The following is a 230,686-nucleotide window of genomic DNA, read 5'->3' on the forward strand; positions in this document are numbered from 1 at the left end:
GCGTCCGCGCCGCCGGCGAGCAGGCCCTCGGCGTTCTGCTGGTAGCCGTCCCGCAGCACGTCGTACGCGATGTGGCCGAGCGACGGCAGCTTGGTGCCGGGGCCCACCGAGCCGAGGACCCAGCGCTGGCGGCCGTCCTTCGCTCCGAACTCGTCGGCGACCTCGCGGGCGATGCGGGCGCCCGCCTCGGACAGCTCGAAGATCCGGTCAGCGATCTCGTACTCGTTCGCTGCCGAGTGGTTCGCGCCGAAGGTGTTCGTCTCGACGCAGTCCACGCCGACGGCGAAGTACTCCTCGTGCACCGAGCGCACGATGTCGGGGCGCGTGAGGTTCAGGATCTCGTTGCAGCCTTCGAGGTTCTCGAAGTCCTCAAGCGTGGGGTCCTGTGCCTGGAGCATGGTGCCCATGGCACCGTCGGCCACCACGACTCGGGTGGCGAGCGCCTCACGGAGGGCTGCGGCTCGGTTCCGGCTGTCGGCGGAAGGGGTCGGCGACGAGGCCATGGATGTACTCCCTGGGATGCGACGGCTGTCGGCTTTGCGTCTTCGGCGGAAGGCGCACCTGGCCAGGGTAGCCGGGTGGCGTCCCGGGCCGTCACTCTGTCCCACGAATCGGACTGCATGCTGTTCAGGTGGTCGTCCGGGCTGTCGGAGTGCCGCAGAATTCCCTTGCGATCGAGCATGGGTCGGCATCGACCGATAGTGTTCAGCATTGTCGAACCGAGGTGGAGGAGTACGGCGCGATGGCCAAGAACATCCAGTCGCTGGAGCGGGCGGCCGCGATGCTGCGCCTGCTGGCGGGCGGCGAGCGGCGGCTGGGACTGTCGGACATCGCCTCCTCCCTGGGCCTGGCCAAGGGCACCGCGCACGGAATCCTCCGCACGCTCCAGCACGAGGGCTTCGTCGAGCAGGACGCGGCATCCGGCCGCTATCAGCTGGGGGCCGAGCTGCTGCGTCTGGGCAACAGCTATCTGGACGTCCACGAGCTGCGGGCACGAGCACTGGTCTGGACGGACGATCTGGCCCGTTCCAGCGGCGAGAGCACGCACCTGGGTGTCCTGCACCAGCAGGGCGTCCTGATCGTCCACCACGTCTTCCGGCCCGACGACAGCCGTCAGGTCCTGGAGGTCGGGGCCATGCAGCCGCTTCACTCCACGGCCCTGGGCAAGGTCCTGTCCGCCTACGACCCGGTGGCCCACACGGAGGCCCTGGAGGCCGAGCGGCAGTCCTTCACCCCCCACACCGTCACCGATCCGCAGGAGTTCGAGTCGATGCTCGAACTGGTCCGCGCGCGGGGCTGGGCGGCCGACGTGGAGGAGACCTGGGAGGGCGTGGCCGCGGTGGCCGCCCCGATCCACGACCGGCGCCGGATGCCGGTGGGAGCCGTGGCCGTGACCGGCGCGGTTGAGCGGGTGTGCGCGGACGGCGAGCTGCGGCCCGAGCTGGTGGCGGCGGTACGGGACTGCGCCCGCGCGGTCTCCCGGGATCTGGGCGCCAGGCGCTTCTGAGTTCCCTGCGGGATCATCGGTAACGATCGAGTCATAGGACACACACCCCTTGACGCCTCATTCACCTGGGAGAAACACTGCCGTTCATCGGTCGGCATTGTCGAACGCCTAACGGAAATACGCGTTAGGGTGTGACGGTGCCAAGGCCGCAACGCCCTCACCTGAGGGCGCGGACCACCGGAGGTACCCGGGGTTCGGCTTCCCTGGACGAAGGACAAAGGAGTCGCGGGTGTCCAGCTCCGACATCTTCATCGGCGAGACCATCGGTACCGCCGTACTCATCCTGCTCGGCGCCGGTGTCTGTGCCGCCGTCACGCTCAAGCACTCGAAGGCACAGAACGCCGGCTGGCTCGCCGTCACCTTCGGGTGGGGCTTCGCGGTGCTGACCGGCGCATATCTCGTCGGCGGAGTCTCCGGAGCGCACCTCAACCCGGCCGTCACCCTCGGTCTGGCGATCGAGGGCGGCACCAAGTGGAGCGACGTCCCGCTCTATCTCGTCTCGCAGCTGTTCGGCGCGATGATCGGCGCGGCGCTGTGCTGGGTGGCCTACTACGGACAGTTCCGGGCGCATCTCACCGATCCGGAGATCCTGAACGCCCATACGGGTGAGGAGGGCATGGTCGACAAGGCCGCAGCCCCCAAGGCCGGACCGGTTCTCGGCGTCTTCTCCACGGGTCCCGAGATCCGCAACGCCGTGCAGAACGTCGTCACCGAGATCATCGCGACGACCGTGCTGGTCCTGGCGATCCTCACCCAGGGCCTCAACGACAACGGCAACGGCCTCGGCACGCTCGGCGCGCTGATCACCGCGCTGGTGGTCGTCTCCATCGGTCTCTCGCTCGGCGGCCCGACGGGCTACGCAATCAACCCGGTTCGCGACCTCGGTCCGCGTATCGTGCACGCGCTGCTTCCGCTGCCGAACAAGGGCGGATCCGACTGGGGATACGCCTGGATCCCGGTCGTCGGACCGCTCGTCGGCGGCGCGATCGCGGGCGGGCTCTACAACCTCGCCTTCGCGTGAGCCACAGGGCCCAGAGCCGTCACCCCCAAGACCACACAGACTTCCGGGAGCACACCGTGACCGACGCACACACCACCGGCACCCACGGCACCGGGCCGTTCATCGCGGCCATCGACCAGGGCACCACCTCCAGCCGCTGCATCGTCTTCGACAAGGACGGCCGGATCGTCTCCGTCGACCAGAAGGAGCACGAGCAGATCTTCCCGAAGCCGGGCTGGGTCGAGCACGACGCGGCCGAGATCTGGGAGAACGTCCAGGAGGTCGTGGCGAGCGCGATCGTCAAGGCCGGCATCACCGCCGCCGACGTGAAGGCGATCGGCATCACCAACCAGCGCGAGACCACCCTGCTCTGGGACAAGAACACCGGTGAGCCCGTCCACAACGCCCTCGTCTGGCAGGACACCCGCACCGACGCGCTCTGCAAGGAGCTCGGCCGCAACGTGGGCCAGGACCGCTTCCGCCGCGAGACCGGCCTGCCGCTCGCCTCGTACTTCGCCGGCCCCAAGGTCCGCTGGCTGCTCGACAACGTCGAGGGGCTGCGCGAGCGCGCCGAGCGCGGCGACATCCTCTTCGGCACCATGGACTCCTGGGTCATCTGGAACCTGACCGGCGGCACCGACGGCGGCGTCCACGTCACCGACGTCACCAACGCCTCGCGCACGCTCCTGATGAACCTGCACACCATGACGTGGGACGACAAGATCCTCGCCTCCATGGACATCCCGGCTGCCCTGCTGCCCGAGATCCGGTCCTCGGCCGAGGTGTACGGGAAGGCCAAGGGCGGCGTGCTCGACGGCGTGCCGGTCGCCTCCGCACTCGGTGACCAGCAGGCCGCGCTGTTCGGCCAGACGTGTTTCGCCGAGGGCGAGGCCAAGTCGACGTACGGCACCGGCACGTTCATGCTGATGAACACCGGCGAGACGCCCGTCAACTCCTACAACGGGCTGCTGACCACGGTCGGCTACCAGATCGGCGAGCAGAAGCCGGTCTACGCCCTGGAGGGCTCGATCGCCGTCACCGGTTCGCTGGTGCAGTGGATGCGCGACCAGATGGGCCTGATCCAGTCCGCGGCCGAGATCGAGACGCTGGCCTCGTCGGTCGAGGACAACGGCGGCGCGTACTTCGTGCCGGCCTTCTCCGGACTGTTCGCCCCGTACTGGCGTCCCGACGCCCGCGGTGTCATCGCCGGGCTCACCCGCTACGTCACCAAGGCGCACATCGCCCGTGCCGTGCTGGAGGCCACCGCCTGGCAGACCCGCGAGATCAGCGACGCCATGACCAAGGACTCCGGCGTCGAGCTGACCGCGCTCAAGGTCGACGGCGGAATGACCTCCAACAACCTGCTGATGCAGACGCTCGCCGACTTCCTGGACGCCCCCGTGGTGCGCCCGATGGTCGCCGAGACCACCTGCCTCGGCGCCGCCTATGCCGCCGGCCTGGCCGTCGGCTTCTGGCCCGACACCGACGCGCTGCGCGCCAACTGGCGCCGGGCCGCCGAGTGGACCCCCCGCATGGACGCGGACACCCGCGACCGCGAGTACAAGAGCTGGCTCAAGGCCGTGGAACGGACCATGGGCTGGCTCGAAGACGAGGAGTAGACAACATGACCACCCTGCAGAGCGTCCCCGCCCTCGGGACGCATCCGGCCTCCGGCTCCCTTCCGAGCCGCGCCGAGACCCGGGAGCAGCTCTCCAAGGCGACGTACGACCTCCTGGTGATCGGCGGCGGCATTCTGGGCATCTCCACCGCCTGGCACGCCGCGCAGTCCGGGCTGCGGGTGGCCCTGGTGGACGCCGGCGACTTCGCCGGCGCCACCTCCTCCGCCTCCTCCAAGCTGCTCCACGGCGGTCTGCGCTATCTGCAGACCGGCGCGGTGAAGCTGGTCGCGGAGAACCACTTCGAGCGGCGCGCGGTGTCGCGTCAGGTGGCCCCTCACCTGGCCAATCCGCTCACCTTCTACCTGCCGGTCTACAAGGGCGGGCCGCACGGTGCGGCCAAGCTCGGCGCGGGCGTGTTCGCGTACTCGGCGCTGTCCGCCTTCGGCGACGGCGTCGGCCATGTGATCAGCCCGGCGAAGGCGCAGCGTGATGTGCCGGAGCTGCGTACGGACAATCTGAAGGCCGTCGCGGTCTACGGCGACGACCAGATGAACGACGCGCGGATGGCGCTGATGACGGTCCGCGCGGCCGTCGACGCGGGGGCGACCGTCCTCAACCACGCCGCGGTGACCGGGCTGCGGTTCACCAGGGGCCGGGTGACGGGCGCCGACCTCGAGGACCGTACGGACGGCACCGAGTTCGGCGTCACCGCGCGGCTGGTCCTGAACGCCACCGGTCCGTGGGTCGACCACCTGCGGAAGATGGAGGACCCGAACGCGGCGCCGTCGATACGTCTGTCCAAGGGCGCGCACCTGGTGCTCAAGCGCACCCGCCCCTGGAAGGCCGCGCTGGCCACGCCGATCGACAAGTACCGCATCACGTTCGCCCTGCCGTGGGAGGACATGCTGCTCCTTGGTACGACGGACGAGGAGTACGAGGGCGACCCGGCGGATGTCGCGGTGACCGAGCAGGACACCGCGCAGATCCTGGACGAGGCGGCGTTCTCGATCCGGGACCAGCAGTTGTCGCGGGATCTGATCACGTATTCCTTCGCGGGGCTGCGGGTGCTGCCGGGCGGGCCCGGTGACACCTCCAAGGCCAAGCGCGAGACGGTGGTGACCGAGGGCCGCGGCGGGATGCTCTCGGTCGCGGGCGGCAAGTGGACGACGTTCCGCCACATCGGCCGTACGGTGATGAACAAGCTGGCAGCGCTCCCCGGGCACCCGCTGGCCGAGGACATGGAGCCGATGGCCCGGCTGCCGAAGAAGCTGCCGCTGCCGGGGATCGCCAACCCGAACGCGGTCGCCCACCGCCTGCTGATCGACGGCGGCACGCCCGGTCCGCGGATGTCCGCCGACACGGCACGGCACCTGGCCACGCACTACGGTTCGCTGTCCTTCGACATCGCCCGGCTGGCCAACGAGAACCCGGCGCTCGCGGAGCGCATCCACCCGGACGCGCCGGAGATCTGGGCGCAGGTCGCCTACGCGCGCGACCACGAGTGGGCCCAGACCGCGGACGACGTGCTGCGGCGCCGGACGACGCTGACGATCCGGGGTCTGGCGACGGACGAGATCCGGGCCGGTGTCGAGTCGGTGCTGGGCGACCGGAAGAGCTGACACATGCGGACGGGGGCGGCGTCCGGGGGGACGCCGCCCCCGTCCGCATGTGCCGATTCACCCAGGGCCGTTCCGGACCCTGTCGCACGAAACCGGGCGTAACGGCGCGGCGTCGCGGTACAGGCGTTGCACAGGTCGGCCCGAAGGGCGCTCCGGCCGCCTCCGGGGACGCATAATGGTGCGATACATCGGATGTCTGGAGGTCGCCCATGGCTGTCACTGACGAGGCCATCGAGAAGATCAAGGGAATGATCGTCTCGGGTGCGCTACGGCCCGGCGATCGTCTCCCCAAGGAGAGCGAACTCGCCGCGGAGCTCGGTCTGTCCCGCAACTCGCTGCGGGAGGCGGTACGCGCGCTGTCGCTGATCCGCATTCTCGACGTGCGCCAGGGCGACGGCACGTATGTCACCAGTCTCGACCCCCAGCTGCTGCTGGAGGCGCTGAGCTTCGTCGTGGACTTCCACCGCGACGACACGGTGCTGGAGTTCCTGGCGGTCCGCCGGATCCTGGAGCCGGCCGCGACCGCGATGGCGGCGAGCAGAATCAGTGAGGAACAGCTGGACCTGCTGAGCGCCCAGCTGGACGCGCTGGGCGAGCGCCCCTCGGTCGAGGAGCTGGTGGCCTGCGATCTGGAGTTCCACCGCGGCATCGTGCAGTCGTCCGGCAACTCGGTGCTCTGCTCACTGCTCGACGGTCTTTCGGGTCCGACGACCCGGGCGCGGGTCTGGCGCGGGCTGACCCAGGAGGACGCGGTGAGCCGCACGCTCCACGAGCACCGGGCGATCGTCGCGGCGCTGCGGGACCGCGACGCGGAGGCCGCACGGGCCTGGGCGACGGTCCATGTGGCGAGCGTGGAGCAGTGGCTGCGGTCGACGCTCTAGCGTTCGGCAGCGGGCCGACCCGGGGCTCCGCCCCGGACCCCGCGCCTCAGACGCCGGCGGGGCTGAGGAGATCAGCCCCGCCGGCGTTCTCCGGACGTGTTCCGCTCAGTCCTGCTTCTCGCCGCTCGCGAAGCGGGAGATGACCAGGGCGACGATGATGATGGCGCCGTTGAGGAACTGGTTCCACAGCGCCGGGACGCCGCCGAGCGTCATCACGTTGACCACCAGCTGCAGTGTCAGTACGCCGGTCAGCGCACCGAACAGCGTGCCGCGTCCGCCCTTGAGGCTGATGCCGCCGATCACGGCCGCGGCGAACACCTGGAAGATCCAGCCGTTGCCCTGGGTCGCGGCGACCGCCCCGTAGTGGCCGGTGTAGAGGATGCCCGCGAACGCGGCGAGCAGACCGCCGATGGCGAGCACGATCCAGGTGACCCGGTCGACGCGGATGCCCGCGGCGCGTGCCGCTTCCGGGTTGCCGCCGATCGCGTACAGCGAGCGTCCGTGGCGCAGCCAGGCCAGGGCCGCCCCGCCGATCGCGAAGAGGACCAGGCAGATCCAGACCGCGGCCGGGGCACCGAACCACGAGGTCTTGCCGAGGTAGCGGAAGGACTCCGGGACGTCGGTGATGGACTTGCCCTCGGTGATGCCGATGTGGAGGCCGCGCAGCATCGTCAGCATGCCGAGCGTCGCGATGAAGCCGTTGACCCGGAGCTTCAGCATCAGGAAGCCGTTGATGCCGCCGATGACGAGCCCGACCAGCAGACAGAGCGGGATCGCCGACCAGCTGGGAAACAATCCGAGGCCGGCGAAACGGCCGCCCTCGGAGTCCAGCACCAGCCACATGGCGACGACGGGCGCGATGCCGATCGTCGACTCCAGCGAGAGGTCCATCCGGCCGCAGATGAGGATCAGCGCCTGGCCCAGGACCAGCAGGCTCAGCTCGGAGGACTGCTGGACGACGCTGATCAGGTTGTCGGAGGTGAGGAAGACCGGCGAGACGATGAAGCCGATCACCATCAGCACCAGGATCACCGGTACCAGGGAGAAGTCGCTCCACCGGATCAGCTTGAGCCGGCTCAGCGGGCCGTCCTCGCCCGCACCGCCCTTCAGCGCCCCGTTGATGTCCTCGGCCGTGGACGGCCGTATCGTGCCGGTCATTCCCTTTCCCCCACACCTTCCATGGCGGCGACGAGTTCCCCGTCGGACCACCCGCTTGCGAATGTTGCGACGACCCGCCCGTGGAACAGGGCGAGGACCCGGTCGCAGACCCGCAGATCGTCCAGTTCGTCCGAGACGACGACTGCGGCGTTGCCCTCGTCGGCGACCCGCCGGACGACTCCGAGCAGCGAGTCCTTGGACTTGATGTCCACGCCCGCGGTGGGCCGGACCGCCACCAGCACGCTGGGCTTGCGGGCCAGTGCTCGCGCGACCACCACCTTCTGCTGGTTGCCGCCGGAGAGACCGGAGACGGGCTGCTCGGGCCCCTGGGTCTTGATGTCCAGCGACTCGATCATGCCCTGGGCGAACTCCCGTGTACGGGAGGGCAGTACGGTCCCCCACGGGCCGAGCTGGTCGGTGACCGTGAGTGTGGCGTTCTCGGCGACGCTGCGCTCCAGGACGAGGCCCTGGTCGTGCCGGTCCTCGGGGATGTAGCCGATCCCGGCGGCCAGGGCGTGCGGCACACTGCCCGAGCGGACGGCTCGGCCGCGCACCCGGACCGTGCCGCCGCCCGCCTTGCGCATGCCCGCCAGGACCTCGCCCAGCGCGGTGTTGCCGCTGGCCGCGGAGCCGGCGAGCCCGAGCACCTCACCGGGGCGCACCTGGAGGTCCAGGGGTTCGAACCGGCCTTCCAGGGTGAGCCCCTCGGTACGCAGGACGGGCTCGGCCGACGCGTCGACGGGTGTGGCGGTGCCGGCCGCGTGCCAGGCGACCGCGCCGGCGGACTTCTCGCCGGTCATGGCCGCCACCAGTTCCGTCTTCGTGACGTCGGCGACGGGGGCCGTCAGCACGTGGCGGGCGTCGCGGTAGACGGTGACCGCCGTGCACAGCTCGTACACCTCCTGCAAGTGGTGGGAGATGAAGAGGAACGCCACTCCCTGGTCCTGCAGTTCCCGGAGCTTGTCGAAGAGCCGGCCGATGCCGCGGGCGTCGAGCTGTGCGGTCGGCTCGTCGAGGATGATCAGGCGTGCGCCGAAGGAAAGCGCCCGAGCGATCTCGACGAACTGCCGCTGTTCCACGGCAAGATCGCGTGCCCGTGTGTTCGGGTCGACCTGGACGCCGTAGTCGGCGAGGAGCTGTTCCGCTCGTCTGCGCAGCCGCCCCCAGCTGATCCAGCGGGCGTTGTCGTCGAACCGGTTGAGGAAGAGGTTCTCGGCGACGGTCAGATCGGGGACGACCATGGACTTCTGGTAGACGCAGGCGACCTTCGACTGCCAGGCCGTGGTGTCGCCGAAGGCGGGCGCGGGCTCCCCGCCGAAGGTGACCGTGCCCGCGTCCGCCTTGTGGAGTCCGGTCAGCACGCTGACCAACGTCGACTTGCCCGCGCCGTTGCGTCCGACGAGTGCGTGCGACTCGCCGGGCCGCACCGTGAGTTTCACCCCGTCGAGCGCCACGGTGGGCCCGAAGCGTTTGACGACGCCTTCCGCCTGTACGGCAGGTGGTGGTGCCTGGTCCATGGCTAGCTCTTCTTCTCCAGCTGGTTGGCCCACAGCTTCGGGTCGTCGACGTTGTCCTTCGTCACCAAGGGCGCCGGAAGCTGGTCCTCCAGGCCGTTCGGGATCTTGATGATGGTGGAGTCGTGGTCGGTCGGGCCCTCCTTGAAGGTCTTCCCGTCCAGAGCCGCCTTGGCGTAGTACAGCGCGTACTTCGCGTACAGGTCGGCGGGCTGGGAGATCGTGGCGTCGATCTTCCCGGCCTTGATGGCGTCGAACTCCTCCGGGATGCCGTCGTTGGAGATGATCGTGATGTGGCCCGGCGTCCCGGCCGGCTTCAGCAGCTTCTTCTGCTCCAGGAGCGCCAGGGTGGGCTGCAGGAAGACGCCGCCTGCCTGCATGTAGATGCCGTTGATGTCGGGGTGCGCGGCCAGGGTCGACTGGAGCTTCGCGGAGGCGACGTCGCCCTTCCAGTCGGTGGCCAGCTCGAACACCTTGATGCCCGGGAAGTCCTTGTCCATGCAGGCCTTGAAGGCCTCGGACCGGTCGCGGCCGTTGATCGAGGACAGGTCGCCCTGGAACTCGACGACCTTGCCCTTGCCCTTCAGCTGCTCACCGAGGTACTTGCAGGCGTTCGTCCCGTACGCCTTGTTGTCGGCCCGCACCACCATGTAGATGTCGCCCTTGTCGGGGCGGGTGTCGACGCTGATGACGGGGATCTTCTTCTCGTTCAGCGTGTTGAGCGACTCGGCTATCGCACCGGTGTCCTGCGGGGCCATCACCACGGCCTTGGCGCCCTGGTCGGCGAAGGTCTGGACGTTGGCCACCAGCTTGCCGATGTCGTTCTGCGAGTTGGTCAGCGGCAGTGCCTTGACCCCACCGTCCTTCACCCCCTTCTCGACGTAGTTCTGGTAGGAGTTCCAGAAGTCGCTGTCGCTGCGCGGCAGGTCGATGCCGACCTTCCCGCTGCCCTCGCCGCTGTCCGATGATTCGCGGTTGCAGCCCGCGAGGGCAGTGACGGCCAGCAGTACGGCGCAGGCCGCCGCACTCGTCGTACGCACTCTCATTGGTGTCCCGTTCCTTTGTGAAGTACCGGCTCGAAGGATCTGATGGCATTGCGGGGGTGCGTGGTGCAGGTGGTGCAGATGCTGTGAGATGTACGGTCCGGGCCGCCCGAGTCCGGACCGCACACCCCGCGGTCAGCTGTCGGCGGGCCGCAGGCGCAGGCCCTGCATTCCCCCGTCGACGGCCAGTGCCGTGCCCGTCACGGAGGCCGCGGCGGGGCTTGCGAGGTACAGGATCGCGGCGGCCACCTCGTCGGCGGAGACCAGCCGGCCCAGCGGCTGCCGGGCGTTGAGGGCCGCGCGCTCGGCGGCCGGGTCGTCGGCCTGGCCGAGCAGCCGGCCGATCCACGGGGTGTCCGCGGTGCCGGGGTTGACGCAGTTGACGCGGACGCCCTCGCGGACGTGGTCGGCGGCCATGGCGAGCGTCAGGGACAGCACGGCGCCCTTGCTGGCGCTGTACAGGGCGCGCTGGGGCAGCCCCGCGGTGGCGGCGATCGAGCAGGTCTGGGTGATCGACACGGCGCCGGGGCGCTCGGCCGCGGCCCTGCGCAGGTGCGGCAGCGCGTGCCGGGCGGTGCGGACCATGCCGAGGACGTTGATGTCCAGGACCCGGGTCCACTCGTCGTCGTCGTTGTCCTCGACGCTGCCGATGGAGCCGATGCCCGCGTTGGACACGAGCGTGTGCAGGGAGCCCAGTTCGGCGGCCGCACGGTCGACGGCCTCACGGACGGCGGCGTCGTCGGTGACGTCCGCCTTGACGGCGAGGGTCCCCTCGGGGGCGCCCGCGGTCTCCCGGTCGAGAACCGCGACGCGGGCCCCGCGCTCCAGCAGCATGGTCGCGACGGCGGCCCCGATGCCGGAGGCGCCGCCTGTCACCAGAGCGTTCATCCCCTCGAAGTCGCGTGTGCCGGTCATCGGCTGTCCTCCTCATCGGTGCGGCGGGCCTGCCATACGGGGCCCTCCGGATAGCGGTGTGCGGCGATCGACTCGGGGTGCATCCGGGCGGAGAAGCCCGGCGCCGCCGGGGCGGTGTAGCGCCCGGACTCGATCACGGTGGGATCGACGAAGTGTTCGTGGAGGTGGTCGACGTACTCGATCACCCGGTCCTCCCAGGTGCCGGAGACCGCCACGTAGTCGAACATCGACAGGTGCTGGACCAGCTCGCACAGTCCGACACCGCCCGCGTGCGGGCAGACGGGCACGCCGAACTTGGCGGCGAGCAGCAGGATCGCCAGGTTCTCGTTGACGCCGGCGACGCGTGCCGCGTCGATCTGGACGAAGTCGACGGCTCCGGCCTGGAGCAGCTGCTTGAACACGACCCGGTTGGCGACGTGTTCGCCGGTGGCGACCTTGACCGGCTGGCCGGCCCGCACGGCGGCGTGGCCGAGAATGTCGTCGGGGCTGGTCGGCTCCTCGATCCAGTGCGGGTCGTAGGGCGCGAGCGCGGTCATCCACTCCACGGCGTCGGCGACGTCCCAGCGCTGGTTGGCGTCGACGGCGATCCGTACGTCGGTGCCCACGGCCTCACGGGCGAGCGCGAGCCGGCGGACGTCGTCGGCGACGTCACCGCCGACCTTCAGCTTGATCTGGGTGAAGCCGTCGGCGACGGCCTCCTTCGCCAGTCTGACCAGCTTGTCGTCGGAGTAGCCGAGCCAGCCGGGCGAGGTGGTGTAGGCCGGGTATCCCTCGGCCCGCAGCCGCTCCGCGCGGTCGGCCCGGCCCGGTTCGGCGGCGCGCAGGATGGCGAGCGCCTCCTCGGGGGTGAGGGCGTCCGTGAGGTAGCGGAAGTCGACGAGGGAGACGAGTTCCTCGGGCGTCATCTCCGCCAGGAACTGCCAGACGGGTCTTCCCGCGTGTTTGGCCGCCAGGTCCCAGGCGGCGTTGACGACCGCGCCGGCCGCCATGTGCATCACGCCCTTCTCGGGGCCAAGCCAGCGCAGTTGCGAATCGTGGGTGAGCTCCCGGTACAGCTCACCGAGGTCGGCCGCGGTCCGGGGCACCGGACGCCCGATCAGGTAGGGCCTCAGTGCCTCGATGGCGGCCGCCATCACCTCGTTGCCGCGCCCGATGGTGAAACAGAAGCCATGTCCCTCGATGCCGTCACCGCCCGCGGCGTCGGTACGCAGTACGACATAGGCAGCCGAGTAGTCGGGATCGGGGTTCATGGCGTCCGAGCCGTCCAGTTGTTCCGAGGTCGGAAAACGGATGTCATGGACCTCGAAATCCGTGACGGTCTGACTCATGTGCGCCCCCAGGGGAAATAACATCGGACCTCTGCTCTGGTCATCCGATGTATAGCGCCCTGAAGGCCCCAACGTCCAGGGTTGGGCGGAAACTGACCCCGTACAGCTCGGATGTATTGCCCGACTGCTGTCCGGCGTCGGGCGGCGACGCATCCCGGCCGACCGGGTTCACCCCACCGTGCGCAAGGACTGCGGAGGCAGTGGCCGGAAGCCGTAAGGTTGTTCCGTACGCAAGGGAACTTCGGAAGGAGGCCTGGGTGATCGAGCTCGAGGGGGTTCCCGAGCTGATCGACCCGGTCATGGTGGCCGCGTTCGAGGGGTGGAACGACGCAGGTGACGCCGCTTCCACGGCGGTGGCGCACCTGGACCGGGAGTGGAAGGGCGAGGTGTTCGCGGCGCTGGACGCCGAGGACTACTACGACTTCCAGGTCAACCGCCCGACGGTCTGGCTGGACGGCGGGGTGCGCAAGATCACCTGGCCGACGACCCGGCTCTCCGTGGTCCGTATCGGCGGCGAGAAACCGCGCGATCTCGTCCTGGTCCGGGGCATCGAGCCGTCGATGCGCTGGCGCTCGTTCTGCAACGAGATCCTGGGCTTCGCCCATGAACTGGGCGTCGAGATGGTGGTGGTGCTCGGTGCGCTGCTCGGCGACACCCCGCACACCCGGCCGGTGCCGGTCAGCGGAGTCACGTCCGACCCGGATCTGGCACGGACCATGGACCTGGAGGAGACCAGGTACGAGGGGCCGACCGGCATCGTCGGCATCCTCCAGGAGGCGTGCACGCACGCGGGTGTGCCCGCGGTGAGCCTGTGGGCGGCGGTGCCGCACTATGTGTCGCAGCCGCCCAACCCGAAGGCCACCCTGGCGCTCCTGAACCGCCTGGAGGACCTCATCGGGCTGCGCATCCCGCTGGGTGAACTGCCCGAGGACGCACGCGCCTGGCAGCTCGGGGTCGACCAACTGGCCGCCGAGGACAGCGAAGTGGCCGAGTACGTGCAGACGCTGGAGGAGGCCCGGGACACCGCGGAGCTGCCCGAGGCGAGCGGTGAGGCCATCGCCCGGGAGTTCGAGCGCTATCTGCGGCGCCGGGATCCCGGCCCCGGCCAGTCGCCGGGCGGGCACGCGACGGACAGCGGTGAGGGCTCGTATCTGCGGGACCCGTCGAGCGGCCGGACCAGGCCGCCCAAGCCGCCCCGGCCGGAATCCACCGGCCCCGGGCCGTTGGGCGGGGCCGGCAGCGGTCCCGTGACCGGCTCCGGGGAGGGCGCCGGGCCGGCCGGCGGTACGGGGAGCAGCGACGCCTCGCCGGATTCGTCGGAGGATTCCCCGGACGACTCCTCGGAGGACTGATCCGGACAGCGTGGAGCCGGACGGGTGTGTACCCGCCCGGCTCCCCTGCATCGCTGCGGACATTCAGGAACAGACGAAGCGCGCCGCGCCCCAGTCCCCGTGGTCACCGGTCTTGGACCCGTTGGTGTCCGTGACCTTCAGACGCACGTGCCGCGCACCGTCGAGCGGCACATCGACCGGCACGGTCGCCGACGCCCCGGTCACCTTCGGCGAGGTCCACAGCACCTTGCCGTCCGCCTCGACGGAGAACGCCACTTCGCCGTAGCCGTTGATCTCGTCGTCGATCCCGGCGTCGGCGGTGAACTTCGAGCAGTGCCCGCCGAGATAGACCTCGATATCGGAGTCGGCGTGGGTGCCGATCCCCTTCTCGTACACCTTCCCCGCCAGGGTCAGCGGGTGTCCGTCGGCAGCGCCCGATTCGCCGTTGCTGCGGTCGCGCTCCGCCGGTCCGTACCCGTTGGACGAGGTCAGCCACTCCAGATCGCTCGCCCACGCCTCACCGGTGGGCGGCGCCGGCATCACGGCTGTGGCGAAGCGCTGGACGGCCGTGCGGGACTCGCCCGCCGACCGGTAGCGCGTGAGCGCGGTGATCCGGGCCTCCCCCGCCTTGGCGTCCTTCGCCGGGGTGACCTGCACCTCGACCCGTCGGGTGGTGCCCGCCGGGATCCGGTCCACTGCGGCGGCCGGAGTGGTCTGCCAGCCATCGGGAACGTCGAGCGAGACCACGGCGTCCGTCACATCGGCCTTGCCTGCGGTGACGTCGACGGCGACGGTGCCCGCGGCCCCGGCACCGATCTCCTGGCCCTGCGGCGCGGAGAGGGCAGCGGTCGCGGCGGCGTCACGACCGCCGACCGCGCTGGTGTTCTCCAGCTTCACGGAGAACTTCCTGCCCGTGGACAGCGGGGCGGTCTTGATCTTCACCACGCCGCCGCGGTCGTCGCGGTCGTACCACCAGCCCTGCTTCGCCGAGGCGTAGGCGGCAGCCGAGTCCAGCCGGGGCAGCTTGCCGGTGAGCTTCACGGCACTCGGCGCGGAGCCGGTGTGCACACTGAACTCGTACGGGCGGGTGCTCTGCTTCCCGGTGAACGCGCCCTTGCTCGCACCGATGTCGACGGTGACGTCGCCCGCGCCCCTGGCCGGTGCCCGGACGTCGGCCGTCTGGGTCGCGTACGCGCCGTCGCGGTGCTGCCGGGTCACGCCGTCGTCCTCGTACAGCGTGAACGAGGAATCGCCCTGCGGGTAGATGTCCCAGGCGAGCGGGGAGGTGGCGGTGCGGTCCTTGTACGAGCGGATGCCCGGCCACATCGGCACACTGGCACCGCCCTTGACGAAGAGCGGCAGGGTGTCGAGCGGGGCGCTGTAGTCGTCGAGCGTGACCGGTCCCTCGTACGTCCGCCCGCTCCAGTAGTCGGTCCAGGTGCCCTTCGGCAGGTAGATGCCGTCGCGCTCGGTGCTGTCCTGGTAGACGGGGGCGACGAGGAAGTCCTCACCGGACATGAACTCGTACTTGGCCGCGTCCGTCGCCGCCTTCGGGTCGTCCGGGTACTCCAGCACCAGCGGGCGGACCATGCCGACGCCGGACTTCGTCGCCTCGTGGGCGTAGGAGTACTGGTACGGCAGCAGCGACTCCTTCAGCTTGAGGTAGTCGCGGTTGATGGAGGTGTACGGCTCCCCGTACCGGAAGGGCTGCTTGTCGCTGGCCGCCCAGCCGTCCATCGTCATCGTGGTCCCGAGGAACATCTTCCACTGGAGGTCACGGGTGTACGTCTTGGCGCTCCCGCCGAAGATGCCGTCGACGTCACCCGTGGTGTAGGCGAGGCCGGACATCGTGGCGCCCGCGTAGGTCGGGATCTGCCAGCGGATGTAGTCCCAGGTGCCGTACTGGTCGCCGGACCACTGGACGCCGCAGCGCTGCGCCCCGGACCAGCTCTCGGGGGCGTAGGTGAAGCCGCGGGCGTCGCTGTTGTCCTCGATGCCCTTGTACGCGTCCTTACAGCCGTCCAGGGCGAACTTGTAGCCCTCGCCGATCCAGGCGACGTCGAGCTTGGCGACGCGCTGGCCGGCCTTGACCTGGTCGGCGATCTTCTCGATGCCGTCCTGGGTCCACAGGCCGAGCTGCATGTCGCGGTCCTGGAGACCCTTGGAGGTCTCGGCGAGGTCCTCGTAGCCGCAGCCGTAGCCGTCGTTGACGAGCATCCAGCCGTTCGGCATGTCGTTCTCGACGTAGCCGTCGGCGACCTTCAGCGAGTCCAGGGTGCGGCGCTCACCGCGGTTGGCGTTGTGCAGGTAGCAGTCGGCGTCACCGATCTCCATGCCGTACACCGGAGGCAGGAAGGGCTTGCCGGTGAGCTTCGTGTACTGGCCGATGACGTCCTTGGCGCTGTCGCCCGCGAAGTAGTAGGCGTCGAAGCGCTGTTCCTGCTCGGTGGTGGTCACCGGATCGGTGAAGGCGTAGGTGCCCGGCGCGAAGGTGTTGCGGAAGACGCCGTAGCCCGCCGACGAGAGGTAGAAGGGCACCGAGTTGGGGTGCCCGCCGTCGTCCCAGTTGTAGTCGACGCCGACCTCGACGGTCTTGTCCCGGTGCGAGGTGTTGCCGCGGCCGTTCTGCATGCCGGCGCCGTAGAACTGCTCGTCGGCGCCGCGGGCCAGGGTCTGGGTGGTCTTCTCGCCGTCCCAGCTCAGCCCCTTCGCCTCGGACCAGACCTGACTGCCGTCGGCCCGGTACAGAGCGAACCGCAGGGGCGACTTGTAGACACGCAGAGTGACGTTGCCCGTGGAGAGGTCGTAGCGGTCGCCGCGCTCCTTCCAGCGGGTGCGGGGCGGGGTGCCCTGCGGCAGGACGATGGCGTCGCGCGCAGGGTCCTCGAAGGTGCCGTCCGGAGCGAGTTCGATACGGAAGGTCTCCTCGGACACGAAGCTGACGCGGGCCTTCGCGGCCCCCGCGCTCAGCCGGTAGACGGGTCCGTCGGCGGTGAAGCCGGTGAGGTCGCCGACCGTCGTGCCGGCCGGTTCGGCCGCGTCGGCGGCCTGGGCGCTGCCCGGCCCCGAGAGCGCGGCGAGCAGTCCCAGGAGCGCTGCAACTACTGCCCCTCTGATGCGCGTTGATGATTGCATAGAGCGCTTTTAGCGCAGCATCGAGCATTTGACCATGGACAAAACGGAACCGGCTCCGAACTTCATCAAGAAGTTCGGAGCCGGTGAAGGGATGTAATCCTGCGGGCAGTTACAGCGCGACACCGAGCAGGGCGTCGACGGTGCGAGAGACGAGTCCCGGCGCTCCCTCGTCCGTCCCGCCCTCGGCGGTCTGCCGCTCGGCCCAGCGGTCCACGGCGGCCAGGGCCGCCGGGGCGTCCAGATCGTCGGCGAGGGCCTCCCGGACCTCCTCGACCAGCGCGTCGGCGGACAGCCCGTCGGGGCGCGAGACGGCGGCACGCCACCGCGCGAGCCGCTCCACCGCGTCGGCGAGCACCTGGTCGGTCCACTCCCAGTCGGAGCGGTAGTGGTGCGAGAGCAGGGCGAGGCGGATGGCCGCAGGGTCCACGCCGTCGCGGCGAAGCGCCGAGACGAAGACGAGGTTGCCCCTGGACTTGGACATCTTCTCGCCGTCCAGGGCGACCATGCCGGCGTGCACGTACGCCTGGGCGAACGGGTGCTCTCCGGTCAGCACCTGGGCGTGCGAGGCGCCCATCTCGTGGTGGGGGAAGGCGAGGTCGGAGCCGCCTCCCTGGACGTCGAAGCCCATGCCGAGGTGGTCCAGGGCGATGGCGACGCACTCGATGTGCCAGCCGGGCCGGCCCGCACCGAGCGAGGCCCCGTCCCAGCTCGGCTCGCCCTCGCGGGCCGCCATCCAGAGCATCGGGTCGAGCGGGTTCTTCTTGCCCGGGCGCTCGGGGTCGCCGCCGCGTTCGGCGGAGAGCAGGCGCATCGCCTCGGCGTCGAGGTTGGAGACCTGGCCGAAGTGCGGATCGGTGTCGACGGAGAAGTACACATCGCCGTTGAGGTCGTAGGCGGCGCCCGCGTCCCGGAGCCGTTCGACGAGCGGCACGATGCCGGGTATCGCCTCGACGGCTCCGATGTAGTGCTTCGGCGGAAGCATGCGCAGGGCAGTCATGTCCTCACGGAACAGGGCCGTCTCGCTCTCGGCGAGCTCGGTCCAGTCCTTGCCGTCGCGCACGGCCCGCTCCAGCAACGGGTCGTCCACGTCGGTCACGTTCTGGACATAGTGAACCTGCCGCTTGGTGTCGAGCCACACGCGCTGAACGAGGTCGAACGCGTTGTAAGTCGCCGCATGACCCATATGGGTCGCGTCGTACGGCGTGATGCCGCAGACATAGATGCGGGCGACGGGACCGGGGTCAAGGGTGATCCGTCCGCCGGTCGCGGTGTCGTGGATCCGAAGGTCGCGGCCCTTGCCAGGAAGGGCGGGGACCTCAGAAGCGGGCCAGGCATGCATGGCACGAGCGTAACCGGATGCAGCTTCCGGATACGAACCGGAGGGGGGAATCCTGTCCGAAGAGGCGCTCTTGCGCCCGGGCCCGGAAGATGCCTGCCCCGGTGGCTCCTGGGACCCCCGGGGGTCCCAGCGGCTTGCTCACACCGGCTCGGTCACACCGGCGGCCACGGGATGGCCGGCCACTCCCCGCTCGGCTCCCGGTGCAGCCCCGTGGACCGCAGACCCGCCACCCGGGCCCGCAGGGCCTCGATCTCGGCGGCGGTGATCAGTTCCCCCAGCCGGGTGAGCAGCGCGGCCCCCGGCTCCAGTTCCGCGGCCAGCCGGTCCAGCACCTCGACGGCCTCCGCCGGCAGCGGCTCGCCCGCCCAGCCCCACAGCAGCGTGCGCAGCTTGTCGTCCGCGTTGAAGGTCACACCGTGGTCGATGCCGTACAGCCGGCCGTCGGGTGCGGGCAGCAGATGGCCGCCCTTGCGGTCGCCGTTGTTGATCACTGCGTCGAGGACCGCGAGGCGGCGCAGCCGGGGATCGTCCGCGTGCACCAGCAGCGCCGTCCTCCCCTCCCCCACCTCGGCGAGGGCCACGGGCTTCCAGCCCTCGGCCGGCTCCTCGTCCTCGACGAGCGCGAGCAGCCCGGAGGCACCCTCGTCCTGCGGCGCCGCCTCGATCCAGAGCTGGCACATCCCCTGGCCGTACGGCCCGTCCCGCAGGACGGTGGGCGGCACCAGGCCCCACCCCGTCACCTCGGAGACCTCGTAGGCGGCCACCTCGCGCTGGGCGAGGGTGCCGTCGGGGAAGTCCCACAGGGGCTGCTCGCCGGCCACCGGCTTGTAGACGCAGTGCGCCTGCTCGCCCTCGTACGCGACCGAGCAGTAGAGCACCGCGTTGGAGGCCCCGCGGACCTGTCCGAGGACCGTGAGCTGCCCCTTGCCGAGCAGGGTGATCAGCCCGTCGTCGGTCAGGCCCCGCGGCGGTATCCGTTCTGGCGCGGGCATACGTGTCCTTCCGGATCGAGCGGCAGGCTGCACAGGGGGCACGGGGGGCGGCCTGCGTTCACGACGTCCAGGGCGCGTTTGGCGAAGGCCCTGGCCTGTGCGCCGCTGAGCCGGACCCGGAGCATCGGCGGGCCGTTCTCCTCGTCCTGGAGCAGCCGCTCCTCGGCCTCCGCGAGGTCCTCGACGGAGTCCGCGTCCAGTTCGACCAGGGCCTGCGCCTCGACGATCATGCGCTGTTCCTCGCCGTCCCAGGCCAGCGCCATGGTGCCGACCCGGAACTCCTCCTCGACGGGGACGTCGAGCGGAGCGGTGTCGGTGACGTCCATCGGGGCCACGGCCGGAACGGGTGAGTTCCCGCCGGTGCGCCGCACCACTTCGTCGAGCAGTTCGTCCACCCGCTCGGCGAGCGCGGCGACTTGGGTCTTCTCCAGGGCCACGCTGGTGACACGTCCGCCTGAGGATGCCTGCAGGAAGAACGTACGACGTCCAGGCAGCCCGACCGTACCGGCCACGAAACGGTCCGGGGGGTCGTAGAGGAACACCTGACGGGACACGTCCTGTCTCCCTTGAGATTGACGGCATATGAGGGTCGGCGGGGCCGGCCCGGGAGAGTCCCCCGGAAAGGCGCCTACGGCGCGTCCACCCTACTGTGCGAAGCGATCACGGCGCCCCAGCGCCGCCGCCGACCGCCGCGTCCCCTTCGCCGCCGGCCGCCGCAGCCCTCCCGGCGCTCGCGTCCGGCCCCGGTTCGCGGGGCGCCAGCGATGCCAGGTCGCCCGTGTCACCGAGCCGCAGCAGGAACGGGCGCAGCCTGGTGTAGCGGATCGCGGTGACGGAACACGGGTCGGCCTGTACGCGCTGGAAGAGGTCCAGATGCATGCCGAGGGCGTCGGCGACAAGGGACTTGATGACGTCCCCGTGGGAGCACATCAGGTAGACGGCGTTCTCGCCGTGCTCCGCCTCGATCCTCGCGTTCCAGTCCCGCACCGCGTCGACGGCGCGTGCCTGCATCGCCCGCATCGACTCGCCGCCGGGGAACGCCGCGGCGGACGGGTGCTGCTGCACGACCGTCATCAGCGGCTCGTCGGTGAGCTCCGCGAGCTTGCGTCCCGACCAGTCGCCGTAGTCGCACTCGCTGATCCGTTCCTCGGTGTGCAGCGCCAGCTCGGGCCGGACGTCGAGCAGCGGCGCGAGTGTCTCCCGGCAGCGTTGCAGCGGGCTGCTGACGGCGGCGACCAGGGGCAGGGCGGCCAGCCGTCCGGGGAGCGCGGCGGCCTGCTCGGTGCCGCGCTCGTCGAGCGCGACACCGGGGGTGCGGCCGGCGAGCACTCCGGCCGTGTTGGCGGTGGAGCGTCCGTGGCGTACGAGGATCAGGGTCGGCATAGCGGCCAGCGTAGGGCCTCTCGTTCGGATCAGGCTGGATCAGGGAGCGGGGTCCGGTGCCGTGCATCGCAAGGCGGAGGAGGGAGTCATGGCGGAGCCCTGGCGACCGACGACAACGCGGCGCGGTGCGGTGCCGGATCCCGCGAGCCCAGCATGATCCAAACGAGAGGCCCTGGGCCGACGCCCACGCAAAGGTGCGCCGGGGACCGGAGCAGGGAAGAATGCGCGCGTGATCGTGGACTGCGCCATTTACAAGGACGGACGCCGCACCGACGGCCCCGCCGACTTCTCCGACGCCCTCGACGAGGCGCGGGCCAGCGGCGACGCGTTCTTGTGGATCGGCCTGCACGAGCCCACGGAGAAGGAGTTCGACCTGGTCAGCAGCGAGTTCGGGCTGCACCCGCTGGCCGTGGAGGACGCGCTGGCCGCGCACCAGCGGCCGAAGCTGGAGGTGTACGACGACTCGCTGTTCGCGGTGATCAAACCCATCGTGTACGAGCACGAGAGCGACACGGTCAGCGCCGACGAACTGATGGTGTTCATAGGCGACTCGTTCGTGGTGACGGTACGGCACGGCGAGGGTGCGCCCCTGGCCGCGGTCCGCCGCCGGCTGGAGGCCGAGGCCGATGTGCTCAAACACGGTCCCACGGCGGTCCTGTACGCGATCAGCGACGCGATCGTGGACCACTACATCGATGTCGCGGGTGAGCTCCAGGTCGACCTGGAGGAGCTGGAGACGCAGGTCTTCGCCCCGAACGGAACGGGCGACTCCAAGAACACCGCGGCCCGCATCTACACCTTCAAGCGCCAGGTGCTGGAGTTCCGCCGGGCGACGGTCCCGCTGGCCGCGCCGATGGCCCGGCTGGCGAGCGCCGGGGTGCCGTTCGTCCACGAGCACTCGCAGCCGTTCTTCCGGGACGTCCAGGACCATCTGACGCGCGCCAACGAGCAGGTGGAGGGGCTGGACCGGCTGCTCTCCGACATCCTGTCCGCTCATCTCGCGCAGATGGGGGTGCGGCAGAACGACGACATGCGAAAGATCTCGGCCTGGGCGGCGATGGCCGCCGTGCCGACGATGGTCGCGGGGATCTACGGAATGAACTTCGAGCACATGCCGGAGCTGGGCTGGGTCTGGGCCTATCCGGCGGTCGTGCTGCTGATGGCGGGCGCCGTCGTCGGCCTGTACCGCCAGTTCAAACGCCGCGGCTGGCTCTGACGGATGCGTGCGGCGGGCCCGGGCGGCCGCACGGTGCCGGTACGGCCGGCCCCGCTCAGGCGAACTCGGGTGCCGGCACGGCGGGCCCGCCCAGCGCGTCGCGCCGCTCGGGAGGCGTCAGGCTGACCATGCGCCGCCAGCCGAACAGCCGCTCGTAGGCGTGGACGGCGTGGATCCCTGCCGCCAGCACCGCGGCCTTGGCCGGGGACCAGCCGAGGACGCGGCCCATGTGGTCCATCACGGCGAGGCTGACGTCGCGGTACACCCGGATCTCGGCGAGGGCGCACTCGCGCAGGATGTGCTGGATCGTCCGGCCGTGCCCGGCTGCCGCGAAACGCAGCAGCTCCTCGTGGCAGTACGCGAGGTGGTTGTCCTCGTCGCTCGAGATCATCCTGACCGCGCGGCCCAGGTCGGGGTGGTCGGCGAAGTACTTGCGCAGCAGCTGCATCTGCTCGGACGCACGCTGTTCGGTCACCCGGCTGTGGGCCAGGTACGTGATGATGTCGCGCTCGGTGAGCGGCTCCTCGCGCCCCAGCTGCTCATGGGCGAGCCCGATGCCGTGCTTCTCCAGCAGCATCGTGTAGTCGGTCTCGTGCGGGACCGGGACCGCCGTCAGACCGCGCTTCCTCAGCAGGGCGTTGAAGATCCGCCCGTGCTTGTCCTCGTCGGCACCGTGCCGGGCGATCTTCGGGGCCAGCCCGCGCTGGCTCGCGGGTACGAGGGCCGCGATGCGACCGTTCTCCCAGCCGCCCTGGGACTCCCCGCTGGCGGCGATGGAACAGAACAGCCGGAACGATTCGTCGTCGTCGAGAATCTCCTGGAACAGGTTCTTTGCCGAGAGCATCTCTGCCACCTCCGTGCCGGCGTCTGCCGAGCGACAGTCAAATGTGCCCGGCCCCGACGGGCAACAGGAGCGCCCCCTCACTGGGCCGAACGGGGTACCGCCCTCCCGGCGGCCCCACCCCGGAGAACCGTTTCCGCACAGGCCCCGTAACCCAACCGCCCACGCAGCGTTGTTCCCGGTGACGGCCGTGGCGGGGAGGCCCCCCGAGCCCCCACCACGGCCGTAGTGCTGCCCGGGGGCTGTCCCGTAGGACCCCGCGAGCCCGTCAGGGACGGCGGGACAGCCCTCAAGCGAGCCCGGACCGCTCCAGCGCGTCCGTGCCGGCCCGCAGCGCGGCGATCCGCTCGTCGAGCGTGAATCCCGCGGGTGCCAGGGTCAGGGTCGTGACGCCCGCGGCCGCGTACGCCTGCATCCGGTCGGCGATCCGCTCCACCGATCCCAGCAGCGTGGTCTGGTCGATCAGCTGGTGCGGTACGGCGGCGGCCGCACCGGCCTTGTCGCCCGACAGGTACTTCTCCTGGATCTCGGCGGCTTCCTTCTCGTACCCCATGCGCTGGGCGAGCTGGTTGTAGAAGTTCTGCTTGGGGCTGCCCATGCCCCCCACGTACAGCGCGGTGTACGGCCGGAACATGTCGGCGAGGCCCTTGATGTCGTCGCCCACGGCGAGCGGCAACGTCGGACAGACGTCGAAGCCGTCCATGGTCCTGCCGGCCTTCTCGCGCCCCGCCCGCAGGTACTTCATCGCGGTGTCCTCGAGATGGTCCGCGGACGGGAAGATCAGCAGGGCGCCGTCGGCGATCTCGCCGGTCTGCTCCAGGTTCTTCGGACCGATCGCGGCGATGTACAGCGGAATGTGCTCGCGCTGCGGGTGGACGGTCAGCTTGATCGGCTTGCCCGGACCACCGGGCAGCGGGAGCGTCCAGTGCTGCCCCTCGTACGAGAGCCGCTCCCGGGCCATCGCCTTGCGGACGATCTCGACGTACTCCCGGGTGCGGGCGAGCGGCTTGTCGAACTTGACGCCGTACCAGCCCTCGGAGACCTGCGGCCCGGACACCCCGAGGCCGAGGCGGAAACGGCCGCCGGACAGGGAGTCGAGGGTGGCCGCGGTCATCGCCGTCATGGCGGGCTGACGGGCCGGGATCTGCATGATCGCGGAGCCGACGTCGATGGACTCGGTCTGCGCGGCGACCCAGGACAGTACGGTCGGCGCGTCGGAGCCGTAGGCCTCGGCCGCCCAGCAGACGTCGTAGCCGAGCCGGTCGGCCTCCTGCGCGACGGCGAGGTTGTCGCCGTCCATTCCCGCACCCCAGTAACCGAGATTGATGCCGAGCCGCATAGCCGCTCCCCTTACTGATCAGTAACGTCCCTGTGCTCCGGACTCTAGCGCGCGGGAAGGCGATACGGCAGGGGCAACCCGCGCCCCGGTTGTCCACAGGCCTGCGACGCGTGGAGCTCTGGCCAGTAATCTCAGCGCCCATGGAGCAGAGGCATCTCGGCCGCACCGGCCTTCGAGTGTCCCGGATCGGGCTCGGCACCCTCACCTGGGGCCGGGACACCGACGAGCACGACGCTGCCGAGCAGCTGAAGGCCTTCTGGGAGGTGGGCGGCACCCTGGTCGACACGGCGGATGTGTACGGCGGCGGGGAGGCCGAGTACCTGCTCGGGCAGCTTGTCGGGAGCCTGGTGCCGCGGCGCGATCTGGTCATAGCGACCAAGGCCGGAAGCGTGGCGGATCCGTACCGCAGGTTCAACGGCTCGCGCGGACATCTGCTGGCCGCCCTGGACGCCTCGCTGGCACGTCTCGGCACGGACTACGTGGATCTGTGGCAGGTCCACGCCTTCGACCCCATGACCCCGCTGGACGAGACGCTCCAGGCACTGGACATCGCGGTCTCCAGCGGACGCGCCCGTTATGCGGGGGTGTCCAACTTCTGCGGCTGGCAGCTGGCGAAGGCCGCGACCTGGCAGCTCGCCTCGCCCGGGGTGCGGACCCGGCTGGCCAGTACGCAGATGGAGTACTCGCTGCTGCAGCGGGGCGTGGAACGCGAGGTCCTGCCTGCCGCGCTCGACCTCGGCGTGGGGCTGCTGCCGTCCTCGCCGCTGGGCCGTGGTGTGCTGACCGGGAAGTACCGCACGGGCACCCCGTCGGACTCGCGCGGCGCCTCCGAGCTGCTGGCCCCCTTCGTCGAGCCGTACCTCGACGACCCGGCGAGCCGCATCGTGCACGCCGTGGCGACTGCGGCCGACGGCCTGGCCACCACGGCGCTCCAGGTGGCGCTCGCCTGGGTACGGGACCGGCCGGGCGTGGTGGCCCCGATCATCGGCGCGCGCAACGCGCAGCAGCTCACGGAGGCATTGTCAGTGGAGGCGCTTAGTCTTCCTGACGAGATCTGCCAGGCGCTCGACGATGTGTCGGCGCCCGTGCACCGCTATCCCGACCAGGACTGGAGCACGCTGTGACTGCGCTTCCCCGGGGGGAATCCCCCGGCCCCTCGGCCACCGACGACGACAGCGTCGTCGCGGACGAGCCCGCCACCGCACCCGCACCCGCACCCGCCGAGGAGGCCGCTGCCGGGGCCGACGACCTGGCCGACGAAGGGGAGACGGCCGGGGGTCCCGAGGGGACGGACGGGTCCGCACCCTCGGAGGACACCGTCGCGGGCGCGGACGGGGCCCCCGAGGGCGCCGCCGGCGCTGCCGCGGCGCTCTCCGAGGCCGAGGCGGAGCTGGCCGCCCAGCGCGAGCTGCGGGAGCGGATCGAGAAGCGCAAGGCCGAGAAGGAGGGCCCCATCGCCGCCGGTGCGAAGCTGAGCGGCCCGGCGGCCGATCTGCTGGCGGCGGTACGGGCCGTGGAGAGCGGCGAGAAGCCCAGCACGGCGTTCTTCGACTCCCCCGCCCCTTCCCCCGCCCGCCGGAGCGCCCCCGCGCCGACGCCGGTGCGCGAGCGGGCCCCCGAGCCGGTCCACGCGCCCCAGGACGCGTCGCCGGAGGCCGTGGCCGCCGTGGCGGCCGTGCTGGCCGAGGGAGGCGCTCCGGAGGCACTGGCCACCCCGGCAGCCGGCACCCTGGGCGGGCAGGCCGGCGAGATCCTGCGCGCGGACCCGTGGCAGTTGCTGGCCCTGCCCGGAGTCGGCCCGGAACAGGCCGACGGCTTTGCCCGGGCGCTCCTCGGCGCCGGCTGCGGCCCCGATGACGAGCGGCGCACCGCCGCCCTCGTCGGCTGGCTGCTGGAGCGTGCCGCGTTGCAGGGCCACACCGCGCTGGACGCGGAGCAGGTGCGCGCCGCACTCACCGGGCGGGCGGTGGCCGACCCCGACGCGGCGGTGCAGCACGCCATCGCCGAGGGCGTCGTCCTGGTCTTCCAGGACGGCCCGGAGGGCGAGCAGACCGACGACAGCGGCGGGACCGAAGAAGACGCGGAGCCGGCGGCCGAGCAGGAGCCGGTCCAGGTGTTCCTCGGCCTCGACCGTTACGCGCTGGCGGAGGAGAGCCTCGCCGACGGACTCGCCCGGCTGGTCAACGCCTGCGAGAAGGACGCCGACTGGTCGGACGCCGCCGCGGCGGCCCCGTCCCCCTCGGCCGCCGAACTGATCCGCACCGCCGCGGCCCACGGCCTCGTCGCACACACGGGTGGCGAGGCGGCGAGGGCCGAACCCGCGGCGCTCATCGCCGCCGCCGGCGCTCTCGGCCTGCGGGCCCTCGGCGCCACGCACAGCGTGGACGGCAGGCAGCGGCTGGCCGGGGCGGTCGGCGACCCCTCGGCGGCCGTCACACTCGCCGGGCTCCTGTCCGGCGCGGAAGGCCCCGGCCGGGACGAGGAGGGGGCACTCGCCCTCGACCTGCTCGTCGTGTTGGACGCCCCTCAGCTGGACGTCGAGACCGGCGCCATGCTGGTGGAGTCCCTCGCCGACGGCACCCGGCTGGTGCTCAGCGGCGATCCGGGCGTGCTGGAATCGGCCGGTGCGGGGCGGGTGTTCGCCGATGTCCTGGCCGCCCGCGCCTGCCCCCGGATCGTCTCCCGCACCCCGGACCCCGGTCCGATCGGCGAGCTGGTCTCCGGCATCGGCATCGGGGAGCTGAACCAGGTGGAGGCACCGGGCAAGGAGGTCGTGATCGTCCCCGTGCGCGACGCGGGCGAGGCCGTGCACCGCACGGTGCAGCTGGTCGCCGATTCCGTGCCGCGTGCCATCGGGGTGCCGTCCTCGGACACCCAGGTCATCACCGTCGGCCACGGCGGCTCGGCCGGCACCCGGGCGTTGAACGAGGCGCTCAAGCAGCGGCTCAACCCGGGCCCCGGCCGCTTCGGCGGTTTCGATCCGGGGGACAGGGTGGCTCATGTCCCCGCGCCGGGCAGGACCGTGCCCGGTGTGGTCGTCTCCGCCGATGCCGAGGGACTGCACCTGGACTGTGCGGGGAGCCCCGTCGTCGTACCGCAGGAGCGGGTGGCCGCCTCCGTGCGGCACGCCTGGGCACTGAGCGCCCACCAGGCGGCGGGGATGCGGTGGCCCGCGGTCGTCGTCGTGCTGCCGGGTGACGCGGCTCAGGGGCTGAGCCGCCCCTGGGTCTACACCGCGTTCGGCCGGGGGGAACGGCATCTGTCCGTGGTGCACGGTGTCGACCAGGCCCTGCCCCGCGCCGTGGCCCAGTCCCCCGCCCAGGACCGCACCACCCGGCTGCGCACGCTGCTGGAGGCGTCCGGCGCCTGACGGCCCCTGCGGACCGGGCGGGCGCGTCGTGCGTCCGCCCGGCACTCTTCGGTACGGCTCCGTCAGGGGCAGGAGGGAGGGATCAGGTCCTGTCCCTCGTCAGACCGTCCAGTTCCTCGTCCAGATCGTCCTCGTCGAAGACCGCGCTGACGTCGAAGCGGCAGACCACCAGCTGCGGATCCGCGTCGTCGAACGGGGCGCCGAGCCACTCCCCCGGCTCCGGCAGCTCTTCCGCCGCCGCGACCCAGAGCGTGGAGTCGCCCTCCTCCAGGCCGAACTCCGTGTGCCGGGAGGCGATCTCGTCCGCCTCGTACTCCCCGAACAGCACCCCCAGCGCCGCATGGACGCTCCTGCCGACCACGGCGGCGCCCTCGCTGCCGCGGTCGTCCGGGTCCACGTCGGCGACGCGCTGCGCCTGCGCGAGCAGCCGCTGCGGCTCCACCACCGCGTAGTCACGGCGGATCAGCACGCTGAGCGCGTTCGGCTCCTCCGGGCCGCTGTACGGCGGCAGGGAGTCCTCCACCCCCGGAATCTCGAACGGGGTGACCTCGTCATGGCGGTCGTAGAGGAGTTCGTCGTAGACCTCGGCCGCAGCGGCCAGTGCGTTGAACGCGTCGTAGACAGCGGGGTCGTCGTCCCCGGACCGGCGTTCGACCGCCGCGAGGTGGTGGTCGATCGCGGCTTTGACCGCATCGGCGGCGGCGCGTACCTCGGCAGCGGTGGGCTGCGCAGCATCAGACATAGGGCAGACGCTATCCGTACACGGGCTCTGCCCGCACAATAGATGCGATGCCGGAATACGAATTTGTCGACGTGTACGTGCCGCGCGGGGTGTCCCGGAAGGAGACGGCCCGCCTGCTGACCGACCATGCCGAGTACGGGCACTGGGAGTTGGACCGACTGACGCTGCGCCTGGACGGCAGCCGCCGGGTGCGGCTGCGGCGGCGGATCATCCGCCAGCTGCGCGCCACCTGGTGAGACGGAACGGGCCCCGCTGCCGCGGGGCCCGTTCCCTTCACCGTGCTACCTGCTGCCGTCTGTCTCTAGGCGGCGGCCCTGCCGCGGCGGTACAGCACCGTGCCCGCGCCTGCGAGCAGCAGACCCGCGCTCGCCGGGATGAGCAGGTCGAGCCCGCCCCCTCCGGTGTGCGCGAGTTGCGGAGTGCTCGCCGGCAGGGTCTGCGGCTCGGGCGCGTTCGGGATGGTGCGCGGTCCGGGCACCGGCGGTGCCTCGTGGGTGACCGGGGTGATCGGAACGACCGGCGGCGCGCTGTCGTTCTCGCACGTGTTGCCGGTCACGGGGTTCAGCAGGCCACCGATGGTGACGCTGTTCCCGCAGGCGTTCACGGGGATGTCGATGGGCACCTGGATCTGGTTGCCCGAGAGCAGGCCGGGAGAGCCGTGTGCCGTCCCCTCTGCGGTTGCCCCGCCCCCGTTGCCGCTGCTGACCGCCCGGTGCTTCCCGGTGCCCGCCCGCACGCCCTGGCCGCGGCCGTCCGACGCCCGGCTGTCCGAGGCGTGGCGGCCCGGGGTCCCGGAGGCCGAGCCGTGACGGCCTGTGGCCGCCCGGTCCGAACCGTTCCCGCAGGCGCTGCCCGCCGCTGGGTTGAGCAGTCCCACGACGCTCACGGAGTTGCCGCAGACATTGACCGGTACCTCGACCGGGATCTGTACCGTATTCCCTGAAAGCACCCCCGGGGAATTCGATGCGCCGCCGGCCGCTCCCGCGTCGGCGTGCGCGTAACCACCACTGAGCGCGAGCACGCCGCCCGCAGCCGCCATGGTGATCAGGCCTTTACGCGTGACCTGTCGCATAGGTTGTTTCCTGCCTTCTACCTTCCGGAATACCCCCGGACTTGACCGTGCGGGGGCAAAGGACCCGACGGCCCCGGAGCACATGGCGTGCGCTCCGGGGCCGAGCGGGCTCAAACCCTTGCGGGTTGACGCACAACGTCAGTCGTTGACGCAGGCGGTGCCGAAGGCAGGGTTGAGCAGCCCGATCACGGAGACCGAGTCGCCACACACCTCCACCGGGACGTGCACGGGAACCTCGATGACGTTGCCCGAGAGCACGCCGGGGCTGCCGACAGCGGCACCCTGGGCGCCCGAGTCGGCGACGGCCATACCGGCACCCGCGAGCACCAGACCACCGGTGACAGCCGCAGCGGCGACGATCTTCTTGATCATTATTCCTCCTAGTTGGCAAATGCGGTCCCAGCCGCGGACCGCATCACCTGTAACGAGGAAGAAGTAATCGGGCTACGAGCGATCCATCCCTTTCACTCGTTCCGGTTAGGTACGTACACACTGGCGAATAGCGCGACAGGATCTCGGCTGTTCAGCTGTGGTCGATGAAACGGTCGAGTACCCGCGCTCCGAACTTCAGGCCCTCGACCGGTACGCGCTCGTCCACACCGTGGAACATGCCCGCGAAATCGAGCTCCGGCGGGAGCTTCAGCGGAGCGAATCCGAAGCAGCGGATGCCCAGATCGTCGAAGGACTTGGCGTCCGTACCACCGGAGAGCATGTACGGGACCGCCCGCGCGATGGGGTCCTCGGCCTTGAGCGCGACCTGCATCGCGTCCACGAGCGAGCCGTCGAAGTCGGTCTCCAGCGCCTTGTCGCCGTGCACGTCCTCGCGCTTGACGCGCGGGCCGAGGATCCGGTCGAGGTCGGCCAGGAACTCCTGCTCGTACCCCGGCAGGAAGCGGCCGTCGACATGAGCGGTCGCCTGCCCCGGGATCACGTTCACCTTGTAGCCGGCGCCGAGCATGGTGGGGGCCGCGGAGTTGCGCAGGGTCGCGCCGACCATCTTGGCGATGCCGCCCAGCTTGGCCAGCGTGGCGTCCATGTCCTCGGGATCGAGCGGGGTGCCGAGCGCGTCGGACAGCTCGTCCAGGAAGGAGCGCACGGTCTTGGTCACCCGGACCGGCCAGTTGTGCCGCCCCAGCCGCCCTACGGCCTCGCACAGCTCGGTGATCGCGTTGTCGTCATTGGTCATCGAACCGTGGCCGGCCGTGCCGTCCACGGTCAGCCGCATCCAGTGCATGCCCTTCTGCGCGGTCTCCACGAGGTAGAGCCGCAGGTTCTCGTTGACCGTGAAGGAGAAGCCGCCGACCTCCCCGATGGCCTCGGTGACGCCCTCGAACAGGTCGGGGTGCTTGTCGACGAGGTACCGGGCCCCGTACGTACCGCCCGCTTCCTCGTCCGCGAGGAAGGCGAGCACGATGTCGCGCGGGGGCTTGCGGCCGCTGCGCATCCGGTCGCGCACGACCGCCAGGGTCATCGCGTCCATGTCCTTCATGTCGACCGCGCCCCGGCCCCACACGCAGCCGTCCGCGATCTCCCCGGAGAAGGGGTGGTGCGTCCAGTCGTGGGCGTTGGCCGGGACGACGTCGGTGTGGCCGTGGATCAGCAGGGCCGGCTTGGACGGGTCCTCGCCCTCGATCCGCGCCACCGTGGAGGCGCGGCCCTTGTGGGACTCGAAGATCTGCGGCTCCAGCCCGACCTCCGCGAGCTTCTCCGCCACGTACTCGGCGGCCAGCCGCTCGCCCGGTCCCGAGTGATCCCCGTAGTTGCTGGTGTCGATCCGGATCAGGTCACGACAGAGGTCGACGACCTCGTTCTCGGCGCTCTCACCCGAGCCGGTCCTGGCCGCTTTGGTCTCACTCACGCTGGTTCCCTCCGCTGTCGCTGTGGTGCTCTCCCTCATCCTCCCGCGCCCGGCCCGCGTACCCAAGGCCACCCGCCCCTCGTCATCCGGCTGTCACACCGACCGGGGCGTGATCGAGCACCCCCCAATGTTTGCTATGGTTTTCCACGTCGGAACGGGCCGGGCCCGCGAGACAGACACCTAGTCCGGGTGGCGGAATGGCAGACGCGCTAGCTTGAGGTGCTAGTGCCCTTTATCGGGCGTGGGGGTTCAAGTCCCCCCTCGGACACAGAGCACGTGCCGATCAGGAGAGATCCTGGTCGGCACTTTGCGTTGTCGGGACTGCCACGGCCGGGGAAGGCCCTGCAGCCGCGGCTGAGGCAGCCGGCGCCCACCGCGCCGCTGCCGTTCTCATCGTGAGCGGTCACTGCGGAACCATCCGTGCCACCACCCTTGTTGAAACGGTTCATTCCTGGTTAACGTCACCCTCGGAAGGGTGTTTCCGAACGAGGAGAACCATGAGCCGCACCGACACCGACACGCTGCCCTGGTACGAGGATCCGAGCCCGGGTTCCGGTGGGCTCGCGCCGCGCTCCTGGTGCCCTACGTCCGATGCCTGGCGGATGCCCCTGAACGGTGAGTGGGCCTTCCGGCTCTCACCCGGGGCAGGCGTCGAGGACGAGTCGTTCGCCCGGCCGGGGTTCGACGCCTCGGCATGGGGGACGGTCGCGGTGCCCGGTCACTGGGTGCTCCAGGGCGCAGGCGGCGCTCCCGCGTACACGAACGTCGTCTACCCCTTCCCCGTCGATCCTCCGCGGGTGCCGTCCGAGAACCCGACCGGTGACCATCTGCGGGCGTTCACGCTGCCAGGGGACCGGCCGCGGGACGGCGAGTTCGTGCTCCGGTTCGAAGGCGTGGAGTCCTGTGCCCGGGTCTGGCTCAACGGGCAGGAGCTGGGCGACTTCAAGGGGTCCCGCCTGCCGCACGAGTTCGCCGTGGGCGATCTGCTGAGTCCCGGCGAGAACGTCCTCGCCGTACGGGTCCACGCCTGGTCGTCGGGGAGCTACCTGGAGGACCAGGACCAGTGGTGGCTGCCGGGCATCTTCCGTGAGGTCACCCTGCTGCACCGCCCGCAGGACGCCGCCCGGGACTTCTTCGTGCACGCGGGCTACGACCACCGGGAGGGCTCCGGGACGCTGCTCGTGGAGTGCGAGGGGGCCAGGGGCCGGGTCCTGGTGCCCGAGCTGGGAGTCGACATCGCCGCGGGCGAGTCCGTGACCCTGCCGGTCGAGCCGTGGACCGCCGAGACTCCCCGGCTGTACGACGCGGAGCTGGTCACGGCCGGCGAGCGGACTCCCCTGCGGATCGGCTTCCGCACGGTCGTGGTCGAGGACGGGGTCATCAAGGTCAACGGCAGGCGACTGCTGTTCCGCGGGGTGAACCGGCACGAGTTCCACCCCGAGACGGGCCGGGCCGTCGACGCGCAGACGATGCGGCGCGATCTGGTGCTGATGAAGCAGCACAACATCAACGCCGTGCGGACCAGCCACTATCCACCGCACCCCGCCTTCCTCGACCTGTGCGACGAGCTCGGGCTCTGGGTGATCGACGAGTGCGATCTGGAGACACATGGCTTTGTCGACCTGGAGTGGCGGGGCAACCCGGTCGACGACGAGCGGTGGACCCCCGCGCTGCTCGACCGGGCGGCCCGCATGGTCGAGCGCGACAAGAACCACGCCTCGGTGATCATCTGGTCACTGGGCAACGAGTGCGGTTCGGGCAGCGGCCTGACCGCGATGGCCGAATGGATCAGGGGGCGGGACCCGGAGCGGCTGCTGCACTACGAGGGCGACCTCTCCTGCAAGGACGTCGATCTGTACTCGCGGATGTATCCGACGCACGCCGAGGTCGAACTCATCGGCAAGCGTGCGGAGGAACCCTGGGGTGACGCGGAACTCGACGCCCGGCGGCGTGCGATGCCCTTCATCATGTGCGAGTACGGGCACGCCATGGGCAACGGGCCGGGCGGCCTGAGCGAGTACCAGCGGCTCTTCGAGCGGTACGAGCGCTGCCAGGGCGGCTTCGTCTGGGAGTGGATCGACCACGGCTTCGCCCATCCCGAGCACGGCTTCGCCTACGGCGGGGACTTCGGCGAGGAGCTGCACGACGGCAACTTCGTCTGCGACGGCCTCCTCTTCCCGGACCGCACACCGTCCCCCGGGCTCGTCGAGTACAAGAAGGTCATCGAACCCGTGCGGATCGGCCCGGGGCCGGCCCCCGGTTCGTTCTCGGTCACCAACGGCCACGACTTCGCCGGGCTGGGGCATCTGGAATTCCTCTGGTCGCACGAGGTGGACGGCACGGTCGTCGCCTCGGGCACCCTGGCGGTGCCGGAGCTCGCGCCCGGCGCGTCGGCGGAGGTGACACCCGGCGCCGCAGGTGACGGCCTGTGGACGGTACGGGCGGTACTCGCCGAGGACACCGCCTGGGGCGAGCGCGGGCACGTGGTGGCATGGGGCCAGGTGGAGACGGGTGCACCGGCCGCCCCGGCACCGGCGGCCGGTGCACGGCCGGTGCGGTCCGGTGGCGTGATCACCCTCGGGCCGGGCGTCTTCGACGCGGCGACCGGGGCTCCGGTGCGCATCGGGGGCGTTCCGGTGGAGGGGCTGCGGCTGGATGTGTGGCGGGCACCCACCGACAACGACAACGGGGCGGCCTGGCAGCCGGACGAGCGGTACGGGCTGCGCTGGCGGGAGCTGGGGCTGCACCGGATGCGGCACCGCGTCGACGCGGTCGAGGCGGACGAGGACGCGCTGACGGTACGGACCCGGGTGGCGCCGGCCGGCTGGGACCTGGGGCTGCGCACCACGTACCGGTGGACGGCCGCCGGGGACCGGCTCGGGCTGACGGTGTCCGTGGTGCCGGAAGGCGACTGGCGGGTGCCGCTGCCCCGGCTCGGCATCCGGTTCGGGCTGCCCGCGGCGTACGGCGGTGCGCGGTGGTTCGGCGGCGGGCCGGGCGAGGCGTACCCGGACACCCGGGCCGCCGCGATGCTCGGGCAGTGGCAGATGGAGGTGGACGCGCTCCAGACCCCGTACGTCAGGCCTCAGGAGAACGGGGCCCGGGTGGACGTCCGGTGGGTGGAGCTGACCGGCGCCGGCGGTACGGGGCTGCGGGCGGAGGGCGGCACACCGTTCTGGTTCACCGCGCGGCGCTGGACGAGCGAACAGCTGGACGCGGCGGAGCACGTGCCGGATCTGGTGGCCGGGGACCGCGTCTGGGTCAACCTGGACCACGCGGTGCAGGGCATCGGCTCGCAGTCCTGCGGACCGGGCGTACTGCCGGAGCACCGGCTCGACGCGGCGCCGGCGGAGTTCTCGTATCTGTTCTCGGCACTGGGCTGATCCCACGGATCCCATGCCCCGCCCCGCCCCGATCAGCGCGGGGCGGGGCGGGACGGGGACCTTGGCGGACGATCGGGGTGACCGGTACAGGGTGTCCGCCCCCCATGCGTTGAATCCTTTCATTCCCGAGGGGTTGCCCAGCGGCGTGGCGTCGGCGTTTTGCTGCGCACTCGTGGGCCCCCGTGGCTGTGGAAGGATGCCGGGCACCATGAGAACCAGCACCAAGGCGTCCGGTGGGCCCCGATGAGGGGCCGCGCGAAGCCTCCGCCGTCACCGTTGCCCCAGCGCGACGGGGTCGATCCGGTCCGGGTGCGGCTCCCGGAGGATCCGGACGGGCAGTGGCCGACGGTCCGTGATCACCTGCTGGCGCGGTTCGCCGGCGCGATCGGCGCGGAGCGGGTCGACGCCATGCTGGCAGGGGGCCGGTTCGTCTCCGTCCAGGGCACGGTGACGGGCCACGAGCCGTTCGCGGCGGGCCGGTACCTCTGGTTCCACCGGGACTTCGCACCGGAGGAGCGGGTGCCCTTCCCGGTCGGTGTGGTGTACCGGGACGAGCATCTGGTCATCGCGGACAAGCCGCACTTCCTGGCGACGACGCCGCGGGGCCGGCACATCACCGAGACCGCGGTGGCCCGGCTCCGCCGCGAACTGCGGCTGCCACTCCTTCAGCCCGCCCACCGGCTGGACCGGCTGACCGCGGGTCTCGTCCTCTTCGTCGTGCGGCCGGAGGAACGGGGCGCGTACCAGACGCTGTTCCGCGACCGCCTGGTCGCCAAGGAGTACGAGGCGGTGGCAGCGTACGAACCGCGGCTGCTTCTCCCGCGTACCGTGCGCAGCCGCATCGTGAAGGAGCGCGGGGTGATCGCCGCCCGCGAGGAGCCCGGCGAGCCGAACAGCGAGAGCCGGATCGAGCTGCTGGAGCACCGGGAAGGGCTCGGCCGCTACCGGCTGCGGCCCGCCACCGGGCGCACGCATCAGCTCCGGGTCCATATGAACAGCCTCGGTCTGCCGCTCGTTCACGACCCGGTCTATCCCGTGGTCGAGGCGGAGGGCGAACCCGACGACTTCGCGCACCCCCTTCAACTGCTGGCCAGGGTGCTGGAGTTCACCGACCCGGTCACGGGAGAGCCGCACCGCTTCGAGAGCGGGCTGCGGCTCTCCGCATGGCCGGAGGAATAGCCCCGGGCGTCAGTGGCCGCGGGCGATCCACTCGTCCAGGTGCGGGGCCTCCGCGCCGATGGTCGTGGAGTCGCCGTGTCCGGTGCGGACGGTCGTCGCCGGGTCCAGGGCGAGCAGCCGGTCCCGGATCGAGGCGACGATCGTCGGGAAGTGCGAGAACGACCGCCCGGTGGCGCCGGGACCGCCCTGGAAGAGCGTGTCGCCGGTGAAGACGGTGGTCAGCTCGGGGGCGTACAGGCAGACGGCGCCGGGGGCGTGCCCCGGGGTGTGCAGGACCTTGAGGGTCGTGCCGGCGACCCGCAGCTCCTGGCCGTCGGCCAGTTCGCCGTCCGGGGCCCGGTCCGGGTGGGTCTGCTCCCACAGCGGCAGGTCGTCGGGGTGGAGCAGGACCGGTGCGCCGGTGGCGTCGGCGAGCGCCGGGGCTGCGTCGATGTGGTCGTTGTGCGCGTGGGTGCAGATGATGGCGCGCAGCGTACGTCCGCCGAGGGCAGCCTGGATGGCGGCGGCGTCGTGGGCGGCGTCGATGACGACCGCCTCGGTGTCGTCGCCGACGATCCAGACGTTGTTGTCGACGTCCCACTCGCCGCCGTCGAGGGCGAAGGTGCCGGAGGTGACGAGGTGGTCGATGCGGGCGGTCATCAGAAGACCACCACCGAGCGCAGGACGTCGCCGTCGTGCATCCGGGCGAAGGCCTGCTCGATGTCGCCGAGGCCGATGGTCTCGGTGACGAACGCGCCGAGGTCGATCCGGCCCTGCTGGTGCAGGTCGATGAGCATCGGGAAGTCGCGCGAGGGCAGGCAGTCGCCGTACCAGGAGGACTTGAGCGAGCCGCCCCGGCCGAAGACGTCCAGGAGCGGGAGTTCGAGCTGCATCTCCGGCGTGGGGACGCCGACCAGGACGACGGTGCCCGCGAGGTCGCGGGCGTAGAAGGCCTGCTTGTACGTCTCCGGGCGGCCGACTGCCTCGATCACGACATCGGCACCGTTGCCGCCGGTGAGCGAGCGGATGGCCTCGACCGGGTCGCCGGTGCGGGAGTTGACGGTATGCGTGGCACCCATCTTCTTCGCCGTCTCCAGCTTGCGGTCGTCGATGTCCACGGCGATGATCTTCGCCGCTCCCGCCAGCCGTGCGCCCGCGATCGCCGCGTCTCCGACCCCGCCGCAGCCGATGACCGCGACCGAGTCGCCGCGGCCGACCTGGCCGGTGTTGATGGCGGCGCCGATGCCCGCCATCACGCCGCAGCCGAGGAGTCCGGCGACGGCCGGGGAGACCTCGGGGTCGACCTTGGTGCACTGGCCGGCGGCGACGAGGGTCTTCTCGGCGAAGGCGCCGATGCCGAGCGCCGGGGACAGCTCGGTGCCGTCCAGCAGGGTCATCTTCCGCTTGGCGTTGTGCGTGTCGAAGCAGTACCACGGGCGGCCGCGCAGACAGGCGCGGCACTGTCCGCACACGGCACGCCAGTTGAGGACCACGAAATCGCCCGGCTCGACGTCGGTGACTCCGTCGCCCACCGACTCCACGATGCCCGCGGCCTCGTGGCCGAGGAGGAAGGGGAACTCGTCGTTGATGCCGCCCTGCTTGTAGTGCAGGTCGGTGTGGCAGACGCCGCACGCCTGGATCTTCACCACGGCCTCACCGGGGCCGGGGTCCGGAATCACGATCGTCTCGACCCGTACCGGCTCGTTCTTTCCCGGTGCGATGACCCCTTGTACGTGCTGCGCCATTCCCGTGGTCTCCCTTTCCCGACTTCTCCTGAGATCGATTCCCGACTTTTCCTGAGATCGATCACGAACAACCGTACGCGGTGCGAGGGGGCCGCGGGAGCGCGCCGCGTGGGCAGCTCCCCGCCGCCCCGATCAGCTCGATCACCGCCGGGCCGGGGCCGGTCGTGTCGAGCGGCTGCGCCCCGTTCGTCCTCGACGTACTGGAGGGGCGGCATCGCCGCCGAGCGCGCGGTGGTCATCCTGGTGTCCGGTGCCGGCTCTGCACGGGCTCGCAGCAGGCCGGCCACCCGCTGTTGAGCGTCCTTGTCCTGCCGGTCCCTGACTCACCCGGCACCGATCACGGTCAAAGCGCCCTGGAGCATGACCGGCTGGATCAGGGCCGTTGGATTTCGGAGTCGTCAGCCCAGCCGCTCAGTGCCAGCTCGGCGACGTCCCGGACGCGCGGATCGGAATGGGCCGCGAACCGCTGGAGCCGAGCCCGCTCCTCGGTGTCGAGTCGGCCTTCGTGGTCCCAGGTGTCCACCTCTGCGTGCCACCCGATACCTCGCACCACCTCGCTCAGCACCTCCGGGTCCCGTTCCAGCTCTGCGTGAGCTCGGAGCAGGCCGGCCGCCCACTGTTGAGCCTCCTTGTCATGCAGGTCCCTGATCACGTCAACGCCGAAACCCCACAGGACTTCGGCTGTGAACTTCCGAAGACGAGGATCGGGTGCCGCCAGGGCAGCGGCGGTCTCGTCGCGGGAGAGCAGGTCCACTCGCCGTTCCAGTAGTTGCTTGACGAGGAACGGGCCCGAGTCGTCCGGGTCGGCGAATGCGAGGGCGCGGGCCGCGAGTTCGGCGAAGGGCGCCCGTATCCCGAAGGCCGGCTCCAGGATGCTGACAGCCGCTGTGTGCCAGGTCGAGACGGCGGACTGCCGGTCGCGCGCGCGGGCCAGGTCCAGTGCGGTCCGGCCGAGATCGTCCGTCAGACCATGCCTGACCGGGTGGCGAAGCAGCAGCTCCAGGGTGTCGCACGCGCCGGCGTCGGCCGCCAGCATCAGTGGCGTCAGCCCGCCTTGTGAGCGCCTGTCCGCATCCGCACCCCCGGCCAGGAGCAGCCGGGCTGTCTCGTAGGAGTCTGCGGCCACCGCCACTTCCAGCGCGGTGAAGCCGTCCGCGCCCGTACTGTTCACCGCCGCGCCGGCATTCAGCAGCGCCCGCACCGCCGCGGGGTCGTCGCCGCGTGCAGCTGCCGGCAGCTGCGCATCGAGTTCCTCCGACGGTTCTCGGCCCGGCCTTTGATGACCCATCCCTGCACCCCCTTGATCGCGCTCAATCCTCACACGCGGAACAGGCGGGCTCCAGGTACCGGGGCCGGGGCTGGGCGCTGCGGAGGGTCCCCGGCCGGTGCGGTGTGACCCTCGGGCCGCGTACGAGGGGCACACCGCGCGTCAGTCCCCGTACACCCGGCGGCCGCCCACGTACGTCGCCAGGACCCGCGTCTCAGCGATCTCCTCGGACGGTGCGGCGTAGGGGTCGCGGTCCAGTACCACCAGGTCGGCCAGGGCGCCGGCCCGGATGCTGCCCGTGTCGTCCAGGTGGTTCACGTACGCCGAACCCGCCGTGTACGCGGCCAGCGCCTCGGTCAGGGAGATGCGCTGCTCCGGGAAGAAGACCGGGCCGTCACCGCCGGGCACGACGCGGTTGACCGCGGTGTGGATGCCGTGCAGCGGGTCGGCGCTGCTGACCGGCCAGTCCGAGCCCGCGGCCACGGTGGCGCCGGAGCGCAGCAGGGCCGCGAACGGGTATTGGAGTGCGGCCCGTTCGCCGCCGAGGAAGGGGATGGTGAGCTCGTCCATCTGGGGTTCGTGGGCGGCCCAGAGCGGCTGGATGTTGGCGGTGGCGCCCAGCGCGCGGAAGCGGGGGATGTCGTCGGGGTGGACGATCTGGAGGTGGGCGAGGTGGGGACGGGTGTCGGTGAACCCGTTGGCGGTGCGGGCGGCCTCGACGGCGTCCAGCGCCTCACGCACCGCGCGGTCGCCCAGTGCGTGGAAGTGGGTCTGGAAGCCGAGGGCGTCCAGCTCCGTGACGTACCGGCGCAGTTCGACGGGGTCGACGAAACTGTTGCCGCTGTTGGCGGTGGCGCAGCCACAGGAGTCGAGGTACGGGGCGAGGAGGGCGGCGGTGCCGGTCTCGGCGACCCCGTCCTGCATGATCTTCACCGAACCGGCGCGGAAGTTACGGCCGGTCAGCGCCTCGCGCCTGGCGACGAGTCCGGGGATCTGCTCGGTGCCGTGTTCGCGGTCCCACCACAGTGCTCCGGTGACCCGGGCGGTCAGCGAGCCGTCACGGTCCGCCGCGAGGTAGGCGTCGGCCACGTCGTCCATCGAGCCGTAGGTGCCGACGATGGCGTCCTGCCAGGCGGTGATTCCGTACGCGTGGAGCAGGCGCTGGGCGCGGAGCAGGCCGGCGAGGCGGTCGGCTGCGGTGGAGCGCGGGGCGTGGCGGGCGACCAGGTCCATGGCGCCCTCCTGGAGGAGTCCGGTGGGCTCGCCCCGGTCGTCGCGCTCGATGCGGCCGTCGGCCGGGTCGGGGGTGTGTGCGGTGATCCCGGCGAGTGCGAGGGCGCGGCTGTTGACCCAGGCGCCGTGGTGGTCACGGTTGACCAGGCAGGCGGGGCGGTCCGGTACGGCGGTGTCGAGCTGCTGCCGGGTGGGGGCGCCGCCTTCGAAGGCGTCCATGGACCAGCCTCCGCCGGTGATCCACTCGCGTTCCGGGTTCGCGTCGGCGTAGGCCCGTACGGCGGCGATGGTGTCGGCGGCGTCCTTGATCTCCGTGAGGTTGCACTGGGCGAGTTCCTGCCCGGCCGACACCGGGTGGATGTGGGCGTCCTGGAAGCCGGGGAGCAGGAGGCGTCCGGCGAGATCGACCACCTCGGTGCGCGGGCCGATGAGTTCGCGTACCTCGTCATGGCCGACCGCGGTGATCCGGTCGCCGGTGACGGCGACGGTGGTGGCGCTGGTACGGGCGGCGTCCGTGGTGTGGACGGGACCGCCGGTGAACACGAGGTCGGCGGGGGTGTGGTGCATGAGCTGTTCCGTTTCGTTGCTTCGCAGGTTCGGGGCGTGCGGGTGAGGGGGTCAGGCGGGGTCCGGCACGGTCTCCCGGGCGGCCTCCGGGAGCGGGTCCTGGAACAGATCCGGGGCGACGGACCGGCCGGTGACGAAGTACGGGGACTTCCTGGCCCACTTGGCCCAGGCCGCCGCGACGGAGCCGGTCAACAGGATGGCGGCCGGGCAGAGAAGCATGAACCAGCCGTTGTCCGGGCTGACCTCGAAGTGGTCGGCCGAGGTGGCGAAGGTCCAGCAGAGGTAGCCGCCGAGCGCGAGCAGGACGAGGGCGCTGGTCACGGGAAGCACCACCGCCCGCACCGCCAGGGACCAGCTCTCCCGGAACGCCCCGCGGAAGCGCGACGCCGCGGCCAGCGCGGTGAGGGCGTAGTAGATCGAGACGACGACCCCGATCGCGTTCACGGACGCCAGGATCAGGTCTCCGACCTTCGGGATGACGAGGGAGAGCACGGCGATGGCTGCGGCGATGCAGCCGACCGCGACGGTACCCGCGGCGGGCGTTCCGTAGCGCGGGCTGACCTTGGTCCACAGGGGTCCGAGCGTGCGGTCGCGGCCCATGGCGAACATGCCTCGCACCGTCGGGATCACCCCGGACTGCAGGGACGCGACGGCGGACAGGGTGAGGGCGATCAAGGGGAGCGCGGCGAGCGGCTGGTCGGCCAGCCGGTCGCCGAAGTAGGTGAGCCCCTGGGCACCATGGGCGGTCAGCTCGTCGAGCGACAGGACACGCTGGAAGGCGAAGGAACCGAGCAGGAACAGGCCCAGCATCGTGAAGAGCGTGATGAGCCCGGCCTTGGACGCGTCCTGCGGGTCCCGGATCTCCTCAGTGACGCTGAAGGTGGACTCGAATCCCCAGAAGCAGAAGACGGAGAGCAGCAGCCCCTGGGCGAGCTGTTCGAAGGAGGGGATGGTGAACGGGTTGAGCCAGTCGAGGCTGAAGGGCTGTGAGCCGGCGAACAGGCCGTATCCGCAGAAGCCGAGCAGGACGGCGTACTCGAAGACCAGGAGGTACTTCTGGAACGTGGCGGCCGACCGGAGGCCGGTGACCGCGGTGAAGGTGACGGCGACCAGGACGACGATGCCGAGCGCGGTCGACTGCGCGGTGGAGTCCGGGTCGAGCCGGAGCCCGGCCAGCTCGCGCAGTCCGCTCTCGCCGGCGAGCTGGAGCAGGGCGGAGCCGGTGACGGTGGTGGTGTAGGCGAGGAACACGATCGTGGAGACGATACCGATCCAGCCGACGAGGAAGCCGAGCCAGGGGCTGAGCGAGCGGCCGACCCAGACGTAGCCGCTGCCCATGTTCGGCTCGACCCTGTTGAGCCGGGAATAGGCGCTCGCGATGCCCAGGATCGGCAGGAAGGCAAGCAGCATGATGATCGGGAGGTGCAGCCCGACGGCAGTGGCGGTGACGCCCAGCCCGATGCCGATGCTGGTGGTGGCCGCGGTCGACGAGGCCGCGATGGCGAACCCGTCGGCCACACCGAGGCTCTTGCGCAGGGGTGCCGCTGCTGTTCCGGGTGGCTTGTCACCGTAGGGGGTACGAGAGGACGTCACGGTCGCTCCTTCGCCGAGGGACGCTTTTCGGCCCTGCTGGCGGCATATCGAACTCCTCGGGGTTCCGCACGTCAACGCTGTTGTCATAAGGTCCGGGCATGAACGCGAGCGAGCGGGTGGTGCCGGAGGGAGCGCGGCGCCGCAGGCGTCCCACCAAGCAGGGCACCGTGCTGTCCGAGCAGCTGATCGTGGAGACGGCGCTGCGGCTGATCGGTGAGCACGGGGCTGCCGCACTCACCGTGCGCCGGCTCGGTGCGGCCCTGGGGTCCGATCCGAGCGCGCTCTACCGGTACTTCCGGGACACGGACGAGCTGTTGCTGGCGGTGGCCGACGAGTTGATCGGACGGACTCTGCGCACCTGGCGGCCGACGGGTGACTGGCGCGCGGATCTGCGGTCGTTGGGGCTGCGGATGCATGCGGACTATCTGACCCACCCGCAGGCCGCGCTGCTGACCTTCGCGCGGGTCACCGGCCGTACACACGAGATCCGGTCGGTGGAGGCGATCCTCGGGGTGCTGCGCGGGGCCGGGTTCCCGGACGGCGAGGCGGTGCGGATCTACCACGTCTTCGTCGATCAGACCCTGTCGTTCGCGGCGCTGGACGCGACGACGCTGGCGCTCCCGGAGCAGGCCAGGGAGCAGGAGGTGCAGGCCTGGCCGGAGATCTACGCCCGGCAGCCGGCGCACACGTATCCCCACATCGCGGCGACCGCGCCCGTACTGGTCGCGGAGATGAGCCGCAGCGGCTACCCGGCGGCGCTGGAGATGATGCTCGCCGCAGCGGCGGCCCGGCTCCAGCACGTGAACCCGGCGCCGCCTGCCGACGCCTGAGCGGGCCTGCTCAGGGCGCGAGGACGTCCAGTTCGTGCAGGGCACCCGTCGCGATCTCCTTCGTCAGCCGCTCCGCCTCCGCCGCGTCGCCCTCGCGGACCGCTTCGGCGAGCCGGACATGGAGGGTGACGGCCGCGGGGTCGGGGTCCTCGAACATCACCTGGTGGTGGGTGCGTCCCGCCAGGACCTCGGCGACCACGTCACCGAGGCGCGCGAACATCTCGTTGCCGGAGGCGTTGAGGACGATCCGGTGGAACGCGATGTCGTGTTCCAGGTACCCCTCCAGCTGCTGGCCGCGCGAGGTGGCGACCATGCCGAGGGCCCGTTCGGTGAGCTCGGCGCACTGCTCAGGGGTGGCGTTGCGAGCGGCGAGCGAGGCGGCGACGGGTTCGATCGCCGAGCGCAGGACCGTCAGCGAGCGGAGCTGTCGCGGGCGGTCGGCGCCGGCCAGCCGCCACCGGATGACCTGCGGATCGTAGACGTTCCACGCCTCGGCCGGCCGGACGGTCACGCCGACCCGGCGCCGGGACTCCACCAGGTGCATGGACTCCAGAACCCGGATCACCTCCCGCACGACCGTGCGGGATACGTCGAAGCGCTGGGCCAGCTCGTCCGTGCGCAGGACCTGGCCGGGCAGGTGCTCACCCGCGGCGATCTCCAGACCCAGGGTGTCCAGCACATGTGTATGCAGCCCCTGGCCCTGTGTGGTCATGGCCCAAGAGTACGGGGGCCTCTGCGGGCAGCTCCTCCGGCAACGAAAAGTACGACGTTTATGTCACAGCATCTTGAATAAGTCGTACGTATACGTTTCAGTAGCGCGACGGACCGATGTCGAGGAAGACATCGAAGAGGACAGCGAGGCACCGCAATGAGCACCCCCCACGTCGTCGTGGTGATGGGCGTCGCAGGAACCGGCAAGACCACGATCGGCCCCCTGCTCGCCACCGCACTGGGCGTTCCGTACGCCGAGGGCGACGACTTCCATCCCGCCGCGAACATCGCCAAGATGTCGGCCGGCACCCCGCTGGACGATGCGGACCGGTGGCCCTGGCTCGATGCGATCGGGCAGTGGGCACACGGCAGGGCGGGGCTCGGCGGCGTGGTCAGCAGCTCGGCGCTGAAGCGGGCCTACCGCGACCGGCTTCGCAGCGAGGCCCCCGGTGCCGTCTTCCTGCATCTGAGCGGCGACCGCTCGCTCATCGAGGAGCGGATGGCGGGCCGCAAGGGCCATTTCATGCCGACCGCGCTCCTCGACTCACAGTTCGCCACCCTCCAGCCCCTTGAGGACGACGAGGCCGGCGTCGCCGTGGATGTGTCCGGCAGCCCCGAGGAAATCACCCAGCGAGCCGTCGCCGCGTTGCGCCGGCTCGAAAACTAAGGATCATCACCGTGACCGGTCTCAGCGTCGAGATGCTGGCAGCGGACGCCGTCGAACCCATCACTTCGGCCGGCAACGCACAGTTGGGCATCGCCGTCCTGGCGGGCATCGCCGTCATCGTCCTGCTCATCACCAAGTTCAAGATGCACGCGTTCCTCGCGCTGACCATCGGCTCCCTGGCGCTCGGTTCGTTCGCCGGCGCGGCGCCGGCGAAGACGATAGCGAGCTTCACCGCGGGTCTCGGCTCGACCGTCGCGGGTGTCGGCGTCCTCATCGCGCTCGGCGCGATCCTGGGCAAGCTGCTCGCGGACTCCGGCGGCGCGGACCAGATCGTCGACACGATCCTCGCGAAGGCGAGCAGGCGGGCCATGCCGTGGGCGATGGTCCTCATCGCCTCGATCATCGGTCTGCCGCTGTTCTTCGAGGTCGGGATCGTGCTGATGATCCCGGTGGTGCTGCTCGTCGCCAAGCGCGGCAACTACTCCCTGATGCGGATCGGCATCCCTGCCCTGGCCGGCCTGTCCGTGATGCACGGGCTCATACCCCCGCACCCCGGCCCGCTCGTCGCGATCGACGCCCTCGGTGCCAACCTCGGTGTCACGCTGGCCCTCGGTGTACTGGTCGCGATCCCCACGGTGATCATCGCCGGTCCAGTCTTCTCCCGCTACGCCGCCCGCTGGGTCGACATCAAGGCCCCGGAGAAGATGATTCCGCAGCGCCCGTCCGAGGATCTGGACCGCCGGCCCAGCTTCGGCGCCACCCTGGCGACGATATTGCTGCCCGTCGTCCTGATGCTGGTCAAGGCGCTCGTCGACATCGTGGTGGACGACCCGGAACAGGGTCTCCAGCAGGTCACCGATGTCATCGGTTCGCCGCTGATCGCGCTGCTCACCGCGGTCATCGTGGGCATGTTCACGCTGGGCCGGGCGGCCGGATTCACCAAGGGCCGTCTCTCCTCCACCGTGGAGAAGTCCCTCGCCCCGATCGCCGGGGTGCTGCTCATCGTGGGCGCGGGCGGCGGCTTCAAGCAGACGCTGATCGACGCCGGCGTGGGTCAGATGATCCTGGAGTTCTCCGAGAACTGGTCGATCCCGGCGCTGCTGCTCGGCTGGCTGATCGCCGTGGGCATCAGGCTCGCGACCGGTTCGGCGACCGTGGCCACCATCTCGGCGGCCGGTCTGGTGGCCCCGCTGGCTGCCGACATGTCGACCTCGCACGCAGCTCTGCTGGTTCTCGCCGTCGGCGCGGGCTCGCTCTTCTTCAGCCATGTCAACGACGCGGGGTTCTGGCTGGTGAAGGAGTACTTCGGGATGGACGTCGGCCAGACGGTGAAGACCTGGTCGGTGATGGAGACCATCATCTCCGTGGTCTCGCTGGCCTTCATCCTGCTCCTGTCACTGGTCCTCTAGCCGCTCTCCCGGCTCCCGCCACAGCGGGTGCTCGCGACGGGCCCATCGGCGCTCGACCGACCCGGTGCGCATGCCACGGCGTGCCTCCGGGTCGGTGAGGGCCATCGCGATGTGACCGCCCAGCACGATGCCGATCGCGAGCGCCAGCCAGTCGTGGACGAACGTCGCACCGGTCCGCCACATCAGCGGGGCGAGACCGGTGAACCACATCAGCAGCCCGGTGCCCGCCATGACGAGCACCGCTCCCGCGATCCACGCCGCGTACAGCTTCTGTCCGGCGTTGAACTTCCCGGCCGGACGGGACTCCGGCCGGTGGTCACGGCGGCGCACCGCCCGCAGCCACTGCCGGTCGTGCGGTCCGAAGCGGTTGAGCCGCCTCAGATCGGCCCGCAGGGACCGCGCGGCCAGCCCCGCCAGCAGCGGTACGGGGATGAGCAGCCCGGACCACTCGTGCACCGTGACCACGAGCAGGCGGCGCCCGACGAGTTCGGCGAGCTGCGGGACGTACAGGCAGGCCGCCGTGGCCACGCAGGTGAGCATCAGCGCCGCCGTGGTGCGGTGCACCCACCGCACCGGCCGGCTGAACCGGCGGACCCGGCCGGGCGCCTCAGGTCGTGGGGGCATCGTCGCGGCCGTTGGACCGGCCGACCCAGGCGTCGACGTCATATCCGAGCTTCTCCCAGTAACCGGGGCGAACCGAGTCCGTGACGGTGATCCCGGAGAGCCATTTCGCCGACTTGTAGAAGTACATCGGGGCCACGTAGAGGCGGACCGGCCCGCCGTGGGAGTGGGACACCGGCCGGTCCTGCATCCGCAGCGCCACGAGCACATCGGCCCGGCGGGCCTGCGTGAGGGTGAGGCTCTCGCTGTAGGTGCCGTCGAAGCAGGTGAAGCGGACCGCCTTCGCCCCGGGCCTCACCCCCGCCGCGTCCAGCAGAGCGGAGAGCCGTACACCCTCGAAGGGGGTCTCGGGCACCCGCCAGCCCGTGACGCACTGGACGTCCCGCACCATCCGGGTCTGCTCCATCCCCTTCAGCGCGTCCAGGGTGTACGTGGCCGGGCGGTCGACCAGGCCGTCCACGGTCAGCCGGTAGTCGGCGGCGCTCCTGTGCGGTACGGACGTGGCGACGGAGTAGTACCGGAAGCCGCCGCCGTTGGGCAGCAGACCGGTCAGCCCGGTGGGGTCCTTGTCGGAGAGTGCGCCCAGGCCGGATTCGAGGGTCCGCTGCAGTACGGGGGCGGCGACGAGCCCGGCGGCGCCCAGGCCGAGCATCGTCAGGACCAGGCGGCGGCCGACGGGGGTGCCGGTGCCGTCCGGATCGGCGCCCTGGGCAGCCGTGTCCGGTTGCGCGCCGGAGGAGGAACTGTTCACCCTTCGATTCGAACACTCGGAACCACCCGGCGCCAGGGGCGGGGGCGGTATGTCACCGTCCCGTCAGATTCACCCCGCCAGCGGCGGGCAGCGGATGCCAGACTTGCCCCATGCCGAACCGTGAAGCGCTCAAGCCCTTCCTTCTCGCGTTCCCCGGCCCGCTGCGCGACCGGTTGGTCGCCGCGGTGCTCGACGGGCGGAAGGTGTCGACGACCGGACTGTTCGTGGAGTACCAGGTGGAGCAGGAGGAACCGCCGCCCGTGGGTGAGCGGTCCGCGCTGATCGACTCGGACGGGCAGGAGATCGCGGTCCTGGAGATCACGGAAGTGCGGATCCTGCGGCTCGGTGACGTCGATCTGCAGCATGTGCTCGACGAGGGCGAGGGCGACACCTCGGTGGCCGGGTGGCGGGAGGGCCACGAACGGTTCTGGCACAGCGCGGAGATGCGGGAGGCGCTCGGCGACCCGGAGTTCACGGTCGACGACGACACGCTGGTCGTCGCGGAACGGTTCCGGGTCGTCGAAATCGTCGAAGCGCCCTGACCGGCCGCGCCCTCAGAGCCCTCGGTCGTCGGCCTCCGCCCGGTCCGGGGCACGGACGAGCCCCAGCCGGCGCCTGACCGCGAGCAGGCGGGGATGGCGTTCGTGCATCTCGGCCGAGCGGCGGTCCAGCTCCTTGCCGAGGCGCTCCGTGCGCTTCTCGATGTCGAGCTCGTCCAGGATGCGGTCGACCTCGGCGAGCAGCGCCCCGTGCAACTGCCACTTCCTGGGGTGTTCCTGGACTGCCGCCAGCAGCATGTCCGCCACCCGGTCGCGGGTGGCGCGGCTGGTCGTCAGCGCTTCGGCCAGCCGGTCCTCGGCATCTTCGGCACTGGCGGCGACCGGAGTCGTGATCAGCAGCGAGAAGCTCTCGATGGCGCCCGCCATCTGCCCGAACAGTTCGGTGAGCCCGGGTGCCACGTCTGCGGGGAAGAGGGCTTCGTCGACGCGCTCCTTGGCCAGGTCGGTCAGCGTCCTGGCCAGCACCCGCAGGACCACCGCGCAGATCTCCAGCGTGTCCAGGCCGGTGCGCAGCACCACGCGGTAGAGCAGCCCCTGACGTACGCGCGGATTGAGCATGAGGCTCTCCTCCGCCTGCCGCAGCGAGGCGTCCACCGCCACGATGTCGTGGTCGACGCGGCGGGCCCGGTGCAGCCGTTCGGCCGCCTGCTCGACGGTGACGCGGCCACCCAGGTCGCCCCCCAGGTCGCGGAACAACTCCCCCATCTCGCGGGCCAGCCCGTCGATGGACGCACCCGCCGTCTGCACCCACACGGGCGGGGCGAACAGCAGGTTGAACAGCAGCCCCACGCCCGCGCCGATCAGCGTCTCGAAGACGCGTTCCCAGGCGGTGTCGGCGACCTGGGCGACGCCGAGCACCAGCATGGCGCTGATCGCCACCTCGGGGACGAACTCGTTCACCCGGACCAGCCGGCCGATGATCAGCGAGGTGAAGATCGTCAGCCCGAGGCTCCACCAGGACAGCCCCACCAGGGAACTGAACCCGCTGGCGATCAGCACCCCGACGATCACGGAGTTCACGCGCCGGATCCCCGTGGTGAGGGTGGCGTAGAGCGTGACCTGGACGACGAGCAACGCGGTGAGCGGGGCGGTCAGAGGCGCGGGCTGGGACAGCGTCGCCGTCGCCACGGCATAGGCGATCACCGCCGCTCCCGTGGAGCGCAGGGTCTGGGCCCCCACGGGTTCGGTGGTGCGCCGGACGAGTTTGATGACGGGCTCGGCTACTCCTGGCATCTCCTTCCCATGCCCGCATTCGGTACCCGTGCACGGTTCCCCGCCCCGAACCCCACCGGACGGACGCGCGGATGGAGGCGTGCTAGCCGACGGCCTGCGCCGCCGCCCGGCCCGCCGCCCGGCCGGAGAAGATGCAGCCGCCGAGGAAGGTGCCCTCCAGGGAGCGGTAGCCGTGCACCCCGCCGCCGCCGAACCCGGCTGCCTCACCGGCCGCGTACACCCCGGCCAGCGGGGTGCCCTCCGCGGTGAGGACCCGGGAGGACAGGTCCGTCTCCAGCCCGCCCAGCGACTTGCGGGTCAGGATGTTGAGCCGTACGGCGATCAGCGGCCCGGCCTTCGGGTCGAGGATGCGGTGCGGAGTGGCCGTACGGATGAGCTTGTCGCCGAGGTAGGTACGGGCGCCCCTGATCGCGGTGATCTGGAGGTCCTTGGTGAAGGGGTTGGCGATCTCCCGGTCGCGGGCGGTGATCTCGCGGCGCAGGTCGTCCTCGTCGATCAGTGATTCGCCGGTGAGGGCGTTCATTCCGCGGACCAGGGCACCGAGGTCCTTCTCGACGACGAAGTCCACGCCGTTGTCCATGAACGCCTTCACCGGCCCCGGCACGTCCGCGCGTGCCCGGCCGATCACGTCGCGGATGGACTTGCCGGTCAGATCGGGGTTCTGCTCGGAGCCGGAGAGCGCGAACTCCTTGCCGATGATCTTCTGGTCGAGGACGAACCAGGTGTAGTCGTGGCCGCTGCGCATGATGTGTTCGAGGGTGCCGAGTGTGTCGAAACCGGGGAAGAGCGGGACGGGCAGCCGCTTGCCGCGGGCGTCCAGCCAGAGCGAGGACGGGCCGGGCAGGATCCGGATGCCGTGCTTGGCCCAGATCGGCTTCCAGTTCTCGATGCCCTCGGTGTAGTGCCACATCCGGTCGCGGTTGATGTGGTGGGCGCCCGCCTCCTCGGTGATGCCGAGCATCAGCCCGTCGACGTGGGCGGGGACGCCGGAGAGCATCTTGGCGGGCGGGGTGCCGAGCCGCTCGGGCCACTGCTTGCGGACGAGGTCGTGGTTGCCGCCGATGCCGCCGGAGGTGACGATCACCGCCTGGGCCCTGAGCTCGAAGGTGCCGGCTGCCTCCCGGCTGCTCGCCGTGCCGCGGGCCGCGTCGCTGGGCGCCAGGATCTCGCCGCTCACGGTGTCGACGGCGCCCCCCGTACGGCCGAGGCCGGTGACGCGGTGGCGGAAGCGGAAGGTGACGAGCCCCTTGGCGACGCCCTCGCGCACCCGGCGCTCGAAGGGGGCGACGACGCCGGGGCCGGTGCCCCAGGTGATGTGGAAGCGGGGGACGGAGTTGCCGTGGCCGTTCGCGTCGTAGCCGCCGCGCTCGGCCCAGCCGACGACGGGGAAGAACCGCATGCCCTGCTGGTGCAGCCAGGAACGCTTCTCGCCGGCGGCGAAGTCGACGTACGCCTCGGCCCACTTCCGCGGCCAGTGGTCCTCCTTGCGGTCGAAGCCGGCCGTGCCGAGCCAGTCCTGGAGGGCCAGCTCATGGCTGTCCTTGATCCGCATCCGGCGCTGCTCGGGCGAGTCGACGAGGAAGAGGCCGCCGAAGGACCAGTGGGCCTGACCGCCGAGCGACTGCTCGGGTTCCTGGTCGAGGAGGATGACCGAACGGCCCGCGTCGACGAGTTCCGCAGCGGCGACCAGCCCCGCGAGTCCCGCCCCGATCACGATCACATCAGCGTCGTACGCCATGGGTTCCATCCTTGTCGGGGCGACCGGGCCGTTGGCCGGCGGAGTGACCGCAGGTCACCCGTGCGGACGCTCGCGAAGTTACTCGTGCGTCAGATCTTCGGCACCTGCCGCCCCGGCGTCAACCGCCCGGTCGGCCGCACTCCGGCCGCACCGGTGGTCCCCAGGCGCTATCGTCGAAACAAATCACCCTCTTCCGGCCTGACTTGGGGTGGAGAAGCGTGTCGGTGCTGGTCCTCGTGCTCGCCGTGAGCGCCGCCTGCTGTCTGGGTTTCGGCTTCGTGCTGCAACAGGCCGCCGCCAGCCACGCCCCGAGGAGCGACTATCTCTCCCCCCGGCTGCTGCTGGACCTGATGCGGGTGCGCAGCTGGCTGGCCGGCATCGGCCTGATGGTCTGCGGCATGGTGCTGGGTGCCCTGGCCCTGGGCAAGGGCGAGGTCTCCGTCGTCGAACCGCTCCTCGCCACCAATCTGCTCTTCGCGATGGCCCTGTCCCGTCACCGCACCGGTCAGCGGCTGGGCCGGCAGGGCTGGGCGGGGCTCTGGCTGCTGGCCGGCGGGGTCGCGGCGTTCCTGGTGGCGGGCGAGCCGAAGGGCGGACAGGCGGTGTCGAGTCCGCTGCGGCACTGGCTGGTGATCGGTGTGGTGGTGGGCCTGGCCCTGCTGCTGACGGCCTTCGCCAAGCGTTCCCGGTCGGGGGTGTCCCCCGCGCTTCTCGCGGTGGCGGCGGGACTGCTCTACGGACTCCAGGACGCCCTCACCCGCGTCAGCGGGCAGCGCTTCTCGGACGGGGGCTGGGCGGCGCTCGTCACCGGCTGGCAGCCGTACGCGGTGCTGGTGCTGGGGGTGACGGGGCTGATCCTCGTGCAGAGCGCGTTCGAGACCGGCCCGCTGCGGATGTCGCTGCCGGCGCTGACCGCGGCCCAGCCACTGGCCGGGATCGCCTGCGGGATCGGCTTCATGGGCGACCAGGTGCGCACCGACACGGCCGCGCTGGCCTGGCAGGCGGCCGGGCTCGCCGCGATCGTGATCGGAATCGTCCTGCTCGGACTGCATCCGGCGATGCCGGAGGGGCCGGTGGGCGGGCGCCGCCCGGAGCGTCTTCAGCCGCATTGAGGGAGGTCCCTCACCTGTGTGTCAGAGGCTGATGTTGGATGAGGGGCATGACACCTTCGGACGAGATCCTGGACATCGTCGACGAGCACGACGTCGTCGTGGGACAGGCCCCGCGCGGCGAGGCGACCGCGCAGGGCCTGCGTCACCGCTGCGTCTTCATCGAGGCCCGGGACGCCGACGGCAAGATCTTCGTGCACCGCAGGACCGCCACCAAGCTGGTCTTCCCCGCCCACTACGACATGTTCGTCGGCGGGGTCGTCGGCGCCGGTGAGTCCTACGACGATGCGGCACTGCGGGAGGCCGAGGAGGAGCTGGGCGTCACGGGCCTGCCCCGTCCCGAGCCGCTGTTCAAGTTCCTCTACGAGGGTGGCGGGCACACCTGGTGGTCGTACGTCTACCGGGTGCGGTGCGAGCTGCCGGTGAAGCCGCAGGTGGAGGAGGTCGCCTGGCACACTTTCCTCACGGATGAGGAGCTGGAGCAGCGGCTCGGCGACTGGCAGTGGGTGCCGGACGGCCTGGAGAGCCACCGGCGGCTTCAGGCGTTCCGGGAGTCTTCCTGAACCGGCCGAGGGATACACCCCAAAGTGGCAGATAAGGTCCGTACGTGAACGAATTTGTGCAGAGCCTGCGGCTGTGGTTCGCGCCGCAGCGGATCCGCGAAGAAGGCGACACCCCCGACTACCGCTTCTCGCTCGCCAACGAGCGGACCTTTCTCGCCTGGATCCGGACGGCTCTCGCACTGATCGGCGGCGGTTTCGCGGTCGACCAGTTCCTGCCCGAGCTGGCATGGGGCGTCCGCGCGGGCCTGGCGCTCGCACTGCTTGCGGCCGGTGTGCTGTGCGCGCTGCGGGCCGTCAACCACTGGGTGCGGTGCGAGCGGGCGATGCGGCGGGGCGAGGACCTGCCGGTCTCCCGGTTCCCGACGCTGCTGAGTCTCGCGGTCGCCGTCGTCGCCGTGGCGATGGTGGTGGTGGTCCTCTTCGGCTGGGAGGGCCGGTGAGCACCGGGGAGCGGGATCCCGGCCTGCAGCCGGAGCGGACCAGGCTGGCCTGGCGGCGCACCACGCTCTCCTGCACGGTGGTGGCACTGCTGGCGGGCAAACAGGCCCTGCACAGCGGGGCCACCCCGGCCGGGGTGGTCGCCCTGTCGTTGAGCGTGCTCGCCTGGCTGGGGTTTCTGCGGGTGGCGAACCGGCGGGTGCAGGGCATGGGGACCGCCCGCCCGCGGACGCTCGGGTCCCGGGAGGCCCTGACGGCTGCGGCGTGCACGGTCGCGCTGGCGGTGTTCGCCGCCGCCATGCTGTTCTGAGCCGGCGGTCAGTCCTCTTCCTCCCAGTCGACGGTGACGACGATCTTTCCGCGGGTGCGGCCCTCGGCGTTGAGCCGGTGGGCCTCGGCGGCCTCGGCCAGGGGGAAGACCCGGTCCACATGGACCGAGACGATGCCCCGCTCGGCCAGCTCCGCCAGATGGGCCAGGTCCTTGGCGTCGGGCCGGACGAAGGCGTACTTGCCGCCGTACGAGAACACCTCGTCGTCGACGATGGACGCGAGGCGGCCGTCCGGCGCGAGCGTCTCGGCGGACACGCGCAGGGCCTCACCGCCCACGGTGTCGAAGGCGGCGTCGATCCCGTCGGGAGCCAGCGCCCGCAGCCGGTCCGCGAGCGCGTCCCCGTACGCCACGGGTTCCGCGCCGAGCTGCCGCAGATGGTCGTGGTTGCGTTCGCTCGCGGTCCCGATGACCCGGCAGCCGGTGTGACGGGCGATCTGCACGGCGAACGAACCGACGCCTCCCGCCGCCGCGTGGACGAGGACGGTGTCCCCGTTACGGATCCGCAGCGTCCGGTGGAGTACCTGGTAGGCGGTGAGGCCGGCCAGGGGCAGCCCCGCGGCCTCCTCGAAGCTCAGGCTCAGCGGCTTGCGCGCCAGGGTGCGCACGGGTGCGGCCACGTACTCGGCGAAGGTGCCACGGCTGAGGAAGTCCTCCCGCACGTATCCGATGACCTCGTCGCCGACGGCGAACTCGTCGACGGCGATGCCCGGCTGGACGACGACCCCCGAGACGTCCCAGCCGGGGATCACCGGGAAGACCGTTTCCAGAACGGCGTCGAGGTGCCCCTCGCGGGCGACCCTGTCGACCGGATTGACCGCCGCGGCCCGTACCTTCACCAGGACGGTGTCGGGGCCGACCTTGGGGTCGGGGCGCTCCCCGTACTCGAGGACATCGGCCCCGCCGTACCTGCTGTAGCTGATCGCCTTCATGTAACGACCCTCGGGGCGGCCCGGGATGCCCGCAACTCAGGCGGGTGCGGGCCCCGCCGTCACCAGCGCGGGATCGCGGGTGTCGCCCATCCCGGCTCGGCCTTGCGCATCGCGGCGGCGTCGTCGCGCTCGCGCATCGTGCCGTCGTCGTCGAGCCAGCGGCGGTGCAGTACGGCCAGGCGTTCCCGGTCGAGTTCGACACCGAGGCCCGGGGCGTCGGAGACGGTGAGCCGTCCGTCCTCGAAGGCGTGCCGGGTGGTGATGACGTCCTCGGTCTGCCAGGGGTAGTGGCTGTCGCAGGCGTAGTCGAGGTTGGGGACGGTGGCCGCCACGTGCGTCATGGCGGCGAGACTGATCCCGAGGTGGGTGTTGGAGTGCATGGACAGTCCGACACCGAAGGTGCGGCAGATGCCGGCCAGTTCGCGGGTGCGGTGCAGCCCGCCCCAGTAGTGGTGGTCGGAGAGGACGACCTGGACGGCGTCCCGGGCAAAGGCCTCCGGGACCTCGGCGAGCGTGGTGACGCACATGTTCGTTGCCAGCGGTACGTCGGTGCCGGCGGCGACCGCGGCCATCAGCTCCGTGCCGCTCGCCGGGTCCTCCAGGTATTCGAGTACGCCCTTGAGCTGTTCGGCGACGTACAGCGAGGTCTCGACGGACCAGGCGCCGTTGGGGTCCAGGCGCAGCGGCTGTCCGGGAAACGCCTCGGCCAGGGCGCGGACCGCGGCGATCTCCTCGTCGGGCGGGAAGACACCGCCCTTCAGCTTGAAGGAGGAGAAGCCGTACTCACGGGCGAAGCGCCGGGCCTGGGCGACGACCCCGGCCGGGTCGACGGCCGCGCCCCAGTCGTCGCGTTCGCCGCCGTCCGGGTGCTCGGCCCAGCGGTAGAAGAGGTACGCGCTGTACTCGACGCTGTCGCGGACCTTGCCTCCGAGCAGCGCGTGCACGGGCAGGCCGCGGGACTTGCCCAGGGCGTCCAGGCAGGCGACCTCGAAGCCGGAGACCACCGAGAGCCGCAGCTTGTCCGCGGTCTGCACGCCGCGCAGACCGCCCGCGTCGACCCGCGCGTCGGCCGCGCGTGAATCTCCGCACACCTCGGCGGCGAGGGCGAAGAGGCCGTTCACATCGCTGACCGGGCGTCCGGCCAGGGCCATGGCGAGCGGCTCGGCCAGTTCGAGGTACTTGCCGTCGCCGTAGGTCTCCCCGATGCCGGTCACACCGCCGCGGGTGACAACCTCCACGATGAGCCGTGGGGTGTACGGCTGGTGGACGCCCTGGGTGTTGAGGAGCGGCGGATCGGCTACGAGGATCGGGGTCAGCCGTACTTCGTCGATCAATAGCGCAGTATCCATACGTGAACTCTATTCAGAGGTGCGACTGAACGCCAGAGTCCGGCCGCCCTTCGGACCGGATTCCGCACATCCGGTTCCGGAAGTTCACTGGACGACATACCGACTGGTCGGCATCATGAACACCGACTGATTTTCCACCCCGGAGGTGCGCACGATGAGCCCAGTCCACCCGCCAGGTCTCGACCTCGACCGCTTGCGCGGACATCTCGACCGGGAGCGGCCTGGTCTGGTGAACGGACCGCTCGACGCCCGGCTCATCGAGGGCGGCCGCTCGAACCTGACATACGTCGTCACGGACACGGGCGGCACCGGGCGCTGGGTCGTCCGCCGGCCGCCACTGGGCCATGTGCTGGCCACCGCGCACGACATGAAGCGCGAGCACCGGGTGATCAGCGGGCTGCACCCCACGGCCGTACCGGTCCCCGAACCGTTGCTGCTCTGCGAGGACGACTCGGTCATCGGATCGCCGTTCTACGTCATGGAGTACGTCGAGGGCACCCCGTACCGCACGGCGGAGCAGCTCGCCCCGCTGGGCCCCGAGCGCACCCGCAAGGCCGTGCTCGGCCTGGTCGACACCCTCGTGGAACTGCACGCCGTGGACCCGCAGGCCGTCGGCCTCGGCGACTTCGGGCGCCCCGAGGGCTTCCTCGACCGGCAGCTGCGCCGCTGGGGCAAGCAGCTGGACGCCTCCCGCAACCGCGAACTTCCCGGCATCGACGAGCTGCACGCGGCACTCGGCAGGCAGCTCCCCGACTCCCCCGCCCCGACCGTCATCCACGGCGACTACCGCCTGGACAACGTGCTGATCGGCGCGGACGACGAGATCAAGGCCGTCCTCGACTGGGAGATGTCGACGCTCGGCGACCCGCTCACCGACCTCGGCCTGCTGGTGATGTACAGCTCCGACCTGGGCCTGCCCGAGTCACCGGTCTCCACCACCAGCGGCGCGGCCGGTCACCCCTCCCCCGCCGAACTGATCGAGCGCTACGCGGCCCGCTCCGGCCGGGACACCTCCGGCATCTCCTGGTACACGGCGTTCGCCTGGTTCAAGCTCGCCGTGATCCTGGAGGGCATCCACTACCGCTACACCCTGGGCCAGACGGTCGGCGGCGGCTTCGACCGCATCGGCGACCTCGTCCCCGTCTTCATCGAGCACGGCCTCACCACCCTCCAGGAAGGCTGACCCACCCCATGGACTTCGCATTCGACGCCCGCACCGAAGAGCTGCGCGCCAAGCTGCTCACCTTCATGGACGAGCACGTCTACCCGGCCGAGAAGACCGCGGACGAGCAGCGGGAGCAGCTCGCGTCGCCGTGGGACACCCCGCAGGTCGTCGAGGACCTGAAGGCCGAGGCCCGCAGGCAGGGGCTGTGGAACCTCTTCCTGCCGGACGCCGAGTACGGCGCCGGGCTCACCAATCTCCAGTACGCCCCGCTGGCGGAGATCCTGGGCCGCTCCCCGCAGTTGGCGCCGACCGCGCTGAACTGCGCGGCACCGGACACCGGGAACATGGAGGTGCTGGCGCAGTTCGGCACCGAGGAGCAGAAGAAGCAGTGGCTGGAGCCGCTGCTGGCCGGGGAGATCCGGTCCGCGTTCGCGATGACGGAGCCGGAGGTCGCCTCGTCGGACGCGACCAACATCGAGACCCGCATCACCCGCGATGGCGAGGACTACGTCATCAACGGCCGCAAGTGGTACATCTCCGGGGCGATGAACCCGGACTGCGCGATCTTCATCGTGATGGGCAAGACCGACCCGGACGGCGAGGACATCCGCCGCCAGCAGTCACAGATCCTCGTCCCGCGCGACACCCCGGGCCTGACCGTGAAGCGCGCCATGAAGGTGTACGGCTACGAGGACCACTACCACGGCGGCCACGCCGAGGTCCTCTTCGACAACGTGCGGGTGCCCGCGGCCAACCTGGTCGGCGAGGAGGGCGGCGGTTTCGCCATCGCCCAGGCGCGGCTGGGTCCGGGCCGGATCCACCACTGCATGCGGCTGATCGGCATGGCCGAGCGCGCCATCGAGCTGATGTGCCGCCGCGCGGTGGCCCGGAACGCCTTCGGCAAGACGCTCGCCCAGCAGGGCGTGGTGCAGAACTGGATCGCGGACGCCCGCGTCACCGTGGAGCAGCTGCGCCTGCTGGTGCTGAAGACGGCCTGGCTGATGGACACCGTGGGCAACCGCGGTGCGCACACGGAGATCCAGTCCATCAAGATCGCCACCCCGCGGGCGGTCGTCTCCATCCTCGACCAGGCGGTGCAGCTGCACGGTGCGGGCGGCGTCAGCCAGGACTTCCCGCTGGCCGAACTGTGGGCGGCGGCGCGGACGCTGCGGCTGGCGGACGGCCCGGACGAGGTGCACCAGCGGTCGCTGGCCCGGCGTGAGATCAAGAAGTTCGTGTAGGGCTTCGGTCGGGCGGGCCCTGTCCCGGGCCCGCCCCGTGGAGCGAGCGCGGGCCCCGGTAGTGGACGGCGTCCCAGCCGAAGGCGCGTGCCGCCTCGGTGTTGCGCAGGCTGTCATCGATGAGGAGCACGTCGCCGGGCCGCGCGCCGAGCAGCTCCGTGACCGCGGCGAAGGCGGCCGCCTCGGGCTTGCGGTGGCCGATGCGGTGGCTGAACACCAGCCGGCCGAAGCCTTCGAACATCTCGGGATACAGCCGGGTCAGCACCTCCTCCTCCAGCGGCCCGTTGTTGGTGAACAGCACCGGTTGCGGCGTGCGGCCCAGGAGTTCGGCCGCGACCGCCCGGTCGGGACGGAACGCGCTGCACCACTCGGTGTCCAGCGTTTCGTCGCTGCCGGTGAACCCGGTGGCGGCACGGATACCCGAGCGCACCTCGGCCGCCGTCGCGTGGACGCCCCGGTCGCAGTCGGCGCTGAACCCCGAGGTCCACAGGGCCTCGTCGACCCGCTCCGGGGACAGTCCGAACGCGGCGGAGAGGCGGTGGAGGCGGTGGGCGTGGTCGAAGGGGAAGAGCACGCCTCCGAGGTCGACCACCACATGCCGGGCTGTCATACGGCCATCTCCCTTGCGCAGTTGCGGATTTCGTCCAGCAGGATCTCGAGATCGGCCTCGGTGGTGGCGGGATTCAGGATGCAGGCGCGCAGCGCCGCCGTTCCGGAGAGCCGGGTACCGGTGAGGAAGACCTGTCCGCGCCGCTGGACGGCTGCCGGGATCAGTTCGTTGAGCCGGTCGGTGCCGTCGGCGCCGGTCCCGGCGGGCCGGTACCGGAAGGCGACGACGGACGTGACGACCGGGGCGAGCAGTTCGAAGTCGCCGTCCGCCTCGACCGCGGCCGCGAGTGTCCGGGCGAGCCCGCAGGTGCGCCGGACCAGGCGCGTCACTCCTTCGCGCCCGAGGTGCGCGATGGTGCTCCAGACGCGCAGCCCGCGGAAGGGGCGGGTCTGTTCGGGCCCGTACTCCGAGAACCAGCCGAGGCCGTCGGCGCTGTCGTCGCGCAGATAGGACGGTACGAGACTGAAGGCGGCGCGGGGAGCCGCCGGATCGCGGAAGAGGACACAGCCGCAGTCAACGGGGACGCCGAGCCACTTGTGCGGGTCGAGGGCGAGTGAGTCCGCCCGCGCGAGCCCCGCGTAGCGAGGACCCGCCCCCTCGTCGAGGACGCCGAGCGCTCCGTAGGCGCCGTCGATGTGGAACCACAGGCCGTGCTCGCGGGCGATGCCGGCTATCTCGTCGAGCGGGTCGACAGCGCCGGTGTTCACGGTGCCGGCGCTCGCGGCCACGAAGAACGGGCGGAGCCCGGCCACCCGGTCCTTCGCGATCGCGCGGCGCAGCGCTTCGGTGTCCATCCGGAAGTCCCGGCCGACCGGGACGGTACGGACGTACCTGCTGCCCAGGCCGAGGAGTTCGGCGGCCTTGCGCAGGCAGCTGTGGCCCTCCTGCGACACATAGACCACGAGCGGCGGACGGCCGTACAGCCCCTCCTCCCTCACGTCGCCGCCCTGTTCACCGATGGCGCGCTGCCGCGCGGCGGCCAGGGCGATGACGGTGGCCAGAGAGGCGCCGCCGGTCAGCAGTCCGCCGCCGGGCGGGTGCGGGTAGCCGGCCAGTTCGGCCAGCCACCGTACGGCAGTGCGCTCCAGCAGCACGCCCGCATGGTCGCCGCCGGCGCAGCTGGGGTTCATCGCCGCGGCGAGCGGGGCGACCAGGACACCGGCGGGCGAGGGCGGTGAGTTGACCCAGCCGAAGAACCGGGGGTGCCCGTTGCCCATCGGATGCGGCAGGACGCGCTCGCGCACGTCGTGGAGCAGTCCGGACAGGGTGCGCCCCTTCGTGGGCAGTGCCTGTCCGGTGAGCCAGGCCCGGTCCTCCTCCGGCACGGGCTGCCACACGGGCCCGTCCGGCACCCCGGCCAGGTGACCGGTCGCCAGGTCCGCGGCGGCCCGCGCCGCCCCGCGCAGCTCATCCATCGTGTCCGCCGTGCCGCGCGAGGGAATGTGCGCCCACGCCCTCGCCCGGGCCCAGAGCCATGGCCAGGTAGTACACGCAGGGCTGCCCGTCGTCCGCCCCGTCGGCGAAAGCGTGCGGGCGGTCGCCGGGGAAGTAGGCGGAGTCCCCGGCCGCGAGCAGATGCGATGCGCCGTCGACGGTGAGCCGCAGGCACCCGGCTTCCACCGCCACGTACTCGTGCGATCCCGGTGGGTGCGCGGCGAACTCCCCCGCGTCGACGCCGGGTTCCAGGGTGGTGCGCATGAACTCGAACTCCACACCGGGCAGGACCGGCGAGAGAATGCGCCGCTCCCAGCCGGCGGGATCGCGCACCCGTTGCTGACGGTCGCGGGTCAGCACGGTGGTGGCGGGCCGGACGGGTTCGTCCAGGAGCCGCGCGATCGAGGTGCCGAGGGCGGTCGCCAGGCGGTCGAGCACCAGCACACTGGGTGTCTTGGTGCCGCGCTCCACTTCGGAGACCATGCTCCGGCTGACTCCGCTCAGTGCGGCGAGCCGTTCCAGGGCGAGCCCCCGGCTCCGGCGCTCGGCCCGCACCCTGGCACCCAGCTCAGCCATCGACAGACCGCTCGACAAGGCGTTGTCGTCACTCATTCCTCCACTATAGAGATACTCCATCCTCTATAGAAGAAGTCGGCGGCGCTCAGTAGCCGCCGTACGGTACGTGGTCGGCGAGCGCCAGCTCGCGGGCGAAGGCCCTCACCCGCAGCAGACACCGGGCGAGGAGCCGGAGGGGCCTCGCCCGGTGCGGCCCGTAGGCCGCCTTCCACAGGGCGGGGACACGCGTCGAAGTCTGTATGTGCGCCATGTATCCACCTTCACCCCGCCACGGCATTCGGTCCAACAGATGGATTCGCTGGCTGTGATCGCTACCGTAGATGGATGGAGATTCGCCAGCTCCGCCACTTCATGGCGGTGATCACGCACGGCAGTTTCACCGCCGCCGCCCGTGCCGAACTGATCGTGCAGTCCGCCCTGAGCACCTCGGTCCGCAATCTCGAACGGGAGCTGGGAGCCGACCTGTTCGAGCGGACCGGCCGCCGGGTGGTGCTGACCGAGGCGGGCCGGGCACTCCTGCCGTCGGCCCGGACGGTGCTGGCCGGGACCGACGCGGCGCGCGACGCTGTGGCCGCCGTCTCGGGGCTGGCCACCGGGCGGGTACGTATCGGCACGATCCAGACGCTGACCTGCGTGGATCTGGCCGCCGAGCTCGCCGCGTTCCACCGGCTGTGGCCCGGGGTGCAGATCTCACTCCGCGAGGCGACGACTCCGGACCTGGTGGCAGGGGTGCGCGCGGGCGAGCTGGATCTCGCCTATCTGGCGCCGGACGCGGCCGAGCTCCCGGAGGGCATCGTGGCCTTCGCGTCCTGGCGGGAGGACCTGGTCCTGATCACGGCCCCCGGCCACCGGCTGGCGACCGCCGGGCGCACCTTGATCAAGGACCTCGCCGACGAGCCGTTCGTGGACTTCCGCGCGGGCACCGGCCTGGAGACAGCGGTACGGCGGCTGGCCGCTCACTGCGGTCTGGAGCGCCGGATCACCTGTGACGTGACGCAGATCCGGCTGCTCGTCGACCTCGTACGGGCGGGCATCGGCGTCGCGATCGTGCCGCGCCGGATCGGCCAGGACGCCGGGCTGCCGTGCGTGAGCATCCGTCAGCCCGAACCGGGCCGGACGGTCGTGCTGGTGGGCCGGGCCCCCCGGCCGCGGAACCCCGCGGCGGAGGCGCTGCTCGGCCGGCTGGCCGGCGGCGGGTCCTGAAGGGGGTCCTGGATGAGGTCCTACGGCCGCAGTGCGCGCAGCAGCAGGTCGGCGAGGTGGTCGGCGACCTCCTGCTGGGTCAGCGGGCCGTCCGGCCGGTACCAGGTCGACAGGTGGTGGACCGAGCCGAAGTGGTAGTCGACGATCAGGTCCGCCGGCGTGGCCGTGGAGAACACCCCGCTGCGCTGCCCCTCCTCCACGAGCGCACGGAAGCGCTCGTGGTAACGGCGCCGCTCCACCCGTACCTGCTTGTTCTTCTCGGGACTCAGGTGGTGCATGGAGCGGAAGAAGATCGAGGCGTCGTCGAGGTTCTCGATGGTGGTGACGACCACGTCGGCCGCGGCGTCACGAAGCCGCTGCTCGACCGGCGCATCGGCGTCCGCGAAGGCGTCGAGCCGCTCCTGCTGGAGCCGCAGCACCCGGGCGTACACCTCCTGGAGGAGATCCTCCTTGGAGCCGAAGTAGTGGTACAGCGCACCCTTGGTGACGCCGGCGGCCTCGACGATCTCCTGGACCGAGGTGCGGTCGTACCCCTGCTCGGCGAAGAGCCGGGTGGCGGCGGCCAGCAGCCGCTGGGGGACGGGGGTACCGCTCCCGTCCGTCGCCTTGGCCATAGCCGCCACCTTCCTTCCGTGCTGTGGTGAACCGTTCTAACGGGGTGAACGCAGTTCCCGCCTGAGGATCTTCCCACTTGCCGTCTTGGGAAGTTCCGTCAGGATCTCGACTTCGCGCGGGTACTTGTACACGGCAAGCCGTTCCTTGCAGTACGCACCCAATTCGCCGGGTTCGACCGAGGCGCCGGGCCGCAGACTGACATAGGCGCGGACCGTCTCGCCGCGATAGGCGTCGGGGACGCCGACGACGGCGGCCTCGCGCACGGCCGGGTGGGTGTAGAGGACGTCTTCCACCTCGCGCGGCCAGACCTTGAAGCCGGAGGCGTTGATCATGTCCTTCTTGCGGTCGACGACGTAGAGCCAGCCCTCGCGGTCCATGAAGCCGATGTCGCCGGTGCGCAGCTCGCCGTCCGGGAAGGCGGTGGCGGTGGCCTCGGGCAGCCGCCAGTACCCGGTGACGACCTGGGGACCGCGCACCGCGATCTCGCCCTGCTCACCGAAGGGCACGTCGGCCCCGTTCTCGTCGATGATGCGCACGACCGTGTCCGGGCCGGGCACGCCGACCGAGAGGGTGCCGGAGACCGGATCGACGGGCGCCTCGCGCTCCGGTGGCACCGCGGCGCAGGGAGCGGTGCATTCGGTGAGTCCGTAGCCGTTGCGGATGTACGGGCCGAAGCCCGCCCGGAACTTCTCGACGAGCGCGGGCGGAAGCGGTGCGCCGCCGGAGGAGATCACCTGGAAGGAAGCGAAGTGCTCGGGCGTGACGCCGGGGGTCGCGGCGAGCGCCATGAAGGCGGTCGACGGGCCGACGGTGTAGGCGGGGCGGTGCTCGGCAAAGGCGTCGAGGACGACACCGGGGTGGAAGCGGTACGCCAGGACCAGGGTGCCCGCGTTGGCGAGGCAAACGGCCAGCTGGCAGACCATGCCGGTGATGTGGAAGAGCGGGGCCAGGGCGAAGTAGGAGGAGCCCTCGGCGATGGGGTGGCCGGTGCGCTGGCGCTCGGCGTTGACCATGATGTTGCCGTGGGAGTTCATGGCGCCCTTGGGGGTGCCGCTGGTCCCGGAGGTGTAGCTGATCAGCGCCACGTCGGCGGCGGCGAGCTCCCGGCCGGCGGGGGCTGCGAGACCCTTGCGGGCCACGGTCACCAGGTCGTCGGCGTCTGCGGCCGGCAGCCGCTCGAAGCCGAGGACACGCTCGTCGTTCTTCGTCTGGAGGTCGAGCTCGCAGGCGGTGACGGCGATCCTGACGGACGGGGCGCCGGCCACGGTGTCCCGCAGATACGCCTCCCAGGCCCGGTCGGAGCAGATCAGCGCCGTGACCTCTGCGTCCTTCAGTACGTGGCCGACCTCGGCGGACTTGTACATCGGGTTGAGCGGGACGACCGTCGCCCCGGCCTTCCAGGCGCCGAGCAGCGCGAGGACGAACTGCGGCGAGTTCTGCAGCATGATCGCGACCCGGTCGCCGCGCCCCAGTCCCCGGGCGGCGAGGTGGCCGGCCACGGAGTCGGAGAGCGCGTCGGTCTCGGCGTAGGTGAGGCGTCCGTCGAAGTAGGCGAGCGCCGGATGCCCGGGGGCCCGGGCCACGGAGTCACGGAAGGCGTGCACCAGGGTCTCGGCGGGGCTGACGGGGGCCCGCTGGGCCTCGCTGAGCAGCGGGAGCCAGGGCTTGGCCGCGTAGATCGACTCGCTCATGCGCCGGTCTCCTCCCACTTCCGCTGGAGGTGGTTCATATTGCCGAGCCAGTGGTCGGTGTCCTTGGTGCGGGCCCGGTAGTAGCCGGCGACCTCGGGGTGCGGCAGGACGAGGAAGCGGTCCGCGGCCATGGCGTCGAAGAGGGCCTCGGCGACGTCCTCGGGCTCGATCGCGCTGGGGGCGAGGACGAGCTTCCCGGCCGATCCGGCGGCGGTGAGCATGTCGGTGCGCACACCCTGCGGGCAGATCGCGTGGACCTTGATGCCGCGGTGGCGGTAGGTGAGCGAGAGCCACTCGGCGAAGGCGACCACGCCGTGCTTGGTGACGCTGTACGGCGCCGCGCCGATCATCGTCAGCAGTCCGGCGGCGGAGGCGGTCGAGACGAACCTGCCGCTTCCCCGCTCCAGCCAGTCCGGGAGCAGCGCCCTGGCCGCGCGGACGTGGGCCATCACATTGACGTCCCAGGCCGCGGCCCAGACCTCCTCGTCGGCGAAGACGTCGCCGGGCGAGGCGAGGCCCGCGTTTGCGCAGTAGACGTCCACGGTGCCGTCCAGGGCGTCCCGCGCGGCGTCGACGATCTGCGAGGCGTCGCCGGCGACCGCGGTGCCGCCGATCTCCTCGGCGAGTGCCTTGATCCGGCCCTCGTCGAGGTCGTTGACCACGACCCGCGCGCCCTCAGCAGCGAATCTGCGGGCCAGCGCGGCTCCGATGCCGCCCCCGGCCCCCGTGACCACTACGCCCGCGCCCTGCACCGTACTCATCGGTCCCGCCTCTCTCAGCCGACTGCAACGGCAGACTAACCGGTCGGTATGTCGTCGGGGAAGGGGTCTGGGCCGCTCATCCGCCACTCCGTGCACAGCCGCCCCGTCCGGCACGTTCCCTGCGGCCCTCACGCGCGCTAGCGTGCGTGACCATGACAGACGTCGCGATCATGGAGGTAGCCGAATGAGCCTGTCCAGGCGTGGATTGCTGGCCGCCGGCGGTGCGGTGGGAGCTCTCGCGGCGACCGCCGCTTCGGCCGGACCCGCAGCCGCCCTCCCCTCGTCCGGCAAGGGGCACGGCGCCGGCCACGGCCGGCTCCGCACCGGCTTCGACCGCCTGGCGGCGGACGGATACGCGCTGCTGAAGGGGCAACGGGTCGGCGTCGTCACCAACCCGACCGGGATCACCTCCGACGTCCGGCACATCGTCGATGTGATGCACCCTGACGAGCGGGTGAACCTGACCGCCGTCTTCGGCCCCGAGCACGGCTTCCGCGGCACCGCGCAGGCGGGCGGCTCGGAGGGGCGCTACGACGACCCGGCGACCGGGCTGCCGGTCTACGACACGTACCTGAAGAGCGGTCAGGCCCTCGCCGACGTGTTCACCGCGTCCGGCGTGGACACGATCGTCTTCGACATCCAGGACGCGGGCGCCCGCTTCTACACGTACATCTGGACGCTGTACGACTGCCTGGAGGCGGCGGCCCTCGCGGGCAAGAAGTTCGTCGTGCTGGACCGGCCGAACCCGGTGACGGGTCGGGCGGCGCTCGGGCCGGTGCTCGACCCCGCGTTCGGCACCTTCGTGGGCCGCCGGGAGATCGCGCAGGCGCACGGCATGACGGTCACCGAGCTGGCGCTTCTGTTCAACGGGGAGTTCCTGGCGGACCGTCCGGCCGAGCTGGAGATCGTGAAGATGTCGGGGTGGTCGCGCTCGGACTTCTTCGACGAGACCGGGCTGCCGTGGGTGCCGCCCAGCCCCAACATGCCGACGCCCGACACCGCACTGGTCTACTCGGGCACCTGCCTCTTCGAGGGCACCAACCTCTCCGAGGGGCGCGGCACGACGCGGCCGTTCGAGCTGCTCGGCGCGGAGGGCGTCGACCACACCTGGGCGGCCGCCGCGAACGCGCTGGACCTCCCCGGAGTGGCCTTCCGCGAGGCGTACTTCGCGCCGACGTTCTCCAAGTTCCAGGGCAAGACGGTGGGCGGGGTGCAGGTGCACGTCCAGGACCGCGAGGTCTTCGACCCGGTGCGCACCGGCATCGCGCTGCTGGTGACCGCGAAGCAGACCTGGAGCGGTTTCGCCTGGCGCCCGGACAACTGGATCGACAAGCTCACCGGCAACACCCGGGTCCGCACGATGATCGACGCGGGCGCCGACACGGACGAGGTCGTGGGGGCGTGGGCGCAGGACCTGGCCGCGTTCCGGGCCGTGCGCAAGCGGTACCTGCAGTACCGGTGAGGCGCACCGGGCGGGCCCGCACACGCGGGCCCGCCCGGTGAACTCGCCCCAGGTCCTCTCGTCCGGATCAGGCCGGGCTCGCGGGGTCCGGCACGCTCCCCAGTCCGTCCTGATCCGGACGAAAGGCCCTATCGGTGGGCCGGGAACTCCACCACCTGTTGGTACGTCGGGCGGTTCTGCCAGTGGATCGCCTTCTGCGTGATCCCGCCCAGCGCCCGGTGGATGATCGAGTCGGTGCACCACTGCTCACCGGCCTTGCAGCTGCCGTCGGCCGGGTACACCTCGGCCGCCGGCACCGCCGCCGCCTGCTTCAGCGTGGACAGCAGCGCCGCGCGGCAGCTGCTCAGATCGCCGTTGCCGCAGTAGGACCTGGCGAGCGGCCCCTTGACCGGCTGGCCCAGCACCTGGCGCAGGTCCTTGTCGGCGAAACCCCACCAGCCGTACTGGAACGCCGAACCGCTGTGCGCGCCGCTCGGCCCGTGGCTGGCCGCCGGGGACTCGTCGGTGGCGAGGTTCGCGGTCAGCGCCCCGTACAGATCGTCACCGAGCCCCGGCTTGAACTCCGCCTCGATCAGCTTCGGCCACCAGGCGTCCATGATCCGCACCGCGTCGGCGTAGGTGTACGCGTGCGAGCCCGGGCTGCTCTCCTTGCGCTGGGCACCCGACGCCCGCCAGGAGTCCAGTTGCTGGACCACCGCGTTCAGGTCCGGGTCGGTGACCGGCTGGGAGCGGATCACCTTGAGCAGTTCGGGCAGCAGCTGCTCCCCGCGCAGATCGGTGAGGGCCGCGTCCGCCATCGCCCGGGTGAGGGAGGCGCGGGTGACACCGCCCTCCTCCACCAGTTTCGACACCCGGTCGTCGAGCAGGTCGGCCCGGTGCACCGCGCTGAGCCCGAAGCCCGCGGAGGCGTACCCCTCGGCCTGCTTGTTGTTCCAGGAGACGTAGTAGTCCTGGCCGCTGGAGTGCGGGTGCTCGGCGAAGGGGGTGTAGGCGGCGGTGTTGGCCGCCGGGTCGTAGCCCTGCCACTCGTACGCCTTCTCGGCCCTGATGGGCAGGGCCGGGTCGACGCCGGCCGCGCGGACCGGGTTCATGCCGCTGTTGTAGTAGGCCGCGGTGCGGGAGTCGGCGTAGAACCAGTTGAAGGCGTAGTCGATGTTGCCCGCCGCCTGCTGGAAGGAGGCGGCGTCGGTGACGTAGGACGGGTCGTTGAGCATCTGGAAGCCGATGATCGAGTCGGCCTCGTGCCGGTAGGTGGTGCGCAGGGTCGTGTAGGCGACCGGTTTGCCGTCCACCGTGGCGCGGTGGGTGACGATGCCGTAGCCGGTGCGCCACACCTGCATCCGGTAGGAGCCCTTCGCCGTCGAGTCGGCGACGGTCGGCTTCCAGGAGTTGGAGCGCTCCAGCTTCTCCATGGCGGTGCAGTCACCGCGGTAGAGGTAGTGCGTGGAGGCCTTGGTGGGTGCGGAGCCGTCGGGTTCACACAGGTCGACGGCGTACGTGTCGGTGATGTCCTGGCCCGCTGAGGTGGCGCTCCAGGCGTAGTCCTGCCCACGCCCCATCTGGATGTACATGCCGACTCCGGCGAAGGAGACACCGCGGGCGCTGATGCCGGGCCCCTGGATCTCCTGAAGCATCATCAGCTGCGGGGCGAAGTAGCCGGTCTGCGGGCCGAACACGGCGACCGGGTTCCCGCTCGCGGTCGATGTGCCGGAGACCAGGAGGGCGTTGGACATGCCGCGCTTCTGGGCGCCGGAGCCGGAGCCGGGGAGCGAGCCCTCGGGGATGACTCCGTCGTCGTAGATGCCCTGGACCTTCTTGAGCGTGGCCGGCGCCTTGACGGGGGCCTTCGCATTGGTGCCCGCGGAGCCGGTGCGGTCGTGGATCAGCGGCTCGGTGGTGACGGAGCCCGGATCGGGCAACGCCGTCCCCACGGCCTTGTCCGGCCTGTTCGCGTACGGGAAGGAGGTGCCGTCGTGGACGGTCAGCACGGCCTCGGGGTCGTTGCGCTGGCGGAACGACTCCCAGACCTTGGTCCCCTCGGCGACGCCGTACTTCTGCTGGGCCGACAGCAGGGACAGCGCCGCCTGCACCTCGCCGCCGCCACCGCCACCGAACTGGCCGCCGACCACCGAGGCGATCGAGATCAGGTCGGTGAGCTTGAACGGCTGGATCTCACCTATGTTGGTGATGGAGTCGATCTTGCCCGTGAGGACGTACTCACCGGGGAAGTAGCGGCCCTTCTTCGACTTCTCCCGGTAGGAGTTGATGCCGTCCACATAGGCCTGCGCATCCGCCATGGCCTGTTCGCCGCGGGGGCCCTCATGGGTTCTGATGTACTCGACCTGGGCCTCCAGATCGGCCTCGGTGTACGGGGCCTGTGGCCAGAACTGCTGCTCCAGGCCCTGGTTGGCCAGGGCGCCGCCGGCGAACGAGGTCAGTTCCCCGCGTCCGATGTGACGGAAGAGGTCCATCAGCCACAGCCGGTCCTGACCGGCGGCGAATCCGGCACCGAACTCGGTTCCGTAACGGGTGGTTCCCTTGATGTGCGGGACGCCCGACACCTTGTCCCGGGTGATGGTGACGTCGTCGCGGGGCGAGGTGACGGACTCGACCTGGTCCTTCGCGACGCCGAAGGAGGCGTCGTTGAAGAAGTCGTTCAGCTTCTGGTCGGTGAGGCCCGTGTGCCCGGCCACCAGGCCGTCGTAGCGGTCGAGCTGGTCGTCGCTGTGCGCCGGATGGGTGCCGAACGCCTTGTTGCCGAGGATCTCGACGAGGGTGGCGTTGCCGTTCTCGCCGGGCGGCAGGATGTCGTCGCACTGCCCCTGGCAGTAGTCGACGACGGGGACGGGGTCCGGCTCGGCGGCGCCCGCATGGGGTGCGGAGGCCAACAGGGACGAGCCGAGGGCGAGAACGGCCGCGACGGTGGCGGCTCCTGTCCTGCCGGTGCGTACGGACATGCGGGTGCGTGGGGGCATGCGTGCTCCTCGGAGAGGCCGATACGCCGGAGGTTACCGGCGGTATGACCCGTCGGTAAGGTGAACATCGGTCACCTTTTCCGAATCGCCACATTCCGCCGCATGACGAGCCGTCATCTCATCAAGTGGACCAACTCGTCATTGGATGGAGCCGATCCGGGCAGTCGTACGTCCATTCACTGACGCCGAAGTGCGGGCGACGGAGTACGAGCGACGGAGGTGGCGGCGCAATGGCCGGTTTCCGGAGTCTTGCGAGACAGGTCCGCGATCCGCGGAGCGATCTGGCACTGCGGCGGTACTCGCTGCGCAAATGCCTGGAACGCTTCGCACCGTACGGCCACCGGGCGACCTGGGATCACCTGTGCGTCCGGCACGGGATAGGCCCGGAGGACCGGGCACCCGACCCGGCGCGACTGATGCGCGCGCTGGAGGAACTGGAGAAGGCGCGGGCAGTCTGGCTCGGGTACGAGGCGGGGTTCGCCGAGCGCCGCAGGCGGGAGAAGCACGACGGACTGCGCCGGCCGGGCGCGTTCGACGACTGGCACCGGCGCACCTGGGGCGGGAACGGGGTCGCACGGTGCGGCGACCCGGCCGTCCACCCGGCGGCGCCCCTCGCCGACGTGCTGCTCCGGCTGATCTCGGCCCTGGAGTCGGAGCCGGGTACGGACTGCCCGGTGTGCACCCGGGCCCGCATCGTCTGGCGGCAGGACCTGGACAGCGAGCCGTGGTCCGGTCCGGTCTGCACCGGGTGCGGGATCGTGGTGCCGCAGCCCGTACTCACCCCCGACGCGCTGGCCAAGGCACGGCGTTCCCGGCTCGGCGATCTGGCGACGATCTCCTGAGGCGCGGATGCCCGTCCGGCGCCCGGAGGCCGCCGGACGGGCATCCGCGAACCCACCAGGGAGCTCAGCACCCTCCTGCGGACCGGTTCGCCTCCTTGAGCTCCGGCATCAGGCGCGAACCGCTGATCCGGTCACCGGAGACGTCGTCCGGGTTGGAGAGCACACAGGTGTCCAGCGACAGGCAGCCGCAGCCGATGCAGTCGGTGAGGTGGTCGCGCAGCCTGCCCAGCTGCCGGATCCGCTCGTCCAGCTCGGAGCGCCACGCCGCGGAGAGCCGGGCCCAGTCGTCCCGGTTCGGGGTGCGCTCCTCCGGGAGCTCGGCCAGGGCGTCACGGATGGTTGCCAGCGGGATGCCGACCCGCTGCGCCGCGCGGACGAAGGCGACCCGGCGCAGCGCGTCCCTGGTGTAGCGGCGCTGGTTGCCGCTGGTGCGGCTGCTGCTGATCAGGCCCTTGGCCTCGTAGAAGTGCAGGGCCGAGACCGCGGCGCCGCTGCGCGCGGAAAGCTGGCCGACCGTGAGTTCATGGAGTGTCTGTGGGATCTGGGGCACTCATCGAACCCTACGCGGCCCTCTCCCACCCGGTCCGTCGTTGACAGGAACGCACCCGCCAAGCATGCTGAGCAAGCGCTTAGACATGCTGGCAATCGAGGGCGACGCCACCCCTGATCGCCGGTCGGACAGGCGACCACGGATGGCCGAGAGCGGGAAGGCAGGGACCAGGGACATGGCAGAGCCGAGGATCTTCACGTCCGCGCAGGAGCTGCGCGACGGTGTGGGCGAGCAGCTGGGGCACAGTGACTGGCTGGAGGTCGACCAGAAGAGGATCGACCTCTTCGCCGAGGCCACCGGCGACCACCAGTGGATCCACGTGGACCCGGAGCGCGCCGCGGCCGGGCCGTTCGGCACCACGATCGCGCACGGCTATCTCACACTCTCGCTGCTGCCGGCGCTCGTACCGCAGGTCATGCAGGTCGAGAACACGAAGATGGGCATCAACTACGGGACCAACAAGGTCCGCTTCCCCTCGACCGTGCCCGTCGGCTCCCGGCTGCGGGCGACGGCCGTCCTGAAGAGCGTCGAGGAGGCGGGCGGCGGCGTGCAGGTCACCGCCGTCGTCACGGTCGAGCGCGAGGGCGGCGAGAAGCCGGCATGCGTCGCCGAGTCGGTGTCACGCTTCTACTTCTGAGCTGAACGAGGGCGTTGTCCGGGGCCCCTGCCAGGGCCGTGGACAACGCCCTTCCCGGTGCCCGGGGCGGCCGCGTCAGCGCTTGGCCGCGACCATCCGCAGCACGAGCCCGGCGTACAGTTCGCCCACCTCGTCCGGCGTACGGCTGCCCTGCGCGTTGAACCACCGCGCCACGTCGATGCAGAGCGAGAGCACGGCGAGCGCGGTGCCGGGCACGTCGGAGACGTCGAACTCCCCCGCTGCCACGCCCTCGCCGATGATCCGGCGCACGGCCGCATCGCTCCTGCGGCGCAGTTCGACGATCTCGGTGCGGTGCTCATCGCCGAGCGCATCGAGCTCGTACTGGACCACGCGTGCGGTGGTGTGCCGCTCGGCGTGCCAGCGGACGAAGGCCTGCACCGCACCGGCAAGCCGCTCGGTGGCCGTGCCCTCGCCGTCGGCGGCTGATTCCAGGAGCGTCAGGGCCCGGTCGTGACCGATCCTGCTGATCCGGTGGAGCAGCTCTTCCTTCGTCTTGTAGTGGATGTAGAGCGCGGCGGGGCTCATTCCGGCGCGGCCGGCGATGTCCCGGGTGGTGGTCGCGTGGTACCCGCGCTCGGCGAAGGCGTCGACGGCCGCGACGAGGAGCCGCCGGGCGGCCTCGGGCGTCACTTCGGCCCACGGCGTGTTCTCGCCGTCGGTCTCCTCCGCCGTGCTCATCGTCGGTCGCCCCTCTCAGTCAGCAGGACGCACACCATACCCCGATCCTGAGCAAGCGCTTAGAAGACCGAGGGGTGAGATGGTCAACGCTGCTGGAAGGGGTCGTGCTCCGCGAGGATCTTCTCCAGCCGGGCCTGATCGACCCGGCTGATGATCTGGCCGGCCTCCTGCCGGTCCCGGATCACCTTGGCCAGTGTGAAGGCGGACGTGACGAGGTAGAGAACCCCGATGGCGAGGAAGCCGCGGACCCAGCCGTCGGCGTCGAGAAAGTAGATCCCGAGGGCGACCGCCCCCATCGCCAGCCCGAAGGACGCGACGGCCTGTCCGTAGAAGGCGGCGGTGCTCTGCTGCTTGACCGATGTCGTCTCACTCATGCCGCCCAGCATCGGCCGGCGTGGCGCACACCACATCCGCCCGCGTACTCAGACCGGTACTCAGACGCCCGTTCGGCTCACGCGGGACTCAGAAGGCGGAGACCCCCGTCAGGGCGCGGCCGATGATCAGCTTCTGGATCTGACTGGTGCCCTCGTAGAGCGTCATCACGCGGGCGTCGCGCAGCAGCTTGCCGACCGGGTACTCGTCGATGTAGCCGTAGCCGCCGAAGACCTGGACGGCGTTGTTCGCGGCGCGGACGGCGGCCTCGGAGGCGAAGAGCTTCGCCTGGGACGCGGCGGTGGCGAAGGCCTCGCCGCGGTCGATCAGGTCGGCCACCCGCCAGGTCAGCAGGCGGGCGGCGTCGACGTCCACGGCGATGTCGCTGATGAGCTCCTGGACGAGTTGGTAGCTCGCGATCGGCTTGCCGAACTGCTCGCGCTCGCCCGCGTATCCCACGGCCGCGTCCAGGGCGGCCTGCGCGATGCCGACACAGCCGGCGGCGACCGACATCCGCCCCTTGGCCAGCGCGGACATGGCGATGGAGAAACCCTTGCCCTCGGGACCCATGAGGGCGGTGGCGGGGACACGGACGTCCTCCAGCACCAGCTCGGCCGTCGCCTGGCCGCGCAGACCGAGCTTGCCGTGGATGGTGCGCCGGGTGAGGCCGGGGGTGTCGGTGGGCACCAGGAAGGCGGATACGCCCTTGTGGCCGGGGGTGTCGTTGGTGCGGGCGAAGAGCAGCACCACGTCGGCCCAGGTGCCGTTGGTGATGAACATCTTGCTGCCGTTGATGACATAGTCTCCGCCACCCTCGGCTCCGCTCGAGCGGGAGGCACCCCCTCCCTCGCGCACGGCCCTCGTCGTCAGGTTCCCCGCGTCCGACCCGGTACCGGGCTCGGTGAGGCCGAAGCAGCCGACCGCGTCCCCGGAGGTCAGCCGCGGCAGCCACTGCCGCTTCTGCTCCTCGTCGCCCCACGCGGCGATGGTCTTGGCGACCAGCCCCAGGGAGACCGAGACGATGCCGCGGACCGAGGAGTCACCGCGGCCGAGCTCCTCGGTCACCAGGCAGTACGAGAGGTGGTCGCCACCCGAGCCGCCGTACTCCTCGGGGACCGTCAGCCCGAGGAAGCCGAGAGAGCCCAGCTTCTTCACGATCGACTTGTCGACGTTCTCGGCCCGGTCCCACTCGACCACGTGCGGGGCGACGTCGCGGGCGACGAAGTCCTTGGCGAGCTGCCGGACGGCTGCCTGCTCCTCGCTGAGCTCCAGGTTCATCCTTCGACTCTCCACGTTAATTAGCACTGCTAGTTTTAGGTGCGCAGGGCCTACTATGTGCCGCATGGCCCGCCCGCGCAAGCCCCTCCTCAGCAGAGTCCGCATCGTCGAGACGGCGAGCGCCCTCGTGGACGCCGAGGGGCTCGACGCGGTCTCGACCCGCCGTCTCGCGGCCGAGCTCGGAGTCAGCGGGCCGTCGCTCTACAACCACTTCCGCAACAAGGACGAGATCCTGGACGCGGTCGCCGACTCCGTCTCCGCGCAGGTCGATCTGTCGATGTTCGACGAGTCCGACCCCCGCGACTGGCGGGCCGCGCTGCACGACTGGGCCGTCTCCTACCGTGCGGCGCTCAGCGCGCATCCGCACATCGTCCCGGTGCTCGCCCAGGGCCCCGGCCGCCGCCCGGCCGGCCTGCGGGTCGCCGACGCCGTGTTCGGCGCGATGGTCCGCGCGGGCTGGCCACCCGCCCAGGCCACCTACATCGGGGCCCTGATGCGCTACTTCGTCACCGGATCGGCTCTCGGCTCGTTCGCCCGGGGCTTCGTGGACGACGAGACGGCGTACGACCCGGCCGACTATCCGCACCTGGGTCAGGCACATCTGCTGGCGGAGCGCCGCCAGAAGGTCGACGAGGGGGCCTTCGAGACGGGGTTGCGGGCCCTGATCGACGGGCTCGCCCTCCAGTACGCGCCTCCCGCGCAGGGCGTGCGTTAGAGCGCTGCGCCGGCCGCGTCCGCCTGCCCGCAACTATTCGGTGGGCACCGAACTGTCCTGGCCCTACGGTCAGGACCATGACGACGCTCCCCTCCCCCGCCGCACCCCCGGAACACCGAGACTGGCGGGCCACCGCCGCCGCCTGCACCACCGTGGTGCTGTGGGCCTCCGCCTTCGTCTCCATCCGCAGCGCGGGCGAGGCCTACTCCCCCGGCGCACTGGCTCTCGGACGGCTGCTGGCCGGATCCCTGGCACTCGGCACCCTCCTGCTCCTGAGGCGGGAGGGGCTGCCGCCGCGGGCCGCCTGGCCGGGGATCCTCTGGTCCGGGCTGCTGTGGTTCGGCCTGTACATGGTGGTGCTCAACTGGGGTGAGCAGCAGGTGGACGCCGGCACCGCCGCGATGGTGGTGAACATCGGGCCCCTGCTGATCGCCCTGCTCGGCGCCCGGCTGCTCGGCGAGGGGCTGCCGCGCCGGCTGCTGCTGGGCATGGGCGTGTCCTTCGCGGGTGCCGCGGTGGTGGGGCTCTCCATGTCGGGACACGGGAGCTCATCGGTGCTGGGTGTGCTGCTCTGCCTGCTGGCTGCGGTGGCGTACGCGGGCGGAGTCGTCGGCCAGAAGCCTGCGCTGCGGCACGGCTCGGCGCTCCAGATCACCACGTTCGGCTGCCTGGTCGGCACCGTGGCGTGTCTGCCGTTCGCCGGAGCGCTGGTCTCGGACGCGGCCGACGCACCCTTGCCGGCCACCCTGAACATGGTCTATCTGGGGATCTTCCCGACCGCGCTGGCCTTCACCACCTGGGCCTACGCGCTCGCCCGCACCACGGCGGGACGGATGGGCGCCACCACCTACGCGGTGCCCGCGCTCGTGGTGCTGATGTCGTGGCTGCTGCTGGACGAGGTGCCCGCGCTGCTCACCGTCGGCGGCGGACTGCTCTGCCTGGCCGGGGTGGCGGTCTCCCGGAAGCGTCCGCAGACTGGTGCGACGCGGAGGAATCCGGCCCCGCAGGTGGAAGGACCCTCTCATGACACGGAGCGCCAAGCAGCGGACCGGCCGTAAGAAGGCGAAGGCGGCCGACGGCCCGATTCTGGTGACGCCCGAGGGCCGGGCGCGTGACGCCTGGCGCGAGGACTATCCGTACACCACCAAGCTCGGCCGCAAGGCGTACGACAAGTCCAAGCGCGCCCTGCAGATCGAGCTGCTGAAGCTCCAGCACTGGGTCAAGGAGCACGACGAACGGCTCGTCATCCTCTTCGAGGGGCGGGACGCCGCCGGCAAGGGCGGCACCATCAAGCGGTTCACCGAACACCTCAATCCCCGTGGTGCGCGGGTGGTGGCACTGGAGACGCCCACCGAACGCGAGCGCTCCCAGTGGTACTTCCAGCGGTACGTGGCGCATCTGCCGGCGGCCGGCGAGATCGTGATGTTCGACCGGTCCTGGTACAACCGGGCCGGCGTGGAGCGGGTGATGGGGTTCTGCTCGACCCCCGAGTACCTCGAATTCATGCACCAGGCCCCGGGGTTCGAGCGGATGCTCGCCCGCGACGGCATCCACCTGGTGAAGTTCTGGTTCTCCGTCTCGCGCAACGAGCAGCGCAACCGGTTCATGAGCCGGCAGACCGATCCGGTGCGGCAGTGGAAGCTGAGCCCGGTCGACCTGGCATCGCTCGACAAGTGGGACGCGTACACCGAGGCCAAGGAGCTGATGCTCTTCCACACGGACACGGCGGACGCTCCGTGGACCGTGGTGAAGAGCAACGACAAGAAGCGGGCCCGGCTGGAGGCGATCCGGCACGTCCTGCACCGCTTCGACTACCCGGACAAGGACGCGACGGTGGCCGGGGAGCCGGACCCACTGATCGTGGGCCCGGCCTCCCGGCTCTTCGAGCAGGGCGAGATGGAGGCCCGGCTGCTCACCACAGGACGCTCGGAGGCTTCCGCCGGGAGTTAGAAGACCACCAGGGCCCGGCCGCCCTTGCCGGCGATCATGTTGTCGAAGGCCGCCGGAATGCCGTCCAGCGCGATCCGTTCGGTGACCATCATCGAGAGGTCGAAGCGGCCCGCCCGGATGTGGTCGGCCAGCACCGGCAGATCGCGGGCCGGGTCGCTGTTGCCGTACACACAGCCCGTCAGGGACCTGCCCCAGTGGAAGATCTCCAGGGCGTTGAACGTCACCTGCTGGTCCTTGCCCCCGATGCCGACGACCGTGGTGCGGCCGCCACGGCGGGTGGACTCCCAGGCGGCGCGGATGGTGGCGGCCCGGCCGACGCACTCGACGGCCACGTCCGCGCCCTGGCCTCCGGTGAGCCCCCGGATCTCGCGGGGCGTGGTGGCGGAGGCGATCACGTAGTCCGTGGCACCCGCCCGGCGCGCCAGTTCCTCCTTCTCCGGGGAGACGTCCACCGCGACGATCTTCGAGGCGCCCGCGATCCGGGCGGCCTGGAGCACGGCGAGGCCGACGCCGCCGATGCCGAACACGACGACGGACTCGCCCTCGCGGACCTGGGCGCTGTGGTGGACCGCCCCGTACCCGGTCAGTACCGCGCAGCCGAGCAGGGCCGCGTCGGTGAGCGGGATGCCGTCCGGAGCGGGCAGGACGCAGTTCGCGGCGACCACGGTCTCCTGCGCGAAGGCGGCGACGTTCAGTCCCGGGTGCAGCTCGGTGCCGTCGGCGGTGCGGGCGTGGATGTTCGCCGCCCCGGCCAGGGCGTTGGTGCAGAGCCAGACCTCGCCGATGCCGCAGTGATGACAGCTGCCGCAGGACGGCGCCCAGTTGAGGACGACGCCGTCGCCCGGGGCGAGGTTGCTGACGCCCTCGCCCAACGAGACGACGGTACCCGCGCCCTCGTGGCCGAGGACGGCGGGGACGGGCAGCCGCATGGTGCCGTTGGACAGCGAGAGGTCGGAGTGGCAGACCCCGGCAGCGGCGAGACGGACGCGGACCTGGCCGGGGCCGGGCTCGGGCAGGGTGATGTCGGTGATCTCCAGCGGAGCTCCGACGGCGGACAGTACGGCGGCGCGGACCACGGACTGGCTCCTTGCTGATCGGGGACGCGGACTCGGACGGCGGTTCAGAACTGGAGGGACTTGGTCTGGAGGTACTCGGAGAGGCCGTGCTCACCGAGTTCGCGCCCGACGCCGGACTGCTTGTAACCGCCGAAGGGTGCGAGCGGATTGAAGCGGCCGCCGTTGATGTCGACCTGACCGGTGTCCATCCGGCGGGCGAAGGCGACGGCCTCCTCGTCGTCTGCGGCCCAGACGGCGCCCGCCAGCCCGTACACCGTGCCGTTGGCGATGCGCAGCGCGTCCGCCTCGTCCTCGTACTTCAGGATCGAGACGACCGGGCCGAAGATCTCCTCCTGGGCGATGGTCATCTCCGGGGTGACGTCGGCGAACACCGTGGGGCTGACGTAGTACCCGGTGGCGAGCGGCGCCTCGGGGCCGCCGGCCACGACGCGGGCGCCCTCCTCGATGCCCTTCTCGATGTAGCCGCGCACCCGGGCCTGCTGCTTGGCGTTGACGAGCGGACCGACCCGCTCACCGGGTACGTACTTGGCGACGGCCGCGGCGGCGAGGTCGACGGCTTCCTCGTACCGCTCGGCGTCCACCAGCATCCGGGTCCAGGCGCTGCACGTCTGGCCGGAGTTGGACATCACGTTGGCGATGCCGACGTTGACCGCCTTGGCCAGATCGGCCGAGGGCAGGATGACGTTGGCGGACTTGCCGCCGAGCTCCAGCGCGACGCGCTTGATCGCGCCGCCCGCCGTGGCGCCGATCTGCCTGCCGACCGCGGTGGAGCCGGTGAAGGAGACCAGGTCCACGTCCTCGTGCTCGGCGAGTGCCTGTCCGGCGACCGGGCCGAGGCCGGTGACCAGGTTGAAGACACCGGCGGGCAGCCCTGCCTCCTCGGTGGCCTCGGCGAAGAGCTGCCCGGTGAGCGGGGTGTCCTCGGCGGGCTTGAGGACGACCGTGCAGCCGGCGGCGAGTGCGGGGGCGACCTTGGCGACGATCTGGTGCAGCGGGTAGTTCCACGGGGTGATCGCGCCGACCACGCCGACGGGCTCCAGGAACACGGTGGAGTTCCCGTGGCGCTCCTCGAAGGCGTAGGTCGCGGCCAGTTCGGCGTACGAACCGGCGACCAGCACCGGCACGCCCGCGTGCACCGTCTGCGACATCGGCAGCGGCGAGCCCAGTTCGGCGGTGACCGTCCCGGCGATCTCGTCCTTGCGGGCGGCCAGCACATCACGCAGGGCGCCGATCCGGGCCGCACGCTCGGCGGCCGGGGTCGCGGCCCAGTCGGGGAACGCGGCGCGGGCGGCACGTACCGCGGCGTCGACGTCCTCGGCCGTGCCCGCGGGGACGTGGGCGATGACCTGCTCGTCCGCCGGGTTCACCACCGCGATGGTGTCCGTTCCGGCGGCGGGCCGCCATGCGCCGCCGATGTACATACCGTCATGGGCCTTCATGGCTGTTCCTCCCGGACGCGGTGACGGACGAGGTCGTCCGCGTCCCAAACTAGCGCTGTTAGTTTTCAGGCGCCAGAGACGCCCGTCACGCCGGCCCCGGCGATCCGCCGGTGTTCGCCCGGCGGGCCGGTAACTCCCCAGTAGCGGGCCCCGCCTAACGTCCGGTGACGGCTCGCCCCCGCCCGTGTCAACCGCGACCGCGGACCAGGGCGGGGCCGCTCGCCCCGCCCCGACGGCACGACGCCCTCTCCGCCCTCCCGGCCACCGCCGACACGTTCATCGGCCCCGAGCCGGAACAAGGGCATCGGGGCGGGGTATCGCACCCCTCCGGGTACCGCCCGGGGGGCTGCGGGATGTCCGAATCCGCGCGTTACAGTGGCGCCCTGATGGGCACAGACGCGACGAACGGCACACACACCGTCCCACCGCTGCTGCGTCTGCACCTTTTCGGCGGGTTCCGGGTGACTCGCGACGGAGGGCCCCCGCTTGCCGAGCGGTGGCCCCGGCCGAGCGCCCGCGCTCTGGTCAAGCTCCTCGCCGTCTCCCCCGGTCACAGCCTCCACCGCGAGCAGGCGATGGAGATCTGCTGGCCCGACGCCGATCCGCAGGCCGCGATCGGCAGCCTCCGGGTCGCACTGCACGCCGCCCGCCGCGCCATCGAGCCCGAGCTCGCCCCCCGTTCCTCCTCGTCCTATCTCGCCGGCGAGGGCACCCTGCTGCGGCTCGAGCCGCAGACCGTCGTGATCGACGCGGACGAGGCGGAGGCGCTGGCCGAACGCGCTCTGGCCGGTGGCAGCACCGCGCAGCTCGCCGCAGCGCTCGCCGCGTTCACCGGCGAGGTGCTGCCCGAGGACCGCTATGCCGCGTGGGCCGAGGCCCGGCGCACCGAGATCACCGCACTGCGCGACCGGGTGCGGCTGGCGCTGGCCGAGGCCCATCTCGCGGACGACGAGAACGAACTGTCGACCGAGGTGGCGCTGCGCGCCCTGGCCGCCGCCCCGGCGGAGGAGCGGGCCCACCGGGTCGTCATCGAGGCGTATCTGCGCCAGGGGCTGCGCCGGCAGGCGGTGCGCCAGTACCACCTGTGCCGGGAGGCGCTCGACGCCGAACTCGGTGTACGGCCGGGAGCTGCGACCGAGCGGCTGCACCTGCTCGCGCTGGACGCCACCACGAACGTGCTGCCCGCCTCCGCGTCCCCGGTCCTGCCCGCCGCGATCCGCACCCCGGCGGGTGCCCCGCTGCGCGGCCGGGACAAGGCCCTGCGGGCCCTGCTCTCCGACGAGGGCCCGCCGGTGCGACTGATCGGCGGCGAGGCCGGGGTGGGCAAGACCCGGCTGACGACCGAAGCGGCGAGGGCGGCCGCCGCGGCCGGCACGACGGTTCTGTGGGGCGCGGGCCACGACGCGGAGGGCCACACCCCGTACGGCGTCTTCGTGGAGGCACTGGACGCGTGGCTGGCCGACCGGCCACCGGTGGAGCGGGCCCGGATCGGCGGCGAGTATCCCGAACTCGCCGCGCTCCTGCCGTCACTGGGGCAGATCGGGGCCGGCCGGGAACGCAGCCCCGAGGAGGAGCGCGACCGGTTCTTCCGGGCCACGGCCGGACTGCTGGGTGACCTCGCGGCGGGCGCGCCGGTCCTGATGGTCCTGGACGACCTGCATGCGGCGGACGCCGGTTCGTACCAGCTGCTGAGCCATCTGGCCCGGCGGGCAGCGACCACCGGTGCGGGGTGGCGCTTCGTGGTCACCTACCGCGCGGAGGAGTTCGACGCGGACGACCCGCGCCGCACCGCTCTGGAGACCCTGGTGCGCGGGCAGCTCGCCGAGCCGGTCGAGCTGGGGCGACTGGACCGGGACCAGTGCCTGGCGGTCGCCCGGGACGCGGGGGCCGTGACCGGTCTCGACCGGGTGTGGGAACTGTCCCTGGGCAATCCGCTCTTCGCCCTGGAACTGGCCCGTACGGTCCACGAGGGCACGGACCCGGACGCCCCGGGCGCGCCGGAGGGCGTGCGCCAGCTGGTGGCCGCACGGCTGGCCCGGCTGGGTCCGGCGGCCCGGCGGGTGGTAGAGGCGATCTCCGTGACCGGCGGCGGCGCGGCCCTCACCGAAATCCTCGACGTGGCCGGGCAGGGGCTGTACCCGCCGCTTTCGCCGGCCGAGGCGGCCGACGCCGTGGACGCGGCGGTGACGGCCTCGGTCGTGACCGAACGGCCGGTGATGGTGGGCGGCAGGTCGCTGCCCGGTCTCGCCTTCCGCCATCCGCTGGTCCGGCTGACCTGCTACGACGGCCTGTCCACGGCCAGGCGCCGCCAGCTGCACTCGGCCTACGCGGAGGCGGTGCTGCGCCACCGCCCCGACGCGGTCGACACCCTGGCCACCCAGCTGACCCGGGCCGACGACCCGCGGGCGACGGGCTATCTGCGCCAGGCCGCCGAACGCGCTGCGGCGCTCTGCGCCAACGACACGGCGGACCGCTACTACGCCGAGCTGACGGCCCGGCTGGACGCGTCTGCCGCCGACGCGGCTCGGGCCCGGATTGACCGGGGGGCCGTGCTGCGCCGGATGGCCCGCTACCAGGACGCCGCCACCGTACTGCGCGAGGCGCTCGACGACATGGTGCGGCGGGGCGACGAGGACGGACAGGTGCTGGCCGCTGCCCGGCTGAGCGATGTCCTGATGAAGTACTGCGGGACCGAGGAGGGTGAGGAGCTGCTCCGAACCTACCGGCCCGGCCCGCACACCCCCGCGCTGGCCGTGGCGACCCACCATCTGGCGGCCGGCAGCCTGCGGTTCGTGGCCGGACGGTACGACGAGGCCCGCGCCTCGGCCCGTATCGCACAGGAGGCCGCGGACACCGTCGCGGGCGGTGAGCGCAGGGGGCTGCTGGCCCGGTCCCTGGGGATGCAGGCGACCTCGCTCGCCCTCGCCGGCCGGTTCGACCTGGCCCGGCCCGCGGCGGAGCGGGCGCTGCCGCACGCGGAGGCGTACGGGGACCAGGACCTCCTGGTCACCACGCTCTCGGTGCTGCGCGAGCACGCCCGCAGATCGGGCCGGCTCGGCGAGGCCGTCTCCATCGGGCAGCGGGCACTGAAGCTCGCCGAGCACACCGGCGATCCGACAGCGGTCGCCTTCGAACGCGCCAATCTCGCCGAACTCCATCTGCTGCTGCGAGAGTTCGCCGAGGCGCAGGAACACGCACAGGCCGCCGCGCAGGAAGGCGAGTCGCATCGCAGCTGGTGCACCCCTTATGCACTCGCGGCGCTGGCCCGCGTCCGGATCCGGACCGGCGAGGCAGGCGCCGGAGAGCTGCTGGAGCGGGCCGGTGAGGCGGCCGAGGCGCAGGCGGACCGGCAGGCACTGCACGAGGTTCGGGCAGCACACGCCGAACTCCTGGTCCGCGACGGCGCTCCGGCCGAGGCCCTCGCCCTGCTGGCCGAGGACAGCGGCCCCGGCACCGCCCATCTGGTGGCGTGGGCGGAGCTGTACTCGGGCAGCCCGGAGGCGGCGGTCCGGCGCGCTGCCGAGGAGACGGCGCGCGCGGAACAGGTCGGCGAGCGGCTCGCCGAGACCGAGGCGCGCACGGTGCTCGGGGCCGCGCTCGCGGCGATCGGCCGGCCGGACGCGGCCCGCGAGGAGCTGGACCGGGCGGCGAACCTCGCGGCCGAACTCCCTTATCCGGCGGGAGCGTTCCGCGTGGTGCGGGCACGCGAGGCAGCGGGTCCGTCCGTCGGCTGAGACGCGGCCACCGGACGGACCCGGTCCGACCGGCCCTACACCTCCAGGCCCGGCACGTCCTTCGGCAGCGGGCAGATCCGGCGCCCCTGGTGGTCGAAGACGTACAGGTGCGCCAGGTCGACCAGGAGCGGAACCTGGCCCCCGGTGCGCAGCCGCATGTCGGGACCGGTGCGCACGACGAGGTCGCTGGACGTGACCGCGGGGCGGTCGGGGCTGCGCACGCCCTGCGGGAGCGGCTCGAATCCCGGTTCGTCGAGGACCGCGACGGCTGCGCCGGCCTGTCCGGTGGCGCGCTCCTTGAGCCGTTCCAGGACGCCGGCCCCGCCCCCGGCCCCGCGGCGCCTGCGCTGGGTGCCACGGTCCGGGCGGGCCGATTCCAGGTCCGGCACCACGGCGGGCTGCGACCCTGTGTTGAGGTGGACCAGCGCCTCGTGTCCCTGGTACTCGACGTGCTCGACGATGCCGCTGAGGGCGACCTCACCGGGGCGGGCCTGGCTGGGCGGGGCGATCCGGACCGCCTCGGAGCGCAGCCCGACGATGATGCGCCGGCCCTGCTGGATGCGGAGCAACTGATGGTCGGGGCTGAGCGGTTCGGGCAGCGGGAGGCGCTGGCGGCCGAGGTCGATCGACATCCGCCCTTCCAGGGGTGCGTGCACGACGGCCTGCAGCAGGTTGATCCGCGGGGTGCCGATGAACGCGGCGACGAACACGTTCTCCGGCAACGAGTACACCTCGCGCGGCGGGCTGACCTGCTGGAGCACTCCCCCGCGCATCACGGCGACCCGGTGGCCCAGCGACATGGCCTCGGCCTGGTCGTGCGTCACGTAGACCGTGGTGACGCCGAGTTCCTTGGTCAGCTGGGATATCTCGGCCCGCAGGTGGTTGCGGAGCTTCGCATCGAGGTTGGAGAGCGGCTCGTCCATCAGGAAGGCCGAGGGCTGACGCGATATCGCCCGGCCCATCGCGACCCGCTGGCGCTCCCCGCCGGAGAGCTGACCGGGGAAACGGTCCAGGACGCTCTCGATGCCGAGCATCCTGGCCGTGTTCTCGATGCGCTCGTTGTGGTCCTGGCGCGGGTTCTCCAGCTTCAGCGGGAAACCGATGTTGGCGCGGTTGGTCATGGTCGGGTAGAGCGCGAAGTTCTGGAAGACCATGGCCATGCCGCGTTCGCGGGGTGTCAGGTGATTGGCCGGTTCGCCGTCGAGCAGGACCTCGCCCTCGGTGACGTCCTCCAGGCCGGCGATCATGCGGAGCACGGTCGACTTGCCGCACCCCGAAGGGCCCAGCAGGACGACGAACTCGCCCGGGTCGATGGAGAGCGAGAGGCGGTCCACGGCGCGCGAGGAGCGTCCGTAGGCCTTGCTTACGTTGCTGAGAGTGATGGCGCGAGTCATGTGGTTCCGCCCGGGAGGATGAAGGTGGAGCGGTGGGGAGCGGCAGCAGTGGCCTGAAATTAGCCCACTGCGCCGGGTGAGGGTAGACAACTGTGCCTATTTCTTTCAGTGGTTGCGTGGCATTGTCGGTGAATATGCTGATGCGGTGAAGCTCTGTAGCCGTTGTCGCCGCCTCGCGGGGGTGAGCGCGTGAAGAAGTTCGCGCCGCAACTGGGCTTCCCCGTCCTGGCGCACAAGCTTGCCCTGGATCCAAATGCCACGGCCATGTGCGGTCTGCATTCGCATGCGGGTGCTGCGCGGGCTGCGTACAACTGGGCTGTTGCTCATGCAACTGCTGTGTGGTGGCAGCGCAGGGCCGAGCAGTCGTACGGGATTCCGGAGGAGGAGCTGACTCCGTGGCGGTCATGGTCACTGCCCGCGCTGCGCAAGGCGTTCAACGAGGGCAAGCGCACTGACCCGCGTTTCGCCGGGTGGTGGGAGGAGGACTCCAAGGAGGCCTACAACACAGGGGATGGGCCGTAACCGGCGGCTGTGATGACCTGTACGCCGATACCGGTGAACGCCTTGGTCGGGATGCCGACGACGCGGACCTGCTTGAGCTTTTTGATCTCATCCAGCAGCGAGTTGAGGCTGACGTTGCCCGGATGGGCCTTGATGTCGGAGAGCACCGACTCCACGTCGTCCTCGTCCTCACCGCCGTCGCTGTCCACCCTTTCGGTGTCGGGGTCGTCATCCTGGGCGCCGTCGTCGGTCGGGTCGGTGAAGACCAGCGCGTCCAGCCGACGGGGACAGTCCTCCACTCGCGCGAGCCGTGCGGCGACCTCGGCGACGGCCCGCTCGTCGGCCTGGTGCAGCGCGGACCGGATGAGCGTGTCGATCTGGGCCGCTGTCGGCGGCTCGATCAGGTCCACGTGCATCTGCCGCAGCAGCTCGGCACGCACCTGTTCCTCGCGGCGTTCGTCGTGCCAGATCACATCCACCAGGTGCGAGACGAGCTTGACCTGGTCGGTCCTGGTGCACTCGTGCCACCCGGTCAGATCCCGCAGTTCGCTGCGGTGCCGTTTCGCGGCGCGGGAGGTGAAGTCGTAGAACCCCAGCTCGGACGCGGTGACGCCCACCTGTTTGGCGACGTGCTCGACCGCGTCAGGCGGCAGCTCCAGGCGCATCTCGGGAAACCGACCGTGCCAGGTCAAATACTTGAGCTGGACGGCGAAGCCCAGCCTCGTGGCCCCGGTCTTGTTCCGTAACCAGCCCACCTCGTCGCCGGACAGGGTGAAGTGGTCCACCACCCCGTCCAGACCCAGATCCCGCCCCACTCCACAGCCCCTTCCGTCACCCCCGTGATCAGCGTTCGGGCTGGACGGTAGAGGCGTCGCTGTACAGCGGACGCGGATATCCGCGAAGCGGCCCGGCCAAGCGGGCGGACCTGATACGCGTACCGGCTGCCGTGCCGTGTTGCGCACGTCTGCGTCCGGGTCAGTGGCCCTGGGCGAGTTTGTCCAGCTCAGCGAAGAGCCGCCCCGGGGCGACGTACGCACGGGTCATCGCTGCCCTGGGAGCTCAGGCCAAACAGGGTGGCATCGAGCAGGCGTGCACCACCTGGGACCGCGCGATCGACATTATGGCCGGGGTCAAGTCCACCGGGACCTCAAAGCGGTCCGCGCCCTGCGCTCAGACCTGCGCCCGCGAGCTCGACGAGCGCGCTCGCGTCTTCCTCGCCCACCACCGCTGAGGCCCTCTCGCCTTACGGCGCAGGTACGGCACCGATCTGCTGCATCACCCCGAGGAGGTCAGGCTGTCCCCGTTCGCCGACGATCCGGCCGTCGGCCAGATAGTAGAAGTTCATGGCCTGCACCGAGATCTTGTTGCCGCTCGCCGGGATCCCGAAGAATTCACCGTCGTGGGTTCCCCGCATGGTGAACCGCGCGGCCACCGTGTCGCCTTCGGTGACCGTCTCCTCCAGCGTCCACTGGACGTCCGGGAAGGCGCTGCGCATCATCCCGAGGACCTCCATGTAACCCTCGGGCCCCCGCAGCGGTTCCGGGTGACTCGGCGCGTGGAACACCGCGTCCGGAGAAATGACCTCGCGGGCGAGACCCTCGTCGCCCGTGTTGATGAACTCGACGAAGCGGTTCATCACTGACTCGCTGGACTGCGGCGGCATCTTGCTGGGCCTCTCCGAAGACGGTGGGTGGATGCCTGAGAGCCTAACATCGAAACGATGTTTACATCGATTCGATGCAGTCGTGCGAGGATGGACTCATGCTCGAACTCGCGATACTCGGTTTCCTGGCCGAGGCCCCCTTGCCCGGACACGAGCTACGCCGCCGCGTCTCACAGCTGACCGGCTACACGCGGCCGGTCAGCGACGGCAGCCTGTATCCGGCGATCAACCGTCTGACCAAGGCGGGCTTGATCGAGCGGCGCGCCGACCCGGCCGCGGGGGCGGCCCGGTACGTGCTCAGCCTGACAGCGGCCGGGCGGGCCGACATGCTGCAGCGTCTACGCAAGCCCGCTGACCACGAGATCACCGACTTCACCCGGTTCTACATCGTCCTGGCATTCCTCTCCCACCTGCCGGACATGGCCGAACAGCACGCGGTGCTGCGCAGACGGCTGGAGTTCCTGGAAGAACCGGCGAGCTTCTTCTACGACAATGACCGGCCCCTGCGTGCCGAGGAGATCGCCGACCCCTACCGGCGCGGCATGCTGCTCACCGCCCGCGCCACCAGCCGCGCCGAACGGACCTGGCTGCGCGAGGCCCTCGGCGAGAATCCGCCCGCGCTCGACACCACGGTCACCGACAGCGACCCCCATGCTCCCGCTGCTCCCGCGAGCTGACCGCCCACGGAGGTACCTCCATGCTTGCTTCCTGGTACGACGACCAGGGACCCGCCGCCGATGTCCTGCACGTCGGCGAACTCCCTGATCCCATCCCCGGACCCGGTGAGGTCCGCGTCCGTGTCACCGTCTCGGGCGTCAACCCCGGCGACACCAAGAAACGGCGCGGCTGGCTCGGCTCGACGATGCCCTTTCAGCGCGTGATCCCGCACAGCGACGCCGCCGGGGTCGTCGACACCGTCGGAGCAGGCGTCGACGCACGCCGCATCGGGCAGCGGGTGTGGGTATACGGCGCCCAGTCCTACCGACCCTTCGGCACCGCCGCCCAGTACACCGTCGTCCCCACCGACCTGACCGCTCCCCTGCCCGACCACCTCGCCGACGAGCTCGGGGCGAGCCTTGGCATCCCCGGCATCACCGCCCCACCGCACCGTATTCGCCGACGGCCCGGTCGACGGGAAGCTCGTCCTGGTGCACGGTGTGCTCGGCGGGGTCGGCTCCCTGGCCGCCCAGCTCGCTCACTGGGCAGGGGCCACCGTGCTCGCCACCGTCCGCCGCGGGGAGGACCTGCACCGCATCGACCCCTCCGTGGTGTCTCACGCCGTCGCCCTCGACTCCGACGACCCGGCGGCGGAGATCCGCACGTACGCACCCAAGGGAGTCCACCGCATCGTCGAGGCGTCCCTGTCCGACAACGCCGACCTGGACTGCGCCGTTGCTGCGAACGACGCGGTCATCACCGCCTACGCCACCCGCGCCGACCGGACGGAGATCCCCTTCTGGCCGCTGTTGTTCAACAACGTCACCCTCCGCCTGCTCGGCAGCGACGACTTCCCCGCCGCGGCCAGAAGGCAGGCCGCCCGCGACCTCACTGCCGCAGCCGCCGTCGGCGCCCTCACGGTGGACATCGGCGACCGTTTCCCGCTGGAGGAGATCGCCAAGGCACACGACCGCGTCGACGCCGGCGGCCGCGGCCGCACCCTGGTCACCATCCCCCAGCGATCCAGCTGAGACAGCGACGGCCGACAGTGCTCCTCGGCGAATACCTCACTGCGGCCACCATCACAGGCACCGCAGTCCTGCTCACGGCCGTCGCCGGCCTCGCGTTCGCCGAATCACGGCTGAATCCCGCCTGAATACCGTGAGGTGAAATAGGGCGCGTGCGGTGCGCAGGCGTAAGAGTCCCTGCGCACCGCACCACCGGGCCGACCCCGGCCGCGCAGCCGCCGCTGGCACCGCCAGGATCCCCAACCCCCACGCCGCCGGTCGCTCTCGCCTGACCTCTACCGCGAGAACCGGCACGCCCTGCGGGCGCGTATGAATGACCATCTGTGCGAGTTCTGCGAGAGCCCCCGAGCGTGATCCGTTTCCGCAGGTCGCCGTTCGCAGAAGTCCTCTCAGAACCCGGGCGTTATGCGAGACACTTCTGACACACTGATCGCGTGGACCTGACGCCAGATCAAGCCGCGAACGCGTGAGAAGGCAACGACTGCCCCAAGTGCGAAGTACCCGCCGGGAGTGCCTGCCGAACGCGCGGCGGGAAGACCGCGACGAAGTACCACACCCCGCGCTTCGTCCTCATCACCGCACTGCGCGAGGAGCTCGAAGTCCTCGTCCCCGCCGACCGTTCGCCCGGCCACCCCTGGAAGAAGGGGCCCGCACCCGCCGCGGTCCCCGCGCAGCGCACCGCGAAGCCGATCCGCATCGGGTACGCCAGGACATCCACGGCCCGCCAGGAACTGGCGAGCCAGCTCGAAGCCCTGCACGCGGCCGACTGCCACAAGGTCTTCTCCGAGCAGATCAGCACCCGCATCAAGGTGCGGCCCGAGCTGGAGGCCGCGCTCAAGCTCGCCCACCAGTTCAAGGAGGCCGCCCCCGACACCCGGGTCATCTTCACCGTCCACGAGCTCAAGCGGCTGGCAAGGAACGCGGCCGAGCTGATGACGCTGTCCGGCGCGCTCCAGGCCGGCGGCATCCAGCTCGATGCGAAGAAGCTCACCATCAAGACCGGCAAGAACAAGGACAAGCACCCCTCGGTCGCCTCGCTGTACCGGGCGTTCGCCGAGGCCGAGCAGGAGACGACCGCGTGACCGCACCAGGAGCCGGAACCCTCGTGCCCCCGAAGGCAGGGCCAAGGGCCAGGCACCTTCGATCCAAAAGCTACTGGCGGGCTACTTGTCACGTGGTTCGCAGCTCGTTAGCGGCACCCCGGGTACGCCCGGTTCCGGAACCGGGCGCCGGCGCGGTGTGCGGCCGTCCTTGCCCCGTGCGCCCAGGCCCGCCGCCGCGACCAGCAGCGCACCGAGCATGACGAACGGCGCCGCGGTACCCGCCACTCCGGCGACGAGCCCGGCGGCCGCGGGGGTGGCCACCTGGCCGAGCCGGTTGCCGGTCAGCCGCAGGGCGAGCGCGGTGGAGCGCGCGGCCGCCGGGGCGGCCTGGACGACGGTGGTCATCGACAGGGGCTGGCCGGCCCCGAGGCAGAAGCCGAGGACGGTGAGCATCAGGGCCAGCGCCCAGACGGGGACGGGCAGCGCGAGGCCGGCGCAGAGCACTCCGGCCAGCAGACAGGTGGAGGCGAGCAGGGCGGCCCTGCCCAGCACCCGGAGCATCGGGGTCATCACCAGCCGGCAGGCGATGGTGGCGGCGGCGCGCAGGCTCAGCAGCAGGCCGACCGTGGCGGGGGCGATGCCGCGGTGTTCCCCGACGACCGGCAGATACGCGGTGAGGATGTCGGTCGCGGAGAGCACGGCGAGGCTGATGAAGATCCCGGCGGGAACACCGCGGGCGCGCAGAATGCTGCCGACGGGCACCTTGGCGGCCGGACCCCTGCCGCGGTGCGCGGGGGCGGTCCGGTGCTCGATGCGCCAGAGCGAGGTGAAGGAGACGGCGGCGACGGCCGCCGAGACCAGCAGGGCGAGGGCGCTGGTGCGGCCCATCGCGCCGTCGCGCTCGGAGATCAGGTAACCGGCGGCGATCGGGCCGACGAGCTGGCCGAGGGAGGCGCCGATGGTGAAGTGGCCGAAGTTGCGGTCCTGTTCGGCCGGGGCGGACTGGCGGGCGACGATCGACTGGGCGCCGATCACGAAGCAGAGGTGGCCGAGCCCCATGACCCCGCTCCAGGCCGCCATCGCGGTCAGCGAGTCCGCCCGGCCGCTGAGGGCGCAGCCCCCTGCGATCAGGACGACGCCGAGCGGCAGCAGCGGTGCGCATCTGCCGTGGTCCGTCCGGCGCCCCAGCGGGACGGCGGCGAAGAGCGGGAGGAGCGCGTACACCCCGGTGATGACGCCGATCGCACGCTCGTCCGCACCCAGCGCCAGGGCCCGGTAGGAGACGGCGGGCCGCGCCATCGACACCGCCCCCTGCGCGAAGGCGAAGGCGATGACGAGGCGCAGCAGCCAGCTCCGGCCGGGCCCGGTGGTGTCGGTCATGGTCAGAGCGTCCGGGGATTGGGGGGTGGGTGAAGGAGCGGGGCTGGGTGCGTGCAGCTGCAAGGCGGAGGATTGAGGCATGACGGAGTCATGGTGATTGACGACAACGCGGCAGATGCGCGTGACCGGCCCCGCAACGCCGCCCCCCAATCCCCGGACGCTCTTAGATGATCCCGAACAGGAGTCCGGCGCAGAGCACCACCAGCGAGGTGAGCGCAGCCCATTTGACGGTGAAGCGGGTGTGGTCGCCGAACTCGACCTTGGCCATGCCGACGAGGACGTAGACGGCGGGCACCAGCGGGGACGACATGTGCAGGGGCTGGCCGACCAGGGAGGCGCGGGCGATCTCCAGCGGCGAGACACCGTGCGCGGCACCGGCCTCGGCGAGTACGGGCACGACGCCGAAGTAGAAGCCGTCGTTGGACATGAAGTACGTGAGCGGGATGCTCAGCACGCCGGTGACGAGGGCCATGTGCGGTCCCATGCCGTCCGGGATGGCGCCGACAAGCCAGTCGGCCATGTGGTCGACCATGCCGGTGCCGGTGAGCACGCCGGTGAAGACGGCGGCGGCGAAGACCATGCCGGAGACGTTGAGGACGTTGTCGGCGTGGGCCGCGATCCGGGCACGCTGGTCGGGCATGTGGGGGAAGTTGACCGTGAGGGCGAGAGCAGCGCCGAGGAGGAAGAGCACCGGGATCGGCATCAGTTCCATGATCATCGCGGTGAGCAGGGCGATGGTGAGACCCGCGTTGAACCAGTAGAGCTTCGGCCGCAGGGTGGCGCGGTGGGGGTCGAGGCCCTTGAAGCCCTCGTCGCCCGCCGCGTCCTCCTCCGCCGCTTCGTCGTCGGGTGCCGCGTTGCCCGTACCGGCTCCGCCGGTGCCCTTGCGCAGGGGGTCGCCGCCGCCGCCCGCGGTGACGAGAACCGTCTCGGATTCCGTGACCGTGCCGGTGGCCAGGGCCTCGTCGAGGGTGAGGGTTCCGAGCCGCTTGCGCTCACGCCGGCCAAGGACCACGGCCAGGAGGATCACCGCGAGCAGTCCGACGCCGAGCGCCGGGATCATGGGGACGAAGATGTCGCCCGCGTCCAGCTTCAGCGCGGTGGCGGCGCGGGCCGTGGGACCGCCCCAGGGGAGGGTGTTCATGACACCGTTCGCCGTGGCGGCGACCCCGGTCATCACGACCAGGCTCATCTTCAGGCGCTTGTAGAGCGGATACATCGCCGAGACGGTGATCATGAAGGTGGTGGAGCCGTCACCGTCCAGCGAGACGATCGCGGCGAGCACCGCCGTACCGACGACGATGCGCATCGGGTCGGCCTTGCAGAAGCGCAGGATGCCCCGGACGATCGGGTCGAAGAGCCCGACGTCGATCATCACGCCGAAGTAGACGATCGCGAACATCAGCATGGCGGCGGTCGGCGCCAGATTGCCGACGCCTTCGATGACGTAGTCGCCGAGATGGGCGCCCTTCCCCACGGCTACGCAGAAGAGTGCGGGGATCAGGACGAGCGCCGCGATCGGCGACATCTTCTTCATCATGATCAGGACCAGGAAGGTCGCAATCATGGCAAAGCCGAGGATTGTCAGCATATGGATACCTATCGTTCACCCTTGAACTCCCACCGGAGCCGGCGGTGCGGATGACGTTAGGGCGCACCACATGGCGTTAACAAGACGTTGACATGCGAGCAATACGAGCAAAACCCCAGGTCAACGCGAGGGTGTCACGGTGACGGGGATTCCGTTGAGCACGGCGGTGCCGGAGAGCGGGTCGAGGCGGCTGCCGTCGAGGAGCTGGTTGACGTTGACGCCGGGCTGCTCGGCGGCGACGGACATCCTGGTGCCGGGGCGGTTGTGCCCCCAGCCGTGCGGGAGGCTCACCACGCCGGTCCGCACGCCGTCGGTGACCTCGACCGGGACCGTCAGTTCACCGCCGTCCGCGGTGACCCTGGCGGATGCGCCGTCGGCCAGTCCGATGCGTGCCGCGTCCTCGGGGTGCACGTGGAGGGTGCACACGTTCGACCCTCCGCGGAGCGCGGCGACGTTGTGCAGCCAGCTGTTGTTGGAGCGCAGATGGCGGCGGCCGATGAGGACGAGGGCGTCGGGGTCGCCTCGCCCGTCGAGGGCGCGGCGCAGCCTGGGCAGATCGGCGGCGATCGGGGCGGGGAACAGCTCGATGCGTCCGCTGCGGGTGGTGAGGACCTCAGGAACGCGGGGAGCGAGGGGGCCGAGGTCGATGCCGTGCGGGTGGGCGAGCAGCCGCTCCAGGCTCAGGCCGTCGGGGTCGGTACCGAAGCCCTCGCCGTACGGGCCGAGGCGGAGCATCAGGTCGAGGCGCCGCTCCGCCCCGGTACGGCCGGTGAGCGCGGCGGAGACGTCGGCGGGGGTACGGCCGTGCACGGGCGAGAGCGGGTCGGCGACCGCCTTGCCGAGAGCCCGGTCGATGACCATGACGTCCACGGCGTCCGGCTCCGCGCCGTGCATCCCGGAGACGGCGAGGACGAGCCGGGCGAGGATCTCGCCCTCGTCCATCCGTTCGGCGTCCAGGGGCACGGCGGGGCGGGTGTAGCGGACCTGGTTGCGTACGGCCAGGGTGTTGAACGCGAAGTCGAAGTGGCCGCTCTGCGAGGGCGGCGGCGGGGGCAGCACCACATCCGCGTGGCGGGAGGTCTCGTTGAGATAGGGGTCGACGCTCACCATGAAGTCGAGCCCGTCGGCCAGTGCGGCGTCGAGCCGGTCGCCGTCGGGAGCGGAGAGCACGGGGTTGGCGGCCAGGACGATCAGGGCGCGGATCCGCCCCTCGCCCGGCGTCCCGATCTCCTCTGCCAGTGCGGAGATCGGCAGTTCCCCCTTGGCCTCGGGGTGGCCGGAGACGCGGCTCGCCCAGCGGCCGAGGGCGAACCCCTTGCCGGGGGCGGCGGGGCGCGGGGCGCGGGCGGTCGCGGAGAGCGGGAAGAGGGCGCCGCCGGGACGGTCGAGGTTGCCGGTGAGGACGTTGAGGACGTCGACGAGCCAGCTGGCGAGGGTGCCGTGTTCGACGGTGCAGCTGCCGATACGGCCGTACACGGCGGCAGTGGGGGCGGCCGCTAGGTCCCGGGCGAGGGTACGGATGGTCGCGGCGTCCACGTCACAGGCCGCGGCGACTGCCTCCGGCGTGAAGTCACCCAGCGCGTGGGCGACTTCGTCGATCCCCTCGACATGGTCCGCGAGCACGCCGGGGTCGGTGAGCTTCTCCTCGAAGAGGACGTGCGCCATGGCGGCGAGCAGGAGGGCGTCGGTGCCGGGCCGGATGGCCACGTGCCGGTCGGCGAGGCGTGCGGTGCGGGTGCGGCGCGGGTCGACGACGGTGAGGCTGCCGCCGCGGCGTCGCAGCGCCTTGAGCTTGCCGGGGAAGTCGGGGGCGGTGCACAGGCTGCCGTTGGATTCGAGCGGGTTGGCGCCCAGCATCAGCACATGGTCGGTGCGGTCGAGGTCGGGCACCGGGATGGCGTTCGGGTCACCGAAGAGCAGTCCGCTGGAGACGTGCTTGGGCATCTGGTCCAGGGTGCTCGCGGTGAACAGCGCCCGGGTCCGCAGGGCCGCGAGCAGTGCGGGCGGATAGAGGGCGCCGGCCATCGTGTGCACATTGGGGTTGCCGAGAACGACGCCGACGGCCTGCGGCCCGTGTTCCTGTGCGATGGCCGGCAGGGCGCGGGCTATCGCATCGAACGCCTCGCCCCAGCTCGCCTCCGTCAGCACGCCGTCCCTGCGGACGAGAGGGGCGCGCAGCCGGTCGGGGTCCTCGTCGAGTCCGCCGATCGACGCACCCTTGGGGCAGATGAACCCCTTGCTGAACACGTCCTCCCGGTCACCGCGGGCGCCGGTGACCCTGGTCCCCTCGATGGTGAGGGTGAGCCCGCAGGTGGCTTCACAGAGGGGACAGATGCGCAGGGCGGTACGGGAGCTGCTGGGGTCGTGCGACATGGGCCCTCCCGGGCGGCGGCAGCGGTGGCGCGCGGACATGACCAAGCACAGCCGAGCATACCGACCGGTACGCACGGTGGGGAGGTGCAGGGGCGGGCAGTTGTCCCGGAGTCCGGCCTCCCTCAGTCCAGGACCCGCGCGAGGTAGGCCTGGAGCAGCACACGGGTCTCGGCGACGATCGCCCGGTCGCCGGACGGGTCGGTGCGGAAGGCGAGTTGGAGCAGTGCGTCGGCGGCCTCCACACAGACCAGGATGGAGCGCAGGAGGTCCTCGTCGGGGTCGCGCTCCAGATGACCGGAGAGCAGTTCCGCGAGCCGCCCCGCGACGCGTTGGTTGGCGTCGTCGGCCGGGTCCTCGTCGGGCCCGGGGGCACCGAAGTCGATGAGGGAGAAGCCCGGGACGGAGCTCTTCATCGCCAGGTACTCGTCGAGCACGGCGTCGATGGCGCGGCGCCAGTCGGCGGCCGGGATGGCGGCCAGCCGGGCGGTGATCCGCTCGGCGTAGCTGTCCAGGTTGCGGCGGGCGAGGGCATCGGCCAGCGCCCGCTTGTTGGAGAAGAACCGGTAGACGGAGCCGATGGGCACCTCGGCACGTACGGCCACGGCCCGGGTGGAGAGCTGTTCGTAGCCACTCTCGTCGAGGAGTTCGGCACAGGCGTCGAGTATCCGGGCGAGGCGCTCGGCGCTGCGCTGCTGCACGGGGGCGCGGCGGAGGTTCGTGTTCGCATGGGGCACGGGTTCCATGATGCCGTGGGCCTCCTCGGCCGGGGGCGGGGGTCCGTACCCGGTCTCAGGATCCGCCGGGGGCGAAGGGCGGCTCCGCCCCCGGCTCAGGCGATGAGCAGCGCCAGTCCGCCGATCGTGTACGCGACCATCAGGACAAGGAGCGGAAGCTGGCCGACGACGGCGCGGCCGGGCGGGAAGAGCCGGACGGAGCGGTCGTGGGCGGCGACGACGCCGAGGACGTGGCCGAGAACGATCGCGACGACCTGGAGCGTGGCGATTCCGCCCGGCCCCAGGACCGGTTCGGGCGGTGCGGGATTGTCAGTGCCGAGTGCCACCATGACGGTACGTGGACCTTCGGTGACGAAGAGTGTGAAGTAGTGGGCGACGAGATAGCCGAGGGCGATCGGGACCAGGGAGTGCGCGAAGGCGGTGAGGGGGTGCGGCAGTTGACCGGAGAGGAGCCGGGTGGCACCGGCACAGAGGGCGTAGAGGGCGGCGACGAGGGCGACGGCGCCCAGGAGGCCGAGCGTGGCGGTGGTGGTACGGCCCAGGGCCGAGGTCTGGACGGTCGTGATCCAGGAGGGCGCGTCGGAGAAGCCGTCATAGGCGGTGGAGCCGAGCATCACGCAGACGGTGGCGACGAGCCCGGGGAGCTGGGGCGTGGCGTCGAGTCCGTTGAACGGGGAGCGCAGGACGAGGCGGCGGTCGGCGGCGCGGCGGCCGACCGGGGAGAGCCGGGCGAGGAGGCCCGAGTAGGCCTCGAAGGCATCGGCGTGGTCGAACCAGCGGGCCCCGTGCAGGGCGGCCCCCGCGAGTTGGGCGGCAGTGTAGAGGGCGAGGAAGAGCAGCAGGGCGGCGGATGAGGCGGGGTCGGGGGCGACGAGTTCGAGCCAGGTGAAGGCGAGGAGCCCGGCGGCGGCGGGCCACATCCCCAGGCGTGGGGGCAGGGGGCGGCCGGCGGCCGGGTCGCGTCCGAGTGCGCGGCAGCCGAGGAGATGGAGGGTGCGCAGCGGGTTGAGCAGCCGCCAGACGGGCCCGAGCAGCAGCGAGGCCGGGACGAGCCCGACCCAGAGGAGTACGTAGACGGCGCCGGGGGCCGGGTTGCGGTCCGGGTCGGCCGGACCGAGGAGGAGGTGCAGTACGACCAGGAGCGCGGCGGCCAGGCCGAGCGCGCGGGCCGCGATGCGGGTGCGGCGGGCGTCGGCCACGCGCTGGACGGCGGCCGGCAGCGGGTGGCCCGCCCGGTCGCCGCGGAACCGGGAGGCGGACCAGAGCAGGCCGAGCGCGAGAAAGGAGACGAAGAGCGCGGCGAAGGCTCCGGCGAAGGCGTAGAAGGGCGAGAGGGGCAGGTCGTGCTGGGCGCCGATGCCGTGGGCGAGGACGCTCACTGCACGGGGGTCGTCGAGTGCCGTCACCGTACGACGAGTTGGGTCAGGAGCAGGTCGGACTCATGCGTCTCGACCTCGAAGAGCCCAGTGCGGTCGGCGGTGAAGGTGAGAGTGACGGTCCGGCCGGCGGGCAGCCGTGCCTCCTTGTCGTAGCCGTGTACGTGAAGGGTGTCGGCGCGGTCGCTGCGGACCTTCAGGCGAACGGTCCGGCCCTTCTTGACCTCCGTGCGCCCGGGGGCGGGACTGACCTTGCCGTCGCGGACGGTGATCTCCACGGTGGCGCCGGGGGTGGGCACGGGGCGGGTCGCCGAAGTGGCCCCGCCGAGCGTGGCGGTGGCCTGGACCGGAGCGGAACCGACGGCCCACGCGGTGTGGTCGTCGGCGTAGAGACGGGCCGTGAGCCGGGTGCCGCCCCCGGCGCCGCGCAGGAGCGACTCCGGGAGGTGGAACCAGGCGCCGTAGACACGGGCGAGGGAGTGGCCGTCGAGGAAGAGGCGGGCGTGGCCGCGCCCCAGGAGTGCGGCGCCGCCGACGCTGTCCGGGGTGAACCGGAAGTTCCGTACCGAGAGGTGGACGTTCCAGCCGTCCTCCGAGTCCGGCCGCACGGTCAGGGCCACCCCGGGCGCGCCCTGGGCGTCGACCTGGCGCAGCCGGTGCCCGGAGCCGTCGTCCGCGGTCAGGAGCCGGCCGTTGCTGCCGGTGGCCTGCTCATGGCTGGTACCCGGCTTGTGGTGGGTGGTGGCCCGCCCTCCGCAGGCACTCGCGCCGAGCAGGAGGACGGCGGCGAGCAGCGAGAGGACGACGCGGCGGCCGGTCCGCCGGGCCGGAGCGGCCGGGCCCGGGAGCCCGGCCGATGCGATCGCCGTCGCAGTCGCAGTCGCAGTCGCAGTCGCCGTCGCCGTCGCAGTCGCCTGCACCGGGTGCCGCTTCACGACGGTTCTCCGTCCTGGGCGGTGACCGGTGACGTGGGCGAGGCCGGCGCGGATGCGCTCTCCGACTCCGACGCGCGTTCCGCACCGGTGTCCGAGGCCGGCTCCGCTCCCGGGGCCGGCTCCGGTGCCGCCTTCGCGCGCTCGCCGTGGCGGGCGGCGGCCACCACGGCCCACACCACCCACACCAGGCCGAGCAGCCCCCGCACCCAGGCCGGACTCAGCGGGATCCAGGGGATCATGAACACGCCCTTGTCCAGCGCGTCGAGCAGCGTCAGGCCGCCCAGCACCACCGTGACCCAGCCCAGCCCCGGCCGCTCCCGTCGCAGCACCAGCCCGATGCCCGTCCACCAGAGCCCGGTCAGCAGCAGCGCGAGGGCGGGCACGTACGAGGAGGCGAGGCCCATGGTCGAGCCGGCCACGTCCAGACCGAGGCCGATGAGGCCGAGGACCGTGGCGGCCGTGGCGAGCCGGCTGGACCGCAGCCTGCGCCACCACAGCACCCCGCCGACCAGCACCAGCACCACCGCGATGCCGAGGGCCGCCTGCACCTCGATGCGCTCGATGCCGCGTGCCCCGTACCAGTCACAGCCGGCCGGCAGCCTGCGTGCCTGCACGTTGTAGTCGGCGCAGACCAGCAGTTGGGCGAGCTTGACGGGCTCGCCCACCAGCCGGTCGGTGCTGCCGGTGACGTCACCCCGAGCGGACCCGCACGCGGGCAGGGAGCGCGGCGTGGAGGCACCCGTGTCCGACTGCCAGCAGTTGCCCGCCCCCTGACCGTCCCACCACACGTCGGTTCCGTTGGGGCGCGAGCGGCCCTGCTTGTCCGTGCCGAGGTGGTTGTTCGCGTACCGGTTGTGGTGCGAGGTGTCGGTCTGCTTGCCGAGCGCGTCCTCGCCGCGGATGAAGGCGGGTACGGCGCTGAGGAAGAAGGCCGCACGCTTGTGCCCGTAGACCCAGTTGTTCTCGTAGAGGTTCCAGTTGCCGCCAGCGGTGATGATGCCGGTGCCCGGCGGCATGGAGATCTGCGGGCAGACCACCCCGTCCTCGTAACCGCGCTCGACGGGCGGCTTGGCACACGTGCCGTCCGCGACGTACGGGTAGTAGTCGGCGTTGTTGTCGTGGATCAGGTTGCGCTCGAAGCGGGCGTGGTTCTGCGGCAGGCCGGGGTGTCCGGGGAAGGCGCTGTCCATCGAGGCGCCACCCATGTTGTGGTCGAACTCGTTGTCGTGGACATAGACCGAGTCACCCGCGGTGCCGGAGTAGCCGACCATGTTGTGGTGGCTGTGGCAGCCGGTGATCTCGATCGAGTAGCGCGGCACCTTGTAGCCGTACGCGTCGTTGATGTTCGACGCGCTGCCCGGGTAGATGCCGGAGTCGCCGTTGCCGTACGACTCGCAGTTCTTGTACAGGCCGTGGTCGCTCGCGAAGGTCAGGAAGCCGTACTCGTCGTTCCACCGGGTCAGGACGTCGTCGATGACGAAACCGTCCTGGGCCAGGATGTACAGCGAGTTGAACGTCGTGCGCTGGGCGGTGAAGTTCTTGAAGTAGACGCCGTCGGAGCCGTCCGCCCGGACCGCGTTGAGCTTCTGGTACTTGGCGTCGATGACGACGTCCGTACGCGCGGCGCCGGTGCCCTCGATCTGGAGGTCCTTCTTGCCGAGGATCGCCACCAGGTTCTGGTTGTGCGGGCACTTCGCCTGCTGCTCGTAGCTCAGGATCTGGTAGCCGAGCTGAGAGTTGGGCGCCTTCAGCCGGGCGCACTCCCCCTTCGGCGCCGGCAGCGAGGGCTCCTCCTCGTAGAGGCCGGGCAGGACCGCGATGTTCTTCCCGGGCCCGGTGACGGCATCGACGGCCTGCTGGAGATGGCGGTAGCCGGACTTCTGGCACCGGTCGAAGAGCGTCAGGTTCCTGGTCCGCAGGGCGTCCGGGAATCCCGATATCCGGCGCTCGAAGTCGGCCCGGTCGCTCTTGCAGACCAGAAGGTCGGGCCCGCCGGTGCGGTACACCGGGACGCTGCCGGTGCCGTCGGGCAGGGTGACGGGCCGTTCCTCGTGCGCCTGGGCGGCCGGCCCCGCGAGAAGGGCGGCCGCGAGCGCCGCCAGAACCACCAGAAGCTTTCGTGTCCACGACATGAGCCGGAGAGTAGAGCATTGTTCAACTTTTGGAACCCCCCTGTGCCGCACGAATGCCGTTGACTCACCGCGATCCGATTCCTACGGTTGACCATAGGATTTCAGAATCCCCCTTCCTTCCTCATGCACCGGGAGCACAATATGAGCGGCATCGAGCAGGCGCGGAAGACGGCGGAAGGGCTCGCACATTCCGCCGGATTCGGTAATCAGCACAGCTCGGAAGCGGTGCCGGGGGCCCTGCCGCACGGCCGCAACTCACCGCAGCGCGCACCGTTGGGGCTCTACGCCGAGCAGCTGAGCGGCTCGGCCTTCACCGAGCCGCGCGCTCACAACCGCCGCTCCTGGCTCTACCGGATCCGCCCCTCCGCGGCCCATCCGCCGTTCGTCCGGATCGACAACGGCACCCTGCGCACCGCCCCGTTCACCGAGTCCGTCCCCGACCCCAACCGGCTTCGCTGGGACCCGCTTCCGCAGCCCGTGCCCGGTACGGACTTCCTGTCCGGTCTGTGGACGCTGGGCGGCAACGGCGACGCCGCCCAGCGCACCGGCATGGCCGTGCACCTCTACTCCGCCGACACCGCCATGACCGACCGGGTGTTCAGCGACAGCGACGGCGAGCTCCTGATCGTCCCCGAGCACGGCGGGCTGCTGCTGCGCACCGAACTGGGCCTGCTGCGTGCCGAACCGGGCCATGTCGCCCTGATCCCGCGCGGTGTCCGCTTCCGGGTCGAACTGCTCGACGCCACCGCCCGCGGCTACGTCTGCGAGAACTACGGCCAGCCGTTCGTCCTCCCCGACCTCGGCCCGATCGGCGCCAACGGCCTGGCGAACGCCCGTGACTTCCTCGCCCCGGTCGCCGCGTACGAGGACGTGGAACGCCCGGTCGAGGTGGTCAACAAGTACTGCGGGAACCTCTGGTCGGCGACGTACGACCACTCGCCGCTCGATGTGGTCGCCTGGCACGGCAACCACACCCCGTACGTCTACGACCTGCGCCGGTTCAACGTCATCGGCTCGATCAGCTACGACCACCCGGACCCGTCGATCTTCACGGTGCTGACCTCGCCCACGGACACCCCCGGCCTGGCCGGCGTCGACTTCGTGGTGTTCGCGCCGCGATGGCTGGTGGGCGAGGACACCTTCCGGCCGCCGTACTTCCACCGCAACGTCATGAGCGAGTACATGGGCCTGATCGAGGGCGCGTACGACGCGAAGACGGCCGGCAAGGGGGGCTTCGTGCCCGGCGGCGGCTCCCTGCACAACATGATGTCGGCGCACGGCCCGGACCGGGAGACCTTCGAACGGGCGAGCGCGGCGGAGCTGAAGCCGCAGAAGATCGACGACGGCCTGGCCTTCATGTTCGAGACCCGCTGGCCGGTCACCGCGACCGGACAGGCGACGACGGCCGGCCATCTTCAACACGGCTACGACGACGTGTGGCAGGGTCTGAGCCGCAACTTCCGTCCGTAACGGGTTCCATCCGTAACGGCCCATGTGAACCGGCCACGTGCCGCAGCGACGACGAATGCAGGTGACCCAGGTGCCGCAGACCCCTCTGAAGCCCCCCGCGCCCCACGGGGCCGCCTTCGCGCCCGACTCGCTGGTCCTGAACCGCAAGCTCCCGCTGTGGTACCAGGTCTCGCAGTCGCTGCGGGCCTCGATACTGGGCCGCACGGCGGACGCCACCCTGCGGCTGCCGACCGAGGAGCAGCTCGCCGCGCACTACGGCGTCAGCGTCCTCACCATGCGCCAGGCGCTCAAGGAGCTGGAGACCGAGGGGCTGATCAGCCGGCACCGACGGCGCGGCACCTTCATCGAGCCGCGCGCCCGCCGGGTGTCGCCGGTGCGGCTGCTCGGTTCGATCGACGCGATCGTCGCCCAGCAGTCGGGCGAGCGGACCACGGTGCTCGACCACGGCCCGTGCCCGGTGCCGGGTGATGTCACGGAGTACTTCCCCGACTGCGCCGAGGTCACCGGCTACCGACGGCTGCGGTGCGAGGAGGACACCGGCGAGCCGACCAACTGGGCGCAGAACTGGGTCCATCCGGAGGTCGCGGCCGGGCTCGACCCCGCCGACCTCGAACGCTGGCCGATGACCAAGGTGCTGCGCGACCGCGTCGGCGTCCCCATCGCCCGGATCACCGACACGGTCGAAGCCCGGCTCGCCGATCCGGCCACCGCCGAACTGCTCCGGGTCCCGCTGCTCAGCCCGATCCTGTACTACACGGGCGTGACCTACGACGAGAGCGGCCGGGTGGTCGATGTGGCGCAGATCCGCTACCGGGGCGACCGGTTCTCCTTCTCGGTCACGGTGGAGGCCCACTGACGGCCGCAGCTCCCGGCAGGCGCCCTGCCGGGCCCCGGGGCCCCGCCGTTACGATGCCGGGGAAGGCGGCAGACGTGGCGACGGGGAGGACGACACGGTGGCAGCTCCGGCAGCGGCCGGCTCCGGCGAGGGCCCGCGCAGCCCGCTCCTCGACGACCTCATGCCCTGGTCCGTACGGCCGCTCAGGACCGGGCGCCCCTGGGTGACCGCCCCGGACGCGGCGTCTCTCAGGGCCCGCTGGGAGCGGCTGGTCCAGGCCCCGGACGCGGAGCGCGAGCAGTTGTTCGGGCCCACCCGTGTGCGGACCCCGCGGACTCCGGTGGCGGCCCTGCCCGGACAGCCGGGCGGGACCGGCCGGTTCGCCCGTGAGGCGGGGCCGTGCCCTGAGCCGGTAAGGATCCTGCACGGGCCGTTCGACGAGCAGTGGCTGCTCCCCGACCACCGTCTGATCGACGTCGCCCGGCCCGAGCTGTGGCGGGTCGCCGACGGTCACCAGGTCTTCGTCTTCGAGCACGGCCGTGTCCCCCAGGACACCGGCCCCGCCCTCTCCGTGACCGCGCTGCTCCCCGACGGCCATTCCCCCGCGGGCCGGCCCGGCCGGATCCGTCCGCTGTACCGGCGCCCCGGCGGCGCCGAACCCAATCTCGCCCCCGGGCTGCTCACCCTGCTGCGCGCCCGCCACGGGGACGCGGTCACTGCCGAGTCCGTGCTGGCCTGGATCCTCGCGGCGGCCCAGCGTTCTCCGGCGGGCTGCGTGGTGCCGCTGCCCGTGGACACCGCGCGCTGGTCGGCGGGGGTGGAGCTGGGGCGGGAGCTGCTGCGGCTCCAGTTGCGCGGGGCGCGTGGCGGGGAGCGCCCCCGGCTGCCGGGCGGGCGCCGCCCGTATGTGCGGGCCGCTGTGCCGCCCGTCCCGTCGGAGCTGTCGTACGACGCCGAGGAACAGGTGCTGAGCCTCGGCTCGGGCCGCATCTCGCCGGTGCCTGAGGGTGCGTGGGAGTTCCGGGTGGGCGGCGTACGGATGCTGGAGCTCTGGTTCGAGCGCCGGGCGGCGGTGTCGGGCGCCGGCGGCCTGGAGGCCGTACGCCCCCGCGCCTGGCCGCAGGAGTGGACGTCCGAGCTGCTGGAGCTGATCGCACTGCTCGCCCTGCTTGCCGAACTGCGGCCCCGGCAGGACGAGCTGGCGGACGGCCCGGAGATCGGCGCACACGAGCTGAGGGCGGCGGGCGTGCTGCCGGTGCCGGCCACCGCGCGGCGGCCCGCGTCCGTGCTCGACCACCAGGAGGAGGGCCCGGACGGCCAGTTCGCGCTGCTGTGACACCGGCGGACCGGCACGAGGCCGTCAGCGGAGCCGCACGAGGGCATCCACCGGAGGCCGGGTTCGGCGCTCCTGCCCGGCCTCGTCCGCGCGGAAGGTTCGCCGGTAGGCGGCGGGCGTGGTGCGCAGCGCCTCGTGGAAGCGCCGGCGCAGATTGACGGCCGAGGAGAGGCCGACCCGGCGCGCGATGGTCTCCACCGGCAGGTCGGTCTCCTCCAGCAACGCCCGGGTGGCGGCGAGTCGCCGGTCGAGCAGCCAGCGTCCGGGGCTGATGCCCAGCTGCTCGGTGAAGCGACGGGTGAGCGTGCGGGCCGAGACCTGGGAGCGGACCGCCATCTCGGCGACGCTGACCGGCTGGTCCAGGCGCCCGGCCAGCCATTCCAGCAGCGGGGCAAGTGAGTCGGCGACCGGCCCGGACGTGGGCAGTTCGGCGTACTGCAGCTGGCAACCCTCACGGTGCGGCGGCATCACCATCTGCCGTGCGATCCGCATCGCGTAGGCAGCCCCGTGGTCGGTGCGTACGAGGTGCAGGCAGAGATCCACACCGGCCGCCGATCCGGCGCTGGTGGCGACGTCGCCGTGGTCCACGTACAGCACCCCCGGGTCGACCTGGACCTGCGGGAACCTGGCGGCCAGCTCGGTGGCCCGGGCCCAGTGGGTGGCGGCCCTCCGGCCGTCCAGCAGTCCGGCGGCGGCGAGCACGAAGGCGCCCGAGCAGATGGCGACGATCCGCGCACCGCGCCGGTGTGCCCGGCGTACCGCCGCGGCCACCGCCGGTGGAACCTCGGTGCCGGCCGGCTGCTGCCTGCCGGGGACCAGCACGGTGTCCGCGCGCTCCAGTGCGTCCAGGCCCGCCGTGACCAGCAGGTCGTAGCCGGCCTGGGTGCGCACCGGGCCGGGGTGCTCGGCGCACACCTCGAACGCGTAGCGGGCGGGGATCTCCGGGCCGTGGTCGCCGAACACCTCGGACGCGCAGGCCAGCGGGAAGGTCGACTGCTGGGGCTGCAGCAGGGCCACCACCCGGTGCGGCGCAGGGGATTTCGGCAGCGAGCGAGGCGTCATGGCGCGAAAGTACCCCATCATGTCGTTCGGGACACTGGGACGGCCCAAGTGGTCCAGACCAGGATGGCGCTGTGACCACCAAGCAGGCTCAGACCTCTCCCTCACCGCCCGGCGACCGGCCCGCGGACCCTTCGCCCGGCCAACAGCCGCCCGTCCGGCACCCGTTGTGGGACCGGCGCTTCACCTTCTACTTCGTTGCCCGTTCGGTCTCGCTGGTCGGCGACGCGATGATGCCGGTGGCCGCCGCGCTCGCGGTGGGCGCGCTGTACGGAGTCTCCGGGGTCGGTTTCGTCCTCGGCACCTGGACCGGGACGTGCGTCGTCCTGGTGCTGTTCGGCGGGGTGTTCGCCGACCGGTGGGGCGCACGCAGGATGATGGTCGGCGCGGACCTCGTCCGGGTGCTCACCCAGGGCGTGCTGGCGGCCGCGTTCTTCGCCGGGCCCCCGCCCTTCTGGCTGTTGGTGACGATGGCGGCGCTGGCCGGTGCGGCCACGGCGATGTTCCAGCCAGGGGTGAACGGGATGGTCCCGCTGGTCGCCCGCGAGCCGCAGCGGGCCAACGCCACACTGAAGGTGGCCGACGCGCTCGCCCAGCTGCTCGGACCGGCCCTGGCGGGACTGCTGATCGCTCTGACCGGCGCCGGGACCGTGTACGCGATCGACGCGGGCACGTTCGTGCTCAGCGCCCTGTGCCTGGCGCTCATCCGCCTCGCCCCCGCCGGCGCGCCCGCGGACACCCGGGCCGATGCCGGATCCGCTTCCCCCGGCGGAAGTTCACTCCGCCGCGACCTGCGTCAGGGCTGGCACGAGTTCCGCTCCCGCACCTGGATGTGGGCGGTGATCCTGATCTGGGTGGCCTACGGTGTGCTGCTCTTCGGGCCGCTGGTCCCGCTCAGCTCGGCCCTGATCGGCTCCCGGTCCGGCCCGAACGCCTACGGTCTGGCGGTCTCCTTCCTCGGCGTCGGAACCGTGCTCGGCGGCCTGCTGGCGCTGCGGGTGCGACCCGCCCGGCCACTGGCGGCCGGGGCGGTGGCGATGGGGCTGTTCACCGCGCTGCCGCTCTGCGTTGCACTGGGCGCGGAGCTGCCGGTGCTGCTGGCGGGCCACGTCCTCGGCGGCGGCGCCTTGGCGTTCTGGTCGGTGATGTGGGCGACCAGCGTGCAGACCCACACCCCACCCGCGGTGCTCAACCGGGTCACCGCGTACGAGCTGGCCGGCTCGGTGTCCGGGATCGCGCTCGGCCAGATACTGGCGGGGCCGGCCACCGCCCTGGCCTCCCCGGCGCGGCTGCTGCTGGTCTCGGCGGGCACCTGCCTGGCGGGCTGCGTGGCACTGCTCTCGATTCCGGCGATCCGCACGCTGCACCGCGCCGCACCCGCGGACGGCGGCCGGCCGAAAGCACCGGACGGCCCGCACGAAGGGTGAGCGACCCCGCGAGCGCTCGGCTGCGGAGGGGGCTTCTCCGGTCCGAGGCCCAGCGAGCGCTCGGCTGCGGACGGGCCTTCTCCCGTCCGTGACCCCGCGAGCGCCCGGCTGCGGACCGGAGAAGTCCCGCGCCACACCCCTTCCCCCCGTCCACCGGGCAGCACCGGCCGTCGCTCGCGTCGACACCGCCTGCCACGCGGCGCGGCCGGTCCGCCGACGCGTGGAGCAGACGTTCGGGATCATGTCCGGTCGAACGAGTCCAGCACCCGGGCGAGTGCCCGGTCGAACACGCCATCCAGATCGATCGGCCCGGGATCCTCGGCGAATCCGGCCGCCATCCTCGGGTACTTCCCCGTCATGATCTGGCTGATCAGATATCCGGTGCGGGCGGCCTGCTCCTGCTCCTCGGACCAGGGCAGGGAGCGGCTGCGCTCCGCCGTGGCGATCTCGTTGGCGGTGTACGTGGTCACCACGCCGTTGACCATGGCGATGAGTTCCATCTTCTCGCCGAACCGTGCGTCGACCGCGTCCAGACAGCTCAGCGCGTACTCCAGGTACCGCAGGGCGTTCGGGCTGAACCCGTACACCGGCGACATCAGCCGGGGTACCCACGTGTGGCGGTGCATCATCCCCCGCGCCTGGTGGGCGAGGGCGAGCAGGTCGGCGCGCCAGTCGCCGGAGGGCTCCGGGTAGTCGTACCCGGCACTGACCGCGTCGAGCATCAGCTCGTACAGGTCCTCCTTGCGGGGCACGTAGTTGTAGAGCGACATCGTGCCGCAGCCGAGCTCGGCGGCCACCTTCCGCATCGACACCGCGTCGAGCCCCTCCGCGTCCGCGATGCGCACGGCGGCCGCCGCGATGTCCGCGCGACTGAACGCAGGCTTGGGACCACGCCCCGCACGCTCGGGGCGCGCCCAGATCACTTCGGGTACAGCGGGTCGCCCCACCATTGATCATCACCTCGACCACCATGGTAGTTACGTACACCGTACGTAGTTCGGTACCGTTGCGGCATGACAACTACGTACGCTGTACTTAGTGAAGGTCTGGAGAAGCGCTACGGCGACGTCCACGCGCTGCGCGGCCTCGATCTGGCCGTTGCCGAAGGCACCGTCTGCGGGGTGCTGGGGCCCAATGGCGCCGGCAAGACCACCGCTGTCCGCGTCCTCACCACGTTGACCGCACCCGACGGCGGCAGCGCCCGGATCGCGGGCCACGACGTGGTGCGGGAGGCCGGCGCCGTGCGGGCGGCGATCGGCGTCACGGGACAGAGCGCCTCCGTCGACGGCGAACTCTCCGGCCGGCAGAACCTGCGGCTGTTCGCCAAGCTGCTCAGGTACCGGGGCGCGGCGGCACGCAGCCGGGCCGACGAGCTCCTCGAACGCTTCGAGCTGACCGGCGCGGCCGACCGCCCGGCCCGCACCTACTCGGGCGGGATGCGCCGCCGCCTTGATCTCGCGGCCAGCCTGCTCGCCCGGCCCCAGGTGCTGTTCCTGGACGAGCCGACCACCGGACTCGACCCGCACAGCCGCAATCAGATCTGGGCGGCGGTACGGGAGCTGGCGGCCCGCGGCACCACCGTCCTGCTCACCACGCAGTATCTGGAGGAGGCCGATCAGCTGGCCGACGACATCGTGCTCGTCGACAGCGGCCGGGCCGCACACAGCGGCAGCCCCGCCGAACTGAAGGCCCGGATCGGCAGTTACGCCGAGGTCGTCGTCGCCCACGCGTCGGCGCTCGCCCCGGCCGCTGCCGTCCTGGACCAGTTGACGGGCGCCGCGCCGGTCCTCGACCACGAACGCCGCACAGTGGGCGCTGTCGCCACCGACCCCTCGCTCACCCTGCCCCGGATCGTCCGCGAGCTCGACGCGGCGGGCGCGGCCGTGATCGACGCGAGTCTGCGGCCACCCACCCTCGACGAGGTCTTCCTGCGCCTGACCGGCCGCAGCACCCCCATCAAGGAGACGGCAGCATGAGCACCGACGCACTCGTGACGGAACGCCGGACGGCGGACGCCACCAGGCCCGCGAACACACCGGTCACGGACGTCCTGGCCGTGCTCGGCCGCCACCTGCAACGGATCAAGGCGGCCCCGGGCGTCGTGATCCTGACCCAGACCATGCCGATCACGATGCTGCTGTTCTTCGGGTACGTCTTCGGCAGCGCCCTGGCCGTCCCCGGCCAGGAGTACCGCGCGTTCCTGGTGCCGGGGCTGCTGGCGGCGACCGCGGCGAACGGCATCATGACCGGGATGTTCCAGTCCGCGCAGGACTGCCACCGGGGTGTGATGGACCGGCTGCGCACCCTGCCGATGAGCCGGACCGCCGTACCGTTCGGGCAGACCGCGGCCGATCTGCTGACCACGGCCGTCGGCATGATCCCGCTGATCCTGGTCGGACTCGCCGTGGGCTGGCGGATCGAGGGCGGCCCGGCCGCCGCGCTGGGCGCGTTCGGACTGCTGCTGCTGTTCCGGTTCGCCACCTCGTGGGTGGGCTGCTGGCTGGGGCTGCTGATCCGGAACGAGGAGGCCGCCGGGCAGCTGGGCAGCGCCACGTTCATCCTGCCGCTGCTCTCCAGCGCGTACATCCCGACCGACAACCTGCCCGGGTGGCTGCGCACGCTCGCGGAGTGGAACCCGATCAGCGCCGCCGCCGCGGCCACCCGCGACCTCTTCGGCAATGCCGTTCCGGCCGCCGACGCGGCCTGGCCGGTCGCCCACCCGGTGGCCGGGACGCTGCTCTGGTCGGCGTTGCTGCTCGCGGTCGCCGTGCCGCTGTCCGTACGCCGCTACTCGCGCGGCGGCGCATGAAAGCACGGCTACGGCATGGCCACGGCATCGCTACGGCGGATGAAGACGCAAGTGCACCGCTCAGCCGGGCAGCGCGACCGGCCGGTCCAGTGCGCCCAGCAGGGAGACGAAGCTCGACTCCAGGAAGGCGCCGAGCTCGTCGAGGGCTTCCGGTTCGGCGAGCGGCCAGCTGGTGACGGCCTCCTCGGCAAAGGCCATCCAGGCCCGGGCGGCAACCAGCAGCCGCGGTGAATCCGGCATCCCCAGCCGCCGCTGCCCCTCCTCCACCCGCCGGGCCAGAGTGTTGCGGGTGAATTCGACGATGTCCTCCACGGCGGGATGGCTGCCTCCGGCGCCGCGGACCAGGGCGAGATAGACCCTGCGATGCTCCGTCACGTACGCCACGAACCCGGCGATGAAGGACCGCAGCCAGGGAACGGGCTCCAGTGAGGAGTCAGGTTCCGTGGCTGCGGCGAAGTCGTCGCACTCCTGCTGCACCACGGAGCGGTAGAAGTCGCGCTTGGAATCGAAGTAGTGGAAGAGCAGCCCCCGGGAAATGCCCGCGCGGCGTGCCACATCGTCGGTGGAGAGCTCGTCCAGCGAGCGATCGGCAAGCATGTCCACGCCAATGGCGACCAACTGCGCCCTTCGCTCGTCGGGACTCAGGCGCGCGGCTCGCTTCTGGGACATGTGGACAGTGTAGAAGTGCTTCGGCACCGAATTATCTCGGCACCCACTCCACCGGAAGACACCCATGCGGTCATGACCCCGGCGTGGAGCCCACGCGGACATGGCGAAGCGCCACTGCCGGCTCCGGGGATGACGGAAGAGCAGGCAGCAGCGCGACGCCGGGGACCGGGTTCGTCGGTTCAGCGGCGGCTGCCGAAGAGCGAGCGTCGCAGTCGCCGCAGCGGAGCGAAGAGCGAGACCCGCGCACTCTTGCTCCGGCGGGTGTGCGCGGCATCGCGCGAGGTGAGCTCGCGCATCAGCAGCGTCGCCTCAGCGGACTCGCGCTGCGGGACGGCGGGGCCGCCCAGCACTGCGAGATGACGGTCGAGGCGCGAACTCGTCGCGCTGCTCCCGCATGTAATGGCAGGCACACGCGCCCTGCTGTGCATCGTTATCTGTTCCATGTCACTCCCCACCCGTACGAGGGCACCCGGCCCGGGCAGGTTAACCCTATCGCCCCGCGGCGACACGCGTGTATCCCGGGCACAGGATTGAGCACACACATACGGAGGTTGACGACCTGTCTGCGAATATGCGCGATTCCAGGGCGAGTTGCGCAGATCACCAGCCTCTGGACAGCACACCGGCTCCGGGGCCGGCCTACCGGAGCGAGGCCCCGGCCTGCGGGACCTCCACCCCGGGAGGCGGCCTGACGGGGTGACGGACGGACGTGCGGGCCGGTCAGTCGAGCGCGTTGAGGACGGGCAGATAGCCACCGGACTGCCCGGAGGCGAAGGGGTGGTACGACTCACCGATGTTGAGCCAGTTCAGGCTGTGCAGCCAGGCACTTCCGGAGCAGATCTCGTGGCCGGTGAACTTTCCGGCGACATCACCGAAGGTGAAGCCGTGGTCGGCGGCGCGCTTGGCGGTGGCCGCGTTGAGGTAGTCGGAGGCACCGTTGATGGCTGTGCGCACCTTGTCGCTCAGACCGACGACGCAGCTGCCGCCGATCTGGTAGAAGCGCGGGTAGCCGAGGACGACGACATGGGCGGCCGGGGCCTTGGCCCTGATCGCGTCGTACACCGAGTCGAGCTTGCCGGGCAGCGTGGAGTCCACGTAGCTGCGGGCGGTGGCGATCCGGCTGAGGCAGGTGGCCTCCGACTGGAGGACACAGGTCGTCATGACATCGGCGAATCCCGCGTCGTTGCCGCCGATGGAGATCGAGACCAGGTCGGTCGAGGGGGCGAGCGGTCCGAGCTGGCTCGCCGTCACGTCACCGGTGCGGGCACCCGAGCAGGCGGTGAAGGCGAACGAGGCGGGCGCGTTGGCGGCCGCCCAGAGCGAGGGGTAGGCGAGGGTGCTGCGCTTGCAGTCACCACTGGAGCCGATATAGCTGCCGGAGCCGACCCCCGAGGAGTAGGAGTCGCCCAGCGCGACGTAGTCGACGGCTTGTACGGACGATGCGGCGTTCGCGGTGGCCGCCCCGGTCAGGGCGATGACTGCGCCGAGCAGGAGCGAGGACGAGAACGCCACGAGTCTGGACATCTTCATGGAACCTCCCTGAGGTCGACCGGCAGGATCTCTGCCACGTCCGTGGTAGCAGCAGCGAAGGCCATTCCGGAAGTGTCCATGCCAAGTCGTTCGGATGAGTTTTAGCCGACGGACCTCTGAGTTCATGTCATATCGGTGCACGGCTCGGCATACGGCACTCCACGGGAGCTCCGGTACCGCGCCCCCGGCACAGGCGGAGGAAGCTGGTGAAACCTGGGTGCGCGGGGTGCCCCCGTGCCGGATCATGGGCGGCATGTCTGCCAACCCCGAGTCCGCTCTGCCGATCCGGCTCACCGTCGACGACAGCGACTCCCCGTCCGATGTCGTCGACGCGCTGTTTCTCGGCCGCTTCGCGACGGGCGAGCAGCCGTACTCGCACAGCTCCTCCCTCGACCGGGTCCGCACGGGGGCCACACTGCTGCCCCCGGCCGCGAAGGTGCTGCGCGCCGCCCGCGACGACGACCGCAGCGCCACGCTCGCCGAGGGCGAGGGCTGGACCCTGCTCATCTCGCGGTGGAACCGGGGCGCCGACGTCACGGTCACCGCGACCAGCGCCGAACTGGCCCACCAGGTACTCGAAGAGGCCACGGACGGAGCCCAGGACGAACCGGAACCGCAGCCCGAGAACGTGACGATGGGCTTCTGGTACGTGTCGCCGCGCCGCGGACCGTACCGCACGACCCGTCAGATCGCGGCCGGCACGTGGGACGAGGTGCGCGCCAACTACACCGCACCGGTGGCCGATGCCATGGGCCGGCTGATGAAGGTCACCCCGGACGACATCGCGGGCCGGCTGCTCCTGCTGCACGGACCGCCCGGCACCGGCAAGACGTCCGCCCTGCGCACCCTGGCGCGGTCGTGGCGGGACTGGTGCCAGGTCGACTGCGTACTCGACCCCGAGAGGCTCTTCAACGACGTCGGCTATCTGATGGACATCGCGATCGGCGAGGACGACGGCAGCACGAAGGGCCGATGGCGGCTGCTGCTCCTGGAGGACTGCGACGAGCTGATCCGCGGCGAGGCCAAGCACACGGCCGGCCAGGCGCTGTCCCGGCTGCTGAACCTCACGGACGGTCTGCTGGGGCAGGGCCGCAACGTGCTCGTCGGGGTGACCACCAACGAGGACCTGGAGCGGCTGCACCCGGCAGTCGTCAGGCCCGGCCGCTGCCTGGCACGGATCGAGGTGGGACCGCTGACCCGGAAGGAGTCCGTGGCCTGGCTCGGCACGGAGGAGGGCCTCGGCCGGGACGTGGCGCGCGAGGGAGCGACGCTGGCGGAGCTGTACGCGCTGCGCCGCGGCACGGGCCCCGCCTCGGTACCCAAGCAGGACTCGGGCGCGGACGCGGGTCTGTACCTCTGAGACCGCCCTGCCGGACGCCCCCTCACCTCACCCCGCGTAGACCGCCCGCACCGCGTCCTGCGCGAGCTCCAGCGCCCGCGCCCGGGACATCCCCAGCCGCCGGGCCTGTTCCGCGTACTCGCGCGCCGCGGACGCCGCGTTGCGTTCGGCCGCGTCGCCCGCGGCAGCGACGAACGTCCCGTTGCGCCCCCGTGTCTCGATCACTCCGTCCGCCTCCAGCGCCCGGTACGCCTTGGCGACGGTGTTGGCGGCGAGGCCGAGCTCCTCCGCGAAACCGCGGACGGTCGGGAGCTTGTAGCCGACCGGCAGCGCGCCGGAGCGGGCCAGTTCGGAAATCTGCGTGCGCAGCTGCTCGTACGGAGCGGTGCCGGAATCCGGGTCAACGGCGATCTTCAGAGTCACGGGCCGATTCTGCCCCACCGCCGGAAATTCGGGGGCGGACGGGCCGGACCTGCGGGTACGGTCCGGCACATGACAGTCATCGTGCGCGATTTCCGGTCCGCCGACGCAGAGGACTGGGTCCGGGTCAGACGCGCAGCGCTCCCGTTCATGGTGACCACGCCGGAGCGGGTGGTCTTCGACCTGGCCACCGCCCATCCCGACAAGCGCTACCGGATGCTGGTCGCGGAGGAGGACGGCGAGATCATCGGTACGGCCCAGGTGGGTCTGGCGCATGAGAGCCCCGAGCCGGGGCAGTCGTTCTGCAATCCGTACACCCACCCGGAGCGGACCGGCCGGGGCGCGGGCACGCTGCTGCTGCGTACGGCCGAGGAGCATCTGGCGCTGGCCGGCGCGACCTCGGTCTACGCCTGGGTGCTGGACACCCCCGGCGACCGGGCGTTCGCCGGGAAGCACGGCTATGCGCCGAGCCGGCCCGCGCACTTCTTCCATCTCGACCTGGCGCACGGCACGCTGCCGCCCCGTCAGGAGCTGCCCGCCGGGATCGAACTGCGCACCGGCGCCGACTTCGCCGACGACCCGCGCCCGCTCTTCGAGGCGGACGCCGAGGCCACCGCGGACGAACCCAGCGACACGCCGGCCCTGCTGTCGGACTACGAGGAGTGGCTGACGGAGACCTGGCGCAGTCCCGGCCTCGACCACGACCTCACCTCGGTCGTGGTGGCCGACGGCGAGGTCGCGGCCTTCAGCGCGGCGGAGACCGACGGCGTGAACCGCTACTGGTCGGGAATGACCGGCACCCGCCGGGCGTACCGCGGCCGGGGGCTGGCGAAGCTCGCGAAGAACGACTCGCTGCACCGGGCGCGCGCCGCCGGGTACACCGACGCATACACCGGCAATGACGCCGACAACGGTCCGATGCTGGCGATCAACCGCTGGTTCGGCTACGAGATCTGTGCCACGGAGGTGCGCCATGTCCGCAAGCTCGGCTGAGTCCGAACTGACGGTCGTCCTGGTCAAGGCCGGAAAGACCAAGATCCGCTATCCCGCCGCCCTGGTTGCCGACGACGGCACCCGGGTGACGGTGCGTGCCCCCTGGGCCGCCCCCGGGGTCCGCGACTTCGGCTTCGTACGTTTCGAGCCGGGTGACGTCTTCACGGAGTACTACTGGCGCGACGCCTGGTTCGCCGTGAAGGAGGTCCGCACGGGCGCGGGTGAACTCAAGGGCTGGTACTGCGATGTGACCCGTCCGGCCGTGCTGCGGGACGGCGAGCTGCTCGTCGAGGACCTGGATCTCGATCTGTGGGTGTCGGCGGACCGCTCTGGCGTACTGCGGCTGGACGAGGACGAATTCGAGGAGAGCGGCCTGGCCGGACGCGACCCGGCGTCCGCGAGGGCCGCCGTGGAGGCACTGGACGAGCTGGAACGGCTCGCCCGCACGGAGGAGGGGTTCGCCGCACTGCTGGGCTGAGGTGTCCCAGCGAGGGAGAAGGGGCGGGGGCGCCCGCCCGCCCGGCGCCCCCGCCCGCCTCCTCACCCCGATCCCCCTCAGCCCACCGCCAGTTCCACCTCGTACCCCGCCGCGTCCTCCAGGTAGGCGGCCACATGCCCGTCGCCGCCCGCATGCGGATGGCGGTCCGTGAACAACAGCCGCCAGCCGTGGTCGGGGGCCCGGGCCACCAGAGCGTCGAGGGTGGCCCGGTCCTCGACGTGGAACGCCAGGTGGTTGAGCCCGGGGCGTCGTCGCTCGTGCGCTCCGGGGGCCAGGTCGGGCGACTGCTCGATCACCACGTAGCTGTCGCCCCGCCGCCAGCTGCGCCCGTGCGCCCACTGCTGGTACGGAACATGGCCCAGCTCGCCGAGGAGCCAGCCCCAGCCGGACGCTGCGGCCGCCAGATCCGGCACCCACAGCTCGATGTGGTGCAGCCGTCCGGTGCGAGCGCCGCCGACCGGCAGCGGCACGGCCCGGCGGACGCTCCGCGGTTCGTACGCGACGGAGTCGCCGTCCTCGTGCCAGTGGATCAGAAAGTGCTCCCCCGCCCGGTAACCGTCAAGGCCGGCGCGGCAGTACGCGACCATGTCGTCCGGAAGGGCGTCCAGCGGGAACCACTCCAGCCCGGAGCACTTGTCCGGTTCACGGTTGTACGGCGGCCGGTCCGGGTCGTACTCCGCCTCGAAGAACCAGCCCGTCCTGGGGCTGCCGCCCGGCCCCCGGTGCTGCATGACCAGGGCCACGCGCAGTTCCTCCGGTTCGAGCGCGATCCCGATCTCCTCGGCCGTCTCGCGGATCACCGCCTCGCGGACGTCCTCACCGTCCTCCACATGCCCGGACGGGGCGTGCAGCAGCCCGTCCGCGTACCCCGTACCGGCCCGTCGGGCGAGCAGGACTTCGGAGCCTCGGCGGAGGATCACATGCACATCGACGACCTCGGTGTGCCGACGCGGGGGTTCGGCCCGCGCCACCAGCGCGTAGCGCTCGTCGTCGACCTCCTTGCCCCAGAGATCCCGGTCGCCGGAGAGCCGCTCGTGGTGGATGCGCTCGGTGAACGGGGCGATCAGCGCGGTGAGTTGCCCGGCGGACAGCCCGACCCCGTTCCACACGCCTTCGACCAGCACCAGTCTCCCGCCGGGGCGCAGCAGGCCGAACCAGTGGCTCAGCACGGCCGCGGGATCGGGGAGCAGCCACACCACGTGCCGGGCCAGGATCACGTCGAACTTCTGCTTGCCGACCGGCGGCGCGGCCGCGTCCCCGGTCAGCACCTCGGTCCCCGTGCCGGACAGCTTGGCGCGCGCCTGCTCGACCATGCGCGGCGAGCGGTCCACGGCGGTGACCCGGTGGCCCTGCCCGGCGACGAGCAGCGCCAGGCTTCCGGTGCCGCACCCCAGGTCGAGCACCTCGGATCGTTCCCGGGGCAGCCAGCTCTCCAGCCGCTGCGCCCAGGCGTGCCGGACCACGGGGTCGAGCAGGCCGTGGTCCGGCTCCTCGTCGAAGGAACCGGCGGCTGAATCCCAGTCGATCGTCGTCATGGACCGATCGTGCCAGCTGCCACTGACAACGGCGGCGGTCCCCCCGGAGGCGTCCGGTCCCGGAGCCGCCGACGGCCGGTCTTAAGCATTCCTGAGTGGCCTTAAGCATTCTTGAGTGGCCCCTTAAGGCCGTCATAACGATCGCCATCAGCCCCTTTCCCGGGCCTTTCCGAGGCCGGGCCGGGGCTAGCTTGCTGTTCCCGGGACGCCCCGCACACCGCCGTGGACCGCTGAAGGAGTACCCCCGCCATGCCCGCCATCACCCCCGCCCGCCACAGGGCCGCCGCCGTCGTCGCACTCGGTGCTGCGTCGCTCGTACTCACCGCTCTGACCGCGGCTCCGGCCTCGGCGCACGGCTCGCTGACGGACCCGGTCAGCCGGGTCTCGGCCTGCTTCGCCGAGGGTCCGGAACACCCGCGGTCCGCCGCGTGCGTGGCCGCGGTCGCGGCGGGAGGCACCCAGGCGCTGTACGACTGGAACGGCGTCAACATCGCCAACGCGGCAGGGAAGCATCAGCAGTTGATCCCGGACGGCAAGCTGTGCAGCGCGGGCAACGACAAGTTCAAGGGGCTCGATCTGCCGCGCGCCGACTGGCCTGCCACCGATATGAAGGCAGGCACCCACACCTTCCGCTTCCGGGCCACCGCCCCGCACAAGGGCTCCTTCGCTCTGTATCTCACCACCGCCGGCTACGACCCGGCCAAACCGCTGAAGTGGTCGGACCTGGAGGAGAAGCCGTTCGCCGAGGCCACCGACCCGGAACTGGTGGATGGTTCGTACGTCTTCGACGGCACCGTTCCCGAGCGCTCGGGACGCCAGCTGATCTACACGGTCTGGCAGCGGTCGGACTCCCCCGAGGCGTTCTACGCGTGCTCCGACGTGGTCTTCGGCGGTACGGGGGGCAGCGCCGCGAGCGGCAGCGGGTCGGTCGCCGCCGTGCCCGCGCCGTCCGCTTCGGCGCCCTCCGAACAGAAGATCACCGAGGGCGCACAGAAGTCCTCGGTCGAGCACGGCGGCCACGGTGACGACGACGCCGATACGGGCGCGGCCGTCACCGAGGCCGCTGGTGCGACCGCTCCGGCCAATGTCCCGGAGCCGGACAGTGCGTCGGGTGATGTCCCCGTCGCGGGGGCCGACAACCTCGCCGAGACGGGCGGCAGCGCCGCGACGAGCCGGCTGGCCATGGGTGGTGCTGCCGCGATCGCACTGGGCGCGGCCGCGCTGCTGGTCTCGGTCCGCCGCCGGGCCGCCGCAGCGACCCGGCGCGGACTCTGACGGACGGTCCGGTCAGGGACCGGTCCCTGACCCGGTCCCTACCCGATGACCGAGGCGCAGGTGGTCGGGGTGGCGTGCGCCGGGTCCAGGGCGTTCGCCACCTCGTGGTAGGCGATCCGGTCGATCGTCCCGATCGCCACGTGCTCGGACAGGTCGACCGGGCACAGGTCCTGGAGCAGGACGTTGCGTACGTCCGGCCCGTTCAGGAACTGTGTCCGGTACGGGGTCACGACCTCGTCGTACTTGGTCGCGATGACGGTGTAGTGCACGCCGGACACGGTGTCGGGCACCGAGTTGAGCTTGGTGACGAAGGGCGACCCGGCCACCTGGTCGGCGAGTCCGGGCGTGCCGGCGTTGAGCAGGTCCTCGGCGCCGGGGAAGTAGGGCAGCAGCTTGGTCAGGCCGAGGAGGGTGGTGCCGTGGTTGTCGGGCGCGATCCCGACCAGGGCGTTGACCTTGGCAGCTCCGCCGAGGAACTTCAGGTAGTAGTTCGGCATCATGCCGCCCTGGGAGTGGCCGACGAGGTCGGCCTTCGGGGCCCCGGTGGAGGCGAGCACCTTGTCGACGAAGACGGAAAGCTGCCCGGCCGACTTGTCGATGGGTCCGAGACCGTTGAAGAGCGGCACTCCGGGAAGCTGGCCGTAGTCGAGCGAGTAGACGCAGTAGCCCCGGTTGACCAGGTAGGGGGCCAGGACGAGCCAGTTGTCGACGGAGTTCCCGAAGGTCCCGTGGACCAGCACGACGGGCCGGGGGTGGGCTGCGGAGGGCTTGCAGGAGTAGTCGTTCCAGCCACGGGAGGTGGCCGTGGTGGCGGTGGGGGTGGCTGCAGCGGCAGTGGCCGTGGGGGTGGCGACTGCGGCGACAGCGAGGAACAGTGCGGCGAGGGTTGTCCGCGCACGTGGGGTACGCGACGCACGGGTCCAGGGCAGCATCGTGTGGTCTCCTTGCGGCTCAAGGGAGTTGCGATGTCTGTGCGCCCTGCGGCCCGGACCACAAGTTCTGACGACGTTCTATGTGCTCATGCCAACTTACGCACGAGTAAGGTTGCGTGGGAAGTTACGCGTCGGTAAAAACTGACGCGGTGGTAACCGTAGCTTCAGGACAGTCCCCGACGGGCAGGTCAGGCCGCAAGTCGCCCCGGCATCACGGCCCGTGGCCCGAATCTGTCCCGCAGCCGGTCCGCGACCGCCTCGACCCGCCGCGCCCGTTCGTCGACCGGGTCGAAGGTCAGCTGGTGCGCGGCCCGCCCGGCATCACCGAGCCCCTCGGCACGCAGCGCGATCCCCCGCACCCTGGCCCGCTGCAGGGCGAACGCGTCATGGATCCGGAAGGCGAGCGCGGTGAGTTCCGCGGAGTGCGCGGTGGGTTCGCGGAGCGTACGGCTGCGGGTCAGCGTCGAGTATCCGGTCCGGTCGGCATAGCGCACGGAGACCGCGAGTGAGCGGCACACCTGCCCCTCACCGCGCATCCTCGCCCCCAGCTCCTCGGTGAGTGACATGAGCGCACGCCGCTGACGCTCCCGGTCCAGTTCGTCACGCGGGAAGGTCCGCTCCGCGGCGAGCGAGCGGGCCGCGGCGTTCGGCACGACCGCCGTACGGTCGATGCCGTGTGCCCGCTCCCACAGCTCGCGCCCGGTCCGCACCCCGGTGATCCGCTGCAGGGTGCCGAGCGGGGCGGCCGCGATCCGGCCGACGGAGTCGAGCCCGTATCCGCACAGCGTGCGGGCCGTCGCCGGCCCGACGCCGTCCAGCGCGCCGGCCGGCCGGTCCGCGAGGAAGGCGGCGGCCCCGCCGGCGGGCACCACGAAGGTCGTCCCGGGCGCGGCCTGCCGTGCCGCCATCCGGGCCAGCATCGGGTTCTCGGCGGCCCCGATCGCGCAGTCCACCCCGTGCAGGGCCAGTGCGCGGACCCGGATCACCGAGGCCAGCCCCTTCACGTCCCGCCCGAAGTAGCGCAGCGCGCCCCGCACATCGGCGAGCGCCCCGTCGGGCGGCGCCGCCTCGACGACCGGGGTGAACGAACCGAGCAGGGCGAGCAGCCCCGCATAACCGGCGCCGTCCGGGAGACCGCCGCCGACCCGGCGAAACCGCAGGCAGACAATGCCGGGCTGCTCGCTCATCCCGCACTCCCCGGGCTCTGGTGCCACAGCTTCCTCCCGGTGGGCGCCCCTTCGCCGGGCGGCTGCAGGTCCGACCAGGGGTTCATCTCGTAGCCGGTGGGCATCCGGATCCGGCGGCCGTCGTCAGCAGCGGACGCCGCCTCCTCCCCCTTTCCCTCCTTCTCCTTCTCCTTCTCCTTCTCCGGATCAGCTGCCTCGGCAGGTACCTGGGCCAGCCGGGCCGCGACCGCGTCGAGCCCGCCGGTGCGCCGCAGTTCGGCCAGCTCCGCCAGGTTCCAGGCGGCCGCGCCGACCACGCTCAGGCTCCGCGGTCCGCGCCGCTGCACCACCCCGCGCACCAGCAGCAGCCAGGAGTGGAAGACGGTGTACGCGCAGGCGGCGTGGCTGTCGTCGAAGAAGGCCAGGTCGACCAGGCCCGTACCGTCGTCCAGGGTGGTGAAGACGACCCGGCGGCCGGAGCGGATCGGCGGGGTCTGGGTGGCCGCCTTGGCACCCGCGACCAGCACGGTGTCCCCGTGCCGCGCCTCGCGCAGCCGCTTGGCCGAGACCGCGCCGAGCTCCTCCAGGAAGGCGTGGTGATCGCTCATCAGATGGCGCGAGACATCCATGCTCAGCACGCCCAGTTCGGCGCTGAGCCGTTCCGCCTCGTTGAGGTCGGGCAGGCCGATGGAGCCGGTGCGGTGGCCGCCGCCGAGCGGGAGCTGCGCGCCGGAGCCGCCGGAACCCGCGCCCCGCTGGGCACGGTGGAGTTCGGACAGGTGCAGCAGCAGATCGCGGCGGTTGGCGCCGAACGCGTCCAGCGCGCCGACCTGGGCCAGCCGTTCGGCGGCGGGCTTTCCCGGACGGGCCCGCTGCCAGAAGTCCAGCAGCGAGGTGTAGGGCTGCCCGTCCTCGATCCGGGCGACCTCGGCCGCACTGATCCCATGGACGTCCGAGAGCGCCAGCCGCAGCCCCCAGGCCCTCCCCTTCCCCTCCTCGTCAGACACCAGTTCGATTCGATGGGCGGCCGCCGACCGGTTCACATCCAGCGGCAGCACCGGAACCCCGCGCCGCCGGGCGTCCGCGAGCAGCAGACGCTTCGGGTACATTCCCGGGTCATGGGTGAGCAGCCCGGCATAGAAGGCCGCCGGGTGATGCACCTTCAGCCAGGCCGACTGGTACGTCGGTACGGCGAAGGCCACCGCGTGCGCCTTGCAGAAGCCGTAGCTGCCGAACGCCTCGATGATCTCCCAGGCACGGGCGATCACGTCCGCGTCGTACTTACGCGCTGCCGCGTGCTGCGCGAACCAGACCCTGATCCGGCCCTGCGACTCGGGGTCGGAGAGCCCGCGCCGGACCCGGTCGGCCTCGTCCCGGCCGCAGCCGGTCATGATGTCGACCATCTCGATGATCTGCTCGTGGAAGACCACCACTCCGTACGTCTCGCGCAGCGGCCCCTCCAGATCGGGGTGCGGATAGCGGACCGGCGCCCGGCCGTGCCGGGCCTCGATGAACGGACGCACCATGTCGGCGGCGACCGGACCGGGCCGGAACAGCGAGATGTCGACCACCAGGTCATGGAAGCCGGCGGGCTGGAGCCTGCCGACCAGGTCACGCTGACCGGGCGACTCGATCTGGAAACAGCCCAGCGTCTCGGCGGTCCTGATCAGCCGGTACGTCTCCGGGTCGCCCGGCGGCACGGCGTCCAGGTCCACCTCCTGACCCGAGGCCCGCCGCACCTCCGCGACCGCGTGCGCCATCGCCGACTGCATCCGTACACCGAGCACGTCGAGCTTGAGCAGCCCGAGGTCCTCCACGTCCTCCTTGTCGAACTGCGCCATCGGGAACCCCTCGCCGCTGGTGGGCATGACGGGGGTGCGGCGCAGCAGCGAGGCATCGGAGAGGAGGACCCCGCACGGGTGCATGGCGATGCCGCGCGGCAGGGCGTCCAGCGCCTCCACCAACTCCCAGAGCCGCCCGTACTTCTCCTTCTGACGTGCCACCTCGCGCAGTTCGGGCAGTTCCTCCATGGCCGCCCGTGCGTCGCGGGCCCGGATGTGCGGGAAGGCCTTGGCGAGCCGGTCGGTCTCGGCCGGGTTCATGGAGAGTGCGGCTCCGACGTCGCGGATGGCGTGGCGCACCCGGTAGGTCTCGGGCATGGCGACGGTGGCGACCCGTTCGGCGCCGAAGCGGCCGATGATCGCGCGGTAGACGTCGAGGCGGCGGGCCGACTCGACGTCGATGTCGATGTCGGGCAGCACGAAGCGGCGCTTGGACAGGAAGCGCTCCATCAGCAGCCCGTGCTCGACCGGGTCGGCGTGGGCGATGCCGAGGAGGTGGTTGACCAGGGAGCCGGCCCCGGAGCCGCGTGCGGCCACCCTGACCTTCATCTCCCGTACATCGTCCACAACCTGAGCGACTGTCAGAAAGTACGAGGCGAAGCCGTGGTGGGCGATGATGTCCAGCTCGTGGTGCATCCGGTCCCAGTACTCGCGCCTGCGGTCGTAGCCGCGCAGCACCATGCCCGCGGCGGCGCGGGAGGCCAGCACCCGCTGGGCGGTACGACGGTCCGCGCCGACGAGGTGCGGTTCGGGGAAGTGGACCGAGCCGAGGCCGATGTCGCCCTGGGGGTCGACCACGCAGGCGTCGGCGGTGTGCCGGGTCTCCGCGAGCAGCCGCGCCCCGGCGCCGGGGCCGAGTCCGGCGGCGGAGGTGATCCGCTCGGCGGTCTCCGCCATCGCGCGGGCGTCCTTGAGCCAGCGCTCACCGCTGTCGAGCGGGGCGCGGCGCGGGTCGACGGGGACGAGCCTGCGGGCGGAGTCGAGCACATCGGCGACCGGGCCCTGCCCCGGATCGGCGTACCGGACGGCGTTGGTCAGCACGGCCCGTATCCCCTGCTCGGCGGCGAAGCCGACGGTACGGGCGGCGAGCCGCAGCGAACCGGGTCCGGTGCCGTCGCGGCCGTGGTGGACGGCTTCGAGCCGCAGGTCGTCGCCGTACGCCTCCCGCCAGGGGGGCGAGCAGGGCGGCGGCCCGGTCGGGCCGGCCCGCGGTCAGCGCCCTGCCCACCTCGGAGGCGGGACCGAGCAGCACGGCGAGCGCTTCGGCGGGCAGTACGGAGCGGTCGAGCAGGGGCCGCCCGCCGTCGGGTACGGCTCCATGTGCGGCGGTGACGAGGCGGCACAGTTCAGCCCAGCCCTGGGCGCCGTCGCGGGCGAGAAAGGTGGCCCTGGGTGCGGATTCATCGACAAAGGCACCCCCGCGGACCGGGGTCCGCAGCCGGTGCGTACGCCCGTCGCCCTCCGCCCGCCCGACGGGGGCCACGGCGAGTTCCGCCCCGAAGAGCGGCCGCACCCCCGCCTGCTCGCAGGCCTTGGCGAACCGGACCGTACCCGCCAGAGTGTCGCGGTCGGTCAGCGCGAGGGCATCCATCCCGCGCTCGGCGGCGCGCTCCGCCAGCCGCTCCGGGTGCGATGCCCCGTACCGCAGGGAGAACCCGGAAACGGTATGCAGATGCGTGAACCCGGGCACCTGCACCTCCTGAACCGATCCGTACTCACCACCCCCTCGCTCTCCACCATAGACCAAGTTTCGAACATTCGTACGATATTCGAGTGTGAGCCATCCCCGCCTCTCCATCCCCTCAGCCAATCGGCCCAGCCCCGACTGCGGGGACGACAGGCACCCCGGACCGTGGGGGGCATGACTTTCGTCGACGAGGTGAAGAACGCCGTCACCCCACGGGCCGCACTGCTCGTCATCGGCGTGCTGGCGCTGCAGCTGCTGTTCATCGCGTCCTACATCGGAGCACTCCACAAGCCGAAGCCGACGGACGTCCCCTTCGGTGTCGTGGCACCCCAGCAGGTGTCCGCCCGGCTCGTCACCGAACTGAAGAACCTCCCCGGCGGCCCCCTGGACCCCCGCACGGTCACCGACGCGGCCACCGCCCGCGAGCAGATCCTGAACCGCGACATCGACGGCGCCCTGATCGTCAGCCCCAGGAGCACGACCGACACGGTGCTGGTCGCCTCCGGCGGGGGCACCGTCCTGGCCGACTCCCTGACGAAGATCATCACGAAGGTCGAGCTCACCCAGCAGCGCACGGTGCGCTCCGTGGACGTGGCCCCGGCGTCGAGCGAGGACTTCGACGGGCTCTCGTCCTTCTACCTGGTCGTGGGCTGGTGCGTGGGCGGCTACCTCTGCGCCTCGATCCTGGCGATCAGCGCCGGCAGCCGCCCCGCCAACCGCCAGCGCGCGGTGATCCGGACCGGGGTCATGGCGCTCTACTCGATCGCGGGCGGAATCGGCGGCGCGATCATCATCGGCCCGATCCTCGGAGCCCTCCCCGGGTCCTTCTGGGGGCTGTCGGGCCTGGGCGCACTGACCGTCTTCGCGGTCGGCATGATCACCCTCGCCCTGCAGGCGCTCACCGGCATCGTCGGCATCGGCCTGGCCGTCCTGATCGTGGTGATCGCGGGCAATCCGAGCGCGGGCGGCGCCTTCCCGCTCCCGATGCTCCCGGACTTCTGGCGGGCGATCGGCCCCGCACTGCCGCCGGGGGCCGGGACCTGGACGGCACGCTCGATCGCCTACTTCAAGGGCAACGCGGTGACCGGGCCACTGCTGGTGCTGTCCGCGTGGGCGGTGGTGGGCACGGTCATCACCCTGCTGATGGCGATGCGCAAGAAGCCGGAGGCGGCGGACGCCGCGGACACTCCGCTCGCGGGGGCGACGGGCGGGGGCTCGACGCCGGTGTAAGGGAGAGCCGGCCCGCCACTATCAGGTGTGCAGGCGCTGAAGCACCCCCCGGCGCTGAAGTTCCACGATGTGTTCGGCTGCCCGCTGCGGAGCATCTCCGCCGCGTACCAGGACACCTGCCTCGATATTGCGTCGCGCGGCGGACTCTGTGAGATTCGCACTGCCCATGAAGAGAACCTGCCGGTCGGCGACGGCGAGTTTCGCGTGCTGGCGGGCGAAGGAGCCGGTGGCCGGGTCGCGTACCCAGTGCCAGAGACGCAACCCGGGCACGGCTGCGAAAGCGCCGGCCGGCTCATGACCCGAGAGGAGACCCCGTGCGCCTGCCAGCGTCTCCACCACTACATGGCTCTGCACTCCCCGCGCCGTGGCCTTGCTCAGGGCCTCGGTCAGCGCCGGATACGGACGGGCCGCATAGGTCATGGCCAACAGCTCTTCCCGAGCGCCGTTGATGACTTCGACCAGTACCTGCGCGGTCGCCCTCACCGGTACGCCGGGCGTGGAGGGGCCGCTCCACACCGTTCGGACCTGGACCGCGTCCCGGGCCCGCAGTTGCGCAGCCGCATAGCCCCGCAGATAGGCCGCGGCCTCCGAATGCGGGAGCCCGTCGTTCTCCAACGCCTGGTACAACCGCGCGACGGCTTCCCGTATGCGTGGCGTCGTGAGTTCGGTGAGAGCCCGCTCTCTGCTGTGTCCCCGCGCCAGCAGCCCCGCGAGGTCCTTCGTACGGGAAGGCCCCAGGGATGCGGCCGCAGCCTCGGCCGCGGCCTCGAAGCCGTGTCTGCTCATGGCAGCAGACCGACCGGCGTGAGCACCTGGTCCTTGTCACCGATGAGCGGGACGAGGAAACGGCGGTCGAGGAAACGGTTTCCCCGCTCGCAGGTTGTCTCGGAGACGAACAGACAGATGTGGCAGGCGGCTCCATGGAGGTAGTCCGCCGGAGCATGCGGCAGCCGTTCCGAACAGAGCGGATCGGCCGAGCAGTGCGAGGCATCGGCAAGGGCCCGACGGACGATCCGGTCGAAGTCACGGCCCTCCGCCAGGGAGACCAGCCCTCCGAGCGTGCCTTCGGAGTCCGGTACAGCGGTGTAGATGAGGATGCCCGCTCTGGGACTCTGCTCATCACCGGCGTAGATGCGCTCGGCGAGGGAGGCCGAGTTGTAGCCGCACTCCAGGGCGATCGTGCGGATCAGCAGATGCGAGAGCGTGTGCAGAGCGATATAGCGGGCTCCGGCCCAGCCGTACAGCGGATCGAAGTCGCTTGTCTTCCGGTCCGACTTACGGTTGCTCCGGAACCTCCCGAAGGCCTCCTGATGTGCCACCATCCGTGGTGACTTCTCCATCCGCGTCGCCCACTCGGCCATGAGGTCTTCTCGTACACGCAGGAAGATTCCTTCGCCTCGCACCTCACTGGCAGGCACCCAGTTCTGTGTGGAACGGGAGAGCTCGACCTGAGTCGCGATCTCCGGCGACTCGGGGTCGGGGGCGTCGAGACGGGTGAAGCCGATGAGCGCACGGGCTTCTCGCAGCCGCTCGACCTGGCGGACGTCGGAGAAGAGTTCGTCCAGCGGCGGCGGAACGCGGACTTCGCGCAGGGTGAAGTCATCGCTCGCCTGCGGGATCGGGCCCGAGAGGGCGTCCCACTCGGGCCCGAGCAGGTCAGCCTGGACATCAGGTGCCGTGGGCGAGGCCCCACCACCCGCCTTGCGGGCGGCAACAGCCGCGACCAGGGCGTCCGCGTCGAATTGACGAAGGTAACCGAACGTCGGAATCCCGGCGAGGAACGCGTAGTTCTCCCGGGACTCGATGCCCTGCAGCTCGGGCCAGTGATCGTCGAGCAGTTTCTCGATGTCGCCACCTTGCCCCTTGGGGAGGGCGAGCGCGCTGAGGGTCAGCGGGAACCACTGGTTGGAGGCGCCGGCGACCATCAGTACCGCGTCCTGACCACACCCGTTGGGCTCGTACGTGCCCAGATGCGGGTGCCGTCCGCGGCAGGTGGGAAGGTTGCGGCGGCCCCGTTCGCCCATCGCCTCACGGATGTTGCGCTTCGTGCCGCAGGCGACGCATTCGATGGTGACGTTGGCCGCCTGGTTTCCGCCGTGGTCCTTCATCCGCAATTTGGGACGAGGGGTCTTCGGGCACGCCTGCCCGTGGTGGACGAAGGACGTGTACGGAAACTCGTCCAGGTGACCCCCCGTGCAGACCAGGGTGAATCGGGCCGCAACCGCGAGGGGCTTCCCGCGCTTGCAGTCGTGGACGAACTTCGCCTCGTGCGGGGTTCGCGGATTGGTGTTGATGAACGCGAACTCGCCGGAGTCAACGGCGGCCAGGACGTTGCACGCGGTGCAACGCAGCCACTGCGGGAACGGAACAACCGGTACGCCCACTCCTTGCGCGGCCCAGCCCTTAGGGTCGCTGTCACCTCCCTCCAGCCATGGAGCAGCACGGAGCTGCTCGATCTGCTTGCGCCCGTAGCGCTGGAGCGACCGGTTCACGGCGGCACGCAGGCGCGGCTCGTCGATGTCGTATTCGGTGATGCCGTTGTAGCTCCAGGAATCGAGCCCCTTGATGAGAACCGAGAAGTTCGGCAGATCGACGAGGGAACCGATGCCGGCGGTGAACATGAGATGGCTCGGCCGGACCGCGCCGACCCGGCGGTTCGCGTTGCTGCTCATCGCTGTCCCTTCCCCGCAGTGCCGGTGGTGGGTCCGTACTCATCGCTGTCCACCATCGCCGCCGCCTCGGGATCCGGGTCCTGATCCGGTTTACCGAAGTTCCAGTCGGGGCCCGCGCCGGTGGACTCCTCAAGGAAGGCACCGCCGCCCGGGAGCAGGAGGTTGATTTCGTTCTCCGTCTCACGCATGGACATGCCGACAGTGAGTTCGGTCCACCGAGAACCGTCGGCACGCTGGAGCAGACCGCTCACGATCGTGTTCTTCTGCTTTTCTTTCCGGTAGCCGAGTGCCGCACTGCTCTCGTCACGCTTACGACGCCACTCGTCCTTCAGCCGGTCGAGCCGTTCCCCCAGGTAAGCGCGTGCACGCTCCCCGCCCACGCGTTCCGCCCGGTCCAGAAAGCGACGTTCCACCTCGGCAGCGAGTGGGCCACTGAGGTCGACGTCGTGGGCGTCGAGGTTGCGCGAGGTGTCGTACGCGGCCTGGCGCAGGGCAGCGACATAGGTGGCGGCCACACCCCGGTCAAGGGCGCGGCGGGTGAACGGTGTGACGGAGAGGGCCTCGACCTGCCGGTAGAACGTGGCGTGGTAATGCTCGAAGTCCTCGTAGTGAGCCAGGTCGCGCGGGCGGGCCCAGTTGTAGAGGGTGACGACAAGTCCGGGACGCTTGGCGTCACGGCCCACGCGGGACGAGGCCTGAATGTACTCGGCGGTGTTCTTTGGCTGGCCCACGACCAGCATCAGTCCGAACCGGGAGACGTCTACGCCGACCTGGAGCATTGACGTGGCGAGAGCGACATCGACCGCCTGCCGGACCATGGGTGTCATCGACGCGCGAGGCTCGCGCTTCTCCTTGAGCGCAGTGGCGTATTCACGACGGAAGGCCTCGCGCCGGAGCGAGGTGTCGCGTTCCGGGTCGAAGGGGGTCTCCAGCCGCTTGAGCGCGTTACCGATGTCGGCGGAGGAGATGCGCGAGGTGAGCTCCTGGATGTTGAGCATCCCTGTCCTGCTGCCAATGCGGTTGGCGAGTGTGTCGTTACCCTTACGCATTCCGTTGGAACGCACCCGGGTCGTGATGTCGTCGTCCATGTAACGCCGCATTCCGGCGAGTTCACGGGTGGCGTTGAAGTAGCCGACCAGCGTCATGTACGGATCGGCGGGCGCGCCGTAGTCGTCGAAGAGCTGCTGCCCTGCGAGCAGAAGAATCTCGGCGACCCGGATCTCGGCAGCCTTGAGGCGGGTTCCGTGTGCACACACACCGAGATATCGTCGGCCCGGGTCCTCCCGGCTGAGTTCGACCTGCCGCGAGAAGAACGTGTCACCGACATCGAGAACCTGCGGCGGAAAGACTGCGACCTTGCGACCGAAGACCCCGAGCACCTGGTCCGCAGCCCGCTTGGTGGTCGCCGTCGACGCGACGATCTTGGGGCCGGCCTCCTGGTGTCGCCCCTGAGGATCCGTGAAACTCCAGCTGCACAGTTGGTCGATGGCCGACTCGAACAGGCCGACGGTGGTGCCGAGCGCGCCGGAGATCAGGTGCAGCTCGTCCTGGATGATCAGATCCGGCGGCCGGAGCCGCATGACAGGCTGGGCGGTGACCGCAGGAAGGTCGCCCTTGGCGTGATGGCGGCGGCCGCAGCCGGTCTTGGCATCCAGATCGTCATGGCGGTAACCATGGCGAGGGCACACCTCCGTGACCCGGCCGAACAGCAGCCCGGCATACCCGTTCCAGGGAAGCTGGGCGAACTTGTCGACGGTGGCGATCAGCAGTGACGGGGCGAGCCGGTAGATCTCCTCGTCGACCGTGAGCACGGGAATGCCCTCCCCCCGGGACTCCAGCCGAGAGAACGGGCACCGCTCCGCGCCTTCGCCGCGCGGACAGTAGAGCAGAACGCGTCGCCTGGCCTCGTCGTACTCCATATGGGAGCGGGCGGTCAGCCCGGTACCGCACCAGGGACAGGTGAGCACCTGCAGCACCCTGGCGTGCTTGTCGCTGGCACTCTCGCGGGCGCCGGCGATCTGCTCCTTGGCCTCGTCGAACCAGTTGGGCGAGACGGACGTTCCCACCCACAGGCCGATACGGAACGGCTGGGCGCCCCAGCGCGCGTCGTGCGCGAATTCCTCGCGGCGCAGCACCTCGCACGCGGTCACGAGCGCAGCCGCGCGCTGGAACTGCTGGGCGGTCAGCAGCCGCAGGGTGTAGCGCATGAGAACGCCGACCCCGCCTTCCCCGCTGCGGGCCTCGGCTCCAGTACCGAGGGTGCCCTGCAACCGTCGCAGGGCGAAGGTGTACGCGGCCAGCCCGAGATAGGCCTCGGTCTTGCCACCACCGGTCGGGAAGAAGAGCAGGTCGACGAGCGCCTCGCGCCCGGTTCCCCGGTGGGGATGACCCGGCCTGCTGAGTGAGGCGAGGTTGAGCAGCACGAAGGCGAGCTGGAAGGGTCGCCAGCTGGCCCCGTCCTTGCCCTTCCCGTACACCTCGTCACGTGCTTCCACGTACGAGGCGGGATCGTCCTCACGTCCCGTCCTGGCTTCGGCGATAGCCGTGTTGCGGCGCTGGAGCGCCATAGCCCTGTTGGCGAACCGGAACGACGCGAGCGCGGTGTCGTCAGCAGCAAGCGTATCGATGCCCAGGGTGATGCGGTCGCAGATTTCCAGCGCCTGCTCGATGGCGACGAGTGCCGATTCCCGCAGGTCGTCCGGCAGCGAATGGGCGGCTCCACGCTGCTGTTCGAGCCATGCGGCATAACCCTCGGCGAGCGGAGCGAGGGCGGCGCTGAGTTCGCTGCGGCGTCCGGGGACCGCGAGCGCTGCGAGCTCGTCCATGCCGAGCTCGAGCCCTCGGAGCAGTTCCTGATCCCCGAGGGTGGGAGCCGTGGTGGCCCGGACGTCATAGGCAGGCAACCAGGTGGTGGTGAGCCGGTGCGCGTTGCGTTCGCCGTCGCGTACCTCGGCATGCACGGCCACGTTGCGGCCTTTGGCGTGGCTGAGGCTGTTCCGGTAGAGGAGGCGGAGACGGCGCTCTTCCGGATCCTCGGGTCCGCTGCCCGGATTCGCCGGGTCGAGAGGGTCGTCGACCGGAAAGAACACAGCTGCCTGGTCGACCGGGAAGGCGGTGACTTCGAGCGAGGCCTGGAAAAGCCAGCGGGCATCGCGCGCCTCGCGACTGTCCTCCTGCCCATTCACCAGAGCGAGTTCGACGACGCGCAGATCCTCGCCGCCATGGTCGGCCCGGTGATGCCGTACCTGCACGTCCAGGACAACGGCCGTGTCCTCCAGCGGAACTTCCCGGCCACCGGCGCTGGTGACGTCGATGTCGATCGGATACTCCACCGGCTCACGGGACCACACCCTGCGGGTCGTGCCACGGTCCGTGGCTTCCTCTGACTGGGTATAGCGCCCCCAGCGCGCGGTGACGCTGAGCGTCCCGACGGAAGCGGGGACAGTGAAGGACAAGCCCATGGACGAGGCCCAGATGTGACCCGCCGCCTGCGGCGTCATCCGGTCCGCGAGCCCGCTGTCGTCCCCCTCGCTCTCGTCTCCGGACTCGTCGTCGGCGCTCTGCGCGGCGGCCAGCGCGATGCCCTTCGCTGTCGGAATGTCGGGCCGCGGACCGAGCATGCCGACGAGGTAACGGTCCCGGGGGCCGGAAGAGAACTGGGGCAACGTCTCGGTCTCACCGTCCCACGGTCCGAGCAGATCGCGTCGGATGTAGGTGACGAGCCCGTCCCGCACTCCATACGAATCACCGGCAAGAAAGGTCTGCGGCACTTCTTCGAGCGGATGCGGAACGACGGCCGGGTCGATCTGGGCCGGCATGCGGTGGGTCCTTTCGGACAGGGCCGGTGGGCACGAAATCGGTTCGAGCGTATAACAACCCGTTCAATATAGAGCGTTGACTGAGTTCACACAAGATGATGCAGTGGTGCCGCACATCCTCGTGCACAGACTCTCTAGTCTGTTCCTCGACCACCGGCCACCGAGTGACATGAGGTCGCCCATGCCCCGACTCGCCCTCTCCGACGACTTCGTTGCGGACCTCATCTCGCTGCAACGTCCTGTGCAGAAGGAGGTGAACGACGCGATACAGATGTTCCGCGGCATGACCGTCCCCCAGCTCCACGCGAGCAAAGGGATGCATCTGGAAAAGCTGGAACGGGCGCACGACCGCCGGATCCGCACGATCCGCATCACCAAGTCGTACCGTGGCGTCCTCCTCGCGCCCGACGACGGCAGCGAGTTGTTCACTCTGCTGAGGGTTGCCACGCACGACGAGGCGATCAACTGGGCCTGCAAGCGTGCCTACTCCGTCAACGGTGCGACCGGAGGCCTTGAAGTACGCAACGTCGAGGCCCTGGAGCAGATGGAGACGTACTTCGAGACAAAAGCCGTTGCCGCCCCCGCCCGCCTCTTCGAGAAGCAATCCGACACCGCACTGCGCGATCTCGGCATCGACGACCAGGTCCTGCGACTGGCCCGGGTCTGCGTCACCGCGGAGGACCTTTCCGTGATGGCTCCGCCGATGATGCCGGCCGACCAGTACGAGGTACTGGAGTTCCTTGCGGCCGGCTACTCGGCCGAGGACGTGTGGGAGCAGCTGATCGCTTCCCGCGGCCAGACGGTCCGTACCGCCGGAGACCGGCCGGCCGTCACCCTCACCGAGGCCATCCTCAATAGCCCCGACCGCATCGTCGAGGTCACCGGCCCGGGCGAACTGGAGCGCATCCTCACCGAGGACCTGACACGGTGGAGGATCTTCCTCCACCCCGCCCAACGGCGATTCGCCTACCACCCGGGGTTCAACGGGGCCGCTCAGGTAACCGGTGGGCCCGGAACCGGCAAGACCGTGGTCGCGCTGCATCGCGTACGCCACCTTCTGCGCACCGGCCACGACGGCGACCGGATTCTGCTCACCACCTTCACCAACGCCATGGCTGCCGCCCTGCGCGACAGCCTGGCTCTCCTGCTCGGCAAGGCCGACGCCCACCTGCTCGAGAGGGTCGACGTCACGACGGTGGACTCCCTGGCGGCGCGGGTCGTCCGGGAGGCACGCGGCACCGCACCACGGCCGCTCTCCGCGGCGGCGGAGCGGAGCGCCTGGACCCGTGCCACGGCCCGTGAGGACCTCCCGTGGAACGAGCAGTTCCTGTCCCAGGAATTCCGCAACGTCGTGCTGGCCCAGGGCATTCGCACGCCCGAGGAGTATCTCCGCTGTGTACGCAGGGGCCGCGGTACCCAGGTGGGACGAGTCCAGCGTGCCCGTCTGTGGCGTGTGATGGAGCGGTTCACGGGAGATGTGTCCTCCCGTCACTCGGCGACCTACACGCAGTTGTGCGATCAGGCGGCAAGCTGCCTCGCCGACAGTGGTCCGCGCTACCGGCATGTCGTGGTCGACGAGGCCCAGGACCTCCACCCGGCCCAGTGGCGGGTGCTGCGTGCCTGCGTGGCACCGCGATCGGACGATCTGTTCCTCGTGGGCGATCCGCATCAGCGCATCTACGACTCCCGGGTGTCGCTGCGCTCGCTGGGCATCCATGTGCGCGGCCGAACGTCCCGACTGCGCCTCAACTACCGCAGCACGGAAGAGATCCTGCGCTGGTCCGCATCGCTGCTCGACGGGCATCCGGTGGGCCGGCTGGGCGAGGACGACGACACCGAGGGCCGCCGCGACTCGCTGCGGGGCTACCGCTCCCAGCTCCACGGCCGCACCCCGTCCGCGCACGGGTACGGCAGTCAGGAAGCGGAGATCGGAGCGCTGGTCGAACAGATCAGGGCCTGGACGAACCAGGACGGGGTGAAGCTCTCGGAGGTTGCGGTGTGTGCCCGGTTCAACACCGTGGTCGACTCGGTCATCTCACGGCTGCGCAGGGAAGGCATCCCCGCGGTGGCGGTCCGTGACGATCCGGGCCCCACAGCCTCGGGGGTACGGGTGGCCACGATGCACGCCATGAAGGGGCTGGAGTTCCGCTGTGTGGCCGTTGTCGGCATGACAGCCGCGGTGCTTCCGTTCGCACAGCAGGTGACTCCGGTCGAGGTGGACCCGGTCCAGCACCAGTCCGACCTGCTGGCGGAACACTGTCTGCTGTTCGTCGCGTGCACCCGGGCCCGTGACGCGCTGGCCGTCTCCTGGAACGGACAGCGCAGCCCGATGCTCGACCCGGTGACCGGCTGAGCGGCCGGCCGCTGCCCCCTTGCCGGGTGAGCAGCGGCCGCCGCCGGAGGCAGCCGGTCAGGCCCTGATCTCTCGGATCACGACCGAGTGCGCCTTGTTCTGGTTCGAGTTGTACGACAGCTCTCGCCCTGTCCTCTGCCACATCAGCGCATGGCCCAGGGGCGAGGAGGGCGAGACCGCGTCCGCGTCTCCGCCCGGCAGCTCGGCAACCGTGTAGAGCGTGTCCGTGTCGACCCGGCCGTCGAACTCAAGGACCAGCACGACACCCGGCACCACGACAGACGGTGCTTCGTCGCTGTCTCCGATGGCCACCGCGTCGATGAAGGCCCGCAGAAATGCCAGCCGCTTGGCCCGGCGGTCACGCTGATCCGCCTGCGTCTTGCGCAGGAACACCAGATTGGCCGGATCGATGCCGGCGGGGATCTCGTCGGGTGCGTCGACGGCGGTCTGCAACCGCTGCATCTCCCCCATCAACCGCTGGAACGCCCCCACGGGAATCGACCGCACTGGAAAGGCTCCCGGTGCGCCGCGAAGCGCTTCCCGCCGCTCTGCTGCCGCCGCTGCGGGGGTGGGGCGGTCCGGCGCCGCGTCCGGTCCTGCAGCGAACACGGACTCGGCCGGATGCTGCCGGGCGACTGTGGCCCTGACCTCCTCACGCTCCCGGTCCCGGCGCTCCATGCGGCTGTACGCACCGCGGCCGTCCCCTTCGGGCCGGTGCGCCGCGACCACGCCCGCCCCGCTCCCGCCGAGCGGCGCCGCCCTCTTCGCGTCAGGCTCCCCATCCCGGTCGAAGACTTCCGTCCCGCTCCCGCCGGACTCGTCCGAGATCGCTCCGACGCCCTCGGCCTCCTCCTGCGCGTCCCGCCCTGGCTCCGTGACGGGTTCGATGCCCAGTCGCTCCAGCTCCGTCCACAGTGGAGCCAGCGCCTGCTCGCGGTCCAGATGGAACCGACTGCCCCGGACTCGGACGAAGGTCCAGTCGACACGTTCCAGATCGCGTTGCCGGGCTGCCGCGGTCGAAGCGTCCTCGCCCTCCGGGAACGTGTCACCGTCACAGGCCACCGCCAGCCTTCGCGTACCGCCCTCGACCACCAGGTCGATGGCATGCCGGCCGACCCTGTATCCGGGCCGGACCCGGTAGTCGCGCATGGTCAGTTCCAGGTACACCTGCTGCTGGAAGAGACTGTCGAACGCCTCGTGCCGTACGTCGGGCTGAACCTCGCCCCGCACCGCCACGGTCTCCTCCTCCGCGGGTCGCGTGAGGTGGTCGAGCCACTGGCGGCGCAGATCGTTCGGATGGAACTGCTCGACGCGAGCGCTGTGGAACACCCAAACCTGGTCCTGGGCGCGAGAGGCAGCCACGTTGAGGCGCTGCTCGAAGGACTTGCCGGTGAAGCCCCCGGGCACGGTACCGGCCGCTGTGGTGGGGGAGTTGAGGCACGAGACGAACATGACGCTGCGTTCGTCGCCCTGGAAGTCCTCCGCGTTGCCCACCCTGATCCGGCGCTGCTCCCGCTCCTCGTAGTCCAGCCGCTCGGCCAGAAGGTTTTCCAGTTCCTCCAGATGCGCCTTGCTGCTCCGCAGGCTGATGATCCCCATGCTTCTGCCCTCATACGCGGGATCGGCACAGCAGCGCACCAGCTCGGCGACGAGCGCTTCGGCCTCCGCGGAGTTGGCCAGACGAGTGTTGGTTCCGATGGCCTCGCCGCTCTCGACGTACACCGTTCTCACCGGAGGCAGCCGGTCGGCACCGTACTGGCGCAGAGGCTGAAGCCGGCCGTTGTAACAGAGCTCGTTCGAGAAGGAGATGATCTCCGGCATGCACCGGAAGTGTTCCTTGAGCATGAGCGTGCCCCGGCCCGCCGAGAGCGCCTCGGTGAGGTCGAAGAAGCTGGACTCCGGGCCGAAGAGGCTCCGTACGTCCTCATCGAGCCCGGTGAGGAGCCGGTCCCTGAGGTGGAAGTACTGGTCCTGCTTGAGCCCGACGTTGGAGGGGCTCACCTGCTTGCTGTCTCCGACAACGACCATCCGGTCAGCCAGCCAGCTCAGCAGCATGGCCTCGAGCCCCGACTGACTGGCCTCGTCGACGATCACCACGTCGAACATGCCGGGCCGGTCCATGGGCACGGTCTCCGCCACTTGGTGCAGGGGCATGATCCAGGCAGGCACCGCGGTCTGCGCCTTGCGCAGCGCGGCCTGGGCGTCGCGGCGGTAGCGGTGCTGGTACTTGCCCTTGATACGACGGGCGGCCTGCTGATACGCACTGAGCGCCCTGGACTGGTCGCCCGTGAGCAGCCCGAGGCAGCGGTGCCAAGCCCGTGCCGCCGCAAGGCGCGCCAGCATGATGCGGGCCTCGTCGTCGGCCTCGGTGAGCTGTCGGCGCAGAACGCGCTCGGCATCCGGATCGGTGAGACGCTCCATACGGTCCCGCCAGGCGGACCAGGCCCACGCGCCCGCAAGAGCGCTGAGCCGCTCGTCCCAGCCTCCGTCCTCGGCGCTCCCGGCCACCCTCTCTGCAAGGGAGGGGAAGACCTCCTGCACCACGGCGCGAGCAGCGTGCTGATCGGCGCGAAGATGCGCCGCGTCGCGGACCTTCGCGATCTCCTGGCTGAACTCCCGGTATCCCTCCGGGTCACGGGCACGAACGGCGTCCAGTGCACGCCTCACCGACGGGGAGGCGCCCGGCCGGTCGCTCCACTCGCCCAGCAGCTCCTCGGTTCCGGCAATGATCCGTCGTGACTGCTCGGCCGCACGCAGCGTGGTCGCCGCGCGCAGCAATGCCCGTACGGCGTTCTCGACCGTCGGGTCCTGCCAGGCGGCGGCGTTCAGCTCCGAGGAGGTGGCGGCTGCCGTGACGAGGTCGGTGCGGGCCGTCGCGACGGCGAGGAGGGCGTCGAGCGCCTCGGCGTCCTGCCGCAGCCGGGCCAGCCTGGGGCCGGGGCCCTGCCACGGTGCGCCGGACGTGCCCCACTCGGACTCGACCTGGGACAGCCGGAGTTCCAGCTGGATCCGGGCAAGTACGACAGCGGCTGTGCCGGTGTCCTCCGGGGACCGGCCGTCCACCCGCACCGCCTCCACGAACGGGGCCACCGCCTTGGCGAACTTCGAACGGATGCCGAGCGTCCCGCGCAGCTTCTGCCCGTCCCGCAACCCGTCGTGCAGGGTGGTGGCATGGCGGAGTGCCACAGCCGGTTCGTACTGCTCCAGTCCGCTGACCATGGCGCTGCCCAGGACGGAGAGGGAGGCTTCGGCAGCGGCGAGAAGGTCCGTCACCGCGGTGTGGCGGCTACGGACCTGCCAGTCCTGGCCCGAGGCGGCTTCGCCCAACAGGGCACCGGCCCAGCCGCCCGCTGCAGCGGCCAGAGCTCCGGCCCGCGCGCGTGCACCCACGAAGGCGTCGAGGGCGGCCGACACCTTCTCCTGTTCGTGCATGTCGAGGCGGCGCACAGCGGAGTCGTAACGTCGGCTCAGCTCATCCTGACGAACAGCCTCGTGTGCCTCCTCCGCCGAACGCACGACGCCGACCGCATCCTCGAAGGCGGCCGGTCCCGGCAGTTCGGAGGGGCCCGGCACCTCTGCGGCGAGCGACTGGTGGAGCGGGGTGTAGGCACGGGTGGCGCGCAGGAGCCGCAGGGCGTGCTCAGCGCTCAGCGACGGCTGTTCCTGCGGCACCGGGCCGATCCAGCCGTACGTCTCCGCCTCGGCCGCCAGGCGCTCGGCGATCTCCTGCAGGCTGCCGCTGTAATCCCCGATCTCCGCCGCGAAGCGGTGCGTCTCCTGCTCACGCAGCGCCGTCAGATCCCGCAGGATGGCCTGCTGTGCCGTCCGGGCAGCCGCCAGCCGAGCCTGCAGCGTACGGATCTCACGCTGCGAAGCCGTCGGGTCGTAACCGGCGTACTCACCGAGGATCCGGGCCACGGACGCCTCCAGCTCGCGCTGCGCGGCGGCGCCGTCCTCCGTGCGGCTGACACACAGGTCGCGTACGGACTCCGGCAGTTTGTCCCGCAGCACCCGAAGGGCGCGCGGCGTCTGGCTGGTGATCAGGACACGCTTGCCCTGCGCGAGCAGATCCGTCACCAAATTGGCGATGGTGTGCGTCTTGCCCGTACCGGGCGGCCCTTGGACGACGACGAGCCGGTTGGTCCGCAGCCTTTCGGCAATGGTCCGCTGCTCCTCGTTGGCCGGAAGCGCAAAGTACATCTCGCCGCCGTCGTCCTGGCTCCTCTCCCCCTGCGCCGCCACGAGGTCGGCGGCGGTGAGCGCACCGTCTCGGCCCGCGATGTAGCTCAGCAGAGCGGTGGGCGGGGTACCCGCGTCGATCTGGCGGGCGATGGTCTTGAGCGCGTCCAGCGTGGACCGGCGGTTGCGCTCACGCAGGACGAGCGCCGGTGTGAGCCCGACCTGGGGCACATCGAGACTGCGCGGAGTGACGCGCTGTACCGCCGGGAGATAATTCCCCGCGCTGTGTGCGGCGTTGACCCAGCTCCGCAGGACGGTGTGCAGGGCGTCGAGCTGCCCGGGATCGGTGACGTCCGAGGCGCTCTCCAGCACCTCCACGATCTCCTCGCGGACGGAACCGGGCACGTGCTGTGCCCCGTCGAGCATGCCTTCTTCCAGCTCGAGCCCCACTCCACCCGGATCCGGGGCCGCGATGAGCGTTCCGGTGGAAGGATCGAGGTGGAGGGTCGCACGGTGAGTGACCAGATGCCGTTCCACCCGCTGGCCTTCAGGCGTCTGCCAGGTGAGCCGGCCGAATCCGAGGACGAGTTCGTATGCCTCACCGAGGTTGGCGGCATCCTCATGCATCTTGTGGAGCCGGTCGTACAGTCTGACCAGGGGGTCGATCTCCCTCCGCCGCTGCGCCCACGCGGCCCACTCCTGCTCCCAGGCCGCGTGGAACTTCTCGATCTTCTCCCGCTTCGGGTGCTGATCGAGCTCGTGGTACGTCTTCTCCAGCGGGATACCGATGGACCAGTCCGGGAATTCGGGCTCGATGCGCCGTCTCAGATGCGGGGCACGAGGCTGCTTGAAGTCACGGATCCGAGTCCCGTCGACCCATGGTTCCAGCAACGCGTTCGGCTGCGGTGCATCCTCGCGATCGGGCCGCGCGACGGTCAGCCAGGCAGGGTCGTCGGTTGCCAGGGTGCCGTCGAGCATCACGGACACACCCGGATCGTCCGGCAGTTCCTCGAACCACACGGCCCCTGCCGCCCCGTCGAGGGTGCGGACGGCGCGCGTCCTGGACTCCTCGGCCTCCGCCAGGAAGCGAAAGATCTGCCGGACACGTGCGGCGTCACTCTCGTCCGCCGCCCCGCGCGAAGCCGCGGGCACCTCCGGAGTCTGCGTGAACAGTGACCGCTGTTCGTCACCGAAGAGCACGGCCTGATCGGGCAAGGGCGTCACTGCGGCCCGGGCGGCGGGTACGCGGGCGCCAGCCTGCGCAGCGGGGGGCGCGGTACTGAAGGTGACACTCTCGCGCGGGTGCGTGCCGTCGAAACGGACCTCCAGATCGAGCTCCTGGCCAGTGCCGGCCGGGATGCTGTAGGCCCAGGTCGCGGAGACGCGACGCCCGGTGCGCAGCGTCCCGACGAATGCGCCGTCGAGCGAACCACTCGCGGAGTCGGTCACCCGACGGCCGGTCTTTCCATACGGTCCGCCACGCACCGACAGTCCGATTCCGCTCAGGTCGACGGGCCCCCCTGTCCCGTTACTCAGATACAGCGTGCACCGGATCAGATCGTCACCCTGCCGGTACCCGTCACAGCCGGCGGCGCTCACCGGCTCGTACGGGACGACCTCGTCGATACGGACATGAAGCCCATCCGCATAGTGATGCACGGAACCGACCGGCTCAATGCCGTCGCTCAGCACGTTCCCACCCTGGCTCACACGCCACTCCACTGCTACTGAGGGCCCCCGACAGGTGGCCGACTTGCGAAATCACGCCCCGGCCAACCGGAGCACGGGGATACGTACGCCCCCGAGCGCGCCCCCCAGCGCGCCCCATAAATCAAGTGTGAACTCAGCACACGCGATGAGCGTACCAGCAGGCGTGAGCCACGGAGCAGGACTCGTCGGACATCCCGACCAACGGGAAGCCGACGACCCCGAACGCGCATACTTGCCAGTTGACTCAGTTCACACCACTGCTGCAATCTAAGTCAGCACCTACTCACCAACCCGCGAGAGGTCTCTCCCATGCACATGGAAATCGTCGACGTATCCCCCGAAACGGCCGCTGCCTGGCTCACTCGCAACACCAGTAACCGACCTCTGAGCAAGGGCACGGTTCAGCAGCTCGCGGCACAGATCCAGAGGGGCGAATGGCAACTCACCCACCAGGGCATCGCCTTCGATGAGGACGGCGGCCTGATCGACGGTCAGCATCGCCTGGCGGCCATCGTCAAGGCGGGGAGCCCGGTCCTACTGACAGTCACACATGGGGTGCCGCGCGCCGCGTTCACGGTGATGGACACAGGCCGCAAGCGCACGGGCCGGGACACCCTCGCGCTCGCCGGGGAGTCCAACGCCACCCACCTGGCAGCAGCCCTGCGTGGCCTCCATCTCTACCTGAACGCACCCGACTCCGCATGGAGCGGCGGCTCGTCGGTCACCAGCAACGACCAGCTGCTGGTCATGCTGGAGAAGCATCCCGGCGTCCGCGAGGCGCTCCCGCACGGCATCGCGCTCAACCGTGCCTGTCGCATCACCACCACAGCGGCGACGATCGGCTGGTACGTCACCACCCGCACGCGTCCCGACATCGACCAGTCCGCGTGGCAGGACGGAGTGGTGACGGGCGCCTTGCTGGAGTCCGGCGACCCCCGCCTCACCCTGCGCAACACGATGCTCGGCCTGGCCAGTGGAAAAGCCCATCGCCGCCGCGACGACTCCCGTGAACATCTGCTGTACTACCTCAAGTCCTGGAACGCATGGGTCGAGGGCCGCAGCATGAAGCTGCTGCGACGCTCTCCCAACGAGACGATGCCCAGGATCTCCCAGCACGTGAATGCACAGAACGCACTGAGTTCACACCTCAATTGAGCCGATCCCGGAGATGGGCTGACCGGGCACTCAAACGTCACCTAAGCTCCCGGAAGCGACAGACGGAGCCGGCGTCGGCATACGCCGAACCCCGCCGACCAGTCAGCATCCAGTGCGCACACTCGAACGCCCCCGGCACGTCCCCGGGCAGGCGAACGCACCGGCCGCAGCAGGGAAAGGAAGCGCATGCGCGCCCAGGAGATCACCTTCCTCAATCTCATCCAGGGGGAGAAGCAGTTCCAGGTCCCGCTCTACCAAAGGACGTACAGCTGGGGCCGGGATCAACTGCTGCGGCTCTGGGAGGACGTGGGAGAGCTCGTCGAGCAGCACCGGGCCGGCGAGTCGGCCGCACCGCACTTCCTCGGGTCCGTCGTTCTCGCGCCGGGGCAGATCCAGGCCGGCGGAGTACAGAAGTGGCTGGTCGTGGACGGTCAGCAGCGTCTCACCACTCTGATGCTCGCTTTCACCGCACTGCGCGACCGGCTGAAGGACTCCGGCGACCCCCGTGGGGCCGAGCGGGTCCACCGCCAGATCCTCGTCAACGAGTACCAGGAGGGTCTGGACCACTACCGTCTGCTCCCTACCCAGGCGGACCGGCAGGAGTTCACCGAGTGCGTCGGCTCGGCACCCCGATCAGGCGGCGGAGGCAACATCGGCGGCGCGTACCGGTTCTTCCTCGGCGCCCTCTCGGAGGGGCAGGAGGCAGCGACGGACGCGAAGAGCTGGCTGGAGGCCGTGGAAAGCGCCCTCAAGGGCCTGCTGTCGATCGTGGAGATCACCGCCGAACCTGGTGACAACGTCTACCGGATCTTCGAATCGATCAACAATACCGGCGTCGGCCTCAGCCAGAGCGACCTGTTGCGCAACTACGTCTTCATGCTGCTGCCCCAGCGCGGCGAGCGGGTGTACCAGGAACTGTGGCTTCCCATGCAGCAGAAACTGGGCCCCAAGAACCTGGAACTGCTGGTCTGGCTGGACCTGGTCGTACGCGGTCACAACAAGACCAAGCAGAGCGAGATCTACCGCGAGCAACAGAAGCGTTTGCAACCGCTGGCGGGCGACGAGAATGCGCTTCAGCGCGAGATCGCCCAACTGTCCGAGCGGGCACAGCGATTCCTCCGCATCGTCGAACCCGTCCGAGAGCCTTCGGCGCCTCTCCGTGCGGCGCTGGAACGTCTGGCCGCCTGGGGTGGTCAGACGCACTACCCCTTGGCCCTCCATCTGCTGGACCTGGTGGACGCGGGATCGACGAAACCCGAGGACGCGGCCGAGGCTCTGCTGTACGTCGAGTCCTACCTGGCCAGGCGGCTCATCTGCCAGACGCCGACCGCCGGCATCAACCGCATCTTCATGGAGGCGCCGAAGGACCTGGAGACCGACCGCCCGGCGGCCGAGGCCGTTCGGCGCTTCCTGTCAGGGAAGCGCCGTCGGTGGCCGAGTGACGAGGAACTGCGGGACGCGATCCGGAGCAAGCCGTTCTACTGGAGCGGACGCCCTCCGCAGCGCAGCTACATCCTGCGCCGCCTGGAGGAGAGCTACTCCCCCAGCGAGCCCGTCGACTTCGCCAAGGCCTCTCTCAGCGTCGAGCACGTCCTGCCTCAGCGGCCGGCCCAGGCGTGGTTCGATCTCCTCGCCGACGAGACGGAGACCGGCCAGTCGCCCCAAGAACTGCACGACCTGCTGGTCCACACTCTCGGCAACCTGACTCTGACAGGCGACAACTCCAAGCTCTCCAATCATCCGTTCGAGCGCAAGCAGCAGATTCTCGACTCCAGCGCACTGCGCATGAACCAGGAGATCGCCTCGTCGAAGCGCTGGGGCAAAGCGGAGATCATCACTCGCGCCGACGGCCTTTGGGAACGCGCGGTGAAGCTCTGGCCCGGCCCGGTCGGAGGACTTCGTCCGGTCACCGAGGAACTGTCCAGCTGGACGGAGCTGCGCGCGGCACTGGTCGCCATGCCCAGCGGCACATGGACGGCGTACGGGGACGTCGCCGAGCTCATCGGCACCCGCCCGGTCCCTGTCGGCGCCTACCTGGCGGCCAACCCGGCAGTGATCGGCGCCTACCGCGTGCTGAACTCCGAGGGCAAGGTCTCGTCCGGATTCCGCTGGGCGGAGGGCAGCGAACGGCTGCCTCCCCAGGACGTGCTGGCGAGCGAAGGCGTGCGGTTCGACCGCTACGGCCGCGCCCATACATCCCAGCGCCTGACGGCCGCGGAACTGGCTACCCTGCTGGGCAGGGACGTGGCCCCGCAGACCAGCCACGATCCGCTCCCGGACCACGAGAACGCGGAGGCGGCCGAGCGCTTCCGCGAACAGCTGCAGAAGCACTGGCCGGAGGCCGTGCCCGGGGTGACAGCGGCCCTCGACTTCTGGCGTCGCCAGGGTGGTCATCTCGACTACGGGCGCTATGAGGAGACAAGCTGCTTCCCCATGCTCGACACCGGTACGAGCACCCGACCGCAGCTGATGTGGCCGTTGGGCCTCTACCCGGTCAGCGGGACCGTCGAGGTCGTCTTCCAGTACCTCAAGGACCGCAGCCCGTTCGACGACACGGAACAGCGTCGCGAGCTGCTGCACCGGCTCAACAGGATCGACGGCATCGACCTTCCCGAGGCCAAGCTGGAACTGCGCCCCTCGTTCCCGTTGAGGCTCTTCACCGAGCACAGCGAGGAGATCTGCGAAGTGCTGGACTGGTTCGTCCTCACGGCAGCGCTGGATCTGGCCCGGCGGGACTGAGCCGGGTGGTCCTGGTGCGCCGGGGCAGGGCGGCGGCACTGTCCGACCGTCATGCCCAGTCGCCGCCCAGGGCGCTGCCGAGGTCGTGGCCGTCCCAACCGTGCTCCGGAGTGCGCCACAGTACGTGGACACCGAAGACGTCATGGACCGTGGCAGCCGACCAGTCCTCCGCCGGGGGGCCGGACAGCACGAGGCAGAGCCGGTCGGCCTCCAGGGCCAGCGCATGGTTGATCTCGCGAAGGCGGACCGCTCCCGAGCGGAGATCGGTGTACGAGGTCAGACCGGCGCCGAGCACCTCGTAGACCAGGTGGCCCGCGCCGGTCACACAGTCGACGTCGATGACCGGGTGTTCGGGATCCGGCTGCCGGTCCGCACGCAGGAGGGCCGCCTTGAGTTCGAAGCGCACGGCCTCATGGGTCTTGCAGGTGCGGTCCGCCGACGACGAGGTCTCCAGGAACTGGAGAAGGCCCGGACCCGGACCCGGGCCCGGCTCCTCGAATGCGACGGGCCCGGTTGTCGTAGTGGTCATGAGTTCGGCTTCCTCGGTCTCGGGCGGTGTAGGTGGTGCGGATGCGGACGGATCGGGATCCGTGGCGGCCGCTCGGTCCTGTTCGCTCTCCGTAGCGGGGCCGGCTGCGGCACGGATGCGCCGCTCCATGGTCCGCCGGGCCTCGACCAGGTCCTCGGCCCAGGCGCTCCGCTCCAGTTCGGCCCGGAAACGGTCCAGATCCGGAGTGCCGGAGGCGGACGTACGGTTGGCACCGGCGGCAAGGTCCCGCAGAGCGTTCAGACGCGGCCTGTCAGGTGCGCCGAGTACACGCCAGACGTCCAGCCAGTCGTGCTGGTCCAGGCGCAGGCAGCGGTTGGCCATGCCCTTGAGCTCGGAGAGCCTGCCCCGGAAGTCGTCCGGGACGCTGCCGCCGGCCAGTTCCTCGACAACGCCGAGCGCGGCCACGTAACGCGGGGCCATGGTCGCCGAGATGGGCCTGCGGCCGCGTTCGTCGACCGTGACGAAGCTGACACCGGACACGTGACGGAGTACCCAGGCGTCCATCTCCGCACCCACGGAGGGAGGAGTGGAACCGTGGCGCACAGCCATGAGCAGGGGCCGGTCCGTGACGGGCTCGATGGCCTCGACCTTGTAGTTGCCACCAGTGGTATGGCCGACGACCCGGATGCGCAGGTCCGTGCCGATCTCCGGGACGCCGCCCTCCGCCTCCGCAGCGGCATCGGCCGAACTGGGCTGAGGTTCCGCCGGCCCTTCGAGGCCCGCCAGGGCGTCCGGGAGCGGCGCGCTGTGCAGAACCGTCAGGCTCTGGGTGCTCCGGGTCAGCGCAATGTACAGCTGGCGCAGCCCGGACGGGCCGCGGTCGGCGATGGTGGCGGGCTCGACGACGAGCACGTGGTCGTACTCCATCCCCTTCGCCTGGCCCGCGGCCAGGACCGACACCGCTTCCCGCTCCCGCTCGGTGATGCCGACGGCCTCGTCCAGATGCCGGCCGATCTCGTCGAGCCACCCCGAGTCGTCCGGCACGATGACAGCCACGGAACGCAGTGTGCGTCCGTCGCTGCTGCCGACGAGACGGACGGCCTGGACGACGGTGTCGCCGAGCAGCTTCCATGGCTCGGTCGCGATCGTCCGTACAGCGTCCGCTCCGGCCTCACGCACGGCCCGCGGGTAGGGCAGCGAGGGGGCGACCGCGCGGGCCAGTGGGGCGACGAACTCCATGATCTCGGCGGGCACGCGATAGCTGGTGGTCAGCTCTTCGACCCGCCAGTCACCGTGGTCGGACAGGAGCGTGCCCAGCCGGTCCCAACCGGGGTACGGATACGGGCCGGTGGCCTGGGCCAGGTCGCCGAGCACGGTCATCGAGCCGCCCCTGGCGATGCGACGACGCAGGGCGCCGGCCTGCATGGGGGTCAGGTCCTGGGCCTCGTCGACCACGATGTGCCCGTAGCGCCGCGGCGTCTCCCCCGTGACGAGGAAGCGGAGTTCCTCCAGGCAGACCCGGTCGTCCAGGGTCCACGGGTCGTCCTCGGCCTTGTCGGCCCGGGGCCGGTGCAGCGCGGCCTGTTCCTGTTCGTCGAGAATGCCGTCGGCGCAGGCGCGCAGCAGCTCCGGCGAGTCGTAGAGGCTGCGCAACGCCTCACGCGCACCCGGTGAGGGCCAGGCGCGATCCAGCAGGCGCTCCACCTGACGGTTGCGCTCCAGGCTGCGCCGGATCGTGCCGTCCGCGCCGCGACGCGGGGCCAGTGCGGCGAGTTCCCGCAGGAGCCGGTCGACAAGCAGGCTGCGGAACCGGTCGCGGCGCTCCCGGTGGGCCCCGTCACCACCGCGCGCCTCGTCGAACAACGCGTGCACCTCAGAGCGCGGAACGCGCAGAGTCGTACTGCCGGCGGTAACGGTGAAGGCCGGCTCGTCGCCCTCGAAGGAAGGTGCGGCGAGAAGGGCGTCGACGGCCTCCGGCCGGCATTCCTGCTCGACGCGGCGCCGCAGGACAGCCGACATGCGTTCGTCGGACTTCACCAGCCGCGCCTGCGCGGTGTCGATGCCGACCGCCTCACCGTCCCACAGACGGGAGAGCTGGACGGCGTTGACGTCACGCGTGCCGAGCGTGGGCAGGACCTGGCCGACGTAGTCGAGGAACCGCTGGTGCGGGCCGATGACGAGGATGTCCTGGGCTTTGAAGTGGCCGTTGTTGACGAGCCAGGTCACCCGGTGGAGACCGACAGCCGACTTGCCCGTGCCCGGCCCGCCCTGCACCACGAGGATGTCTGAGGGAGAGCCGGTGACCAGATCCATCTGGTCACGGCGAATGGTCTCGACGATGTCCCGCATACGGCCGCTGCGGGAGCGCTGGAGCTCGCGGAGCAGGAAGTCGTCCGGCTGGAGGGGCTTGCCACGCTGGATCCGGGCGACGTCTGCGGGCGTACGGCCCGGGGCGCGCCGCACGCCGGGTGCCGCGCTTCCCGATTCGTCCGGCTCCATCACCTCGGTATCGGCGGCCTCCGGCAGCACGGGGGCATCATCTCCGGCCGGCCTGGGCAAGGGGAGGGCCGGGAGTAACGGAAGCGCAGGGTCCGCGACGGGTTCCACGATGGCGATGGGGGCAACGGCGGCCCGAGTGATGTCGTCGAAGTAGTCCTCGACGACGCGCTGCGCGCAGCGCAGTTGCCGCCGCAGAGCGATGTCGCCGGGTGCCTCCGGCCGCACCGCGAGCCACTTCGTCGCCAGCGGGCTGGTCCACAGAACGACGACGCTGTCCCGGGTACGGACGTCCGAGACGGCACGCCGCCCGACGTACCAGGGCCGGGGCTCCCCGCCTGGGTCCTCCGGCGCGTCAACACGGGCAGTGACGAGAGACTCGCCGCCCAGCCCGTCGTACGCCGCCGCCTGCTCCTCGATGCCGAGCCGGTTGGCGATGCCGTCCTTGTTGCTGGCAGCAGCCGTGGCGGCGGAACCATCGGTCATTTCGGCGAGCCGCTCTGCGTAGCAGTCGTACGCGTGATCCACGGCTTTCTGCTCATCGGCGATGGCCTGGTCGCGAGTGGTGGTGTTCATGGCTGTCCCTCCCTGGCAACGCCCGGCGGAACGCTGCAAACGGGCCTGCACCCGCACCGTCGTCACAACTATCAGGACGGAATCGGTGACTGCCAGTCACACATTGATCCGGCCCACCTACGCGCCTACACCCCAAGCATTGCATTCATTGACTCAGTTCACAAGCAGGCACGGGGGTGTCCGAATCACCAAGCGCGGCTCCGCACCGCCAGGGGACGGCTCCAGAGGGAAACGTCAGGCCCGGCGGCAGCGCTCCGCAAGCTCGGAGATGACGGCTCTCTCACGCGCGTTGACGGCACCGTCCACAGCAGCCACACGTTCGGCGACGTCGACGAGGTCGCTCAGATCCCCCGGCTCCGCGTCCAAGCGTCGCCACACGTCGGCGGGATCGACATCGACCAGGTGAGCGAGTTGTTCATCGATCACCTGGTGCTGTTCCCGGACCAGCCTCACCAGGTGCCGCATCAACAGCGTCTCGTCATCGGCCATCTTGGTGTCCGTCTTGATGACGAGCCATGCCACCCACAGCGTCAACTGCGGGTGCCGGCTCCGCTTGCTCAGCCCCTCGGCGATTTCGATCACCTGCGCCTCGTTCCTGAAGACGGCCTGCGCGTGCCGCCCCGCGAGCAGTGTCGTGTAGCGGTTCAACACCACCGCAAGGGGAACGCCGACCACGGGGATGCCGATCTTGATGACGTTGCGCTGCAGCAGGAACTTCCCGACGAAGGGGAGTCCCTTCGCAGTGCTCAGTGCCGCTTTGGAGTAGAAGCGCTTGATCAACGGCCGCATCATGACCGGGACCGTCTTGACCACGCCCTCCCTGACCACTTCCCCGCCCCTGATCGTGAAGGCGACTCGAATGAGCTTCCACATGTCCTCGGGGTCGGACAGGTTGAGCGGGACCCGGTAGAGGACCGAGATGTCGTAAGCCAGTCGGAGCTGGAGCCGGGTGATGAACGCGACATCGACCATCATGGTCGCGACGGCGGCCGGGACCGTCGCCGACGAAGCACCACCGAGGGTCCCGAGCGTGGCGGCGACGGTCGCCGTGTAGGCCCCGGCGGAGAGCCCGCCTTCGAGCGCGGCGTACCGGGCCGCCATCTTGATCCGCTGATCGACGATGGCATCCGCCGGCACACCCGCGTACCGCTCCTGGAAGTACTGCCAGTCGACCTTGGAGGTATAGGAGTTCAAGGCTTGAGCGCTGAGCTTGGTGAACCAGCCGCCCGACTTGATGTCGTGCGGGCTCAGCCCCTTGATGAACTCCCGCAGCTCGTCGCGCTCGTGCTCGACGGCCTCCCGGGCACCCTCGTCGCCGATGACGTCGGTGTCTATCGGAGCTTCGGTCATGGCGCGTCCCCCCAGGCAGTTCAGCGCATAGCCGGGTCGCCCGGTCCGGACAACCTCTCTGACGTCTCAGCACAGCGACTCAGCGGCCGGCGCATCTTTCGACGGATGTCCGTTGAAGTACAACCCTATAGGGCGGTCATGGGACTTCAGGTGAAGATGCAGCAGGTACGCAAGGCCGAGCAGGTATGCGGCGACGCGTCCAGGGCAGTTTGCGCATCCGGGCCGCTCCGTCACGCCGACCGCTCAGGCCGAGACGTTCGAAATCGGTGAAGGCCATTTGACGAAACTCCCCAACACGGCATGTACATGACGGCATCCTGAAGCTGCCTCACCAGACCCGCGAGGCACACAGCTGTTGCAACTCCCCTGGCTTCTCTGGAGGTTGTTCCATGAATCGTCGCTTCGCCGCTCTGCTCGTCACGGCCGCCCTCTCGCTTCCGCTCGCCCTGCTCCCCGCCGCATCCGCTTCCGCCGCCCCTGCGGACAAGCCGCAGGTCCTCAGCTCCTGGACCCAGACGAGCGCCTCCAGTTACAACTCCTGGAACGCTGCCCGCAACAACAAGGGCGCATGGTCCGCGTACGGCTTCGACTGGTCGACGGACTACTGCAGCACCTCCCCCGACAACCCGTTCGGCTTCCCGTTCCAAACTGCCTGCGCCCGCCACGACTTCGGCTACCGCAACTACAAGGCCGCCGGCACGTTCTCCGCCAACAAGGCCCGTCTCGACTCCGCCCTCTACGCGGACCTCAAGCGCGTCTGTGCCGCCTACTCCGGCGCGACGCTGACCTCCTGCAATGCCACGGCCTGGACGTACTACCACGCGGTGGACATCTTCGGCGTCGCACCCGCGAAGGCGGGCGGCACCAGACTGCCCCAGTCCGCCTGACCCGCACCCCTCGCCCGGAGGCCCGAGCCGCTACACCGCGGGCGCGGGCCTCCGCATCTCCTCGGCATTCCCGCGTTCATGTTCTACGCGACGTCAGGCCGTGTCATCAGGGGCGCCCGCACAGGCAGCTCCAGGCTGGGGCCGGTGAGCGGCAGACTGCTCCAAAGGGCCGTGGCAGTCCCGGCATCGGCATCGATGACCAGTCGTACGCGGTGCGGGGTGGTGATGACGTAAAGGTCGGCTACGAACATGTGGCCCTGCCAGGCTCCGGCCGCGACGACAGACCGGCCGAGCGGAGAGCTCTCCCGCCATTCGCCGTGGCCCACCTCGATATCGAAAAGCGCCTCGAACCGTACGAGCCATCCACCGCCGTCAGGATCAACGGTCACTGCCGTTCCGTCGGGCAGCGCCGACTCCTCGGCCGATGCGTCAAGCCGCGCACCGACCGAACGCTCCGGGTCGGCCGAGCCCGGCACCGGCGGCAGCGACAGACGACGCAGTCGATCGGCAAGCACCTCGTCGTCTTGAACTCTGCCCCCATCGCCCACCCCGGGCAGCAGACACTCCCACATGGCATCGAGCACTTCCTGCGATTCCCCCTGGGCGGTCACGGCGACGACGAGGTCGTGCGACGGGACCACCACACACTGCTGCCCGAAGGCACCATGCCCGTGGTACCCGTGACGGGACATCCAGAACTGGTAGCCGTAGCCGCAGGAGAAGTCGGCCTCGTCCGTTCCGTCCTCGAACGGCAAGCAGTCAATGTGCCGTCGGGTCGCCAGCTCCACCCATGTGCGGGGCACCAGCTGCCGTCCGCCCCAGAGGCCTCCCCGCAACAACAGTTCACCGAATGCGGCGACGGCCTCGGTCGTGAGGTGCAGGCCGTGGAACCCGAAGGCGGCACCGCTGGCCACCCGGTCCCACTCGGCGTGATCGACACCCATCGGCTTGAAGAGCCGCTCGTCGAGGAACTCGGGAAGGCCGCGGCCCGTGACCCGTTCCACCATCCTGGCCAGGATGAACGTGGTCGAGTTGTCGTATGTGTGCCGCGTTCCCTCCGCCGCGGAGAACGGCAGGCGCAGGAAACCCTTCACCAGGTCGTGGGGCTCCAGCTCCCACGCCTCGGTGAGGCTGTCCGTGGGGTGCCCTGCTGTCATGGTCAGCAGGTGGTGAACGGTGATGCGCCTTCCCTGTTCCGAGATGTCGGCCGGGACGTGGTCGGGCAGCACATCCACCACACGGTCGCCCAGCGAGAGCAGGCCGTCGGCGACCGCGAGCCCCACGGCAATCGACGTGAACGACTTGGTCAGCGAGTAGAGCAGGTGTGGGCGCTCGGCCGAGTACGGCGCCCACCAGCCTTCGGCGACGACGTGACCGCGGTGCACGACCATGATCGAGTGGCACTCGACGGATCGCTCTTCGAGCCGGTCCAGCAGCAGGGCGATCGAACGGGACGAAATCCCGGAGGTGGCCGGTGCCGAACGTGGAAGCAGGGGGCGCCGAGAAGACATCCTGGCTGTCTAACAGATTCGCGCGGACCGGTGCGACTGAGTTTCGGAGGCGGGTCGATGACGGACGGCGTGCACGAAGCAGGCCTGTCGACAAGCTCCGCGGGCCCCCTCTACGACGCCCGGTCTTCCCCGCATCAATCCTTGCGCTGCGTCAGCCACTCCGCGGCCTTGATGTCGTCGCGCGCTGCGCTGATGGCCCTCTCAAGTCGGCCGATGACGCTCTCGGGCGTTTGAGCTGCAAGCTTCCTCTGCTGCTGCGCAGGTTGATCTGCCCCGTCCAGATGGGCGAGCCATGCTTGCCCACCACTGATCGCTTTGGAAGCCGACTGGCGAGCCATGGCACCCTGCAACCTCGGTCGCAGTTGTTCGAGTTGAGAAAGGAGCGTCCGCACACGCGTCACGCTGCTCGGCTTGGGCCTGGACGCGATCCGACGCCCGGCCGAACGCTGCCGTGCTTTCGATGCCTTCGGCACCAGCACGTAGCGCGCCGACATGGCTCGTGAGGGAGTCGCGTAGGCGGCAAAGGCCCGCTCGCTCTCGACAACCGCCCAGCTTCTGATCTGAAGGGAGGCAGCCTGCTCGGCATGAGGCACCCCGAGCCGCGCAAGAACGCTTGGCAAATAGGACAGTGATGCGCCGCGTTCACGGATGAGCGCGGACAGAACCGGTACGTGTTCGCGCAGTGGTCGGTCGACTTCTACGAGCAGCGAACATCGATCATCAAGGGAATACGTGACAAGGGCGGGCCCGATCACCTGGGCGAGCATCTCCCACGTTGCCGTTGCACGCTCCCGAGCGCACTGCGCCAGGGCATCCCGTAGTGCCGTCACTATCTCGGGGCGTGTGAGTGATTCGCGAGCCGCGGGGGCAGTCGCGGCGGTCTTCGACACTTCCATACGCGCCGGTACCGGCGCGGGTGCGGGTGTCTTCGGCTGCCCAACGGGTCGCGCGGGAGCCGGGGGGCGTACTGCCGGCGGCTCGAAACGCTCAGGGGCCGGTGTCCACAGCCCCGTGCGCTGCGCATCGTGGGTGTTGAGCCGCATGTACCGGTTGGCCTCGACCGCCCACTCCCGGCCGTTCCCGGCCACGAGGATGCGCGCACCGTCGGGCACGCGGTAGACGTGTTCGGAGGGTGGGGCCGCCGTGTCCCCCGGCAGCGAGATCACGGTACGGACGATGGGGCTGTCCATCGGCTTCACGTCGGCCACGAGCAGATGTCGGCCTTCCAGAGTGAAGGGCGAGTCGGCAGGTGCGACTGCGTCCGGCGCGAGGGCAAAGACCAGACCTCCTTGCACCGGAAACACGGAAGGCTTCGGGCGCGGAAAGGACAGCCGGATCTCCTCGACGTGCGGTGTGACGATGCCGGACGGTGTCAGCGCGCAGTCCTCGAGCGGGGTCCAGGCAACGGTACGGTCCCGGGCCTCGGCCCCGATGTGCACGCGCCGCTCCCCTCCCACAGTCTCGCAACGCACGCGGAGGCAGTACCCATGGCTCCCGATGATCTGCTGGGTGATCTGCCCCTCGGCGGCGAAGATCCAGTCGATGTCAGCCGCATCCGCCCCGAGTTCGTCCGTAGCGCCACGCCAGGCCCGGTAGTCGACCGGGCTGAGCTGGAACCGCAGCCGTCGGCGACTCTCCGTGAGGTACACGTCTACGGCGTCACCAGGACCGTTGCCCAGGTCCCGCGTCTGCACCTTGCCGCGGAGCTGTCGTTTGTCCATCAGGCGCCGCACGCCTCGCTTGATGAAGAGGTGGTCGGCGCTGGATTCGCCGTTCGCCGTGCGATAGCAGATGGGGGCGGTGGCATGGTGAGCGAAGTGGCACACCTTGTTGGTGTATCGGCGGTCGGTCAACTGGCCGCCACAACCGCCGAGCTGAAGGCCGCACCAGTAGTCGTAGGACGGGTGCATCCTTCGCCATATATCCAGCTCGTGTGCGTCCATGGGCAGGATGACCGGATGATCCGAGTCCTTGTCGCCGATCACGGCGGTCTGAACAAGCCGATGGTCAAGCAAGGCGCCCCCCTGGGTCACAGCTACCTCTCCAGGATGACAATCATTGACTTAGTTCACAAGAGGCCGCGACCTACTTCCGCCCAGACCGTCTTGGTGTACGCGTCGCGGACCTCGTAACCCCAACGTTCCGCGTAGGACTCGACGAGCAACAGGCCACGTCCGGAAGCCGCGTCGGCGGGCATGGGGCCCGCCACCGAGGTGGGCGGCAGGCGCTCCGGGCGCGTGTCCGTCACCTCGATGCGGAGGGCGTGGGACAGGAGGAGGAGCGTCAGCCGGAAGTCACGGCCGGGAAGCCGGCCGTGAGTGACGGCATTGGCGGCCAGCTCGGCGGTGACCACGGCGACTGCTCGGGCAGCATCGGAGTCGTACGGGCATCCGCACCACTCGGTGAGCTGCTGAACGGCGAGGTTGCGGGCCAGGCGGGCGCCGCGTGGGGTGCTGCTGAGGCGGAGGCTCAGCTCGGGGGCCGAGGCCGGAGCCTCCTGGATGCTCTTCTGCTGCTTCACGACGTCATCGTGGAACCCTGCGAGCGTCGCTGACCAGGTCTGATGGCCGTACGGAAGTGAGCTGGTACGGGCCGGGCGAGGGGGCGACGCTCTGAGTTGCACGGGTCTTGTACGGGTGCTGTACGGGGCGAGGGCCGTGTCCGGGGAATGTGCTCACCCGTTGAACCTTGCCCAGCTGTAGTGGAGTTGAGGAACGCTACGGATGGGCGGTGGGCGGGCACGAGCGGGTGGCGGGAAGGGACGTGAAGACGCATGCGGGATACGCGGAACGGCCGGGCGACGAGGACGAGGGAGGACAGCGAGCTGCCGGGCGTGTGGGTGGCCTACGGCAAGCTCCTCCAGCACCTGCGGAAGCGGGCCGGGTTGAGTCAGCAGGCCCTGGCGGAGGCCATCGGCTACTCCCTGGAGCAGGTCGCGTCGGTCGAGCAGGGGCGACGGCCGGCGAAGGAGACGTTCACGGTCGCGGCGGACCGGGTGCTGGGGGCGGGCGGTGTGCTGGAGGTGCTCCAGGCCGATGTGGACCGGGCGAAGCTGCCGAAGTTCTTCCGCAACTTCGCCCTCATCGAGGCGGAGGTGCTGAGCCGCTTCTCGTACGACCCGCTGCTGGTACCGGGCCTGTTGCAGACGGAGGCGTACGCGCGAGCGGTGTTCGGCGGCCACTGCCCGCCGTTCAGCGAGGAGATCATCGACCAGCACACGGAGGCGCGGCTGGGCAGGCAGAAGCTGCTGACTCGGGATCCGTTGGCGGAGTTGTCGTTCATCATCGGGGAGGAGGCGTTGCGCGATCCGGTGGGCGACAGCGAGGTGATGCGCGCGCAGTGGCAACATCTGCTGGAATTAGGCAGGTTGCGCAATGTCGAGGTCCAGGTCATGCCAGCCGGGCTGGGGTTCCATCCAGGGAAGAACGGGCCGTTCGTGACGGTCCAGACGAAGGAACTCCGACACCTCGGGTACTTCGAGTCGCAGGGTGTCGGGTGTGTCGTCGGCGATCCGACAGAGGTCAGCTCGTTCGGGTTGCGATATGGCAAGCTGCGATCGCAGGCCCTGAACGTCGAGGCGTCTGCGCGGCTCATCGAACGGCTGGTGGGAGAGACATGAGCGTGGAGCAGGTAACCGGGAACGTTGACGAGCTGCGCTGGTTCAAGAGCAGCCACAGCGGATCGGACGGCGGTGACTGCGTGGAGGTGGCCGCCGGTACCGGTGCGGTGTACGTACGTGACTCGAAGGTCGCTGGTGGCGGACCGGTGCTGCGGGTCGGCCGGGGCGAGTGGGCGGCGTTCGTGACGCTCGCGCGGGGGTAGCGCCGACGAGGCGCCTTGGACGGAACAACGGGCTCGCCCGCATCAAGTAGGTGATGCGGACGAGCCCGTTGTCTTGCGGCCAGCTCAGAAGAGGGCGCCCTCGCCACCCTCACCGAAATCCGAACCGCCTCGCGCCGACAGCTGCTCCTTGCGCTTCCGGATGGCGTCGGCGGAGGGCTTCGGCATATCCGGGTGCTTGGCCGGCTTCTTGTGCAGACCGAGGTAGACCTCATCGGCATACGCCTGGTGGTTCAACTGGCGAAGCCGGTCGATGATCTCGGTCCGAGCGAGCAGCCCGATGGTATAGCGGGTGCCTTGGTCCGTCTCGTGGAAGCCGTGGTCGAGCGGGAAGGTCTCGTGGGTGGGGTCGGCGTGCGGGGTCTGCCCGGAGTCGTCCAGGAGGTCGAACCAGCCGTAAGCCTCGGCTGTAGCCCGGTCGATCTCTGCGTGGATGCGCCGGAGTTCGATGATGTCCTCGTCTTGGCAGTCAGGGTTGTGTACCAAAGCATAGGTGGCCGTCAACCCCATATTCCGAGCCAGCATCAACTCGCGACGGTAAGCGTCCAAGCGCGCGCCACATTTTCGAAGTTCAGCAGTCACCACCGGACGCACCAAAGCATCGAAAACATCAGACGGAGCGTAATTTGGAACCTTAGGCTCGGCAATGCCGCGATCGATGGCCCACCAGTAGTGAGCTGCTCCACTCAGAAATGCCAGCATCGCACTGTCGCCTGTAGCGATGATGACAGTCTTCTCAGAAAAGACCGGGCCCTTCTCTAGCAGTACGGGCATCACCAAATCACTGGACCTTGCCAGGACAATGCAGTGACTGAGTGGCGCAACAGCGCGAACCATCGCAGCCTGCTTCTCCGCATACTGCCAATACCGCTCTGGAAGGGGCTTACGTAGGACGTATTCACCCGACGCCTTCCGTCGCTGCCGCTCAGGGCGAACCTCCTTATCGATTTGTTCAAATGCCCTCGAATACCCTCGGGCGCGAGACTCAGGCCAATCATGAAAGTTGATTACCCAGCGATCGCCACGATGACACGGGTTCACGTTCAGGTCCTGACCGTTGACGTAAGGAAAGACAACCTCGGCATACTTCAGGTCCTCGCCGATCCACTCGAGAGCACGCTCACTAGGCAACGTGAAGCCCATTCCCAAAACATACGCTCCAGTGAAAGTGAGTTGACCACTTCGCACGAGACTCTCAGCCCAAGCACTTTCACGTGTCACAGGGTTCAAGTACGAGGAAATCTCACGCTCGATGGGTTTACCACCCAAGTAGCGCTTTACCCCAGGCATCAACACCCCCCGACTCGCACCTACAATGCAATACTTCAAGGAAGCTGAATTTGTCGGCCACATCGCGCTCTTGACGCCCAGCCTGATTGTCGTTCCTGAAGCAACAATCTGATCTAGCCCCACTTGCCGCGAGTCTCCCTGCACCAAAGTATTGGTTGCGATGATCCCCATTTGCCCACTCTTGTTGAGCAGATCGTTAACACGGAGAGAGAAATACGCCACAAGGTCAGCGTGGCCTCGCACACCAGCCGCAATGTGATCCACAATGTATTCGCGGTATGCCTCCCCCAAGGAGGCGGTGAGTTTCTTCCCCCCCAAAAATGGCGGATTCCCCACCACCGCATCAAACCCGCCCCCCACCGAAAACACCTCCGGAAACACCAACGGCCAATGCACCGGTCGCCGCTCCATACCCCCCGCCGGCAGCTCCGCCCCCAGCCACTCCTCCGCCGTCGCCCGCGCCTCCCGCACGATCTCCGAGTCGTCCTCGACACCCTCCGCGAAGAGCTTCTCCACGAGCCACGCCGCCTGCGGGAACAGGTCCCTGACCCGGTCGCCGCCATCCGGCGCGTACCACTCCACCCGCCCCGACGCGCAAGTCGCCAGCGCCGCACCCGCGATCAGATCGCCCACCAACCGCAGGCGCCGCGAGTGCCGGTTGACGTCCTCCAGCCGCTCCCGCTTCTGCTGGAGCGCGGGCAGGTCCACGCCCTTGATCGCGGTGATCGCCAGGCGTTCGCGCGTCAGCTCGTCGATCAGCGACGCGGCTTCGTGGACCAGCACGTCGCTCTGCGCCTTCGGCTTCATGTGCACCGACTGCAACTGCTCCATGCTGTGCACGCCCAGCAGCGAGTCCCCCGCCACCAGCCGGTCGTCCAGGAACGTGAACGGCCGCGTCGGGTCCATCGACACCAGCCACAGCGACAGCTTCGCCATCTCCACGGCCATCGGGTTGATGTCCACCCCGTACAGGCAGTGCTCGATGATTTCGCGGCGGGACTCCACCACCACCGGGTCCTGCTCCGCGTCCGCGGCCGTCACCGCGTCGACGGCCCGGCCGGCCCGGTATGTCATCGCGTCCGTGCGGCCCTCGTTCTCCCAGGCCTCGATCAGACGGTCGCCCAGGTAGCGGCAGGCGGCCACCAGGAACGCCGCCGAGCCCATCGCGATGTCCGCGACCTTCAGCTTCAGGATCTGCTCGGGCGACTTCAGCCGCCACTGCCCCGCGTCCGCCGTCTGCAGCGGGCCCGGCTCGTACACCAGCGGCTCCAGTGCGTGCCGGACGACGTCCTCCGCCAGGAACCTGGGCGTGTAGTGCGTGCCCGTGTTCTTCCGGAGCGAGGACTCCGTGACGTACAGCGATCCGTTCGGGATGACCATCGGCAGGTCACGGAGGTCGCGTCGCAGGATGCCGAAGAACGGCAGCAGGCGCTCGCTCAGCGAGACCTCCTTCGTCACCGCGTTCAGCTGCCGGCGGGCCTCCACCTCGTCCTTCGCCGGAGCCAGCAGCTTTTCCAGCCGCGAAGCACTCGCCGGAGGCTTCGGGTCCTTCCACTTCTCGTGGATGGCCTTGGCCAGGGCAGCGACCGAACCGCCCGACTTCGCCGCCAGCTGCTCCAACTCCCTCAGCGGCACCTCGTGTTCGAGACCCTCCGGGCCGATCAGCCCCACCATGTCCTCGACCGCGCGCTCGCCGCCGTACGAGAGCAGGCCCTCGTACACGTAACCGATCTGCTCCACGTCCAGGGCGCGGAAGCTCAGCGTGCGGACTTCCGCGTTCTTGCCGGTGCCGACGCGGACCTCCTGCACCGACTGGAGCATGTGCAGAACCGTGCGGTCGTCGATCGGGAGGAGCGGGGTGGTGAGCTCCAGCCAGGCGTACGTGTCGGGCGCGAAGATCGAGCCGTCGTACGCGGGGAGGTGCAGCTCGGGGTGGTCCACGCCGCCGTGCACCGCGTGGAAGAGAGCGATGAGGCGGTGCCAGGCGGAGGTGGTGTGTTCGAGGGCGCTCTCGCCCTCCTCGTCTGCGCGGGCCTTGAGTTCGGAGCGCAGGAAGCGGGCCGAGTACGCCGTCGCGTACACCTCGTTGTCCGAGGGGAGCAGGCCGCGTTCCTCCGCGTACAGGAGGAAGACGATGCGCATCATGACGGCGACCGCGCCCCGGTAGATCTCACCGGCGGCCACACCGGAAGCGTGCAGCCCGGGGGCTCCCGCGTCCATCGCCCGTACGTCCGCCCGCCCTATGGCGTCGACGAGGAGCTCCACGGCCTGGCGGACCTGGATACCGAGCGCTTCGGTGACGTCCTCGCCGGCGGCCAGGCTTGCCTTGAGCAGGCCGACGAGCGTCTCGGCGTCCTCGTACTCGAAGAAGCGGCGGCGGCGCAGAAGGGAGACGAAGGCGCGGACAACGTTGCGTTCGGCGGCTTCGTTCCAGCCGATCGTGTCGAAGACCGCCGTCGTCGTGACGCCGCCGAGGGGGGCCCAGACCAGGCACCACCAACGGCCGTCGGTGACGAGGCCGAGCGGGATGTCGTGGTGGCGCAGCAGGCGGGCCAGGCGGTCCGCCGGGGCTGCCGCCCAGTCGCCGCCGGCGGCGGCGCGCGAGGTGGGGACGGTCCCCGAGGGGACGGTCATGCCGAGGACGCGGACGCGCTTCGCGGCCGAGGCCGTGTCGGGTTCGGCGGCGAGGTCGGTGCCCGGTTCGGCGAGGGCGAAGTCGGGGCGGAGGACCGCGCCGTGTTCGGGGACGTGGAGGGTGAGGCGGTCGAGGGCGATGTCCTCGTCCTCGCCCCGGCGGAGTGTGAGCGCGTCGCCCCAGCCGAGGAGAGAGCGCAGGACGTACGCGACCCACTCGTCGCGGCCCGCCGTGGTGTCGTTCTGCCAGTCCGCGTGGCGGGCCCGCAGGCGGGCGCGTTCGTCCTTCTCCAGGGCGTCGAGCTGGGGCCAGGCCTGTCGCAGGACCGGCATGGTGAGGAAGGGGCCCGAGACCTCGGTGAGGTCCAGCCATTCCTGGTGTTGGCGGCGGCCGTCGAGCGCCTGCGCCTTGGCTGCGGCGAGACCACGGGAGACGGGACGGGGACTCATCGGCGGGCTTCCTTTGCGGGGATCACGAAGACGACGGCTACGGGGAAGAGGTGGTCGCGCGGGTCGCGGTAGCGGGCGGTGATCGCGGCGAGTTCCCGCTCGCGTTCGGCGGGGATGCCGTCGAGGCGTTGCTGCCAGCGGGCACGGTCGTCGTCGTACTGGCGGCGTTCGGCGGCGGTGATGTCGTGCCGGCTGAAGAGTGCGTACTGCTCGCCCGTGCCGTCCCCCTCCTCCTTGAGCTTGGCCTGCAGAGTCGCCTCGAAGCGGCCGAGGGTCGCCATGATGCGGTCCTCTTCCTGCTTGCGGCGGTCGGCGAGGGCCTTGACCAGGCTGTCGCCTCGTTCGCGGGCGCGGGCCTTGAGGGAGGTGTTCAGCGGGGTGGCGAGCTTCTCCCAGGCCGTGGTGAGTTCCTGCCTGAGGTGCGGAGCCGCCTCGGTGCCTTCGGTGAGGGCCTTCGCGAGGGCGTCGCCCTGGGTACGAACGGACTCCCAGCGGCGGAAGCGGCCCGTGTCGCCGAACCAGCCGCCCGCGTGGATGACCTCCTCGTGCAGCCGGGTGCCGTCGTTGCCGACGAGGACGTACCGGGCGTAGGCCGAGACGAGCGTGGTCGTGATCGCCGGGTCGTCGCTGACGACTGCGGTGACGCGGTGCAGGCCGACGGAGTCCGCGTTCCAGACCGCCGCGGTCAACAGGCGTGTGGACAGCGCGACGAGGGGGTGCTTGAGGTGGGTGAGGACGACGTCATCACGGCCCCGGGCGGCGACGGCCGCGTCGAAGGTGATGGGGCGCTGCTCGTCCTCACGGAGCTTGTGGGCGAGACCGCGGCTCGCTCGTTCCCAGGTGCCCGAGAGAGGCGGGACCTCGTACAGGTCGCCCGGGTCGAAGTCCTCGGCGAGGGTGCGGTCGGGGGCCAGGGGCGGCTGGTGGTCGAGGGCGAGGGCGGTGTCGACGACGCGCTTGATGTTGGCCGGGGTGAGGCCGAGCGTGGAGACGGTCTCGTCGTACTGGTCGGCGAGACGCTTGGACTGGGCGGTGACGTTCTGCTCGGGAGCGACCTCACCACCGGTGCGGCGGCCCTGGATGGTGCGGGGCTTGGCATTGTCGATGTCGACGGGCATGGTGTCGCCGGTCATGCGGCGCTGGACGGCCTCGGCGATGACCGCGTTCACGGAGCCGAGGTCCTGTTCCATGCGAGCGACCTTCTTCGCCACGCGGGACAGGAACTCCAGGTCCGCTTCGTACGATCCGGCCTGGGCCTGCTGCCAGCCGGAGCCGATGAAGTGGGAGATCTCCGGGTCGTGGCGCTGGCCCCAGCGGTCGATGCGGCCGATGCGCTGTTCGAGCTTGTTGGGGTTGAACGGGATGTCGTAGTTGATCAGCCGGTGACAGTGGTTCTGGAGGTCGATGCCCTCGCCGGCCGCGTCGGTGGCGAGCAGGATGCGGACCGCGCCCTCGTCGGTGGCCGGGTCGGCCTGGAAACCGAGGCGGATGTGCTCGCGGTCCTCGGTGCTGAGGCCGCCGTGCAGGACGGCGGTGCGGCCGTCGTCGGTGAGCTTCTCCTGACGGAGCAGGGTGACGAGCCAGTCCAGGGTGTCCCGGTACTCCGTGAAGACGACGATGCGCTCGTTCGTCCAGTGCTTGCCGTCGGCGGTGCGGCAGACGGCCTTGAGGGTACGCAGGAGAACGGCCGCCTTGGAGTCGGCGTCGGCCTCGTGGGTGACCGCCCAGCGCTCCATCCGCTGGAGCAGGTCGAGCTCCTGGTTGTCCTCGGCGGGGGTCAGGGAGGTGGAGCGGGTGAGGGCGGCGTCCTCTGCGTCGACGAGCCCGAGGTCGTCCAGGTCGGCGACCATGTCCGCGAAGTCGTCGAGCCAGTCCGGGACTTCGGCCGCCGCGATGCGCGTACGGGTGCCGGTGTCCTCCAGGTGGGAGAGGTACACGTGGACCGTGCGGAGGAAGGCGGCCGGGGAGGAGAAGAGTCGCTTCTTCAGCAGCAGGGTCACCAGGTCGGCGGCACGGCGGCCGCCCTTGGCGGTCGGGACGAGCTTCTTGCGGCGCAGGTCCGCGAACGAGCTGAGCAGGCCGTGGATCTCGCGCTCGGCGTCCGTGTAGTCGACCGGGAGTTGTTCGGTCCTGCGGGCACGGAAGCGAGGTGTGCCGTCGGCGTTGGTGACCGTTGCCTTGAGGCGACGTACGACGGTGTCCTTCAGCGCGTCCTTGTCGGGGTCCATGCCGCGGGCGAAACGCTGGTCGTCGATGAGTTCGAGGAGCGCGGTGTAGGACTCGGGGTAGCCGTTGTGCGGGGTGGCGGAGAGGAAGAGGCGGTGCTCGAAGTGCGGGACGAGGCGGCGGATCAGCTTCGTCTGCTGGGAGTCGACCGCGTAGACCTGCTTGGGGGCGGACGGGGCGACGTGGTGGGCCTCGTCGAGGACCAGCAGGTCGAAGAACCGCTTGTGGTCGCCGTCGCGGCTCTCCTCGGGGGTGCCGATGACCTCGTCGAGGAGGCGCTGGGCCTTGGTGCCGCGCAGCCAGGGCAGGGACACGATGGTCAGGGGGTGTACGCGGAAAGGGTTGGCCGCGGTGCCGTGGGTGCGGCGGAGCCGGGCGCAGTGCTCGGAGTTGACGACGGTGAAGTCGAGGCCGAACTTCTCCGCCATCTCGTCGCGCCACTTCAGGGTGAGCCCGGCGGGACAGACGACCATGATGCGGCGGGCGCGGCCGCGCAGCAGCAGCTCCTGGGCGACGAGGCCGGCCTCGACGGTCTTTCCAAGACCGACGTCATCGGCGAGCAGCAGGTTGACGCGAGGCGCGCCGACCGCACGGGAGACCGGTTCCAGCTGGTAGGGCTCGACGGCCACCCCCGAGCGGAAAGGGGCCTGGAGCGTCTTGGAGTCGGCGGAGGCGACGGCGGACCAGCGAACGGCGTCGAGGAACGCGGCGAGACGGGACGGCGGGTCGTACTGGCCGGTGGAGGCGTCGGGGAGGGAGCCGGCGGGCAGGACGCGGCGGCCGGGCTCGACTTCCCAGATGACCGAGAGTGTGTCGCCGAAGCGGCCATCGGCCACGGACTGGAGGTGAACGAGGGTGGCGGGCCTGCGGGTGTCGTCGTCGCCCTGGGGCGGGGACGGCTCGACGCGGGCGACCACCCACGACTGACCGCGTACCTCGACGAGCTTTCCCTCTTCGGGAAGCTCCTGCGCCCCGGTCCGCTCGCTCCCGCGCTGGGCTGTTGACGTCATCGGCGCTGTTTCCCCTCGATATCTCCGGCGGCCATCCGCGGACAAGGACCCCTGTCTCCCATCCGAGCGGCACGTCGCAGCTTAACATGTCGTAATTACTGTGAACAGAGATTACAAAGTCAAGTGCGCGGCATGCGATCGAGTCGCCTGAGGAGAGCACGCGAACGCCCTCGGCGCGGGTCGTCCTGAGCCGGTGCGCGCTCCTCGTCATCGGCCAGCCGGCGCAGCCGTTCCGCCGCACGACGCCGCTCCCCCGCGCGCACCAGGAGCACCGCGATCTCGTAGCGCGTGTCCAGCACTCCGGGATCGGCCGGCCCCAGCAGGCTGCGCTGTTCCGCAAGTACGGACATGAGCTCGTCCAGCGCCTCCCGGGTACGGCCGAGCGCCCCGTCACACAGGGCGGTACCGACCCGGGCCGCGAGGACATCGGCCGGACCGAGGCCTGGGGCCGCGAGCAGGTCCCGGTACTCCTCAAGCGCGGGAGCCGGGTGGCCCGATCGGCGCAGGGCCTCGATCTCGGCCAGCCGCGGATGAACGAGTGCAGCCGCGGCCGGTGCGGGAGCCCAGGCCGCGAGAAGCGCGCACACCTCTGCCGCTGAGCCGGGCCTGTTCTGCGGTTCCTTCTCCAGCAGCCCTTCCACCAGCTTCCGCAGTCCCGGGGGAACGCCGGGCCGAAGCCCTTCGAGTGGGGGCACGGGATCATTCGCATGCTGGTGGTACAGCATGAAGAGGCCGCCCTCCGTGAACGGCGGTTTCCCGGCGAGCAGTTCGTACAGGACGCAGCCGAGTGAGTAGAGGTCACTCGCCGGGACGGTCTTGCCGACCGCCTGCTCGGGTGCCATGTAGATCACCGTCCCGGGCGTGGCATTGGCCGCGGTGAAGCGCGTCTCGCCCGGGCGGGGTTCCAGGGCGGCCGCGACGCCGAAGTCCAGCACCTTGACCTCACCGGCGGGCGTGATCATCAGATTGGAGGGCTTGAGGTCGCGATGAACGACGCCTTGGCCGTGGGCATAGGCCAGCACGTCGGCGACGGTCCGGGCGACGGCGGCGGCCCGCTCGACAGCCAGGCCGCCCTCTTCCTCGATCACCGCGTCCAGGGCGCGGCCCGGTACGCGCTCCATCACCAGGTACAGCTCACCGTCCTGGCTGCCGTGGTCGTACACCTCCGGAATGCCGGGGTGACTCAGGCGGGCGGTGAGCCTCGCCTCGCGCAGGAACCGGCGTTCCAGGGTGGAGAGCTCGGAGCCGTACCCCCGGGGAACGAGCAGCTTGACGGCCACCTCCCGGCCGTCCGCGGGGTCGAGCGCCGCCCAGACGACGCCCATGCCTCCCCGGCCCAGCTCGTGAGTGAGCTCGTACCGCCCAAGGCTTCGCCGCATCGCGCCCGTCCCCAGTTCCGGCGCCGACAGCGCCTGTCGCACCCCTACGACCGGAGCAGTGCGGCGCACCCGATCGGCGGCAACATCCTCTCACCGATCACAGGGGACGCGGCCCCTGCGGAACATGGAAGGGGCGGCGGGGATCCTCGGCAGGGCCACGGCGGGAGGCCCGGTCCGGGTCGGGGCTCGGAAGGTAGGGAGCGAGGGCCACGTACACCTCGGCGGCTGAAGCCGGGCGGTCATCCGGATCCTTGGCAAGCAGCGCGGTGATGAGCTCCTGCAGAGGGCCCGGAACATCCACGCCTGATGTCGCAGCCGACGGCGGGGGCTCGCCGAGGTGGCAGGAGACCAGTCGCGCCGGCTGGTCGGTCGCGAAGGGGGGTGCACCGGTGAGCATGTGGTGCAGGAGACAGCCCACCGCGTAGAGGTCGCTGCGGCCGTCGAGGGTACCGCTGCCGGACAGCAGCTCGGGAGAGGCGCAGAGGATGTTGCCGATCCCCTCCCCGGTCATGGTCAGGCGCGGGTCCACGTCCGCCAGCAGCTTGACGAGTCCGAAGTCCAGGATCTTGACGATCCCGTCGCTCCGGACCATGACGTTCTGGGTCTTGAGGTCCCGGTGGACCAGTCCGGCAGCGTGAACGGCGGACAGCCCGGAGCACAGCTGTGCGGCCACAGCCGCCGCCGTGGGTACGTCGAAGCGTTCGTCCTCCTGCTGGTCGAAGAGGTAGTCCAGGGTGGTCCCGTCGACCAGTTGCATCACGAGGCAGCAGGTCTCCTCGGTGACCGAGGCGTCGTACACGGTGGTGACGTTGGGGTGGTCGAGGCGGGCCGCCGCTCGGGCCTCCCGCCCGAAGCGCGCCAGGGCCTCGTCACGCCCGCGCTCCACGGCCATCAGCTCGGACACGATGGTCTTCACCGCCACGGGGCGGTCCAGGCGCAGATCGCTCCCCTGCCACACCTGGCCCATCACGCCCCGCCCGAGCACGGACTCCAGTCGGTACCGATCGTGCAGCACCATTCCCGGCGCGAACGTCTGCATATCTCCCACCCTCCACATGATTCACACACTGATGACACAAGCCGAGCCTGTGAACAAAGTCAATGTGCGTAGTAGCCTGCCAGAACAGCGGTTGCCGCTGGGAATGCCGACCCACAGGCCGGACAGGCCAGAGCCCGCCCCTCACCCGGAGAGCCTTCGATGAGCACAACCACCCCCGTACCCGTCAGCCTCGCCGAGATCGCCCGGATCGCCGGGGTGGGCCGTGCGGCGGTGAGCAACTGGCGCCGCCGTCACGATTCGTTCCCCTCCCGCATCGGCGGCACGGACGTCAGCCCGCAGTTCTCCCTGTCCGAGGTCGAGCAGTGGCTGCGCAGCAAGGGAAAGCTGTCGGACGCCGGGGCTCGCGAGTTCCTGTGGCCGCGGTTCGAGGCGCTGGGCAGTCGTGATGAATCGGGCCTCACGATCGCCGAGGCCGCGCGCCGGATGCGTGCACCCCGGGCCCGGTCCACCGCATCGGCGCTGTCCGACGAAGCCCGGAGCCTGGTCGTGGACGCCGCCCGTCTGGGACGCAGCGAGGGGCAGCGCGAGACGTTCGAGTTCCTGTTGCAGCGCTGGCTGGACACCCATGTGCGCCAGCTCAGCACCACGCCTCCCCAACTGGCCCGGCTGATGGCCCGGATCGCGCTCGACAGCCGGCTCGGCGACGGGGAAGGCGGGCTCACGGTCTTCGATCCGGCCTGCGGCACGGGGCATCTGGTCGCGGCGGCCGCCGAGGAGTACGACGGCCCCGGACTGACCCTGCTGGGGTGTGAGCGTGACCCCGCCCTGGCCGCGCTCGCCTCCGCGCGACTGGACTTCGCGACCGAGGGCCGGGAGGTCCGTACCGAGATCGAATCCGTCGACGCCCTGCGTGCGGACCCTTTCCCCGGGCTGAGGGCGGACATCGCCCTGTGCAACCCGCCGTTCAACGAGCGCGACTGGGGCTACGAGGAACTGGCAACCGATCAGCGCTGGACCCACGGTCTGCCGCCTCGCACCGAGCCCGAACTGGCCTGGGTCCAGCATCTGCTCGCCCATCTCAGGCCCGGCGGCACCGCTGTGATCGTGCTTCCTCCAGCCGTCGCCTCCCGCAAGGCCGGGCGCCGTATCCGGGGATCGCTGTTGCGTACCGGAATGCTGCGGGCCGTCGTGGCCCTGCCGCCCGGCTGCGCGCAGCCACACAGCGTTTCGCTCCAGCTGTGGGTCCTTCGGGCAGCTCCTGACGGACCTGTCGCAGGTCCCGTCGCGCAGGACGCCCTACTCGTCGACGCGACACGTTCGGCGAGACCGGTGATGCGTGAGCAGGGGCCCGACTGGGCGGCCCTCACCGACTTCGTCCGCTCGGCGGTCTCACAGCTCGACGGTCCGGCGGACGGGCTGCCCGAAGGCGCCGTTCGGGTTTCTCTGCTCGACCTGCTCGACGACGAGGTGGACGTCACCCCGGGCCGGTACACCGGGTCCGGATCCGAACCGTCCAGGGTCGAGCTGACCGCTTCGTGGGGGGAACTGGCGGGGTCCCTCGACGAGCTGGGCGAGCTGGTGAGCCGCCTTTCGAAGCTGGCCCTGACAAGCTCCGAGCCGCAGACCACCGCCACAGTGGGGGACCTCGTCAAGGCCGGCGCCCTCACCCTGGGGACGGGGCAGCAGCCAGCGGACGCCACGGATGCCGGGCCCGGGGCCCGTCTGCCCCTGCTCACCGTGGCGGATCTGCTCACGGACGGCGTGCCTACCGGACGGGTTGACGCGAGTGCCCCGCACACGGTGGTGAGCGAGGGCGACGTGATCGTCGCCGGGGTGGTGCGTGCATTCAAGGCTTGGGTGCACCAAGGCGAACCCGTTGCACTGGGACCGCAGTTGTACGTCCTGCGCGTCGCCCCGGAGAAGGTGGACCCCCACTTCCTCGCCGGGTGCCTGCGCGCGCCCATGAACGGCCGGCAGGCAGGCACCCACGCCTCCAGCTCGTCCCGGGTCGACGTCCGCCGCCTTCTCGTGCTCCAGCTGCCCCTTGAGGAGCAGGCGGTCTACGCCGACGCCTTCCGTCGCCTCACTGCGTTCGAGTCCCTGTTGCACCGGACGACCGGTATCGGCCGCGGCTTGGTGGACGATGTGCGCGACCGACTGGCGGCAGGCGGGCTGACGACCTGACGGAGACAGAGCGGGACCGGATTCAGCGCGACACGGCGCATGGCCCCCAGCTGCGCCGGGGGCCATGCGTCACCGCACCGAAACCGTCACCCGATCTCCGCCCCGAACGCCGCCAGCGCCTCCGGCACCGGCTGGAAGAACGTCTCGCCGCCCGAGGAGCAGTCGCCGCTGCCGCCCGAGGTCAGCCCGATCGCCGTGTCACCGGCGAAGAGCGAGCCGCCGCTGTCGCCGGGCTCGGCGCAGACCGTGGTCTGGATGAGCCCGTTGACGATGTCGCCGTTGCCGTAGTTGACCGTGGCGTCCAGCCCGGTCACCTCGCCGTCGTGCACCTGGGTGGTGGAGCCGCTGCGCGTCACCGTCATCCCGACGGTCGCCTCGCCCGCCTTGGTGATCGGCTGGGCGGAGCCGTTGTAGAGGTCGACCTCGCTGGGGTGCGCGGTGTCGGAGGTGTACTTCACCAGGCCGTAGTCGTTGTCGGGGAACGACGAGCCCGCGTTCGTACCGATCTCCGCGCCGCCCTGGGAGTCCGACCAGCTGGAGATCGCCTCGGTGCAGTGCCCGGCGGTCAGGAAGTAGGGTTCGCCGTCCTTGACCACGTTGAAGCCGAGCGAGCAGCGCCCGCCGTTGCCCCAGATCGCGTCGCCGCCCGCGATGAACGGTTTGAACTCCCCTGCTGACCTCTTGAGCTCGGCCTTTCCGCCCAGCCCCTCGACCACCGAGCTGAGCTTCTGCCAGGCAGCGCCCTTGACCGTGCGGTCGGCGGTGACGACCACCTTGTTGCTGACCGGGTCGACCGCCCAGGAGGTGCCGGGGATCGTGGCCTTGCCGGTCAGGGTCTGCCGGGCCGACTTCAGCTCGGCAAGCGAGTTCTGCACGACTCTGGCCTTGCCGCCCGCCTGCCGGACCTGCTCGGCGGCAGCCTCGTCGACCACGTTCATCACGAGGTTCTTGGCGGAGGCGTCGTAATACGCGCCGGCCGCGTCGGCGCCCAGGTCCTTGCCCAGACCGGTGGCGAGCTTTCCGGCCGCCACCGCGTCGAGTGTCCGCGCGGTGAACTGCGGTACGTCGTCACTCGCATTCGCACTCTGGAACGTCACTCCCGCTGCAACCAGGGCGACCACGGCCGAACCGGCCAGCACTGCGCGCTTCCTGGACATGCGTCGATGCTTCAACTTCGACCTCCTGTGGGGCCGCGCACGGATGATGTGGGGTCGCCCGTACGCGGAGGATGGGGCGCCCACTATTCCGACCGCCCAGATAGCACACAAGGCCGACTTCAGGACGCACACACGACCACACCGGTTCGGTCGTGTCACATTCACTTACCGGTGGTCAGGCCTTGTCGATTCCTTCTGCGAACACCCGGTGCAACCACCGGGTCGGCAGCGGGTGAGGACTAGTCCTGTCCGGTATTCGCCCCCGCGGATCCGATTCCCGGCGCATCCCCGGGGCACCCGTACCGGTCCGCTGCCCCGGAGCCTCCCAGATTCTCCCCACGCGCCATCCCGAGATCGCCTCTGATGGGTCATCATCGGATGGTGCGGGGATAGCCGGGCACGTCGTGCCCGCAGGAATCGCGAGGAGGCACGGAGTGCGCAGTCGGGTGCGCGTGGCCGACGGGCGGCAACTGGTGGTGGAACGCCTGGGGGACCCTCGCGGCAGACCGGTCTTCCTGCTGCACGGGATGCCCGGCAGCAGGCTCGGTCCGGCGCCGCGGGGCATGGTGCTGTACCAGCGCAAGACACAGCTGATCACCTACGACAGGCCGGGATACGGCGACTCCGACCGGCTGCCCGGCCGTAGTGTCGCCGACGCGGTCCAGGACGTACGGGCCATCGCGGACCACATGGGACTCGACCGGTTCGCCGTGGTGGGCCGGTCCGGTGGCGCGTCACACGCCCTGGCCTGCGCCGCGCTGATGCCCGAGCGGGTCACTCGTACCGCCGCCCTGGTCGGGCTGGCCCCCCGGGACGCCGAGGGCCTCGACTGGTTCGAGGGGATGGCCCCCTCCAACGTACTGGCGTACACCACGGCGAGGTCCGATCCGGACGGGCTCGCGCAGTCGTTCATCTCACGGTCCGCGGTGATCAGGAAGAATCCGGTGCAGCTGATCGACGACCTGCGCCGGGAGCTGACCAACTCCGACCGGATGGTGGTCAACGACGCCGGCGTCCGCACCATGCTGTTGCGCAACTACCGTGAGGGGCTGCGCACTTCGGCATACGGATGGATCGACGACGCGCTCGCGTTCAGTCACCCGTGGGGCTTCGATCCTGCCGACATCACCGGTCCGGTGCTGCTGTGGCACGGCGAGAAGGACGTGTTCTCACCGGTCGGGCACACCCGCTGGCTGGCGAGCCGGATCCCGGGCGCCACCGTCGTGGTGGAACCGGCCGCCGCGCATTTCGACGCACTGCACGCGCTCCCCCGCATCCTCAACTGGCTGCTGGACACCTCCGAGGACTGAGGAGCGGGTACGGGGAGCGTCCGGCGCCGGCCGGACGCTCCCCGTACCGGACTCACACCGCCTGCGGTTCCAGTTCGCGCTGGAACCGGCGCTCGTCCCGGGCGATCCGGGTGAGCGGATGGTCGTCACCGAGCTGCCGGGACAGCTCCTCGACCGTCTCCATCCTGACCTGGAGCGCCTCGTCCTTGCGCCCCATCGCGTCGAGCGTGACCGCCATGTTCGACTTCATGGCCAGCGTCTCCGGATGGTGTGCGCCCAGTACGTCACGGAACTGCACGGCCAGCTCCCGCTCGGTCTTCAGCACCAGGTCGAGATCGCCCCGCTCTGCCGTGGCATTGGCCAGGTTCATCACGCTGAACAGCGTGTTGGGGTGTGCCCGCCCGTACACCTCGCGCATCGCGGCAACCACCCGGGTCAGCACCTGTTCGGCCTCCTCGGCCGCACCGGTCCCCCAGAGATAGACACCCAGATTGTTCAGCGCCGCCAGTGTGTACGGGTGCTTCTCCCCCGGCACCTTCACATACTGGTCGACGACCTCCTGGGCTGCGTTCCGGGCCTCGGTCGCCTCCCCGGCCGCGAACAGGTCGGCCGCCAGGTTGAGGTCGCAGGCCAGCGACTCCGGGTTGGCGGAGGTGTACTTGGCCCGGTACCGGGCCCGCGTCGCCACCGTGAGCCGGCGGGCGTCCTCCAGCCTGCCTGCCCGGCGCAGCGAGACCGCCAGGCTCTTGGCCGCGCTGAGTGTGCCGGGGAAGGACCGGCCGAGGGTGGCCTTGTAGCTGTCGTACGTACGGCTGAGAATGCCGACCGAGTCCTCGTACCGTCCGACGTCCCGCAGGTCGCGGGCCAGGTTCATGGCCGAGGAGAGGCTGTACGGGTGCTCCTCACCGAGCACCTCGCGGCGCCGGTCGAAGACGTCCTGGTCGATCTCGCGGGCCTTTGCGTACTGGCCGATGGACCGGAGGGTGAACGCCAGGTTGTTGGCCGCGGCCAGGGCCCTGGGGTGTGAGTCGTGGAAGATCTGGTTGAACCCGTCGGTGGCCTCGGTCGCCAGCTCGATCGCCCTGGTGTACTCGCCGAGCGTGCCGAGGTCGGTGGCCAGGCTGCTGGTGCTCATGTACGTGTGCGGATGCTCCGGTCCCAGCACCTCCCGCTGCGTCGCCAGGGTGATCTCGTCGAGCTCCATGGCCTCCACGTAACGGCCGCGCGAGCGGTAGATGTTGGACAGGTGGAAGCAGAGGTAGAGGTACTGGATGTCCCGCTCCCCCAGCGTCTCGCGCCAGATGTCGCGCAGCTCCTCGCAGAGCGTGGTGGCCGTCCTGAAGTCACCGCGCTTCCACAGGTAGCGCACCCGGTCGATCAGGAGCCTGCGGGCCTCGGGCTCCTTGCAGTTGCGGGCGTCCGACGGACCCAGGTGCGGCCATATCGAGGCGAACTGCGGCCAGTTGGCCGGGTTGTCGATCGGCTCGTCGTCATCGGGCCGGGCACCCGCCAGGATGCGGTGGACGGCGTGCCGGGCGTCCCGCTGCTCCTCCTCGGTGAGCTGGGCCCGGATGACGGCCTGGACGAGCCGGTGTACCTGGATGGAGTTGGAGACCTGGTCGACCTTGGCGAGGGCGAACCGGCCGATCTCCCGGATGACCCGGCCCAGTACCAGCTTCTCCTGGAGCGAGGCGTCGTAGGGCTTCAGCGCCTCGATCATCTCCTTGCTGTACAGCAGGTTCCCCGAGATCGGCTCGGGGGCGAAGAAGGCGCACAGCTGGAGCAGCCGCACCGCGGCGGGCGAGCGCTCCTTGAGACGCTGGATGGAGATGTTCCAGGTCGCGGCGACCGGCTCGGGGTATCCGGCCGGCTGGTTGAGCGCCAGGACCTCCGGGGCCTGCTGGGCCAGCTGTTCCAGATAGGTGTCGATCGGGGTGGCGGTCTCCGCGATCCAGGCCGCGGCCTGTTCGACGGCGAGCGGCAGGTCACCCACCGCGGTGGCCACCTGGGCGGCGTCCTCGTCGCTCAGCCCCGGAGCCCGGCGCTGGAGGTGCTCGATGGACTCCTCGCGCAGGAAGACGTCGACCGGCAGTGCGTCGCCGTGCTGGGACCAGGCCTGGTTGCGGGAGGTGACAAGGATGTGCCCGGAGCCGCCCTGCGGGAAGTAGCGACGGAGCCGCTCGGGGTCGTCGGCGTTGTCGAAGACCAGCAGCCAGCGGTCCGAGGGCACACCGCGGCGCAGCAGGTCGACGGCCTCCTGGGAGGCGGCGGCCATGTCGTCGCCGCCCTGGGCGCCCAGCCGGACGGCGAGTTCGGCGAGCCCGGCGACCACGTCGTCGGTCTGTTCGGACGATATCCACCAGACCAGGTCGTAGTCGGCCATGAACCGGTGCACGTACTCCAGGGCGACCTGCGTCTTGCCGACGCCGCCGAGTCCGTACAGGGTCTGCGGCTGCGGCAGCACGACGGCCATGCCGCCGCCGAGCTGGTCGCGCATCCGCTCCAGGACCATTGAGCGGCCGGTGAAGCCGGGGTTGCGCGGTGGTGCGTTCCAGATCCGGGGGACGGTGCCGGGGAAGCGCGGTCCGGGCGAGACCGCGTCGGTGAGCTGTACGGGCCGGTCCAGGGCGCGTAACAGGGCGGCGGTGGCGTGCACCTCGTCGAGCCGGAACAGGTCGACGGGGTTGCGGTCGATGTAGGCAGCGGACAGCCGTACGTCACCGACCCTGAGGGGCAGCAGATGACGCCGCCCGCCGCCCGGGTCCTCGGTGACTGCCCGGTCCCAGAGGCTCACCGCGCGCTGCGACTTGAGGTACGCGCTGGAGAGGAGCACCACGGTACGGACCGCGTTCTCCGCGGCGCCGGCCGTCACTTCCTGGGGCCCCCGCTCGGCGGACACGTCGCGGGGCACTACGCGGAAGCCCGCCCGGGTGAGGACGGACTCGATCCAGTCGGCCCACATCCGGTTCTCCGCCACATAGCTGAGGAAGAGATCGGCGGGCAGCGCGGGCCTGCGCCGGGTGAACGCGTCACGGATGCGCAGCCGCACCTCCTCCCCGACCGGGGGCATCGAGGTGACCTGCTGGTCCGTGATGACGGAGGTGAGCCGTTCGAAGGCGGAGAGGAGGGAGTTGGTGAGCCCCGCCTCGTCCCCGAAGGTGGCCAGCGTCTCCTCGTACGCGTAGTAGGGACGGTACGGAATCTCCACCGCGCCCCAGTAGGCGGTGAGTTCGTCCCCCGACAGGTCGCGCGGCAGCCGGTCGAACTTCAGCCGGGCCAGGGCCCGGCCGGCGTCCGCCTTCTCCTTCTCGCCCTCGTCGATCCGCATCGGGACGGGGAAGATGGAGATGGGACGGCCGGTGTACCGCTCGGAGATCTGCCGGGCGACCGAGGCGGCGCCGTCGATGGACTGGTCGCTGAGGGTGAAGCAGTCGACGAGCACGTCGGGCAGGTGAACGGTGCAGATGTCGGCGATGTCGCTGAGGCCGGTACGGCTGTCGATGAGGACGTAGTCGTAGTTGGCCTTCATGTCGTCGCGCAGGGCGTCGAAGAAGTGGCCGCCGCCGAGCCGGTCGTAGAAGTTGTCCCAGTCGAAGGTGGAGACGGTCGCGGAGTATTCGCGGTTCTGCCGTCCGGCGGAGACGAAATCGAGCGTTCCGCCCTGCGGGAACTCCCAGCCGAGCGCCTCGGGCGTGAGCGAGACCGCGTGCGGCTGGATCCGCGCGTACTCCCGGTGCCAGTCGTCGGCCCGCTGCACCGGGCTGGTCGCGGCCCAGGCGTACTCGGTGATCAGGTCGATGACACCGGTGGTGGCGCCGAGGGTCGAGGGGTCGAGGAACGGGTGGAAGAACCGGTGGAGTCCGGGGGCCTCCAGATCCCAGTCGACAGCCAGTACCCGATTGCCGTTGGCGGCGAGAATCCAGGCCGTGTTCGCCAGGGCCATGGTGCGCCCGGTACCGCCCTTGTACGAGTAGAAGGTGACGATGCGTCCGTCACGACTGGCCGTCATCCGTGTCCTCCGCATCCGTCGCAGCGTCATGTGTCCGGGGGATGTACTGGGTCTGCGCCATCGGTCCCATCAAGCGCGTCCGTTCAGTGGGTCCTCCGCCGCCGGTGGCGGGCAGATAGACAGCCGCGTGTCTCAGGTACTGCTGGGCGGCCACCTCGACCACCTGCGGCAGGATCTGGCCGAAGGCCTCCATGCTCGGTACGCCCTTGGCGGCGGCGCGGCAGTAGGCCCGGCCCTGGCGCATCTTGGTCGGCATGGTCTGTTCGAGCTTGGCGGCCAGTTCGGCCTCCGCGGCTCTGCTCTCGTGGTCGTCGCGGTTCCACGGCACCACCATCGTCACCCAGGGTCGGTGCTCCGCGTCGAAGGCGGCGAGCCGTCTGCACCGGTCCTCGTCCTGGAGCGCCCAGCGGTCGACGAGGAGGATCTCCGGTGTGGTGGGCTGTTTTCCGACCGGCAGGCCGGCCTCCTCGTCGAAGGAGGCGATGGTGGCCTGGTAGTTGAGGGAGCGCACCAGGTCCTCGGCGACATAGGCCAGGGGCCGTGCGGCGTCCGGGTGGTAGGGGTTCCAGTCCTGCGGGTTGTCGCCGTAGTAGTCGGCGTTGCGCCCCTCCGGCAGGTCGTGGCGGGTGGCGGCGGCGATGGTCACCTGCATGGGCCGGGGGCCGCCGGCGGCCCCGCTGCTCGGTGAGCCGAAGGCACTGGGTGCGAGCCTGTAGTCGACCGGGCGGCCGGTGCCGATCCGTACGGTGTCGGCGACGCTGACGATGCGTTTGGCGAGCTCGTACACCGCACGCTCGTACTCCTCGTTGAAGAGTTTGAGCTTGATCAGCCCGTACAGTCCGTCACTGACGTAACGGTCCCCGAAATCACGGTGGTTGAACTGTAATCGCTCGGCCGGCCCGGGCAGCTGGCTGGGCGGCACCGGCACCCAGAGCGCCGGGACGATCGCCTCGGCGGGCTGGTTGGAGCGGGCCCGGTAGTGGATGGCGCGCTGGGCGAAGGCGTACCACTCCTTGCCGCACATCTCGCTGGCGAAGTAGCGCGGCGAGAACAGCGGTACGAACACCCGGCAGGTGGCGAGCACCTCGCCGAGCCGTTCCGACCAGCCCTCGCCGGAACGTATCTCGCGGTCGATGAAGCCCGCGGGGGCACCCGCGGGCAGATCGGTCATGGCCATCACATGGCCACAGAGATCCTGGAAGAGCCGCTCGACCCACATATCGGGGTCCGTGCCACCGCCGTACCCCGGTGTGTGAGCGTAACTCAAGAAGAAGTACGGCCGATGGTCCGCCGCTCGCTGCTGCGTCGTCGCGTGCACACGACCCCCGTCCTGTGTGAGCACCCGCACCCGAGGAGTGAAGAGAATGCGAGCGAATTCATCATTCCGGAGCGGACCTTGCTCCACCCCCATGACGTTCGGTCAATCAACGCCACTTTTCAGTCATCTGTTCCCAGGCCCTGTCGATCACGCCTCTGCGCAGATGCGGTCTGAGGCTGTTCCTCCCGGTTGTCCCGAGTCCGCGATCACCCTCCCCCTCGAACCGGAATTCTTGATTCAGAATTCTTTTCGCATCAGAGCCAGCATTCGTTTCCCGCCGACGGTGAGTTCGGCCGCCCCTTCGAGCGTGTCGAGCGCCTGCGCCACTCCGTCCCGGTACCGGGAATCGAATGCCGCGAGCGCCAGCCGTTCATGAACGTCGGCCAGCATCCGGGAAAACGGAACCAATTCTTCCTGCCAGGGCATTCGATGTTCCCAGGAGCCGTCCGCCGCGTAAAGATCCGTGACGTCCACAAGTGCCCGGAATCTCGCCCGACGCACGCCGCGCAGCAGCGTGAGCGCCAGCGTGCCGGCGTCCTCGTCCGCCCCGATGCCGAGCGCGCCGTATCCGTGCCGCCCCACCGCGGGCTCGCCCGGCGCCAGGCCGGTGAGCGGGGTGAAGGTGATTGGGCCGTCGGTGCACCCCGCGCCGTGTGCAGGAGCCCGCTCCTCGATCAGCGCCCAGGCCTCGGTGAGCGCGGCACCCAGACGGCCGGCCCCCGCCGCGTCCAGCGTGGGGGCGGCGGCGGGTGCGCCGAAGCAGTCCCGGTGCGGGTCGAGATCGTCGATCACGAAGCCGTGGCCCGGGAGCGGGCCGCCCGGCAGGGCGAACGCGCGCACCGGCAGCCAGCCGGGCTCGGCCTCGGCGGACCGCCGGATCTGCCGCTCCGCCGATCCGGCGGCGGGGCCGGCCAGGAACCCGTCCCCGGCCGCGCGCACCAGCACGGTGCCGCGCTCCCCCGGCCCGGCGACCGTCAGCCGGCCGAGGGTGGGCAGGACGAGCCCGCCGTCCCGGTAGGGCACCGGCACCCGCAGATCGAGGCCGGCCCGCACGGCGGCGGCGGCCAGAAGGGTCTGCAGTCCGTCCGCGGCCGCGGAAGCCGCCTCCGGCCGGGCCTCGTGCAGGGCGTCCAGCGCGTCGAGCAGCCAGGTACGCGTGTACGGATGGGTGAGTACGCCGTCCAGCCCCCGGGCCCCTTCCTCCGAGCCCTCCAGCACGGCCGCCAGCTCCCACGCCGCCGCCCACCGCTCGCCGCCGCGGCCGTCCAGGTCCGCGTGCAGCCGGGCGAGCAGGGTGCGGGTGAGGTCCTCCTGGGCCGCGAGCAGTTCGACCGGAGCGGCCACCGCCGGCGCCACGGTGTCCGCGGGCGTACGAGCCTCGATGCCGCGCACCAGGGCGGCGAGGTCATTGCAGTACACGGACGGGTTGTCGAATCCTTCTCCGCCGGCCGCGGAGCTGTAGCGATGGGTGTACAAACCTCCCCCGCACGAACGTACGACGGGGCAGCGGCGGCACGTCTCGCTGACGCCCTCCAGGCCGAGCTGCCTGGCCCGCACCCCGGGGTGCGCCGCGACCTCGTCGAAGGCGTTCGCGAAGACGTCGAATCCGGTGGCCGCCGCGCCCTCGTAGGCGCTCTTCAGTGAATCGACCTGCTCCAGCCGGCCGTCCGTCTCGACGACGACGAGGTCGGTCGGCGCGAGGCCCAGCGACTCGGTGAGGCTGGGGCCGCCGTTGATGGTGGAGGCGACCGAGGAGAAGATCCGCACCGGCACCGGACGCCCCTGCTCCTGCCAGCGGTCGAAGACCGCGAGGAGCCAGTCGGCGTAGGCGGTGGGCGACCCGTCCGGCCGCGGCGGCGGATCGTCCCAGGTGGCGTGCGGAAGCAGGAAGTCGATGAGCGGCGGTTCGAGCTCCGTGAGCGCGTCGAGGACCGCGACCGGGTCGTTCGCGATGTCGATGGTGCACAGGAGGCCGAGGTTGAGATGGCGGTAGCGCTCCTGCCGGAGCAGTTCGACGGCCTTGAGCACCAGGGGGTGACTGCTGCGCCCGTCGGCGAAGCGGCGATGCCGGTCGTTGGCCGCGCGGTCGCCGTCGAGGGAGATACCCACCTTGACGTCGTACTCGCTGAAGAGGTCGAGATAGCGCGGGCTGAGCTGCAGACCGTTGGTATGGATCCGGAGATCGAGCGCGGCGACGCCGTCGAAGGCGGAGGTGAGCTCTTCGCAGATGCGCCGCAGCCGTGCGGGGCCCGCCAGCAGAGGCTCCCCTCCGTGCAGGATTACTGACACGGAGGGCAGTGCATGTGTCTTGGCATGCTCAGCCAGGCGCTGAGCAGTCCGGAAGATGACTTCGTCAGAGATTGTTTTCGGACGGGTTCGCCAGCTCTGATCGGCATGTTCGTAGACATAGCAATGGTCACAGGCAAGATCACACCTGCTGTGAACCTTGAGGACTACTTCACGGAAAGGGACCAGGGGTCCTGTCATTCCACCAGTCTAGCCAGCGCGGAAGGGTGATCCGGCAGACCGGCCGTTCCGGAGGACTGATCCTTGATGCAGGATCAGAGGGAGGAGTTGAAGGTGGATGCCTGGCTGGGGCGACCGGCGGAGGCGACATGCACCCGACCGAGCTTCCTGGCTGCTTCGCCACCACGCGCGTCGATCGCGGCGAGCGGCACACGGCTCTTCTTCGCAACGGCGAAGGAGAGGGAGGATTCAGTGGTCTTCACGGCCGTCCTTGAGGGGATTCGTTCCGATGGAATGGTTCCGGACAGGAAACCAGCGTTGGTACCTGCACCATTGCAGTGTCCGGCGGCACGACTTTACTCTCATGACCTCGGTTGGCAACTGAGGACGCCCACTTGGAACAAGAGCGTCACATGGGTCCGGCCGCGATCAAGCGGAACTATGACTTCCGCCATCGGAGTGATGACATAACCGCAGACGGGAGTGAACATGACGGCGATTCCCGGACCACTGCAGAGCATGGTCTTCAGGAACGCTGATCTGCCGGAGCTCTTTCACCACACGGACGCCATCGCGGTCGCCCGCCAGCGGGAGTCGGTGAATACGACCCGATGGCAGCTCATCCTGCTGGTTGCGGGCACGGTCCCGGCCGCACTGCCCTGGCGCACGGAGGTTGGCGGCACGCTCCAACTCACCGACAGCGCAGCTGTGTTGGCCTACCTCGGCGTCCTGGTCACCGCATACCTCACATCCCGGCGGAAAGCGAAGTCGCACTGGCAGCTCAATCGCTCCGCGGCAGAGTTCATCAAATCGATGTGCTGGCGCTACTCCGTGCATGGCTCACCTTTCGATACCGGCACCCAGCACCCCGAAGCGGTTTTCGCCAACCGGCTCGAAGAGGGGCTGCAGGAGCTCCGCAAGGTGGGCTGGTCCGACCCCCGGGACCGGACGGCCGATTCCGGCGGACTCATCACCGATTCCATGCGCGCATTACGGGACAAGGCATTCACCGTACGCAAGGAGACCTATGTGCGTGACCGGCTGATCGAACAGCGGAGCTGGTATCGCAGGCGACAGGAGGTGTCCCGGCGGGCCACCCTGGTCTGGTCGACCACCATCGCCGGGCTGACGGCGCTCGCCCTGGTCCTAGCCCTCCTCAGGGCGTTCTCGGTCGGCCAGTCCTTCGCGCTGACCGGGGTGCTCTCCGCGGCTGCCGCCGCCTGTCTCGCCTGGAGCGAGATGCGCCGACACCATCCGCTGATCTCGGCCCACTCCCTGGTGGAGAAGGATCTGGAGTCGATGCAGATAGCGATGGAGACCACGCTGAACGAGCGCCAGTGGCCGCGAGCCGTGTTCGAGACCGAGCGCGTCGTCTCCCCCCAGCACACCGACTGGCTCGCCCGGCACCAGATGTGACGACCCCGGCACCCGGCTCGGTGACGGGCAGGTCGCACGCGCGCGGCCTGCCACGCCCCTGACGTCCGGTCAGCTCCGCTCGACCCCGTCGCGCCAGATCACGGTGACCGGGCGGCCGAGCTCGCGGGCGTACGTCACGATGTCCCCCGTGCCGCCGAGGCCGCGGGCGGGCCGGCCGTCCCATACGGCGATCAGCCGGTCGCAGTGGTCGGCGATGTAGGCGCCGGCCGCGTAGTACGCCTCGTCGGTGGAGTGCGGGTAGTCCAGTCTGACCTCCCGCACGGCGCGGGCCTTGAGGGCCCGGTAGCGGGCCAGTTCGGCTCCGTCGGCGAAGCACTCCTCGTAGTCGCCGCTGGGGATGACCACGGTCAGCTGGGCGCCGTGGGCGAGGGCGAGGTCCGCGAAGAGCTGGTCCGCTCCGACGGCCAGACTGGACAGCGCCTCCACCGAGCCGTCGAATCCGCGGAACGCCGCTCGCATCGACGCCAGCACATGGTCATGGACTTCCTGCGGAATGCTGCGGTGACCGGTCACTCCGATGCGTTTCACGGACCTGGAACCCCCTGGGGTGTCTGCCGGGGGTTCCCGGAGGGCGTCCCCCCGGAAGGCGCAGCGTCCGCCCCCGTTGCTCCTGCGTGACCGTCCTGTGTCACATCCTCTCAAAAGCCGCGGCCTCAGCGGGAGCCCCCGCCCGTAATTACGGGCGGGGGCTCGGCGTGTTCGACATGCGCTTTCGAGGGACGGGCCGGTTCCGGGGGACAGATCCGGCCACCCCGCGGATCAGTAGACGCTGACGCCGTACGCGCTGAGCGCCTCGGTGACCGGCTGGAAGAACGTCGTACCACCGGAGCTGCAGTTGCCACTGCCGCCCGAGGTGAGTCCGATCGCCTTGGAGCCGGAGTAGAGCGGACCGCCGGAGTCGCCGGGCTCCGCGCAGACGTTCGTCTTGATCATGCCGTAGACGATGTCGCCGCTGCCGTAGTTGACCGTGGCGTTGAGCGCCGAGACGGTGCCGCTGTGGATGCCGGTGGTGGAACCGCGGCGGGTGACGGACATCCCGACCGTGGCGTTGGCCGCGCTGGTGATGTCGACACTGCCCACGGTGCCCTCGTGGCTGACCGCGGCGTTGTCGTAGCGCACCAGACCGTAGTCGTTGGTCGGGAAGCTGGACCCGACCGTCGGGCCGATGTAGGTGGTGTTCGATGAGTTGGTGTACCAGGGCGGGTTGCCGTCGGTGCAGTGACCGGCGGTCAGGAAGTAGTACGTGCTGCCGCTGCGGACGTTGAAGCCGAGGGAGCAGCGCCAGCCGGGTGCGTAGATGGCGTCACCGCCGGAGAGCAGTTTGCTGAACTTCCCGGAAGTGCGCTCGATGCGCAGGGCGCCCGCGTTGGCGCCGGCGGAGTCCTTGATCTGCTGGATCTCCGCAGCTGAGACCGTGCTGTCGGCCGTGACCACGAGCTTCTTCGTCACGGGGTCGACGTTCCAGGCCGTACCGGCCACGTCGGCACCGAGGACGGCGTCGCTCGCGGCGGAGAGCTGGTTCGCGCTGTACGTTTCGCTGGAGCTTGCCTGTGCGCTGGGGACGGCGAGTGCGGCAACCGCCACGAGACCCGCAGCGATGGCGACGGCCCTGCTGCGTCTCGCGGCAGTGCTGAGGGGGGTGGTGCGCTTGATCCTCACTTGTTTCCTCCCGAGGGGAGTCGGGGGTCCGCCCGTGGGGTGGTCGGACCCGTGAGGCGCAGTCATGGGCGCGGCCATCCGTCCGCATTTCGGATGTGCCGTGCCCCTGACAAGCGCTGCTCGGGAGTATTCAAGGCGTCAACTTCTTGCGCAAGGGCGCCTTTTGGCCTGAGCTTCCCGGATCCCGGACGTTCCCGCGCATGCGTCCGGCCCCGGCGCAGGAGGCTCAGCCGGGGCCGGACACGGTCGGACGCAGGCGCCGGTTCAGCCGTCGGTCCGGCTGCGCTCCCCCGCCTCGACGGCGACGGCGAGGGTGTTGCCGGGCGGCGGGAAGGGGCAGATGAAGTGATCGGCGAAGGCGCAGGGCGGCAGCAGCGCACGATTGAGGTCCACCGTCACCGATCCGTCGTCGGCCGGGGCGGCGGGCCGCAGGAACCGGAAGCGGTAACTGGTGTCCCCGCTGGTGGTGTCGGCGAATACCGCCCAGAGCGAGCCGTCGTTCTCGACGGCGACCTGGAGGGTGTGCCCGGCGCCGTCCAGCTCGAAGGCGATCTCCCCGCCGAGCCCGAGCCCGCGCTCCACACCGTCGGCGTTCTCGACCCGGACGGTGCGGGAGGTGCCGTACGCGCGGAAGCGGCCCGGCACGGCCCAGCGCGGGTCGTACGGTGTGGCCTCGATGGCCCGGAAGGCGCGCCGTGCCGCGGAGTCCGGGTCGAAGTCCCGTACCGCCCACATGCCTTCGCGGCTCAGCAGGACGAGGCGGCGCTCTCCGTGCGCCACCCGGGAACCGTCGATCGGGCCACGGTCGGCACCGAGCCGGACCTGGCCGGTGAAGGGCTTCCCGTCGACACTCAGGCCGTCCTCGGGGCCGGCGGTGAGCACCACCTCCTCGCCGTCCTCCCGCCAGTGGCCCGGGACGGCCGGAATTCGCCCTTCCGGGTAGTCGGAGAGCCAGTGGGTGCCGGTGAGGGAGAGCGGCCCGTACGGTGCGGCGACCGTGGCGGTCCGCTCCTGGTGCCAGTGGTTCCAGTCCCGTGCTGCCTGCTGCTGTGCGTCCGTGCTCATGCGGTCAACCTTTCCATACCGGCTCGGCGATCCCGAGGTGCGACCGCAGCGTGGAGCCGGTGTAAGCGGTACGGAACACCCCCCGTTCCTGGAGGAGCGGAACGACCCGGTCGACGAAGTCGTCGAGGCCGCCGGGGGTGAGATGGGGAACGAGGACGAAGCCGTCGGCGGCTCCCGTGGCGACGAACCCGGCCATCTCGGCCGCCACGGTCCGCGGGCTGCCGACGAACGCCTGCCGGCCCGTCGCCTCGATGACGGTCTGCCGGATGGACAGCCCCTTCTCCCGGGACAGTTCGCGCCAGCGCGCCGCGACCGTGAGGGGGTCGCCGTGCCGGACCCGGCCCTGACTCAGAGCCGAATCGGGGACCGGGTCGCTCTCGGGAAGCGGCCCGTCGGGATCGTACGAGGAGAGGTCGCGGCCCCAGACCTGCTCCAGGGCCAGGATCGCGTTCTGCGGAGAGACCTGCTGGAGGCGGATCCCGGCCGCCCTTTCCCGCGCCTCGGCGTCGCTGTCGCCCAGCACCACACCGACGCCGGGCATGATCTTCAGTTCGCCGGGTTCCCGGCCGTACTTCGCGAGCCGCCCCTTGACGTCGGCACAGAAGGCGCGGCCCGCCTCCGGGGTGCCGTGCCGGGTGAAGACGATGTCGGCTACGGACGCGGCGAACTCGCGGCCTTCCGGGGAGTCCCCCGCCTGGATGACGACGGGGTACCCCTGCGGGGAGCGCGGGACGGTGAACTCGCCCTGGACGGAGAAGTGCCGGCCGTGGTGGGCGAAGGGGCGCGGGGTGCCGTCGGGCGTCCAGGAGTCCCACAGTTCGCGAGCGGTGGCGACGAACTCGGCGGCCCGGGTGTATCTGTCGGCCCGGTCGAGGTAGCCGCCGCGCCGGAAGTTCTCACCGGTGAAGGCGTCGGACGAGGTGACGACGTTCCACGCGGCCCGGCCGGCGCTGAGGTGGTCGAGGGTGGCGAACCGGCGGGCCAGTTCGAAGGGCTCGTTGAAGGTGGCGCTGACGGTGGCGGCGAGGCCGAGCCGGTCGGTGACGGCGGCCAGCGCGGCGAGCAGGGTGAGTGACTCGGGGCGGCCGGCCACGTCCAGGTCGTGGATCAGGCCGTTGTGCTCGCGCAGCCGTAGCCCCTCGGCGAGGAAGAAGAAGTCGAACAGCCCGCGTTCGGCCGTACGCGCGAGATGCTCGAAGGAGGAGAACTCGATCTGGCTGCCGGAGCGGGGGTCGTTCCACACGGTCGTGTTGTTCACACCCGGAAAGTGCGCGGCGAGATGCATCTGCTTCGGGGCGGCCGTCATACCCGTTCTCCTTGGCGGGTGTACCGGTTGGCCGGGCGGGCCAGGCCCAGGTGCTCGCGGAGGGTGCCGCCGGGGTAGAAGGTGCGGAACAGGCTGCGGTGCTGGAGCAGGGCCACCGTGCCGTTGACGATCCGTTCGAGGTCGCGCTCGGGGGTGATCGGGGTGAGGTGGAAGCCGTCGACTGCTCCGGCCCGGTGCCACTGGGTGATCAGGTCGGCGAGGTCGACCGGACCGCCGCGGTAGTAGGTGCCGTGCCCGGCGAGCGGCGGTCCGCTCTTCAGCCCCGGTTCCGGGGCCGATTCGGCGTCGCCGAGGTCGACGCTGAGCGCGGCGAGCACCCGCAGCGTCCCGGGGTCGCGTCCGTGGGCCGCTGCGCGGCGGTGCACGTCGTCACGGATCTCGGCGGCCCGCTCGGGCGTGCCGGCCCGTACGAGCACCACATCGGCGTGGCGGGCGGCGGTCTCCCTGGCCGGGTCCGCCGTACCGTCGACGACCGTGACCGGGTGACCCTGCGGGGGCCGGGGCACGATGGCGGGTCCGCGGACGCTGAAGGTGGCACCCTCGAAGTCGGCGTAGTGCAGCTTGTCGCGGTCGAGGAAGCGGCCGCCGGCGGCGTCCCGGATCTCCGCGCCGTCCTCCCAGCTGTCCCAGAGGCGCGCTCCCACTTCGGCGGCCTCGCCGGCCTCCCTCCACAGTTCGGCGGCGGGCGCGGCGGGGCGGCGGCCGAACAGCCGGGCCTCGGCGTCGGTCGTCGACACGTCCACGCACTGTCCGGCCCGGCCGCCGCTGACCCAGTCCAGCGTGGCCACGGCGGACGACACGTGGAAGGGCTCGGTGTGGGTGGTGGTGACCGTCGGTACGAGCCCGATCCTGCGGGTGCCGGGCGCGACCCGGGACAGCACGGCGAGTGCGTCAGGTCCGGGCCGGGCGAACGAGTCGCCGAGGGTGACGAAGTCGAGGGTCCCGCGTTCGGCGAGCCGGGCAAGGCCCGTGTAGTGCGCGGGGTCGTAGCGGGGCGGGCCGCCGATCTCGGCGGCCAGGTGGAGAGGACGGAGGTGAGACATGGCGGGCTCTTTCGGAAAGGTTCGGAAGTGGCTTCGAGGCCCTGGGATTCCGGGTCACAGGACCTTGGAGAGGAAGGCGCGCGTGCGTTCGTGGCGCGGCCGGCCGAGTACGCCGTCGGGCGGGCCCTGCTCGACGATCCGTCCCTCGTCCATGAAGACGACGGTGTCGGCCACCTCGCGGGCGAACCCGATCTCGTGCGTGACGACGATCATCGTGGTGCCCTGTTCCGCCAGGTCCTTGATCACGTCGAGGACCTCGCCGACGAGTTCGGGGTCGAGCGCCGAGGTGGGCTCGTCGAAGAGCAGCAGTTTCGGTTCGAGGGCCAGCGCCCGCGCGATGGCGACGCGCTGCTGCTGGCCGCCGGAGAGCTGCTTCGGGTACGCCGTCGCCCTGTCGTCGAGTCCGACGCGGGCGAGGAGCCGGTGCGCGGCGTCGACGGCCTCCTTCTTCGTACGGCCGAGCGCGGCCACCGGGGCCTCGGTGACGTTCTCCAGGACGGTGAGGTGGGGAAAGAGGTGGAAGTTCTGGAAGACGAAGCCGATCCGGGTGCGGCGGCGCAGGACCTCGCGCTCAGGCAGTTCGTACAGCTTGTCGCCCTTCCTGCGGTAGCCGACGAACTCCCCGTCGACCGTGATCGATCCACGGTCCGCCTTCTCCAGGTGGTTGATCGTGCGCAGCAGGGTGGACTTCCCGGAACCGGAAGGGCCGAGGATCACGGTCACTTCGCCGGTGCGTACGGACAGGTCGATGCCGCGCAGGACGTCCAGGGAGCCGAAGCTCTTGTGCACGCCCCGGATCTCGACCATGGGTGCGGCTGCCTCGTGGGCAGGCGCGGCGGCCGGTTCGCTCTTCGGGGGACGGCTGGTCGTCTTCATGGTGATGTCCTCGGGCGGTTCGGATCGGGGGTGGGCGCGCAGGTCAGCCATCGGTGCCGCCGAGGTCACGCAGGAAGGTGAGAGCGGCGCGTGCGGTGGCGTCGTTCTGCCCGAAGGCCGGGCCGCCGGTGCGTGGCCGGGTGAAGGCTCCGCTCGTGCGCGCCGCGGTGTGCGGGCCGAGTGCGAAGCGGCGGGGGTGCGGGAGGCCGTCGCGGTCCAGGATCCGGCCGTCGCCGGGGTCGACCGCGAGCAGTCCGGTGGCGGTGGCGGCGGCCCCGTCCTCGTACAGCGCCCGGAGCAGGGTGCTGCGGGTGCGTCGCGGCGAGGGGTCGGGCAGCCGGGCCTCGACGAGGGCGCGGGCCTCGGTCCGCTCCCCCGGAACCGTGGCGCTGCCTGCCCGGAAGAGGCCCTGCTCCTCGTCGGTCTCGACCGTTGTCCCGGCACCGAGGAAGCGGACGACACCGGCCCGGGAGAGGGCGAGCAGCTGTCGGAGCCGGGGGCCGGGCGGCCCGGAGGCGAGGTAGCTGAAGAAGCCGTGCCACCAGTCCCCGATGTCGCCGAACCGGATCAACTGGCCGTATACGGAGAGCAGTCCGAGGAAGGCGGCGAGGTCCTCGCTGTGCCCGGGATCGTGCCTGCGTGCCAGGTCCGCGGTGATGTAGGCGCGCGCCGCCTCCTGGAAGGAGGCGGACGAGGTGTGGCGCACCCCGTCCAGTGGGTGGTCGAGCGCCGCCAGGTCGAGCCGGTCGGCGGGGTCGGGGACGGCCGCCTCGATCACGGCCCGCAATTCGGCGCTTCCCGGGGCGGCCGCCGCGTACTTCTCCTCGAACGCTGTCCAGTCGGCCGTGGTGCGCTCCGGGTGGGAGGCGAAGAGGCGGTGGTAGTGGGCGTAGCCGAGCTCTTTGTCGACATGGGGCCATATGTCGCGGTGGAAGTCGGGTGGTTCCGGCCGGTTCAGGAGTTCCTCGGCCCGGTCGGGGCCGAAGAAGCGCGGGAGCGGCGGCCGCTCGCCGGGCCGGACGTACCCGATCTTGGAGTGGTAGGGGACACCGCGCCGCGATCCGACGTACAGGACGGGTTCCTTCCCGGAGGGCAGGTACGTGCCGTTCTCGTACCGTCCGCCGCGGCCCTCGGTGAGCAGCACCATCAGATCGATGAAGGCGAGTCCGAAGCCCCGGACTATGACGGGTTCGCCTGCGGGCAGGGCGCTCAGGTCGCTGTCTGCGGTGAAGTCGGGCGGCAGGTGGACGAGGCCGTGCCGCTCGGCGAAGCGGGACAACCGCCGGTGCTCGTCGTCCGGTTCGGCGTCGAGGTGGCCGATGGTGAGGACCACGAGGTCGGCGGTGAGCGGTTCGGCGCGGCCCTCCAGGTGGACGGACTGATGGCCGCCGCGCGGGCCGGTGACGCGCAGCGCGCGGACGCGGTGGTCGTGGACGGTGACGGTGGGCGGGAGTGCGGCCACCGACTGCTCGTACACCCAGCGCAGGTAGGCGCCCTGCAGCCGCCGGCTCGGGAAGTCCGGCCCCTTCAACGCCTCGATCTCGTCACGGAGTCCGGGTTCGGCGGCGACGTCCGGTCCGGGTTCGGTCCGCCCCTCGCGCACATCGGCCGCCCAGGCGTCGAGCGCCGGCCCCGGCCGTACGGGGCCTTCCTGGCGGACGGTTTCGTCGGTGAACATCGTGACGTCCTCGGCCATGGAGTTCATCCACAGCAGCGGCGACTGGTCGTGGCGCCAGATCCGGCCACCGCCGGGCGGGAACGGGTCGACGAGGTGGATGTCAAGCGGCCGGTCGCCGTACAGCGAGGGGGCGTTGGCGGCGATGCGCTCGATGAGACCGGTGCCGCGCGGTCCGGCCCCGATGACGACCAGCGTCGGTACGGCGCTCACCGGGCGTCCCCGGTGCCGCGCGCGTAGTGCCGCTCGACGTAGTACTGGCCGACGCTCAGCAGCGAGGTCACGACGACGTACCAGAGGGTGGCGACCAGCAGCAGCGGGATGACCTGGTAGGTGCGGTGGTAGACGAGCTGGACCGAGTACAGCAGGTCCTGCACGGCGATGATGCTGACGATCGAGGTGCCCTTGAGGGTGCCGATGAGCATGTTCCCCGCGGGCGGCACGATGGAGCGCATCGCCTGCGGCAGCACGATCCGGTACAGCCGCCGCCACGGGCCGAGGCCGAGGGACTGGGCGGCCTCCAGCTGTCCGCGCTCCACGGACAGGATGCCGCCGCGGACGACTTCCGCCGCGTACGCGGCCTCGTGGAGCGTCAGTCCGATGACGGCGACCGTGACGGGGCCGAGGAGGTTCACGGTACGGACGCCGAGTATCTCCGGGTAGAGCGCTCCGATGTTGAACCAGAACAGCAGCTGGACCAGGATCGGGGTGGACCTGAAGAGCCATACGTACCCCCAGCCGACCGCCTGGAGCACGCGGTTGGCGGAGAGCCTGAGGACGGCGAGCAGCGTCCCCAGCGCGAAACCGAGGGCCATCACGAGCGCGGTGAGCCAGAGCGTGAGCCCGAGGCCGCGCAGCACCGCCGTGGTGGTGAAGTAGTCGCCGACGACGTCCCATTGGAAGGCGTCGTTGCGGATGACGGAGTTCAGTGCGAGGGCGAGCACGATCAGTACGGCGACGGCCGCCGTCCACTGGCCGGTCCGGCGCACCGGGACGATCCGCAGCCGGTCGGCATCGTTGTCTTCGAGGGGCTCGGCCGGGAGAGCCGGCGGGAGGATGTCTGTCTGTGCGGACATGCGAGGGCTCCGTGGATGCGGCGATCGAACACGGGGCGCGCCCTCGGCACGGAACACAACGGTGGAACACAACGGGGACCGGGCCCCTCAGCCCGATCCGCCTTTGAGGTAAGCGCTGTTCACGGCGGCTTGTCAACCCTGTCCACACTGTGAGCCGTACGTCTCAGCTCAGTTGACGGACCACCGGATGCCTGTTCCACTTGGGCCATGCATTCGCAGCAGTGGCTGGTCAAGCGCTCCCACATCGACTTCGGTCGCGTGTGGTCCTGTTCCTGTTGAGCTGACGCCCTGCCTCGCCCCGCATTTCTGCTCGCGCCGTGAACCGGCGCCTGAGCCCTTCTCCCCGCGTGCCCTCGCGTACACAACAGCGCACCACCCTCCCCTCGCACAGGTCTTCCCGTTCGTTCCGCCTTTCCTCCGCCCCGGCCGTGGGCCGCCGCGCGCTGCCCCGCGCCCCTCCACGGCCGATGAAACTGGAGAACCATCTCTGATGCCCCGTACCCGGCACACCGCTGTCTTCGCGCTGATCACCGCCGCCACACTGACGCTGACCGCGTGCGGGTCCGGCGATCCGGCTGCCGCGCCCGCCGGCGCGGCCGGTTCCGCCGCCAAGGGCGCGATCCCCACCACCGACGTCGTGTCAGGAGTGAAGAAGGACGCGGCCGCTGCCGCCCTGCTGCCCGCCGAGGTCCGCTCCGCAGGCACCCTGAACATCGCCTCCAGCGTCGGCACCCCGCCCGGCGCCACCTATCTCGCGGACGGTACGACCCTGGCCGGCACCGACATCGACTTCGGGGACGCCGTGGCCAGGGTGCTCGGGCTGAAGCCGAAGCGGGAGGTCGCCGCGTTCGAGGCGATCCTGCCCGCGCTCAGCAGCGGGAAGTACGAGGTGGGCACCGGCAACTTCGGCGTGACCGACGAACGCAGTCGGACGATCGACTTCGTCACTTACCTCAACGACGGCCAGGGCTTCGCGGTCCGTGACGACAGCGAACTGACCGGGATCACCGATCTCACCCAGCTCTGCGGCCTGACCGTCGGCACCACGGCGGGCACCACGTTCGAGGTGACGCTGGAGGAGAACCGGCACCGGTGCTCCGAGGCCGGCAAGAAGGCGTACGACGTGAAGACGTACTCCGATGCGTCGGCCGTCTGGACCTCGCTCCAGCAGGGGCGTACGGACGTGGTGATGTCGACCATCAACGGACTCAGGTATGCCGTACAGCAGCAGGAGGGTGTGCGCTTCCTCAACGAGTTCAAGCGTCTCGACGTCGGCTTCGCCTTCAAGAAGGGCACTCCACTGGCGCCCGCCTTCCAGGCGGCCGTGAACCGTCTCAAGGCGGACGGCACCTACGACCGGATCCTGAAGAAGTGGGGCATCTCCGCCTCGGCCGTCAAGACCTCGCAGATCTCGCCGCCCGAAATCAAGTGACGCACGATCAGCAGCCGCAGCCGCACGACGCGGGGTCAGCAGCCGCAGTCGCACCGCGTACCGCGTACCGCGACGTCAGCAGCTGCAGTCGCACCCGCAGCAGTCACAGCCGTCGCAGCAGTCCCCGCAGTTGCTGCAGCAGTCGCAGGCGTCGCAGCAGTCGCCGCAGTCGCACTGACTGCACAGCCCCTCGCGCCGCTGCCGGCTCCACGGGTCGTCGAAGGTGCCGCAGCACATCTGGCAGGTGCAGGCGAGACCCGCCCACACCAGGCACCCCATGACGAGCCCGCGCCGGTCACGCGGGGGCTCCGGCGGCTGCGGCGGACCGAAGGGCCCCCCGGGCCCTGTGGGGGCGTAGGGATTACCCGGGGGCGGCCCGAACGACCCCGTGGGCCGCCCTCCTGACGGATGGCCGGCTTCGGTCAGGAGCCCGCCGCCCTGATGGGAGCAGACATCCGTGGCGAAGGCCCGGTCCACCGAACGCCGCAGTTCGTGCGCCAGCAGCACATGGGCGAGCTTGCCGTCGGTGAATTCCGCGTCCCGCAGCGCCAGCCGTACGCCGCGCAGCGCGTCGTCGCACAGCCGCCGGGCCTCCGTACGCGAGGTGCCGGTCGCCGTGAGTGGGTTCCAGGCACCCGACGCGGCGTCAGCTTCCTGGTCCTCCACGGCGTCCAGCAGGTGCGCGAGGCGTCCGAAGAGGCGCCCGGCCTCGGCGAGCGGCTCGGCGTTCTGCGGCTTGCCCGCGAGTACGGCGGTGTGTGCAAAGGCCGCCGCGGTGGCGGTCTCGGTGGGCTCGGTGACCGTCAGCAGCGGGGTGCCGGGCCCCGCGAGCAGCTCGATGCCGGTCTGCCGGTCGACGGCGTCGACGAGCAGCGCCGTGTCGAAGCCGAGCTGTGCGCCGGTGCGAGCTCCCGCCCGGTCCCAGCCCGCTGCCACCCTGCGCGCGGCCGCGGCCACCGGGCGGCGCGCCAACAGGCCGTCCCGGTCGGCCACGTGGTCGCGCACCTTGGCGGAGGCCAGCACCAGCGAGACGGCGGCCGCCAGCCTGGCGCCCTCGCCCCGCGCGACGGGGGCGGTGCGCATGGCGCGCAGGGGGCAAGGCCCCGCCGTGCGCCGCTGCGCGGAGGTGCGTTCGGCCTGAGCCTCCGTCAGGACCGAGACGATCAGACCGTCATAGTTCGTGACGATCCGGGCGAACTGCCCGTGATCGGAGCGAAGTGCGAGACAGAGCCCACAGAGATGGGCCATCCACTCGGCCTTGAGCCCTTCCGACAAGCGATGAGTACAGGGCCTCACGATTCCGAACACAGCCATCCCCCGGGAGCCGTTCACCTGTGCGCCGCAGTCGGGCGCGTGCGCGACGTGCATCGTATCGAGTGACCCGTTCACCCGTACGTCCCCCATGTCACCCGTACGGACCGGAGGAGCATATTTTCTTATCCCCAGGGCCCTTACGCAGGAGGAACCTTGACGAATCGCCACATCTTCTGCACCAGTACCGTCACGAATGCCCTGCGCGCCGCCTATCCCCTTGGCGCACGATCCGCATCATGGACGACCATAGGGATACGAAAGACATGCGGAACACCAAAGAACCGCGGTGAGAGGAGGCGTCCATGGGATCGGTGCGCAAGGCGAGTGCCTGGCTGGGCCTCGTAGAGGACAACGACGAGCGGTACTACGACGACGACGAGTACGCCGAAGGTGCACGGACCGGGGCCGGTCAGGCCTGGGTGACCGATCCGCGGGTGCAGGTGGCCTCGGAGGCGGCCGAGGAGACGGGCCGCCGGATCGCCACGGTGACCCCGGACAGCTTCCGGGACGCCCGGAGCATCGGAGAGCTCTTCCGGGACGGCGTCCCGGTGATCATGAACCTCACATCCATGGACTCCTCCGACGCCAAGCGCGTGGTGGACTTCGCCGCGGGACTGATCTTCGGACTGCGCGGGTCGATCGACCGCGTGGCCACCCGGGTCTTCCTGCTGACCCCCGCCGACACCCAGGTCGTCAACGGCGAAGCCGCCGGCCGGCCGGCCGACGGCTTCTTCAACCAGAGCTGAGCGGGGCGCTCACCGGATCGGTCCGGCCGCGACCCCCGTCTACCGGAACGCGTCCAGGCCGGTGAGCGCCTTGCCCAGCACCAGCTGGTGCATCTCCACGGTTCCTTCGTAGGTGAGCACCGACTCCAGATTCGTCGCGTGACGCATCACCGGGTACTCGAGCGAGATCCCGTTGGCGCCGAGGATCGTGCGCGAGGTGCGGCAGATCTCGATGGCCTCCCGCACGTTGTTCAGCTTTCCGAAACTGACCTGCTCCGGACGGAGCCTGCCCGCGTCCATCCGACGGCCGAGGTGGTGGGCGAGCAGGATTCCCTTGTGCAGTTCCACGGCCATGTCGGCGAGCTTGGCCTGGGTGAGCTGGAAGCCGCCGATCGGCTTCCCGAACTGCTCACGCGTCCTCGCGTAGTCGACGGCCGCCTCGAAGCTGGACCGGGCGGCGCCCATGGCTCCCCAGACGATGCCGTAGCGGGCATGGCTGAGACAGCTGAGCGGGCCGCGCAGTCCGGTGACGCCGGGCAGTACGGCATCGGCGGGCAGCCGCACCTCGTCGAGGATCAGCTCGCTGGTGACCGAGGCGCGCAGGGACCACTTGTGCCGGATCTCGGGCGCGGAGAAGCCGGGGGCGTCGGTGGGCACCACGAATCCGCGGATGCCGCTGCCGGCACTGCCCTCGTCGGTCTGCGCCCAGACGACGGCGACCCCGGCGACCGAGCCGTTGGTGATCCACATCTTCCGGCCGCTGAGGACCCAGTCCTCGCCGTCACGCTTGGCGTACGTCCGCATGCCGGCGGGGTCGGAGCCGTGGTCCGGCTCGGTGAGGCCGAAGCAGCCGATGATCTCGCCGGCCGCCATGCCGGGCAGCCACTGCCGCTTCTGCTCCTCGGAGCCGAAGCGGTGGATGGCGTACATGGCGAGGGAGCCCTGCACGGAGACGAGCGAGCGGATCCCGGAGTCGGCCGCCTCCAGCTCCAGACAGGCCAGTCCGTACTGGACCGCGGTGGCGCCCGCACAGCCGTACCCCTGAAGGGACATGCCCAGGGCCCCGAGCGAACCGAGTTCGCGGGCCAGCTCACGGATGCCGGGCAGCTCGCCGTTCTCGTACCACTCGGCGATGTGCGGCAGGACCCGGTCGGCGGCCCAGACGCGGACCGTGTCGCGGATCGCGAGATCCTCGGCGCCCAGGAGGTCGTCGATGCCGATCGGGTCGCGGGGGTCGAAGGGCGGGAGTTTCGAGGACGGAGCGGTGGACATGAGGGAGTGCCTCCGGCGGCTCGCACGGTACCGATGTCGGTGGGGGGCGCCGAAAACTAGCAGCGTTAGTTACGGCGTCGTGCCGACGTTACGACTCAGTGTGCCGCGCGTCCAGAGCCCGTGGCCTCGGCCGGCCTGCGCCGCGCGGGCAGCCGGAGCAGCACCTCGGGCCTCTCCTGGACCGGCAGCTCGTGGGAGCTCGGGAGCTCGCCGGGCCCAAGGGGCTCGTGCGCGTTCCTGGCACCGGGCACCTCGGGAGCGTCCGCTTGCTCCTGGGATTCACAGAGCAGCGGCGGGCACTCCATCACGCGCGGCAACTTCAACGCGGCAAGTGCCCCGAGCAGCAGCAGGCTCGCGCTGACCAGCAAGGTGATGTGCAGCCCGCCGACGAAGGCGTTCCGGGCGGTGTCGCGCAGTACGGCGCCGAGGGGACCGCCCAGCTGCGAGGCGACCTGGTACGCCTCACCGAGGGAGTGCGAGGCTGCGGCACCGGCGGAGGCGGGGACCCCCTGCTCGGGGAGCCTCGCCAGGCCGGGGGCGTACGCGGCGTTCATCACGCTGCCGAGCAGGGCGATGCCCATGCCGGCGCCCAGCTGGTAGGAGGTCTCACCTATCGCGGCAGCCCCGCCGGCCCGCTCGGCCGGTGCCTCGCTGAGCATGGACTCGTACGCACCGAAGAGCGTGGACTGCAGACCGAAGCCCAGCACGACGAAGGACACGGTCAGCAGCCCGGGCCGGTCGTGCTGACCCATCGCGGTCAGCATCAGCACCGCCACCGCCGTGAGGACGAAGCCCCAGCCGACCATCCGGCGCGGCCCGATCCGGCGCAGCGTGTACGAGCCGGTGGCACCTGCGGCCATGGCGGCGAATGTGAGCGGCAGCAGCCGCAGACCGGTCTCCAGCGGACTGAGGTCCAGGACGAGCTGGAGGTACTGGACGGCGATCAGCTCCAGGCCGACCAGGGCCAGCATGGCGAGGACGATGCAGCCCACCGCGGCGGTGAAGGCGGGCCTGGAGAACATCCCGATGTCGATCAGCGGATGCGTCCGCCGCTTCTGGCGGCGGACGAACGCGACCAGCAGTACGGCCCCGACCAGCAGCGGAACGAGCGTGCCGGGACCCAGCAGCCCCTCTCCGGTCCCCGCCCGCTTCACGCCGAGGACGACGCCGAGCACACCGGCGGCTGCCATCAGCGCACCGAACACGTCCCAGGGCCCGTCGTCGCTGCCACGCGACTCCGGGAGCAGGAGCCTGCCGACCGGCAGGATCAGGGCCATCAGCGGGATGTTGATCAGGAAGACCGAGCCCCACCAGAAGTGCTCGACGAGGAAGCCGCCGATGACCGGTCCGGTGGCGGCGCCGACTGCGGCGACGGCGGTCCACACCCCGATGGCCACGGCCCGCTCACGGCGGTCGGGAAACACCTGCCGGAGGATCGACAGCGTCGCCGGCATGATCATCGCGCCGCCGACGCCGAGGAGGGCCCGCGCCACTATGAGCACGCCCGCACTGTCCGCCATGGCCGCGACGCCCGAGGCGATCCCGAAGAGTGCGTAGCCGAGCAGCAGGATGCGCCGGCGCCCGACCCGGTCACCGAGCGTTCCGAAGAGGATCAGCAGGGACGCGCAGACCAGCGGGTAGACGTCCACGATCCACAGCAGACCGACGGCGCTGGGCCGCAGGTCCTCGGTGACGGCGGGGACGGCGACGTGGAGCACGGTCGCGTCGAGTGCCACGAGCAGCAGACTGAGGCAGAGGACGACCAGCACGAGCCATCGATTGGCTCCGTCGGCGGCTTCGCGCAGACGGATTCGGGCTGTGGTCGTCCCGGACATGCATCTACCTCCCAAAAGGTCCCTCGCGCTCGGCAGGCCCCCGGGGATTCAGCGTCGCTGTCCCTCCGGGCCCGGCATCGACGGGCGAGTGATCCGTCAGCGTACGCGAGTTCGACAGGGCCACACGTGGCCCATCTCATACCTGCCGACGTCGTCGAGTGTGGCGTACGCCACTGCGGCCGCCCGTCCCGGGGCGCTCCAGGGCGCCACCCCGACCTGCGACAACCGGCCGTCCTGCCGCACGGACCGCGGGCCCGGGCGCCCGCGCGCCCCCTCCGCTGCACGCCTGCCGCAGGCGTGCAGTAACCGGACCGACACCGTCCGTTCGGCTCCGCGAGCCCTCACGAATAATCCACTTCGCCATCCGGCGCGCTATTCCGTCAATACCCGAATGCACTTACGGAATGTCTGTCAAAAAATGAAACACGAGGAACCCTGAGCTCTCCGAACACCCAGAAAAACGAGCCGCACTGAGACATAGTCCACATCACATCGTCATCACAAAGCGGCCGGATCGACCGGGTCACCCACTCACTCGCTGTAACGTCGATTGGGTGCGTACCGACATCTTTGCCCGTCTGGACCGGGAGCCGGAACCGCCGAAGATAGAGACACCGCGGATGAGCCGTCACCGCATCGCTCTCTTCGGCGGGACGTTGGCGTTCTATCTGGCCATCGTCATTGCCGTGCTCATGTCTTCCTGGCTGGTGACCCTGGACTGGAAGGTCATGCTCTTCCGGCCGTACCAGCAGTGGCCGAGCATCCACGCCTTCCTCGACTACTACGTCGTCCTCGGCCAGCGCGGACCGACTGCGGTCATGGTCGCCTGCTGGCTGGGCTGGCGATCCTGGCGGCAGCACACCCTGCGGCCCCTGCTGACGCTGGGCGCCTCGCTCCTGCTGCTCAATGTCACGGTGGGTGCGGTCAAGATCGGCCTCGGCCGGCTCGGCCCGCACTACGCGACCCAGATCGGATCGGCCGAACTCTTCGCCGGCGGCGATATATTTCCGTCCGGGCACACTGCCAACGCCGTCGTGACCTGGGGAATCCTTGCCTACCTGGCCGCCACGCCGCGAGCCAGGCGGTACCTGTCGGCCATGTCCGCGATCGTCTCGCTGGGGGTCGGCCTGACGACGGTCTACCTCGGTACGCACTGGCTCAGCGACGTGGTTCTCGGCTGGGCGGCGGGACTGCTGATCCTCCTGGGCCTGCCCTGGGTCGAACCGCTGATCACCCGTGCCGAGAACTGGATCTTCGCGGCCCGCGAGTGGCTGAGCGCACGCGGCAGGACCGTGGCACCGGCGCCCGTCCCGGCAGGCACTCCGCAGCCCGCACCCGCAGGCCGGCAGACCGCCTCCGAACCGGCGCGGAGCCCGGCCCGTACGGCGTCCGGGGCTGCTTCCGCAGCCGCTTCCGGGGCGAGCGGACACCCGACAGCGGTGGCCACAGCCACCAGTAGCCGCCCGCGCGCGCACACGGCGCCGCCCGCGTACCAGGGTCACCCGCCGCGCTCCGAGCGGACCCCGGTCACCCCGGCCGGCAGCCGCCGCCCGCCGCACGCGGACCGCACGCCCCGCGGCGGTACGGCTCCGGCCCGGCCGGTGGCCGGCGGCTGACCCGCGGAGCTGCGGAGCTGCGGAGCTGCGGGAACGGTGCGCACAGCCCCACCCCGCGTATGACTGAAGGCCCCGACTCCGGTCGGGGCCTTCAGTCATACGCGCACGTGGGCTCAGGGGGTCGTACGGAGCCCTCAGCCGGTCCAGCAGCGCCTGACGACGCCTGCGTCGACCTCGAAGTTGATCCGGCCGCCCTGGAACTCCATGGTGATGACCATGCCCGGCGGCAGGGCTCTGACGGTGGCCCAGCCTCGCTCCCGGGCCCGCCGTTCGGCGGTCTCGGCGGGGAGGCCGACGTAGGCGCCGGGGGTGTCGTCCGGCTGGGCGGAGGGAGTCGGTACGGGTGCCATGTCTCCCACCGTAGGCGGCCCGGGGCAGCGGCGGAAGCCGGGGCGCAACCCGTCACACGGCATCCTCACGTACCTCGCCGGTCACGCTTGTGTCACAGGATCACCACACGTGTTCCCCTCGAAGTCATTCGTTCGGACGCATGATTCGGCATCGGACGCACAGTAATCACACAGGGCCGAAAATGATCACCCAAACGGGCCGGAATGACCCGGAAAACGAGCCGAAAAGCCACTGCCGAGTGACGTCGGTTTCACTCCGGAATGACCACCCGTAAATGAACACACCACCGGGAATTCACTCTTCCTTATTGCACCCTTATCTGGAGGTGATGATATCCACACCATCCCACCACCGCCCCACCCCGCCCCGCCTCCTTCCGCCCGTATAGCGGACACCCGGATCATCCGCATTCCGGCCCGTGAGGCAAGGCGGGCGCGGGGGTGGGCGCCGTTCACAGGGGCCCAACGGGCAAGGGTCACTCCTCACCCGCCCCGCCCCCCGCCGAGCGGCCCGGACGCCTGCGGCACCTTCCGTCGGTGCAGCATTTGTCCCGGTATCACCTGCCCGTTCGCGACCTGGTCGCCCTGGGCGGTTCGATTCCGTTCCCCTTCTCGCGTGACCCCGACCACGGCTCACCCGTTGTCTCTTCATGAGCCGGGAACCCCCCGGCGCACGTACCGAGTTCGAGGAGCCACCCGTGCCGCGCATGCTCGACGTCAGCGAGGACGTACGCGCCGAGATCGGCGACGCCGAAGCCGACCGGCTGCTCGTCGGCGACAACGCCCCCGGCAGTTACGACTGCACCTCCTGCCGCACCCCCGGCGACTCCGAGCAGGAACGCACCAGCACGGTGCTGTTCGTCGGCGACGAGACCGCTGTCCTCGCCTTCGCCCACGCGACCTGCATCCCCTCACAGGTGGTCCAGGTGGCCGAGGAACAGCTCCAGGGAGCCGTACGCAGCATCACCGGCAGCGAGCAGGAGGACCCGAATCTGTCGGCCCCCGAGCAGGCGGTGCTCGGGATCACCAGCGGCCTCGTCCTGATCGACGACGAACTCCACCCCGCCCTGGTCGTCGAGCCGACCGGGGCGATCGCCCGCCCCGGCACCGACGGCAGCGGCGGCGACGAGTTCCTGCAGCTGCTGCTGGAGCAGGGCTTCCGGCCGGTCCACCGGATGGACCAGGTCCCGGACGTGCTGCACGGGTGGTCCATCCTGCTCGCCATGGGACAGCTGCACGCGGTGCTCCAGCCGGGCACGGGCGGCGGCGCCCAGGTGGCCTGGTGGCAGGCGCACGCGCCCCTTCAGGTCACGGAGGGCTGGCGGACCGCGGCCAACAAGTCACAGACCGTGCTGGTCTATGCCGCACCGGCCGGTTCGATCGGCCAGCAGCCCCGCGAGGACCTGTTGCGCGACGCCCTGGAGAAGGCCGCGGCCGGCGGGTTCCTGGTAGCGGCCGCGATGCCGCTGGCCGGGACCTGATCATGTCCGTGCACCCCGCGCACCCCGCGCACCCGCGACGAACAGCTATTTCTCCCGCGGGCCCGCATCCGACGGACGGCGGGGTCGTTGGCACATACGTGCACTCATACGACCCCTCCCACCAGCGTCCGAGCCCGATCCCTGCCATGCGTCCCGCGCAGGATCCCTCGGGCGGCCCGTCCCACACCCCGATCTATGACGCGCTGTACTCCGAGTACCGCAGGTCGTTCAGGGCGCTGCCGGGTGATCGGAGCGGCGAGGAGAGTCTGGGCCTGCCGGCCTTCGGTGGCGGGTTCTTCGGCTCGCACACCTCGCTGAGCGTCCACTCCGGGCACAGCGGGGCGGGGAGCGGCGCCGGCGGCACGGGGGGCGGGCACGGCAGCAGCCCGAGCAGCCACACCGGCAGCCTGGGCTCGTGGCAGCGGGTCGGACGGCACGCGGGACGGGTCCAGCCCGCGGCGCTGCCGCCGGGCTCGCGGGACGCCTGACGTGACGACGGAGCCCCGGACCACTCATTGAATGAGTGGTCCGGGGCTCCGTCGTACGCCCGGGTCCGGGGCCGCCGTCGTGGGTGTACGGGCGCGCCTCACGCACCTGCCGGCGTCACCCCGGTCGCCTACTTGTTGCGGCCGCGCTTCTCGCGGACCCGCACCGAGATGTGGATCGGCGTGCCCTCGAAGCCGAACTCCTCACGCAGCCGGCGCTCGACGAAGCGGCGGTAGCCGTGCTCCAGGAAGCCGGAGGCGAAGAGCACGAAGCGCGGCGGCTTGGTGCCCGCCTGGGTGCCGAAGAGGATACGGGGCTGCTTGCCACCACGGATGGGGTGCGGGTGGGAGGCGACGATCTCACCGAGGAACGCGTTCAGCCGGCCCGTCGGAACGCGGGTCTCCCAGCCTTCCAGCGCGGTCTCGATCGCCGGGACCAGCTTCTCCATGTGGCGGCCGGTGAGGGCCGAGACGTTGACCCGCGGGGCCCACGCGACCTGCGCGAGCTCCGTCTCGATCTCGCGCTCCAGGTAGTAGCGGCGCTCCTCGTCGAGGGTGTCCCACTTGTTGAAGGCAACGACGATCGCACGCCCGGCCTCGACGGCCATGGTGACGATGCGCTGGTCCTGGACGCTGATCGACTCGCTGGAGTCGATCAGGATCACGGCGACCTCGGCCTTCTCCACGGCGGCCGCGGTACGCAGCGAGGCGTAGTAGTCCGCGCCCTCCTGGAGGTGGACCCGGCGCCGGATACCGGCCGTGTCGATGAACTTCCAGGTGATGCCGCCGAGGGTGATCAGCTCGTCGACCGGGTCACGCGTGGTGCCTGCCAGCTCGTTGACGACCACGCGGTCCTCGTTGGCCACCTTGTTCAGCAGCGAGGACTTGCCGACGTTCGGACGGCCGATCAGCGCGATACGGCGCGGGCCGCCGACCGCCGTGCCGAACGACTGGGCCGGGGCATCGGGAAGCGCCTCCAGCACGGCGTCCAGCATGTCGCCGGTGCCGCGGCCGTGCAGCGAGGAGACGGGGTGCGGCTGGCCGAGGCCCAGCGACCAGAGCGCGGTGGCGTCCGCCTCGCCGCTCTGTCCGTCGACCTTGTTGGCGCAGAGCACGACGGGCTTGCCGGACCGGCGCAGCAGCTTGACGACGGCCTCGTCGGTGTCGGTCGCGCCGACCGTGGAGTCGACCACGAAGACGACCGCGTCGGCCATCTCGATCGCGTACTCGGCCTGGGCCGCGACGGAGGCGTCGAGCCCCAGGACGTCCTGCTCCCAGCCGCCGGTGTCGACGACCTTGAAGCGGCGGCCCGCCCATTCGGCCTCGTAGCTGACGCGGTCACGGGTGACGCCGGGCTTGTCCTGGACCACGGCCTCGCGACGGCCGATGATCCGGTTCACCAGCGTCGACTTGCCGACGTTGGGGCGGCCGACGACGGCGAGAGCGGGAAGCGGTCCGTGACCGGCCTCACCGATGGCACCCTCGACCTCCTCGGGGTCGAACCCCTCCTGCGCGGCGAGCTCCATGAACTCCGCGTACTCGGCATCGCCAAGCGCTCCGTGCTCGTGGTCCGAGCCGCCGGAGTGAATCTGGTCGTTCATGAAGTCCGTTCCTCTTTGCATCATCATCGATGGACCACGCAGCACGCGGTCCACTACTCAAGTCTTACTCGGTGCGCCCGGTGAGGCGCCTGGCCTGCTCAAGGTGGCCGGTCAGCCGTCCCTGGATCCGCAACGTCGCCTCGTCGAGCGCGCCGCGCGTCCGACGACCGCTGCCGTCTCCGGCAGCGAACGCGTCGCCGAAGACGACATCGACACGGCTGCGCAGCGGCGGCAGTGCCGATATCAACCGCCCGCGGCGCTCGGTGCTTCCCAGTACGGCCACGGGCACGATCGGAGCCCCGCTGCGTAGCGCGAAATACGCGAGTCCGGCGCGCAGCGAGGCGAAGTCTCCTTCGCCCCGGGTGCCCTCGGGGAAGATCCCGAGCGCCCCGCCGTCCCCCAGCACGCCGAGGGCGTGGGTGATGGCGGTGCGATCGGCGATCGAGCGGTCCACCTTCAGCTGACCGATTCCGCGCAGGAACGGGTCCAGGGGGCCGACGAACGCCTCTTTCTTGATCAGGAAGTGGACGGGCCGGGGCGCGGTGCCCATCAGCATCGGCCCGTCGATGTTGTGCGAGTGGTTCACCGCGAGTATGACGGGTCCGGAGGCGGGGACCCGCCATGCGCCGAGGACACGGGGCCTGAAGAGCCCGTACATCAGCCCGATCCCGATGCCGCGCCCGACCGCCGCTCCGCGCAGCGTGGGCGCGCCCGTGGCAGGTGTCACTTCGCGGCCTGCTTCTCCCCGACGAGGGTGACGACACACTCGATGACCTGCTGGAGGGTCAGCTCGGTGGTGTCCACCTCGACCGCGTCGTCCGCCTTGGCGAGCGGCGAGGTCTTGCGGCCGGAGTCGGCGGCGTCCCGCTTGATCAGCGCCTCCTTGGTGGCGGCCAGATCGGAGCCCTTGACCTCGCCGCTGCGGCGGGCCGCGCGGGCCTCCGGCGACGCGGTCAGAAAGATCTTGATGTCGGCGTCGGGCAGCACGGTGGTGCCGATGTCCCGGCCCTCGACCACGATGCCCCTCTCCGCTCCGGCGGCGATGGTGCGCTGCAGCTCGGTGATCCGGGTGCGCACCTCCGGGACGGCGCTGACGGCGCTGACCTTGGAGGTGACCTCCTGCGTACGGATCGGCCCGGCGGCGTCCTCCCCGTCGACGGTGATCGTCGGGCCGGTGGGGTCGGTGCCGGAGACGATGACCGGCTTGGCGGCGGCGGTCGCCACCTCCACCGCGTCGTGCACGTCGATGCCGTTGTTCAGCATCCACCAGGTGATCGCCCGGTACTGAGCACCGGTGTCCAGGTAGCTCAGGCCGAGCTGGGCGGCGACGGCCTTGGACGTGCTGGACTTGCCGGTTCCGGAGGGGCCGTCGATGGCGACGATCACTGCGGCCGGGGCGGTCCGGGCGGCGGCGCTTACGGTTTCCACGGTGGTGGACACCTTCCTGGTACACGGGGCGGGCGGGACGGGACGCGTGAACCCGCCCCGCACAAGGTTACCGAGTGCCGGGGCTAGCCCGACCACCCCTGTGGACAAGTGCCTCCCGGCCTTGCGTCCCAAGGGCTACTGCCGGATCGACCAGCCCCGCTCGCGCAGCGCCGCACTCAGGGCCGGGGCGGCGCTCGGTTCGACCATCAGCTGGACGAGGCCCGCCTGCTGACCGGTCGCGTGCTCGATCCGTACGTCCTCGACGTTGACCCCGGCCCGGCCCGCATCCGCGAAGATCCCAGCCAGCTCGCCGGGGCGGTCGCTGATGAGAACGGCCACGACCTCGTACGAGGAGGGGGCGGCGCCGTGCTTCCCGGGCACCCGGACCCGGCCCGCGTTGCCGCGGCGCAGGACGTCCTGGATGCCTTCGGTGCCGCGGCGCCGCTTCTCCTCATCGGCTGACTGGAGCCCGCGCAGCGCGGTGACGGTCTCGTCGAGGTCGGCGGCGACCCCGGCGAGGACGTCGGCGACGGGGCCGGGGTTGGCGGACAGGATCTCCACCCACATCCGGGGGTCGGAGGCCGCGATCCTGGTGACGTCCCTGATGCCCTGGCCGCACAGGCGCACCGCGGTCTCGTCGGCCTCCTCCAGCCGGGCGGCGACCATCGACGAGATCAGCTGCGGGGTGTGGGAGACGAGGGCGACGGCCCGGTCGTGGGCGTCGGCGTCCATCACCACCGGGACCGCGCGGCAGAGCGCGACCAGCTCCAGGGCGAGGTTGAGGACCTCGGTGTCGGTGTCGCGGGTGGGTGTGAGGACCCAGGGGCGGCCCTCGAAGAGGTCGGCGGTCGCGGCCAGCGGGCCGGAGCGCTCCTTGCCGGCCATGGGGTGCGTACCGATGTACGGGGTGAGGTCGACGCCGAGCGCTTCCAGCTCGCGGCGCGGCCCGCCCTTGACGCTCGCGACGTCGAGGTAGCCGCGGGCGACACCGCTGCTCATCGCGGTGGCGAGCACGGTCGCGGTGTGGGCCGGCGGCACGGCGACGACCGCCAGGTCGACGCGGCCCTCGGGTGGCTCGTCCGTACCGGCGCCGAGGGCGGCCGCCGTACGGGCCGACTCCGGGTCGTGGTCGACGAGGTGGACCTTGATGCCACGCCCGGCGAGGGCGAGGGCCGCGGAGGTGCCGACGAGGCCCGTTCCGATGACGACGGCGGTTCTCACTGGGCGATGTCCTTGCGAAGGGAGGCGGTGGCGCCGAGGTAGACGTGGGCGATCTCGGACTTGGCGAGATACGTCTCGACGTGGGCCAGGATCCGGACCACCCGGGGCATGGCCCCTTCGACGTCCAGCTCCTGTGCGCAGATCAGCGGTACGTCGACGATACCGATCCCGCGCGCCGCGGCGGCCGGGAAGTCGCAGTGCAGATCGGGCGTGGCCGTGAACCAGATGCTGATCAGATCGTCCGCGACCAGGCTGTTGCGCTCAAGGACGGTGGTGAGCAGGGCGCCGACCTGCTCGTCCATGTGCCCGGCCTCGTCCCGCTCCAGCTGGACGGCTCCGCGGACCGCTCGTACCGCCACGTCGTGCTCCTTGCCTGTGCCTGCCGCGTCTGTGCTTGCGTTTCAGCCTAGAGGGGCGGCACCGTCCCGTGCCGGGGCGCCCTGTCCGTGAGACGCGGCGGTGGCGTACGCACGGCCCGGAACCGCTGCCGCCCGGACGGGGCGTACCCTCCCCCGCATGATCTCCCCCGGCGACGAGGCCCTGGTCCGCGACCACACGGTCTACTCCTGCGTGATGGGCTCGCGCGCCTTCGGGCTCGCCACGGACGGCAGCGACACGGACCGGCGCGGGGTGTTCCTCGCCCCGACACCGCTGTTCTGGCGGTTCGACAAGCCTCCGACGCATGTCGACGGCCCGGCCGAGGAACAGTTCTCCTGGGAGCTGGAACGGTTCTGCGAACTGGCTCTGCGGGCCAACCCCAACGTGCTGGAGTGCCTGCACTCGCCGCTGGTGGAGCAGCTCGACGGGACCGGGCGTGAGCTCCTCTCGCTGCGTGGAGCGTTCCTGTCCCGGCAGGCCCATCAGACCTTCGTCCGGTATGCACTGGGACAGCGCCGGAAGCTGGAGGCGGACGTCCGGCAGTACGGGGCGCCGCGCTGGAAGCACGCGATGCACCTGCTGCGGCTGCTGGCGAGCGGCCGGGATCTGCTGCGTACGGGAGAGCTCACGGTCGACGTGGGCGCCGCCCGGGAGGAACTGCTGGCGGTCAAGCGCGGCGAGGTCGCCTGGGCGGAGGTCGAGCGGCGGATGACGCGTCTGGCCGAGGAGAACGACGAGGCGGCCACCGTCTCCCCGCTGCCGGCACAGCCGGACCGGGCGCGGGTCGAGGACTTCCTGATCCGCGCCCGGCGGGCGTCGGCCCTGGCCTCACCGCTGGGCTGAGGCCGGGGCGGGGCGGCGCGGTTCAGCCGGCCGGGGCCGGAACGAGGCGCGCCCGCACCACGAGTTCGTGCAGGGCTTCGAACCCGCTCGCCATGTCCGGAAGCCCCGAGTCCGCCTGTGCCCCGTCGAGCGTCCGGTGCAGCGACTCGATGTCCCGGGCCGCCGCCGGAGCGTCCACCCCGTCGGCACTCCCGTGTTCGGCCGCGGCCTTGGCCTCGATCAGGCCGGGGAGGTACAACGGCGTCGGCACCCGGGTGAGGAGCGTCGGCAGATGGGCGAGCACCTCGCCGGTGCGCATCAGATGGATGCCGGTGAGCAGCGCCCGGAAGGTGTAGAGCAGCGGCTTCAGTTCACCGGTCTTCTCGAAGAGGCGCCACTGGGTGTTGGCGAATCCGCGGTAGTGGTGGGCGTGGTTGCGGGTGAGGACGGCCGGTGCGAGGGCCACCAGCTCGGCGTGCAGGGCGGTCGTGTGGACGACCAGGGGCGAGAGCAGCTGCTCCAGCACATAGCCGTTCGGCTTCAGCATCAGACGGACGAACTTGCGGAGGTCATGCGTGACCAGGTCCATCTCCACCCCGTCGCTGTCCCACATCCGCGTGCAGGTCTCCTCGGGCTCCCGGAGCCCGAGGAAGTCCTCGGCGGGCAGGACGTGGACCCCCCGCAGGTCCACGTCCGAGTCCCGGGAGGGGAACCCGTACAGGTGCGCCCCGGAGACCGTGGCGAACAGCAGCGGGTGGCGTTCCCCGGCGAGGACCGGGGCGAGGTCGGTGACCGGCAGCCCGGCCTGCTGGAGGAGTGTGGTGTCCGTACGCATGGCTCAAGCGTCCCAGAGCGCCCCCAGCGACAGGAGGTCGCTGCGGTACTCGATCCGCTCCGACCATTCCTTGGGCCAGGCCGCCGAGCCGAGATGCGCGCCGGCCAGGGCGCCGGTCAGGCAGCCGAGCGAGTCCGAGTCGCCCCGGGTGCAGGCGGCGCGGCGCAGTGCGGTGACGGGTTCGTCGGGGAAGAGCAGGAAGCAGTGGAGGGCCGTGGCGAGGGCCTCCTCGGCGATCCAGCCGTCGCCGGTGCTCTCGCAGGGGTCGGTCTCCGGGGACGGGTGGCGCAGGGCGTCCTGGACCCGGGCGAGGGCGGTGAGGCACTCGTCCCAGCCACGCTGGATGTACAACTCCGGGGAGGAGTCGCCCGCGTGGCGCCAGAGGTCGCCGAGCCAGCGCGTGAGGTAGCGGTTGCTGTTCTCGTACGCGTAGCTGCGCAGCTGGCCGATCAGGCCCATCGGCTCCGCGCCCTGCGCCAGCAGGTACACCGCGCGGGCCATCAGGTCGGAGGCCGCGAGCGCGGTCGGGTGTCCGTGGGTGAGGGCCGCCTGGAGCTGGGCGGCGCCCGCCCGCTGTTCCTCGCTCAGCCCGGGGACGAGTCCGACGGGTGCGACGCGCATGTTGGCGCCGCATCCCTTGGATCCGGTCTGGCTGGCCTCCTGCCACAGACGGTCACTGTCGAGCAGCCGGCAGGCGGTCATGCAGGTGCGGCCGGGGGCGCGGTTGTTGTCGGGCGAGTGGTACCAGTCGACGAACTCGTCGCGCACCGGCCGTACGAGGCGCAGCGGCGTCAGCAGTCCGCGGTCCATGGCGGTACGGATTCCGCGTCCGAGGGCCAGGGTCATCTGGGTGTCGTCGGTGACGATCGCGGGCTTCGGCAGCCGCATCTGGCGCCACGGCCCGCACTTGGCGAGGATCGAGGGGACGTTGTTGAACTCAGTCGGAAAACCCAGGGCGTCGCCGAGCGCGAGCCCGGTCAGCGCGCCGGTGGCGGCCTGTTTGGTGAGGGTCCTGGTCACGATCACGTGCTTCTTCCTTCCGGTCGCAGCAGTGGGGGGTGCAGGGCGGTGGCGGCACCCGCCCGGTGGAGGGCGGCCGGTTTTCCCCGCCCGCCGGTGCGGCGCGGTGATCCCTCCACGGCCTGGACGAAGCCGGGCGTGGCAAGGACCTTGCGCCGGAAGTTGGGCCGGTCCAGCTCGACGCCCCAGACCGTCTCGTACACCTGCTGGAGCTCTCCCAGGGTGAACTCGGGCGGGCAGAACGCGGTGGCCAGGCAGGTGTACTCGAGTTTGGCTCCGATCCTGGCGCGGGCGTCGGCGAGGATGAGGTCGTGGTCGAAGGCGAGCGTGCCGAGCCGCCCGGCGTCCCACCACTGGGCGCTGGCCGCGTCGCCGCCGCCGCGCGGTTCGGGCAGATCGGGGACGAGGGCGGCGTAGGCGACGGAGACGACCCGCATCCTCGGGTCGCGGTCCGGTTCGCTGTAGGTGCGCAGCTGCTCCAGGTGGAGGGCCGAGACGGTGTCCTCGGTCAGCCCGGTCTCCTCGGCCAGTTCCCTGCGGGCCGCGGTCCCGGCGGACTCCCGGGGCAGGACGAAGCCGCCGGGCAGCGCCCATCGGCCCTTGTACGGGTCCTCGCCGCGTTCGACGAGCAGGACGTGCAGCCGTGACTCGCGGACCGTGAAGACGGCGAGGTCGACGGTGACGGCGAAGGGTTCGAAGGCGTGCGGGTCGTAGCCCTCGGGGGCGGCGGCGCTCATCGTCGCTCCGGGAGGGGTGCGGCGAAGTCCCAGCCGGTGGCGAGGAGTGCGTCGACAGCCGTGACGGCTGCGGTCAGACGGTCCTGGCGGCTGCCGGTGATCTCCTTGAACGTCCTTCCCGTACGCGTGAGTTCGGCCCGGAAGCGGTCCGTCATCCAGGGCCGCAGCTCCTCCCCGTCGCGCAGTCCGTCGTCCTCGAAGGCGACGCCCTCGTGGTCGGTGAGCAGCCACAGGTGATGGGTGACCCGGTCGGCCGTCCGCTCGACCAGGGGGTTGCGGCCGCCGACGTACCGCTCGTGCCACACGGTCGTGGCGAAGGAGTCCGTGTCGCAGACGAGCAGCGGGGAACCGGTACGGGCCGCGGCCTCCTCACGGGCGTTCTGGGTCTCGGCGATGAGGGGGAAGTCGTGCGTGGTGAAGGAGACGTCCTCCCACTGGGCCTCGGGCCACCGGGCACGCAGCGCGGCGAGCTTCTGCTCGCTGAACTCACGCCCGTACTCGGCGACGTAGCCCGTGTGAGCCCAGACACCTCCGCGCCGCCGGTAGTGCGCGGCGAGGTCGCGGGCCAGGGTGGTTGTCCCGGTGGACTCGGCGCCGAGGACGACGACGCGGCGGGTGAGCGCCGCCCGGACCGGGGGTTCGAGGAAGTCCCAGCAGCCGGCCGGGTCCGCACGGACCGCGGTGCCGGAGACCGGGAAGACCGTGCGGCCGGGGTCCACACAGACGGACTCGGCGCCGAAGCGACGGGCGAGTTCGTCCCCGTACGACTCCGAGGTGAAGACGGCGTCCACGGGCTCGGGCACGGCCGCCGTGAAGACGGCCATGTGGGCGTCCCAGATCGCAGGGTCGTGGAGATCCATCCGGGTGTCGTCGACGGCGCCCACAACCGTCACGTCCGGGTGCACCTCGCGCATCCAGGCGACCCGGTCCGCCAGCGGCACGGATTCCACCGAGGCGGCGCAGACCAGCACGGTCAGCCGCTCGCAGCGGTCCCGGGCGGTGCGGACGAGGTGGTGGTGGCCGGCGTGCGGCGGGTAGAACTTCCCGAGCACCAGCCCGTGTGCGAAACGCTTCATGCCACGGCCTCCACAGGCTCTTCGTGCCGGACGGTGAGGTCCCGCCGCCAGTTGCGCAGGCCCATCAGGCACAGCGTCAGGAAGCCGGCGTACAGCAGCGAGGTCAGATAGAGCTCCTTGTACGCGTACAGCGGGATGTAGACCACGTCGGCGGCGATCCACAGCCACCACGACTCGACGAGCTTCCTGCACTGCCCGTAGGTCGCCGCAAGCGACAGGGCGGTGGTCAGGGCGTCCCAGAAGGGCACCGTCGAGTCGGTGGCCCGGTCGAGCAGGACGGTCAGGGCGAGGGTCCCCACCACCCCTGCCGCGAGCAGTCCGGTCCACTCGGTGCGCGTGGTGCGCCGCACCGGCAGTCCGTCCGTCCCTGGTCCACCCCCGTGGGTCCAGGTCCACCAGCCGTACGCGGCAAGGGCGATGAAGACGATCTGGAGTCCGGCATCGGCGTACAGCCCGGACTGGGCGAACAGCAGGATGAAGAAGACGTTGTTGGCGATGCCGATCGGCCAGTTGGCGAGGTGCTGGCGGGCCACGAGCCAGACGCACAGCGCCCCGCTGCCGAAGCCCAGCACCTCGGTCCAGCTGACCGGGGTGTCCAGAACCGTCACCAGGGGTTGCTGCAGGGGATCGAGTACGTCCGCGAGACTCACTCCCGCCTCCTTAATAGTCACTCTGACTATAAAGGCAGAACGGAGACAGCAAAAGACCCGCGGCCGGTTCCTGTTCGAAAATCGAGATACAGGAACCGGCCGCGGGCCGTGAGCGGTGTGCGGGTGGTCTACAGACCGACCTCGCGCATCAGCATGCCGACTTCGGTATTGGTGAGCCGGCGCAGCCAGCCCGACTTCTGGTCGCCCAGCGGGATCGGCCCGAACGACGTACGCACGAGCCGCTCGACGGGGAAGCCGGCCTCGGCCAGCATCCGGCGGACGATGTGCTTGCGGCCCTCGTGGAGGGTCACCTCGACGAGGTAGTTCTTGCCGGTGTTCTCGACGACGCGGAAGTGGTCGGCGCGGGCGTACCCGTCCTCCAGCTGGATGCCGTCCTTGAGCCTCTTGCCCAGGTCGCGCGGGAGCGGGCCCTGGATGGCGGCGAGGTAGGTCTTCTTCACGCCGTACTTCGGGTGAGTGAGACGGTGGGCCAGCTCGCCGTGGTTGGTGAGCATGATGATGCCCTCGGTCTCGGTGTCCAGCCGGCCGACGTGGAAGAGACGCGTCTCACGGTTGGTGACGTAGTCACCGAGGCACTGACGGCCGTCCGGGTCCTCCATGGAGGAGACGACACCGGCCGGCTTGTTCAGCGCGAAGAAGAGGTACGACTGGGTGGCGACGGTCAGGCCGTCGACCTTGATCTCGTCCTGGTGCACGTCGACGCGCATGCCCTGCTCGACGACGATCTGGCCGTTCACCTCGACGCGGGACTGCTCGATGAGCTCCTCGCACGCGCGGCGCGAGCCCATGCCGGCCCGGGCGAGGACCTTCTGCAGCCGCTCGCCCTCCTGCTCGGCGCCGGGGTGGGTCTTCGGCGTCTTGATCTCGGGCTTGTCCGCGTACCGGTCACGGTTGCGCTGCTCGATCTTGGCGTCGAGCTCGCGCGGGCGGGCGGGGGCGCCGTACGGGGCGCGCCGGCCGCTGCTCCTGGAACCGCTCGTCGCGGCCTTGGGGCCGCCCTTGGCGCCACCGCGGGCCGCAGCGCCACGGCCCTTGCGGGTGCCGCCGTCACCGCCGGGCTTGTCGTTGCCCACGTCGTAGCGCCGCTCCTCGGGGCGGGGCCGGCGGGGGCGCTGCTCCTGCTTGTCGTCACGCTCGGAGCCCGAAACCCGGGGGTTCGGGTTGCTGTTCCTGCCGCTGCCGGTGTTGTTTCTGCCGCGGCCGCCACTGCCGGCGCCGCTCCTGCCGCCGCCACTGCTGTTCCTGCCGCCGCCGCTGCCGCTGCCGCTGCTGCTGCCGTTGTTCCTGCCACTGCTTCGCATCAAAAGTCCGTCTTGTCGTCTGCGTGAGTATCCGGGGTGTCCGGTGCGTCCGGATCGAACGACGGCACACCCTCTAGCGTCTCAGCCTCGATCGCGTCCGCCTCGGGGAGGAAGGGCGCGAGCTCCGGGAGCTCATCCAGGCCACGCAGGCCCATCCGCTCCAGAAAGTAGTTCGTCGTCCTGTACAGGATCGCACCTGTTTCGGGTTCCGCGCCCGCTTCCTCTACCAGCCCCCTCTGCAACAGGGTCCGCATGACCCCGTCACAGTTCACGCCGCGCACCGCGGAGACCCTCGACCGGCTCACCGGCTGGCGATACGCGACGACCGCGAGGGTCTCCAGCGCCGCCTGGGTCAGACGGGCGTGCTGGCCGTCCAGGACGAAGCCCTCGACCGCCGGCGCGTACTCCGGGCGCGTGTAGAAGCGCCAGCCGCCCGCGACCAGCCTGAGGTCGAAACCGCGGCGCTGGACGGTGTACTCGTCGGCCAGCTCCCGCAGCGCATCGGCGACGGCCCGCCGGGGCCGCTCCAGCACCTTGGCCAGGTGCTCCTCGGTCGCGGGCTCGTCGACGACCATGAGGACGGCCTCCAGGGCCGGCTTGAGGTCGAGATCCGCGACTGCGGAGCCGGTGACGTCCTGCCCGCTCATGCCTTCACGTCCTGCTGCGCGTCGTGCACGTCCTGTGCCTCCTGGTCGAACTCGTCCGTCACGGTGGGCCCGGCTCCCTCTCCCCCGGCCCAGCGCACCATGAGCTCACCGAGCGCCTCGTCCTGGTCCAGCGCGACGGCCTTCTCCCGGTAGAGCTCCAGCAGGGCGAGGAACCGTGCGACGACGGTGAGGGTGTCCGGGGCATCCTCGGTCAGCTCCCGGAAACTGATCTCCCCCGCTTCCCGCAGCCGCTCCACCACGATCCCGGCCTGTTCGCGCACGCTGACCAGAGGGGCGTGGATGTGGTCGATGTAGACCTGCGGCCTGGGCTTCGGCTGCATCGCCTTCACCGCGAGCCGGGCGAAACCCTCGGCCCCGATGCTGATGACGACGTCGGGCAGCAGCTCGGCGTGGTGCGGTTCCAGCCCCACGGTACGGGGAAAGCGCCGGCCCTCCGATTCGAGGCGGGCACTGAAGATCTCGGCGATGCGCTTGTACGCGCGGTACTGCAGCAGCCGCGCGAAGAGCAGGTCCCTGGCCTCCAGCAGCGCCAGGTCGCCCTCGTCCTCCACCTCGGCGGCGGGCAGCAGCCGGGCCGCTTTCAGATCGAGGAGGGTCGCCGCGACCACGAGGAACTCGGTGGTCTGGTCGAGGTCCCAGTCCGGCCCCATGGCCCGGATGTGCGCCATGAACTCGTCGGTGACCTTGGACAGGGCGACCTCGGTCACATCCAGCTTGTGCTTGGAGATCAGCTGGAGCAGCAGATCGAACGGCCCCTCGAAGTTCGCCAGCCGGACGGTGAAACGCCCGTCGTCGGCCGCGGGGGCCGGGACAGGTGCGACAGGATCCGCCGCGGGGATGCCGGCGGCGGGTGCGGGAGCGTCATCGGTTGGGGGGACCTCGGCCGTCGGCGGGACGGCGTCCGGGGCCGCCTCGGGAACAGCCTCCGGGGCCGGCAGGACATCCCCCGCGCCCGGTCCGCCCCCGGGCACGGGACCGCCGCCCGGCCCGCGGCCCAGGGGGCGGCGGGATGTGCGGGCGGGCTGGTCGGGTGTCGGCATGAAGATCCAGGGTGCGACGGAACACGGGCGGCGGGCGGCGGCCCGTACGGGACGGGACAGGCCGCGCCGCTCGGCCGGCGGCCGCCCTCCGGGCAGGCTACCGGCGCCGCGCCGCTCAGCGGCCGCGCAGCCGCCGAACGAGGATGCTCGCGTCGCCCCGTGACTCCAGGTCCGCGAGAACCACGGCGACGGCCTCACGGACGATGCGTCCGCGGTCGACGGCCAGGCCGTGCTCGCCGCGCAGCACCAGCCTCGCGTGTTCGAGGTCCATCAGCTCCTCGGCGGAGACGTAGACCGTGATCTTCTCGTCGTGGCGCTCCCGGCCACTGGGCCTGCGGTTCGCCCCGCGCCCGCCACCGCGTCTGCGCTGCTGCTGCACGACAGGGGCGGGAACCGGTTCCTGCGAGGACGGCGGCTGCGGGCGGCGCCCGGCCTGTGCGGCCACCGCGACGCGGTCGTTCTCACCGCCGCGGCTGCGCGAGCCGCCGGCGTCGGTGTCCGCCGCGGAGTGCTCCTCCTGCGAGGAGGGGGCCGCGCCTGCGGAGGCCTCGGAACCCTCCCCCGACGTGCCGTCCCCGGAATCCCCCTCGCCGGCCGGAGCCGGTACCCGGGTCTCGCCGTTCGCCTTGCGCCGCCGCTCCGCGGGGGACGAGGACTGCAGCCCCATCCCCCCGGTGGTACGGAACAGTTCGTCGGCCCCGGGCAGACTCACTCGGCGTGACACCGGGCGAGCACCTCCCTGGCGAGCTGGCGATAGGCGGCGGCACCGACCGAGTTGGAGGCGTACGTGGTGATGGGCTCACCGGCGACCGTGGTCTCCGGGAAGCGGACCGTGCGCCCGATGACCGTGTGGTAGACGTGATCGTCGAATGCCTCGACGACGCGCGCGAGGACCTCGCGGCTGTGCACCGTACGGGAGTCGTACATGGTGGCGAGGATGCCGTCGAGCTCCAGGTCCGGGTTGAGCCGCTCCTGGACCTTCTCGATGGTCTCGGTGAGCAGCGCCACACCGCGCAGCGCGAAGAACTCGCACTCGAGCGGCACTATCACCTTGTGCGCGGCGGTCAGCGCGTTCACCGTGAGCAGGCCGAGCGAGGGCTGGCAGTCGATCACGATGTAGTCGTAGTCGGCCATCAGCGGCTTCAGGGCGCGCTGGAGCGTGGACTCGCGGGCGACCTCGCTGACCAGCTGGACCTCGGCGGCGGACAGGTCGATGTTGCTCGGCAGCAGGTCCATGTTGGGCACGGCGGTCTTCAGGAGGACCTCGTCGGCCGCCATGCCCCGCTCCATGAGCAGGTTGTAGACGGTGAGGTCGAGCTCCATCGGGTTGACGCCGAGGCCGACCGACAGGGCTCCCTGCGGGTCGAAGTCGACGAGCAGGACACGCCGGCCGTACTCCGCGAGCGCGGCACCCAGGTTGATGGTCGACGTGGTCTTGCCGACGCCGCCCTTCTGGTTGCACATCGCGATGATCTTCGCGGGACCGTGATCGGTCAGCGGGCCCGGGATCGGGAAGTAGGGCAGGGGCCGGCCGGTGGGGCCGATCCGCTCGCGGCGCTGCCGGGCGGCATCGGGCGCGAGGGTGGCCGCGTACTCCGGATCGGGCTCGTACTCGGCGTCCGGGTCGTAGAAGTGCCCCTGGGGCGCTTCGTCGAAGTCGGCGAAGTGGGCGGTGTTCCGGCCACTCTCGTTGCCGGCCATGGCGTTCACGTGTAGGCCGTCCATCATCTGGGGGGCTGTCGTCATGTGCTGGTGGGTGGCGAAGGTGCGGACAGCGACGGAGCCGACAGCCTCCAGCCCGTTCGGGCTCTGGCCCCGTGCAGGCATCCCTGGATGAACACCCCCGGGAGTAAATGTCGACTCATTCACAAGTCGTCTTACCTCCTTGGACGTGACCAGGAAACTTATCGATAGGTCAGCGTGGCACCATGCCGACGATTGGCGACTCTATGGCGTGTCACCGGTCCGCAGCAACACAATCCGCCGGACCCGGCCCAATGTGTCGGCAATCGAACACCCCGCTGTCAAGGGTGCACAGCCCATCGGGCGCGCTTTTCGAGGGTGCACGAATCGGTTAAAGGGTTACGTTCGAGGCGAGTTGCACGGGGCCTCCGGGAGGCCCGACACACGTCCGGCCGGACCTTGCTCGGCAAGGTCCGGCCGGACGCACGAGGTTGACGGGAAGCGTTGACCCGTCAGCCGAGAAGCGTGCTCAACTCGACGTGGTCGAGGCCGTGCGCCTCGGCCACCTCGCGGTAAACGACCTGCCCGTCATGGGTGTTGAGCCCCTTGGCGAGCGCGGCGTCCCGGCGCAGCGCCTCGGCCCAGCCACGGTTCGCGAGCTCCACGATGTAAGGCAGCGTCGCGTTGGTGAGGGCGTACGTGGAGGTGTTCGGAACCGCGCCCGGCATGTTCGCGACGCAGTAGAAGACCGAGTCGTGAACCATGAAGGTCGGCTCGGCGTGCGTCGTCGGGTGCGAGTCCTCGAAGCAACCACCCTGATCAATTGCAATGTCGACAAGTACACTTCCGGGCTTCATCTTGGCGACGAGCTCGTTGGTGACCAGCTTCGGGGCCTTCGCGCCGGGGATCAGCACGGCACCGACGACGAGGTCGGCCTCGACGACGGCCTTCTCCAGCTCGAAGGCGTTGGAGACGACGGTCTGCACCTTGGTGCCGAAGATCTTGTCGGCCTCACGGAGCTTGTTGATGTCCTTGTCGAGCAGCGTGACGTGGAAGCCGAGACCCACGGCGATCTGCGTGGCGTTCCAGCCGGAGACGCCACCGCCGATGACGACGGCCTTGCCGGCCGCAGTGCCCGGGACACCGCCGGGCAGCACACCGCGGCCACCGACCGAACGCATCAGGTGGTACGCGCCGACCTGCGGGGCCAGCCGGCCCGCGACCTCGGACATCGGGGCGAGCAGCGGCAGCGCGCGGTTCGCGGTCTCGACGGTCTCGTAGGCGATGGCCGTGGTGCCGGACTCCAGGAGCGCGTCCGTGCACGCGCGGGAGGCGGCGAGGTGCAGGTACGTGAAGAGGGTCTGGTCCTTGCGGAGGCGGTGGTACTCCTCGGCGACCGGCTCCTTGACCTTCAGCAGCAGGTCCGCGGTGGCCCAGACCTCGTCGGCGGTGGGCAGGATCTGCGCTCCGGCGGCGACGTACTCCTCGTCCGTGATGGAGGAGCCGGCCCCGGCGTTCTCCTCGACGACGACCTGGTGGCCGTAACGGACGAGTTCGTGCACACCGGCAGGCGTGATCGCCACGCGGAACTCGTTGTTCTTGACTTCGCGGGGGATGCCGACCTTCACGTCGATCACGGTCCTTGGCTCAGAGGGTTACCCGGACATAGCTATACATACCCGGATAGACACAGCGTAAATGGAGACACCGCGAACACCCGCGGCAGAGCCAGTCTAATGAAGGGCTTCTCGCTGTCTAGCCTTACAAAGCATTAATTTTCTGTCGTCGCACTACGGATTTCGTAGGCCGCACTCTCCTCGCCCAGCAATCTCTCGGCCGCACCCCTGTGCAGCCCCGCAGCTGCGGGGTCGCCGAGGCGGTCGAGGGTGTCGGCCAGCCGGAGCTCCAGCGCGGCCTGCAGTCGCAGGTCCTTGGCCTGGCGCGCCCACTCCACGGCCTCCCGGCAGGTCTGCAGCGACTCCTGCGGACGGCCCGCATACTCCTGGACCCGGGCGACCTCGCTGAGCGCCCGCGCCTGGGCGGGCACATCGCCGAGCCTGCGGTAGCCCGCCGCGGCCGCCCGCCAGTTCCGCAGCGCCTCGCCGTACCTGCCCGCGTAGGTGTGGACGGTGCCGAGCCGCCCGTAGAGCCGCGCCTCGTCGGCCCGTTCGCCCTGGGTGAGCCGCTGGGCGAGCGCCCGCCCGTACCAGTCGGAGGCCCGGTGGAAGTCACCCAGCTCCGCGTAGGCGCCGCCTAGGGATTCCATGGCGCGGCCGGTGGCGTACGGATCCTTCGCGGCCCGTCCGGCATCCAGCGCGGCCCGGTAGCGGGCCAGCGCCTCCCGGGTCCGGCCGGTCCCGGCGTCCAGATCGGCGAGGTTGAGCAGCGCGGCCGCCCGCTCCCGGGGAAGATCGCGCCGCTCCGCGACGGCCAGCACCAGACCGTGCAGTCCGTAAAGGTCGGGCGCGGCCGCCTCGGTGCCCTCGTGCACGGCCAGCGCCCGCACCAGAGCGGCCACCAACCGCCTTGCCAGGGTGTCGAGTTCACCGTCCTCGACGGCGATCCGGGCGGAGGCGACCAGTGCGGGCCTGCGGATCCGCAGCCAGGCGGCGGCCGCCTCGGGGCCTGGGAACCGCAAGGAGCGCGGCAGCCCGGCAAGCTTGCGCCGGGCCGGGGAGCCCTCGGGTTCGGTGACCGCGCGGCAGGACTGGAGCAGGCGCACGGTGCGCTCCAGCATCCGGGCCCGGGCGAGCTGGATCTCGGCCGGGCGGTCCCGGTCCTCCAGCAGCGCCCGCAGCAGCGATGCGAGGCAGCCGGGCACCTCGTACTGCGGCTCCTCGGCCCCGTCGCTCCGCAGCAGCCCCAGCCGCACGAAGTCGTCGAGGGTGGTCCGGGCGGCCGAGACGGAACAGCCGGCGAGCGCCGACGCGGTGTGGGCGTCGGCGAGCCCGGCCGGGGCGAGGGAGAGCAGACGCAGTATCCGGGCGGCGGTCGGCGGCAGCGAGTCATGGACCAGCCGGAAGGCGCGGGCCAACGGCCGGGCCCCGGTGGGCTGCTCACTGTCGTCCGGCAGTTCCCGCAGCTGTTTGGTGACGTCGGCCACCGACGCAGTCGGGTGGGTGGCCAGCCAGCCCCCGACCATGACCAGTGCGGCGGGCTGCCCACCGCACTCCTCCGCCAGGGTCTCCGCCGTCAGTGGGTCGACGGTGATCCTGACCTGGCCGATCGCATGGGCGAGCAGTTCCACGGCGGAGCCCGCGTCCAGGCCGCCGATGGTGCAGGGCCGGACGCCGGGGATGCCGGTCAGCGGGCCCTGAGCGGTGGCGATGACGAGACAGTCCGGATTGTCCGGCAGCAGCGGGTCGACCTGTTCGGCGTCGGACGCGTCGTCGAGCAGGAGCAGGACGCGGCGTACGGCGAGCGCCTCGCGGACCATCTCGGACAGTTCGTCCGCGTCCGCGCCGGGCGGGCCGGCCACGTCCAGGCCGCGCAGGAGTTCGCGCGCGGCGCCTTCGGCGGGGACGGGGATGCCACCGGGTTCGGAGAGCCGGACGCGGATCAGCCCGTCGGGGTAGTCGCCCGTGCCGAGCAGCCGGCGGGTGAGTTCGCCGGCCAGTGCGGTACGGCCGGAACCGGGGCGGCCCGCGATCAGCAGGACCCGGGCCCGGCCGCTCTTGCGACCGGCCATGGTGTCCAGTCCGGCCCGTTCGATATCGGCCCGCAGTTCCTTCAACTCGCGCTCGCGCCCGAAGAATCGGGGCGGTTCGACGGCGGCCGGCTCCTCGGTCCCCGCTGCCTCGGCCGGGCCGCTGGTGTCCACCGCCTGATCCGTCACGGGCCACGCTCCACTTCGCTGCACGCGTCGCCCGCCGGAACTCCGGTCAGGGCATTCCGAGCGTAGTTCAGGCGAGTGGGCGAATCAGGTGGAGCGCGGCGGGGAGGTCCCCCGATCGGATCAGCATGTTTTCCGACCGGGGGATGCGAGGGAGCAGCATCCGCCCGGGGCCGCGCGAGCGTCTCCCTCGATGTTCCCGACGGGCCGTCAGGCCGTCAGGCCTCGAACGGCCGGGCGGGCCAGGGCGCCTCCGCGGGCCGCAGCGAGTCGGCCCCGTCGCCCGCAAGCGCCGCCGCGAGCGAGAGCACCCCCACCACCAGGCAGCTGTTGTGCAGGTCCCCGGCGAGGACACCCCGCACGAGATCCTGGAGCGGCACCCGGGCCTGCTCCATGTCGGCCTCCTCCTCGGAGACCTCGAAGCGCTCCCCGTCCGCCTCGGAGATGTTCCGGGCGAGGAAGATCCGTACGGCCTCGTCGCAGCCGCCGGGCGTCGTGTAGACGTCGGTCAGCACCCGCCAGTCCTCGGCCTTGACGTACGCCTCCTCGTAGAGCTCGCGCTGCGCGGCGTGCAGCGGGTTCTCACCGGGCACATCGAGGAGTCCGGCGGGAATCTCCCACAGCTTGTGGCGCACCGGGTGGCGGTACTGGCGCAGCACGAGGACGCGGTCCTCGTCGTCGAGTGCCAGCACGGCGACCGAGCCGGGGTGGACCTGGTAGTCGCGGCGCGCGACCGTACCGTCGGGCATCTCCACGTCATCGGTGCGGACGCTGGTCTTGTTGCCCCGGAACGGAGTCTCGGTCGCGGTGACCGGCCATTCCTCGGGCGTGTCCTGGAAACCCATCTACGTCCTCCCACAAAAAACAGTGACCGGGGTACGCGTCCTCGAAGGATGCGTACCCCGGTCAACCGTAACGCCTGCAGGGATGCCGTTACTTGCCCGGCGTGGCGGCCGTCTTGCGCGCGACGGCCGCCTTCACCAGGCCCGCGAAGAGCGGGTGCGGGCGGGTCGGGCGGGAGCGCAGCTCCGGGTGTGCCTGGGTGGCGACCAGGTAGGGGTGGACCTCGCGCGGGTACTCGACGTACTCGACGAGCTTGTTGTCCGGGGAGGTGCCGGAGAAGACCAGACCGGCCTTCTTCTCCAGCTCGGCGCGGTAGGCGTTGTTGACCTCGTAGCGGTGACGGTGGCGCTCGTCCACGTACGGCTGGCCGTCGTAGGCCTCACGGACGATCGAGCCCTCGGCGAGCTTCGCCGGGTACAGGCCGAGCCGCATGGTGCCGCCCAGGTCGCCCGCGCCCTCGACGTACGCCAGCTGCTCCTCCATCGTCGAGATGACGGGGTGGGCGGTGGCCGCGTCGAACTCTGTGGAGTTGGCGTCGGGGATCTCGGCGAGGTTGCGCGCCGCCTCGATCACGATGCACTGCAGGCCCAGGCAGAGGCCGAGCAGCGGCACCTTGTTCTCGCGGGCGTACTGGATGGCGCCGACCTTGCCGATGACGCCGCGCTCGCCGAAACCGCCGGGGATGCAGATGGCGTCGACGTCGCCGAGCTGCTTCTTGGCGCCGGCCGGGGTCTTGCAGTCGTCGGACGCGACCCACTTGACCTTGACGCGGGCCTTGTTGGCGAAGCCGCCGGCCCGGATGGCCTCGGTGACCGAGAGGTAGGCGTCGGGCAGGTCGATGTACTTGCCGACCAGCGCGACGGTGACCTCGTGGTCGGGGTTGTGGACGCGGTCCAGCAGATCCCCCCAGGTGGTCCAGTCGACGTCGCGGAACGGCAGGTCGAGCTTGCGCACGACGTAGGCGTCCAGGCCCTCGGAGTGCAGCACCTTGGGGATGTCGTAGATCGACTTGGCGTCCGGGCAGGCCACCACGGCCGCCTCGTCGACGTCGCACATCAGCGAGATCTTGCGCTTGATGGCGGTCGGTACGTCGCGGTCGGCGCGCAGCACGATGGCGTCCGGCTGGATACCGATGTTGCGAAGTGCCGCCACCGAGTGCTGGGTGGGCTTGGTCTTGAGCTCGCCGGACGGGCCGATGTAGGGCAGCAGCGAGATGTGCACGACGAAGACGTTGTCCCGGCCGACCTCGTGGCGGACCTGGCGGACGGTCTCCAGGAACGGCAGCGACTCGATGTCGCCGACCGTGCCGCCGACCTCGGTGATGACGACGTCGACGTCGTCGGTGGCCATGCGGCGGATGCGGTGCTTGATCTCGTTGGTGATGTGCGGGATGACCTGCACGGTGTCACCGAGGTACTCGCCGCGCCGCTCCTTGGCGATGACCTGCGAGTAGACCTGGCCGGTGGTGACGTTGGCCGAGCCGTCGAGGTCCACGTCGAGGAAGCGCTCGTAGTGGCCGATGTCCAGGTCGGTCTCGGCGCCGTCGTTGGTGACGAACACCTCGCCGTGCTGGAAGGGGTTCATCGTGCCCGGGTCGACGTTCAGGTAGGGGTCGAGCTTCTGCATGGTGACCCGAAGGCCGCGCGCCTTGAGCAGGGCACCGAGGCTGGAGGCAGTCAGACCCTTGCCGAGGGAAGAGGCGACACCCCCGGTGACGAAGATGTGCTTGGTCGTCGTGGATGTGGGCTGCATAGCCAAAGGGGGCTCCCGTGGTCGCGATCGTGAGGTGCGTACCGGCATTCCCATCCGGAGAATCCGGAGGTGCCGTCGCTGCGGTTCGGGGGCCTCGTCTGCTGTCGCCGACGACCACCGGTCCACGGGCTACCAGGGTATCAGCGACGAGGGGAGCCTGCTTCCGGCCACTCCCGGCACATCCTGCACACGGGATCACCGCATGTCTCACACGCCCCACCCGTTCGGCTCATCTCTGTTGCCGAGAGCGTCGCGCGGATCACCCGGGTGCGTCGTATCCTGCTCGGACACTCGCTCCGGGCGAGGTATGAGCTCGCAGGTTCCCCCACATCAACCCCCTGCAACGACCTCTTGACCCGCAGTAAGCGCCCCACGGGGCGACATGGCCGTTCGACTGGAGATGCACGTGGCCGGGCGCATCGAGGATTACGCACTCATCGGAGACATGCAGACCGCCGCCCTGGTCTGCCGGGACGGCACGGCCGACTGGCTGTGCCTGCCCCGCTTCGATTCACACGCCGTCTTCGCGGGACTGCTGGGTACCGAGGAGCACGGCTTCTGGCGCCTGGGACCGGCCCGCGCGGAGGGCACGGAACCGCCGCAGGCGGACCGTCGCCGCTATCGCGGGGACTCACTGATCCTGGAATCGGAATGGGACACGCCGCGCGGCACGGTCAGAGTGACCGACTTCATGCCGCCTCGCGACGGCGCGCCCCAGCTGATCCGGATCGTGGAGGGGATCAGCGGCCGGGTGCCCATGCGCTCGGAGCTGCGGATGCGGTTCAGCTACGGGCGCGTCACCCCCTGGGTACACAAGGTGGACGGCCGTACGGTCGCCGTCGCGGGCCCGGACTCGGTCTGGCTGGACACCCCCGCTGAGACCTTCGGCGAGAACCTGACGACGTACTCCGACTTCACCGTCGCCCCCGGTGACCGGATCGCGTTCACGATCAGCTGGCAGCCCTCGCACCGCGAACCGCCCGCCCTCCCGGATCCGGAGGGCTCGCTGGAGGCCACCGCGGACTTCTGGCGCGAGTGGGTCGCCCAGTGCACGTACCACGGCCCCTACCGCGAGGCCGTGGTCCGCTCGCTGATCACTCTGAAGGCCCTGACGTACGCGCCGACCGGCGGCATCGTCGCCGCGCCGACCACGTCCCTGCCGGAGGACATCGGCGGTTCACGCAACTGGGACTACCGCTACACCTGGCTGCGCGACGCCGCGATCACTCTCTCCTCGCTCCTGCGCACCGGCTACCGCGAGGAGGCCCGCGCCTGGCGCGAGTGGCTGCTGCGGGCGGTCGCGGGCGACCCCGAGAACCTCCAGATCATGTACGGCATCGCGGGCGAGCGGGAGCTCGGCGAGGCGGAGCTGGACTGGCTGCCGGGTTACGAGAACTCCGGCCCGGTCCGGGTCGGCAACGGCGCGGCGGGCCAGCTCCAGCTGGATGTGTACGGCGAGGTCACCGAGGCCCTGCACCTCGCGCACATGACGGGGCTGACCCGTAACGACTACGCGACCGGTCTCCAGCTCAAGCTGATCGGGTACCTGGAGAAGCACTGGGACGAGCCGGACGAGGGCATCTGGGAGGTGCGCGGGCCGCGCCGGCACTTCGTGCACTCCAAGGTGATGGCCTGGGTCGCGGTCGACCGGACCATCAAGCTGATCGAGTCCGGCGACACGGACGGACCGCTGGAGAGGTGGCGCGAGCTGCGCGACGACATCCACCGCGACGTCTGCGAACGCGGCTACGACAGGGAGCGCAACACCTTCACCCAGTCCTACGGGTCGAAGGAACTGGACGCCTCCCTGCTGCTGATCCCCCAGATGGGGTTCCTGCCGCCCGACGACAAGCGGGTCATCGGCACGATCGAGGCGATCCAGCGGGAGCTGTCCACCGAGGACGGCTTCGTGCTCCGCTACCCCACCTCGGGCGAGAACGCGGGCGTGGACGGTCTGGAGGGCGACGAGGGCGCGTTCCTGGCGTGTTCGTTCTGGCTGGCGGACGACCTGGCGATGATCGGCCGGGTCGACGAGGCCCGCCAGCTCTTCGAGCGCCTGCTGTCCCTGCGCAACGACCTGGGGCTGCTGGCCGAGGAGTGGGACGCGCGGCTGCAGCGCCAGGTGGGCAACTTCCCGCAGGCGTTCAGCCATGTGCCGCTGATCGACACGGCGCTGCGGCTGACTGCAAGCGGGGCGTACGTGGGCTGACGTCGGCCGGCTGGGCGCGCAGGGCCGACCGCCCGGTCGGACACGTCGACGAGCAGGCACCCGGCGGCCCGGCGACACGCTCCCCCGCGCGTGTCGCTCGTGGGCGATCCGCCGGCCCGGTGAGGCCCTGTGGTGGATGTCGACCATGAGGCCGAGCGATTCGTCGACTCGGCCACTGCCCTGTCACCGAAGCGCTCGCCTTGGCATTCGGTCGGTTTGTCGACCTGCGCGCCGAAGGCGGCAGGCGGGCCGGGAGCTCGTCGAGGCGTGCCGTCGCCATCGGCATGACGACCTGCTGATGCAGAGGCCGGGCCGGAGCGGGACGCCGGTCCGAACCGGCTGCGTCCCGACGGCGTACGTGTGCGGATCTCTGCTTCGGTCCGGAGGATCTCTGCGGGACGGGACCCCGGGCTCACCGCAGCACCACCACCGCCGTCAGCCGGCCTCCGCCTCCTGGTCCGTCACCACCGGACGGTGCTCCGAGGGCAGCCCCCACTCGCTCCAGGAGCCGTCGTACACCGCCAGCTCGCGGTACCCGGCCAGCGCGGCGCCCAGCGTCAGGACGCAGGCGGTGACACCCGATCCGCAGCTGAAGAACAGCCGCTCCCGGTCCTGCGCCAGCGCGGTGAACGCGGCCCGCAGTTCCTCCGCCGGGCGCATCCGGCCCTCGTGCTGGATCTCGCCGAAGGGCAGACTGACCGCCCCGGGCATATGGCCGCCGCGCAGGCCCGGGCGCGGCTCGGGGGCCGTCCCGCGAAAGCGTTCCCGGGACCGGGCGTCGAAGACTGCGGATGCCGGGTCGGAGAGGGCCGCCGCCACCGCGTCGGCGCCCACGAGCAGTCCCGCGCGCGGCCTGGCGGTGAAGTCACCGCGCTCCGCGGGGGCGGTGGGTGCGCCGTCCTCCGTCGGCAGTCCGGCAGCCGCCCAGCCGGGCAGGCCCCCGTCGAGCACCGCGACCCGGTCGAAGCCCATCGCACGGAGCATCCACCAGGCCCGGGCGCTGGAGTAGATGCCCACCGCGTCGTAGACCACGACCGTGTCGCCGTCGTGCAGGCCGAGAGAGCGCAGCTCCTCGGTGAACCGTCCGGCGTCGGGCATCGTGTGGGGCAGCGGTCCCGTGTGGTCGGAGAGCGTGCCGTCGATGTCGAACGGCCGCGCACCCACGATCCGCTGCGCGGACCCCCGGTGCGCGCCGACGGAGGCATCGAGCACCAGGAGCCCCGGGGAGCCGAGCCGTCCGGCGAGCCAGTCCGGGCCGACCAGCGGGCCGGGCAACGGGCCGGGCAACGGGCCGGGCAGGGGATCGTCCGGCCCCGCGTCCGCCGTCCTCACGGGCGCGCCGGGACCGACCCGCTCCCCGTACGGCAGCGCATCCTCGTCCATGCTTGCTCCCCCTCGTCCCGGTAGCAGGATTTTCAAGATCGCAGCGGGCCCCGGCCCTGTCAACGGCGTACCGCCCCGACAGAGCCTCCGGCGTCCCGGGCCGGTACCTTCCTGACCAGGGTGACCGCAGCCGTGCGGCCACCCGGTCCGACAGACGCGAAACGCGAGGCCAGAGCCAGTGGAGACCCAAGGCGGCATCACCGTGCAGCGAGCCCTTGAGCTGCCGGGTCTGCGCAGCGGACTCCCCGAGGTGGTGACCGGAGGCGACCGGCTCGGCCGTACCGTGCGCTGGGTACACGCGGGCGAGGTCCCCAACATCGCGTCGCTGCTCAAGGGCGGCGAGCTGCTCCTCACCACCGGCCTGGGTCTCGGAACCCGCCCTGCCGAACAGCGGGCGTTCGTCCGGCGGCTCGCCGACCGCGGGATCGCCGCCCTCGTCGTGGAACTCGGTCCGCGCTTCAGCAGGCTGCCGTCCTCGATCGTGGACGCCGCCCGCGCAGCCGGGCTGCCGCTGGTCCAGCTGCACCGCGAGGTGCCGTTCGTGACGGTGACGGAGGAGATCCACACCGAGATCGTCAACGGCCACTACGCGCTCCTGCAGCAGGCCGAGGAGGTCCACCGGCGCTGCACCCAGGCGCTGCTCGGTGGCGGCGGGGTGCCCCAGGTGCTCGGCATCCTGGCGGATTTCACGGCCAACCCGGTCTTCCTGGAGACGGCCGACGGCCAGCTGCTGTACGCGGCGGGCACCGAGTCGGGCCCGGTGTCCGCCGATCCGCTCCAGGTCTGGGACGGAATGCGGGGCGGCCGGGCCGCCCGTGAGTCGCCACCCGTCGGCTCGGTGCTGGTGGATGTGCCGGGCGGTGGCCCGGGAACCGGCTCGGTGCGGGCCAGGCTGGTCCTGTTGGCGGTGGACGCGCCGCTGGTGCCGGTGCACCGGATGGCGGCGGAACGGGCGGCGGGCATCCTCGCGGTGGTGCTGATGCAGGCCCGCCAGGAGGAGGAGCTCGCGGCGCGCGGCCGTGGTGACTTCCTCACCGACCTCGCGGAGGGCCGCATCACACCCGAGGACGCGCCGGCCCAGGCACGTGTACTGGGCTTCAAGCCGGGCGAGATGCCGCTGCTCCCCGTGGTGATGCGGCTGGCCCCGGAGCTCTCCCCCTCCGGGAACTGGGCGCTGATGGCACGCGCGGTCCTGGAGGAGCTGTCCTCGGTGGGGGTGCCGGTGCTGCTCGGGGTGCGGCCGGTGGAGGGCCGGGTGCCGCTGCTGCTGGGGCTGCGTACGGAGACGGAGCGTACGGCGGTGGCCGACCGGGTCGCCGCGGCGCTGCGGGCCGGGGTGGAGCGGGCCGGCCTGGAGCGGGCGGGCTCCCATCCCCCCGTCGTGGTGGTCGGGGTGGCGGGCAGCTGGGCGGCGGCCGGTGCGGGGCTGCGGCACGCGGCGGAGACGGCGACCGCGGCCCAGGGGCTGAGCGACCGGCCCTGGTACGACGCCCGGCGGCTCGACATCGATCTGCTGCTGTGGCGGCTGCGGGACCATCCGGATCTGGCGGCGTTCGTCGAGCGGGCGATCGGCCCGCTCCGCGATCACGACCGCACCTCGCGCCCGCCGCTGCTGCCCACGCTGGAGACGTATCTGGCCCATGCGGGCCGCAAGGCGGAGACGGCACGCGAACTGCATCTGAACCGCCAGACGCTGTACAACCGGCTGGCCCGCATCGGTGAGCTGCTCGGCACCGATCTGGACGACCCGCAGGCCGTCCTGGCACTGAGCCTGGCCCTGCGCGCCCGCCGCCATGCGACGTGACCGGCGGCCTCAGCGGGTCCGGGCCACCGCGAGCGGCTGCACCAACTCGTCGTACACGCTGAGCACTTGGGCGATCGTGTCGTCCTCGGTCGGCCAGCTCGCGGCCTGTCTGGGGCCGGCGGCCGCCAGTCGTTCCCGCTCCGCCGGATCACCGAGCAACCGGGCGACGGCCCGGGCGAGCGCCTCCGCGTTCGCGTACGGCACGAGTTCCGCCGCGTCACCCACGAGTTCGGGCACTCCGCCGACCGCGGTCGCGACCAGCGGCGCGCCGATCCGCAACGCCTCCTGGGCCAGCACCGAACGCGCCTCCCAGCGGCTGGGCAGCACGACCAGGTCGGCGGCAGCCAGGAGTTCGGGAACGTCGGCTCGGCCGCCGATCAGCGAGACGGGCAGGTCCTCGGCCTTGATCCGGCGCCGCAGCGCCGCCCGCTCACGCCCCTCACCCGCGATGACCAGCAGAGGTACGGGGTCGAGCCGGCGCCACATCCGTGCCGCATCGAGCAGCGTGCCGTACCCGTGATGCGGTACGAGGCTGCCCACCGCCACGATCAACGGCCGTTCCACCGCACCGAGTTCGGCCCGAACCTTGCCCTCGGGCGCCGGCGCGGGGACACGTGGCGCGGGAACGGCGACGGGCGCGAGGCGGGCGTCGCGCGCACCGCGGCGCCGGGCCCGGTCGACCAGGTCCGACGACGTGCCGAGCACAACCGACGCCGCACGGGCGGCTCTTCGCTCCAGCATGTGCAGCAGCCGGCGGCGCGCACCCTCGGCGTGGGCCCGGGTGTGCCAGGTCATGACCAGCGGGACCTGTCGGCCGCCGAGCGCCAGCGCGGCCCGCACGGCGGCGTGCAGTCCGTGCGCGTGCACGACGTCGGCACCTTGGCAGGCGGCGCGCAGCGTGGCGACGGCGGCGGGGTCACTGCGCCGGGGTACCGGCACGAAACGGGCCCCCGTGCCGGAGAACTCGTAGGCGCGCTCCAGCGCCGCGGGCGCGCAGACGGTGACCTGCACGCCTCGCGCGACCAGTCCGGCCGCCAGCGATCCGACATGGGCGCTGCTGCCCGAACTGCCGCCGCCCAGCACTTGGACCGTACGCAGCTGTGACACGTTGAATGGCTCCCGGGGCTCCCGAGTCGGGGGTAACGGCGTCACCCGACGGCCGTAAGTACACCGTCAAGGATGCCAGTCCGTACGCACGTTCCGGCACGGCCGAGCCGATACGCCGGGGCGCACCGCGACAAACCGGGCGTGGCGCACCACCCGCACGGGTGAACCCCGGGCGGAACCGGACGCGGGATCAGCGCTTGCCGACCGCCTCGGTGAGCCGGCTGACGCGGGGTCTCCGTCCGCGCGGCGACGGGCGGACAGGCGCACGGACGGGCAGGCGCCGCGTCCGCTCATGCAGACAGAGCGCTCAGCCGTCCGCCCGTGCCGTGGCCAGCAGTTCCTCCGCGTGTGCCCGGGCCGTCTCGGAGTCCTCCTGGCCCGCGAGCATCCGCGACAGCTCCCGTACCCGGTCCTCGCCCTCCAGGACCGTGACACCGCTGCTGGTCACCGAGCCGTCCACGGTCTTCTCGACCAGCAGCTGGCGATCGGCGAACGCGGCCACCTGGGGCAGGTGGGTGACGACCACGACCTGCGCCGACCGGGCGAGCTTCGCCAGCCGCCGGCCGACCTCGACGGCCGCCTTGCCGCCGACGCCCGCGTCGACCTCGTCGAAGAGGTAGGTGGGTACGGGGTCGGAGCCGGCGAAGACCACCTCGACGGCGAGCATCACCCGGGACAGTTCGCCGCCCGACGCACCCTTGGCGATCGGGCGGGGCTGGGCGCCGGGGTGCGGGGCCAGCAGGAGTTCGACCTCGTCGGCGCCGGACGGTCCGTACGCCACGTTGCGCCCGTCGATCTCGATGCCCGACGCCTCGTCCGCCGCCTCGGTCTGCCGGATGTCGAAGGAGACGCGGGCGTGGGGCATGGCGAGGGAGGCGAGTTCCGCGGTCACCGCGTCGGCGAAGAGCGCGGCGGCTGCCGTACGGGCATCCGTCAACGCCTGGCCGAGGCTGGAGAGTTCGGCGCGCAGGGCATCGCGTTCCGCGGTCAGTTCGCCGATCCGGTCGTCGTCGCCCTCCAGCTCGGTCAGCCGGGCCACTCCGTCCTCGGCCCAGGCCAGCACTGCGGCGATGTCCACGCCGTACTTGCGGGTCAGACCGGTGAGCGCGGCGCGGCGCTCCTCGACCGCGGCGAGCCGCAGCGGATCCGAGTCCAGCTGGTCGGCGTAACCGGACAGTTCGCCCGCGACGTCGGAGAGCAGGATCGAGATCTCGCCGACCCGGTCGGCGAGCGCGGCGAGCGCCGGATCGTGGGCGCGCACCCCGTCCAGGGCCTGTCCGGCGGCCGCGACGACGGCTCTCGCGTCGACGGCCTCCGGGTCCTCGGGGTTGCCGGCCAGCGCGGTGTGCGCGAGAGCGGCGGCGGAGGCCAGCGCATCGGCGTGGCCCAGGCGCTGCGCCTCGGCGGCGAGGTCGGCGTCCTCGCCGGGCAGCGGTTCGACCGCAGCGATCTCGTTCAGCCCGAAACGCAGCAGATCGGCTTCCTGGGCGCGCTCACGGGCGCGCGTGGTCAGCTCGTCGAGCTCACCGGCGACCTCGCGCAGCCGCCTGTAGGCCGCCTCGTACTTGGCGTGGGGCACGGCGACACCGTCGCCCGCGTACCGGTCCAGGGCCTGCCGCTGCCGGGCCGGCTTGAGCAGCCCCTGCTGGTCGGTCTGGCCGTGCACGGCGACGAGTTCGTCGGCGAGTTCGGCCAGCACTCCCACCGGCACGGATCTGCCGCCGAGATGGGCCCGGGAGCGCCCTTCCGCGGAGACGGTCCGGCTGATGAGCAGCGCACCGTCCTCGATCTCGGCCCCGGCCTCCTCGGCCCGCAACGCCACCGCGTCGCCCTCGGCCACCGTGATCCGGCCCTCGACGACAGCGGCCTTGGCACCGATCCGCACCAGGGCAGGGTCGGCGCGCCCGCCGAGCAGCAGCCCCAGACTGGTGACGACCATGGTCTTGCCCGCGCCGGTCTCACCGGTCACCGCGGTGAAACCGGGTGACAGTTCCACCACCGCGTCGTCGATGACTCCGAGCGACCGTATCCGCATCTCCTCCAACACGGACATGACCATACGAGGTTTCATGGCCCGCGCGCACACGGGTCGCGGTCCGGGCGCCGGATCCGATGGATCCGCCGGTGCGAAAACCGTCGAGTCAGTGCGGTGCGCCCCGCCACCCCGACACGGGCAGCGCGAACTTGGCCACCAGCCGGTCCGTGAACGAGGCCTGGTGCAGTCGCGCAAGCCGTACGGGCACGGCACCGCGCCGCACCTCGACACGCGCGCCCGCGGGCAGCTCCACGGTCCGGCGCCCGTCGCACCACAGCACCCCGTGCGGGGTGTGCGGCTGGACCTCGACGGCGAGCACCGAGGTCGGCGAGGTCACCAGCGGCTTGGCGAACAGCGCGTGGGCGCTGATCGGGACCATCAGCAGCGCCTCGACCTCGGGCCACACGACGGGACCGCCGGCCGAGAAGGCGTACGCGGTCGAGCCGGTGGGCGTCGCGCACACGATGCCGTCGCAGCCGAATCCGGTCACCGGCCGGCCGTCGATCTCCAGCACGACCTCGAGCATCCGCTCGGGCGACACCTTCTGCACGGCCGCCTCGTTGAGCGCCCAGTCCCGGTGGACGATGTCGCCGTTGCTGTGCACGAGGACGTCGATCGTCATGCGCTCCTCGACGGTGTACGCCCGGGTGACGACCCGGTCGACGACCTTGTCGAGGTCGTCGCGCTCGGCCTCGGCGAGGAAGCCGACCCGGCCGAGGTTGACGCCGAGCATCGGGACCCCGGAGGCGCGCGAGAGCTCGGCGCCCCGCAGCAGCGTCCCGTCGCCGCCCAGCACGATCAGGAGCTCACAGCCGTTCACCGCCTCGGGCGAGGCATCGGTGACGGTCTCGACGGACGGCGGCAGCGGCAGATCGGCCGCCTCCATCGCCAGGACCCGCACGCCCAGGCCGCTGCGGAGCAGCCCCTGGACGACGAGCTCGGCGCTGCGGATCGCGGCCGGCCGGCCGGTGTGCGCCAAGAGAAATACTGTTCGTGCCGCATTCGTCGTCAACGAGGCCCCTCCGCCACTGCACGGTCGACATCTGCGGGATCCAGCTCAGGTGCTCCGGCCCGCAGCCACAGAAAGTACTCGACATTCCCTGACGGCCCGGGCAACGGGCTCGCCGTCACACCCCGCACACCCAGGCCCAGCGCCCAGGCCCTGCGGGCCACCTCCCGTACCGCTTCGGCGCGCAGCTCGGGGCTGCGCACCACGCCGCCGCTGCCGAGGCGCTCCTTGCCGACCTCGAACTGCGGCTTGACCATGAGGACCAGGTCCGCGTCGGGGGCGGCGCAACGCGCCAGGGCGGGCAGCACGAGACCGAGCGGGATGAACGACAGATCGCCCACCACCAGGTCCACCGTCTCGCCGTCGATCGCCTCCAGGGTCAGTTCCCGCACATTGGTACGGTCCTTGACGACGACGCGTTCATCGGACTGGAGCGACCAGGCGAGCTGCCCGTAGCCGACGTCCACGGCGAGGACGCGGGCCGCTCCGGCCCGCAGCAGCACATCGGTGAACCCACCGGTCGACGCCCCGGCGTCCAGCGCCCGCCGTCCCTCCACCTTCAGCCCGAGCGGGACGAAGGCGGCGAAGGCGCCCGCCAGCTTGTGGCCGCCCCGCGAGACGTACTCGGGGTCGCTGTCGTCCTTGGTGACGACGAGCGCGGCACTCGTCTCGACCTGGGTGGCCGGTTTGGTCGCGGTGTTGCCGCCGACGGTCACCCGTCCTGCGGCGATCAGCTGGCTCGCATGCTCGCGTGAGCGGGCGAGCTTTCGGCGTACCAGCTCGGCGTCGAGGCGGCGACGGGCCACTCCTGCCACGTTCGGTTCAGCTCCTGTTGTCGTACGAGGGCATCGGTGCGGGTGCCGGTGCGGGTGCGGGCCTGGCGTCCAGCGCGGTCAGCGTGTCGCGCAGGCCACGGTGTACATCCTCGTACACCTCGATGTGTCCGTCCGCCGGGAGGTGGTCCGCATCGGCCAGACGCTCCAGGTGCGCGTCCACGCCGGAGCTGCCCGTGGGCGTGCGTACGACACCGAGGGGCGCCGGACCGGCGGGCTCGTGCGAGACCGTGGCGGGCGGCTCCTGCGGTACGTCCTGCGGCATCTCCCCGGGCGCTGTTCCGGCGGCCGGGTCCGGCCCCGGCGTCGAGTCGCTCATGCGGGAAACGCTACCGCGAAGGGCTGCGGTACCGTCGGTCACGATGGCGACCATGGCGGAGTGCCGCAGCGCACTCGACAGACTTTCCGACAACCTCGCGGGGGCCGACGGCGATGTGCGCAGCGCGGCGGCGCTCGACCGTTCGCTCAGCTGCCACATCAAGGACCTCGACGTGACGTTCACCGGACGCCTCACCGGCGGCCGGATCCAGGTCCTGGACACGGTCCAGGGACCGCCTCCGGAGAAGGCGGAGATCCGGCTCGCGATGACCGGGGACGACCTGGTGGCGATGGTGGACGGCGAGCTGAACTTCGCCAAGGCGTGGGGCTCGGGCAGGGTCCGTCTGGAGGCCGGCTTCCGCGACCTCCTGAAGCTCAGATCGCTGCTGTAGCAGCCACCACGCAGCCGGGGCGGCGCCGGCCGCCCCGAGCCCGTCCGGCGATTGAGGGCACAGCGTGGCCGCAGCTCACGCGCCCCTGGACACCGGCACCCGCGGCCCGCGCACCCGCGCGGCAGGCACCACCAGCGGCGTCCCCGTCTCCGGATCGGGGATCACCTGGCACCGCAGCCCGAACACCCGCTCCACGAGCTCCGCGGTGACGATCTCCCCGGGCTCGCCCTCCGCGATGATCTCGCCCTCCCGCATGGCGATGAGGTGCGTGGCGTACCGCGCGGCGTGGTTCAGATCGTGCAGGACCGCCACCAGCGTGCGTCCCTGCGTCTCGTGCAGTTCGGCGCACAGGTCGAGCACGTCGATCTGGTGCTGGATGTCGAGGTAGGTGGTCGGCTCGTCGAGCAGCAGCAGGGGCGTCTGCTGGGCGAGCGCCATCGCGATCCAGACCCGCTGGCGCTGCCCGCCGGACAATTCGTCGACATAGCGATCACCCAGCGCGCCGACACCGGTCGATGCCATCGATTCCTCGATAATGCGTTCGTCCTCGGGTGACCACTGCCGCAGCAGCCCCTGGTGCGGGTAGCGCCCCCGGGCCACGAGGTCCGCCACCGTGATGCCCTCCGGTGCGATGGAGGACTGGGGCAGCAGCCCCAGGGTCCTGGCGACCTTCTTCGCGGGCAGGCCGTGAATCGCCTCCCCGTCGAGCAGCACCCTGCCCCGGGTCGGCTTCAGCATCCGGGACAGCGCCCGCAGCAGCGTGGACTTCCCGCAGGCGTTGGGGCCGACGATCACGGTGAACGAGTGGTCGGGGATCTCGACCGAGAGGTTCTCCGCGATGACCCGCTGGTCGTATCCGAGGGTCACCGAATCGGCGGTGAGACGCTGCATGGTCGTACTCCGGGGGTGGGTCGGTTCGGTGAGGGGACGGGGGGCAGTGTCGGTGCCGGGCGCCCGCTCCGCGCCCCGTGCACGGGCCTTCATATGCGGCCCGCCTTGCGCTCGGACACGAGGAGCCACAGCAGATAGCAGCCACCGAGCACCCCGGTGATGACTCCGACGGGCAGTTGCCGGTCGCCGAAGGCCTCCATCGAGACCCAGTCGGCGACGAGGAGCAGCGCCGCCCCCATGAACGTCGCGGCCACCAGGTTGGGGCCGGTGGAGCGGCTGAGCCGGCGGGCCAGCTGCGGGGCGCTCAGCGAGACGAAGGCGATCGGTCCCGCGGCGGCCGTGGCGACGGCGACGAGCAGCACGGCGGAGCCCATCAGGACGAGCCGGGTGCGTTCGACCCGTACGCCGAGCGCGTACGCGGCGTCGTCGCCCATCTCCATCACCCGCAGGGCGGGCCCATGCCCGAACACCAGCGGGAGCAGCACGCCGCAGACCACGAGCAGGGGCCAGACCTGCGCCCAGTCCCGGCCGTCGAGCGAACCCGTCATCCAGACGACGGCACGGGTCGCGTCGACCAGGTTGGCCTTGGTGATCAGGTACTGGGTCGCGGCGGTGAGCATGGCGGCCGCGCCGATCCCCACCAGGACGAGCCGGAATCCGTGGACCCCGCGCTTCCACGCCAGCAGGTAGACGGCGACCCCGGTCAGCAGTCCGCCGGCCACCGCGCCGCCCGCGACCGCGGCCGCGCCGCCCTGGAAGAGGACGATCACGGTCAGCGCCCCCACGGTCGCGCCCTGGCCGAAGCCGAGTACGTCCGGGCTGCCGAGCGGGTTGCGCGAGATGGTCTGGAAGACGGCGCCGCCGACGCCGAGGGCCGCCCCGACGAGGAGTCCGACCAGCACCCGCGGCAGGCGCAGGTCCGTGACGATGAACTCCTGCTGGAAGGTGCCGTGTCCGAAGAGCGTGGTGACGACCTCGCCCGGCGTCATCGCGAAGTCGCCGCTGCCGATGAGGACGACGGCTGCGATCGCGGCCACGGCGGCGAGCAGCAGGATGACGAGGGACGCCCGGGCGTTCATCCGGAACGAGTACCCGCCGGCCGTCCGCACGGCCCGTACCGACCGCGCAGTCCCCTTCGTCTCCGCGCTCGCTGTCGTCTCTCCGGTCTCCGCCTTGGTGGCCTTCACAGCTGGGGCATCCTCTTGCGTCGTACGAGGTGGATGAAGACGGGCCCGCCGAGCAGCGCGGTGACGATGCCGACCTGCAGTTCGGACGGACGGGCGACGATCCGGCCGACCACGTCCGCGCCGAGAAGGAGCACCGGGGAGAGCACGGCCGCGTACGGCAGGATCCACCGCATGTCGGGGCCGGTGATCGCTCGCACCAGGTGCGGGATCATCAGCCCGATGAAGACGATGGGCCCGCACGCGGCTGTGGCGGCCCCGCACAGCAGGGTGACGGCGAGCATCGCGAGGACCCGGGTCCGGGTGAGATGGGCGCCGAGGGCCCGCGCCGTGTCGTCGCCCATCTCCAGGGCGTTGAGCGGTCGCGCGATGAGCAGCGTGAGGAGTACGCCGAGTGCGATGAACGGCCACACCTTGCCGATGGTGTCCATGTTCGCGGAGGCCAGCGAGCCGACGGTCCAGAACCGCAGCCGGTCCAGCGCCGCC

183 protein-coding genes, 1 tRNA gene and 2 pseudogenes (2 of these 186 only partly in view) are annotated in these 230,686 nt (G+C 70.8%); 65 read left to right on the forward strand and 121 right to left on the reverse strand.

From position 1 onward, the window contains the following. A protein-coding gene (metH, locus tag SH922_RS07360; RefSeq protein ID WP_393056145.1) for a methionine synthase crosses the window boundary here: on the reverse strand, positions 1–503 show its start. Its footprint begins 3,010 nt before the window's first position; the window shows 503 of its 3,513 coding nt (coding positions 1–503); it begins with the start codon at positions 501–503; its stop codon lies off the left edge, out of view. A 239-nt stretch (positions 504–742) separates the two neighbouring features. Between metH and SH922_RS07365 the strand changes: the two genes are divergently transcribed. From SH922_RS07365 to SH922_RS07385, 5 genes are all read left to right on the forward strand, one after another. Then, a complete protein-coding gene (locus SH922_RS07365; protein ID WP_393056147.1) occupies positions 743–1,507 on the forward strand; it encodes an IclR family transcriptional regulator in 765 nt (254 codons plus the stop codon). A gap of 229 nt (positions 1,508–1,736) precedes the next feature. Next, positions 1,737–2,528 (forward strand): MIP/aquaporin family protein, encoded by a 792-nt coding sequence (locus SH922_RS07370; RefSeq protein ID WP_393056149.1) that lies wholly within the window; start codon positions 1,737–1,739, stop codon positions 2,526–2,528. A gap of 56 nt (positions 2,529–2,584) precedes the next feature. Beyond that, positions 2,585–4,126 (forward strand): glycerol kinase GlpK, encoded by a 1,542-nt coding sequence (gene glpK / locus SH922_RS07375; RefSeq protein ID WP_393056151.1) that lies wholly within the window; start codon positions 2,585–2,587, stop codon positions 4,124–4,126. 5 nt (positions 4,127–4,131) lie between these two features. After that, positions 4,132–5,745, forward strand: a complete 1,614-nt coding sequence (locus SH922_RS07380; protein ID WP_393056153.1) for an FAD-dependent oxidoreductase — start codon at positions 4,132–4,134, stop codon at positions 5,743–5,745. Positions 5,746–5,954: 209 nt separating this feature from the next. After that, on the forward strand, positions 5,955–6,626 hold the full coding sequence (locus SH922_RS07385; protein WP_393056155.1) for a FadR/GntR family transcriptional regulator: 672 nt from the start codon (positions 5,955–5,957) through the stop codon (positions 6,624–6,626). Positions 6,627–6,731: 105 nt separating this feature from the next. Here the strand turns inward: SH922_RS07385 and SH922_RS07390 are convergent, their stop codons facing one another. The 5 genes from SH922_RS07390 to SH922_RS07410 all read right to left on the reverse strand — a co-directional run bounded on the left by SH922_RS07390 (position 6,732) and on the right by SH922_RS07410 (position 12,584). Then, positions 6,732–7,784, reverse strand: a complete 1,053-nt coding sequence (locus SH922_RS07390) for an ABC transporter permease (protein ID WP_393056157.1) — start codon at positions 7,782–7,784, stop codon at positions 6,732–6,734. Further along, complete coding sequence (locus SH922_RS07395; protein ID WP_393056159.1) at positions 7,781–9,301, reverse strand: sugar ABC transporter ATP-binding protein; 1,521 nt, start codon at positions 9,299–9,301, stop codon at positions 7,781–7,783. The genes SH922_RS07390 and SH922_RS07395 overlap by 4 nt, the downstream gene beginning before the upstream one ends. Positions 9,302–9,303: 2 nt before the next feature. Then, positions 9,304–10,344: a sugar ABC transporter substrate-binding protein gene (locus SH922_RS07400; RefSeq protein WP_393056162.1), complete on the reverse strand. Its 1,041-nt coding sequence runs from the start codon at positions 10,342–10,344 to the stop codon at positions 9,304–9,306. Positions 10,345–10,476: 132 nt separating this feature from the next. Then, positions 10,477–11,256 carry an SDR family NAD(P)-dependent oxidoreductase gene (locus SH922_RS07405; protein WP_393056164.1) on the reverse strand — a complete coding sequence of 260 codons (780 nt, stop codon included), beginning with the start codon at positions 11,254–11,256 and terminating at the stop codon, positions 10,477–10,479. Continuing rightward, positions 11,253–12,584 (reverse strand): L-fuconate dehydratase, encoded by a 1,332-nt coding sequence (locus SH922_RS07410; RefSeq protein ID WP_393056166.1) that lies wholly within the window; start codon positions 12,582–12,584, stop codon positions 11,253–11,255. Before SH922_RS07410 ends, SH922_RS07405 begins: the two co-directional genes overlap by 4 nt. Before the next feature lie 257 nt (positions 12,585–12,841). Between SH922_RS07410 and SH922_RS07415 the strand changes: the two genes are divergently transcribed. Beyond that, on the forward strand, positions 12,842–13,936 hold the full coding sequence (locus SH922_RS07415; RefSeq protein ID WP_393056169.1) for a PAC2 family protein: 1,095 nt from the start codon (positions 12,842–12,844) through the stop codon (positions 13,934–13,936). 63 nt (positions 13,937–13,999) lie between these two features. Here the strand turns inward: SH922_RS07415 and SH922_RS07420 are convergent, their stop codons facing one another. From SH922_RS07420 to SH922_RS07440, 5 genes are all read right to left on the reverse strand, one after another. Next, a complete protein-coding gene (locus SH922_RS07420; RefSeq protein WP_393056171.1) occupies positions 14,000–17,050 on the reverse strand; it encodes an NPCBM/NEW2 domain-containing protein in 3,051 nt (1,016 codons plus the stop codon). A 109-nt stretch (positions 17,051–17,159) separates the two neighbouring features. Continuing rightward, positions 17,160–18,389 (reverse strand): cysteine--1-D-myo-inosityl 2-amino-2-deoxy-alpha-D-glucopyranoside ligase, encoded by a 1,230-nt coding sequence (gene mshC / locus SH922_RS07425; RefSeq protein ID WP_393056173.1) that lies wholly within the window; start codon positions 18,387–18,389, stop codon positions 17,160–17,162. Positions 18,390–18,541: 152 nt separating this feature from the next. Further along, positions 18,542–19,381, reverse strand: coding sequence for an SCO1664 family protein (locus SH922_RS07430; protein WP_393056175.1), 840 nt, complete (start codon positions 19,379–19,381; stop codon positions 18,542–18,544). Further along, entirely contained in the window at positions 19,345–19,935 is a 591-nt protein-coding gene (locus tag SH922_RS07435) for a DUF3090 domain-containing protein (protein ID WP_020207450.1), read from the reverse strand. The genes SH922_RS07430 and SH922_RS07435 overlap by 37 nt, the downstream gene beginning before the upstream one ends. A gap of 106 nt (positions 19,936–20,041) precedes the next feature. After that, a complete protein-coding gene (locus SH922_RS07440; protein WP_393056178.1) occupies positions 20,042–20,764 on the reverse strand; it encodes a histidine phosphatase family protein in 723 nt (240 codons plus the stop codon). 229 nt (positions 20,765–20,993) lie between these two features. On the opposite strand from SH922_RS07440, the gene corA reads away from it, so the two are divergent. Further along, a complete protein-coding gene (gene corA / locus SH922_RS07445; RefSeq protein ID WP_393056180.1) occupies positions 20,994–21,980 on the forward strand; it encodes a magnesium/cobalt transporter CorA in 987 nt (328 codons plus the stop codon). Between the two features lie 55 nt (positions 21,981–22,035). On the opposite strand, the gene SH922_RS07450 is transcribed toward corA, so the two are convergent. Both SH922_RS07450 and SH922_RS07455 read right to left on the reverse strand, forming a co-directional pair. Then, a complete protein-coding gene (locus SH922_RS07450) occupies positions 22,036–22,824 on the reverse strand; it encodes a ferritin-like domain-containing protein (protein WP_393056182.1) in 789 nt (262 codons plus the stop codon). Between the two features lie 286 nt (positions 22,825–23,110). Beyond that, positions 23,111–24,160, reverse strand: coding sequence for an LLM class F420-dependent oxidoreductase (locus SH922_RS07455; protein WP_393056184.1), 1,050 nt, complete (start codon positions 24,158–24,160; stop codon positions 23,111–23,113). 140 nt (positions 24,161–24,300) lie between these two features. Here SH922_RS07455 and SH922_RS07460 point away from each other — a divergent pair, with 140 nt between their 5' ends. Next, on the forward strand, positions 24,301–25,284 hold the full coding sequence (locus tag SH922_RS07460; RefSeq protein ID WP_393056186.1) for an aldo/keto reductase: 984 nt from the start codon (positions 24,301–24,303) through the stop codon (positions 25,282–25,284). Continuing rightward, entirely contained in the window at positions 25,281–27,530 is a 2,250-nt protein-coding gene (locus SH922_RS07465; protein WP_393056188.1) for a helix-hairpin-helix domain-containing protein, read from the forward strand. Before SH922_RS07460 ends, SH922_RS07465 begins: the two co-directional genes overlap by 4 nt. An 82-nt stretch (positions 27,531–27,612) precedes the next feature. Here the strand turns inward: SH922_RS07465 and SH922_RS07470 are convergent, their stop codons facing one another. Continuing rightward, a complete protein-coding gene (locus SH922_RS07470; protein WP_393056191.1) occupies positions 27,613–28,272 on the reverse strand; it encodes a hypothetical protein in 660 nt (219 codons plus the stop codon). Positions 28,273–28,319: 47 nt separating this feature from the next. On the opposite strand from SH922_RS07470, the gene SH922_RS07475 reads away from it, so the two are divergent. Then, positions 28,320–28,508, forward strand: coding sequence for a DUF5703 family protein (locus SH922_RS07475; RefSeq protein ID WP_136328229.1), 189 nt, complete (start codon positions 28,320–28,322; stop codon positions 28,506–28,508). Positions 28,509–28,573: 65 nt separating this feature from the next. On the opposite strand, the gene SH922_RS07480 is transcribed toward SH922_RS07475, so the two are convergent. The 3 genes from SH922_RS07480 to SH922_RS07490 all read right to left on the reverse strand — a co-directional run bounded on the left by SH922_RS07480 (position 28,574) and on the right by SH922_RS07490 (position 31,202). Further along, entirely contained in the window at positions 28,574–29,344 is a 771-nt protein-coding gene (locus tag SH922_RS07480) for a chaplin family protein (RefSeq protein WP_393056194.1), read from the reverse strand. Positions 29,345–29,482: 138 nt separating this feature from the next. Beyond that, positions 29,483–29,716 carry a chaplin gene (locus SH922_RS07485; protein WP_393056196.1) on the reverse strand — a complete coding sequence of 78 codons (234 nt, stop codon included), beginning with the start codon at positions 29,714–29,716 and terminating at the stop codon, positions 29,483–29,485. 151 nt (positions 29,717–29,867) lie between these two features. After that, positions 29,868–31,202 carry a M20/M25/M40 family metallo-hydrolase gene (locus SH922_RS07490; RefSeq protein WP_393056198.1) on the reverse strand — a complete coding sequence of 445 codons (1,335 nt, stop codon included), beginning with the start codon at positions 31,200–31,202 and terminating at the stop codon, positions 29,868–29,870. Between the two features lie 183 nt (positions 31,203–31,385). Between SH922_RS07490 and SH922_RS07495 the strand changes: the two genes are divergently transcribed. The 3 genes from SH922_RS07495 (at position 31,386) to SH922_RS07505 (ending at position 35,764) form a co-directional block, all read left to right on the forward strand. Continuing rightward, positions 31,386–31,470, forward strand: a tRNA-Leu gene (locus tag SH922_RS07495). A gap of 229 nt (positions 31,471–31,699) precedes the next feature. After that, a complete protein-coding gene (locus SH922_RS07500; RefSeq protein ID WP_393056200.1) occupies positions 31,700–34,585 on the forward strand; it encodes a glycoside hydrolase family 2 TIM barrel-domain containing protein in 2,886 nt (961 codons plus the stop codon). 243 nt (positions 34,586–34,828) lie between these two features. Continuing rightward, on the forward strand, positions 34,829–35,764 hold the full coding sequence (locus tag SH922_RS07505; protein ID WP_393056203.1) for a pseudouridine synthase: 936 nt from the start codon (positions 34,829–34,831) through the stop codon (positions 35,762–35,764). A 9-nt stretch (positions 35,765–35,773) separates the two neighbouring features. Here the strand turns inward: SH922_RS07505 and SH922_RS07510 are convergent, their stop codons facing one another. From SH922_RS07510 to SH922_RS07530, 5 genes are all read right to left on the reverse strand, one after another. Next, positions 35,774–36,403 carry an MBL fold metallo-hydrolase gene (locus tag SH922_RS07510; protein ID WP_393056205.1) on the reverse strand — a complete coding sequence of 210 codons (630 nt, stop codon included), beginning with the start codon at positions 36,401–36,403 and terminating at the stop codon, positions 35,774–35,776. After that, a complete protein-coding gene (locus SH922_RS07515; RefSeq protein ID WP_393056207.1) occupies positions 36,403–37,488 on the reverse strand; it encodes an S-(hydroxymethyl)mycothiol dehydrogenase in 1,086 nt (361 codons plus the stop codon). Before SH922_RS07515 ends, SH922_RS07510 begins: the two co-directional genes overlap by 1 nt. A 373-nt stretch (positions 37,489–37,861) precedes the next feature. After that, positions 37,862–38,776 carry an ankyrin repeat domain-containing protein gene (locus tag SH922_RS07520; RefSeq protein WP_393056209.1) on the reverse strand — a complete coding sequence of 305 codons (915 nt, stop codon included), beginning with the start codon at positions 38,774–38,776 and terminating at the stop codon, positions 37,862–37,864. Between the two features lie 141 nt (positions 38,777–38,917). Then, the gene (locus SH922_RS07525) at positions 38,918–40,555 is read right to left on the reverse strand and encodes an amidohydrolase (protein WP_393056211.1); all 1,638 of its coding nucleotides are present in this window, start codon (positions 40,553–40,555) and stop codon (positions 38,918–38,920) included. A gap of 51 nt (positions 40,556–40,606) precedes the next feature. Next, positions 40,607–42,148: an APC family permease gene (locus tag SH922_RS07530; protein WP_393056213.1), complete on the reverse strand. Its 1,542-nt coding sequence runs from the start codon at positions 42,146–42,148 to the stop codon at positions 40,607–40,609. A gap of 98 nt (positions 42,149–42,246) precedes the next feature. On the opposite strand from SH922_RS07530, the gene SH922_RS07535 reads away from it, so the two are divergent. Next, the gene (locus SH922_RS07535; protein ID WP_393056216.1) at positions 42,247–42,978 is read left to right on the forward strand and encodes a TetR/AcrR family transcriptional regulator; all 732 of its coding nucleotides are present in this window, start codon (positions 42,247–42,249) and stop codon (positions 42,976–42,978) included. Positions 42,979–42,988: 10 nt separating this feature from the next. On the opposite strand, the gene SH922_RS07540 is transcribed toward SH922_RS07535, so the two are convergent. Continuing rightward, a complete protein-coding gene (locus SH922_RS07540) occupies positions 42,989–43,690 on the reverse strand; it encodes a FadR/GntR family transcriptional regulator (RefSeq protein ID WP_393056218.1) in 702 nt (233 codons plus the stop codon). Positions 43,691–43,846: 156 nt separating this feature from the next. Here SH922_RS07540 and SH922_RS07545 point away from each other — a divergent pair, with 156 nt between their 5' ends. Further along, positions 43,847–44,356, forward strand: a complete 510-nt coding sequence (locus SH922_RS07545; protein WP_393056220.1) for a gluconokinase — start codon at positions 43,847–43,849, stop codon at positions 44,354–44,356. Between the two features lie 11 nt (positions 44,357–44,367). Then, complete coding sequence (locus tag SH922_RS07550; protein WP_393056222.1) at positions 44,368–45,765, forward strand: GntP family permease; 1,398 nt, start codon at positions 44,368–44,370, stop codon at positions 45,763–45,765. On the opposite strand, the gene SH922_RS07555 is transcribed toward SH922_RS07550, so the two are convergent. Beyond that, positions 45,751–46,389 (reverse strand): cytochrome b/b6 domain-containing protein, encoded by a 639-nt coding sequence (locus SH922_RS07555; protein ID WP_393056224.1) that lies wholly within the window; start codon positions 46,387–46,389, stop codon positions 45,751–45,753. The two genes, SH922_RS07550 and SH922_RS07555, sit on opposite strands and share 15 nt — an antisense overlap. After that, positions 46,373–47,038: a molybdopterin-dependent oxidoreductase gene (locus tag SH922_RS07560; protein WP_393063483.1), complete on the reverse strand. Its 666-nt coding sequence runs from the start codon at positions 47,036–47,038 to the stop codon at positions 46,373–46,375. The genes SH922_RS07555 and SH922_RS07560 overlap by 17 nt, the downstream gene beginning before the upstream one ends. A gap of 209 nt (positions 47,039–47,247) precedes the next feature. On the opposite strand from SH922_RS07560, the gene SH922_RS07565 reads away from it, so the two are divergent. Then, positions 47,248–47,679: an ASCH domain-containing protein gene (locus tag SH922_RS07565; RefSeq protein WP_393056226.1), complete on the forward strand. Its 432-nt coding sequence runs from the start codon at positions 47,248–47,250 to the stop codon at positions 47,677–47,679. Positions 47,680–47,691: 12 nt separating this feature from the next. Here SH922_RS07565 and SH922_RS07570 read toward each other — a convergent pair whose 3' ends face one another. Both SH922_RS07570 and SH922_RS07575 read right to left on the reverse strand, forming a co-directional pair. Next, a complete protein-coding gene (locus SH922_RS07570; protein WP_393056228.1) occupies positions 47,692–48,930 on the reverse strand; it encodes an aromatic acid exporter family protein in 1,239 nt (412 codons plus the stop codon). An 82-nt stretch (positions 48,931–49,012) separates the two neighbouring features. Beyond that, on the reverse strand, positions 49,013–50,668 hold the full coding sequence (locus SH922_RS07575; protein ID WP_393056230.1) for an FAD-binding dehydrogenase: 1,656 nt from the start codon (positions 50,666–50,668) through the stop codon (positions 49,013–49,015). Positions 50,669–50,886: 218 nt separating this feature from the next. Between SH922_RS07575 and SH922_RS07580 the strand changes: the two genes are divergently transcribed. The 4 genes from SH922_RS07580 to SH922_RS07595 are packed head-to-tail and all read left to right on the forward strand — an operon-like array spanning position 50,887 to position 53,088. Then, positions 50,887–51,780: a DMT family transporter gene (locus SH922_RS07580; protein ID WP_393056232.1), complete on the forward strand. Its 894-nt coding sequence runs from the start codon at positions 50,887–50,889 to the stop codon at positions 51,778–51,780. Between the two features lie 47 nt (positions 51,781–51,827). Continuing rightward, the gene (locus tag SH922_RS07585) at positions 51,828–52,340 is read left to right on the forward strand and encodes an NUDIX hydrolase (protein WP_393056234.1); all 513 of its coding nucleotides are present in this window, start codon (positions 51,828–51,830) and stop codon (positions 52,338–52,340) included. Positions 52,341–52,384: 44 nt separating this feature from the next. Next, complete coding sequence (locus tag SH922_RS07590) at positions 52,385–52,780, forward strand: DUF202 domain-containing protein (protein WP_350992472.1); 396 nt, start codon at positions 52,385–52,387, stop codon at positions 52,778–52,780. After that, positions 52,777–53,088 (forward strand): DUF202 domain-containing protein, encoded by a 312-nt coding sequence (locus tag SH922_RS07595; RefSeq protein WP_393056236.1) that lies wholly within the window; start codon positions 52,777–52,779, stop codon positions 53,086–53,088. The genes SH922_RS07590 and SH922_RS07595 overlap by 4 nt, the downstream gene beginning before the upstream one ends. Positions 53,089–53,096: 8 nt before the next feature. On the opposite strand, the gene SH922_RS07600 is transcribed toward SH922_RS07595, so the two are convergent. Together SH922_RS07600 and SH922_RS07605 are read right to left on the reverse strand one after the other, a co-directional pair. Then, complete coding sequence (locus SH922_RS07600) at positions 53,097–54,038, reverse strand: NADP-dependent oxidoreductase (protein WP_393056238.1); 942 nt, start codon at positions 54,036–54,038, stop codon at positions 53,097–53,099. A gap of 59 nt (positions 54,039–54,097) precedes the next feature. Beyond that, complete coding sequence (locus SH922_RS07605; RefSeq protein WP_393056240.1) at positions 54,098–55,387, reverse strand: glucarate dehydratase family protein; 1,290 nt, start codon at positions 55,385–55,387, stop codon at positions 54,098–54,100. Between the two features lie 154 nt (positions 55,388–55,541). Between SH922_RS07605 and SH922_RS07610 the strand changes: the two genes are divergently transcribed. Beyond that, positions 55,542–56,570 (forward strand): phosphotransferase family protein, encoded by a 1,029-nt coding sequence (locus SH922_RS07610; RefSeq protein WP_393056242.1) that lies wholly within the window; start codon positions 55,542–55,544, stop codon positions 56,568–56,570. Positions 56,571–56,578: 8 nt separating this feature from the next. Then, a complete protein-coding gene (locus SH922_RS07615; RefSeq protein WP_393056244.1) occupies positions 56,579–57,793 on the forward strand; it encodes an acyl-CoA dehydrogenase family protein in 1,215 nt (404 codons plus the stop codon). Here SH922_RS07615 and SH922_RS07620 read toward each other — a convergent pair. Genes SH922_RS07620 through SH922_RS07635 form a run of 4 tightly spaced genes read right to left on the reverse strand, consistent with a single transcriptional unit; the run spans position 57,777 to position 60,663 of the window. Next, positions 57,777–58,403, reverse strand: a complete 627-nt coding sequence (locus tag SH922_RS07620; RefSeq protein ID WP_393056246.1) for an HAD family hydrolase — start codon at positions 58,401–58,403, stop codon at positions 57,777–57,779. The genes SH922_RS07615 and SH922_RS07620 overlap by 17 nt on opposite strands. Continuing rightward, positions 58,400–59,818: a pyridoxal phosphate-dependent decarboxylase family protein gene (locus SH922_RS07625; protein WP_393056248.1), complete on the reverse strand. Its 1,419-nt coding sequence runs from the start codon at positions 59,816–59,818 to the stop codon at positions 58,400–58,402. Before SH922_RS07625 ends, SH922_RS07620 begins: the two co-directional genes overlap by 4 nt. Further along, positions 59,811–60,449, reverse strand: a complete 639-nt coding sequence (locus SH922_RS07630) for a helix-turn-helix domain-containing protein (protein WP_393056250.1) — start codon at positions 60,447–60,449, stop codon at positions 59,811–59,813. The genes SH922_RS07625 and SH922_RS07630 overlap by 8 nt, the downstream gene beginning before the upstream one ends. A gap of 49 nt (positions 60,450–60,498) precedes the next feature. After that, entirely contained in the window at positions 60,499–60,663 is a 165-nt protein-coding gene (locus SH922_RS07635) for a hypothetical protein (protein WP_393056253.1), read from the reverse strand. Between the two features lie 74 nt (positions 60,664–60,737). On the opposite strand from SH922_RS07635, the gene SH922_RS07640 reads away from it, so the two are divergent. Then, on the forward strand, positions 60,738–61,616 hold the full coding sequence (locus SH922_RS07640) for a LysR family transcriptional regulator (protein WP_393056255.1): 879 nt from the start codon (positions 60,738–60,740) through the stop codon (positions 61,614–61,616). A gap of 20 nt (positions 61,617–61,636) precedes the next feature. On the opposite strand, the gene SH922_RS07645 is transcribed toward SH922_RS07640, so the two are convergent. From SH922_RS07645 to SH922_RS07655, 3 genes are read right to left on the reverse strand one after another with little or no spacing between them, the layout of a single operon-like run. Continuing rightward, on the reverse strand, positions 61,637–62,230 hold the full coding sequence (locus SH922_RS07645) for a TetR/AcrR family transcriptional regulator (RefSeq protein WP_393056257.1): 594 nt from the start codon (positions 62,228–62,230) through the stop codon (positions 61,637–61,639). Between the two features lie 36 nt (positions 62,231–62,266). Continuing rightward, positions 62,267–63,922: a class I adenylate-forming enzyme family protein gene (locus tag SH922_RS07650; RefSeq protein WP_393056259.1), complete on the reverse strand. Its 1,656-nt coding sequence runs from the start codon at positions 63,920–63,922 to the stop codon at positions 62,267–62,269. After that, positions 63,919–64,683, reverse strand: a complete 765-nt coding sequence (locus SH922_RS07655; RefSeq protein ID WP_393056261.1) for an SDR family oxidoreductase — start codon at positions 64,681–64,683, stop codon at positions 63,919–63,921. The genes SH922_RS07650 and SH922_RS07655 overlap by 4 nt, the downstream gene beginning before the upstream one ends. A 184-nt stretch (positions 64,684–64,867) precedes the next feature. Between SH922_RS07655 and SH922_RS07660 the strand changes: the two genes are divergently transcribed. Beyond that, positions 64,868–66,145: an exo-beta-N-acetylmuramidase NamZ domain-containing protein gene (locus SH922_RS07660; RefSeq protein WP_393056263.1), complete on the forward strand. Its 1,278-nt coding sequence runs from the start codon at positions 64,868–64,870 to the stop codon at positions 66,143–66,145. Between the two features lie 128 nt (positions 66,146–66,273). Here SH922_RS07660 and SH922_RS07665 read toward each other — a convergent pair whose 3' ends face one another. Beyond that, positions 66,274–69,120 carry a penicillin acylase family protein gene (locus SH922_RS07665; RefSeq protein ID WP_393056265.1) on the reverse strand — a complete coding sequence of 949 codons (2,847 nt, stop codon included), beginning with the start codon at positions 69,118–69,120 and terminating at the stop codon, positions 66,274–66,276. 230 nt (positions 69,121–69,350) lie between these two features. On the opposite strand from SH922_RS07665, the gene SH922_RS07670 reads away from it, so the two are divergent. Beyond that, the gene (locus SH922_RS07670) at positions 69,351–69,962 is read left to right on the forward strand and encodes a hypothetical protein (RefSeq protein WP_393056267.1); all 612 of its coding nucleotides are present in this window, start codon (positions 69,351–69,353) and stop codon (positions 69,960–69,962) included. Between the two features lie 64 nt (positions 69,963–70,026). Here the strand turns inward: SH922_RS07670 and soxR are convergent, their stop codons facing one another. Next, the gene (soxR, locus tag SH922_RS07675) at positions 70,027–70,512 is read right to left on the reverse strand and encodes a redox-sensitive transcriptional activator SoxR (protein WP_393056270.1); all 486 of its coding nucleotides are present in this window, start codon (positions 70,510–70,512) and stop codon (positions 70,027–70,029) included. A gap of 175 nt (positions 70,513–70,687) precedes the next feature. Between soxR and SH922_RS07680 the strand changes: the two genes are divergently transcribed. Beyond that, a complete protein-coding gene (locus SH922_RS07680; RefSeq protein ID WP_326735322.1) occupies positions 70,688–71,149 on the forward strand; it encodes a MaoC family dehydratase in 462 nt (153 codons plus the stop codon). A 75-nt stretch (positions 71,150–71,224) separates the two neighbouring features. On the opposite strand, the gene SH922_RS07685 is transcribed toward SH922_RS07680, so the two are convergent. From SH922_RS07685 to SH922_RS07695, 3 genes are all read right to left on the reverse strand, one after another. Then, positions 71,225–71,848: a TetR/AcrR family transcriptional regulator gene (locus SH922_RS07685; RefSeq protein ID WP_393056272.1), complete on the reverse strand. Its 624-nt coding sequence runs from the start codon at positions 71,846–71,848 to the stop codon at positions 71,225–71,227. A gap of 83 nt (positions 71,849–71,931) precedes the next feature. Then, positions 71,932–72,222 (reverse strand): YiaA/YiaB family inner membrane protein, encoded by a 291-nt coding sequence (locus SH922_RS07690; RefSeq protein ID WP_393056274.1) that lies wholly within the window; start codon positions 72,220–72,222, stop codon positions 71,932–71,934. An 88-nt stretch (positions 72,223–72,310) separates the two neighbouring features. Further along, positions 72,311–73,498: an acyl-CoA dehydrogenase family protein gene (locus SH922_RS07695; RefSeq protein WP_393056276.1), complete on the reverse strand. Its 1,188-nt coding sequence runs from the start codon at positions 73,496–73,498 to the stop codon at positions 72,311–72,313. 64 nt (positions 73,499–73,562) lie between these two features. On the opposite strand from SH922_RS07695, the gene SH922_RS07700 reads away from it, so the two are divergent. The 3 genes from SH922_RS07700 (at position 73,563) to ppk2 (ending at position 76,163) form a co-directional block, all read left to right on the forward strand. Next, positions 73,563–74,213 (forward strand): TetR/AcrR family transcriptional regulator, encoded by a 651-nt coding sequence (locus SH922_RS07700; RefSeq protein WP_393056278.1) that lies wholly within the window; start codon positions 73,563–73,565, stop codon positions 74,211–74,213. A 77-nt stretch (positions 74,214–74,290) separates the two neighbouring features. Then, on the forward strand, positions 74,291–75,271 hold the full coding sequence (locus tag SH922_RS07705) for a DMT family transporter (protein WP_393056280.1): 981 nt from the start codon (positions 74,291–74,293) through the stop codon (positions 75,269–75,271). Beyond that, on the forward strand, positions 75,237–76,163 hold the full coding sequence (ppk2, locus tag SH922_RS07710; RefSeq protein WP_393056282.1) for a polyphosphate kinase 2: 927 nt from the start codon (positions 75,237–75,239) through the stop codon (positions 76,161–76,163). The genes SH922_RS07705 and ppk2 overlap by 35 nt, the downstream gene beginning before the upstream one ends. Here the strand turns inward: ppk2 and SH922_RS07715 are convergent. Both SH922_RS07715 and SH922_RS07720 read right to left on the reverse strand, forming a co-directional pair. After that, positions 76,160–77,239 carry a Zn-dependent alcohol dehydrogenase gene (locus tag SH922_RS07715; protein WP_393056284.1) on the reverse strand — a complete coding sequence of 360 codons (1,080 nt, stop codon included), beginning with the start codon at positions 77,237–77,239 and terminating at the stop codon, positions 76,160–76,162. The two genes, ppk2 and SH922_RS07715, sit on opposite strands and share 4 nt — an antisense overlap. Before the next feature lie 44 nt (positions 77,240–77,283). Further along, positions 77,284–78,678 carry an aldehyde dehydrogenase family protein gene (locus SH922_RS07720; protein ID WP_393056286.1) on the reverse strand — a complete coding sequence of 465 codons (1,395 nt, stop codon included), beginning with the start codon at positions 78,676–78,678 and terminating at the stop codon, positions 77,284–77,286. Between the two features lie 386 nt (positions 78,679–79,064). On the opposite strand from SH922_RS07720, the gene SH922_RS07725 reads away from it, so the two are divergent. Further along, positions 79,065–82,412 (forward strand): ATP-binding protein, encoded by a 3,348-nt coding sequence (locus tag SH922_RS07725; RefSeq protein WP_393056288.1) that lies wholly within the window; start codon positions 79,065–79,067, stop codon positions 82,410–82,412. A 35-nt stretch (positions 82,413–82,447) separates the two neighbouring features. On the opposite strand, the gene SH922_RS07730 is transcribed toward SH922_RS07725, so the two are convergent. Further along, positions 82,448–83,806, reverse strand: coding sequence for an ABC transporter ATP-binding protein (locus SH922_RS07730; RefSeq protein ID WP_393056290.1), 1,359 nt, complete (start codon positions 83,804–83,806; stop codon positions 82,448–82,450). A gap of 189 nt (positions 83,807–83,995) precedes the next feature. Here SH922_RS07730 and SH922_RS07735 point away from each other — a divergent pair, with 189 nt between their 5' ends. Continuing rightward, positions 83,996–84,328, forward strand: coding sequence for a helix-turn-helix domain-containing protein (locus tag SH922_RS07735; protein WP_393056292.1), 333 nt, complete (start codon positions 83,996–83,998; stop codon positions 84,326–84,328). Here SH922_RS07735 and SH922_RS07740 read toward each other — a convergent pair. Continuing rightward, positions 84,304–85,122 carry a DUF4158 domain-containing protein gene (locus SH922_RS07740; protein WP_393056294.1) on the reverse strand — a complete coding sequence of 273 codons (819 nt, stop codon included), beginning with the start codon at positions 85,120–85,122 and terminating at the stop codon, positions 84,304–84,306. The two genes, SH922_RS07735 and SH922_RS07740, sit on opposite strands and share 25 nt — an antisense overlap. Positions 85,123–85,301: 179 nt before the next feature. On the opposite strand from SH922_RS07740, the gene SH922_RS07745 reads away from it, so the two are divergent. Continuing rightward, entirely contained in the window at positions 85,302–85,538 is a 237-nt protein-coding gene (locus tag SH922_RS07745; protein ID WP_393056296.1) for a hypothetical protein, read from the forward strand. A gap of 12 nt (positions 85,539–85,550) precedes the next feature. Here SH922_RS07745 and SH922_RS07750 read toward each other — a convergent pair whose 3' ends face one another. After that, on the reverse strand, positions 85,551–85,943 hold the full coding sequence (locus tag SH922_RS07750) for an ester cyclase (protein ID WP_393056298.1): 393 nt from the start codon (positions 85,941–85,943) through the stop codon (positions 85,551–85,553). A 125-nt stretch (positions 85,944–86,068) separates the two neighbouring features. Between SH922_RS07750 and SH922_RS07755 the strand changes: the two genes are divergently transcribed. The 3 genes and pseudogenes from SH922_RS07755 to SH922_RS07765 all read left to right on the forward strand — a co-directional run bounded on the left by SH922_RS07755 (position 86,069) and on the right by SH922_RS07765 (position 88,737). After that, on the forward strand, positions 86,069–86,647 hold the full coding sequence (locus SH922_RS07755; RefSeq protein ID WP_393056300.1) for a PadR family transcriptional regulator: 579 nt from the start codon (positions 86,069–86,071) through the stop codon (positions 86,645–86,647). 20 nt (positions 86,648–86,667) lie between these two features. Continuing rightward, positions 86,668–87,658: pseudogene (locus SH922_RS07760) on the forward strand (NADPH:quinone reductase). A gap of 692 nt (positions 87,659–88,350) precedes the next feature. Then, positions 88,351–88,737, forward strand: a complete 387-nt coding sequence (locus SH922_RS07765) for a recombinase family protein (protein WP_393063484.1) — start codon at positions 88,351–88,353, stop codon at positions 88,735–88,737. 81 nt (positions 88,738–88,818) lie between these two features. Here the strand turns inward: SH922_RS07765 and SH922_RS07770 are convergent, their stop codons facing one another. The 7 genes from SH922_RS07770 to SH922_RS07800 form a co-directional block, all read right to left on the reverse strand. Further along, the gene (locus SH922_RS07770) at positions 88,819–90,078 is read right to left on the reverse strand and encodes an MFS transporter (RefSeq protein WP_393056302.1); all 1,260 of its coding nucleotides are present in this window, start codon (positions 90,076–90,078) and stop codon (positions 88,819–88,821) included. 163 nt (positions 90,079–90,241) lie between these two features. After that, the gene (locus tag SH922_RS07775; RefSeq protein WP_393056304.1) at positions 90,242–91,669 is read right to left on the reverse strand and encodes a CitMHS family transporter; all 1,428 of its coding nucleotides are present in this window, start codon (positions 91,667–91,669) and stop codon (positions 90,242–90,244) included. 120 nt (positions 91,670–91,789) lie between these two features. Continuing rightward, on the reverse strand, positions 91,790–94,042 hold the full coding sequence (locus SH922_RS07780; RefSeq protein WP_393056306.1) for a molybdopterin-dependent oxidoreductase: 2,253 nt from the start codon (positions 94,040–94,042) through the stop codon (positions 91,790–91,792). A 122-nt stretch (positions 94,043–94,164) separates the two neighbouring features. Next, positions 94,165–94,785, reverse strand: coding sequence for a TetR family transcriptional regulator (locus SH922_RS07785; RefSeq protein WP_393056308.1), 621 nt, complete (start codon positions 94,783–94,785; stop codon positions 94,165–94,167). An 86-nt stretch (positions 94,786–94,871) separates the two neighbouring features. Continuing rightward, positions 94,872–96,182: a hypothetical protein gene (locus tag SH922_RS07790; RefSeq protein WP_393056311.1), complete on the reverse strand. Its 1,311-nt coding sequence runs from the start codon at positions 96,180–96,182 to the stop codon at positions 94,872–94,874. Beyond that, positions 96,179–96,946 (reverse strand): hypothetical protein, encoded by a 768-nt coding sequence (locus SH922_RS07795; protein WP_393063485.1) that lies wholly within the window; start codon positions 96,944–96,946, stop codon positions 96,179–96,181. The genes SH922_RS07790 and SH922_RS07795 overlap by 4 nt, the downstream gene beginning before the upstream one ends. A 137-nt stretch (positions 96,947–97,083) precedes the next feature. Continuing rightward, entirely contained in the window at positions 97,084–99,219 is a 2,136-nt protein-coding gene (locus tag SH922_RS07800; RefSeq protein WP_393056313.1) for a right-handed parallel beta-helix repeat-containing protein, read from the reverse strand. A gap of 141 nt (positions 99,220–99,360) precedes the next feature. Here SH922_RS07800 and hmgA point away from each other — a divergent pair, with 141 nt between their 5' ends. The 3 genes from hmgA to SH922_RS07815 all read left to right on the forward strand — a co-directional run bounded on the left by hmgA (position 99,361) and on the right by SH922_RS07815 (position 102,860). Further along, positions 99,361–100,689, forward strand: coding sequence for a homogentisate 1,2-dioxygenase (gene hmgA / locus SH922_RS07805; RefSeq protein ID WP_393056315.1), 1,329 nt, complete (start codon positions 99,361–99,363; stop codon positions 100,687–100,689). Positions 100,690–100,744: 55 nt separating this feature from the next. Continuing rightward, positions 100,745–101,545: a GntR family transcriptional regulator gene (locus tag SH922_RS07810; RefSeq protein WP_393056317.1), complete on the forward strand. Its 801-nt coding sequence runs from the start codon at positions 100,745–100,747 to the stop codon at positions 101,543–101,545. 97 nt (positions 101,546–101,642) lie between these two features. Next, positions 101,643–102,860, forward strand: coding sequence for a type ISP restriction/modification enzyme (locus tag SH922_RS07815; protein WP_393056319.1), 1,218 nt, complete (start codon positions 101,643–101,645; stop codon positions 102,858–102,860). Between the two features lie 24 nt (positions 102,861–102,884). Here SH922_RS07815 and SH922_RS07820 read toward each other — a convergent pair whose 3' ends face one another. Beyond that, on the reverse strand, positions 102,885–103,922 hold the full coding sequence (locus SH922_RS07820; RefSeq protein ID WP_393056322.1) for a GlxA family transcriptional regulator: 1,038 nt from the start codon (positions 103,920–103,922) through the stop codon (positions 102,885–102,887). A 71-nt stretch (positions 103,923–103,993) separates the two neighbouring features. Here SH922_RS07820 and SH922_RS07825 point away from each other — a divergent pair, with 71 nt between their 5' ends. After that, positions 103,994–105,346, forward strand: a complete 1,353-nt coding sequence (locus tag SH922_RS07825; protein ID WP_393056324.1) for an MFS transporter — start codon at positions 103,994–103,996, stop codon at positions 105,344–105,346. Between the two features lie 239 nt (positions 105,347–105,585). Here the strand turns inward: SH922_RS07825 and SH922_RS07830 are convergent, their stop codons facing one another. Beyond that, positions 105,586–106,296 carry a TetR/AcrR family transcriptional regulator C-terminal domain-containing protein gene (locus SH922_RS07830; protein ID WP_393056326.1) on the reverse strand — a complete coding sequence of 237 codons (711 nt, stop codon included), beginning with the start codon at positions 106,294–106,296 and terminating at the stop codon, positions 105,586–105,588. A 63-nt stretch (positions 106,297–106,359) separates the two neighbouring features. Here SH922_RS07830 and SH922_RS07835 point away from each other — a divergent pair, with 63 nt between their 5' ends. Further along, positions 106,360–107,322, forward strand: coding sequence for an ATP-binding cassette domain-containing protein (locus SH922_RS07835; protein WP_393056328.1), 963 nt, complete (start codon positions 106,360–106,362; stop codon positions 107,320–107,322). Next, complete coding sequence (locus SH922_RS07840; protein ID WP_393056330.1) at positions 107,319–108,155, forward strand: ABC transporter permease; 837 nt, start codon at positions 107,319–107,321, stop codon at positions 108,153–108,155. The genes SH922_RS07835 and SH922_RS07840 overlap by 4 nt, the downstream gene beginning before the upstream one ends. A gap of 60 nt (positions 108,156–108,215) precedes the next feature. Here the strand turns inward: SH922_RS07840 and SH922_RS07845 are convergent, their stop codons facing one another. From SH922_RS07845 to SH922_RS07855, 3 genes are all read right to left on the reverse strand, one after another. Then, on the reverse strand, positions 108,216–108,824 hold the full coding sequence (locus SH922_RS07845; protein ID WP_393056332.1) for a TetR/AcrR family transcriptional regulator: 609 nt from the start codon (positions 108,822–108,824) through the stop codon (positions 108,216–108,218). Positions 108,825–109,003: 179 nt separating this feature from the next. Beyond that, positions 109,004–109,267, reverse strand: a complete 264-nt coding sequence (locus SH922_RS07850) for a hypothetical protein (RefSeq protein WP_350992387.1) — start codon at positions 109,265–109,267, stop codon at positions 109,004–109,006. A 277-nt stretch (positions 109,268–109,544) separates the two neighbouring features. Then, the gene (locus tag SH922_RS07855) at positions 109,545–110,354 is read right to left on the reverse strand and encodes an SGNH/GDSL hydrolase family protein (RefSeq protein WP_393056335.1); all 810 of its coding nucleotides are present in this window, start codon (positions 110,352–110,354) and stop codon (positions 109,545–109,547) included. A gap of 244 nt (positions 110,355–110,598) precedes the next feature. On the opposite strand from SH922_RS07855, the gene SH922_RS07860 reads away from it, so the two are divergent. Next, complete coding sequence (locus SH922_RS07860; protein ID WP_393056337.1) at positions 110,599–111,714, forward strand: DUF5925 domain-containing protein; 1,116 nt, start codon at positions 110,599–110,601, stop codon at positions 111,712–111,714. A 27-nt stretch (positions 111,715–111,741) separates the two neighbouring features. On the opposite strand, the gene SH922_RS07865 is transcribed toward SH922_RS07860, so the two are convergent. Next, positions 111,742–112,116, reverse strand: a complete 375-nt coding sequence (locus SH922_RS07865) for a GntR family transcriptional regulator (protein ID WP_393056339.1) — start codon at positions 112,114–112,116, stop codon at positions 111,742–111,744. 69 nt (positions 112,117–112,185) lie between these two features. Between SH922_RS07865 and SH922_RS07870 the strand changes: the two genes are divergently transcribed. Both SH922_RS07870 and SH922_RS07875 read left to right on the forward strand, forming a co-directional pair. Further along, positions 112,186–113,106: a GNAT family N-acetyltransferase gene (locus tag SH922_RS07870; protein WP_393056342.1), complete on the forward strand. Its 921-nt coding sequence runs from the start codon at positions 112,186–112,188 to the stop codon at positions 113,104–113,106. Next, complete coding sequence (locus tag SH922_RS07875) at positions 113,087–113,584, forward strand: DUF402 domain-containing protein (protein WP_393056344.1); 498 nt, start codon at positions 113,087–113,089, stop codon at positions 113,582–113,584. The genes SH922_RS07870 and SH922_RS07875 overlap by 20 nt, the downstream gene beginning before the upstream one ends. Before the next feature lie 77 nt (positions 113,585–113,661). On the opposite strand, the gene SH922_RS07880 is transcribed toward SH922_RS07875, so the two are convergent. Continuing rightward, entirely contained in the window at positions 113,662–115,140 is a 1,479-nt protein-coding gene (locus SH922_RS07880) for a trifunctional class I SAM-dependent methyltransferase/NUDIX hydrolase/VOC family protein (RefSeq protein ID WP_393056346.1), read from the reverse strand. 249 nt (positions 115,141–115,389) lie between these two features. On the opposite strand from SH922_RS07880, the gene SH922_RS07885 reads away from it, so the two are divergent. Then, a complete protein-coding gene (locus tag SH922_RS07885) occupies positions 115,390–116,415 on the forward strand; it encodes a lytic polysaccharide monooxygenase (protein WP_393056348.1) in 1,026 nt (341 codons plus the stop codon). A gap of 38 nt (positions 116,416–116,453) precedes the next feature. On the opposite strand, the gene SH922_RS07890 is transcribed toward SH922_RS07885, so the two are convergent. The 3 genes and pseudogenes from SH922_RS07890 to SH922_RS07900 form a co-directional block, all read right to left on the reverse strand. Next, positions 116,454–117,347 (reverse strand): esterase/lipase family protein, encoded by an 894-nt coding sequence (locus tag SH922_RS07890; protein WP_393056351.1) that lies wholly within the window; start codon positions 117,345–117,347, stop codon positions 116,454–116,456. Positions 117,348–117,535: 188 nt separating this feature from the next. After that, positions 117,536–118,534 (reverse strand): hypothetical protein, encoded by a 999-nt coding sequence (locus SH922_RS07895; RefSeq protein WP_393056353.1) that lies wholly within the window; start codon positions 118,532–118,534, stop codon positions 117,536–117,538. Next, positions 118,531–122,044 (reverse strand): annotated as a pseudogene (locus SH922_RS07900) (DNA polymerase III subunit alpha). The gene SH922_RS07895 and the pseudogene SH922_RS07900 overlap by 4 nt, the downstream one beginning before the upstream one ends. Before the next feature lie 171 nt (positions 122,045–122,215). On the opposite strand from SH922_RS07900, the gene SH922_RS07905 reads away from it, so the two are divergent. Beyond that, positions 122,216–123,271, forward strand: coding sequence for a DUF3533 domain-containing protein (locus SH922_RS07905; RefSeq protein ID WP_393056355.1), 1,056 nt, complete (start codon positions 122,216–122,218; stop codon positions 123,269–123,271). Positions 123,272–123,292: 21 nt separating this feature from the next. Here the strand turns inward: SH922_RS07905 and drmC are convergent, their stop codons facing one another. From drmC to drmA, 3 genes are read right to left on the reverse strand one after another with little or no spacing between them, the layout of a single operon-like run. After that, positions 123,293–124,057 (reverse strand): DISARM system phospholipase D-like protein DrmC, encoded by a 765-nt coding sequence (gene drmC, locus SH922_RS07910; protein WP_393056357.1) that lies wholly within the window; start codon positions 124,055–124,057, stop codon positions 123,293–123,295. After that, on the reverse strand, positions 124,054–125,943 hold the full coding sequence (gene drmB, locus SH922_RS07915; protein WP_393056359.1) for a DrmB family protein: 1,890 nt from the start codon (positions 125,941–125,943) through the stop codon (positions 124,054–124,056). Before drmB ends, drmC begins: the two co-directional genes overlap by 4 nt. Next, the gene (gene drmA / locus SH922_RS07920) at positions 125,940–129,761 is read right to left on the reverse strand and encodes a DISARM system helicase DrmA (protein WP_393056362.1); all 3,822 of its coding nucleotides are present in this window, start codon (positions 129,759–129,761) and stop codon (positions 125,940–125,942) included. Before drmA ends, drmB begins: the two co-directional genes overlap by 4 nt. A 181-nt stretch (positions 129,762–129,942) precedes the next feature. On the opposite strand from drmA, the gene SH922_RS07925 reads away from it, so the two are divergent. After that, the gene (locus tag SH922_RS07925) at positions 129,943–132,114 is read left to right on the forward strand and encodes a UvrD-helicase domain-containing protein (RefSeq protein ID WP_393056364.1); all 2,172 of its coding nucleotides are present in this window, start codon (positions 129,943–129,945) and stop codon (positions 132,112–132,114) included. 57 nt (positions 132,115–132,171) lie between these two features. On the opposite strand, the gene SH922_RS07930 is transcribed toward SH922_RS07925, so the two are convergent. After that, a complete protein-coding gene (locus tag SH922_RS07930) occupies positions 132,172–138,003 on the reverse strand; it encodes an AAA domain-containing protein (RefSeq protein WP_393056366.1) in 5,832 nt (1,943 codons plus the stop codon). A gap of 309 nt (positions 138,004–138,312) precedes the next feature. Here SH922_RS07930 and SH922_RS07935 point away from each other — a divergent pair, with 309 nt between their 5' ends. Further along, positions 138,313–139,158 (forward strand): hypothetical protein, encoded by an 846-nt coding sequence (locus SH922_RS07935; RefSeq protein ID WP_393056368.1) that lies wholly within the window; start codon positions 138,313–138,315, stop codon positions 139,156–139,158. A 186-nt stretch (positions 139,159–139,344) separates the two neighbouring features. Further along, a complete protein-coding gene (locus SH922_RS07940) occupies positions 139,345–141,897 on the forward strand; it encodes a DUF262 domain-containing protein (protein WP_393056370.1) in 2,553 nt (850 codons plus the stop codon). 49 nt (positions 141,898–141,946) lie between these two features. Here the strand turns inward: SH922_RS07940 and SH922_RS07945 are convergent, their stop codons facing one another. Continuing rightward, the gene (locus SH922_RS07945) at positions 141,947–145,459 is read right to left on the reverse strand and encodes a HelD family protein (protein WP_393056372.1); all 3,513 of its coding nucleotides are present in this window, start codon (positions 145,457–145,459) and stop codon (positions 141,947–141,949) included. Positions 145,460–145,693: 234 nt separating this feature from the next. After that, positions 145,694–146,809 carry a hypothetical protein gene (locus SH922_RS07950; RefSeq protein WP_393056374.1) on the reverse strand — a complete coding sequence of 372 codons (1,116 nt, stop codon included), beginning with the start codon at positions 146,807–146,809 and terminating at the stop codon, positions 145,694–145,696. Positions 146,810–147,198: 389 nt separating this feature from the next. Between SH922_RS07950 and SH922_RS07955 the strand changes: the two genes are divergently transcribed. Beyond that, positions 147,199–147,696: a phospholipase gene (locus SH922_RS07955; protein WP_393056376.1), complete on the forward strand. Its 498-nt coding sequence runs from the start codon at positions 147,199–147,201 to the stop codon at positions 147,694–147,696. An 83-nt stretch (positions 147,697–147,779) separates the two neighbouring features. Here SH922_RS07955 and SH922_RS07960 read toward each other — a convergent pair whose 3' ends face one another. The 3 genes from SH922_RS07960 to SH922_RS07970 form a co-directional block, all read right to left on the reverse strand. Next, positions 147,780–149,207, reverse strand: coding sequence for a serine hydrolase domain-containing protein (locus SH922_RS07960; protein ID WP_393056378.1), 1,428 nt, complete (start codon positions 149,205–149,207; stop codon positions 147,780–147,782). 134 nt (positions 149,208–149,341) lie between these two features. Next, on the reverse strand, positions 149,342–151,240 hold the full coding sequence (locus SH922_RS07965) for a hypothetical protein (protein ID WP_393056380.1): 1,899 nt from the start codon (positions 151,238–151,240) through the stop codon (positions 149,342–149,344). A 35-nt stretch (positions 151,241–151,275) separates the two neighbouring features. Continuing rightward, positions 151,276–151,728: an ATP-binding protein gene (locus SH922_RS07970; RefSeq protein ID WP_393056382.1), complete on the reverse strand. Its 453-nt coding sequence runs from the start codon at positions 151,726–151,728 to the stop codon at positions 151,276–151,278. Between the two features lie 252 nt (positions 151,729–151,980). On the opposite strand from SH922_RS07970, the gene SH922_RS07975 reads away from it, so the two are divergent. Together SH922_RS07975 and SH922_RS07980 are read left to right on the forward strand one after the other, a co-directional pair. Then, the gene (locus SH922_RS07975; protein WP_393056384.1) at positions 151,981–152,826 is read left to right on the forward strand and encodes a helix-turn-helix domain-containing protein; all 846 of its coding nucleotides are present in this window, start codon (positions 151,981–151,983) and stop codon (positions 152,824–152,826) included. Further along, positions 152,823–153,029, forward strand: a complete 207-nt coding sequence (locus tag SH922_RS07980) for a DUF397 domain-containing protein (protein ID WP_393056386.1) — start codon at positions 152,823–152,825, stop codon at positions 153,027–153,029. The genes SH922_RS07975 and SH922_RS07980 overlap by 4 nt, the downstream gene beginning before the upstream one ends. Positions 153,030–153,113: 84 nt before the next feature. On the opposite strand, the gene SH922_RS07985 is transcribed toward SH922_RS07980, so the two are convergent. The 4 genes from SH922_RS07985 to SH922_RS08000 form a co-directional block, all read right to left on the reverse strand. Beyond that, on the reverse strand, positions 153,114–157,421 hold the full coding sequence (locus SH922_RS07985; protein ID WP_393056388.1) for an Eco57I restriction-modification methylase domain-containing protein: 4,308 nt from the start codon (positions 157,419–157,421) through the stop codon (positions 153,114–153,116). Continuing rightward, positions 157,418–160,657, reverse strand: coding sequence for a DISARM system SNF2-like helicase DrmD (gene drmD / locus SH922_RS07990; protein ID WP_393056390.1), 3,240 nt, complete (start codon positions 160,655–160,657; stop codon positions 157,418–157,420). Before drmD ends, SH922_RS07985 begins: the two co-directional genes overlap by 4 nt. A 119-nt stretch (positions 160,658–160,776) precedes the next feature. Beyond that, positions 160,777–162,036, reverse strand: coding sequence for a protein kinase (locus SH922_RS07995; RefSeq protein WP_393056392.1), 1,260 nt, complete (start codon positions 162,034–162,036; stop codon positions 160,777–160,779). A 97-nt stretch (positions 162,037–162,133) separates the two neighbouring features. Next, positions 162,134–163,075 carry a serine/threonine-protein kinase gene (locus SH922_RS08000; protein ID WP_393056395.1) on the reverse strand — a complete coding sequence of 314 codons (942 nt, stop codon included), beginning with the start codon at positions 163,073–163,075 and terminating at the stop codon, positions 162,134–162,136. 159 nt (positions 163,076–163,234) lie between these two features. On the opposite strand from SH922_RS08000, the gene SH922_RS08005 reads away from it, so the two are divergent. Then, positions 163,235–165,220, forward strand: coding sequence for an N-6 DNA methylase (locus SH922_RS08005; RefSeq protein WP_393056397.1), 1,986 nt, complete (start codon positions 163,235–163,237; stop codon positions 165,218–165,220). An 86-nt stretch (positions 165,221–165,306) separates the two neighbouring features. Here SH922_RS08005 and SH922_RS08010 read toward each other — a convergent pair whose 3' ends face one another. Continuing rightward, positions 165,307–166,392: a S1 family peptidase gene (locus SH922_RS08010; RefSeq protein ID WP_393056399.1), complete on the reverse strand. Its 1,086-nt coding sequence runs from the start codon at positions 166,390–166,392 to the stop codon at positions 165,307–165,309. Between the two features lie 419 nt (positions 166,393–166,811). Here SH922_RS08010 and SH922_RS08015 point away from each other — a divergent pair, with 419 nt between their 5' ends. Beyond that, a complete protein-coding gene (locus SH922_RS08015) occupies positions 166,812–167,687 on the forward strand; it encodes an alpha/beta fold hydrolase (protein WP_393056401.1) in 876 nt (291 codons plus the stop codon). A gap of 52 nt (positions 167,688–167,739) precedes the next feature. Here the strand turns inward: SH922_RS08015 and fxsT are convergent, their stop codons facing one another. From fxsT to fxsA, 4 genes are all read right to left on the reverse strand, one after another. Then, positions 167,740–171,675, reverse strand: coding sequence for an FxSxx-COOH system tetratricopeptide repeat protein (fxsT, locus tag SH922_RS08020; protein ID WP_393056403.1), 3,936 nt, complete (start codon positions 171,673–171,675; stop codon positions 167,740–167,742). Beyond that, positions 171,659–173,017: an FxsC protein gene (gene fsxC, locus SH922_RS08025; RefSeq protein ID WP_393063486.1), complete on the reverse strand. Its 1,359-nt coding sequence runs from the start codon at positions 173,015–173,017 to the stop codon at positions 171,659–171,661. The genes fxsT and fsxC overlap by 17 nt, the downstream gene beginning before the upstream one ends. A 213-nt stretch (positions 173,018–173,230) precedes the next feature. Continuing rightward, entirely contained in the window at positions 173,231–175,480 is a 2,250-nt protein-coding gene (gene fxsBH / locus SH922_RS08030; protein ID WP_393056405.1) for a radical SAM/SPASM protein FxsBH, inactivated beta-hydroxylase extension form, read from the reverse strand. Positions 175,481–175,554: 74 nt separating this feature from the next. After that, on the reverse strand, positions 175,555–175,722 hold the full coding sequence (gene fxsA / locus SH922_RS08035) for an FxSxx-COOH cyclophane-containing RiPP peptide (RefSeq protein ID WP_219571751.1): 168 nt from the start codon (positions 175,720–175,722) through the stop codon (positions 175,555–175,557). 226 nt (positions 175,723–175,948) lie between these two features. Here fxsA and SH922_RS08040 point away from each other — a divergent pair, with 226 nt between their 5' ends. Further along, complete coding sequence (locus tag SH922_RS08040; RefSeq protein WP_393056408.1) at positions 175,949–176,875, forward strand: DUF4231 domain-containing protein; 927 nt, start codon at positions 175,949–175,951, stop codon at positions 176,873–176,875. 69 nt (positions 176,876–176,944) lie between these two features. Here the strand turns inward: SH922_RS08040 and SH922_RS08045 are convergent, their stop codons facing one another. From SH922_RS08045 to SH922_RS08080, 8 genes are all read right to left on the reverse strand, one after another. Then, positions 176,945–177,424 (reverse strand): hypothetical protein, encoded by a 480-nt coding sequence (locus SH922_RS08045; RefSeq protein ID WP_393056410.1) that lies wholly within the window; start codon positions 177,422–177,424, stop codon positions 176,945–176,947. 231 nt (positions 177,425–177,655) lie between these two features. Next, positions 177,656–178,555: a S1 family peptidase gene (locus SH922_RS08050; RefSeq protein ID WP_393056412.1), complete on the reverse strand. Its 900-nt coding sequence runs from the start codon at positions 178,553–178,555 to the stop codon at positions 177,656–177,658. A 264-nt stretch (positions 178,556–178,819) separates the two neighbouring features. Next, complete coding sequence (locus SH922_RS08055) at positions 178,820–179,620, reverse strand: DUF1684 domain-containing protein (RefSeq protein WP_393056414.1); 801 nt, start codon at positions 179,618–179,620, stop codon at positions 178,820–178,822. A gap of 4 nt (positions 179,621–179,624) precedes the next feature. Continuing rightward, positions 179,625–180,905 (reverse strand): NtaA/DmoA family FMN-dependent monooxygenase, encoded by a 1,281-nt coding sequence (locus SH922_RS08060; protein ID WP_393063487.1) that lies wholly within the window; start codon positions 180,903–180,905, stop codon positions 179,625–179,627. A 17-nt stretch (positions 180,906–180,922) separates the two neighbouring features. Next, entirely contained in the window at positions 180,923–181,990 is a 1,068-nt protein-coding gene (locus SH922_RS08065; protein ID WP_393056416.1) for an LLM class flavin-dependent oxidoreductase, read from the reverse strand. Positions 181,991–182,044: 54 nt separating this feature from the next. Then, positions 182,045–182,797 carry an amino acid ABC transporter ATP-binding protein gene (locus SH922_RS08070; protein ID WP_393063488.1) on the reverse strand — a complete coding sequence of 251 codons (753 nt, stop codon included), beginning with the start codon at positions 182,795–182,797 and terminating at the stop codon, positions 182,045–182,047. A 112-nt stretch (positions 182,798–182,909) separates the two neighbouring features. Beyond that, a complete protein-coding gene (locus SH922_RS08075; RefSeq protein WP_393056418.1) occupies positions 182,910–184,754 on the reverse strand; it encodes an FAD/NAD(P)-binding protein in 1,845 nt (614 codons plus the stop codon). Then, complete coding sequence (locus tag SH922_RS08080) at positions 184,751–185,617, reverse strand: amino acid ABC transporter permease (RefSeq protein WP_393056420.1); 867 nt, start codon at positions 185,615–185,617, stop codon at positions 184,751–184,753. The genes SH922_RS08075 and SH922_RS08080 overlap by 4 nt, the downstream gene beginning before the upstream one ends. 490 nt (positions 185,618–186,107) lie before the next feature. Between SH922_RS08080 and SH922_RS08085 the strand changes: the two genes are divergently transcribed. Next, on the forward strand, positions 186,108–187,049 hold the full coding sequence (locus SH922_RS08085) for an ABC transporter substrate-binding protein (protein ID WP_393056422.1): 942 nt from the start codon (positions 186,108–186,110) through the stop codon (positions 187,047–187,049). A gap of 75 nt (positions 187,050–187,124) precedes the next feature. On the opposite strand, the gene SH922_RS08090 is transcribed toward SH922_RS08085, so the two are convergent. Then, positions 187,125–188,357, reverse strand: coding sequence for a DUF5685 family protein (locus tag SH922_RS08090; RefSeq protein WP_393063489.1), 1,233 nt, complete (start codon positions 188,355–188,357; stop codon positions 187,125–187,127). Between the two features lie 308 nt (positions 188,358–188,665). Here SH922_RS08090 and SH922_RS08095 point away from each other — a divergent pair, with 308 nt between their 5' ends. After that, positions 188,666–189,109 carry a cell division protein SepF gene (locus tag SH922_RS08095; protein WP_393056424.1) on the forward strand — a complete coding sequence of 148 codons (444 nt, stop codon included), beginning with the start codon at positions 188,666–188,668 and terminating at the stop codon, positions 189,107–189,109. 39 nt (positions 189,110–189,148) lie between these two features. Here SH922_RS08095 and SH922_RS08100 read toward each other — a convergent pair whose 3' ends face one another. Beyond that, positions 189,149–190,360 (reverse strand): acyl-CoA dehydrogenase family protein, encoded by a 1,212-nt coding sequence (locus tag SH922_RS08100; protein WP_393056427.1) that lies wholly within the window; start codon positions 190,358–190,360, stop codon positions 189,149–189,151. 95 nt (positions 190,361–190,455) lie between these two features. Beyond that, on the reverse strand, positions 190,456–192,195 hold the full coding sequence (locus SH922_RS08105; RefSeq protein ID WP_393056429.1) for an MFS transporter: 1,740 nt from the start codon (positions 192,193–192,195) through the stop codon (positions 190,456–190,458). Between the two features lie 554 nt (positions 192,196–192,749). On the opposite strand from SH922_RS08105, the gene SH922_RS08110 reads away from it, so the two are divergent. Further along, a complete protein-coding gene (locus tag SH922_RS08110) occupies positions 192,750–193,811 on the forward strand; it encodes a phosphatase PAP2 family protein (RefSeq protein WP_393056431.1) in 1,062 nt (353 codons plus the stop codon). A gap of 134 nt (positions 193,812–193,945) precedes the next feature. Here SH922_RS08110 and SH922_RS08115 read toward each other — a convergent pair whose 3' ends face one another. Beyond that, positions 193,946–194,161 carry an I78 family peptidase inhibitor gene (locus SH922_RS08115; RefSeq protein ID WP_393056433.1) on the reverse strand — a complete coding sequence of 72 codons (216 nt, stop codon included), beginning with the start codon at positions 194,159–194,161 and terminating at the stop codon, positions 193,946–193,948. 698 nt (positions 194,162–194,859) lie between these two features. Between SH922_RS08115 and SH922_RS08120 the strand changes: the two genes are divergently transcribed. Next, positions 194,860–195,642 (forward strand): hypothetical protein, encoded by a 783-nt coding sequence (locus SH922_RS08120; RefSeq protein ID WP_393056435.1) that lies wholly within the window; start codon positions 194,860–194,862, stop codon positions 195,640–195,642. A gap of 146 nt (positions 195,643–195,788) precedes the next feature. Next, positions 195,789–196,130: a hypothetical protein gene (locus SH922_RS08125; RefSeq protein WP_393056437.1), complete on the forward strand. Its 342-nt coding sequence runs from the start codon at positions 195,789–195,791 to the stop codon at positions 196,128–196,130. Positions 196,131–196,258: 128 nt separating this feature from the next. Here SH922_RS08125 and der read toward each other — a convergent pair whose 3' ends face one another. The 5 genes from der to aroH form a co-directional block, all read right to left on the reverse strand. Beyond that, on the reverse strand, positions 196,259–197,728 hold the full coding sequence (gene der / locus SH922_RS08130) for a ribosome biogenesis GTPase Der (RefSeq protein ID WP_393056439.1): 1,470 nt from the start codon (positions 197,726–197,728) through the stop codon (positions 196,259–196,261). 64 nt (positions 197,729–197,792) lie between these two features. Next, a complete protein-coding gene (locus SH922_RS08135) occupies positions 197,793–198,455 on the reverse strand; it encodes a lysophospholipid acyltransferase family protein (RefSeq protein WP_393056441.1) in 663 nt (220 codons plus the stop codon). After that, complete coding sequence (gene cmk / locus SH922_RS08140) at positions 198,452–199,168, reverse strand: (d)CMP kinase (protein ID WP_393056443.1); 717 nt, start codon at positions 199,166–199,168, stop codon at positions 198,452–198,454. The genes SH922_RS08135 and cmk overlap by 4 nt, the downstream gene beginning before the upstream one ends. A 123-nt stretch (positions 199,169–199,291) precedes the next feature. Next, positions 199,292–200,377 (reverse strand): prephenate dehydrogenase, encoded by a 1,086-nt coding sequence (locus SH922_RS08145; protein WP_393056445.1) that lies wholly within the window; start codon positions 200,375–200,377, stop codon positions 199,292–199,294. Further along, positions 200,374–200,736, reverse strand: coding sequence for a chorismate mutase (gene aroH / locus SH922_RS08150; protein ID WP_393056447.1), 363 nt, complete (start codon positions 200,734–200,736; stop codon positions 200,374–200,376). Before aroH ends, SH922_RS08145 begins: the two co-directional genes overlap by 4 nt. 157 nt (positions 200,737–200,893) lie before the next feature. Between aroH and SH922_RS08155 the strand changes: the two genes are divergently transcribed. After that, the gene (locus SH922_RS08155) at positions 200,894–201,598 is read left to right on the forward strand and encodes a DNA polymerase beta superfamily protein (RefSeq protein WP_393056449.1); all 705 of its coding nucleotides are present in this window, start codon (positions 200,894–200,896) and stop codon (positions 201,596–201,598) included. Between the two features lie 22 nt (positions 201,599–201,620). Here the strand turns inward: SH922_RS08155 and SH922_RS08160 are convergent, their stop codons facing one another. The 14 genes from SH922_RS08160 to SH922_RS08225 all read right to left on the reverse strand — a co-directional run bounded on the left by SH922_RS08160 (position 201,621) and on the right by SH922_RS08225 (position 217,035). Continuing rightward, positions 201,621–202,412 (reverse strand): DNA polymerase beta superfamily protein, encoded by a 792-nt coding sequence (locus SH922_RS08160; protein ID WP_393056451.1) that lies wholly within the window; start codon positions 202,410–202,412, stop codon positions 201,621–201,623. A 3-nt stretch (positions 202,413–202,415) separates the two neighbouring features. Continuing rightward, positions 202,416–203,438: an ADP-ribosylglycohydrolase family protein gene (locus tag SH922_RS08165; RefSeq protein ID WP_393056453.1), complete on the reverse strand. Its 1,023-nt coding sequence runs from the start codon at positions 203,436–203,438 to the stop codon at positions 202,416–202,418. After that, the gene (locus SH922_RS08170; RefSeq protein WP_393056455.1) at positions 203,435–204,169 is read right to left on the reverse strand and encodes an NUDIX domain-containing protein; all 735 of its coding nucleotides are present in this window, start codon (positions 204,167–204,169) and stop codon (positions 203,435–203,437) included. Before SH922_RS08170 ends, SH922_RS08165 begins: the two co-directional genes overlap by 4 nt. Continuing rightward, positions 204,166–205,245 (reverse strand): AAA family ATPase, encoded by a 1,080-nt coding sequence (locus tag SH922_RS08175; RefSeq protein ID WP_393056457.1) that lies wholly within the window; start codon positions 205,243–205,245, stop codon positions 204,166–204,168. Before SH922_RS08175 ends, SH922_RS08170 begins: the two co-directional genes overlap by 4 nt. Next, a complete protein-coding gene (pnuC, locus tag SH922_RS08180; RefSeq protein WP_393056459.1) occupies positions 205,242–205,895 on the reverse strand; it encodes a nicotinamide riboside transporter PnuC in 654 nt (217 codons plus the stop codon). Before pnuC ends, SH922_RS08175 begins: the two co-directional genes overlap by 4 nt. A gap of 128 nt (positions 205,896–206,023) precedes the next feature. Then, the gene (locus SH922_RS08185) at positions 206,024–207,217 is read right to left on the reverse strand and encodes a pseudouridine synthase (RefSeq protein ID WP_393056461.1); all 1,194 of its coding nucleotides are present in this window, start codon (positions 207,215–207,217) and stop codon (positions 206,024–206,026) included. Beyond that, positions 207,217–207,864 (reverse strand): SMC-Scp complex subunit ScpB, encoded by a 648-nt coding sequence (gene scpB, locus SH922_RS08190; protein WP_393056463.1) that lies wholly within the window; start codon positions 207,862–207,864, stop codon positions 207,217–207,219. The genes SH922_RS08185 and scpB overlap by 1 nt, the downstream gene beginning before the upstream one ends. After that, entirely contained in the window at positions 207,861–208,925 is a 1,065-nt protein-coding gene (locus SH922_RS08195; protein ID WP_393056465.1) for a segregation and condensation protein A, read from the reverse strand. The genes scpB and SH922_RS08195 overlap by 4 nt, the downstream gene beginning before the upstream one ends. A 115-nt stretch (positions 208,926–209,040) precedes the next feature. After that, positions 209,041–209,637, reverse strand: coding sequence for a hypothetical protein (locus SH922_RS08200; RefSeq protein ID WP_393063490.1), 597 nt, complete (start codon positions 209,635–209,637; stop codon positions 209,041–209,043). Beyond that, entirely contained in the window at positions 209,634–210,752 is a 1,119-nt protein-coding gene (locus SH922_RS08205) for a ParA family protein (RefSeq protein WP_393056467.1), read from the reverse strand. Before SH922_RS08205 ends, SH922_RS08200 begins: the two co-directional genes overlap by 4 nt. Before the next feature lie 368 nt (positions 210,753–211,120). Further along, positions 211,121–212,236: an alanine dehydrogenase gene (gene ald, locus SH922_RS08210; protein ID WP_393063491.1), complete on the reverse strand. Its 1,116-nt coding sequence runs from the start codon at positions 212,234–212,236 to the stop codon at positions 211,121–211,123. 143 nt (positions 212,237–212,379) lie between these two features. Further along, positions 212,380–214,443, reverse strand: coding sequence for a tetratricopeptide repeat protein (locus tag SH922_RS08215; protein ID WP_393056469.1), 2,064 nt, complete (start codon positions 214,441–214,443; stop codon positions 212,380–212,382). 215 nt (positions 214,444–214,658) lie between these two features. Continuing rightward, on the reverse strand, positions 214,659–215,285 hold the full coding sequence (locus tag SH922_RS08220; RefSeq protein WP_393056471.1) for an NUDIX domain-containing protein: 627 nt from the start codon (positions 215,283–215,285) through the stop codon (positions 214,659–214,661). A gap of 88 nt (positions 215,286–215,373) precedes the next feature. Continuing rightward, positions 215,374–217,035: a CTP synthase gene (locus SH922_RS08225; RefSeq protein ID WP_393056473.1), complete on the reverse strand. Its 1,662-nt coding sequence runs from the start codon at positions 217,033–217,035 to the stop codon at positions 215,374–215,376. A gap of 406 nt (positions 217,036–217,441) precedes the next feature. Between SH922_RS08225 and SH922_RS08230 the strand changes: the two genes are divergently transcribed. Then, positions 217,442–219,244: a glycoside hydrolase family 15 protein gene (locus tag SH922_RS08230; RefSeq protein ID WP_393063492.1), complete on the forward strand. Its 1,803-nt coding sequence runs from the start codon at positions 217,442–217,444 to the stop codon at positions 219,242–219,244. Between the two features lie 435 nt (positions 219,245–219,679). Here SH922_RS08230 and SH922_RS08235 read toward each other — a convergent pair whose 3' ends face one another. Next, entirely contained in the window at positions 219,680–220,627 is a 948-nt protein-coding gene (locus SH922_RS08235; RefSeq protein WP_393056475.1) for a sulfurtransferase, read from the reverse strand. Positions 220,628–220,805: 178 nt separating this feature from the next. Here SH922_RS08235 and SH922_RS08240 point away from each other — a divergent pair, with 178 nt between their 5' ends. After that, entirely contained in the window at positions 220,806–222,431 is a 1,626-nt protein-coding gene (locus SH922_RS08240) for a PucR family transcriptional regulator (RefSeq protein ID WP_393056477.1), read from the forward strand. Positions 222,432–222,440: 9 nt separating this feature from the next. Here the strand turns inward: SH922_RS08240 and SH922_RS08245 are convergent, their stop codons facing one another. The 5 genes from SH922_RS08245 to SH922_RS08265 form a co-directional block, all read right to left on the reverse strand. After that, positions 222,441–223,538 (reverse strand): glycosyltransferase family 4 protein, encoded by a 1,098-nt coding sequence (locus SH922_RS08245; protein ID WP_393056479.1) that lies wholly within the window; start codon positions 223,536–223,538, stop codon positions 222,441–222,443. Between the two features lie 307 nt (positions 223,539–223,845). Beyond that, positions 223,846–225,591, reverse strand: coding sequence for a DNA repair protein RecN (gene recN, locus SH922_RS08250; protein ID WP_393056481.1), 1,746 nt, complete (start codon positions 225,589–225,591; stop codon positions 223,846–223,848). 88 nt (positions 225,592–225,679) lie between these two features. Beyond that, positions 225,680–226,585 carry an NAD kinase gene (locus tag SH922_RS08255; protein ID WP_393056483.1) on the reverse strand — a complete coding sequence of 302 codons (906 nt, stop codon included), beginning with the start codon at positions 226,583–226,585 and terminating at the stop codon, positions 225,680–225,682. Further along, positions 226,582–227,397, reverse strand: a complete 816-nt coding sequence (locus tag SH922_RS08260; RefSeq protein ID WP_393056485.1) for a TlyA family RNA methyltransferase — start codon at positions 227,395–227,397, stop codon at positions 226,582–226,584. The genes SH922_RS08255 and SH922_RS08260 overlap by 4 nt, the downstream gene beginning before the upstream one ends. Positions 227,398–227,404: 7 nt before the next feature. Further along, on the reverse strand, positions 227,405–227,734 hold the full coding sequence (locus SH922_RS08265) for a hypothetical protein (protein ID WP_393056487.1): 330 nt from the start codon (positions 227,732–227,734) through the stop codon (positions 227,405–227,407). 43 nt (positions 227,735–227,777) lie between these two features. Between SH922_RS08265 and SH922_RS08270 the strand changes: the two genes are divergently transcribed. Further along, the gene (locus tag SH922_RS08270; RefSeq protein ID WP_393056489.1) at positions 227,778–228,125 is read left to right on the forward strand and encodes an SCP2 sterol-binding domain-containing protein; all 348 of its coding nucleotides are present in this window, start codon (positions 227,778–227,780) and stop codon (positions 228,123–228,125) included. 75 nt (positions 228,126–228,200) lie between these two features. Here SH922_RS08270 and SH922_RS08275 read toward each other — a convergent pair whose 3' ends face one another. The 3 genes from SH922_RS08275 to SH922_RS08285 form a co-directional block, all read right to left on the reverse strand. Next, positions 228,201–229,016 carry an ABC transporter ATP-binding protein gene (locus tag SH922_RS08275; protein WP_393056491.1) on the reverse strand — a complete coding sequence of 272 codons (816 nt, stop codon included), beginning with the start codon at positions 229,014–229,016 and terminating at the stop codon, positions 228,201–228,203. Positions 229,017–229,105: 89 nt separating this feature from the next. Further along, entirely contained in the window at positions 229,106–230,095 is a 990-nt protein-coding gene (locus tag SH922_RS08280; protein ID WP_393063493.1) for a FecCD family ABC transporter permease, read from the reverse strand. Positions 230,096–230,199: 104 nt separating this feature from the next. Continuing rightward, positions 230,200–230,686, reverse strand: partial view of a FecCD family ABC transporter permease gene (locus tag SH922_RS08285; protein WP_393063494.1) — the 3' portion only. It continues 473 nt past the right edge of the window; 487 of the gene's 960 nt are visible here — the last part of the coding sequence; its start codon lies beyond the right edge, outside the window; its stop codon occupies positions 230,200–230,202.

Source organism: Streptomyces sp. LN549, assembly GCF_043203805.1.
GTDB lineage: Bacteria > Actinomycetota > Actinomycetes > Streptomycetales > Streptomycetaceae > Streptomyces.

Coding starts and splice junctions, on each gene's coding strand:
- SH922_RS07705 (WP_393056280.1), top strand. CDS start 74,291: ATGACGACGCTCCCCTCCCCCGCCGCACCCCCGGAACACCGAGACTGG.
- SH922_RS07720 (WP_393056286.1), bottom strand. CDS start 78,678: ATGAAGGCCCATGACGGTATGTACATCGGCGGCGCATGGCGGCCCGCC.
- SH922_RS08060 (WP_393063487.1), bottom strand. CDS start 180,905: ATGCATCTCGCCGCGCACTTTCCGGGTGTGAACAACACGACCGTGTGG.
- SH922_RS07585 (WP_393056234.1), top strand. CDS start 51,828: ATGACACCTTCGGACGAGATCCTGGACATCGTCGACGAGCACGACGTC.
- SH922_RS07685 (WP_393056272.1), bottom strand. CDS start 71,848: ATGAGCACGGCGGAGGAGACCGACGGCGAGAACACGCCGTGGGCCGAA.
- SH922_RS07485 (WP_393056196.1), bottom strand. CDS start 29,716: ATGATCAAGAAGATCGTCGCCGCTGCGGCTGTCACCGGTGGTCTGGTG.
- SH922_RS08000 (WP_393056395.1), bottom strand. CDS start 163,075: ATGCAGACGTTCGCGCCGGGAATGGTGCTGCACGATCGGTACCGACTG.
- SH922_RS07380 (WP_393056153.1), top strand. CDS start 4,132: ATGACCACCCTGCAGAGCGTCCCCGCCCTCGGGACGCATCCGGCCTCC.
- SH922_RS07785 (WP_393056308.1), bottom strand. CDS start 94,785: ATGGAACCCGTGCCCCATGCGAACACGAACCTCCGCCGCGCCCCCGTG.
- SH922_RS07835 (WP_393056328.1), top strand. CDS start 106,360: ATGACAACTACGTACGCTGTACTTAGTGAAGGTCTGGAGAAGCGCTAC.
- SH922_RS07820 (WP_393056322.1), bottom strand. CDS start 103,922: ATGACGCCTCGCTCGCTGCCGAAATCCCCTGCGCCGCACCGGGTGGTG.
- SH922_RS08105 (WP_393056429.1), bottom strand. CDS start 192,195: ATGTCCGGGACGACCACAGCCCGAATCCGTCTGCGCGAAGCCGCCGAC.
- SH922_RS07390 (WP_393056157.1), bottom strand. CDS start 7,784: ATGACCGGCACGATACGGCCGTCCACGGCCGAGGACATCAACGGGGCG.
- SH922_RS07400 (WP_393056162.1), bottom strand. CDS start 10,344: ATGAGAGTGCGTACGACGAGTGCGGCGGCCTGCGCCGTACTGCTGGCC.
- SH922_RS08235 (WP_393056475.1), bottom strand. CDS start 220,627: ATGGACGAGGATGCGCTGCCGTACGGGGAGCGGGTCGGTCCCGGCGCG.
- SH922_RS07770 (WP_393056302.1), bottom strand. CDS start 90,078: ATGACCGACACCACCGGGCCCGGCCGGAGCTGGCTGCTGCGCCTCGTC.
- recN (WP_393056481.1), bottom strand. CDS start 225,591: ATGTCCGTGTTGGAGGAGATGCGGATACGGTCGCTCGGAGTCATCGAC.
- SH922_RS07845 (WP_393056332.1), bottom strand. CDS start 108,824: ATGTCCCAGAAGCGAGCCGCGCGCCTGAGTCCCGACGAGCGAAGGGCG.
- SH922_RS07525 (WP_393056211.1), bottom strand. CDS start 40,555: ATGCACCACACCCCCGCCGACCTCGTGTTCACCGGCGGTCCCGTCCAC.
- SH922_RS08270 (WP_393056489.1), top strand. CDS start 227,778: ATGGCGACCATGGCGGAGTGCCGCAGCGCACTCGACAGACTTTCCGAC.
- SH922_RS07505 (WP_393056203.1), top strand. CDS start 34,829: ATGAGGGGCCGCGCGAAGCCTCCGCCGTCACCGTTGCCCCAGCGCGAC.
- SH922_RS07980 (WP_393056386.1), top strand. CDS start 152,823: ATGAGCGTGGAGCAGGTAACCGGGAACGTTGACGAGCTGCGCTGGTTC.
- mshC (WP_393056173.1), bottom strand. CDS start 18,389: ATGCATGCCTGGCCCGCTTCTGAGGTCCCCGCCCTTCCTGGCAAGGGC.
- SH922_RS07560 (WP_393063483.1), bottom strand. CDS start 47,038: ATGCTCGGCCTGGGCGCCGCCGGGCTCGTCGCCGCCCCCGTACTGCAG.
- SH922_RS07955 (WP_393056376.1), top strand. CDS start 147,199: ATGAATCGTCGCTTCGCCGCTCTGCTCGTCACGGCCGCCCTCTCGCTT.
- SH922_RS07945 (WP_393056372.1), bottom strand. CDS start 145,459: ATGAACACCACCACTCGCGACCAGGCCATCGCCGATGAGCAGAAAGCC.
- SH922_RS07730 (WP_393056290.1), bottom strand. CDS start 83,806: ATGACTCGCGCCATCACTCTCAGCAACGTAAGCAAGGCCTACGGACGC.
- SH922_RS08070 (WP_393063488.1), bottom strand. CDS start 182,797: ATGGTCGAGATCCGGGGCGTGCACAAGAGCTTCGGCTCCCTGGACGTC.
- SH922_RS07725 (WP_393056288.1), top strand. CDS start 79,065: ATGGGCACAGACGCGACGAACGGCACACACACCGTCCCACCGCTGCTG.
- SH922_RS08115 (WP_393056433.1), bottom strand. CDS start 194,161: ATGGCACCCGTACCGACTCCCTCCGCCCAGCCGGACGACACCCCCGGC.
- SH922_RS07880 (WP_393056346.1), bottom strand. CDS start 115,140: ATGACGACGATCGACTGGGATTCAGCCGCCGGTTCCTTCGACGAGGAG.
- SH922_RS08185 (WP_393056461.1), bottom strand. CDS start 207,217: ATGCGAAGCAGTGGCAGGAACAACGGCAGCAGCAGCGGCAGCGGCAGC.
- SH922_RS07535 (WP_393056216.1), top strand. CDS start 42,247: ATGAACGCGAGCGAGCGGGTGGTGCCGGAGGGAGCGCGGCGCCGCAGG.
- hmgA (WP_393056315.1), top strand. CDS start 99,361: ATGAGCGGCATCGAGCAGGCGCGGAAGACGGCGGAAGGGCTCGCACAT.
- SH922_RS07960 (WP_393056378.1), bottom strand. CDS start 149,207: ATGTCTTCTCGGCGCCCCCTGCTTCCACGTTCGGCACCGGCCACCTCC.
- SH922_RS08005 (WP_393056397.1), top strand. CDS start 163,235: ATGAGCACAACCACCCCCGTACCCGTCAGCCTCGCCGAGATCGCCCGG.
- SH922_RS08080 (WP_393056420.1), bottom strand. CDS start 185,617: ATGTCCGCACAGACAGACATCCTCCCGCCGGCTCTCCCGGCCGAGCCC.
- fxsBH (WP_393056405.1), bottom strand. CDS start 175,480: ATGACAGGACCCCTGGTCCCTTTCCGTGAAGTAGTCCTCAAGGTTCAC.
- SH922_RS08195 (WP_393056465.1), bottom strand. CDS start 208,925: ATGCCGACACCCGACCAGCCCGCCCGCACATCCCGCCGCCCCCTGGGC.
- SH922_RS07950 (WP_393056374.1), bottom strand. CDS start 146,809: ATGACCGAAGCTCCGATAGACACCGACGTCATCGGCGACGAGGGTGCC.
- SH922_RS08085 (WP_393056422.1), top strand. CDS start 186,108: ATGCCCCGTACCCGGCACACCGCTGTCTTCGCGCTGATCACCGCCGCC.
- SH922_RS07775 (WP_393056304.1), bottom strand. CDS start 91,669: ATGCTGACAATCCTCGGCTTTGCCATGATTGCGACCTTCCTGGTCCTG.
- SH922_RS07700 (WP_393056278.1), top strand. CDS start 73,563: ATGGCCCGCCCGCGCAAGCCCCTCCTCAGCAGAGTCCGCATCGTCGAG.
- SH922_RS07460 (WP_393056186.1), top strand. CDS start 24,301: ATGGAGCAGAGGCATCTCGGCCGCACCGGCCTTCGAGTGTCCCGGATC.
- SH922_RS07975 (WP_393056384.1), top strand. CDS start 151,981: ATGCGGGATACGCGGAACGGCCGGGCGACGAGGACGAGGGAGGACAGC.
- SH922_RS07565 (WP_393056226.1), top strand. CDS start 47,248: ATGCCGAACCGTGAAGCGCTCAAGCCCTTCCTTCTCGCGTTCCCCGGC.
- der (WP_393056439.1), bottom strand. CDS start 197,728: ATGAACGACCAGATTCACTCCGGCGGCTCGGACCACGAGCACGGAGCG.
- SH922_RS07545 (WP_393056220.1), top strand. CDS start 43,847: ATGAGCACCCCCCACGTCGTCGTGGTGATGGGCGTCGCAGGAACCGGC.
- drmD (WP_393056390.1), bottom strand. CDS start 160,657: ATGACGTCAACAGCCCAGCGCGGGAGCGAGCGGACCGGGGCGCAGGAG.
- SH922_RS07440 (WP_393056178.1), bottom strand. CDS start 20,764: ATGCCGACCCTGATCCTCGTACGCCACGGACGCTCCACCGCCAACACG.
- SH922_RS07855 (WP_393056335.1), bottom strand. CDS start 110,354: ATGAAGATGTCCAGACTCGTGGCGTTCTCGTCCTCGCTCCTGCTCGGC.
- SH922_RS07840 (WP_393056330.1), top strand. CDS start 107,319: ATGAGCACCGACGCACTCGTGACGGAACGCCGGACGGCGGACGCCACC.
- drmA (WP_393056362.1), bottom strand. CDS start 129,761: ATGCCGGCCCAGATCGACCCGGCCGTCGTTCCGCATCCGCTCGAAGAA.
- SH922_RS07935 (WP_393056368.1), top strand. CDS start 138,313: ATGCACATGGAAATCGTCGACGTATCCCCCGAAACGGCCGCTGCCTGG.
- SH922_RS07635 (WP_393056253.1), bottom strand. CDS start 60,663: ATGGCGCACATACAGACTTCGACGCGTGTCCCCGCCCTGTGGAAGGCG.
- SH922_RS07500 (WP_393056200.1), top strand. CDS start 31,700: ATGAGCCGCACCGACACCGACACGCTGCCCTGGTACGAGGATCCGAGC.
- SH922_RS07905 (WP_393056355.1), top strand. CDS start 122,216: ATGACTTTCGTCGACGAGGTGAAGAACGCCGTCACCCCACGGGCCGCA.
- SH922_RS07645 (WP_393056257.1), bottom strand. CDS start 62,230: ATGGCCAAGGCGACGGACGGGAGCGGTACCCCCGTCCCCCAGCGGCTG.
- SH922_RS07665 (WP_393056265.1), bottom strand. CDS start 69,120: ATGCCCCCACGCACCCGCATGTCCGTACGCACCGGCAGGACAGGAGCC.
- SH922_RS07520 (WP_393056209.1), bottom strand. CDS start 38,776: ATGGGTCATCAAAGGCCGGGCCGAGAACCGTCGGAGGAACTCGATGCG.
- SH922_RS07860 (WP_393056337.1), top strand. CDS start 110,599: ATGGGCGGCATGTCTGCCAACCCCGAGTCCGCTCTGCCGATCCGGCTC.
- SH922_RS07800 (WP_393056313.1), bottom strand. CDS start 99,219: ATGTCGTGGACACGAAAGCTTCTGGTGGTTCTGGCGGCGCTCGCGGCC.
- SH922_RS07470 (WP_393056191.1), bottom strand. CDS start 28,272: ATGTCTGATGCTGCGCAGCCCACCGCTGCCGAGGTACGCGCCGCCGCC.
- SH922_RS07655 (WP_393056261.1), bottom strand. CDS start 64,683: ATGAGTACGGTGCAGGGCGCGGGCGTAGTGGTCACGGGGGCCGGGGGC.
- SH922_RS07420 (WP_393056171.1), bottom strand. CDS start 17,050: ATGCAATCATCAACGCGCATCAGAGGGGCAGTAGTTGCAGCGCTCCTG.
- SH922_RS08220 (WP_393056471.1), bottom strand. CDS start 215,285: ATGGGTTTCCAGGACACGCCCGAGGAATGGCCGGTCACCGCGACCGAG.
- SH922_RS07515 (WP_393056207.1), bottom strand. CDS start 37,488: ATGGCGCAGCACGTACAAGGGGTCATCGCACCGGGAAAGAACGAGCCG.
- SH922_RS08160 (WP_393056451.1), bottom strand. CDS start 202,412: ATGCGTACGGACACCACACTCCTCCAGCAGGCCGGGCTGCCGGTCACC.
- SH922_RS07640 (WP_393056255.1), top strand. CDS start 60,738: ATGGAGATTCGCCAGCTCCGCCACTTCATGGCGGTGATCACGCACGGC.
- SH922_RS07830 (WP_393056326.1), bottom strand. CDS start 106,296: ATGGTGGGGCGACCCGCTGTACCCGAAGTGATCTGGGCGCGCCCCGAG.
- SH922_RS07615 (WP_393056244.1), top strand. CDS start 56,579: ATGGACTTCGCATTCGACGCCCGCACCGAAGAGCTGCGCGCCAAGCTG.
- SH922_RS08100 (WP_393056427.1), bottom strand. CDS start 190,360: ATGTCCACCGCTCCGTCCTCGAAACTCCCGCCCTTCGACCCCCGCGAC.
- SH922_RS07410 (WP_393056166.1), bottom strand. CDS start 12,584: ATGAGTCAGACCGTCACGGATTTCGAGGTCCATGACATCCGTTTTCCG.
- SH922_RS07850 (WP_350992387.1), bottom strand. CDS start 109,267: ATGGAACAGATAACGATGCACAGCAGGGCGCGTGTGCCTGCCATTACA.
- SH922_RS07405 (WP_393056164.1), bottom strand. CDS start 11,256: ATGACCGGCACACGCGACTTCGAGGGGATGAACGCTCTGGTGACAGGC.
- SH922_RS07890 (WP_393056351.1), bottom strand. CDS start 117,347: ATGCTGCCCTGGACCCGTGCGTCGCGTACCCCACGTGCGCGGACAACC.
- SH922_RS08055 (WP_393056414.1), bottom strand. CDS start 179,620: ATGAGCACGGACGCACAGCAGCAGGCAGCACGGGACTGGAACCACTGG.
- SH922_RS07925 (WP_393056364.1), top strand. CDS start 129,943: ATGCCCCGACTCGCCCTCTCCGACGACTTCGTTGCGGACCTCATCTCG.
- SH922_RS07455 (WP_393056184.1), bottom strand. CDS start 24,160: ATGCGGCTCGGCATCAATCTCGGTTACTGGGGTGCGGGAATGGACGGC.
- SH922_RS07875 (WP_393056344.1), top strand. CDS start 113,087: ATGTCCGCAAGCTCGGCTGAGTCCGAACTGACGGTCGTCCTGGTCAAG.
- SH922_RS07540 (WP_393056218.1), bottom strand. CDS start 43,690: ATGACCACACAGGGCCAGGGGCTGCATACACATGTGCTGGACACCCTG.
- SH922_RS07475 (WP_136328229.1), top strand. CDS start 28,320: ATGCCGGAATACGAATTTGTCGACGTGTACGTGCCGCGCGGGGTGTCC.
- SH922_RS07995 (WP_393056392.1), bottom strand. CDS start 162,036: ATGCGGCGAAGCCTTGGGCGGTACGAGCTCACTCACGAGCTGGGCCGG.
- SH922_RS07750 (WP_393056298.1), bottom strand. CDS start 85,943: ATGAACCGCTTCGTCGAGTTCATCAACACGGGCGACGAGGGTCTCGCC.
- SH922_RS07870 (WP_393056342.1), top strand. CDS start 112,186: ATGACAGTCATCGTGCGCGATTTCCGGTCCGCCGACGCAGAGGACTGG.
- SH922_RS07625 (WP_393056248.1), bottom strand. CDS start 59,818: ATGGATGAGCTGCGCGGGGCGGCGCGGGCCGCCGCGGACCTGGCGACC.
- drmB (WP_393056359.1), bottom strand. CDS start 125,943: ATGAGCAGCAACGCGAACCGCCGGGTCGGCGCGGTCCGGCCGAGCCAT.
- SH922_RS07780 (WP_393056306.1), bottom strand. CDS start 94,042: ATGTCGCACGACCCCAGCAGCTCCCGTACCGCCCTGCGCATCTGTCCC.
- SH922_RS07985 (WP_393056388.1), bottom strand. CDS start 157,421: ATGAGTCCCCGTCCCGTCTCCCGTGGTCTCGCCGCAGCCAAGGCGCAG.
- SH922_RS07430 (WP_393056175.1), bottom strand. CDS start 19,381: ATGCCCGCGCCAGAACGGATACCGCCGCGGGGCCTGACCGACGACGGG.
- SH922_RS08155 (WP_393056449.1), top strand. CDS start 200,894: ATGATCTCCCCCGGCGACGAGGCCCTGGTCCGCGACCACACGGTCTAC.
- SH922_RS08040 (WP_393056408.1), top strand. CDS start 175,949: ATGACGGCGATTCCCGGACCACTGCAGAGCATGGTCTTCAGGAACGCT.
- SH922_RS07610 (WP_393056242.1), top strand. CDS start 55,542: ATGAGCCCAGTCCACCCGCCAGGTCTCGACCTCGACCGCTTGCGCGGA.
- SH922_RS07630 (WP_393056250.1), bottom strand. CDS start 60,449: ATGAGTGACGACAACGCCTTGTCGAGCGGTCTGTCGATGGCTGAGCTG.
- SH922_RS07385 (WP_393056155.1), top strand. CDS start 5,955: ATGGCTGTCACTGACGAGGCCATCGAGAAGATCAAGGGAATGATCGTC.
- SH922_RS08065 (WP_393056416.1), bottom strand. CDS start 181,990: ATGTCTCACCTCCGTCCTCTCCACCTGGCCGCCGAGATCGGCGGCCCG.
- SH922_RS08225 (WP_393056473.1), bottom strand. CDS start 217,035: ATGCAGCCCACATCCACGACGACCAAGCACATCTTCGTCACCGGGGGT.
- drmC (WP_393056357.1), bottom strand. CDS start 124,057: ATGAGCAGACACGGCTTCGAGGCCGCGGCCGAGGCTGCGGCCGCATCC.
- SH922_RS07605 (WP_393056240.1), bottom strand. CDS start 55,387: ATGGATACTGCGCTATTGATCGACGAAGTACGGCTGACCCCGATCCTC.
- SH922_RS08125 (WP_393056437.1), top strand. CDS start 195,789: ATGCGTCCCGCGCAGGATCCCTCGGGCGGCCCGTCCCACACCCCGATC.
- SH922_RS07660 (WP_393056263.1), top strand. CDS start 64,868: ATGAGCCTGTCCAGGCGTGGATTGCTGGCCGCCGGCGGTGCGGTGGGA.
- SH922_RS07510 (WP_393056205.1), bottom strand. CDS start 36,403: ATGACCGCCCGCATCGACCACCTCGTCACCTCCGGCACCTTCGCCCTC.
- SH922_RS07570 (WP_393056228.1), bottom strand. CDS start 48,930: ATGCCAGGAGTAGCCGAGCCCGTCATCAAACTCGTCCGGCGCACCACC.
- ppk2 (WP_393056282.1), top strand. CDS start 75,237: ATGACACGGAGCGCCAAGCAGCGGACCGGCCGTAAGAAGGCGAAGGCG.
- SH922_RS07895 (WP_393056353.1), bottom strand. CDS start 118,534: ATGAGCGAGCAGCCCGGCATTGTCTGCCTGCGGTTTCGCCGGGTCGGC.
- SH922_RS08095 (WP_393056424.1), top strand. CDS start 188,666: ATGGGATCGGTGCGCAAGGCGAGTGCCTGGCTGGGCCTCGTAGAGGAC.
- SH922_RS08170 (WP_393056455.1), bottom strand. CDS start 204,169: ATGAGCGCCGCCGCCCCCGAGGGCTACGACCCGCACGCCTTCGAACCC.
- SH922_RS07480 (WP_393056194.1), bottom strand. CDS start 29,344: ATGCGACAGGTCACGCGTAAAGGCCTGATCACCATGGCGGCTGCGGGC.
- fxsT (WP_393056403.1), bottom strand. CDS start 171,675: ATGACGGCCAGTCGTGACGGACGCATCGTCACCTTCTACTCGTACAAG.
- SH922_RS08175 (WP_393056457.1), bottom strand. CDS start 205,245: ATGAAGCGTTTCGCACACGGGCTGGTGCTCGGGAAGTTCTACCCGCCG.
- SH922_RS07940 (WP_393056370.1), top strand. CDS start 139,345: ATGCGCGCCCAGGAGATCACCTTCCTCAATCTCATCCAGGGGGAGAAG.
- SH922_RS08265 (WP_393056487.1), bottom strand. CDS start 227,734: ATGAGCGACTCGACGCCGGGGCCGGACCCGGCCGCCGGAACAGCGCCC.
- SH922_RS07600 (WP_393056238.1), bottom strand. CDS start 54,038: ATGAAGGCGATCAGCTACAGCAGGTACGGCGGGGCCGATGTCCTCGAG.
- SH922_RS07680 (WP_326735322.1), top strand. CDS start 70,688: ATGGCAGAGCCGAGGATCTTCACGTCCGCGCAGGAGCTGCGCGACGGT.
- SH922_RS07365 (WP_393056147.1), top strand. CDS start 743: ATGGCCAAGAACATCCAGTCGCTGGAGCGGGCGGCCGCGATGCTGCGC.
- scpB (WP_393056463.1), bottom strand. CDS start 207,864: ATGAGCGGGCAGGACGTCACCGGCTCCGCAGTCGCGGATCTCGACCTC.
- SH922_RS07670 (WP_393056267.1), top strand. CDS start 69,351: ATGGCCGGTTTCCGGAGTCTTGCGAGACAGGTCCGCGATCCGCGGAGC.
- SH922_RS08205 (WP_393056467.1), bottom strand. CDS start 210,752: ATGCCTGCACGGGGCCAGAGCCCGAACGGGCTGGAGGCTGTCGGCTCC.
- SH922_RS07555 (WP_393056224.1), bottom strand. CDS start 46,389: ATGCCCCCACGACCTGAGGCGCCCGGCCGGGTCCGCCGGTTCAGCCGG.
- SH922_RS07620 (WP_393056246.1), bottom strand. CDS start 58,403: ATGACAGCCCGGCATGTGGTGGTCGACCTCGGAGGCGTGCTCTTCCCC.
- SH922_RS07695 (WP_393056276.1), bottom strand. CDS start 73,498: ATGAACCTGGAGCTCAGCGAGGAGCAGGCAGCCGTCCGGCAGCTCGCC.
- SH922_RS08280 (WP_393063493.1), bottom strand. CDS start 230,095: ATGAACGCCCGGGCGTCCCTCGTCATCCTGCTGCTCGCCGCCGTGGCC.
- SH922_RS07650 (WP_393056259.1), bottom strand. CDS start 63,922: ATGAGCGAGTCGATCTACGCGGCCAAGCCCTGGCTCCCGCTGCTCAGC.
- SH922_RS07395 (WP_393056159.1), bottom strand. CDS start 9,301: ATGGACCAGGCACCACCACCTGCCGTACAGGCGGAAGGCGTCGTCAAA.
- SH922_RS07810 (WP_393056317.1), top strand. CDS start 100,745: ATGCAGGTGACCCAGGTGCCGCAGACCCCTCTGAAGCCCCCCGCGCCC.
- SH922_RS07755 (WP_393056300.1), top strand. CDS start 86,069: ATGCTCGAACTCGCGATACTCGGTTTCCTGGCCGAGGCCCCCTTGCCC.
- SH922_RS07885 (WP_393056348.1), top strand. CDS start 115,390: ATGCCCGCCATCACCCCCGCCCGCCACAGGGCCGCCGCCGTCGTCGCA.
- SH922_RS07450 (WP_393056182.1), bottom strand. CDS start 22,824: ATGCTCTCGGCAAAGAACCTGTTCCAGGAGATTCTCGACGACGACGAA.
- SH922_RS07575 (WP_393056230.1), bottom strand. CDS start 50,668: ATGGCGTACGACGCTGATGTGATCGTGATCGGGGCGGGACTCGCGGGG.
- SH922_RS08275 (WP_393056491.1), bottom strand. CDS start 229,016: ATGCAGCGTCTCACCGCCGATTCGGTGACCCTCGGATACGACCAGCGG.
- SH922_RS07690 (WP_393056274.1), bottom strand. CDS start 72,222: ATGAGTGAGACGACATCGGTCAAGCAGCAGAGCACCGCCGCCTTCTAC.